This window comes from Asanoa ferruginea (genome assembly GCF_003387075.1).
GTDB lineage: Bacteria > Actinomycetota > Actinomycetes > Mycobacteriales > Micromonosporaceae > Asanoa > Asanoa ferruginea.
Genome location: NZ_QUMQ01000001.1, coordinates 1,461,213 through 1,687,240, shown reverse-complemented (window position 1 = coordinate 1,687,240; position 226,028 = coordinate 1,461,213). Strand labels below are relative to the sequence as shown.

208 protein-coding genes, 2 tRNA genes, 1 pseudogene and 2 riboswitches are annotated in these 226,028 nt (G+C 70.8%); of the genes and pseudogenes, 125 read left to right on the top strand and 86 right to left on the bottom strand.

Annotation, left to right across the window (positions count from 1 at the left end; all coding sequences use genetic code 11):
* Positions 1-788 precede the first annotated feature (788 nt).
* Positions 789-2,654 carry a metallophosphoesterase family protein gene (locus DFJ67_RS08240; protein ID WP_409362964.1) on the bottom strand — a complete coding sequence of 622 codons (1,866 nt, stop codon included), beginning with the start codon at positions 2,652-2,654 and terminating at the stop codon, positions 789-791.
* Positions 2,655-2,670: 16 nt separating this feature from the next.
* Here DFJ67_RS08240 and DFJ67_RS08235 point away from each other — a divergent pair.
* The 6 genes from DFJ67_RS08235 (at position 2,671) to DFJ67_RS08210 (ending at position 7,474) form a co-directional block, all read left to right on the top strand.
* Positions 2,671-2,747 (top strand) — tRNA-Thr (locus tag DFJ67_RS08235).
* A 42-nt stretch (positions 2,748-2,789) separates the two neighbouring features.
* The gene (locus tag DFJ67_RS08230) at positions 2,790-3,263 is read left to right on the top strand and encodes an Hsp20/alpha crystallin family protein (RefSeq protein ID WP_116067329.1); all 474 of its coding nucleotides are present in this window, start codon (positions 2,790-2,792) and stop codon (positions 3,261-3,263) included.
* A gap of 161 nt (positions 3,264-3,424) precedes the next feature.
* Positions 3,425-4,972, top strand: coding sequence for an MDR family MFS transporter (locus tag DFJ67_RS08225; protein ID WP_239097488.1), 1,548 nt, complete (start codon positions 3,425-3,427; stop codon positions 4,970-4,972).
* A gap of 32 nt (positions 4,973-5,004) precedes the next feature.
* Positions 5,005-6,624, top strand: a complete 1,620-nt coding sequence (locus tag DFJ67_RS08220; protein WP_116067327.1) for a fatty acid--CoA ligase — start codon at positions 5,005-5,007, stop codon at positions 6,622-6,624.
* Positions 6,625-6,665: 41 nt separating this feature from the next.
* On the top strand, positions 6,666-6,956 hold the full coding sequence (locus tag DFJ67_RS08215) for a type II toxin-antitoxin system TacA family antitoxin (protein WP_116067326.1): 291 nt from the start codon (positions 6,666-6,668) through the stop codon (positions 6,954-6,956).
* Positions 6,953-7,474 (top strand): GNAT family N-acetyltransferase, encoded by a 522-nt coding sequence (locus DFJ67_RS08210; protein WP_116067325.1) that lies wholly within the window; start codon positions 6,953-6,955, stop codon positions 7,472-7,474. The genes DFJ67_RS08215 and DFJ67_RS08210 overlap by 4 nt, the downstream gene beginning before the upstream one ends.
* On the opposite strand, the gene ku is transcribed toward DFJ67_RS08210, so the two are convergent.
* Positions 7,471-8,442, bottom strand: a complete 972-nt coding sequence (gene ku, locus DFJ67_RS08205) for a non-homologous end joining protein Ku (protein ID WP_116067324.1) — start codon at positions 8,440-8,442, stop codon at positions 7,471-7,473. The genes DFJ67_RS08210 and ku overlap by 4 nt on opposite strands.
* Positions 8,443-8,572: 130 nt before the next feature.
* Here ku and ligD (DFJ67_RS08200) point away from each other — a divergent pair, with 130 nt between their 5' ends.
* Together ligD (DFJ67_RS08200) and ligD (DFJ67_RS08195) are read left to right on the top strand one after the other, a co-directional pair.
* Complete coding sequence (ligD, locus tag DFJ67_RS08200; protein WP_116067323.1) at positions 8,573-9,493, top strand: non-homologous end-joining DNA ligase; 921 nt, start codon at positions 8,573-8,575, stop codon at positions 9,491-9,493.
* A complete protein-coding gene (gene ligD / locus DFJ67_RS08195) occupies positions 9,486-10,430 on the top strand; it encodes a non-homologous end-joining DNA ligase (protein WP_116067322.1) in 945 nt (314 codons plus the stop codon). The genes ligD (DFJ67_RS08200) and ligD (DFJ67_RS08195) overlap by 8 nt, the downstream gene beginning before the upstream one ends.
* A 21-nt stretch (positions 10,431-10,451) precedes the next feature.
* On the opposite strand, the gene DFJ67_RS08190 is transcribed toward ligD (DFJ67_RS08195), so the two are convergent.
* Positions 10,452-12,092 (bottom strand): DNA repair helicase XPB, encoded by a 1,641-nt coding sequence (locus DFJ67_RS08190; RefSeq protein WP_116067321.1) that lies wholly within the window; start codon positions 12,090-12,092, stop codon positions 10,452-10,454.
* Between the two features lie 411 nt (positions 12,093-12,503).
* On the opposite strand from DFJ67_RS08190, the gene DFJ67_RS08185 reads away from it, so the two are divergent.
* The 4 genes from DFJ67_RS08185 (at position 12,504) to DFJ67_RS08170 (ending at position 16,031) form a co-directional block, all read left to right on the top strand.
* Positions 12,504-13,067, top strand: coding sequence for a L,D-transpeptidase (locus tag DFJ67_RS08185; protein WP_308442575.1), 564 nt, complete (start codon positions 12,504-12,506; stop codon positions 13,065-13,067).
* A 21-nt stretch (positions 13,068-13,088) separates the two neighbouring features.
* Positions 13,089-13,295 carry a hypothetical protein gene (locus tag DFJ67_RS08180; RefSeq protein ID WP_116067319.1) on the top strand — a complete coding sequence of 69 codons (207 nt, stop codon included), beginning with the start codon at positions 13,089-13,091 and terminating at the stop codon, positions 13,293-13,295.
* 70 nt (positions 13,296-13,365) lie between these two features.
* Complete coding sequence (locus DFJ67_RS08175; protein WP_170215764.1) at positions 13,366-14,136, top strand: ABC transporter ATP-binding protein; 771 nt, start codon at positions 13,366-13,368, stop codon at positions 14,134-14,136.
* A 2-nt stretch (positions 14,137-14,138) separates the two neighbouring features.
* Complete coding sequence (locus tag DFJ67_RS08170; protein ID WP_116067318.1) at positions 14,139-16,031, top strand: FtsX-like permease family protein; 1,893 nt, start codon at positions 14,139-14,141, stop codon at positions 16,029-16,031.
* A gap of 5 nt (positions 16,032-16,036) precedes the next feature.
* Here the strand turns inward: DFJ67_RS08170 and DFJ67_RS08165 are convergent, their stop codons facing one another.
* Entirely contained in the window at positions 16,037-18,448 is a 2,412-nt protein-coding gene (locus DFJ67_RS08165; protein WP_116067317.1) for a helicase-associated domain-containing protein, read from the bottom strand.
* An 82-nt stretch (positions 18,449-18,530) separates the two neighbouring features.
* On the opposite strand from DFJ67_RS08165, the gene DFJ67_RS08160 reads away from it, so the two are divergent.
* Together DFJ67_RS08160 and DFJ67_RS08155 are read left to right on the top strand one after the other, a co-directional pair.
* Positions 18,531-19,148, top strand: a complete 618-nt coding sequence (locus tag DFJ67_RS08160; RefSeq protein WP_116075871.1) for an HAD family hydrolase — start codon at positions 18,531-18,533, stop codon at positions 19,146-19,148.
* Positions 19,149-19,190: 42 nt separating this feature from the next.
* Positions 19,191-19,577, top strand: coding sequence for a cold-shock protein (locus DFJ67_RS08155; protein ID WP_116067316.1), 387 nt, complete (start codon positions 19,191-19,193; stop codon positions 19,575-19,577).
* Here DFJ67_RS08155 and DFJ67_RS08150 read toward each other — a convergent pair.
* The 3 genes from DFJ67_RS08150 to DFJ67_RS08140 are packed head-to-tail and all read right to left on the bottom strand — an operon-like array spanning position 19,538 to position 22,996.
* Positions 19,538-20,371: a 1,4-dihydroxy-6-naphtoate synthase gene (locus tag DFJ67_RS08150; RefSeq protein WP_116067315.1), complete on the bottom strand. Its 834-nt coding sequence runs from the start codon at positions 20,369-20,371 to the stop codon at positions 19,538-19,540. The genes DFJ67_RS08155 and DFJ67_RS08150 overlap by 40 nt on opposite strands.
* Before the next feature lie 4 nt (positions 20,372-20,375).
* The gene (locus tag DFJ67_RS08145; protein WP_116075866.1) at positions 20,376-21,002 is read right to left on the bottom strand and encodes a futalosine hydrolase; all 627 of its coding nucleotides are present in this window, start codon (positions 21,000-21,002) and stop codon (positions 20,376-20,378) included.
* A complete protein-coding gene (locus DFJ67_RS08140; protein WP_116067314.1) occupies positions 20,999-22,996 on the bottom strand; it encodes an MFS transporter in 1,998 nt (665 codons plus the stop codon). Before DFJ67_RS08140 ends, DFJ67_RS08145 begins: the two co-directional genes overlap by 4 nt.
* A 44-nt stretch (positions 22,997-23,040) precedes the next feature.
* Between DFJ67_RS08140 and DFJ67_RS08135 the strand changes: the two genes are divergently transcribed.
* The gene (locus DFJ67_RS08135; RefSeq protein ID WP_409362982.1) at positions 23,041-23,814 is read left to right on the top strand and encodes a DUF3027 domain-containing protein; all 774 of its coding nucleotides are present in this window, start codon (positions 23,041-23,043) and stop codon (positions 23,812-23,814) included.
* On the opposite strand, the gene DFJ67_RS08130 is transcribed toward DFJ67_RS08135, so the two are convergent.
* Positions 23,778-24,002, bottom strand: a complete 225-nt coding sequence (locus DFJ67_RS08130; RefSeq protein ID WP_116075862.1) for a DUF2530 domain-containing protein — start codon at positions 24,000-24,002, stop codon at positions 23,778-23,780. The genes DFJ67_RS08135 and DFJ67_RS08130 overlap by 37 nt on opposite strands.
* Before the next feature lie 99 nt (positions 24,003-24,101).
* Here DFJ67_RS08130 and DFJ67_RS08125 point away from each other — a divergent pair, with 99 nt between their 5' ends.
* The 7 genes from DFJ67_RS08125 (at position 24,102) to DFJ67_RS08095 (ending at position 30,020) form a co-directional block, all read left to right on the top strand.
* Complete coding sequence (locus DFJ67_RS08125; RefSeq protein WP_409362983.1) at positions 24,102-25,616, top strand: NCS2 family permease; 1,515 nt, start codon at positions 24,102-24,104, stop codon at positions 25,614-25,616.
* A 67-nt stretch (positions 25,617-25,683) separates the two neighbouring features.
* Positions 25,684-26,133: a MarR family winged helix-turn-helix transcriptional regulator gene (locus DFJ67_RS08120; protein WP_203784347.1), complete on the top strand. Its 450-nt coding sequence runs from the start codon at positions 25,684-25,686 to the stop codon at positions 26,131-26,133.
* A 68-nt stretch (positions 26,134-26,201) separates the two neighbouring features.
* Positions 26,202-27,536, top strand: coding sequence for an MFS transporter (locus DFJ67_RS08115; RefSeq protein ID WP_116067312.1), 1,335 nt, complete (start codon positions 26,202-26,204; stop codon positions 27,534-27,536).
* A gap of 156 nt (positions 27,537-27,692) precedes the next feature.
* Positions 27,693-28,439: a maleylpyruvate isomerase family mycothiol-dependent enzyme gene (locus tag DFJ67_RS08110; RefSeq protein ID WP_116067311.1), complete on the top strand. Its 747-nt coding sequence runs from the start codon at positions 27,693-27,695 to the stop codon at positions 28,437-28,439.
* Positions 28,440-28,537: 98 nt separating this feature from the next.
* Positions 28,538-29,035, top strand: a complete 498-nt coding sequence (locus DFJ67_RS08105; protein WP_239097573.1) for a hypothetical protein — start codon at positions 28,538-28,540, stop codon at positions 29,033-29,035.
* Entirely contained in the window at positions 29,032-29,616 is a 585-nt protein-coding gene (gene thpR, locus DFJ67_RS08100; protein ID WP_116067310.1) for an RNA 2',3'-cyclic phosphodiesterase, read from the top strand. The genes DFJ67_RS08105 and thpR overlap by 4 nt, the downstream gene beginning before the upstream one ends.
* 11 nt (positions 29,617-29,627) lie before the next feature.
* Positions 29,628-30,020 (top strand): FxLYD domain-containing protein, encoded by a 393-nt coding sequence (locus DFJ67_RS08095; RefSeq protein WP_147315450.1) that lies wholly within the window; start codon positions 29,628-29,630, stop codon positions 30,018-30,020.
* A 446-nt stretch (positions 30,021-30,466) separates the two neighbouring features.
* On the opposite strand, the gene DFJ67_RS08090 is transcribed toward DFJ67_RS08095, so the two are convergent.
* From DFJ67_RS08090 to DFJ67_RS08075, 4 genes are all read right to left on the bottom strand, one after another.
* Positions 30,467-31,453 carry an aldo/keto reductase gene (locus tag DFJ67_RS08090; RefSeq protein ID WP_116067308.1) on the bottom strand — a complete coding sequence of 329 codons (987 nt, stop codon included), beginning with the start codon at positions 31,451-31,453 and terminating at the stop codon, positions 30,467-30,469.
* 36 nt (positions 31,454-31,489) lie between these two features.
* Positions 31,490-32,518, bottom strand: coding sequence for a septation protein SepH (sepH, locus tag DFJ67_RS08085; RefSeq protein ID WP_116067307.1), 1,029 nt, complete (start codon positions 32,516-32,518; stop codon positions 31,490-31,492).
* A gap of 119 nt (positions 32,519-32,637) precedes the next feature.
* Positions 32,638-33,765 (bottom strand): phosphoserine transaminase, encoded by a 1,128-nt coding sequence (gene serC / locus DFJ67_RS08080; protein WP_116067306.1) that lies wholly within the window; start codon positions 33,763-33,765, stop codon positions 32,638-32,640.
* 123 nt (positions 33,766-33,888) lie between these two features.
* Positions 33,889-34,995, bottom strand: a complete 1,107-nt coding sequence (locus DFJ67_RS08075; RefSeq protein WP_116067305.1) for a citrate synthase 2 — start codon at positions 34,993-34,995, stop codon at positions 33,889-33,891.
* 172 nt (positions 34,996-35,167) lie between these two features.
* Here DFJ67_RS08075 and pdxH point away from each other — a divergent pair, with 172 nt between their 5' ends.
* The 7 genes from pdxH to DFJ67_RS08040 all read left to right on the top strand — a co-directional run bounded on the left by pdxH (position 35,168) and on the right by DFJ67_RS08040 (position 41,064).
* Positions 35,168-35,827 carry a pyridoxamine 5'-phosphate oxidase gene (gene pdxH, locus DFJ67_RS08070; protein WP_116075854.1) on the top strand — a complete coding sequence of 220 codons (660 nt, stop codon included), beginning with the start codon at positions 35,168-35,170 and terminating at the stop codon, positions 35,825-35,827.
* On the top strand, positions 35,824-37,119 hold the full coding sequence (locus tag DFJ67_RS08065; protein WP_239097574.1) for an MFS transporter: 1,296 nt from the start codon (positions 35,824-35,826) through the stop codon (positions 37,117-37,119). Before pdxH ends, DFJ67_RS08065 begins: the two co-directional genes overlap by 4 nt.
* Complete coding sequence (locus tag DFJ67_RS08060; RefSeq protein WP_116067304.1) at positions 37,116-38,045, top strand: aldose 1-epimerase family protein; 930 nt, start codon at positions 37,116-37,118, stop codon at positions 38,043-38,045. The genes DFJ67_RS08065 and DFJ67_RS08060 overlap by 4 nt, the downstream gene beginning before the upstream one ends.
* Before the next feature lie 49 nt (positions 38,046-38,094).
* A complete protein-coding gene (locus tag DFJ67_RS08055) occupies positions 38,095-38,703 on the top strand; it encodes a nitroreductase family protein (RefSeq protein WP_116067303.1) in 609 nt (202 codons plus the stop codon).
* Positions 38,704-38,792: 89 nt separating this feature from the next.
* Entirely contained in the window at positions 38,793-39,092 is a 300-nt protein-coding gene (locus DFJ67_RS08050; RefSeq protein WP_116067302.1) for a type II toxin-antitoxin system VapB family antitoxin, read from the top strand.
* 10 nt (positions 39,093-39,102) lie between these two features.
* Positions 39,103-40,272: an acyl-CoA dehydrogenase family protein gene (locus DFJ67_RS08045; RefSeq protein ID WP_116067301.1), complete on the top strand. Its 1,170-nt coding sequence runs from the start codon at positions 39,103-39,105 to the stop codon at positions 40,270-40,272.
* 51 nt (positions 40,273-40,323) lie between these two features.
* Entirely contained in the window at positions 40,324-41,064 is a 741-nt protein-coding gene (locus DFJ67_RS08040) for a DUF4230 domain-containing protein (RefSeq protein WP_116067300.1), read from the top strand.
* 46 nt (positions 41,065-41,110) lie between these two features.
* Here the strand turns inward: DFJ67_RS08040 and DFJ67_RS08035 are convergent, their stop codons facing one another.
* Positions 41,111-41,314, bottom strand: coding sequence for a PspC domain-containing protein (locus DFJ67_RS08035; protein ID WP_116067299.1), 204 nt, complete (start codon positions 41,312-41,314; stop codon positions 41,111-41,113).
* 166 nt (positions 41,315-41,480) lie between these two features.
* On the opposite strand from DFJ67_RS08035, the gene DFJ67_RS08030 reads away from it, so the two are divergent.
* The 7 genes from DFJ67_RS08030 (at position 41,481) to DFJ67_RS08000 (ending at position 50,707) form a co-directional block, all read left to right on the top strand.
* Positions 41,481-42,848 carry an L-serine ammonia-lyase gene (locus DFJ67_RS08030; protein WP_116067298.1) on the top strand — a complete coding sequence of 456 codons (1,368 nt, stop codon included), beginning with the start codon at positions 41,481-41,483 and terminating at the stop codon, positions 42,846-42,848.
* 189 nt (positions 42,849-43,037) lie between these two features.
* Positions 43,038-43,856: an ABC transporter permease gene (locus DFJ67_RS08025; protein WP_116075852.1), complete on the top strand. Its 819-nt coding sequence runs from the start codon at positions 43,038-43,040 to the stop codon at positions 43,854-43,856.
* An 80-nt stretch (positions 43,857-43,936) separates the two neighbouring features.
* Complete coding sequence (locus DFJ67_RS08020) at positions 43,937-44,602, top strand: ABC transporter ATP-binding protein (RefSeq protein WP_409362984.1); 666 nt, start codon at positions 43,937-43,939, stop codon at positions 44,600-44,602.
* Positions 44,599-46,410, top strand: a complete 1,812-nt coding sequence (locus tag DFJ67_RS08015; RefSeq protein ID WP_116067296.1) for a DUF5941 domain-containing protein — start codon at positions 44,599-44,601, stop codon at positions 46,408-46,410. Before DFJ67_RS08020 ends, DFJ67_RS08015 begins: the two co-directional genes overlap by 4 nt.
* A complete protein-coding gene (locus tag DFJ67_RS08010; RefSeq protein WP_239097575.1) occupies positions 46,377-48,569 on the top strand; it encodes a bifunctional glycosyltransferase/CDP-glycerol:glycerophosphate glycerophosphotransferase in 2,193 nt (730 codons plus the stop codon). The genes DFJ67_RS08015 and DFJ67_RS08010 overlap by 34 nt, the downstream gene beginning before the upstream one ends.
* A 3-nt stretch (positions 48,570-48,572) precedes the next feature.
* Positions 48,573-50,255: a glycosyltransferase family 2 protein gene (locus DFJ67_RS08005; RefSeq protein WP_116067295.1), complete on the top strand. Its 1,683-nt coding sequence runs from the start codon at positions 48,573-48,575 to the stop codon at positions 50,253-50,255.
* Between the two features lie 68 nt (positions 50,256-50,323).
* The gene (locus DFJ67_RS08000; protein WP_116067294.1) at positions 50,324-50,707 is read left to right on the top strand and encodes a DUF2750 domain-containing protein; all 384 of its coding nucleotides are present in this window, start codon (positions 50,324-50,326) and stop codon (positions 50,705-50,707) included.
* A 169-nt stretch (positions 50,708-50,876) separates the two neighbouring features.
* Here the strand turns inward: DFJ67_RS08000 and DFJ67_RS07995 are convergent, their stop codons facing one another.
* Positions 50,877-52,505, bottom strand: a complete 1,629-nt coding sequence (locus DFJ67_RS07995; RefSeq protein ID WP_116067293.1) for a glycosyltransferase family 2 protein — start codon at positions 52,503-52,505, stop codon at positions 50,877-50,879.
* A gap of 94 nt (positions 52,506-52,599) precedes the next feature.
* Here DFJ67_RS07995 and DFJ67_RS07990 point away from each other — a divergent pair, with 94 nt between their 5' ends.
* On the top strand, positions 52,600-54,567 hold the full coding sequence (locus DFJ67_RS07990) for a glycosyltransferase family 2 protein (protein ID WP_116067292.1): 1,968 nt from the start codon (positions 52,600-52,602) through the stop codon (positions 54,565-54,567).
* Between the two features lie 10 nt (positions 54,568-54,577).
* Positions 54,578-55,471 carry a diacylglycerol/lipid kinase family protein gene (locus tag DFJ67_RS07985; RefSeq protein ID WP_116067291.1) on the top strand — a complete coding sequence of 298 codons (894 nt, stop codon included), beginning with the start codon at positions 54,578-54,580 and terminating at the stop codon, positions 55,469-55,471.
* Between the two features lie 581 nt (positions 55,472-56,052).
* On the opposite strand, the gene DFJ67_RS07970 is transcribed toward DFJ67_RS07985, so the two are convergent.
* Positions 56,053-57,297, bottom strand: a complete 1,245-nt coding sequence (locus DFJ67_RS07970) for a glutamate-cysteine ligase family protein (RefSeq protein WP_203784198.1) — start codon at positions 57,295-57,297, stop codon at positions 56,053-56,055.
* A 378-nt stretch (positions 57,298-57,675) separates the two neighbouring features.
* Positions 57,676-57,806, top strand: a riboswitch (cyclic di-AMP (ydaO/yuaA leader).
* A gap of 4 nt (positions 57,807-57,810) precedes the next feature.
* Between DFJ67_RS07970 and DFJ67_RS07965 the strand changes: the two genes are divergently transcribed.
* Complete coding sequence (locus DFJ67_RS07965) at positions 57,811-58,857, top strand: coiled-coil domain-containing protein (RefSeq protein WP_147315449.1); 1,047 nt, start codon at positions 57,811-57,813, stop codon at positions 58,855-58,857.
* A gap of 3 nt (positions 58,858-58,860) precedes the next feature.
* Here the strand turns inward: DFJ67_RS07965 and DFJ67_RS07960 are convergent, their stop codons facing one another.
* From DFJ67_RS07960 to DFJ67_RS07950, 3 genes are read right to left on the bottom strand one after another with little or no spacing between them, the layout of a single operon-like run.
* On the bottom strand, positions 58,861-61,239 hold the full coding sequence (locus DFJ67_RS07960) for a glycoside hydrolase family 65 protein (protein ID WP_116067289.1): 2,379 nt from the start codon (positions 61,237-61,239) through the stop codon (positions 58,861-58,863).
* Positions 61,236-61,988 carry an HAD family hydrolase gene (locus DFJ67_RS07955; protein WP_116067288.1) on the bottom strand — a complete coding sequence of 251 codons (753 nt, stop codon included), beginning with the start codon at positions 61,986-61,988 and terminating at the stop codon, positions 61,236-61,238. Before DFJ67_RS07955 ends, DFJ67_RS07960 begins: the two co-directional genes overlap by 4 nt.
* Before the next feature lie 23 nt (positions 61,989-62,011).
* Positions 62,012-63,460 (bottom strand): multicopper oxidase family protein, encoded by a 1,449-nt coding sequence (locus DFJ67_RS07950; protein WP_203784197.1) that lies wholly within the window; start codon positions 63,458-63,460, stop codon positions 62,012-62,014.
* Positions 63,461-63,616: 156 nt separating this feature from the next.
* Here DFJ67_RS07950 and DFJ67_RS07945 point away from each other — a divergent pair, with 156 nt between their 5' ends.
* Positions 63,617-64,021 carry a DUF3224 domain-containing protein gene (locus tag DFJ67_RS07945; protein WP_116067287.1) on the top strand — a complete coding sequence of 135 codons (405 nt, stop codon included), beginning with the start codon at positions 63,617-63,619 and terminating at the stop codon, positions 64,019-64,021.
* Positions 64,018-64,593, top strand: coding sequence for a MarR family winged helix-turn-helix transcriptional regulator (locus DFJ67_RS07940; RefSeq protein WP_116067286.1), 576 nt, complete (start codon positions 64,018-64,020; stop codon positions 64,591-64,593). Before DFJ67_RS07945 ends, DFJ67_RS07940 begins: the two co-directional genes overlap by 4 nt.
* On the opposite strand, the gene DFJ67_RS07935 is transcribed toward DFJ67_RS07940, so the two are convergent.
* Complete coding sequence (locus tag DFJ67_RS07935) at positions 64,590-65,501, bottom strand: hypothetical protein (protein WP_116067285.1); 912 nt, start codon at positions 65,499-65,501, stop codon at positions 64,590-64,592. The two genes, DFJ67_RS07940 and DFJ67_RS07935, sit on opposite strands and share 4 nt — an antisense overlap.
* A 53-nt stretch (positions 65,502-65,554) precedes the next feature.
* On the bottom strand, positions 65,555-66,862 hold the full coding sequence (locus DFJ67_RS07930; protein ID WP_116067284.1) for an ABC transporter ATP-binding protein: 1,308 nt from the start codon (positions 66,860-66,862) through the stop codon (positions 65,555-65,557).
* 291 nt (positions 66,863-67,153) lie between these two features.
* On the opposite strand from DFJ67_RS07930, the gene DFJ67_RS07925 reads away from it, so the two are divergent.
* The 6 genes from DFJ67_RS07925 to DFJ67_RS07900 are packed head-to-tail and all read left to right on the top strand — an operon-like array spanning position 67,154 to position 73,855.
* Positions 67,154-68,071, top strand: a complete 918-nt coding sequence (locus tag DFJ67_RS07925; protein ID WP_116067283.1) for a glycosyltransferase family 2 protein — start codon at positions 67,154-67,156, stop codon at positions 68,069-68,071.
* A 45-nt stretch (positions 68,072-68,116) separates the two neighbouring features.
* Positions 68,117-69,934, top strand: a complete 1,818-nt coding sequence (treS, locus tag DFJ67_RS07920; RefSeq protein WP_116067282.1) for a maltose alpha-D-glucosyltransferase — start codon at positions 68,117-68,119, stop codon at positions 69,932-69,934.
* Positions 69,931-71,244: a maltokinase N-terminal cap-like domain-containing protein gene (locus DFJ67_RS07915; RefSeq protein ID WP_116067281.1), complete on the top strand. Its 1,314-nt coding sequence runs from the start codon at positions 69,931-69,933 to the stop codon at positions 71,242-71,244. The genes treS and DFJ67_RS07915 overlap by 4 nt, the downstream gene beginning before the upstream one ends.
* Positions 71,245-71,254: 10 nt before the next feature.
* Positions 71,255-72,430 carry an AAA family ATPase gene (locus tag DFJ67_RS07910; protein WP_116075842.1) on the top strand — a complete coding sequence of 392 codons (1,176 nt, stop codon included), beginning with the start codon at positions 71,255-71,257 and terminating at the stop codon, positions 72,428-72,430.
* Between the two features lie 14 nt (positions 72,431-72,444).
* Entirely contained in the window at positions 72,445-72,969 is a 525-nt protein-coding gene (locus tag DFJ67_RS07905) for a YbhB/YbcL family Raf kinase inhibitor-like protein (protein WP_116067280.1), read from the top strand.
* 25 nt (positions 72,970-72,994) lie between these two features.
* Entirely contained in the window at positions 72,995-73,855 is an 861-nt protein-coding gene (locus DFJ67_RS07900; protein ID WP_116075840.1) for an LLM class flavin-dependent oxidoreductase, read from the top strand.
* Here the strand turns inward: DFJ67_RS07900 and DFJ67_RS07895 are convergent.
* Genes DFJ67_RS07895 through DFJ67_RS07875 form a run of 5 tightly spaced genes read right to left on the bottom strand, consistent with a single transcriptional unit; the run spans position 73,833 to position 78,884 of the window.
* Complete coding sequence (locus tag DFJ67_RS07895) at positions 73,833-74,864, bottom strand: DNA polymerase IV (protein WP_116067279.1); 1,032 nt, start codon at positions 74,862-74,864, stop codon at positions 73,833-73,835. The two genes, DFJ67_RS07900 and DFJ67_RS07895, sit on opposite strands and share 23 nt — an antisense overlap.
* Positions 74,861-76,105: an RNA polymerase sigma factor gene (locus tag DFJ67_RS07890; protein ID WP_116067278.1), complete on the bottom strand. Its 1,245-nt coding sequence runs from the start codon at positions 76,103-76,105 to the stop codon at positions 74,861-74,863. Before DFJ67_RS07890 ends, DFJ67_RS07895 begins: the two co-directional genes overlap by 4 nt.
* Positions 76,106-76,133: 28 nt before the next feature.
* Complete coding sequence (locus DFJ67_RS07885; protein WP_116067277.1) at positions 76,134-77,561, bottom strand: PrsW family intramembrane metalloprotease; 1,428 nt, start codon at positions 77,559-77,561, stop codon at positions 76,134-76,136.
* Positions 77,558-78,112, bottom strand: a complete 555-nt coding sequence (locus DFJ67_RS07880) for a hypothetical protein (protein WP_147315448.1) — start codon at positions 78,110-78,112, stop codon at positions 77,558-77,560. Before DFJ67_RS07880 ends, DFJ67_RS07885 begins: the two co-directional genes overlap by 4 nt.
* A gap of 49 nt (positions 78,113-78,161) precedes the next feature.
* Entirely contained in the window at positions 78,162-78,884 is a 723-nt protein-coding gene (locus tag DFJ67_RS07875) for a DUF2470 domain-containing protein (protein WP_116067275.1), read from the bottom strand.
* A gap of 145 nt (positions 78,885-79,029) precedes the next feature.
* Between DFJ67_RS07875 and DFJ67_RS07870 the strand changes: the two genes are divergently transcribed.
* The 3 genes from DFJ67_RS07870 (at position 79,030) to DFJ67_RS07860 (ending at position 82,027) form a co-directional block, all read left to right on the top strand.
* Positions 79,030-79,902, top strand: a complete 873-nt coding sequence (locus tag DFJ67_RS07870; protein WP_116067274.1) for a S1C family serine protease — start codon at positions 79,030-79,032, stop codon at positions 79,900-79,902.
* Positions 79,903-80,177: 275 nt separating this feature from the next.
* Positions 80,178-81,386, top strand: a complete 1,209-nt coding sequence (locus tag DFJ67_RS07865; RefSeq protein ID WP_239097509.1) for a sensor histidine kinase — start codon at positions 80,178-80,180, stop codon at positions 81,384-81,386.
* Entirely contained in the window at positions 81,383-82,027 is a 645-nt protein-coding gene (locus DFJ67_RS07860; RefSeq protein WP_116067272.1) for a response regulator, read from the top strand. Before DFJ67_RS07865 ends, DFJ67_RS07860 begins: the two co-directional genes overlap by 4 nt.
* 1,053 nt (positions 82,028-83,080) lie before the next feature.
* Here DFJ67_RS07860 and DFJ67_RS07855 read toward each other — a convergent pair.
* Positions 83,081-84,001, bottom strand: coding sequence for an NAD-dependent epimerase/dehydratase family protein (locus DFJ67_RS07855; protein WP_116067271.1), 921 nt, complete (start codon positions 83,999-84,001; stop codon positions 83,081-83,083).
* 113 nt (positions 84,002-84,114) lie between these two features.
* Here DFJ67_RS07855 and DFJ67_RS07850 point away from each other — a divergent pair, with 113 nt between their 5' ends.
* Entirely contained in the window at positions 84,115-84,804 is a 690-nt protein-coding gene (locus DFJ67_RS07850) for a TetR/AcrR family transcriptional regulator (protein ID WP_116067270.1), read from the top strand.
* Here DFJ67_RS07850 and DFJ67_RS07845 read toward each other — a convergent pair.
* Positions 84,794-85,276, bottom strand: coding sequence for a GbsR/MarR family transcriptional regulator (locus DFJ67_RS07845; RefSeq protein ID WP_116075837.1), 483 nt, complete (start codon positions 85,274-85,276; stop codon positions 84,794-84,796). The genes DFJ67_RS07850 and DFJ67_RS07845 overlap by 11 nt on opposite strands.
* A 107-nt stretch (positions 85,277-85,383) precedes the next feature.
* On the opposite strand from DFJ67_RS07845, the gene DFJ67_RS07840 reads away from it, so the two are divergent.
* Both DFJ67_RS07840 and DFJ67_RS07835 read left to right on the top strand, forming a co-directional pair.
* Positions 85,384-86,286: an ABC transporter ATP-binding protein gene (locus tag DFJ67_RS07840; protein ID WP_116067269.1), complete on the top strand. Its 903-nt coding sequence runs from the start codon at positions 85,384-85,386 to the stop codon at positions 86,284-86,286.
* The gene (locus DFJ67_RS07835) at positions 86,283-87,872 is read left to right on the top strand and encodes an ABC transporter permease (RefSeq protein WP_116067268.1); all 1,590 of its coding nucleotides are present in this window, start codon (positions 86,283-86,285) and stop codon (positions 87,870-87,872) included. The genes DFJ67_RS07840 and DFJ67_RS07835 overlap by 4 nt, the downstream gene beginning before the upstream one ends.
* 317 nt (positions 87,873-88,189) lie before the next feature.
* On the opposite strand, the gene DFJ67_RS07830 is transcribed toward DFJ67_RS07835, so the two are convergent.
* Positions 88,190-88,870, bottom strand: coding sequence for a TetR/AcrR family transcriptional regulator (locus DFJ67_RS07830; protein WP_116067267.1), 681 nt, complete (start codon positions 88,868-88,870; stop codon positions 88,190-88,192).
* Positions 88,871-88,935: 65 nt separating this feature from the next.
* On the opposite strand from DFJ67_RS07830, the gene DFJ67_RS07825 reads away from it, so the two are divergent.
* Positions 88,936-89,886 carry an SDR family oxidoreductase gene (locus DFJ67_RS07825; protein ID WP_116067266.1) on the top strand — a complete coding sequence of 317 codons (951 nt, stop codon included), beginning with the start codon at positions 88,936-88,938 and terminating at the stop codon, positions 89,884-89,886.
* Positions 89,887-90,136: 250 nt separating this feature from the next.
* Here DFJ67_RS07825 and DFJ67_RS07815 read toward each other — a convergent pair whose 3' ends face one another.
* The 3 genes from DFJ67_RS07815 to DFJ67_RS07805 are packed head-to-tail and all read right to left on the bottom strand — an operon-like array spanning position 90,137 to position 93,645.
* Positions 90,137-90,433, bottom strand: a complete 297-nt coding sequence (locus tag DFJ67_RS07815; protein ID WP_116067264.1) for an STAS domain-containing protein — start codon at positions 90,431-90,433, stop codon at positions 90,137-90,139.
* A gap of 57 nt (positions 90,434-90,490) precedes the next feature.
* The gene (locus tag DFJ67_RS07810) at positions 90,491-92,875 is read right to left on the bottom strand and encodes an ABC transporter permease (RefSeq protein WP_116067263.1); all 2,385 of its coding nucleotides are present in this window, start codon (positions 92,873-92,875) and stop codon (positions 90,491-90,493) included.
* Positions 92,875-93,645 carry an ABC transporter ATP-binding protein gene (locus tag DFJ67_RS07805; RefSeq protein WP_116067262.1) on the bottom strand — a complete coding sequence of 257 codons (771 nt, stop codon included), beginning with the start codon at positions 93,643-93,645 and terminating at the stop codon, positions 92,875-92,877. Before DFJ67_RS07805 ends, DFJ67_RS07810 begins: the two co-directional genes overlap by 1 nt.
* A 109-nt stretch (positions 93,646-93,754) precedes the next feature.
* Between DFJ67_RS07805 and DFJ67_RS07800 the strand changes: the two genes are divergently transcribed.
* Both DFJ67_RS07800 and DFJ67_RS07795 read left to right on the top strand, forming a co-directional pair.
* On the top strand, positions 93,755-95,002 hold the full coding sequence (locus DFJ67_RS07800; protein WP_116067261.1) for a sensor histidine kinase: 1,248 nt from the start codon (positions 93,755-93,757) through the stop codon (positions 95,000-95,002).
* On the top strand, positions 94,990-95,634 hold the full coding sequence (locus DFJ67_RS07795; RefSeq protein ID WP_116067260.1) for a response regulator transcription factor: 645 nt from the start codon (positions 94,990-94,992) through the stop codon (positions 95,632-95,634). The genes DFJ67_RS07800 and DFJ67_RS07795 overlap by 13 nt, the downstream gene beginning before the upstream one ends.
* Here DFJ67_RS07795 and DFJ67_RS07790 read toward each other — a convergent pair.
* On the bottom strand, positions 95,631-96,455 hold the full coding sequence (locus DFJ67_RS07790) for a LysR family transcriptional regulator (protein ID WP_116075835.1): 825 nt from the start codon (positions 96,453-96,455) through the stop codon (positions 95,631-95,633). The genes DFJ67_RS07795 and DFJ67_RS07790 overlap by 4 nt on opposite strands.
* 105 nt (positions 96,456-96,560) lie before the next feature.
* Here DFJ67_RS07790 and DFJ67_RS07785 point away from each other — a divergent pair, with 105 nt between their 5' ends.
* On the top strand, positions 96,561-97,286 hold the full coding sequence (locus tag DFJ67_RS07785) for an SDR family NAD(P)-dependent oxidoreductase (protein ID WP_116075832.1): 726 nt from the start codon (positions 96,561-96,563) through the stop codon (positions 97,284-97,286).
* 4 nt (positions 97,287-97,290) lie between these two features.
* Here DFJ67_RS07785 and DFJ67_RS07780 read toward each other — a convergent pair whose 3' ends face one another.
* Entirely contained in the window at positions 97,291-99,357 is a 2,067-nt protein-coding gene (locus DFJ67_RS07780) for an alpha-galactosidase (RefSeq protein ID WP_116075827.1), read from the bottom strand.
* 60 nt (positions 99,358-99,417) lie between these two features.
* Here DFJ67_RS07780 and DFJ67_RS07775 point away from each other — a divergent pair, with 60 nt between their 5' ends.
* Positions 99,418-99,957, top strand: a complete 540-nt coding sequence (locus tag DFJ67_RS07775; RefSeq protein ID WP_239097508.1) for a DUF4240 domain-containing protein — start codon at positions 99,418-99,420, stop codon at positions 99,955-99,957.
* Here the strand turns inward: DFJ67_RS07775 and DFJ67_RS07770 are convergent.
* Both DFJ67_RS07770 and DFJ67_RS07765 read right to left on the bottom strand, forming a co-directional pair.
* A complete protein-coding gene (locus tag DFJ67_RS07770; RefSeq protein ID WP_116067258.1) occupies positions 99,954-101,258 on the bottom strand; it encodes an MFS transporter in 1,305 nt (434 codons plus the stop codon). The two genes, DFJ67_RS07775 and DFJ67_RS07770, sit on opposite strands and share 4 nt — an antisense overlap.
* Positions 101,255-101,842: a class I SAM-dependent methyltransferase gene (locus DFJ67_RS07765; protein ID WP_116067257.1), complete on the bottom strand. Its 588-nt coding sequence runs from the start codon at positions 101,840-101,842 to the stop codon at positions 101,255-101,257. Before DFJ67_RS07765 ends, DFJ67_RS07770 begins: the two co-directional genes overlap by 4 nt.
* 38 nt (positions 101,843-101,880) lie before the next feature.
* On the opposite strand from DFJ67_RS07765, the gene DFJ67_RS07760 reads away from it, so the two are divergent.
* Positions 101,881-102,159 (top strand): acylphosphatase, encoded by a 279-nt coding sequence (locus DFJ67_RS07760; protein WP_116067256.1) that lies wholly within the window; start codon positions 101,881-101,883, stop codon positions 102,157-102,159.
* 13 nt (positions 102,160-102,172) lie between these two features.
* The gene (locus DFJ67_RS07755; RefSeq protein WP_116067255.1) at positions 102,173-102,934 is read left to right on the top strand and encodes an SDR family NAD(P)-dependent oxidoreductase; all 762 of its coding nucleotides are present in this window, start codon (positions 102,173-102,175) and stop codon (positions 102,932-102,934) included.
* Here the strand turns inward: DFJ67_RS07755 and cydB are convergent.
* Together cydB and DFJ67_RS07745 are read right to left on the bottom strand one after the other, a co-directional pair.
* Entirely contained in the window at positions 102,924-103,913 is a 990-nt protein-coding gene (gene cydB, locus DFJ67_RS07750) for a cytochrome d ubiquinol oxidase subunit II (RefSeq protein ID WP_116067254.1), read from the bottom strand. The two genes, DFJ67_RS07755 and cydB, sit on opposite strands and share 11 nt — an antisense overlap.
* 13 nt (positions 103,914-103,926) lie before the next feature.
* Positions 103,927-105,336 (bottom strand): cytochrome ubiquinol oxidase subunit I, encoded by a 1,410-nt coding sequence (locus tag DFJ67_RS07745; RefSeq protein ID WP_116067253.1) that lies wholly within the window; start codon positions 105,334-105,336, stop codon positions 103,927-103,929.
* A gap of 155 nt (positions 105,337-105,491) precedes the next feature.
* Between DFJ67_RS07745 and DFJ67_RS07740 the strand changes: the two genes are divergently transcribed.
* The 7 genes from DFJ67_RS07740 to erm all read left to right on the top strand — a co-directional run bounded on the left by DFJ67_RS07740 (position 105,492) and on the right by erm (position 111,983).
* Entirely contained in the window at positions 105,492-106,406 is a 915-nt protein-coding gene (locus tag DFJ67_RS07740; protein ID WP_116067252.1) for a hypothetical protein, read from the top strand.
* Between the two features lie 82 nt (positions 106,407-106,488).
* Complete coding sequence (locus DFJ67_RS07735) at positions 106,489-107,793, top strand: L-fuconate dehydratase (RefSeq protein ID WP_116067251.1); 1,305 nt, start codon at positions 106,489-106,491, stop codon at positions 107,791-107,793.
* A complete protein-coding gene (locus DFJ67_RS07730; protein ID WP_116067250.1) occupies positions 107,793-108,545 on the top strand; it encodes an SDR family NAD(P)-dependent oxidoreductase in 753 nt (250 codons plus the stop codon). Before DFJ67_RS07735 ends, DFJ67_RS07730 begins: the two co-directional genes overlap by 1 nt.
* On the top strand, positions 108,542-109,492 hold the full coding sequence (locus tag DFJ67_RS07725; RefSeq protein WP_116067249.1) for an aldo/keto reductase: 951 nt from the start codon (positions 108,542-108,544) through the stop codon (positions 109,490-109,492). Before DFJ67_RS07730 ends, DFJ67_RS07725 begins: the two co-directional genes overlap by 4 nt.
* Complete coding sequence (locus DFJ67_RS07720) at positions 109,489-110,331, top strand: amidohydrolase family protein (RefSeq protein ID WP_116067248.1); 843 nt, start codon at positions 109,489-109,491, stop codon at positions 110,329-110,331. Before DFJ67_RS07725 ends, DFJ67_RS07720 begins: the two co-directional genes overlap by 4 nt.
* Before the next feature lie 23 nt (positions 110,332-110,354).
* Positions 110,355-111,026, top strand: coding sequence for a FadR/GntR family transcriptional regulator (locus DFJ67_RS07715; RefSeq protein ID WP_116067247.1), 672 nt, complete (start codon positions 110,355-110,357; stop codon positions 111,024-111,026).
* 177 nt (positions 111,027-111,203) lie between these two features.
* Positions 111,204-111,983 carry a 23S ribosomal RNA methyltransferase Erm gene (erm, locus tag DFJ67_RS07710; protein ID WP_116067246.1) on the top strand — a complete coding sequence of 260 codons (780 nt, stop codon included), beginning with the start codon at positions 111,204-111,206 and terminating at the stop codon, positions 111,981-111,983.
* Here the strand turns inward: erm and DFJ67_RS07705 are convergent.
* Positions 111,916-112,410 carry a VOC family protein gene (locus DFJ67_RS07705; RefSeq protein ID WP_116067245.1) on the bottom strand — a complete coding sequence of 165 codons (495 nt, stop codon included), beginning with the start codon at positions 112,408-112,410 and terminating at the stop codon, positions 111,916-111,918. The two genes, erm and DFJ67_RS07705, sit on opposite strands and share 68 nt — an antisense overlap.
* A gap of 63 nt (positions 112,411-112,473) precedes the next feature.
* Between DFJ67_RS07705 and DFJ67_RS07700 the strand changes: the two genes are divergently transcribed.
* Genes DFJ67_RS07700 through DFJ67_RS07690 form a run of 3 tightly spaced genes read left to right on the top strand, consistent with a single transcriptional unit; the run spans position 112,474 to position 115,992 of the window.
* On the top strand, positions 112,474-113,424 hold the full coding sequence (locus tag DFJ67_RS07700; protein ID WP_116067244.1) for a helix-turn-helix transcriptional regulator: 951 nt from the start codon (positions 112,474-112,476) through the stop codon (positions 113,422-113,424).
* A gap of 11 nt (positions 113,425-113,435) precedes the next feature.
* Complete coding sequence (locus DFJ67_RS07695; RefSeq protein WP_116067243.1) at positions 113,436-114,551, top strand: geranylgeranyl reductase family protein; 1,116 nt, start codon at positions 113,436-113,438, stop codon at positions 114,549-114,551.
* Between the two features lie 19 nt (positions 114,552-114,570).
* Complete coding sequence (locus DFJ67_RS07690) at positions 114,571-115,992, top strand: FAD-binding oxidoreductase (RefSeq protein WP_203783275.1); 1,422 nt, start codon at positions 114,571-114,573, stop codon at positions 115,990-115,992.
* Here DFJ67_RS07690 and DFJ67_RS07685 read toward each other — a convergent pair.
* Complete coding sequence (locus DFJ67_RS07685) at positions 115,969-116,979, bottom strand: TAXI family TRAP transporter solute-binding subunit (protein ID WP_116067242.1); 1,011 nt, start codon at positions 116,977-116,979, stop codon at positions 115,969-115,971. The two genes, DFJ67_RS07690 and DFJ67_RS07685, sit on opposite strands and share 24 nt — an antisense overlap.
* Complete coding sequence (locus DFJ67_RS07680; protein WP_116067241.1) at positions 116,976-119,477, bottom strand: TRAP transporter permease; 2,502 nt, start codon at positions 119,475-119,477, stop codon at positions 116,976-116,978. Before DFJ67_RS07680 ends, DFJ67_RS07685 begins: the two co-directional genes overlap by 4 nt.
* An 83-nt stretch (positions 119,478-119,560) precedes the next feature.
* Here DFJ67_RS07680 and DFJ67_RS07675 point away from each other — a divergent pair, with 83 nt between their 5' ends.
* From DFJ67_RS07675 to DFJ67_RS07665, 3 genes are all read left to right on the top strand, one after another.
* Entirely contained in the window at positions 119,561-119,983 is a 423-nt protein-coding gene (locus tag DFJ67_RS07675) for a YccF domain-containing protein (RefSeq protein ID WP_116067240.1), read from the top strand.
* A gap of 91 nt (positions 119,984-120,074) precedes the next feature.
* A complete protein-coding gene (locus DFJ67_RS07670) occupies positions 120,075-121,619 on the top strand; it encodes an MFS transporter (protein WP_203783273.1) in 1,545 nt (514 codons plus the stop codon).
* The gene (locus tag DFJ67_RS07665) at positions 121,609-122,202 is read left to right on the top strand and encodes an acyl-CoA-like ligand-binding transcription factor (RefSeq protein ID WP_116067239.1); all 594 of its coding nucleotides are present in this window, start codon (positions 121,609-121,611) and stop codon (positions 122,200-122,202) included. The genes DFJ67_RS07670 and DFJ67_RS07665 overlap by 11 nt, the downstream gene beginning before the upstream one ends.
* Before the next feature lie 59 nt (positions 122,203-122,261).
* On the opposite strand, the gene DFJ67_RS07660 is transcribed toward DFJ67_RS07665, so the two are convergent.
* The 5 genes from DFJ67_RS07660 to DFJ67_RS07640 are packed head-to-tail and all read right to left on the bottom strand — an operon-like array spanning position 122,262 to position 126,377.
* On the bottom strand, positions 122,262-123,230 hold the full coding sequence (locus DFJ67_RS07660; RefSeq protein ID WP_239097035.1) for a quinone oxidoreductase family protein: 969 nt from the start codon (positions 123,228-123,230) through the stop codon (positions 122,262-122,264).
* Positions 123,227-123,589 carry a hypothetical protein gene (locus DFJ67_RS07655; RefSeq protein ID WP_116067238.1) on the bottom strand — a complete coding sequence of 121 codons (363 nt, stop codon included), beginning with the start codon at positions 123,587-123,589 and terminating at the stop codon, positions 123,227-123,229. The genes DFJ67_RS07660 and DFJ67_RS07655 overlap by 4 nt, the downstream gene beginning before the upstream one ends.
* Entirely contained in the window at positions 123,586-124,452 is an 867-nt protein-coding gene (locus DFJ67_RS07650; protein ID WP_116067237.1) for a DODA-type extradiol aromatic ring-opening family dioxygenase, read from the bottom strand. The genes DFJ67_RS07655 and DFJ67_RS07650 overlap by 4 nt, the downstream gene beginning before the upstream one ends.
* 12 nt (positions 124,453-124,464) lie before the next feature.
* Entirely contained in the window at positions 124,465-125,247 is a 783-nt protein-coding gene (locus tag DFJ67_RS07645; RefSeq protein ID WP_116075814.1) for a citryl-CoA lyase, read from the bottom strand.
* On the bottom strand, positions 125,232-126,377 hold the full coding sequence (locus tag DFJ67_RS07640) for a CaiB/BaiF CoA transferase family protein (RefSeq protein WP_239097034.1): 1,146 nt from the start codon (positions 126,375-126,377) through the stop codon (positions 125,232-125,234). The genes DFJ67_RS07645 and DFJ67_RS07640 overlap by 16 nt, the downstream gene beginning before the upstream one ends.
* Before the next feature lie 194 nt (positions 126,378-126,571).
* Here DFJ67_RS07640 and DFJ67_RS07635 point away from each other — a divergent pair, with 194 nt between their 5' ends.
* Both DFJ67_RS07635 and DFJ67_RS07630 read left to right on the top strand, forming a co-directional pair.
* Positions 126,572-127,996: an amidohydrolase family protein gene (locus DFJ67_RS07635; protein WP_116075812.1), complete on the top strand. Its 1,425-nt coding sequence runs from the start codon at positions 126,572-126,574 to the stop codon at positions 127,994-127,996.
* Between the two features lie 3 nt (positions 127,997-127,999).
* Complete coding sequence (locus tag DFJ67_RS07630; RefSeq protein WP_116067236.1) at positions 128,000-128,809, top strand: IclR family transcriptional regulator domain-containing protein; 810 nt, start codon at positions 128,000-128,002, stop codon at positions 128,807-128,809.
* Here the strand turns inward: DFJ67_RS07630 and DFJ67_RS07625 are convergent.
* From DFJ67_RS07625 to DFJ67_RS07595, 7 genes are all read right to left on the bottom strand, one after another.
* A complete protein-coding gene (locus DFJ67_RS07625; protein WP_116067235.1) occupies positions 128,806-129,915 on the bottom strand; it encodes a TolB-like translocation protein in 1,110 nt (369 codons plus the stop codon). The genes DFJ67_RS07630 and DFJ67_RS07625 overlap by 4 nt on opposite strands.
* Positions 129,908-130,438 carry an RNA polymerase sigma factor gene (locus DFJ67_RS07620; RefSeq protein WP_203783272.1) on the bottom strand — a complete coding sequence of 177 codons (531 nt, stop codon included), beginning with the start codon at positions 130,436-130,438 and terminating at the stop codon, positions 129,908-129,910. Before DFJ67_RS07620 ends, DFJ67_RS07625 begins: the two co-directional genes overlap by 8 nt.
* Positions 130,439-130,547: 109 nt before the next feature.
* Entirely contained in the window at positions 130,548-132,077 is a 1,530-nt protein-coding gene (locus tag DFJ67_RS07615; protein ID WP_239097033.1) for a dolichyl-phosphate-mannose--protein mannosyltransferase, read from the bottom strand.
* 109 nt (positions 132,078-132,186) lie between these two features.
* Complete coding sequence (locus DFJ67_RS07610; RefSeq protein ID WP_147315446.1) at positions 132,187-132,462, bottom strand: hypothetical protein; 276 nt, start codon at positions 132,460-132,462, stop codon at positions 132,187-132,189.
* A gap of 36 nt (positions 132,463-132,498) precedes the next feature.
* Positions 132,499-132,996 carry a MarR family transcriptional regulator gene (locus tag DFJ67_RS07605; protein ID WP_116067232.1) on the bottom strand — a complete coding sequence of 166 codons (498 nt, stop codon included), beginning with the start codon at positions 132,994-132,996 and terminating at the stop codon, positions 132,499-132,501.
* A 9-nt stretch (positions 132,997-133,005) separates the two neighbouring features.
* Positions 133,006-134,736 (bottom strand): NAD-binding protein, encoded by a 1,731-nt coding sequence (locus DFJ67_RS07600; protein WP_116067231.1) that lies wholly within the window; start codon positions 134,734-134,736, stop codon positions 133,006-133,008.
* Positions 134,737-134,773: 37 nt separating this feature from the next.
* Positions 134,774-135,334, bottom strand: coding sequence for an RNA 2'-phosphotransferase (locus DFJ67_RS07595; RefSeq protein WP_116067230.1), 561 nt, complete (start codon positions 135,332-135,334; stop codon positions 134,774-134,776).
* Positions 135,335-135,408: 74 nt separating this feature from the next.
* Between DFJ67_RS07595 and DFJ67_RS07590 the strand changes: the two genes are divergently transcribed.
* Together DFJ67_RS07590 and DFJ67_RS44330 are read left to right on the top strand one after the other, a co-directional pair.
* A complete protein-coding gene (locus DFJ67_RS07590; RefSeq protein WP_116067229.1) occupies positions 135,409-136,839 on the top strand; it encodes a hypothetical protein in 1,431 nt (476 codons plus the stop codon).
* A gap of 56 nt (positions 136,840-136,895) precedes the next feature.
* Positions 136,896-138,719, top strand: coding sequence for a hypothetical protein (locus tag DFJ67_RS44330; RefSeq protein WP_147315445.1), 1,824 nt, complete (start codon positions 136,896-136,898; stop codon positions 138,717-138,719).
* On the opposite strand, the gene DFJ67_RS07575 is transcribed toward DFJ67_RS44330, so the two are convergent.
* Positions 138,716-140,674 (bottom strand): APC family permease, encoded by a 1,959-nt coding sequence (locus DFJ67_RS07575; protein WP_239097032.1) that lies wholly within the window; start codon positions 140,672-140,674, stop codon positions 138,716-138,718. The two genes, DFJ67_RS44330 and DFJ67_RS07575, sit on opposite strands and share 4 nt — an antisense overlap.
* A 3-nt stretch (positions 140,675-140,677) precedes the next feature.
* Positions 140,678-142,138 carry an MFS transporter gene (locus DFJ67_RS07570; protein ID WP_170215762.1) on the bottom strand — a complete coding sequence of 487 codons (1,461 nt, stop codon included), beginning with the start codon at positions 142,136-142,138 and terminating at the stop codon, positions 140,678-140,680.
* Between the two features lie 82 nt (positions 142,139-142,220).
* Between DFJ67_RS07570 and DFJ67_RS07565 the strand changes: the two genes are divergently transcribed.
* Genes DFJ67_RS07565 through DFJ67_RS07555 form a run of 3 tightly spaced genes read left to right on the top strand, consistent with a single transcriptional unit; the run spans position 142,221 to position 144,615 of the window.
* Positions 142,221-143,204, top strand: coding sequence for an ArsR/SmtB family transcription factor (locus tag DFJ67_RS07565; RefSeq protein ID WP_116067225.1), 984 nt, complete (start codon positions 142,221-142,223; stop codon positions 143,202-143,204).
* A gap of 59 nt (positions 143,205-143,263) precedes the next feature.
* Positions 143,264-143,764 carry a maleylpyruvate isomerase N-terminal domain-containing protein gene (locus tag DFJ67_RS42565; RefSeq protein WP_170215761.1) on the top strand — a complete coding sequence of 167 codons (501 nt, stop codon included), beginning with the start codon at positions 143,264-143,266 and terminating at the stop codon, positions 143,762-143,764.
* Positions 143,761-144,615, top strand: coding sequence for an alpha/beta hydrolase (locus DFJ67_RS07555; RefSeq protein WP_116067224.1), 855 nt, complete (start codon positions 143,761-143,763; stop codon positions 144,613-144,615). Before DFJ67_RS42565 ends, DFJ67_RS07555 begins: the two co-directional genes overlap by 4 nt.
* Here the strand turns inward: DFJ67_RS07555 and DFJ67_RS07550 are convergent.
* Entirely contained in the window at positions 144,608-145,045 is a 438-nt protein-coding gene (locus DFJ67_RS07550; protein WP_211333953.1) for an RbsD/FucU family protein, read from the bottom strand. The genes DFJ67_RS07555 and DFJ67_RS07550 overlap by 8 nt on opposite strands.
* A 139-nt stretch (positions 145,046-145,184) precedes the next feature.
* On the opposite strand from DFJ67_RS07550, the gene DFJ67_RS07545 reads away from it, so the two are divergent.
* Positions 145,185-147,302 (top strand): PhoX family protein, encoded by a 2,118-nt coding sequence (locus tag DFJ67_RS07545; RefSeq protein ID WP_116067222.1) that lies wholly within the window; start codon positions 145,185-145,187, stop codon positions 147,300-147,302.
* A 60-nt stretch (positions 147,303-147,362) separates the two neighbouring features.
* Here DFJ67_RS07545 and DFJ67_RS07540 read toward each other — a convergent pair whose 3' ends face one another.
* Complete coding sequence (locus DFJ67_RS07540; RefSeq protein ID WP_147315444.1) at positions 147,363-150,080, bottom strand: AAA family ATPase; 2,718 nt, start codon at positions 150,078-150,080, stop codon at positions 147,363-147,365.
* Between the two features lie 74 nt (positions 150,081-150,154).
* On the opposite strand from DFJ67_RS07540, the gene DFJ67_RS07535 reads away from it, so the two are divergent.
* On the top strand, positions 150,155-150,967 hold the full coding sequence (locus DFJ67_RS07535) for an alpha/beta fold hydrolase (RefSeq protein ID WP_116067220.1): 813 nt from the start codon (positions 150,155-150,157) through the stop codon (positions 150,965-150,967).
* Positions 150,968-151,102: 135 nt separating this feature from the next.
* A complete protein-coding gene (locus DFJ67_RS44325) occupies positions 151,103-152,620 on the top strand; it encodes a PQQ-dependent sugar dehydrogenase (RefSeq protein ID WP_116067219.1) in 1,518 nt (505 codons plus the stop codon).
* Positions 152,621-152,674: 54 nt separating this feature from the next.
* Here the strand turns inward: DFJ67_RS44325 and DFJ67_RS07525 are convergent, their stop codons facing one another.
* Entirely contained in the window at positions 152,675-153,988 is a 1,314-nt protein-coding gene (locus tag DFJ67_RS07525; protein ID WP_116067218.1) for an aspartate aminotransferase family protein, read from the bottom strand.
* A gap of 129 nt (positions 153,989-154,117) precedes the next feature.
* On the opposite strand from DFJ67_RS07525, the gene DFJ67_RS07520 reads away from it, so the two are divergent.
* The 9 genes from DFJ67_RS07520 to DFJ67_RS07480 all read left to right on the top strand — a co-directional run bounded on the left by DFJ67_RS07520 (position 154,118) and on the right by DFJ67_RS07480 (position 163,364).
* A complete protein-coding gene (locus DFJ67_RS07520) occupies positions 154,118-155,146 on the top strand; it encodes a Gfo/Idh/MocA family protein (protein ID WP_116067217.1) in 1,029 nt (342 codons plus the stop codon).
* Positions 155,143-156,030, top strand: coding sequence for a Gfo/Idh/MocA family protein (locus tag DFJ67_RS07515; RefSeq protein WP_116067216.1), 888 nt, complete (start codon positions 155,143-155,145; stop codon positions 156,028-156,030). Before DFJ67_RS07520 ends, DFJ67_RS07515 begins: the two co-directional genes overlap by 4 nt.
* 4 nt (positions 156,031-156,034) lie before the next feature.
* The gene (locus DFJ67_RS07510) at positions 156,035-156,937 is read left to right on the top strand and encodes a fumarylacetoacetate hydrolase family protein (RefSeq protein WP_116067215.1); all 903 of its coding nucleotides are present in this window, start codon (positions 156,035-156,037) and stop codon (positions 156,935-156,937) included.
* Positions 156,938-156,968: 31 nt separating this feature from the next.
* Positions 156,969-158,582 carry an ABC transporter substrate-binding protein gene (locus DFJ67_RS07505; RefSeq protein ID WP_116067214.1) on the top strand — a complete coding sequence of 538 codons (1,614 nt, stop codon included), beginning with the start codon at positions 156,969-156,971 and terminating at the stop codon, positions 158,580-158,582.
* Positions 158,583-158,655: 73 nt separating this feature from the next.
* On the top strand, positions 158,656-159,615 hold the full coding sequence (locus DFJ67_RS07500) for an ABC transporter permease (protein WP_116067213.1): 960 nt from the start codon (positions 158,656-158,658) through the stop codon (positions 159,613-159,615).
* Positions 159,612-160,484: an ABC transporter permease gene (locus DFJ67_RS07495; RefSeq protein WP_116067212.1), complete on the top strand. Its 873-nt coding sequence runs from the start codon at positions 159,612-159,614 to the stop codon at positions 160,482-160,484. The genes DFJ67_RS07500 and DFJ67_RS07495 overlap by 4 nt, the downstream gene beginning before the upstream one ends.
* A complete protein-coding gene (locus DFJ67_RS07490; protein WP_239097031.1) occupies positions 160,481-161,509 on the top strand; it encodes an ABC transporter ATP-binding protein in 1,029 nt (342 codons plus the stop codon). The genes DFJ67_RS07495 and DFJ67_RS07490 overlap by 4 nt, the downstream gene beginning before the upstream one ends.
* Positions 161,506-162,501: an ABC transporter ATP-binding protein gene (locus DFJ67_RS07485; protein WP_116067211.1), complete on the top strand. Its 996-nt coding sequence runs from the start codon at positions 161,506-161,508 to the stop codon at positions 162,499-162,501. The genes DFJ67_RS07490 and DFJ67_RS07485 overlap by 4 nt, the downstream gene beginning before the upstream one ends.
* An 11-nt stretch (positions 162,502-162,512) precedes the next feature.
* Positions 162,513-163,364, top strand: a complete 852-nt coding sequence (locus DFJ67_RS07480) for an IclR family transcriptional regulator (protein WP_116067210.1) — start codon at positions 162,513-162,515, stop codon at positions 163,362-163,364.
* Between the two features lie 5 nt (positions 163,365-163,369).
* Here the strand turns inward: DFJ67_RS07480 and DFJ67_RS42560 are convergent, their stop codons facing one another.
* The gene (locus DFJ67_RS42560; RefSeq protein ID WP_170215760.1) at positions 163,370-163,747 is read right to left on the bottom strand and encodes a RidA family protein; all 378 of its coding nucleotides are present in this window, start codon (positions 163,745-163,747) and stop codon (positions 163,370-163,372) included.
* A 34-nt stretch (positions 163,748-163,781) separates the two neighbouring features.
* Between DFJ67_RS42560 and DFJ67_RS07470 the strand changes: the two genes are divergently transcribed.
* The 5 genes from DFJ67_RS07470 to hisD are packed head-to-tail and all read left to right on the top strand — an operon-like array spanning position 163,782 to position 169,738.
* Entirely contained in the window at positions 163,782-165,353 is a 1,572-nt protein-coding gene (locus DFJ67_RS07470; RefSeq protein WP_116067208.1) for an N-acyl-D-amino-acid deacylase family protein, read from the top strand.
* Positions 165,350-166,183 (top strand): amidohydrolase family protein, encoded by an 834-nt coding sequence (locus DFJ67_RS07465; protein ID WP_116067207.1) that lies wholly within the window; start codon positions 165,350-165,352, stop codon positions 166,181-166,183. The genes DFJ67_RS07470 and DFJ67_RS07465 overlap by 4 nt, the downstream gene beginning before the upstream one ends.
* A complete protein-coding gene (locus DFJ67_RS07460; protein WP_147315442.1) occupies positions 166,183-167,529 on the top strand; it encodes an alanine racemase in 1,347 nt (448 codons plus the stop codon). Before DFJ67_RS07465 ends, DFJ67_RS07460 begins: the two co-directional genes overlap by 1 nt.
* 40 nt (positions 167,530-167,569) lie before the next feature.
* The gene (locus DFJ67_RS07455; protein WP_170215759.1) at positions 167,570-168,412 is read left to right on the top strand and encodes a PIG-L deacetylase family protein; all 843 of its coding nucleotides are present in this window, start codon (positions 167,570-167,572) and stop codon (positions 168,410-168,412) included.
* Positions 168,413-168,427: 15 nt separating this feature from the next.
* Positions 168,428-169,738, top strand: a complete 1,311-nt coding sequence (gene hisD / locus DFJ67_RS07450; protein WP_116067204.1) for a histidinol dehydrogenase — start codon at positions 168,428-168,430, stop codon at positions 169,736-169,738.
* Positions 169,739-170,770: 1,032 nt separating this feature from the next.
* Here the strand turns inward: hisD and DFJ67_RS07445 are convergent.
* The 6 genes from DFJ67_RS07445 to DFJ67_RS07420 form a co-directional block, all read right to left on the bottom strand.
* Positions 170,771-171,205 carry a phosphatase domain-containing protein gene (locus DFJ67_RS07445; RefSeq protein ID WP_116067203.1) on the bottom strand — a complete coding sequence of 145 codons (435 nt, stop codon included), beginning with the start codon at positions 171,203-171,205 and terminating at the stop codon, positions 170,771-170,773.
* A gap of 275 nt (positions 171,206-171,480) precedes the next feature.
* A complete protein-coding gene (locus DFJ67_RS07440) occupies positions 171,481-172,206 on the bottom strand; it encodes an anti-sigma factor (protein ID WP_116075801.1) in 726 nt (241 codons plus the stop codon).
* Complete coding sequence (gene sigK, locus DFJ67_RS07435) at positions 172,203-172,820, bottom strand: ECF RNA polymerase sigma factor SigK (protein ID WP_116067202.1); 618 nt, start codon at positions 172,818-172,820, stop codon at positions 172,203-172,205. Before sigK ends, DFJ67_RS07440 begins: the two co-directional genes overlap by 4 nt.
* 77 nt (positions 172,821-172,897) lie before the next feature.
* Positions 172,898-174,403 carry a HoxN/HupN/NixA family nickel/cobalt transporter gene (locus DFJ67_RS07430; RefSeq protein WP_203783271.1) on the bottom strand — a complete coding sequence of 502 codons (1,506 nt, stop codon included), beginning with the start codon at positions 174,401-174,403 and terminating at the stop codon, positions 172,898-172,900.
* Positions 174,400-175,707: a tetratricopeptide repeat protein gene (locus tag DFJ67_RS07425; protein ID WP_116067201.1), complete on the bottom strand. Its 1,308-nt coding sequence runs from the start codon at positions 175,705-175,707 to the stop codon at positions 174,400-174,402. Before DFJ67_RS07425 ends, DFJ67_RS07430 begins: the two co-directional genes overlap by 4 nt.
* Before the next feature lie 64 nt (positions 175,708-175,771).
* Complete coding sequence (locus DFJ67_RS07420) at positions 175,772-177,403, bottom strand: DUF4331 domain-containing protein (protein ID WP_116067200.1); 1,632 nt, start codon at positions 177,401-177,403, stop codon at positions 175,772-175,774.
* 450 nt (positions 177,404-177,853) lie between these two features.
* On the opposite strand from DFJ67_RS07420, the gene DFJ67_RS07415 reads away from it, so the two are divergent.
* Positions 177,854-180,094 carry an EAL domain-containing protein gene (locus tag DFJ67_RS07415; RefSeq protein ID WP_170215758.1) on the top strand — a complete coding sequence of 747 codons (2,241 nt, stop codon included), beginning with the start codon at positions 177,854-177,856 and terminating at the stop codon, positions 180,092-180,094.
* A 44-nt stretch (positions 180,095-180,138) separates the two neighbouring features.
* On the opposite strand, the gene ahcY is transcribed toward DFJ67_RS07415, so the two are convergent.
* The 3 genes from ahcY to DFJ67_RS07400 all read right to left on the bottom strand — a co-directional run bounded on the left by ahcY (position 180,139) and on the right by DFJ67_RS07400 (position 183,503).
* The gene (gene ahcY / locus DFJ67_RS07410) at positions 180,139-181,587 is read right to left on the bottom strand and encodes an adenosylhomocysteinase (protein WP_116067198.1); all 1,449 of its coding nucleotides are present in this window, start codon (positions 181,585-181,587) and stop codon (positions 180,139-180,141) included.
* 13 nt (positions 181,588-181,600) lie between these two features.
* A riboswitch (S-adenosyl-L-homocysteine riboswitch) is annotated at positions 181,601-181,677 on the bottom strand.
* A gap of 21 nt (positions 181,678-181,698) precedes the next feature.
* Positions 181,699-182,361, bottom strand: a complete 663-nt coding sequence (locus DFJ67_RS07405; protein ID WP_116067197.1) for a response regulator — start codon at positions 182,359-182,361, stop codon at positions 181,699-181,701.
* On the bottom strand, positions 182,358-183,503 hold the full coding sequence (locus tag DFJ67_RS07400; protein ID WP_203783270.1) for a sensor histidine kinase: 1,146 nt from the start codon (positions 183,501-183,503) through the stop codon (positions 182,358-182,360). Before DFJ67_RS07400 ends, DFJ67_RS07405 begins: the two co-directional genes overlap by 4 nt.
* A gap of 202 nt (positions 183,504-183,705) precedes the next feature.
* On the opposite strand from DFJ67_RS07400, the gene DFJ67_RS07395 reads away from it, so the two are divergent.
* The 3 genes from DFJ67_RS07395 to DFJ67_RS07385 all read left to right on the top strand — a co-directional run bounded on the left by DFJ67_RS07395 (position 183,706) and on the right by DFJ67_RS07385 (position 186,682).
* A complete protein-coding gene (locus DFJ67_RS07395) occupies positions 183,706-185,715 on the top strand; it encodes a glycosyl hydrolase family 28-related protein (RefSeq protein ID WP_116067196.1) in 2,010 nt (669 codons plus the stop codon).
* A gap of 280 nt (positions 185,716-185,995) precedes the next feature.
* The gene (locus DFJ67_RS07390) at positions 185,996-186,202 is read left to right on the top strand and encodes a hypothetical protein (RefSeq protein WP_147315440.1); all 207 of its coding nucleotides are present in this window, start codon (positions 185,996-185,998) and stop codon (positions 186,200-186,202) included.
* 3 nt (positions 186,203-186,205) lie between these two features.
* Positions 186,206-186,682 (top strand): MarR family winged helix-turn-helix transcriptional regulator, encoded by a 477-nt coding sequence (locus tag DFJ67_RS07385; protein WP_239097030.1) that lies wholly within the window; start codon positions 186,206-186,208, stop codon positions 186,680-186,682.
* Here DFJ67_RS07385 and DFJ67_RS07380 read toward each other — a convergent pair.
* The gene (locus DFJ67_RS07380) at positions 186,675-187,016 is read right to left on the bottom strand and encodes a DUF488 domain-containing protein (RefSeq protein WP_116067194.1); all 342 of its coding nucleotides are present in this window, start codon (positions 187,014-187,016) and stop codon (positions 186,675-186,677) included. The two genes, DFJ67_RS07385 and DFJ67_RS07380, sit on opposite strands and share 8 nt — an antisense overlap.
* A gap of 422 nt (positions 187,017-187,438) precedes the next feature.
* Between DFJ67_RS07380 and DFJ67_RS07375 the strand changes: the two genes are divergently transcribed.
* Positions 187,439-188,776 carry a hypothetical protein gene (locus DFJ67_RS07375; protein ID WP_116067193.1) on the top strand — a complete coding sequence of 446 codons (1,338 nt, stop codon included), beginning with the start codon at positions 187,439-187,441 and terminating at the stop codon, positions 188,774-188,776.
* 61 nt (positions 188,777-188,837) lie between these two features.
* Here DFJ67_RS07375 and DFJ67_RS07370 read toward each other — a convergent pair whose 3' ends face one another.
* Together DFJ67_RS07370 and DFJ67_RS07365 are read right to left on the bottom strand one after the other, a co-directional pair.
* Positions 188,838-189,353: a hypothetical protein gene (locus DFJ67_RS07370; RefSeq protein WP_203783269.1), complete on the bottom strand. Its 516-nt coding sequence runs from the start codon at positions 189,351-189,353 to the stop codon at positions 188,838-188,840.
* Between the two features lie 36 nt (positions 189,354-189,389).
* Positions 189,390-189,797, bottom strand: coding sequence for a MerR family transcriptional regulator (locus DFJ67_RS07365; RefSeq protein WP_116067192.1), 408 nt, complete (start codon positions 189,795-189,797; stop codon positions 189,390-189,392).
* A 55-nt stretch (positions 189,798-189,852) separates the two neighbouring features.
* Here DFJ67_RS07365 and DFJ67_RS07360 point away from each other — a divergent pair, with 55 nt between their 5' ends.
* The 9 genes from DFJ67_RS07360 (at position 189,853) to DFJ67_RS07320 (ending at position 196,567) form a co-directional block, all read left to right on the top strand.
* Positions 189,853-190,545: an SDR family oxidoreductase gene (locus DFJ67_RS07360; RefSeq protein ID WP_116067191.1), complete on the top strand. Its 693-nt coding sequence runs from the start codon at positions 189,853-189,855 to the stop codon at positions 190,543-190,545.
* A gap of 119 nt (positions 190,546-190,664) precedes the next feature.
* Positions 190,665-192,695 (top strand): phosphocholine-specific phospholipase C, encoded by a 2,031-nt coding sequence (locus tag DFJ67_RS07355; protein ID WP_116067190.1) that lies wholly within the window; start codon positions 190,665-190,667, stop codon positions 192,693-192,695.
* A 103-nt stretch (positions 192,696-192,798) separates the two neighbouring features.
* Complete coding sequence (locus DFJ67_RS07350; RefSeq protein WP_116067189.1) at positions 192,799-193,194, top strand: YbaB/EbfC family DNA-binding protein; 396 nt, start codon at positions 192,799-192,801, stop codon at positions 193,192-193,194.
* 6 nt (positions 193,195-193,200) lie between these two features.
* Positions 193,201-193,530: a WXG100 family type VII secretion target gene (locus tag DFJ67_RS07345; protein WP_203783268.1), complete on the top strand. Its 330-nt coding sequence runs from the start codon at positions 193,201-193,203 to the stop codon at positions 193,528-193,530.
* A gap of 3 nt (positions 193,531-193,533) precedes the next feature.
* Positions 193,534-194,028: a WXG100-like domain-containing protein gene (locus tag DFJ67_RS07340; protein WP_116067188.1), complete on the top strand. Its 495-nt coding sequence runs from the start codon at positions 193,534-193,536 to the stop codon at positions 194,026-194,028.
* Positions 194,021-194,518 (top strand): hypothetical protein, encoded by a 498-nt coding sequence (locus DFJ67_RS07335; RefSeq protein ID WP_116067187.1) that lies wholly within the window; start codon positions 194,021-194,023, stop codon positions 194,516-194,518. Before DFJ67_RS07340 ends, DFJ67_RS07335 begins: the two co-directional genes overlap by 8 nt.
* Positions 194,519-194,528: 10 nt before the next feature.
* Entirely contained in the window at positions 194,529-195,008 is a 480-nt protein-coding gene (locus DFJ67_RS07330) for a hypothetical protein (protein ID WP_116067186.1), read from the top strand.
* A 45-nt stretch (positions 195,009-195,053) separates the two neighbouring features.
* Entirely contained in the window at positions 195,054-196,412 is a 1,359-nt protein-coding gene (locus tag DFJ67_RS07325) for a calcium:cation antiporter family protein (RefSeq protein WP_203783267.1), read from the top strand.
* A gap of 79 nt (positions 196,413-196,491) precedes the next feature.
* Positions 196,492-196,567 (top strand) — tRNA-Arg (locus DFJ67_RS07320).
* Position 196,568: 1 nt separating this feature from the next.
* Here the strand turns inward: DFJ67_RS07320 and DFJ67_RS07315 are convergent.
* Positions 196,569-197,207, bottom strand: a pseudogene (locus DFJ67_RS07315) (class I SAM-dependent methyltransferase); the annotation flags it as partial.
* A gap of 102 nt (positions 197,208-197,309) precedes the next feature.
* Between DFJ67_RS07315 and DFJ67_RS07310 the strand changes: the two are divergent.
* The 9 genes from DFJ67_RS07310 (at position 197,310) to DFJ67_RS07270 (ending at position 203,047) form a co-directional block, all read left to right on the top strand.
* Complete coding sequence (locus DFJ67_RS07310) at positions 197,310-197,966, top strand: hypothetical protein (RefSeq protein WP_116067185.1); 657 nt, start codon at positions 197,310-197,312, stop codon at positions 197,964-197,966.
* Complete coding sequence (locus DFJ67_RS07305; protein ID WP_203783265.1) at positions 197,963-198,499, top strand: RNA polymerase sigma factor; 537 nt, start codon at positions 197,963-197,965, stop codon at positions 198,497-198,499. The genes DFJ67_RS07310 and DFJ67_RS07305 overlap by 4 nt, the downstream gene beginning before the upstream one ends.
* 20 nt (positions 198,500-198,519) lie before the next feature.
* Positions 198,520-198,963, top strand: coding sequence for a hypothetical protein (locus tag DFJ67_RS07300; protein ID WP_116067184.1), 444 nt, complete (start codon positions 198,520-198,522; stop codon positions 198,961-198,963).
* A gap of 76 nt (positions 198,964-199,039) precedes the next feature.
* Positions 199,040-199,477 (top strand): SRPBCC domain-containing protein, encoded by a 438-nt coding sequence (locus DFJ67_RS07295; protein WP_116067183.1) that lies wholly within the window; start codon positions 199,040-199,042, stop codon positions 199,475-199,477.
* Positions 199,464-199,793: an ArsR/SmtB family transcription factor gene (locus DFJ67_RS07290; RefSeq protein ID WP_116067182.1), complete on the top strand. Its 330-nt coding sequence runs from the start codon at positions 199,464-199,466 to the stop codon at positions 199,791-199,793. Before DFJ67_RS07295 ends, DFJ67_RS07290 begins: the two co-directional genes overlap by 14 nt.
* Positions 199,794-199,816: 23 nt before the next feature.
* Positions 199,817-200,557, top strand: coding sequence for a DUF899 family protein (locus DFJ67_RS07285; protein ID WP_116067181.1), 741 nt, complete (start codon positions 199,817-199,819; stop codon positions 200,555-200,557).
* A gap of 49 nt (positions 200,558-200,606) precedes the next feature.
* Positions 200,607-201,134, top strand: coding sequence for a hypothetical protein (locus DFJ67_RS42555; protein ID WP_170215757.1), 528 nt, complete (start codon positions 200,607-200,609; stop codon positions 201,132-201,134).
* Positions 201,135-201,223: 89 nt separating this feature from the next.
* Positions 201,224-202,090: an aldo/keto reductase gene (locus DFJ67_RS07275; RefSeq protein ID WP_116067180.1), complete on the top strand. Its 867-nt coding sequence runs from the start codon at positions 201,224-201,226 to the stop codon at positions 202,088-202,090.
* A 108-nt stretch (positions 202,091-202,198) separates the two neighbouring features.
* Positions 202,199-203,047 (top strand): aldo/keto reductase, encoded by an 849-nt coding sequence (locus tag DFJ67_RS07270; RefSeq protein ID WP_116067179.1) that lies wholly within the window; start codon positions 202,199-202,201, stop codon positions 203,045-203,047.
* A gap of 76 nt (positions 203,048-203,123) precedes the next feature.
* On the opposite strand, the gene DFJ67_RS07265 is transcribed toward DFJ67_RS07270, so the two are convergent.
* Both DFJ67_RS07265 and DFJ67_RS07260 read right to left on the bottom strand, forming a co-directional pair.
* Entirely contained in the window at positions 203,124-204,716 is a 1,593-nt protein-coding gene (locus tag DFJ67_RS07265; protein WP_116067178.1) for an MDR family MFS transporter, read from the bottom strand.
* Positions 204,716-205,330 (bottom strand): TetR/AcrR family transcriptional regulator, encoded by a 615-nt coding sequence (locus tag DFJ67_RS07260; protein WP_116067177.1) that lies wholly within the window; start codon positions 205,328-205,330, stop codon positions 204,716-204,718. The genes DFJ67_RS07265 and DFJ67_RS07260 overlap by 1 nt, the downstream gene beginning before the upstream one ends.
* Positions 205,331-205,481: 151 nt before the next feature.
* On the opposite strand from DFJ67_RS07260, the gene DFJ67_RS07255 reads away from it, so the two are divergent.
* Both DFJ67_RS07255 and DFJ67_RS07250 read left to right on the top strand, forming a co-directional pair.
* Positions 205,482-205,835, top strand: coding sequence for a hypothetical protein (locus tag DFJ67_RS07255; RefSeq protein WP_147315439.1), 354 nt, complete (start codon positions 205,482-205,484; stop codon positions 205,833-205,835).
* 101 nt (positions 205,836-205,936) lie between these two features.
* Complete coding sequence (locus DFJ67_RS07250; RefSeq protein ID WP_116067175.1) at positions 205,937-206,896, top strand: DNA polymerase domain-containing protein; 960 nt, start codon at positions 205,937-205,939, stop codon at positions 206,894-206,896.
* A 3-nt stretch (positions 206,897-206,899) separates the two neighbouring features.
* Here the strand turns inward: DFJ67_RS07250 and DFJ67_RS07245 are convergent, their stop codons facing one another.
* Positions 206,900-207,874: an aldo/keto reductase gene (locus DFJ67_RS07245; protein WP_116067174.1), complete on the bottom strand. Its 975-nt coding sequence runs from the start codon at positions 207,872-207,874 to the stop codon at positions 206,900-206,902.
* Between the two features lie 55 nt (positions 207,875-207,929).
* On the opposite strand from DFJ67_RS07245, the gene DFJ67_RS07240 reads away from it, so the two are divergent.
* On the top strand, positions 207,930-208,226 hold the full coding sequence (locus tag DFJ67_RS07240; RefSeq protein WP_116067173.1) for a DUF1905 domain-containing protein: 297 nt from the start codon (positions 207,930-207,932) through the stop codon (positions 208,224-208,226).
* 397 nt (positions 208,227-208,623) lie between these two features.
* On the opposite strand, the gene DFJ67_RS07235 is transcribed toward DFJ67_RS07240, so the two are convergent.
* From DFJ67_RS07235 to DFJ67_RS07210, 7 genes are all read right to left on the bottom strand, one after another.
* Positions 208,624-209,226 carry a TetR/AcrR family transcriptional regulator gene (locus tag DFJ67_RS07235; protein ID WP_116067172.1) on the bottom strand — a complete coding sequence of 201 codons (603 nt, stop codon included), beginning with the start codon at positions 209,224-209,226 and terminating at the stop codon, positions 208,624-208,626.
* Positions 209,227-209,296: 70 nt separating this feature from the next.
* Entirely contained in the window at positions 209,297-211,312 is a 2,016-nt protein-coding gene (locus DFJ67_RS07230; RefSeq protein ID WP_203783263.1) for an FAD-dependent oxidoreductase, read from the bottom strand.
* A 10-nt stretch (positions 211,313-211,322) separates the two neighbouring features.
* Entirely contained in the window at positions 211,323-211,718 is a 396-nt protein-coding gene (locus DFJ67_RS07225; RefSeq protein WP_116067171.1) for a TOBE domain-containing protein, read from the bottom strand.
* Positions 211,719-211,796: 78 nt separating this feature from the next.
* On the bottom strand, positions 211,797-212,213 hold the full coding sequence (locus DFJ67_RS07220; RefSeq protein ID WP_116067170.1) for a hypothetical protein: 417 nt from the start codon (positions 212,211-212,213) through the stop codon (positions 211,797-211,799).
* Positions 212,210-212,854, bottom strand: a complete 645-nt coding sequence (locus DFJ67_RS42230; RefSeq protein ID WP_170215756.1) for a hypothetical protein — start codon at positions 212,852-212,854, stop codon at positions 212,210-212,212. The genes DFJ67_RS07220 and DFJ67_RS42230 overlap by 4 nt, the downstream gene beginning before the upstream one ends.
* 267 nt (positions 212,855-213,121) lie before the next feature.
* Positions 213,122-214,717, bottom strand: a complete 1,596-nt coding sequence (locus DFJ67_RS07215) for an ABC-F family ATP-binding cassette domain-containing protein (RefSeq protein WP_116067169.1) — start codon at positions 214,715-214,717, stop codon at positions 213,122-213,124.
* Between the two features lie 111 nt (positions 214,718-214,828).
* A complete protein-coding gene (locus DFJ67_RS07210) occupies positions 214,829-216,019 on the bottom strand; it encodes a citrate synthase (RefSeq protein ID WP_116067168.1) in 1,191 nt (396 codons plus the stop codon).
* A gap of 76 nt (positions 216,020-216,095) precedes the next feature.
* Between DFJ67_RS07210 and DFJ67_RS07205 the strand changes: the two genes are divergently transcribed.
* Positions 216,096-217,319, top strand: coding sequence for a LeuA family protein (locus tag DFJ67_RS07205; protein WP_116067167.1), 1,224 nt, complete (start codon positions 216,096-216,098; stop codon positions 217,317-217,319).
* Positions 217,320-217,357: 38 nt separating this feature from the next.
* The gene (locus DFJ67_RS07200; RefSeq protein ID WP_116067166.1) at positions 217,358-220,822 is read left to right on the top strand and encodes an ATP-binding protein; all 3,465 of its coding nucleotides are present in this window, start codon (positions 217,358-217,360) and stop codon (positions 220,820-220,822) included.
* A gap of 679 nt (positions 220,823-221,501) precedes the next feature.
* Here the strand turns inward: DFJ67_RS07200 and DFJ67_RS07195 are convergent.
* Genes DFJ67_RS07195 through DFJ67_RS07175 form a run of 5 tightly spaced genes read right to left on the bottom strand, consistent with a single transcriptional unit; the run spans position 221,502 to position 225,979 of the window.
* Positions 221,502-222,344: an ABC transporter permease gene (locus DFJ67_RS07195; RefSeq protein WP_116067165.1), complete on the bottom strand. Its 843-nt coding sequence runs from the start codon at positions 222,342-222,344 to the stop codon at positions 221,502-221,504.
* Positions 222,341-223,333 (bottom strand): ATP-binding cassette domain-containing protein, encoded by a 993-nt coding sequence (locus DFJ67_RS07190; protein ID WP_116067164.1) that lies wholly within the window; start codon positions 223,331-223,333, stop codon positions 222,341-222,343. Before DFJ67_RS07190 ends, DFJ67_RS07195 begins: the two co-directional genes overlap by 4 nt.
* 26 nt (positions 223,334-223,359) lie before the next feature.
* Complete coding sequence (locus DFJ67_RS07185) at positions 223,360-223,929, bottom strand: NADPH-dependent FMN reductase (protein WP_116067163.1); 570 nt, start codon at positions 223,927-223,929, stop codon at positions 223,360-223,362.
* A 54-nt stretch (positions 223,930-223,983) separates the two neighbouring features.
* Entirely contained in the window at positions 223,984-224,319 is a 336-nt protein-coding gene (locus DFJ67_RS07180) for an ArsR/SmtB family transcription factor (protein ID WP_116067162.1), read from the bottom strand.
* A gap of 37 nt (positions 224,320-224,356) precedes the next feature.
* Positions 224,357-225,979, bottom strand: a complete 1,623-nt coding sequence (locus DFJ67_RS07175; RefSeq protein WP_116067161.1) for an ABC-F family ATP-binding cassette domain-containing protein — start codon at positions 225,977-225,979, stop codon at positions 224,357-224,359.
* Positions 225,980-226,028: the final 49 nt, after the last annotated feature.

Below are 226,028 nucleotides of genomic sequence, written 5' to 3'. Positions count from 1 at the left end.
GCCGCAGCGGATGCGACGGAGGGACTGCTGGCACGCAGGCGCCTTTGCGGCTCGCGACCTGCGATTCGCGGCTCGCGCGCGGCGTGGCCGGCGAGCGCCAGCGGCCTTGGGACTGCCGCTTGGGCGAGGCCTTAGACCACCGCGCGGGTCCGCGACTGCGGCTCCCGCGGCTCCGCCTTGCGGCCGCCGGTTCGCGGCTTCCGTCTTGCGGCCGCCGGTTCGCGGTCTCTGGCTTGCGGCCGCCAGTTCGCGGTCTCTGTCCTGCGGCCGCTAGTGCGCGGCTTCCGCTTTGCGGCCGCCGGTTCGCGGTCTCTGGCCTGCGGCCGCCAGTTCGCGGTCTCTGGCCTGCGGCCGCCAGTTCGCGGCTTCCGTCTTGCGGCCGCCAGTTCGTGGTCTCTGGCCTGCGGCCGCCAGTTCGCGGCTTCCGTCTTGCCGCCGCCAGTTTGCGGCCTCTGGCCTGCGGTCTGGCCGCTAACGGTGTCCGCTCGGCACGCGCGGGGCTGACTGGTGTCGGGCACGGTCGACGGTGGCGGTCCGGCCTTACGCATCGTCGATGCGGGCATGCCTGCCGGCGCGGCGGGTGTCTGTTCGGGCGTACATGTTTTGGCATGTACGCACATGCCAAAACATGTACGCCGCGAAAGGCATACCCGACCCGTCGGCGGTAGGTCGGGCTTTGGGGTGAGGGCGACCGGCGGCGGACGCCGCAGCGGAGCGAAGCGGAGCGGGCTCTGGCGGGAGCGACGGTCGCGCCCACCGCGAACCCGAGCCATGAATGTGAATTTGGCCTAGCGGAGGACGAAGGGTTCGTCGGCGGGGCGGTAGACGAGGTTTTGCGCGGGCTCCAGCCAAGGCCGGTCGTCGGGAGCGGTTGGGTTGGTGCGCCACTCGCGGCAGATGCGGTCGACCGCGAACGGGTAGACCGTCAGCGCCCCGTCGGCCGCGATGTGCAGGCGCAGGAAGCTTTTGACGTCGTCGATGCCCTGGCCGGCGTAGAGCTCGTTGATGTTGACACCGAAGCGGCTGGCGATGAGCAGGTAGAGCGCTACCAACTGGGAGCCGATCAGGCCGGATACCGGCCAGTAGACGGCCAGCGCGCCGATCAGGGACAGCGGCCACGGCCAGTCCGGGATCGGGGTCATCAGCCAGACCCAGGTGCCTAGCGCGGCCAGGCCGATTTGTCCCAACCCATGACCGACGCCCAGGATTGCGTGGCGCCAGGAGCGTTTGCCGGTCGCCGTTGGTGGCTTGGCGAAGAAGACTGTCGCGAGCAGGGTGATCACCAGCATGCTGACCAGCGGGATGCTGAACAGGCGCAGGCCGGTCTCGTTGCGCTGCTGGGTCGCTATCCCCGCCATCGCCAGCATCAGCAGCGTTTGCACGCCGCCGAGCAGCGTCGTGAAGCCCGCGTTGCGGGTCGGGAGCCGGCCGAAGATGCCCCAACCCAGGCGGCGCGAGGTCGGCGCGTCGGGGTAGGTCGCCGTCAGCTGGAACGGGCGTGACTGGCTGGACCGCCTCGACAGGGTGTCCGTCGGCGGCACGGTGATCTCGGGCGGCAACTGATGGGTGGGATACATGTAGGCGCCGCCACCGCCGCAGGTGACCAGCTCGCGGTCGACGCCCGAATAGCGCGCGTAGTGGTGCAGGTCGCCGGAGAGCATGAGGCGGACCCGGGCTCCGGTCGGCGCGATGATCGTGCGGATGAAGTAGTCGACCGCACCGTAGGCGTCGGGGTGCTCGGTGGTCGCCTTGACCCACGACGGCTCCGGCACCGCCAGGATGACCTTGCTGTCGGGGCCGAACTGGCGGGCCGCCGCCTCGAAATAGTTGAGCTGCGGGTCGTCGACGTAGGCGCCGAACTGCTCGTCGAGCGCCAGCAGCCACCAGTCGGCCGGCAGTCGCACGGCAAAATAGGAACGAGCCTGTTTGGTACGCCAGCCGCCGAGCGACGCGTCCCGCTGCCGGGCGAACAGGCGCAGGAACGCGGTCAGGCCGTCATACCAGTCGTGGTTGCCGGGCACCGCGTAGAGCGTCGGCTGCGGCGTGGAATCCGGCGAGCACGGCAGCGCCGCGGTGTAGGGGCCCTTGCACCGGTCTTCGTAGGCCGGCGCGCTCGCCGTCGGATAGACCTGGTCGCCGCCCATCACCAGCATCTGGCCGCGCGGCAGTGTTTGGCCGTCGAGCTCGAGCTCGGGCTGGGCCAGCAGGTAGGCGATCGAGTAGGTGGAGTTGAAGCCGTCGCCCAGGTCGGCCACGTAGTCGAGCCACAGCTCGCCGTCGGTTCCGGGCTCCTCGATCACGTCGCCGGGCAGCGCGTTCTGGAGTTCGCGCTTGTCGAGATAAGCGCCGAAGAGAATGGCCAGGAGGGTACGCACGCCGGTGCTCAACAGCAGCAGCGGTCCGAGCCACGGCACCGGCGGGCGGGGGTTGAAGCCGAGCTCGATCGGGTTCATCGTGCGCGGGCGGGGTCGCCGGGTGGGCGTGGCCTCAGACTGCGGGAGGCGCTCGACGGGGGGCGACACGGTGGCATCATCCGTCACGTGCGGGAGCCTAGTCCCGGCCGCCGGGCGACGGACAGCCGTCGATCGGGAGTCTGACCGGTGGCGTGACACCCGACCCTGTGTCGTATGCTGGGCGGGCCGTACCACGGGCACGCCCGGCGGTGGGCACGCCGCCTTAGCTCAGTCGGTCAGAGCGACGCACTCGTAATGCGTAGGTCCCGAGTTCGATTCTCGGAGGCGGCTCCAAAACCAAGTTTTGCCAACCCCGCCGTGGGTAGCGATAACCCTATGAACGCACCCGAACGGCGCTGGGACCCCTTCGCAGAACTCCAGTCTCTCCGGGCCGAACTCGGCCGGCTCGTCGGGTCCGGCTTCGGTCGTGCCGCGTTGAACAACATCGACCTGGACCAGACCGACGAAGCCTTCACGATCACCGCGCGGCTGCCCGGCGTGGCGCCCGAGGAAGTGGCGCTCGACGTCGATGTGCGCGAGGTCGTCATCCGCGCCCGGACCGAGCCCGAGGCCGGTGCGGAGCGGGCGTTCGAATACCGGGTGGCGCTGCCGGCCGACGTCGACCCCGACCGGGTGGACGCCGTCATGGATCACGGGCTGCTGACCGCGACGCTGCCCCGGGTCGTGCGCGGCGGGCGGCGAACGATCGTCCTCGGGTCCGGTGGGCGCAACACGATCGAGGGCGGCCGGCCGACGCACTCCGATCCGGCCGCTGACCGGGAGATGCACAGCCCCGACGCGACGCCGTGATCAAAGTGGCACGTGTCTCCTGATCCCGGCTGACCAGGGGGTCCGGCAGTGGTGCGCTGCACATTCGCTGGCAGATGCAGGTAGTTCAGCAGAACACTTGCGCAATGAGCACCGACACCCCCGCCCGCCCCCAGTTAAGCCATCGCCAGATCCTGCTACTCATGTCGGGCCTCATGCTCGGCATGCTGCTCGCGGCCCTCGACCAGACGATCGTGGGAACCGCGCTGCCGACCATCGTCGGCGAGCTCGGCGGGATCAACCACTACTCGTGGGTGGTCACGGCCTACCTGCTGGCGTCGACGGCGTCGACCCCGCTCTACGGCAAGATCTCCGACCTGATCGGGCGCCGCCCGGTCTTCCTGTTCTCGATCGGCACGTTCCTGGTCGGCTCGCTGCTGGCCGGCCTGTCGCAGAACATGACCGAGCTGATCTTCACCCGCGGCATCCAGGGCATCGGCGCCGGCGGCCTGATGACGCTCGCGTTCACGATCATCTCGGACGTGGTCTCGCCCCGGGAGCGCGGTCGCTACCAGGGCCTCTTCGGTGCTGTCTTCGGTGTCGCGTCGGTCGCCGGCCCGCTGGTCGGTGGCTACTTCGCCGAGACCAACTGGCGCTGGATCTTCTACATCAACGTGCCGCTGGCGATCGTGGCCATCATCGTCGCGTACCGGGTGATGCGGTTGATCCCGTTCCACAAGCGCGAGCACAAGATCGACTGGCTGGGCGCCGGCCTGCTGGTGATCGGCGTCAGCGCGCTGCTGCTGGCCCTGAGCTGGGGCGGTTCCGAGTACGCGTGGACCTCCGGCACGATCCTCGGCCTGTTCGCGATCGGCGCCGTGTTCACCGTGTTGTTCCTCGTCCAGGAGAGCCGGGCGTCGGAGCCGATCCTGCCGCTGCGCCTGTTCCGCCGGCCGACGTTCGCCCTGGCCAACGGCGCGGGCTTCATCCTCGGCCTGGTGATGTTCGGGTCGATCATCTTCATCCCGCTCTACCTCCAGATCGTCAAGGGCGCGTCGCCGACCAAGAGCGGCCTGCTGATGCTGCCGATGATGGCCGGCGTGATCGTGACGTCGGTGCTCACCGGCCGGGCGATGAGCCGGATCGGCCGCTACAAGTGGTTCCCGGTCGCCGGCTCGGTGCTGCTCGGCCTCGGCATCCTGCTCTTCACCCAACTCCAGGTGGACAGCTCGCTCGGCGTCGCGTTCTGCTACATGGTGCTGATCGGCATCGGCCTCGGCCTGTCGATGCAGTCGCTGATCATGGCGGTGCAGAACGCGGTCGAGATGAAGGACCTGGGCGCGGGTACGAGCGCCGTCACGTTCTTCCGCTCGCTCGGCGGCTCGTTCGGCGTGGCGATCCTCGGCGCGGTGCTGAGCAGCCGGCTGGCCACCGAGACGGCCCTCCGGGTGCCGGACTCGCTCCGCGGGCTCACCCCGGAGCAGACCGCGTCGGTGCAGGGGACCCTCGGCACCGGCACCATCTCGATCAACGAACCGTCGAAGATCCTGGCGCTGCCGGACGCGGTCCGCAACGCGATCCAGGTGTCGTTCGTCGACTCGCTGCACACCGTGTTCCTGGTCGCCGGCCTGATCGCGATCGTCGCGGTGGTGGTCACGGTGCTGCTTCCCGACCGGGAGCTGCGCGGCGGCCCGGCCGGCCAGCCGCCGACCGCGGCCGAGATGGAAGCCAAGGCGGAGTCGCTCATCTAGTCGGATGTGAGCTGCGACACTAAGTTGTTGGTATGCGCAGCACGATGATGGACGCCCCGCTCCTTGTCTCCCGGATCCTCGATCACGGCGCGACCGTGCACGGCGCGTCGGAGGTGGTGACCTGGACCGGGGCCGAGCCACGGCGGATGACCTACGCCGAGGTCGGCGCGACGGCCGCACAACTGGCCCATGCGCTTCGCGACGACCTCGGCGTGACCGGCGACCAGCGGGTCGCGACGTTCATGTGGAACAACAACGAGCACCTGGTCGCCTACTTCGCGGTGCCGAGCATGGGTGCCGTGCTGCACACGCTCAACATCCGGCTGTTCCCCGACCAGGTGGCGTTCATCGCCAACCACGCGCAAGACCGCGTGGTCCTCGTCGACTCGACGTTGATCCCGTTGCTGGCCAAGGTGTTGCCGCAGATGAGCACCGTCGAGCACGTCGTGGTCGTCGGGGGCGGCGACCCGGCGCCGCTGCTCGGGCGGGTCACCGTGCACCACTGGGACGACCTGCTCGCCGGCAAGCCGACCACCTTCGACTGGCCCGAGGTCGACGAGCGCGACGCGGCCGCGCTCTGCTACACGTCGGGCACCACCGGCAACCCGAAGGGCGTCGCCTACTCGCACCGGTCGATCTGGCTGCATTCGATGGAGGTCTGCATGCCGGAGGCCTTCGGCCTCAGCTCGACCGACCGCGAGCTCGCGATCGTCCCGATGTTCCACGCCATGTCGTGGGGCATCCCGTTCGCCGCGTTCATGTCGGGCGCGTCGCTGGTCATGCCCGACCGCTTCCTGCAGGGGGCGCCGATCGCGCAGATGATCGCGGCGCTGCAACCGACCAAGGCCGGCGCCGTCCCGACCATCTGGAACGACGCGCTCGACCACATCCAGCCCGGCTCCGCGCTGCGCGAGGCGATCGTCGGGGGCTCGGCCTGCCCGCCGGCGCTGATGAACGCCTACAAGGAGCGGCACGACGTGCAGATCGTGCACGCCTGGGGGATGACCGAGATGTCCCCGCTGGGCTCGGTGTCCCGCCCGCCGGCCGGCGTGACCGGCGACGAGGAATGGGCCTACCGCTACACCCAGGGCCGCTTCCCGGCCGGCGTCCAGGCGCGGATCATCGGCCCGCTCGGCGAGCAGGTCCCCGCCGACGGCGAGTCGGTCGGCGAACTCGAGGTCCGCGGCCCCTGGGTGACCGCCCACTACCTGGGCGAGGAAGAGCCCGACCCGGAGAAGTTCCGCGACGGCTGGCTGCGCACCGGCGACGTCGGCACCCTCTCGGCCAACGGCTTCCTGACCCTGACCGACCGAGCCAAAGACGTGATCAAGTCGGGCGGCGAATGGATCTCGTCGGTCGAGCTGGAAAACGTGCTGATGGCCCACCCGGCGGTGCTCGAGGCCTGCGTGGTCGGCGTGCCCGACGAGCGCTGGGACGAACGCCCGCTGGCGACCGTGGTGCTCCGCGAGGGCACCACCGCGACCGCCGACGAACTGCGCGCGTTCCTGGGCGAGCGGCTGCCGAAGTGGCAGCTCCCGGAACGATGGAGCTTCATCCAGGAAGTCCCCAAGACCTCGGTCGGCAAGTTCGACAAGAAGCGAGTCCGCTCCGACTACGCCGGCGGCACCCTGGAGGTGCACACGCTCGCCTGAACGCGGTTGCCGGTGGCGTACGTTGTGCGTACGCTCGGACCATGAGTGCGAAGGCTGAGCGGCTGCACCTACGTCTCGACCCCGAGCAGAAGGCTCTGCTCGAGGCCGCGAGCGAGGCCACGGGTTCGACGGTTTCGACGTTCGTGCTGACGGCTGCCACCGACGCGGCGGCCAGCGTCCTCGCCGACCGGCGCGTCTTCGTGCTCGATGACGATGCCTGGCGCGCCTTCGACGAGGCCCTTGACCGGCCCGCTGCCGAGGTCTCCGGCCTGCGCGACCTGCTGACGGCGCCGACCGTGCTCGACCCGGACCGGTCCGGAGACGGCACGTGAGCTTCCGGTTCGCCGCGGTCGAGTCGCTGTCGCCGGCACACGCCCTTGACGGCTTCGACTGCGGCTCGGCCGCGCAGTCGGAGTGGCTGGTCGACCACGCCCTCCAGGCCCACCGGGCTGGCCTGTCCCGGGTCTACGTCGTGCGCGGCGTCGACGACGACGAAGATCGGGTTGTCGGCTTCTACGCGTTGGCGGCTGGCAGCGTCGCACCGGCGTCCGCCTCCCGGCGGATGATGCAGGGCGCGGGTCGCTACTACCAGCCCGTCGTGATCCTCACCCGGCTCGGCGTCGACAAGACGGTGCAGGGGGTTGGCCTCGGCCGAGCGCTGGTCGTCGACGCCCTCCGCCGGGTCGCGGGCGCCGCCGAAGTTATCGGCGTCCGCGCGCTGCTGATCCACTGCGAGTCTGAGTCGGCTCGCGACTTCTACCTGACCCTGGCCAAGTTCGAGCCCAGCCCCACCGACCCGATGCACCTGTTCCTACTGATCAAAGACCTCCGCCGCGCCGTCGCGCCCTAGGCCGACTTGCGGGTTGTCTTCTTGGCCGGGGCCTTCTTCGCGGCGGGCTCGGCCTTCTTCGCCGCCGCCGTCTTCTTCGCGGGTGCGGCCTTCTTCGCCGCCGGCTCGGCCTTCTTGGCCGCCTTCTTCGCCGACGTGATCGGCGTCGCCGGGCGGGCCTCGCCCTCGTCGGAGTCGGCCGGTGCCTCGCCGCGGGCGGCGCGGGCGCGTTCGACCGATGCCTTCAGCGCCGCCATCAGGTCGACCGCCGCGGACGGGGCCTCTTCCTGCTCCTCCGGCTGGACGATCTCGCGGCCCTCGACCTTGGCGTCGATGACCTCCTGGAGCGCGGCCCGGTAGTCGTCGGTGAACGCGTCGGGCACGAAGTCGCCGGCCATCGAGTCGATCAAGGAGCTGGCCATCGCGAGCTCGGGCGGCCGCACCGAGATGTCTTCGTCGAGGAAGCCGAAGTCGGCCTTGCGGATCTCGTCGGGCCACAACATCGTGTTGAGCAGCAGCACGCCGTCGCGGACGCGCAGCGTCGCCAACTGCTCCCGCTGGCGCAGGGCGACCTTGACGATCGCCACCCGGTCGGAGTCGCGCAGGGCGTCGCGGAGCAGCACGTAGGGCTTGGTGGCCGTGCCCTCGGGCTCCATGAAGTAGGCCTTGTTGTAGAGGATCGGGTCGACCTGCTCAGCGGGCACGAACTCCAGCACGTCGATCGCCCGAGAGGTGGAAAGCGGCAGCTCGGCGAAGTCCTCATCGCTCAGGATGACCATCTCGCCGCCGCCGATGTCGTAGCCCTTGGCGATGTCGTCGTAGGTGACCTCTTCGCCGCAGACCGAGCAGGTGCGCTTGTAACGGATGCGGCCGCCGTCTTCCCGGTGCACCTGGTGGAACCGGATGTCCTTTTCCTCGGTCGCCGAATAGAGCCGAACCGCGATCGACACCAAGCCGAACGAAACGGCGCCCTTCCAGATTGCGCGCATGACGCTCCCATCGTGCTGCCCGAAAACCCCCGCCGCCCGATAGCAGCCCGGACACCGACCATGCTCGCACCGTTACGGGCTACTTACCAGCGTGCGAGGCACCTACGCTGGGAGCGTGCCGATCAGACCGATGCTGGCCAGCACGGGTGAGCTGCCGTCCGGCGCCGGCTGGATTTACGAGTTCAAATGGGACGGCGTACGCGCGATTGCCGATATTTCCCGCGGCGAGCGGCGCTTATGGGCGCGTTCCGGTGCGGAGATCACCGCCGCTTATCCCGAGCTGACCGGGCTTCGCGACGTGACCGACGACGCACTCTTCGATGGCGAGGTCGTGGTTTTCGACGCCAAGGGCGTGCCGTCGTTCACCCAACTCGCCGAGCGGATGCATGTCCGCGACAAGGCCCGGGCGGCCCGGCTCGCGGCCACCCTCCCGGTCACCTACATGATCTTCGACCTGCTCCGGCTCGGTGGAGAAGACCTGACCGGCCGCCCGCTGGCCGAGCGGCGGGCCGCTCTCGACGGGCTCGGGCTCGGCGCGTCGCACTGGCAGGTGCCGCCGACCTTCACCGACGGCGAGGCGACCCTGGCGGCGGCGGAGGAATACCAGCTCGAAGGCGTGGTCGCCAAGCGCGCCGGCTCGCTCTACCGGGTCGGAGTCCGTACCCCCGACTGGGTCAAGGTCAAGTTGGAGAGCACCGCCGAGTTCGTGATCGGCGGCTGGCGCCCCGGCGTCCGCAAGATCGGTGGGCTGCTGGTCGGCGCGCCCACCGACGCGGGCCTGGCCTTCCGTGGCCGGGTCGGCGGCGGCATCAGCGCCGCGGCGGAGCGGGCGCTGCTCAAGGTGCTCGAGCCGCTGGTCGTGCCGGGCAGCCCGTTCGTCACCGGCGACCAGTCGGTGCCCCGGGAGGATGCCCGCGGCGCCATCTGGGTAAAGCCCGACATTGTGCTCGAAGTGAGATATGGCCAGCGAACGCCTGACGGACGCCTGCGGTTCCCGCGGTTCCTGCGGCTGCGGCCCGACATGACGCCGGAGGACGTGACCGATGGTTAAGCAGCCGACCCGCATCCGGGTGGAGGTCGAGGGCCAGGAGGTGGAGCTGTCCAACCTGGACAAGGTGCTCTACCCGGCCGCCGGGTTCACCAAGGGCGAGGTGATCCACTACTACACCCAGGTCGGCCCGATCCTGTTGCCGCACCTGCGCGACCGGCCGCTGACCCGGATCCGCTACCCCAACGGCGTCGACGGGCCGTCGTTCTTCGAGAAGAACGCGCCCGGTGGCACGCCGAAGTGGGTGCGGCTCAAGGAGTTGCCGACGCCCGGGTCCAGCCAGGGCCGGGAGACCATCGACTTCGTCGTCTGCGACGACCTGCCTACGCTGGTCTGGGTGGCCAACATGGCCGGCCTGGAACTGCACACTCCACAGTGGCGGATCGGCCGGAGCAAGGAGCCCAAGCCCGACCTGATGGTGGTCGACCTCGACCCGGGAGCGCCGGCCGGGCTGCCTGAGTGCGCCGCGGTCGCCGCGCTGTTGCGGGAGCGGCTGGCCGCCGACGGCATCGACAGCTACCCGAAGACCTCCGGCAAGAAGGGCATGCAGCTCTGCTGCCCGATCGCCGGAACCCAACCCGCCGAAATCGTCACCGGGTACGCGAAGGTGGTCGCCGAAGAACTGGAGAAGGCACACCCGCGCCTGATCACCTCGAAGATGGCCAAGAACCTGCGCCCCGGCAAGGTGTTCATCGACTGGAGCCAGAACGCGGCGGCCAAGACCACGGTCGCGGCCTATTCGCTGCGGGCCCAGCCGACGCCCACCGTCTCCACGCCGCTGACCTGGGACGAGGTCGAAGACGGCGCGGTGCGGCAGTTTACGGCCGGCGAGGTGCTCGACCGCGTGGCGGAGTTCGGCGACCTGATGGCCCCCCTGCTGGAGAAGGGCCCCAAGGTCCCGAACAGCCCACCCGCGGTCGGCCCTCGCGTCGGTCGTTAAGGCCCTGTTTCATAACTGGGCCTAGGCCAAGACGTCGTCGGCGTCGACGATGGTGTACGCGTACCCCTGCTCGGCCAGGAATCGCTGCCGGTGTGCGGCGTATTCGGTGTCGATCGTGTCCCGCGACACCACGGTGTAGAAGTGTGCCTGCCGCCCGTCGGCCTTCGGGCGCAGCACCCGGCCGAGCCGCTGCGCCTCCTCCTGGCGGGAGCCGAAGGTGCCGGACACCTGGATCGCCACCGCCGCCTCGGGCAGGTCGATCGAGAAGTTGCCGACCTTGGAGATGACCAGGGTGGGGATCTCGCCGGTGCGGAACGCCTCGAAGAGCCGCTCGCGCTCCTTGTTGGTGGTGGCGCCCTGCACGATCGGCGCGTCGAGATAGTCGCCGATCTGGTGTAGCTGGTCGATGTAGGCGCCGATCACCAGGATCTGGTCGCCCTTGTGCTTGTCGACCAGGGCCCGCACGACGGGCAGCTTGGTGCGTGCGGTCGCCGCCGCCCGGTAGCGCTCGTCGGTCTCGGCCGTCGCGTACGCCATCCGCTCTTCGTCGGTGAGGGTGACCCGCACCTCGATGCACTCGGCGGGCGCGATCCAGCCCTGCGCCTCGATGTCTTTCCACGGCGCGTCGTAGCGCTTCGGCCCGATCAGCGAGAACACGTCGCCCTCGCGGCCGTCTTCGCGGACCAGCGTCGCGGTCAGGCCGAGCCGGCGGCGGGCCTGGAGGTCGGCGGTGAACCGGAAGATCGGCGCCGGCAGCAGGTGCACCTCGTCGTAGATCACCAGGCCCCAGTCGCGCGCCCCGAACAGGTCGAGGTGGGCGAACGATCCGTTTCGCCGGGTGGTCAGCACCTGGTAGGTAGCGATGGTGACCGGCCGGATCTCCTTGCGCTCGCCGGAGTATTCGCCGATCTCCTCCTCGGTCAGCGAGGTGCGGGCGATCAACTCGCGCTTCCACTGCCGGCCGGCGACCGTGTTGGTCACCAGGATCAGCGTGGTCGCCTTGGCCTCGGCCATCGCCGCCGCGCCGACCAGCGTCTTGCCGGCGCCGCAGGGGAGCACCACCACGCCGGAGCCGCCGGCCCAGAACGACTGGACGGCCTCGGTCTGGTAGGAGCGCAGGTGCCAGCCGTCTTGCGCGAGGTCGATCTCGTGGGCCTCGCCGTCGACGTAACCGGCCAGGTCTTCGGCCGGCCAGCCGAGCTTGAGGAGGGCCTGCTTGAGCCGGCCGCGCTCGGAGGGGTGGACCACGATGGTGTCGTCGTCGATCTTGGCGCCGAGCATCCCGGCGAGCTTCTTGCTCTTGGCGACCTCGATCAGCACCATCCGGTCGGTGGCGCGCAGCGTCAGCCCGTGGGTGGGGTGGTTGACCAGTTGCAGCCGCCCGTAGCGGTCCATCGTGTCGGCGACGTCGACCAGCAGCGCGTGTGGCACCGGGTAACGGGAGAACTTGATCAACGCGTCGACCACGCTCTCGGCATCGTGGCCGGCGGCGCGCGCGTTCCACAGGCCGAGCGGGGTCAGCCGGTAGGTGTGCACGTGTTCGGGTGAGCGTTCGAGTTCGGCGAAGGGTGCGATGGCCATCCGGCAGGCGACCGCGTCTGGGTGATCCACCTCTAGCAGCAGGGTCTTGTCGGACTGGACGATCAGCGGGCCGTTGTTCACGCGGGCACTCCAGGGTCCGGAAGGCGACCCTCCAGTGTTGCACGGAAGAAAACGTGAGGCGATCCGCAACCGTCCGGGGCTCTCGAACGTCTATCAATCGACGACCGCTCTGGGGAGGGCCTCTCGATGCATGGTGTGCGCGGAACGACCGTGCGTCTCGTAGCCGTCGCGATCGTCACGGTGGTCGGTGCCGGCGCGTGTGCGTTCGCGCCGTCGCAGCCATCGGCGGCGGGTGCGAATCCGGTGCCGGTGAGCGCGACGGTCGGAACGGGGGCGAGCGGCCCGCCGGACCCGACTGCCACGAAACCACCGGCCCCAGCGACCCCGAAGCCGAGCAAAACTACCCAAAAACCCAAACCAAAGCCGCAGTCCAAGCAGCTTGGGTGCCCGACCGGCGACCACCAGCGCGAGGTGGAGGCGATCCTGGCCGACCTCGGCTCGTTCGGCCCGATCACGATCGACGGCAAGCAGTCGGAGCAGGACTGCAAGACCATCAAAAACTTCCAGCAGCGGTTCGGCGTCTCGCCGGCCGAGGGGCGCGCCGGGCCGACCACCGCCAATGTGGCGAAGCGCATAGCGGCCACCGACCCGCGCAAGTGCAAGGCCGGCAAGGGCTTGACGTTCTGCGTCGACCTGACCAACCAGACCGTGCTGGCCATCCGCGACGGCAAGGTGATCCTCGGCCCGACCGTGACCCGCACCGGCATGGCCGGCGGGTTCCAGACGCCGGCCGGCAACTACAAGATCAACTTCCGCAACATCAAAGAGTGGTCCAACCCCTACAAGGTGTGGCTGCCCTACTGGCAGCACTTCATCAACGGGATCGGCTTCCACGAGACGACCACCTACATCCACAACGGCGCGATCGGGTCGCACGGCTGCGTCAACCTGTTGCCCGCCGACGCGCGGAAGCTGTGGAGCCTTGGCAAGGTCGGCACCCCGGTCCACGTGTACGGGCGTCGCCCAGGAACGTGACGGTGTGCGACGCTGGATGGCATGGACGTCGATGAATCCGCACCGGTCTCGCGGCTGACCGTCGCCGCCTACGCGCTGCTGGGCGCGTTTCTGGTCGGCTGGTTCCTCTATGGCTGGCTGGTGCAGCGGCAGGGTTTCGTCGCCTCGGTCGGCGAGTCCGTCGGCACCGGTTTCGCCGCCCTGCTGTTCGTCTCGATCGTCGGCGGCATCCGCCGGGCCCGGGGCTGAGGCCAGCCCTACCCCCAAGAGGCCCGTTGGCGTTACTGATCTCGCGGGCCGCAACGGCTGCAATATACGAGTGGAGACGCAGGCGACGCACCGGCCGCTGAACGCGCCGGAAACGACCCCATCGGCGGTCGAGCTACACGGGGTGACCCGGGTGTACGGCACGCGTACCGCGGCCGTGCGCGCACTAGACAATGTGGACGTCGGGTTTCCGGCCGGCTCGTGGACGGCGGTGATGGGCCCGTCCGGCTCCGGTAAGTCGACGCTGCTGCACTGCGCCGCCGGGCTCGAACGGGTCAGCTCCGGCCGGGTGGTGGTCGCCGGGCAGGACATCACCGACGCTTCCGACGCCGAGTTGACCCGGCTGCGCCGTACCGTGCTGGGCTTCGTCTTCCAGAGCTTCAACCTGATCGGTTCGCTCACCGCCGAGCAGAACGTGGCGATGCCGCTGCGGCTCGCCGGGCAGCGGCCACCCCGCAAGGTGGTCCGCGAGGTGCTCGCCTCGGTGGGCCTGGCCGACCGGGTGCGGCACCGCCCCGGTGAGCTCTCCGGCGGCCAGCAGCAGCGGGTGGCGATCGCTCGCGCGATGGTCACCCGGCCCGCCGTGCTCTTCGCCGACGAGCCGACCGGCGCCCTCGACACCAAGTCGGCCCGCACGGTGCTGCGGATGCTGCGCGGGATGGTCGACACGAGCGGCCAGACGATCGTCATGGTCACCCACGACCCGGCCGCCGCCGCGGCCGCCGACCGGGTGGTCTTCCTCGGCGACGGGCGAGTGGTCGACCGGCTCGACCGGCCGACCGTCCGGCTCGTCGCCGACCGGCTCGCCCGCTGGGAGGAATAGCCATGCTGCGGATGTCGTGGAGCACGTTCCGGGACCGCTGGCCGGTATTCGTCGGCGCGATCCTCAGCGTCTGCCTCGGTGTGGCGCTGGTGCAGTCGTCGTTGCTCACCCTGGTGTCGGCGGCGACCGCCAAGGTGCCGCCGGGCCTACCGCCGGAGCAGGAAAGGGCGATCCGCGACGGGTACGTCGGCGCCATCTCCCTGCTCGGCATGACGCTCGGCCTGGCCGTCTTCGTCGCCGTGTTCGTGGTCAGCTCGACGTTCGCGTTCACCGTGGCGCAGCGCCGCCGCGACCTGGCGCTGCTCCGCATGACCGGCGCGGCCCGCGGCCAGATCCGGACGCTGCTGGTGGGTGAGGCGCTGTTGCTGGGCGTCCTCGGGTCCGCCTTCGGTGCGCTGCTCGGCGTGCCGGTGATGCGCCTGCAGGGCGCGATGCTCGACTCGTTCGGCTTCGTGCCGGCAGGCTTCACCGGCCAGTGGCGGCAGTGGATCCTCGGTGTCTCCTTCGGCGTCGGCATCGGTGTCGCCGTCGTGGGTGTGCTGGCGGCCTCCCGGCGGGCCAGCAAGGTGCGCCCGCTCGAGGCGCTCCGCGAGGTCGGCGCGGCGGCCCGGGTGATGACCGCCTCCCGCTGGGTGTTCGGCCTGCTCTTCCTCGCCGGCAGCATCGCGATGCTGATCCTGGTCGCTTCGGTCGGCGGTGAGGCTGCCCTCCCGCTGTCCATCTGCTCGTCGTTCACCCTGGTGACCGCGTTCGCGGCGTTCGCACCGCTGATCGTGCCGCTGGTGGCGGCGCCGTTCGGGCTGCTCTTCCGGGGCCGGCTGGGTGTGCTCGCGCACGCCAACCTGCGCACCGGCGTCCGACGCAGCGCGTCGACCGCGGCGCCGATCATGGTGCTGGTCGCCTTTGTCGTCGGAATGGCCGGCACCACCGGGACGATGACCGAGGCCGGGCGCCAGGAGATCAGCCGCGACCTGAACGCCGACCTGGTGCTCAGCACCGACCGGCCGGCCCGCGACCAGGTGGCCGCGGTGCCCGGCGTCGCAGCCGTCTCCGAGGAGTCGCAGGTCAGCTTCGACCTCGGCGCCGATGACGGCGACGGCGGCTTGGAATACGAAGGGACGACCGGCCTCGCCGTCGACCCCGTCGGTTACGCCGCGACCCACCGGATGGCGGTCACCGCCGGTAACCTCGCCGACCTGCGCGGAGCGTCGGTCGCGGTCAGCCCGAGCGAGAGTGGCGGCTGGCGGGTCGGCGACCTGATGCCGGTGCACCTGGACGGTGGCCCGGAGCAGTTGCGGGTGGTCGCGCTGCTGCCGGAGACGGTTTCCGGCCCCTACATCCTCTTGCCGTCCGACCTGCGGCGCGACGGCCCGCGGCAGTACGTCATCCGCGCCGCCGATCCGGCCGCGGCCGCCACCGCGCTCGCCGGGCTCGGGCAGGTGATGACCACCGCGCAGTGGGTCGACGCCTACACCGACGACCAGCAGCAGATGAGCACCAACATCATGATCGCGCTGATGGGCATGGCGATGGTCTACACGCTGATCGCGATGGTCAACGCCGTCGTGATCGCCGCGTCGGACCGCCGGGGCGAGTTCGCCGCTGCCCGGGTCACCGGCCTGACCCGAGGCCAGGTGGTCGGCGCTGCGCTCGCGGAGTCGCTGGGCGTGGTCGCGATCGGCGTGCTGCTCGGCATCCTGGCCGCGGCCGGCACGCTGGCCGGGATGGCCGCCGCCGTGCGCGACATGATCGGGATCAGCGTCGCCAGCGTGCCGTGGGCGCTGGGCGGCGCCGTGGTCGCGGTCGCGGTGATCGTGGTGGCGACGGCCAGCGTGCTGACCACGCTCTCCGCCACGCGTACCCCCGCGATCCGGTTGGTTGCCGCTCGTGAATAGGAATTTCAGTCGAGGACGGCGGCGCTGATCCGATGCAGGGCGAAGGTGTGCAGCATCTCGGTGCGTTCGTCTTCGGCGCGCAGATAGCCGGCGCCGATCGAGACCGGGCGAACCAGGCGCGACGTCGTCGAGCCGTGCGCGTCGACGTAGCCGACCCAGACCAGCGCCTTGTCGCGGATCGCCTGCTGGAGCACGGCCAGCGCCTGGGTGTGCGTCTGCACCGGGACCGGGCCGGTGCCGCTGCCGGGTCGCACCGCCGCCGGCGCCCGCCGCGACGCCCTTGCCGCCGCGTCACCCCGCCGGATCTGCTCGACGATGCCGAGCAGCCGCGGCTGGGTGAGCTGCACCGCGGCGATCGCGTCGACGGCGCCGGCCGCGCCGAGCCGGGCCAGCCCGTTGGTGCGGGCCGGGGCGCGGCGGACCCGGACGCGGCCGCGGACCGTCACACCGCTGGCGTCTTCGGGCACCGGCGCGTAACCGGCGTCGCGCAACTCCTGGAGCAGCCGGCCGCTGGCCAGCGGGGTGACCAGCACGGTCGGTGCCAGCTTGCGCAGCGTCAGGCCGGCCAGCCGGCGGTCGGCGAGCACCTCGGCGACCAGCGCCTCGTCTTCGCTGCGCAGGTAGGAGCCGGTGCTGCCGACCCGCAGGCCACCGTGCCGGCGGGCCACGTCGTCGATCAGGTAGGTGAGCGCCTGCGGCACCGGGGTGCGCGAGCGACGGCGGAACAGCGCGTGCAGGTCGTCGGCCGCGTAGCCGGTGTCGAGCGCGTGCCGGACCGCGTCGGGCGTCACCCGGTAGACGCTCGCGCCGCCGGCGGACTCGGGCTCGGCGACGACGTCGAGCTCGGCCGCTAGCTCGGGCTCGGGCGGCCCGGGGACGACCACGCTCAGGTCGGCCTGGAGCAGGAAGTGGTCGACCGGGGCCGGCAGCAGGGCGTCGAGCACCTTGATCGTGCTCGGCGGGTCGTCGGGTGCGCGTAGGCCCTCGGGGCGGGTGCCGAGCGGGTCGGCGGCGGCCCGCTGGTCGTGGCCGAGCTCAGCGGCGTCGTCGGCGAGCAGGGCCCGGCCCTGCACGGTCAGCGCACCGAGCCCGGTGACGCCGAGCAGCGCGGCCTCGGTGAGCACCTCGCGATAGATGTTCTCCCGGCCGCGGGTGCGCCGCGGCGCCTCCCAGTCGAGCAGCGCGAGCAGCTCGTCGGGGGTGGGCGCGGTGCCGGGCGGCTGGCCGCCGAGGATGGCCAGCACCGTGCGCCGGGTGGCCGGTGCGCCGGAACGCTCGACCTCGGGCGCGAGCACGGTGATCGGGCGGTCCCGCTCGTCGCGCTGACCGACCAGGCCCGGCTGGCGGGTCATGGTCAACCAGGCGGCCGCGAGGTCGGTCCAGCGGCGGGCGATCGACGAGGCCCGCCAGGCGTCGAAGCGGGCCGTGGGCAGCACCTGGGTCTCCGGTGCCGGGCGGCCGACCGGTGCGGCGTGTGCCTCGGCCTCGCCGGCCAGGCCCGCGGCGTAGGCGGCTTCCAGCAGGGTCGCCGCGGCGGTCTCCTCGAGCCCGGCCGCGCGGGCCAGCCGGCGCAGCTCGCGGACGCCGAGGCCGCCGGAGCGCAGCACGGTCGCGGGCTCGGCCTCCAGGGCGGTCAGCAGCGACTCGGTGTGCCGGACCGCGTCCATCGCCTGGCCGGCGCCGGCGGAGTCGACGGCCTTGGGCTCTCGGGCGGCCGCGTCGAGCCCGGGTGGCGCCGGGTGCACGGGCCCGAGCGGGCCGGTGTCGCGGCGCAGCAGCAGGCCGACCTCGCGGGGCAGCTCGAAACCGCCGCTGGGCACGGCCACCAGCAGGTCGTTGTCGACCAGCCAGCGGACGGGCGAACCGGCGTCGCCACCACCGGCCAGGGTGCCGACCGGCGGGCCGGCCGCGAGCCGGTCGAGCACCGCCCGCGCCGGCGGGGGTGCCGCGAGCACCGTGCGCCGCAGTCGGGCCGGGTCGGCGACCAGCTCGGCGGCGGCGGCGTCGAGCAGGGCGGCGGGCCGCCCGAGACCGGCCGGGTAGGGGCTGGAGACCTCGTCGACACCGGCCGCCACGGACAGGTCGTGCTCCGGGCCGTAGAGGACAAACCGGGCGCGAAGCCGGCCGATGGCCGCGCGGGTGGCCTCGTGGTCGGCGGCCGTGGTTAGCGCGAAGATCGACTCCAGGCTGGTGGTCGCGGACTGGCCACGGCTGAGCCGGGCCGCGTCGAGGATCTCCAGGGTGAACCGGTCGAAGCCGTCGAGGACCCGGGCGATCGACATCCGCGACTGGGCACGCAGTGCCAGGGCGGACAGGTCGGACGGCACGGGGACGACCAGATCCGGACGCATGCGCAGCAACGCCGCGAGCGCCTCGTCTGGGAGCGACCGGAGGTGGTCGACGAGCATGGTGGTCATCGTCTACCCACGCTATACGGCCGGCCACCCATCCCGAGTGCGAGCGACCATCCGCCCCGCGTGTGCGACCATCGGCCGCGTGATCACCTCGCTGGCCGTCGGCTTCGACTTCGACATGACCCTGGCCGACACCCGCCCCGGGATCGCCGCCGCCTTCCGGCAGCTGACCGCGGTCACCGGCACCTATGTAGACGAACAGGCCGCGATTTCCCGCCTCGGACCGCCGTTGCGGGCCGAGTTGGCCCACTGGTTCCCGCCCGAGGAGATCGAGGCCGCGGTGATCACCTACCGCGAGATCTACGTCGACTACGCGATCACGCCGACCGTGCTGCTGCCCGGTGCCCGCGAGGCGCTCGAGGCGGTCCGCGCGCTCGGCGGCCGTGTGGTGGTCGTCACGTCAAAATTGGGCCGCCTGGCCGAGTTGCACCTCAAGCACCTCGGCATCACCGCCGACGCGGTCGCCGGTGACCTGTTCGCCGAGGGCAAGGCGACCGCGCTGACCGAGCACGGCTGCGGTCTCTACGTCGGTGACCACGTCGCCGACATGGTCGCGGCGCGCACCGCCGGCGTGCCGGGCGTCGGCGTCACCACCGGCCCGTGCTCGGCCGACGAACTGCGGGACGCGGGCGCCCGGCTGGTTCTGCCCGATCTCCGGGAATTCTCGGCGGCGCTTCCTGGGTTGGTCCGGCTAGCCTTGTGAGGTCAACAAGTCCACAGCAGGACGAGATTCAGTGAGGTTGCAGTGCCGACCGGTCGAGTGAAGTGGTTCGACGCGACCAAGGGATACGGGTTCGTCACCAGTGACGAGGGTGGCGACGTCTTCCTGCCCAAGGGCGCGCTACCCGACGGCGTCACCGACCTCAAAGGTGGCCAGCGGATCGAGTTCGGCGTGGTCGACAGCCGCAAGGGCGCGCAGGCGCTCGGCGTCAAGCTGATCGAGGCGCCGCCGTCGATGTCAGAGCTGCGCCGCCGGCCCGCCGACGAGCTGCACGGCATGGTCGAAGACATGATCAAGGTGCTGGAGGCCCGGGTCCAGCCCGACCTCCAACGGGGCCGGTTCCCCGACAAGAAGACCGCGCAGCAGGTCGCTCAGCTCATCCACGCGGTGGCGCGCGAGTTCGAGATCTGAGGCACGAGCCCGGCTGCGGCGGCTCGGCCGAGGAGGGCGTCGATCGCCTTGCGGCCCTCCTCGCCCAGGTCTTCGGTGAACTCGTTGACGTAGAGGCCGATGTGCTGGTCGACGACTGACTGCTCCATCTCCTGCGCGTGCGCGAGCACGTAGTCGCGGCTGGCCGCCGGGTCGGCCCAGGCGCGGCGCACCGACTCGCGCACCCAGGCGGTCGCCTCCGCCGGGTCGACGGTGCCGCGCTTGGCCAGGATCGCGCCGAGCGGGATCGGCAGCCCGGTGTCGCCCTCCCACCATTCGCCGAGGTCGACCAGCGAGGTCAGGCCGTGCCGCTGGTAGGTGAACCGGGCCTCGTGGATCACCAGACCGGCGTCGTAGCGGCCCGCCGCGACCGCCGGCATGATCTCGTGGAACGGCACCACGTCGATGACCGCCGGCTGCTGCCCCTGCGCCCAGAGCCGGAACAGCAGGTAGGCGGTGGTGCGGTCGCCCGGCACCGCGACCCGGGCACCGTCGAGGTCGCGCGGGCCGTCCGGCCGGGTCAGCACCAGCGGGCCGCAGCCCCGGCCGAGCGCGCCGCCGCAGGGCAGCAACTCGTAGTCGTCGAGCAGCCAGGGCAGCGCCGCGTAACTCACCTTGACCAGGTCGAACGCGCCCTTCTCGGCGGCCGTGTTGGTCACGTCGACGTCGGCGAAGGTCACCTCGACCGGCGGCGCGCCGGGCACCAGCCCGTGTGCGAGGGCGTGGAACACGAACGTGTCGTTGGGGCACGGCGAGAAAGCCAGCGAGAGCGCCATGCCCTCACGCTAACCCCAGTGCCCCCGCGGCCTTGGTGAGGGCGGCCAGCGCCGCCGGGATCCGCCAGGCCGCCCGGTCGCGCGGACCGACCACGTTGGAAATCGTTCTGACCTCGGCGAACGGGAGGCCGGCGGCGGCGCAGCCCACGCCGTAGCCCTCCATCCCCTCGGCCACCGCGTCGGGGAACCGGGCGGTGAGCTTTGTCGTCGAGGCTGCCGTGCCCGTGACGGTGCTCACGGTCAGCACGGTGCCGAGGGCCGCGTCCGGCAGCGCCGCGCGCAGGGTCGCGACCAGGCCGGCGTCGGCGTCGACCCGGGCCGTGCCGAAGCCGAGTTCGTCGATCGGCAGGAAGCCGTCGGGGCTCTCCGCGCCCAGATCGGCGGCGATGCTGCGGGTCGCGATCGCGATGCCGCCGATCTCGACACGCCCGGCGAAACCGCCGCCAATACCCAGGAAGACCACGCCGGTGTACGGGCGACCGCCCGCCTCCGCCAGCGCCAGCAGCCGGGCGGTGCCGGCGGCGGCCGCGGCGGGACCGACGCCGACGGCGGTCACGGTGAGCCGGTCGTCGAGCCCGGCCCGGACCGCGTCGGCCTCGGGCTGGACGGCCGTCACCACGAGCAGCGTCATGCCGGTGGGCCGGCGGTGTCGCGCCACGGGTCTTCGCCGGGGCCATCGACCGGAACGCTGGGCCGGTAGACGTGGTAGCCGGGCGGCGCGACCGCGGTCTGCTGCGTGCCACCGTCGTCGGCGGGGTCCACCGCGGGCATGGGCAGCGTGCGCTTCGTTTCGTCGTCCTTCGACCGCCGCCACCACCGGCGTCCGGCCCGCGGAAGCTCGGCTGTGGCCGCCGGTTCGCCGGCCTGGCGTGGACGAGGCCCCGCGGATCGGTCGCCGGGCGCCCGGGACGCGTCGGCGGGTCGCCGGGCGGCGTCGCCGCCTGGCCGGACCGTGTCGTGGGTCCGCCCGGCGTCCGCGCGTAGCGAGGCCGTGTCGGGAGAGCGGCCGGCGTCGCCGCCTGGCCGGACCGTGTCATGGGTCCGCCCGGCGTCCGCGCGTGGCCAGGCCGCGTCGGGAGAGCGGCCGGCGTCGCCGCCTGGCCGGACCGTGTCGTGGGTCCGCCCGGCGTCCGCGCGTGGCCCGGTCGTGTCGGTTGAGCGGCCGGCGTCTGCCGCCGACCGGGAGGCGCCGGGTGACCGGCCCGCGTCGGCGCCCCGGCGCGACGCGGCGTCGATCGTCGTGGCGGGCTCGTCTGGCGTGTCGCCCACGTCGAACCGGCCGTGTAAGCGTTCCTTGCGGAGCTTGCCGGCGACCAGCACCGCCCGCAGCGCGGCCAGGGCGATGAGGCCCGAGAGCAGGCCGATGCCGAGCCGGCCGCTGACCGGGATCAGCCCGAGCCCACCGCCGGCCACGAACGCCAACATCAGCACCGTCTCGGAGTGTGCGAAGGCACTGGCCCGCATCCGTTCCGGGACGCGTTCCTGGATTGTCGCGTCGTTGGACAGCTTGGCGATGCCGCTCATGGTCGCGGTGACCAGGCAGAGCAGCGCGACCATCCCGAGTGAGAACTCGATCGTGGTCAGCACCGCCACGCCCGCGGTGATGATCAGACCGCTGGACTGGAGCGCCACCGGCCGGTGGATCTGCAACCGGGTGCCGACCGCCGTGGCCAGGAAGGTGCCGACGCCCAGCGCGCCACCCATGATGCTGAGCGCGATCGCGTCGCTGAAAGTGCGGCCGAAGAGCGTGGTGTCGAGATAGCCGCCCTTGACCGCGAACGCCAGGAAGAGCAGCAGGAAGCCGTAGAACGCGCGGAGCGAGGCGCTGCCGACCAGGGTCGCGATCACCAGGCGGCCGGACAGTGGCCGGTCGCCGTTGCGGCCGAACGCCCCGAAGATGGCCGCTATCGGCCGGGGCACGGTCTCCGGCGGGTCGGAGTCGGCCCGGGGTGGCAGCCGGAGCGAGATCACCATGCCGACGATGAAGATCACCGCGGCGATCCGCAGCGGCCAGGCCGGGCCGATCGCGAAGGCGCCGACGCCGATGGGGGCCGCGATCGCGCCCGCGACGGTGCCGTAGATGCTCGCTCGAGCGCCCGCCTGGGACAGCCCGAGGCCCTCGGGCAAGAGCCGGGGCACGGCCGCCGATCTGGCCACGCCGTAGGCCCGGGACAGGGCCAGCACCCCGAACGCCGCCGGGTAGAGCGCGAACGAGTGGAAGTTGTCGGCGATCGCCCAGACCAGGAACGCCCGGCCGAGGAACGTCGCCGCCAGCGCCCAGCGGCGGCCGTGCCGGAAATGGTCGAGCAGCGGGCCGACCACCGGGGCCAGCAGCGCGAACGGGACCATCGTGATGAACAGGTAGAGCGCGACCTTGGTGCGCGCCTCGCCGAGCGGCACGTCGAAGAAGATCGTGCCGGCGAGCCCGATGGTGATCAGGGTGTCGCCGGCACAGGAAGCGGCATGCAGGTCGAACAGGCGCATCATGCCGGTTTCGCCGCGGGCGCCCTTCGACCGGGCCGTGCCGACGCCGCGCCGCACACCCCGGCTGACCAGGCGGCCGCCCTTGAAGGTCGTGCCGATGAGGCGGCCGAGCGTCGACCCGGTGCGACGTATCAACGGCATGGAGCCATCCTCTCCCATCCCGCTGTCGAGGGCCCACACGCGTAGTGAAGAATGTCTGGGTGACCAGGAGTGCGGCAGTGCGATCCGCGAAGCTCGACCAGGTCTGTGCCGCGGCCGTCGACCTCGCGCGGTCGGCGGTCACCGAGGTCGACCCCTCTGAGGTCGGCCCTCATCTCGACGCGGTTGCCGAGGGCGAGCGACTAGTCACTCACTACTTTGCCTGCGAGACACCCGGTTACCGAGGGTGGCGGTGGGCGGTCACAGTGACCCGCGTCTCCCGCAGCAAGCACGTGACGATCTGCGAGACGGTGCTGCTGCCCGGCAGCGAAGCGCTGCTCGCCCAGAGCTGGGTGCCCTGGCAGGACCGCCTCCAGCCGGGCGACCTGGGCGTCGGCGACCTGCTGTTGACGCCGGCCGACGACGACCGGCTCGTGCCGGGCTACACGCTCTCCGATGACCCGGCGGTCGACGAGGTGACCTGGGAGCTGGGGCTCGGCCGCATCCGGGTGATGTCGAAAGAAGGTCGCGAGGAGACCGCCCAGCGGTGGTACGACGGCGACCACGGCCCCGACGCGGCGATCGCCACGGCCGCGCCGAAGGCCGCCCGCTGCGTCACCTGCGGCTTCTACCTGCCCCTGGCCGGCGCCATGCGGCAGGCCTTCGGGGTCTGCGGCAACATGTTCGCGCCCGACGACGGCCGCGCGGTCAGCAACGACCACGGCTGCGGCGCACACTCCGAGGCGCTCGCCGAAAACGCGACGCCCGAAGAGCTGCCCACCGTCTACGACGACGGCGAAGTCGAGTCCGTCGAAGACTGAGCCGGTGCCAGCCGCCGCCTCCGGCGGTTGGCGTCGTGCCTGATCATGACCGCCAGGCCCGGGAATCCGAGTAGGAATCCGGCCAGGCAGGTCCATAGCCAGTTTTCGCGTCCGTCGCGGAAAAAGGCGAGCACCACCAGCCCGACGACCGCCCAGATGACCATGCCGCCGACCGCGAATAGCGTCATGGGCGGGTCGAGCGGTGCCACCCGAGGTTGTTGCCGCTGCTCAGCCACTCGAAAAGGGTAACCAGGAAGATCTTTCGGTGTAACACCGGCTGTGGCACGATGCCCCCGTCAATCGATGATCTCCGTGGGGAGCCGGTCATGACCGAGGCACCGACCACACAGCGGGCCACCAGCCCAGACCGCCCGGAGAGCGGGTTCGACCGATACTTCTCGATCAGCGCCCGTGGCTCGACGGTCGGCCGGGAAGTGCGCGGTGGTTTCGCGACCTTCTTCACGATGGCCTACATCGTCGTGCTCAACCCGCTGATCCTGGGCAGCGCCAGCGACGCCACCGGCGCACACCTCGCGATCGCCGCGATCGCGGCCGCCACCGCCCTGGTCGCCGGGGTGATGACGATCCTGATGGGAGTCGTCGCCCGGTTCCCGCTGGCGCTGGCCGCCGGCCTCGGCGTCAACGCGATGGTCGCCTACGAGATCGCGCCCCAGATGACCTGGGCCGATGCGATGGGCTTGGTGGTCATCGAAGGCCTGCTGATCACTGTGCTGGTGCTGACGGGCCTGCGGGAGAGCATCTTCCGCGCCGTGCCGACCCAGCTCAAGGCTGCGATCGGGGTCGGCATCGGCCTGTTCCTGACGATCATCGGGCTGGTCGACTCGGGCTTCGTGCGCCGGATCCCGGACGCCGCCGGCACCACCGTGCCGGTCGGGCTCGGCATCAACGGCCGGTTGGTGAGCTGGCCCGCGCTGGTGTTCGTGTTCGCGCTGCTGCTGACGATCGTGCTGTTCGTGCGCAAGGTCCGCGGCGCGATCCTGATCGGCATCCTGTCGGCGACCGTGTTGGCCGTGATCGTCGAGGCGATCGGCAACATCGGCCCGTCGTTCGTCGATGGCAAGCCCGTGCCCACCGGGTGGTCGCTCAACGTACCCACACTGCCTGACAAGATCTTCGATCTGCCCGACCTGTCGCTGCTGGGCAAGTTCAACATCTTCGACTCCTGGTCGCGCGCCGGTTGGCTGGTCGTGCTGATGTTCGTCTTCACCCTGTTGATCACGGACTTCTTCGACACGATGGGCACGATGGTCGCGGTCGGCCAGGAGGGCGACCTGCTCGACTCGAGCGGCATGCCGCCGCGCACCCGGGAGATCCTGCTCGTCGACTCGGTCGCAGCAGCCGCCGGCGGCGCGGCCAGCGTCTCCAGCAACACCTCGTTCATCGAGAGCGCGTCGGGTGTCGCCGAGGGTGCCCGCACCGGCGTGGCCAACCTGGTCACCGGCGGCCTCTTCCTGCTCGCGATGTTCGTCGCACCGCTGGTCACGGTCGTGCCCTTCGAGGCGGCGTCCGGCGCGCTGGTGATCGTCGGCTTCCTGATGATGACGGCCGTCCGCAGCATCGACTGGACCGACTACGAGATCGCGGTGCCGGCGTTCCTGACCATCGTGCTGATGCCGTTCACCTACTCGATCTCCAACGGGATCGGGGCCGGGATCATCGCGTACGCCGTGGTCAAGCTCGCCCGGGGGAAGGGCCGGGAGGTTCACCCGTTGTTGTACGCCGTCGCGGCTTTGTTCGTGGTCTACTTCCTCCGTGGCCCGATCGAGAGCCTGATCGCGTAGGCGTGCTGGGGTGACCGGGGCCATAACCGCTGGTTGTTAGCTGGGCTCATTAGTTAAGCTAAGGATTGTGACGGAGCGGACGGTGACGGCTAAGCGTGTTTCGGTGGCGCAACTCGCGTCATCGCTGCGCGATGCGATCACCCGGTTCAACCGGCGGGTCAGGCAGACCCGCCCCGTCGGAGATCTCACGGTTACCCAGCTCTCCGCCCTGACCAGCCTTCAGCTGGCGGGCGCGCTGTCACCCCGGGAGCTCGCCGACGTCGAACGCGTCCAGCCTCCGACGATGACGAAGATCGTCGCGAAGCTGGAGGAGCGCGGGCTGGTGCAACGCACCCCGCACCCGACCGACGGGCGCCAGGTCATCCTGGCCGCCACGGAGGCGGGGCGGGCGATCCTTGCCCAGCACGAGCGGGCCCGCGATGAATGGCTGGGCCCTCGACTCGCCGCGCTGACCCCGGAGGAGCGAGACACGCTCCGCCGGGCGGCGGAGATCCTGCAGAAGGTCGCGCGCGCCTGACATCGCGCCGCTTCGTCCTCAGTGGATGACGCATACCTTCCGCGTATCTCCGAGGAGGCGCAAAACCCTTGCGGGCCAGGCTCAACACCACGTTCCAGTCCCTCCAGGTGAGGAACTACCGGCTCTTCGCGCTCGGTCAGCTCGTGAAGCTGATCGGCGTGTGGATGATGTTCACGACGCAGGACTGGCTCGTGTTCCAGTTGGGCGGCACCGCGGCCCAACTCGGCATCGTCACGGCACTCCAGTTCACGCCGGTGCTGGTGCTGACGTTGCTCTCCGGGCGGCTCGCCGATCGCTATGACAAGCGGAAGATCCTCTTTGTCGCCAACTTCGCGTGGACCACGCTGTGCATCCTCTTCAGCATCCTGGTGGTGAGCGGCGCCGCGCAGCTCTGGCACGTGTATGTGTTCGCCACCCTGCTCGGCGTGGCCAGCGCGGTCGAGACGCCGGTGCGCCAGTCGTTCGTCTCCGAGCTGGTGGAGACGCGGCTGCTGCCCAACGCGCTGGGCCTGTCCGCGGCCACCTTCAACAGCGCCCGGGTGGTCGGCCCCTCGCTGGCCGGCATCGCGATCGCGCTGTTCGACGTCGGCCCGGTGTTCGTGCTCAGCGCCGTCCTCGCGGTCGCTCCGCTGGTCTGCCTGTTCCGGATGCGCCCGGCCGAGCTCTACCGCTCCGAGCTGGCCACGGCCGCCACCCGCGAACCGGCCAAGGTGATCGACGGCCTGCGCTACGTGCGCCAGCGGCCCGACCTGATGCTGCCGATGGTGCTGATGAGCGTCCTGGCGTTCACCCTCTTCAACTTCCCGGTCACCCTCCAGGCGCTGGCCAAGACCGGCTTCCACACCGGCGCGGCCTCGTTCGGCCTGTTCACCACCGCAGTCGGCCTGGGCGCCCTGGTCGGCGCGCTGGTCGGCGGCACCCGCAGGGCCCGCCCCTCGGTCTACACGGTCCTCGCTTCGGCGATGGTCTTCAGCGCGTTCGGCATCCTGGTCGGCATCCTGCCGGTCTACTGGCTGGTGGTCGCGGCGCTCGTACCCACCGGATTCTTCATGGTCCTCTTCGCCCAGGCGGCCAACCAGCGGGTCCAGCTCGGCACCGACGCGGCCTTCCGCGGCCGGGTGATGGCCCTGTGGGTGCTGGTCTTCATGGGCGTCAACCCGGTCTCCGGCCCACTGGTCGGCTGGTTCGCCGACCGCTACGGCGCCGGCGCGGCGATCTGGCTCGGCGGCGCGGCCGCCCTCGTCGCGACGACGCTGGCCCTGGCCTACGAGCTGCGGCGCAGCGGAAACCGGCTGCGGATCCTCCTTCGCCCGGTGCCCAGCCTGCGGATCGTGCCGCTCGCGGCTGCGGCAGTGCCGATGGCGGCGGGCGTGCCAGCGGGGTCGGTCTCGGAACGGGTCTGATCAGTTGCGCCGCCGGCGGTGCCGACTGGGTCAGTCGTAGAGCGGCGACGCCTGGTTGCGGCCCGGCGGTGCCGGGCGGGTCGGTCGCCGAACGGGTCTGAGTTGGCGCGGCGCGCGGGCGCGTCGGTGTCACACCGATCTGGTTTGCTGTCCGACATGACGCGCGACGTATTCCTCCGATGTCTCGACGCTGACTTCAACAACCTGCGCGCGGCAGCCGTCGACTTATCGAAGCCGGTGCCGTCGTGTCCGGGTTGGACGGTCGACGACCTGGTCGGCCACGTCGCACACGTCTACCTGCACAAGGTCGAGACCATGCGGCGGGGCGCCCTGCCCAAGCCGTGGCCGCCGGAGCCGACCGGGGAGAAGACGCTGGCGCTGCTCGACCGGGCCTACACCGAGTTGGTGGCCGAGTTCGCCGAGCGACCCGACGACCAGCCCTGCCCGACCTGGTATGAGCCGGACCAGACGGTCGGCTTCTGGGTCCGCCGGATGGCGCAGGAGACAGTGATCCACCGGGTCGACGCCGAGTTGGCCGCCAACCTGCCCATCTCGCGCATCCCGGCCGAGCTGGCCGACGACGGCATCGCCGAGGTGCTCGAGGTCTTCCTGTCCTACGCCACCCGGCAATGGCCCGAAGATTTCGGCGACCTGTTGCGTGCCAACGGCAACCGGGCGGTCATGGTCAGCGCCGGCGGCGCCCGCTGGCTGGTCCGGCTCGACCACGGCAGTGTCGAGATCGCACCCGAGACGGCCGGGCAGGCGGTGGCGCAGGTGTCCGGCGGCCCCCACGACGTGCTGTTGTGGCTCTGGCGCCGGGTGGGTGACAGCGCGGTCCGTGTGGAGGGTGACGCGACCGCGATCGGCCGGCTGCGCGCGCTCCTGGAGGCGGCCACGCAATGATCAAGACGAATGCCGCAAGCGCGGAATTTGGCCGGTCGGTGCATCAAATGACACTCAAATCGGTGGCGGTCGCTCCCGGAGGCGCATAGCTTCAAAGAGTGGCGATCCCGCACACACTCGTGCTGGCGGTGGCGATTCTGACGCTGCTGTGTCTGCCTGCCATCGTCGCCGCGATCGTCTGTGCCGACGAGCTCATCGAGCGCGCGGCCCGGGCCATGCAGCAGGCGCGATTGACCCGACGCGAGCGCCGGGCGATCAGCCGGCTCGATCGCTCGATCGGCCCGACCGTCGAGGTCGCGCTGATCGCCCCCGACGATCAGGAACGCCCGACGATCGAGCAGATCGCCGCCGACCTGCACCGGCTTGGTCAGCAGCGGCTCGGCGTGGCACAACGGTCGCAGGTCTGGCAGACCGCGGTGCTGCGCGCTTATGACGAGCAACTCCGCCTGGCCAGCGCGTGCCTGGGCGTGACGCAACACCTGAGCGAGCTGGTCGGGGTCGACCTGGAGATCGAGCGGGTCCGGGTCGAGGGCGAGTTGCAGGCCCGCGGCATGATCCTGCCGACGGCCGGGGCCGAGCGCCGCGAGCAGCGGTGAGACTGTTCGTCGCCGCCTACCCGCCGGAAGGCGCGGTCGCCGATCTAGCTGCTTTCGTGTCCCGCCTGCGGGTGGGCCGCGCGGCGGCGGCGGGCGTCAACACCCGTCTCGCCAAACCCGAGACCTATCACCTGACGCTGGCCTTCCTGGGCGATGTCGCTGACGAGCGGCTCGCCGACGTCGAGGCGGCGATCGGCCGGGCCGTCGACCGGCTCCCGCCCGCGGTGCCGGAAGTGGCACTGGCCGGCGGCGGCCGCTTCGGCCGCGGCGCGTTCACGCTGATGTGGGTCGGCGTCACCGGCGACCTCGACCCGATGCGCGCGCTGCACAAGGGCCTGCGCCGGGAGCTGAAGCGGGCCAGGCTGCCCTATGACGACCGGCCGTGGAAACCACACCTGACCCTGGCGAGGCCGGGCGACCGCCTGCCGCGGGCCGAGGTCGACGCCGACCGCGATGAGCTCAACGCCTACGAAGGTCCACGATGGCCGGTGCGCGAGCTGCTGCTGATGCGCAGCCACCTAGGGCCGAACCCAACCTACGATCGCCTGACGAACTGGTCCCTGGCGGGTAGTTTGCGGTAGTGACATCCGTTATGCCCCCTTCCCCCCGTCCCGCAAAACAGAACTTCTGGACCACCTGGCCGGGCGCGGTGACCATCCTGGTCGTAGTCGGCCTGCTGGCGGTCAGCGTCTGGTCCGGCGCCCGCCAGAGCCGCGCCCGCACGGCGAAGATGTTGGTAGAGATCACCACCTGCGACTTCGCCGGCGCGACGGCCAAGGTCGGCCTGACCGTCCACAACAGCGGCACCACGATCCGCTCGGCGCAGGTCGCCATCGAATACCGCGACGCGGCCGGCACCCGGGTCGACACGGCCTCGGCAACCGCCCGCGAGGTCCCGCCGGGCGACACCGTGCACCTGGAAGAGAGCACGCTGCTCGACGTGCCCACCGACGAGGGAACCTGCCGGGTCGCCGCGGTCCGCTAACGGCCTGGCACGGCCGCAGGGGTTCGCTTGGGGTCTGGCGCGGTCGTGCGGTTCGCTCGGGTCTGGTGCGGTCGTGCGGGTTCGCTTGGGGTCTGGCGCGGTCGTGCGGTTCGCTCGGGTCTGGTGCGGTCGTGCGGGTTCGCTCGGGTCTGGCGCGGTCGTGCGGGTTCGCTCGGGTCTGGCGCGGCCGTGCGGGTTCGCTCGGGTCTGGCGCGGTGGCCGCGGGTTCGCTTAGTGGCCTGGTGTGGCCGCGCCGTCGACTACGCGGGCGTGGCATGGCCGGGCGTGTCGCGACCGCGGCGAGGTGTCTCGCGGCGCCTACATGTTTTGGCATGTGCCTACATAACAAAACATGTAGCGCGCGAAAAGCACCCGCCGCCGACAGCGCGACACGTCGACGCGACGACACGCCGCCGTGGAGGGATCAGCCGATCCGGTTGGGCGGGTTACCAGGCCCAGGCCTCCGGGCCCGGGCCGCCCTGGCCCACCGGCGGGAAGAGTTCGTCGAGGCGGCCGAGGGTGGACTTGTCGAACTCGACTTCCAGTGCGCCGAGGGCCGAGTCGAGTTGGTCCATCGTGCGGGGGCCGATGATCGGTGCGGTCACGCCCGGGCGGGAGAGTAGCCAAGCCAGCGCCACGTTGGTTGGTTCGTGGCCCAGGTCGGCGCTGAGCTTCTCGTAGGCCTCGATCGTCTCGCGGTGTGCGGCCAGGCCGTCGGCCGAGCGACCCTTCGTCCCACGAGAACCCTCGCCCGACGCCATCTTGCGCAGGATGCCGCTCAGCAGGCCGCCGTGCAGGGGCGACCAGGGGATGATGCCGATCCCGTATTCGAGCGCGGCCGGGACGACCTCCAGCTCGATGTGCCGGGTCAGCAGGTTGTAGATCGACTGCTCTGACACCAGGCCGAGGAAATGCCTGCGGGTCGCCGACTCCTGGGCCCGCGCGAGGTGCCAGCCGGCGAAGTTGGACGAACCGACGTAGACCACTTTGCCCTGGGCGACCAGCGTCTCCATCGCCTGCCAGATCTCCTCCCACGGGGTTTCCCGGGAGACGTGGTGCATCTGGTAGAGGTCGATGGTCTCGGTCTGCAACCGCCGCAGCGAGTCTTCGCAGGCGCGGATGATGTGCCGGGCCGACAGGCCGCGCTCGTTGGGCCAGTCGCCCATCCGGCCGAACACCTTGGTGGCCAGCACGACCTTCTCGCGGCGGCCGCCGCCCTGGGCCAGCCAGCGGCCGACGATCTGCTCGGTGACGCCTTCGCCCAGCTTCCAGCCGTACACGTTGGCGGTGTCGAAGAAGTTGATGCCGTGCTCGAGCGCGCGGTCCATGATGGCGAAGCTGTCGGCCTCGCTGGTCTCCGGACCGAAGTTCATCGTGCCGAGGCACAGTCGGCTCACCGACAGGCCGGTGCGGCCCAGGTTCGTGTATTCCATACCGACACCCTGCCACCGGCAGGGGCGAGGCGAAACTTAAGAGCTTTCGCGCTGCGGTGCGCTGCCGAAGAGCACGTCGTCCCAACTGGGCAGGCGCTTGCGCGGCTTGCCGCTCGGGTCGTTTTGCTCGTTGCCGCCGCCGTTGCCGGTGTTGCGGCGTGGGCGCAGGACGGCCAGCGACGGCACCGCCGGAACCTCTTTCGGGAGGTCGGCGTCGTCGTCGAAGGCCGAGCCGCCGGAGCCGAGCAGCGCTGCGGCGCCGCCCCGCCGGGGCTCGGACGGACCACTGTCGAGGCCGCGGCCGGGCGGGTTGAGTGGACGGTCGAGTGAGGCCAGTAGCGCGTCGCGGCCGGCCCGGATCGCGTCGCGCGGTGCGCGGGACTCGGTCGGCGCCGACGGCAGGCCGTGGCCGCCACGGGTGGGCTCGGACCGGGTCAGCGCGTGGCTGCCCCGCTCGGGGGTGACCGGCTCCTGGCCGAGCAGCGGCTGCGGGCGCTCGGTGCACAGGTATTGGGCCATGTCGTCGTGGGGTGCGACGACCTGGCGGGCCCGGTCTAGGTCCCACATCGCCTGCGCGGTGGCCTTGCCCGACGGCCAGGTGGCGACGATCCGCCAGGTGCCGTCGTCGCGCCGGTAGGCGTCCCAGGAGATCTTCTCGGAGTCGATGCCGTGCTGGGCCAGCCGGGCGTCGACGACCTCGGCGAGCGGGGCGCCCTTCTCCGAGGTCTTCAGGCGCGTGCGGCGGGCGTGCTGCGCGAGCATCGCCCGCTCCTGGAGCACCGGGCCGGCGTAGCGGAGCACGCGGTCGACCGGGACGCCGGCGATCCGCGCGACGTCGTCGGCGGACTCGCCGCTGCGGATGCGGGACTGGATGTCGCGGGGTGACAGGGACGGGGGCTGATCACCGAAATGGCCGGCGCCACTGACCGCACCTGCGGCCGCGTCACCGTGGAGGACGCCATTGAGCCGGTCGTCGAGGGGGAGCGCCAGGAGGCGGCCCACCTCGTCGGCGAGCACCATGGCCTGGCCGTCCTCGGAGAGGGCGACGAAGCGTACTGGCCGCATCGCGTTGCCTCCGTCTCGCTGTGCTGGCCAACGACCCCGACCAGAGTCGAGACCAACACGGTAGCCCACTAGCACCCCGGCGTAGCTATAGGCACGCCGGGGTGTCAGTGAGAAAAACGCTAGAGCCGCTCGAGAACGTAGTCGATCGAGGCGGTCAGCGCCTCGACGTCGGAGGGCTCGATCGCCGGGAACAGCGCCACCCGCAGCTGGTTGCGGCCCAGCTTGCGGTAGGGCTCGGTGTCGACGATGCCGTTGGCCCGCAGCGCCTTGGCCACGGCCGACGCGTCGACCTCGTCGACGAAGTCGATGGTGGCGACCACGTTGGAGCGCAGGCCCGGGTCGGACACGAACGGGGTGGCCACGGTGGAGCGCTCGGCCCAGCCGTAGATCACTCCGGCACTTTCTTCCGTGCGCTTGGCCGCCCAGGACAGGCCGCCCTGCGCGTTCATCCAGTCGGTCTGCTCGGCGGCCAGGAAGATGGTCGCCAGCGCCGGCGTGTTGTAGGTCTGTTCGAGCCGCGAGTTTTCCACGGCCGTCATCAGGTCGAGGAACGCCGGGATGTAGCGGCCGGACGCCTTGACCTCGGCCGCCCGGGCCAGCGCGGCCGGCGACATGAGCGCGATCCACAGGCCGCCGTCGGAGCCGAACGCCTTCTGCGGCGCGAAGTAGTAGACGTCGGTCTCGCGCGGGTCGACCTCGAGCCCACCGGCGCCGGAGGTCGCGTCGACCAGCAGCAGCGCGCCCGGGTCGGCGCCGGCCACCCGGCGGATCGGCACGGCCACGCCGGTCGAGGTCTCGTTGTGCGGAGTTCCGTATACGTCGACGCCGGCCTCGGCGACCAGGCCCGGTGCGCTGCCCGGCTCGGCCTTGCGCACGGTCGGGTCGGAGAGGAACGGGGCGGCCTTGGCCGACGACGCGAACTTGGCGCCGAACTCGCCGAAGCTGGCGAACTGGGCCTTGTCCTGGATCAGGCCGAAGGTGGCGACCTCCCAGAAGGCCGTGGTGCCCCCGTTGGAGAGGATCACCTCGTAGCCCTCGGGCAGCGCGAAGAACTGTGCGATCCCCTCGCGGAGGCGCTTGACCTGGTCGCGGACCGTCTTCTGCCGGTGTGACGTGCCCAGGTAGCTGGTGGCGACCTGCTGTAGTGCGGAAACCGCCTCCGGGCGGACCTTGGACGGCCCGCAGCCGAAGCGTCCGTCAGCGGGCTTGATCTCGTCGGGAATCCGGATGCCGGTCACGTCTGCCACGAATTGATCCTTAGGTCGCGCTCGGGATGGGAAGCCGGCGGCGCTGCCGAACTTTCATACTTCCACCCCAACGAGGGCGCGGGCCGGACGGTCTCACGCGAAAGAGCGTGAGCCCACCCACACCTACTCGGCGTGCGGGATCTGGTTCCAGCCCTCGACGTCGGCCGGCTTGCGCGGCGCCGGGCCGACGTAGTCGGCCGACGGGCGGACCAGCCGCTGTAGCGCCTTCTGCTCCATGATGTGCGCGCTCCAACCGGCGGTGCGGGCACAGGTGAACATCGACGTGAACATGTGCGGCGGCACCTCGGCGAAGTCGAGCACCACGGCCGACCAGAACTCGACGTTGGTGGCCAGCACCCGGTCGGGGCGGCGGGCCTGTAGCTCTTCGAGGGCGGCCTTCTCCAGCGCCTCGGCGACCTCGAAGCGCGGCGCGCCGAGTTCCTTGGCGGTGCGGCGGAGCACCCGGGCGCGCGGGTCTTCGGCCCGGTAGACCCGGTGGCCGAAGCCCATCAGCCGCTCGCCGCGGTCGAGTACGCCCTTGACGTAGCCCTCGGCGTCGCCGCTGCGCTCAACCGCCTCGATCATGCCGAGCACGCGGGACGGCGCGCCGCCGTGCAGCGGGCCGGAGAGCGCGCCGATGCCCGACGAGATGCAGGCCGCGGCGTCGGCGCCGGTGGAGGCGACCACCCGGCAGGTGAACGTGGAGGCGTTCATGCCGTGCTCGGCGGCCGAGATGAAGTAGGCGTCGACGGCCTTGACGTGGCGCGGGTCGGGGTCGCCCCGCCAGCGCTTCATGAACCGTTCGACGATCGTGGCGGCCTTGTCGATCTCTTTCTGCGGCACGGCCGGCAGGCCGAGGCCGCGGGCCGACTGCGCGACGAAGGAGAGCGCGGTCACCGACACCCGGGCGAGGTCTTCGCGGGCCTGCGGGTCGGAGATGTCGAGCAACTGGGACAGACCCCAGTAGGGCGCCAGCATCGCGACGGCCGACTGGACGTCGACCCGGATGTCGCCGGAGTGCACCGGCACCGGGAACGGCTCGGCGGGCGGCAGCCCGGGCCCGAAGCGGCCGTCGACCAGCAGCGCCCAGACGTTGCCGAAGCTGACCTGCCCGATGAGATCTTCGATGTCGACGCCGCGGTAGCGCAGTGCGCCACCCTCTTTGTCGGGCTCGGCGATCGTGGTCTCGAAGGCGACCACGCCTTCCAACCCCGGCTTGAAGTCGGACATTTCGCCCTCCCGCCTATGCGTCCCGCAACATTTCGACGCCTTAGCTACCACTCAGGTTTCGTATTCGTGTCATCTTGCCTGCTGGGTCTCCGGATGCGCGAGCAGTGGGCGCAACTCGGAGTGCCGGCAAACAAGGCATACCACCCGTTAACGCGTGCACGAGGATGAGGACGTGACCGGAGACACACCCGACCTGGCCGCCATGCGGCGGGACTACGCGTCCGACCGTGGGCTCGACGTCACCGACCTGGCCGCCACCTGGCCCGAGCAGTTCGGCCGCTGGTTCGCCGACGCCACCGACGCCGGGCTCCCGGAGCCCAACGCGATGGTGCTGTCGACCGCCGACGCGGCCGGCTGGCCCAGTTCGCGGACCGTGCTGCTCAAGGGGATCGACGAGCGCGGGTTCGTGTTCTACACCAACTACGAGTCCCGCAAGGGCGCCGAACTGCGCGCCAACCCGCACGCCGCGCTGCTCTTCCCGTGGTTTCCGCTGATGCGCCAGGTCGGCGTGCGGGGCACGGTCGAGGAGGTGGACCGGGTGGAGACCGAGACCTATTTCGCCAGCCGGCCGCGTCCGTCGCAGATCGCCGCGTGGGCCAGCCCACAGTCGCGGGTGCTGCCCGACCGGGCCGCGCTCGACGAGCGATTTACTGCCACCGAGCGGCGGTTCCCGGCCGAGTCGCCGGTGCCGGCCCCGCCCCACTGGGGTGGGCTGCGGGTCGTGCCGGAGACGGTCGAGTTCTGGCAGGGGCGCACCGGCCGGCTGCACGACCGGCTGCGTTACCGTCGGGCCGAACAAGGAGAGTGGATCATCGAACGCCTCGCACCGTGAGTAAGGCCCGCAGCCGCTGGGCGATCGATCTTCGACCCCTCTCCATCGCCAGCTACCGCCGGATGTGGATCGGCAGCGCCTTCCAGAACTACGGCTACCAGTTCACCGCCGTGGCCGTGCCGGTCGAGATGTTCTCGCTCACCCGGGACTCGTTCTGGGTCGGCCTGCTGGGCGTCGCGGCCCTCGTACCCCTGCTGGTGTTCGGTCTCTGGGGCGGTGCCCTGGCCGACGCGCTCGACCGGCGCAAGCTGCTGATCGTCGGCTCCTGGGTGCTCTGGCTGGGCACCCTCGGCTTCCTCGTGCAGTCGCTGGCCCAGTGGGACCAGCCGTGGCTGCTGCTGGTGTTCACGGCGGTGCAGTCGACCGCGTTCGCGCTCACCAACCCCACCCGCAGCGCGATCATCCCCAGGCTGGTGCCGCCCCACCTCGTGCCGTCGGCCAACACGCTGTCGTTCACCACCGGTGAGGCCGGTGTCGTGCTCGGCCCGCTCACCGCAGGTGTGATCTTCGCGACCTGGAACCTGTCAACCGCACTGCCCATCGCGTACGCCTGCGACGCCCTGCTGTTCACCGTCGGCATGTGGTCCACCTTGCGGTTGCCACCGATCCCGCCGGCCGAGAAGGCCGCCAAGGCCGGCCTCCGCAGCGTGGTCGAGGGGTTCCGCTACCTGGCCGGCGCGCCGGTGCTGCTGCTCTCCTTCGCGATCGACATCATCGCCATGACCATCGCGATGCCCCGGGCGCTGTTCCCGGAGATCGCCGACGAGCGGTTCGGCGGTGGCGCGGCGGTCGGCTGGCTGTTCAGCGCGATCGCCATCGGCTCGGTGCTCGGCGGGCTCACCTCGGGCTGGATCGGGCGGATCCGCCGGCAGGGCCTCGCGCTGGTCGGCGCCGTGGTCGCCTGGGGTGTGCTGGTCGGCCTGGCCGGCTTCGCGCACTCGCTGTGGCTGATGGTCGTGGTGCTCGCCCTGGCCGGCGCCGCCGACCTGGTCAGCGCCGTCTTCCGGCACTCGATCCTGCTGGTCTACGCGCCTGACCAGATGCGCGGTCGGCTCCAGGGCGCGATGACCGTGGTGGTCGCCGGCGGGCCCCGGCTGGGCGACCTGCGGGCCGGCGCGACCGCCGCGCTCTGGGGTGTCGGCCTGGCGTTCAGCGGCGGCGGGTTCGTCGCGGCCGGTCTCGCGATCGCCCTCGCGCTGGTCTTCCCGGCCCTGACCCGCTATCGCAGCCCCGACATCGAGCCGGACCCGCGGCCCGCCGTGGCGCCGGAACCGATATCGTCCGCCTCATGACCAACCGCACCGCCCCGCCTCTTTCCGGAACACAGTGGAAGATCGCCGCCGATGGCCAGGAGGCCGTCGTGGTGGAGGTCGGCGGCGGGCTGCGGGCCTACCGCGCCGGCGGGGTCGACTATCTCGACGGGTACGCCGAGGACGAGTTGCCGCCGGGCAGTTCCGGCCAGGTGCTGGCGCCGTGGCCGAGCCGGATCCGCGACGGTCGCTACTCGTTCGGCGGCGAGACCTACCAGTTGCCGCTCACCGAGCCGGCCAAGCACAACGCGATCCACGGGCTGGTCGCCTGGCAGCGCTGGCGGCTGGTGGAGCAGACCGAGAGCTCGGTCCTGATCGAGTGCGAGCTGCCGGCCCAGGTCGGCTACCCGTGGCAGCTCACCCTGCGCACCCGCTACTCGCTCGGCCCCGACGGGCTCCGGGTCGACCACGAGGTGACCAACATCGGGGTCGCCGCCGCACCGTTCGGGCTGGCCGCCCACCCCTACTTCCGGCTGCCCGGAACCCCCGTCGACGACCTGACGCTGACCGTGCCGGCGCGCAGCCGGGTGCTCTTCGACGCCCGCCTGCTGCCGATCGGCGCGGCCAAGGTGGCCGGCGGCGACCACGACTTCACCGCACCCCGACGGATCGGCGCGCAGGTGCTCGACAACGCGTTCGGCGACGTCGACCACGACGCCGACGGCACCTCGTCGGTTCGGATCGCCGGCGGCGGCCGCACGCTGCGGGTCTGGGCCGGCGAGCAGTTCAAGTGGTGGGTGGTGTTCACCTCCGACACGCTGCACGGCGACCGCAACCGGCGGGCCGTGGCGATCGAGCCGCAGACCTGCCCGCCCGACGCGTTCCGGTCCGGCCACGACGTGATCGTGATCGAGCCGGGCGACACCTGGTCGGCGTCGTGGGGTGTCCAGGTCGCGCTGGACGCGTAGGTCGGTGGGCGGCTACGGTCGCTCGGACCAGCCAGCGGGGAGGCTACGGATGGAGTTCGGCGAGGTCGTCCGCAAACGGCGGATGGTCCGCAACTACGACCCTGACCGCCCGGTGCCGGCGGAGGTGGTCGACCGGTTGCTCGGCCACGCGACCCACGCGCCGTCGGCGGGCTTCTCGCAGGGTTGGGGCTTCCTGGTCCTCGACGAGCTGGCCGACCGCGACGCGTTCTGGGCCGCGACGACGCCACCGGGCTGGGCGCCCAGCGGCTGGCTCGAGGGCATGCGCCGGGCGCCGCTGATCGTCGTGCCGCACTCCAACCGGTCCGCCTACCTCGACCGCTACGCCGAGGCCGACAAGGGCTGGACCGACCGCGACGAGGCCCGCTGGCCGGTGCCCTACTGGGACATCGACACCGGCATGGCCTCGCTGCTGATGCTGCTCACGGCCGTCGACGAGGGGCTCGGAGCGTGCTTCTTCGGCATCCCGCCGGAGCGGCTCGAAACCTTCCGGGAGGCGTTCGGCGTGCCGGCCGAGTTCACCCCGATCGGGGCGGTCACGGTGGGCTATCGGGCACCCGATCGGAGGTCGCCGTCACTGAAAAGGGGCCGGCGCCCGGTCGACCAGGTGGTGCACCGGGGCCGCTGGTCCCGAAACTGACAACAGGTCACAAACCTTATCGTTGCGGGGCTCGCTAGGCTGAGCCAGCTTGCAGTGCGCCACCTAGCCGAGAGAGGAGGAGCGGCGTCGTGATCTTCAAGTCGGTGCGTGACGGCCGCCCCTACCCGGAGCATGGCTTCACGCTCAAGCAGTGGTCCGAGATTCCGCCTCGGCCGCTGCGGCTCGACCAGCTCATCACCACCAAGCGCGAGCTGGCCCTCGACAAGCTGCTCGCCGAGGATTCGACCTTCTACGGCGACCTCTTCCCACACGTGGTGCAGTGGCACGGCGGGCTCTACCTCGAAGACGGCCTCCACCGGGCGCTGCGGGCCGCGCTGCAACAGCGCAACCAGATCCACGCCCGGGTGCTCGTGCTGCCCACCGAATAAGGTGAGCGGCATGGACCGCGTCGCCCCGCTGGAACTGCTCGATCTCGACGGCCCGCTCGCCGCGGAAGACCGCGACATGCGCGCCGTGGTGCGCAAGATGGTCGACGACCGGGTGCGCCCCCACATCGCGGGTTGGTATGAGGAGGGCCGGGTGCCGGTCCGCGAGCTCGCCGCTGAGTTCGGCAAGCTCGGCCTGCTCGGCATGCACCTACAGGGCTACGGCTGCGCCGGCGCCAGCGCGACCGCCTACGGCCTGGCCTGCCTGGAGCTGGAGGCCGGCGACTCGGGCGTCCGCTCGCTGGTCTCGGTGCAGGGCTCGCTGGCGATGTTCGCGATCCACCGCTTCGGCTCCGAGGAGCAGAAGCAGCGCTGGCTCCCGCCGATGGCCGCCGGCGAGGCGATCGGCTGCTTCGGGCTGACCGAGCCCGACCACGGCTCCGACCCGGCCGGCATGGCCACCCGGGCCCGCCGCGACGGCGGCGACTGGGTGCTCACCGGCGGCAAGATGTGGATCACCAACGCGCCGGTTGCCGACGTCGGGGTGATCTGGGCGCGCACCGACGAGGGCGTCCGCGGCTTCGCCGTGCCGATGGACACGCCGGGCGTCACCGCCCGCGAGATCCGGCACAAGATGTCGTTGCGCGCGTCGTCGACCGGCGAGATCGTGCTCGACGACGTGCGGCTGCCCGACGCGGCCCGGCTGCCCGGCGCCGAAGGGCTCAAGGCGCCGCTGTCGTGCCTGACCGAGGCGCGGTTCGGCATCGTCTGGGGTGCCCTCGGCGCGGCCCGCGAGTGCCTGGAGACCGCGATCGACTACGCGTGCAACCGCGAGCAGTTCGGCCGCCCGATCGCCGGCTTCCAGCTCACCCAGGCCAAGCTCGCCGACATGGCGCTCGAGCTGCAGAAGGGCTATCTGCTCGCGCTGCACCTGGGCGCGCTGGCCGACGCCGGCCGGCTGCGGCCCGAGCAGGTCAGCGTCGGCAAGCTCAACAACGTGCGCGAGGCGATCGCGATCGCCCGGCAGTGCCGCACCATCCTCGGCGCCAACGGGATCAGCGCGGAATACCCGGTCATGCGGCACGCCAACAACCTGGAGAGCGTGTTGACCTACGAGGGCACCAGCGAGGTCCATCAGCTGGTCGTGGGACAGAAGCTGACCGGGCTGTCGGCCTTCGTTTGAGGGTGGCGTCCATCGGGGAAACTGTTCCTAGAAGGACGGTGAGGTGGACACATGACGGAGATCGAGCCCACCAGTGAATACCCCGCGGTCGACACCAGGACCGACGACCGGCCCGCCGACGAGCCGGGTTGGACCGAGCCGCAGAACCGCCCGCCGCGTTGGCGCGGCCTGATCTGGCTCGCCGCGATCGTCGCCGTGCTCGTCGCCGGCGGCTTCGCGCTCAAGGCGGCCGACCTGCTGCCGCACTGGCGCAACCCGTTCGCGCAGGAGACCACCGACCGGAGCCAGCCGCCGCTGCTCAAGTCGATCCAGGATCTGAGCCGCTACGTCGCCGCCGAGGGCAACTTCCAAGTCATCGTCGACAAGCAGACCAGCCGCGACCACATCCCCGACTTCCTGCTCAACGAGCGCACCCTCTTCGTCGGGGTCGGCAGCGTCGAGGCCTACGTCGAGTTCGGCCAGCTCAGTGAGGGTGCCATCGTCGAGTCGGCCGACGGCAAGTCGGTTGAGGTCAAGCTGCCCGCGCCGCAACTCGGCGAGGTCAACCTCAACACCGACGACAGCTACGTCTTCGCCGAGGAGCGCGGGCTGGCCAACCGGCTGGGCGACCTGATCAAACGCGACCCCAACCAGCAGCAGGAGATCTACCAGCTCGCCGAAGACAAGATCAAGGCGGCTGCGGTCGACAGCGGGTTGCAGGAGCGGGCCCGCACCAACACCAAGACGATGCTCGAAGGCATGCTCAAGTCGCTCGGCTACGAGACGGTCACCGTCACTTACACGACCCCGTGACCGGCGCGCCAGGGCCCCTCAGCGTTGAGGGGCCCATTGGCGTGCGTCAGGCGTGCGCGGGGTAGCGGCCCTCGCTCGGCATGATGATCCAGAGCGCCAGGTAGATCAGCACCTGGGGACCGGGCAGCAGGCAGGACAGCAGGAACAGCAGCCGCACCGTGTTGCTGGACATGCCGAACCGGCGGCCGAGCCCGCTGCACACCCCGGCGATCCAGCGGTCGTCGCGGGGGCGGGTGAGTCTGGCGCTCATCTGGAGTTTCCCTTCACGTAGGTCCGTGGTCTGCCATCAACGGTAGAAACGGACACCTAGCCCGGCCTCGGTCCCGGGATGGATTCTGGGTACCCGCTTCCCGTAGGGACTACCCCGATTGCGCGCGTATGCTCGCGCCCGGCGGCCAGAAGCAGGGAGAACGCCGATGATCAGCGCATTCGACCTCTTCACGGTCGGTATCGGACCGTCGAGTTCGCACACGGTCGGCCCGATGCGGGCGGCGCGTACCTTCGCCGCCAGCCTCGCCGACGACGGCCTGCTGGCCAGCACGGCGCGGGTGCGGGCCGAGCTGTTCGGGTCGCTCGGCGCCACCGGCCACGGGCACGGCAGCGACCGGGCCGTGGTGCTCGGCCTGTCCGGTGAGACGCCGGAGGGTGTCGACACCGACGCGGTGCCCAAGCTGGTCACCCTCACGGCCGAGACCCGCCGGCTGGCGCTGCTCGGCCGGCACGAGATCGACTTCGACCCGGCCGACGACGTGGTCCTGCACCGCCGCCGGTCGCTGCCTTACCACCCCAACGGCATGACCTTCGCGGCGTACGACGACGCGGGCGGGACCCTGCGGGAGCGCACCTACTACTCGGTCGGCGGCGGATTCGTCGTCGACGAGGAAGCGGCCGGCGCCGACCGGATCAAACCGGACAGCACGCCCGTCCGTTACCCGTTCAGCACCGGCGCCGAATTGCTCGCCCGCGCCCAGGAAGCCAAGGGTTCGATCTCTGACGTGATGCTCGCCAACGAGCTGTCCTGGCGCTCCGAAGAAGAGATCCGGGCCGGCCTGCTGGACATCTGGCGGGTCATGCGCGAGTGCGTCGAGCGCGGCTGTGAACGCGACGGCACGCTGCCCGGCGGGCTCAAGGTCCGGCGGCGGGCGGCCGAGCTCAACCGCAAGCTGCGCACCGAACTGGCCGGCGACCCGCTGCGGGTGATGGACTGGGTGACCCTGTTCGCCCTGGCCGTCAACGAGGAGAACGCCGCCGGTGGCCGGGTGGTGACCGCGCCGACCAACGGCGCCGCCGGCATCATCCCGGCGGTGCTGCACTACTACACCCGGTTCGTCCCCGAGGCGTCGCCCGACGGCGTGGTCCGCTTCCTGCTGACCGCCGCGGCGGTCGGTGTGCTCTTCAAGGAGAACGCCTCGATCTCCGGCGCCGAGGTCGGCTGCCAGGGCGAGGTCGGCTCGGCCTGCTCGATGGCGGCCGCCGGGCTGGCCGAGGCGCTGGGCGGCACACCGGAGCAGGTGGAGAACGCCGCCGAGATCGGCATGGAACACAACCTGGGCCTGACCTGCGACCCAGTCGGCGGCCTGGTGCAGATCCCGTGCATCGAGCGCAACGCGGTCGCGAGCATCAAGGCGATCACTGCCGCCCGGCTGGCGATGCGCGGCGACGGAGTGCACCACGTCTCGCTCGACAAGGTCATCAAGACCATGCGGGAGACCGGCGCCGACATGAAGGTCAAATACAAGGAGACCGCTCGGGGCGGTCTCGCGGTCAATGTCATCGAATGTTGATCATGCGACCGGATGGGGCCGCTGCACTCATCGGCTAGGTTTACGCCCTGCTAACGTATGGCGCGTCAGCGGCCCGCGTCGGCGCTCTGCGCCGCCGTGCCGCGAAGGCCGCCAGGCAGCCTCGATGACCGGCCGGCGTGATCGTGGCAGGCCGCTGAAGATGAGCGAGATACGCAGGTGGAGGCGGCTGTGACATCGAGCGTGATGACGTTGTGGGACAACCGCAACGCGCTTCGGCTGCTGGTCCGCCGCGACCTCGCGGTCAAATACCAGCAGTCTTTCCTCGGTTACCTGTGGTCACTGATCGAGCCGCTCGGCGTTGCCGCGATCTACTGGTTTGTCTTCGGCGTCCTCTACGGCACCCAAAGCAACCGGCACCTGGGTTCGGCCGACAATTCCTACCCGCTTTATCTGATCACCGGCATCTTCGCCTGGTCGTGGGCCAACGCCGCGATGGGCGAAGCGACCAGCGCGCTCACCGGCCAGGCCCGGTTGATCACCACGATGAAGGTGGCCCGCGAGGTCTTCCCGATCGGCCGGGTGGTCGGCCGGTTCGCCGAGTTCGTGGCCGGCCTGCCGATCCTGATCATCCTGGCCGTCGTCTTCGGTGAGCTGCACTTCGACTGGCAACTGCTCGCGCTGCCGCTGGCGGTGGTGCTCCAGACGATCTTCCTGACCGGTCTCGCGCTGCTGCTCTCCTCGCTCAACGTGCTGCTCCGCGACGTCGAGAAGCTGATGCGGCTCGGCCTGCGGGTGCTGTTCTACGCGACGCCGATCATCTATCCGCTCTCGCTGGTGCAGTCCTCGGGCATGCCGGGCTGGATCAAGACGGCCTACGAGCTCAACCCGCTGGTCGGCATCCTCCAGCTCTACCACGCCGTCTGGTACCCGGACATGTTCCCCAGCGCGCAGTTGCTCGGCGTCACGGCGGGCGCCAGCGTCGTCCTGCTGATCGGTGGCTGGTGGGTGTTCCGCCGGCTCGAACCGGCCGTCCTCAAGGAGCTGTAGTGGCCACCCCGCTCATCACGGCCGAGGGGCTCGGCGTCAAGTTCGTCCGCAACCGCCGCCGGCAGCTCCGCATCCGGGAGATGTTCATCCACCGCGGCGGCCGGCAGCCCAACCCGGGCGAGTTCTGGCCGCTGCGCGACGTCAACTTCGCCATCAACCCGGGCGACGCGGTCGGCGTGATCGGCAAGAACGGCACGGGCAAGAGCACGCTGCTGCGGCTGATCGCGGGCGTGCTGATCCCCGACGAGGGCAAGATCCACGTCAGCGGCAAGGTCGCGCCGCTGCTCGAGCTCTCCGCAGGCTTCTCCAACGACCTCACCGGCCGGGAGAACGTGCACCTGGTCGGCTCGCTGCACGGGCTGTCCAACGCGTTCCTCAAGGCGCACTTCGACGAGATCGTCGACTTCGCCGGCGAGCAGGTCAGCAAGGCCATCGACACGCCGGTCCGGCACTACTCGTCGGGCATGAAGGTGCGCCTCGGCTTCTCGGTGATCGCCCGCCTGTCGCACCCGATCCTGCTGGTCGACGAGGTCATGGCGGTCGGCGACGCGGAGTTCCGCAAGAAGTGCTACGCCACCATCGAGAAGCTCCTCGCCGAGGGCCGCACGCTGGTGCTGGTCTCGCACAACGAAAGCGACCTCACCCGGTTCTGCAACCGCGGGCTCTACTTCGACGAGGGCAAGCTGATCACCGACGGCACGGTGCGTGAGGCCCTCGACGCCTACAACGCGGTCGTACCCACGTGACGGTAGCCGTCCTGCTGCCCGGTCCCGACCCGGCGCTCACGGACCGGCTCGCCGCCCAACTCCGCGCCGCCGGTGCCCGCGAGGTCCGCGACACCCTCCCGCCCGACCTTGCCGAGCCGGTGCTCATCTGCGCCGGCGACCTGGTCGCCCACGACGCGGTGATCCGACACGTGGCCACCGCACCGGGGCCCGGCACGGTCGCGCTGGTGCTCGCCGCCGGCCCGTGCGAGCCGGTCCGCGAGGAGCGCGGCCAACTCGTTCCCGGCGCGCCGACCGGGGTGTCCGGCGGGTTGATCCGGGTCGGCGTCGCCGACCTGCCGGCCCTGACCACCGTCGCCGGACCGGTGGTCGCCGACCTCCTGGCCGCGGGTGTGCAGATCACCGCCCATCGGGTACGCCTCCTCGTCGCACACCGGGTCGCCGGACCGGCCGAGCTCCCGGCCGCCCTGGCCGAGGTGGCCGCGGTCGACTCCGACCAGGCCGAGCTGCGGCTGGCGGTCAAGGAACAGGACGACTTCTTCACCACCTACTTCGTCAGCACGTGGTCGCCGGTCGTCACCCGGGCGTCGGCCCGGCTGCGGCTCACGCCGACCGGGGTCACCGCGATCTCGGTGGTCGTGGTCGCGGCCGCCGCGGCGCTGTTCGCCTTCGGTGGTGGCCGGCTCGCCTGGCTGCTCGGCGGCATCCTGCTCTACCTGGGCTTCGTGCTCGACTGCGTCGACGGTCAACTGGCCCGCTACACGCGCACCTTCAGCGTGTTCGGCGGCTGGCTCGACACGGTCGCCGACCGGGCCAAGGAATACCTGGTCTACGCCGGTCTCGCGGTTGGCGCGGAGCGGGCCGGTGTGCACGGCGCCTGGGCGCTGGCCGTCGCCGCGATCGCGCTGCAAACCGTGCGGCACATGACCGACACCTGGTACGGCACGCTGCACGACGTCGCCGCCCGGGCGCCGGTGCCCGCCGCGGCCGATGCCGGCGGTGCGGGCGGCGTGGCCGGCCGGCTCGGCGCGGTCTCCGCCCGGGTCCGGGCCGACACCGGCTCGGTCGCCTACTGGCTCAAGCGCACGGCCGCCTTCCCGATCGGCGAGCGGTGGGCGGCGATGGCGCTGCTGGCCGCGCTCTTCGGCCCGCGGGTCGCCCTGATCGGGGTGCTGGCCGGCATCGTCGTGGCGTTCGCCTACACGCTCGGGCTGCGTACCCTGCGCGCCCGTGGCCTGCGGGTTTCCGCCTTCGCCGGAGTGGTGGCCAACGAGCAGCGCGACGACGGCCCGATCGCCCGGCTGCTCGGCCGGTCCGGCGTGCGCGGGCCGCTCACCGCCGCGTTCGCCGCCGCGCTGGTCGGCGCGCTGTTCCTGGCCGGCGCCGCTGCCGGGCTGGGCGGCGGCGACCTGCGCGCGGTGACCCTGAGCGCCGCGGTCGCGCTGCTGGTCGCCGCATTGCCGGCCGGCGCGCCGCACGACCGCCCGCTCGACTTCCTGGTGCCCGCCGCGCTCCGGGCCGCCGAATATCTCTTCGTGATCGCCGTCGGGGTCGGCTTCGACGTCCCGCGGTGGGGCACCTACCTGCTGCTTTTCGCGCTCGCGCTGTGGCACTACGACCTGACCGCCCGGCTGGAGAAGCGCGAGGCCGGCGGCTGGCTGCACCGTTGGGGCCTCGGCTGGGACGGGCGGGTTCTGGTGCTCGCCCTCGGCTGCGCGTCCGGGCAGGCCGCCGCGACAACGGTTACGATCGCGTCTTATCTCTTACTGACATTCGTGCTGGGTAGTGTGATTTGGTGGCGGAATCGGGCCGCGGCGGCAGCCCTCTGATCAGCTTCATCGTTCCGGTCTACAACGTCCGGGCTTACCTGCGGCAGTGCCTCGACTCGGTGCTCGCCGACAGCTCGGTCCCGCTCGAGTTGATCGTGGTCGACGACCAGTCGACCGATGGCAGCGCCGATATTCTCGCCGAATACGCCGCTCGCGACCGGCGAGTGACCATGATCACAGTCGACCGCAACGGCGGTCAGGGCCCGGCCCGCAACCGCGGCCTGGAAGTCGCCACCGGCGACTACGTCTGGTTCGTCGACAGCGACGACTGGCTGGCCGACGGCATCGTCGCGGCGGTCGCCGCCCGGATCGCGCACACCGACCCTGACGTTGTGATCGTCGACCACGTCCGGGCCCACTGGGACGGCACGAACGAGCGCTCGCAGAACCGCTTCGGCACCGCTCCCGAGGTCTTCGCGCCGCACGAGTGGCCGGCCGTGATCGAGGTGCTGCACACCCCGTGGAACAAGGTCGTCCGGCGCTCGCTGCTGCTGGCCACCGGCTTCCAGTTCCGCACCGGCTGGTACGAGGACATCCCGTTCACCTACCGCGTGCTGCTGGCCGCCGACCGGATCACGCTGCTCGACCGGGTCGGCGTCCACTACCGGCAGCGCCGGGTCGGCGCGGCCACCCGCACGGTCGGTGACGGGCACTTCGCGATCTTCACGAACTGGGCCGAGGTCTTCGACAACCTCGACGACACCCGGCCGGGCGCGGAGCAACTGCGCGGGCTGCTGTTCCGCCGGATGCTCTGGCACTTCCTGATCGTCCGGGGCAACGACGACCGGCTGCCCAACGAGCTGCGGGCCCGCTTCTTCGCCGAGATGACCAGCCACTACCACCGCTACCTGCCGCCCGGCGGCTACCCGGCGCCGGGTGGGCTGGCCGGGGTGAAGAACCGGCTGGTCGCCGGCGGCCGGCACCGCACGTTCCAGGCGCTCCGGATGGGCTTCAAGCGGGCGCAGGACGCCAAGGCGACCGGCAACCTCGCGCTGCGCGCCGCCAAGCAGGGCAAGCGGGCCGCCCGGTTCAGCCGCTCGGCCGCGCTGCGCGCCTACTACCACTCCGAGCTGCGCCGGCCGCGCGATCCGCAGCTCGCCCTGTTCGCCGCCTACTGGTACCGCGGCTACGCCTGCAACCCGGCGGCGATCTACGAGAAGGCAAAAGAGCTGGCGCCGGGCGTACGCGGAGTCTGGGTGGTCCGCCGCGACAAGGTCGCGTCGCTGCCGGCCGGTGTGCCCTACGTGGTGGCCGGCACCCGGGCCTACTTCCAGGCCCTGGCCCGGGCGACCTACCTGGTCAACAACGTCAACTGGCCCAACTACGTGGTCAAGCGTCCGGGCAGCACCCACGTGATGACCCACCACGGTACGCCGCTCAAGGTGATGGGCCTCGACCAGCGCGAGTTCCCGGGCGGGGTGCAGGACCCCGACTTCGCCGGCCAGATGCGCCGCGCCGACCGGTGGGACTGGAGCATCACGTCCAACGCGTTCACGACGCAGATGTGGGAGCGGGCCTACCCGTGCCGCTACCGCACGCTGGAGGCCGGCTACCCGCGCAACGACCGGCTCGCGCTGGCCACGTCGGAGGAGGTCGCGTCGGTTCGGGCGAAGCTGGGCATCGAGCCCGGGCAGCGGGTGGTGCTCTACGCCTCGACGCACCGCGAGCACCTGCCGGGCTACCACCCGCCGTTCGACCCCGCCCGGCTGCGCGAGGCCGCCGGCCCCGACGCGGTGCTGCTGATGCGCAGCCACTACTTCCTCGACCGTGCCGGCGCCGCGAAGGACCCGGTCGACCTACCCGGGGTACGCGACGTCTCCGCCTACCCGTCCGTCGAAGATCTCTACCTGGCGGCCGACGTGCTGGTCACCGACTACTCGTCGGTGATGTTCGACTACGCGGTGCTGGACCGGCCGATCGTGATCTACGCGCCCGACTGGGACGCCTACCGGATGATCCGCGGCGTCTACTTCGACATCGTGGCCGAGCCGCCGGGCGCGGTCGCGCTGACGTTCGACGACCTGCTCGAAGCGTTCCGCACCGGCGCGGTCGACAACGACGCCGCGACCAAGGCCCGCGCCGACTTCCGCCGGCGGTTCGCCACCCTCGACGACGGCCACGCCGCCGAGCGAGTGGTCAAGACGATCTTCAACGGCTGACTCATGCTGACCGTCGTCGTTCCGGTGCACAATGTGGCACGCTATTTGGACATTTGCCTCGAATCGCTGGCCCGGCAGACCTACCGCGACCTCGACGTCGTGCTGGTCGACGACGGCTCGACCGACGGCAGTGGCGAGTTGGCGGCGGCGTGGCCGGCCCGGGACCCTCGGTTCCGGCTGGTCCGGCAGGCCAACGCCGGCCTGGGCGCGGCCCGCAACGCCGGGGCTTCCCTGGCCACCGGCGATTACCTCGCCTTCGTCGACGCCGATGACGTGCTTCCGGCGTACGCCTTCGAAATCCTGGTCAACGCCCTCGAACAGACCGGTTCGGACTTCGCGACCGGCGACGTAAGGCTGCTCACCGACGGTTCGCTGACCCCGTCGCCGCTGCACGCGGGCACCCACCGGGAGACCCGGCTCGCGGTCGACCCGCGCGAGCACCGCTACCTGGTCTACGACCGGCTCGCCTGCAACAAGGTCTGGCGCCGGTCGTTCTGGGGCGACACCCGGTTCCCGGAGGGCGTGCACTACGAGGACATCCCGGTGACGGTGCCGCTCTACGGCCGGGCGCGCGCGGTCGACGTGCTGGGGCTGCCGGTCTACTACTGGCGGCAACGCCCGCCCGGCGACCCGTCGATCAGCCAGCGGCTGGCCGAGCAGCGCAACCTCGACGACCGTTTCGCGGCGGTGACGACCGCTCGCCGCGAACTCGAGCCGGGGTTCGCCACCTGGTATGCCGAGACCGCCCTCCAGAGCGACCTGCGCCTGGTGCTGGAGGTGCTACCGGACGTCGACGACGCCTACCGGTCCCGCTTCCGCAAACTGACCGCCGCCTTCCTTGCCGACGTCGACCCGGCCGTGCTCGACCGCCTGCCGGCCCGGCTGGCCACCGCCTGGCGGCTGGCTCAGGGCGACGACCTGGACCCGCTGGTCGACCTGGTCCGCGAGGTCCAGGCCAGCGGCTTGGCCGGCATGGCGGCGTGGCGCGACCCGGCCGCGCCGGCCGCCCGGTTGGCCGCGGCCCGCTGGTCCGGCGACCGGCTGCGCCTGGAAATCGCCGGTGCCCGAAGCCCGGTATCGCTGTTGTGGCTCCGCGAGTCCGCCGCGCCGCACCGGGTGGTCGCTCTACCGGCGGCCGGCAAGGGCGGCACGGTCAGCGGCACCCTCCGCCCGTCACGCCTGCAACCGGGGGAGTGGACCGTGAACATCGGCCCGCCGCGCACTCTGCTCCGGGTCACCGACCCGATCCCGCCGCTGCCATCGAGCTGGATCGACCCGCACACCCGGGTGACCCCGTTGGCCCGCGCTGGTGCGCTCCGGGTCCTGGTCGACCGCCCGACGATCTACGCCACCGCGGCCCGCGTGGACGGCCCGGACCTGTGCATCGAGGGCTCCGGCCCCCCGGCGGCGGACCTCCTGCTCCACATCGAGCGAGCCCCCGGCGTGCCGTCGCGCTCCTACCCGGTGACGGCGGCGGGCGACGGCTGGTCGGCCCGGCTTCCCCTCACGGACCTTGCCCACCCCACTCCGGCCGTGCCAGCCGAGCCGGTCGCAACCTGGCTCGTGGCCCTCGGCGCCCCCGGCGCGGCGACGACCCCACTGCTCACCGGCCCACAGTTCGCGCGCACCGCAACGGCCGACTTCGTGGCCGACACCAACCCCCGCGGCGGCCTGACAATCACCTAGCCACCCGCCACCGGGCGGAGATCAAGAGGCGCCGCCTGGGTGATCTCGCGCTACTAGCCTCGCAGCCTGTGAGCCAGAGCGGGAGTCAAGCAGCAGCGTTCTTCAGAGAGCTCGTCCGCCATCGGATCGTCTGGTATGTGCGCGACGACCTGGGCAGCCCTGCCCCGAAGACCTCCAGTGGAGAGCGCGCGTTGCCGTATTGGTCGTCCAAGACCCGCGCGCGACGGGCAGCCGACATCTGGGGCAACGGCCTACGCGTTGTTTCCACACCACTGGAAGCCTGGAGAACCGAAGACCTCCCGGAGCTCAGAGAAGAGGGATATCGGGTCGGGATCAGCTGGACCGGGCCTCGCCTCGTCGGCTGGGACTTCACCGTGGCCGAGGTGCTCAACAGACTGGCACACGCGCTACACGAAGGCCCCTACGCCGACGACAACGAAGCCCCGAGCTAAGGGCCAAAGCCTGCCAGCATGAGGTGGGCTCGGAACTTGCGAACACACCAACTCGCGATCAACGGGTGAATTCGGGGCGACGGCGACGAAGGCGGCAGCGGAGCGAAGCGCAGCGGTCTCTGGCGGGAGCATCGGTCGTGCCCACTGCGGACCCGAGCCAGAATCCTGGCTATTCGCTCTTTGCCTTGCGGGCGCGGAGCTTCCGGGTGGCGGCGTCGGCGTAGCGGCGGGCGACGAACTTGGTGGCCATCGCCAGCGATCGTGCGCCACCCACCGGGATCGTTTCGACGCCGCTGTAGCTGGCCTTCTTGGCCTTGGCCGGGCGGGACACCAGGCGGGGGCGAGGTGAGACCAGGTCGCTCTCGGGGAGGTCGGCCAGGTCGGTCACGGCGAAGTCGGTGCCGCTGACCCAGCGTTCGCCCGCCACGGCCAGGACGGCCTTCTCCCAGGTCTCGTCGGCGCGGCGGATGCGGGCGGCGCGGCTGAGTGCTGATGTGCGCCACAGTTCGACCGCGGCGTCCGGGCCGGTGACGCCCGGCGGCAGCACCCGGACCAGGCCGACCTGCCATTCGTCGGCCACGCCGACCAGGCGGCGCACGGTGTTGGCGTCGACGCCGCAGGTGACCGGGACCCGCAGCAGGTAGGGCGACGGGTAGACCGTTTCGGGGACCGCGGAGACCAGGGCGACGCGCGGCTCGGAGCGGTAGGTCGCCTCGATCAGGCGGCGGTCGAGCAGCGGGTCGTTGAGCACCGACATCCGCTCCTGGGTGATGGCCGACCAGTCGGCGACCAGCAGGATCCGCAGGTCGTTCACGTCGCTGGCCAGCAGGCGGTCGACGCAGGTGCGGACCAGTTCGAAGCTGCCCTCGGCCGGGACGACCGCGGTGACCAGGGGGACCTTCCAGGCGCGGTTGCCGGCCGGGCGGAGCCAGCGCGGGTGGGGCATCAGGTCGGCCAGGAACGGGTGGTTGTAGCGGCGCAGCTGCTCGCCGCGCTGCATCATGTTGGTCGGGCCCATGTGCCAGCTGCCGGCCTTCGGCTCGGGCACGTAAGCCGCGCCGGCCTGGGTCAGGCGGAAGCCGAACTCGGTGTCTTCGCCCAGCCGCAGGCTGGTGTCGAGGCCGCCGGTCTCCTCGTAGAGGCGCCGGGTCAGGGCCGCGGTCGCGCCGACGTGGGCGCGGAAGTTGAGGTGGTCGCCGGCCCGGAGCTGGTCGGTGTCGTCGATGATCTTTTCGACGTAGTCGTGCGGGTCGGTCTCGTCCCAGGCGAAGAGGGTGTTGATGGTGCCGGCCGCGCAGCGCTCGGCGACCTCTTCGGGGGTCGACCAGCCGGTGCCGACGAAGCGCTTGTGGCCGAGGGTGACCACCTCGTCGCTCACGTGGTGCCAGCGGGCCTGTGCCTCGACGTGTTCGGGGTAGACGACCATGTCGGCGTCGAGCCAGTGGATGATCTCACCGGTGCTGTTGGTCGCACCGACGTGCAGCGCGTTGGACCGGCCCCAGCCGGACGAGTGGTCGGCGACCCGGACGATCCGGCAGTTGCTGGGACGGATCTTCGGCAGCTCGATCGGCGGGTCGCTGGTGTCGTCGGCGATGACGACCTCCAGCAGCTCAGCCGGGTAGGTCTGGTGCGCCAGCGACGCCAGCGTCAGGTTGAGCGACTCCTGGCAGTTGTAGGCCGGGATGACGACGGACACCGTGCGGGTGGGCGTCCAGCGGCCGATCTCGGGCGGCTGCAGGACGCTCCAGTCGTTGCGGAAGATCCGCACCGGCTCTGCTGCGTCGTTCTGGATCGGCACGGTCGAGAGTGTATCCAGCGAAATTCACCCTTGCGCGGGCGCTACGTTTATAGCGCCGGCCGGCGGGTGCCGGCCCGGAGGACGGGAGCGTGGCGTGTCGGTGGAGCAGGATCCCGTACGCATCCACCGATGGCGGATCTACTCGGGCCCACGCGCCGAGCGCCGGCGGCTCTGGCCCGTCCGCATGTTCCGGGCGCCGCTGAGCGTGATCGAGTCGCCGCAGAGCCCGGCCGGGCCGCTCGGTGCCAACACCTGGGTCACCTCCATGTGTGTCAGCGTCGCCTCGCTGGCCGACCTGCGTGCCCTGCTCGACCACCCGGCCGCGATCACCATGGTCCGCAAGCTGACCGTGTACGTGGAGAACTGGCACATCCCGCAGAGCAGTTGGTCGGGCCGGCTGGGTCCGATCCCGCACCTGCTCCGGCACCGGGCCGTGATGCCTTCGAGCAACCACGGCCGGGCCGAGGTCTCGCTCGAGGTGCGCTGGTCGGTCCCGCTGCGCAAGCTGATCATGGCGGTGCTGCCGATCCTCACCTCGGTCCGGCCGCTGCCCCGGCCGGTCAGCGCCGACATCACCGTGCAAGACGTCGCCCCGCCGTGGGTGGGCTCGGCGGTCAACGTGGCCGTCGTCGCCGGTGGGCTGCCGACCAACGCCGACATCCGCCCGCACGACCTGGTGCTCAGCGCCGACGGTGAGCCGCTGCCGCCGGTCCTCGACGACGGCGAAGAGGTGCCCTCGGCGGCGCAGATCTACGGCACGGTGATCCAGGCCGGCGCGGCCGGTGCGGCCGGCAGCGTCATGGTCGATGTCGAAGACTCGGCCTGCATCCGCCGCTACGGCCCGTTCGGGCCGAGCGCCCAGCGTGCCGAACTCGTCTTCGACGAGACCACCTGGCGGATCAAGGGCACCGACGGCAACCTGGTCACCGGCCGCCTCGACGCCAGCCGGATGCCCGAAGAGGCGATCGACGCGCTGTCCGACGTGGGCCTGGTGCACTGCGCCAAGGCGCCCTGCGTGCACCCGACACAGGAGGCGGCGGTGCTGGTGCGGCTGGCCGCGGCCGGCGTGCTGCTGCACGCGCCCGACCTGATGCCGCCGGTCGCCGCCCACCTCGCCGACGAGTTGCGCCCGCTGATCGTCGGCGACCTGCCGCACCTGGCCGACGGTGACTTCGAGTGGGAGGTCCGGGCGGTCCGGCAGCGCCGGGCGGCCCTGCGCCAGCACGCCACCGCGTTCGCGCTGCCCCGGCTGGCCGGCAAGACGTTCCCCGCGCTGGTCGCGCCGCCGCCGGTCAGCGTCCTGTTGGTGACCCGCCGGCTGGAGCACGTCGCCGAGGCGATGACCGCGATCGAGCGGCAGACCTACCCCGACCTGGAGATCGTGCTCTGCCTGCACGGCGTGCTGCCGTCGCCCGAGGTGCTCGACCGGGTGGCCCACTCGCCGCGGCCGGTCGAACTGGTCACCATCTCGCCCGAGGAGCGGTTCGGCTTCGGCGAGGCGATCGGCCGGGCCACCGCCCGGGCCCGCGGGAGCTTGATCACCAAGTTCGACGACGACGACACCTACGGCCCGGAGCACGTCTGGGACCTGGTGCTGGCCCGCCTGGTCTCCGGGGCCACGCTGGTCGGCAAGTCGGCCGAGTTCGTGCACCTGCACGCCCTCGACACCACGGTGCGCCGCGACGCCGGCCGCAGCGAGATCTACGCCCGGGTGGTGGCCGGCGGCACGATGCTGATCAGCCGGGGCGACCTGGAGGAGATCGGCGGCTGGCGGCCGGTGCCCCGGTCGATCGACCGTGGCCTGATCGAGCGGGTGGCCCGGGGCGGCGGCTTGATTTACCGAACCCATCCGCTGGGGTACGTCTACCACCGCCGCGCCGGCGGCCACACCTGGGATCCGGGCCTCGAATACTTCCTGCGGGAAAGCGGCGCGCAGTGGCCGGGCGTGCCCCGGCACAGCGAGTTCGGCACGCTGCCGGCGAACGCGCACCCGCTGCCGGCCGACCCGGCGCCCGCGGGGCCGATGCCCGACGCCCGCTTGGTGGGGCGCTCGGCGGGGTAAGAACCCCGGCATGGCAGCCAAGGTCGCGGTGGTCGCGCATCAACGCAAGAGCCTGGGTGGCGGGTTACCGGAGCTACGGCGCCGGCTCGCCGACGCGGGGATCATCGATCCACTGTGGTACGAGGTGCCGAAGAGCCGCAAGGCGCCCAAGAAGGTACGCAAGGCCCTCGACGCGGGCGCCGAGCTGATCCTGGTGTGGGGCGGCGACGGGATGGTGCAGCGCACCGTCGACGCGCTGGCCCACGCCGAGGCCGGCAAGGTCCCGCTGGCCATCCTGCCGGCCGGCACGGCCAACCTGTTGGCGGCCAACCTGGGCATCCCCGAAGACCTGGCCGAAGCGGTGGAGATCGCGCTGCACGGCCGGCGCCGGGCGATCGACCTCGGGCGGATCAACGGCGAGCATTTCGCGGTGATGGCCGGCGCCGGATTCGACGGCGAAATGATCCGCGAGGCCGACGGCGGGCTGAAGGACCGGTTGGGGCGGCTGGCGTACGCGTGGACCGGCGCCCGCCACGTCCGCGACGGCGCCGTGCCGATGAGGGTGACGGTCGACGGCGCGGAGTGGTACGCCGGGGCGGCTTCCTGCGTGCTGTTCGGCAACGTCGGCACGATCACCGGCGGCATCCGGGCGTTCGACGACGCCGACCCGCACGACGGCAGGCTGGAGGTCGGCGTGGCCACCGCCGAGGGCGCGCTGGAATGGGCCCGCACCCTCGGCCGGATGGCCACCGGCCGCTCCGACGGCTCACCGTTCATCAAGATCACGGCGGGTCGGGACATCAAGGTCAAGTTGGCGGAGCCGTTGACCTACGAGATCGACGGCGGTGCCCGGAGCGCCGCGAAGAAGCTCAAGGCCCGCGCGGTGCCCAGCGCCGTGACGGTCTGCCTCCCGGACCAGGCCTGACCGCGGGCCAGCTCTGACCGCGGGCCAGCTCTGACCGCGGGCCAGCTCTGACCGCGGGCCAGCCCTGACCGCGGGCCAGCCCTGACCGCGGGCCAGCCCTGACCGCGGGCCAGCCCTGACCGCGGGCCAGCCCTGACCGCGGGCCAGCCCTGACTGCGGGCTGGCTTGCTCGTTTGGCGCCCGGCGCCCGGCGCCCGGCGCCTAGGCCGGCGTGCTGGTTTCGGGCCTGTCCGGACCGCGGACCGGCCGCTCTGCTGACTCAGGGCCGGCCCTGGAGGCGGCCCGAATGGTGGGCCGGCTTTGTGGTTTCGGGCCGGCCTAGCCGCAGGCGGCCCTAGTGCTTTGGACCGGCCCTGCGGGCCGGCAGGGGTGCTGGCTTTGGACCGGCCCTGCGGGCCGGCAGGGGTGCTGGCTTTGGACCGGCCCTGCGGGCCGGCAGGGGTGCTGGCTTTGGACCGGCCCTGCGGGCCGGCAGGGGTGCTGGCTTTGGACCGGCCCTGCGGGCCGGCCGGGGTGCTGGCTTCGTCCGAACCTGCCGGCCGGCCGCTCTGCTGGCTTCGGGTCGGCCCTGGGGGCCGGCCCTAACCTAGGGCCGGCTCCGTGAATGCCGCCGGTGGCACCGGGTCGTCGGCGGGGCAGGCGCCCCGGGCGACGTAGCGCTCGATGAACGTCTCCACCGCCCGCCGCACCCGCCGGCCGGCGCCGCGCCGGTCGAGGGCCGACGCCGCAGCCGTGAAGCAGGTCAGGGCGGCCGCGGCCAGTTGCGGGTCGGCCAGCCCGTCGCGGGCCGCGGCGAGCCAGTCGCGGTGCCGGCGCAGCGGTGAGCGCAGGTGCTCGGTCGCCGCCGCGGCGGCGTCGGCCGCGATCGGGTCGTCGAGCAGCGCGGTCACCACCGCCAGCGGCACCACCCAGCCGTCGCCGGGCTGCTGGTCGATCATCCGGAACTCCAGGTAGCCGCGCGGCCGGACCGGCGGCACCAGGGTGCCCAGGTGGCGTTCCAGGTCTTCCAGGGTGGCCTCGCGCGGGCCGTGGCCGCGCAGCCAGGAGCGCATGGTCAAGCCGGTCGCCACCTGCCAGGGCGCCGGCTCGGGTTCGGCGATCATCGTGACGTTGGCCCGCAGCGCGTAGCGGGCCCAGTCGGCCCGCGGGTCGCCGGTGCGCCGGGGCGCCCGGGTGCGGGTCGCGTCGGTGCCGAACCGCAGTGCCTGCCGGTAGGAGACCCAGCGGGTGCCGCGGACCCGCCGCGGCGAGTTGGCGAACGCGGCCAGCAGCACCGGGCCGATCGCGTCGGCCAACCACCAGCGCATCTGGTAGCCGCTCCAGCCGTCGGAGTCGTCGCCGGAGTCGAGGCAGACCTGGACCGACGCGGAGTTGCACATCACCGCGAGCCCTTTGCCGCCGGACCGCGAGTGATAGTCGGCCAGCGCGACGTAGCGCGGGTGCGTGGTGATCAGTTCGGGCCGCCGGTGCGCGTCGAAGCCGGTGCCGTCGAGCAGCAGCCCGTCGGCGGCCAGCGCGGAGCGGGCCAGGGCCAGGTCGGCCCGGGTCGCCTCGACGCAGTCCAACAGCGACGCGCCGACGGCCGACGAGATCTCCAGTTGCCCGCCCGGCTCGATGGTGATCCGGCCGCCACCGGGCAGCGGATCGGAAAGTCCACTGGTCGCCTCGACCAGCCGGGCGATCGACGGGCGCGCCAACGGCGCGCGCGGATCGCGCACGGGGTATTCGAGCTCGACACCGACCCGGCCAACCGGGCCGACACGGAATCCCGCGGCCGCGACGTAGGTCTCCGCCGCGCGCTCCGTGAGGACGGCGATCTCGTCCACGGCGCCTCCGATGAGTGCGGTTATCTGCCGCCGTCGGCGGGAGTGCCGGCGGCGCCGATGGGGTGGGGTGTGTGCCGGCCGGCGTAACGCCCGGTCGGAGTGACTCCATTAGCGGTCCCGCGAGCCTCCTTGTCCAGCGGAACCGGCCAACTCGAAATGAACCTTCGATTGACCACACGTTCGGCTGACGGCGTCGGTTGCCGGCACTACTTTCACGTTTTCCCGTACGCTTTCTTAAGCACTCCTTACGTCACTGAAAGTCGTTGGTACGTAACGCATTCCGGGCCTAAGTGAGGGTCATCCGATCCTTGCGAAGAATAGGTCCGGATCGGTTAAGCTGACTGCGGCTTCCGCCGGATCATCCCCCCGGTGACACCGGCGCCGCTGCCGCCTAATCGCCGAGAGGCGAGCCGGGGACCCGAGTTCCTGGGGTGAGTCCGCGAATGCGGTAGGGGTAGTTCCGCCCCGAACCCGACAGCTAACCCGGTAGGCGGCCCTACCGAAGGAACGTGAATGACGCGCAAAGGACGTCCGCGCGCTGTTGTTCGGCGCGCCGGCATGGTCGGGATCGTCACGCTGTTGGTGGGTCTTGCCCTCACTCCAGCGGCGGTCGCCGCACCCAAACCCACGCCCGCTCCGCCTGTCGAGGGCGGGAAGAACGAACTGCTCGACGACGTGATCGAAAGGACCAGCCGGGCCTTCGTCGATGCCAAGAACGCGGTGGCCGACTCGCGCAAGAAGCAGGACGCGCTGAACAAGGACCTGGCCCGGCTCGCGGTGCGCACGGCGGCGCTGTCCCCGCAGGCCGCGGAGATCGCCCGGCACAGCTACATCAACGGCCGGATCGGTCCCGCGCTGATGCTGCTCAACAGCAGGTCTCCGAGCCTTTTCCTGGACCGTGCCGAGACGCTCGACATGCTGTCGGCCTACGACAACGGGCGGCTGGCCGAGTTGGCCGATGCCACTCGACAGACCCAGACGGCCAAGAGCCAACTCGATCTCGAGGTCAAGCGCGAGGCCGCCCAGGCGGCCGTGATGGCCAAGCAGAAGTCCGAAGTGGAGAAGGCGTTCACGCTGGCCGGCGGCGAGACCGTCAACGGCAACGTGTATGTGAACCAGCCGGTGGCCCGGCAGTCACCGCGGGCGAGCGACGGGTCGTTCCCGCCACAGTCGTGCAGCGTCAAGGACCCGACGACCAACGGCTGCATCACGCCGCGGATGTATTTCGCGCTCAAGGAGACCCAGCGGGTCGGCTACAAGCGGTTCGTCTCGTGCCACCGAGACGGCGGCCCCTTCGAGCATCCGAAGGGGCGCGCCTGTGACTTCTCGGTCTTCAAGACCCAAGACTTCGGGAGCGGCGACGCACAGGGCGACGCCCGCTTCTACGGCAACAACCTGGCGTCCTTCCTCGTCAAGAATGCCGACAAACTCGGCATCCTCTACGTGATCTGGTATCGCCAGGTGTGGCTACCGTCGACGGGGACGTGGAAGTCCTACAGCGGTCAACACGGCGATCCGTCGAGTGACCACACCAACCACGTCCACCTCTCGATCCTCTAGAAACTAGCGCCGCCGGGTTTCGGGCGCGGGCCTGCGGGCCGGCGCCCGACCCGCTGGCTGGCGGGGCTGCCGGCGGTGCGGCTCGAGGTGCGGGATCGGCATCCGCACCTCTTTCTCGGTGGTCACGGTGACCGGCTCGCCGTGGTGGGTGAGGTCGAGGCTCGAGTCGGCCGCACCGTTGCGCAGCGAATAGATCGCCTCGTGCTGGCGCACGTCGACCCGCAGCCGCATGCCCCGCCACATCAGCGCGAACTCGAGCCGGCTGATCCGGGCCGGCAGCCGCGGCACGAACGTGAGCTGCTCCTCGTGGTCGCGCATGCCGCCGAAACCGGCCACCAGACCGAGCCACGCGCCGGCCAGGGCCGCGATGTGCAGCCCTTCCCGGGTGTTGTTGTGGATGTCGTGCAGGTCCATCAGCGCGGCTTCGCCGAGATAGTCGTGTGCCAACTCGAGGTAGCCCACTTCGGCCGCGACCACCGACTGGGTGCACGACGACAACGACGAGTCGCGCACGGTACGCCGCTCGTAGTAGTCGAAGTTGCGCAGCTTCTGCTCGGGCGTGAACGCGTGACCGCACCAGTGCATGGCGAGCACCAGGTCGGCCTGCTTCACCACCTGGCGGCGGTAGAGATCGAAATAGGGGAAGTTGAGCAGCAGCGGGTAGCTCTCCGGCGGCGTGTTGTCGAAGTCCCACTCCTGGTAGCGGGTGAAGCCCTCGACCTGCGGATGCACGCCCAACTCGTCGTCGTAGGGAATGTGCATGTTGGCGGCCGCTTCGCGCCAGGCGGCGGTCTCTTCGTCGTCGACACCGAGCCGCCAGGCCCGCTCGCTGTGCCGGTTGACGCAGTCGGCGGCGGTGAGCATGTTTCGCTGCGCCATCAGGTTGGTGTAGATGTTGTCGTTCTTCACGGCGGTGTATTCGTCGGGCCCGGTCACCCCGTCGATGTGGAACTTGCCGTGCCGGTCGTGGTGGCCGAGCGAATGCCAGAGCCGGGCGGTCTCGACCAGGAGCTCCAGCCCTATCTCGCGCTCGAAGTCGGTGTCGCCGGTGGCCTGCACGTAGCGGCGGACCGCGTCGGCGATGCCGGCGTTGACGTGGAAGCCGGCGGTGCCGGCCGGCCAGTAGCCGGAGCACTCCTGGCCGCGGATGGTGCGCCAGGGGAACGCGGCGCCCCGCAGCCCGAGCTGTTTGGCCCGGTCGCGGGCCATTTCCAGGGTGGCGTGCCGCCAGCGCAGCGCGTGTGCGACCGCGACCGGCTGGGTGTAGGTGAGCACTGGCAGCGCGAACATCTCGGTGTCCCAGAAGACGTGGCCGTCGTAGCCGGGACCGGTCAGGCCCTTGGCCGCGATCGGCCGCAGCTCGGCCCGGGCGCCCGCCTGTAGCACGTGGAACAGGCCGAACCGGACCGCCTGCTGCACCTCCTGGTCGCCCTCGACGGTGACGTCGGCGGCGTCCCAGAACGTGTCGAGGTATTCCTTCTGCTCCTGGACCAGACCGTCCCAGCCGGAGAACTCGGCGGCGGCCAGCGCGGCGCTGACCTGGTCGCGGATCGCCGGCAGCGAACGCCGGCTCGACCAGCCGTAGGCCAGCAGCTTGACCACGACCAGCTTCTCGCCGGGCTTGAGCACGCAGGCGATCGTGGTGCGGGCCCAGTCGTCGTGCGCCTCGGTGCTGATGTTGGTCTTGGCCGGCCCGTCGATCTCGTGTTGCATCGCCGCGCCGACCCGCAGCCCGCTGCGCTTGGTCTTGTGGATCAGCAGGCCACGGGTCTTGTCGGTGATCCGCTCCTCGATCTGCAGCGGCTTCTCCAGCACGGCGGCGACGCGGGGGTCGCGGCTCTGCCCGGGCAGCTCCTCGTTGGCGACCAGTTCCGACTGCACGATCAGCCGCAGCGGCTCGTCGACCGCCTCGACCTCGTAGCGGATCGCGGCGATCGAGCGCTGGGTGAACGAGACGAGCCGGGTGCTGCGCACCTTGACCGCGCGGCCCGCCGGCGAACGCCAGTGGACCGACCGGTCGAGCGTGCCGGCACGCAGGTCGAGCACCCGGGTGTGCGCCTCGAGCGCGCCGTAACGCACGTCGAAGGGCTCGTCGTCGACGAGCAGGCGGATCGGCTTGCCGTTGGTCACGTTGACGACCGTCTGCCCCGACTCGGGGAAGCCGTAGCCGGCCTCGGCGTAGGGCAGCGGGCGCAGCTCGTAGAACGAGTTGAGGTAGGTGCCCGGCAGCCCGTGCGGCTCGCCCTCGTCGAGGTTGCCGCGCATCCCGATGTGCCCGTTGCCCAGGGCGAACACCGACTCGGCCTGCGCCAGCACGTCGAGGTCGAGCCGGGTCTCCCGGACGTGCCAGGCCTCGACGGGGTAGGCCCGTTCGCGGATCATGCCGTGCCCTCCAGCAGCTCGGAAAGGTCGCGCACGACGATGTCGGCGCCGTGTGTCATCAGGTCGGCGCCATGGCTGCCACCCACCCGGTCAACGCCGATCACGATGCCGAAGTTGCCGGCCCGGCCGGCCGCCACTCCGGCGAGTGCGTCTTCGAAGACGGCCGCGTCAGCGGGTGCGACACCGAGCAACTCGGCACCGCGCAGGAAGGTGTCGGGCGCGGGTTTGCCGGGCAGCTTCTCGGCCCGCGCCACGTTGCCGTCGACCCGGGCGTCGAGCCACTCGCCGAGCCCGGTGATCTTCAGGATGTCGGGGGTGTTGGCGCTCGCCGAGACGACCGCGGTCTTCAGGCCCGCTTTGCGGGCTGCCCGCAGGTAGTCGACCGAGCCGTCGTAGACCGCGACGCCGTCTTCCTTGATCCGGCGGAGCAGGATGACGTTCTTGCGGTTGCCGACGCCGTTGACCGTGTCGGCCTCCGGTGGGTCGTCGGGCTGCCCTTCTGGAAGCGTGATGTTGCGGGACCCGAGAAAGGTGCGCACTCCGTCGGCCCGGGTCCGGCCGTCGACATATTTGGGATAGTCGGAATGCGGGTCGAAAGCCGTGAACGGCTCGCCGGTGCGATCACTGCGCCGACGAAGGAATTCGTTGAAAGTCTCGGTCCACGCCGCGTTGTGAACGGTCGCAGTCTGCGTGAGCACGCCGTCCATATCGAACAGGCAGGCGGTCACATGATCGGGTAGCCCCAGCACGGGTCAAATCTAGTCGAACCGGCTTAGTGGTGCTCGTGCGCGCCCACCCCGGAAATGCGGCCCGCCGACTGTCCCGGCTCGACCACGACGAACTGCCCCATCATGCCGTCGTCCTCGTGCATCAGAAGGTGACAGTGATACATGTAGGGCAATTCCGGGTCGGCATAGTCGGCGAACTTCATGATCAATCGCGCCGCGCTCTTCGGCGGCAGGAACACCGTGTCCTTCCAGCCGGAAAGCTCGGCCGGCGGCGCCGCCCCGTCGATCGACAACACCCGAAACTGCACATCGTGTACGTGGAAGTTGTGCCGCTGGCCGTCGGTGTTGCGCACCGTCCAGATCTCGGTGGTGCCCAGCGTTGTGACCGCGTCGATCCGGTCCATGTCCATCTCGTCGCCGTTGATGTTGGTGCCGGTGAGCCGGAAGTCGCGGGTGGTCACCGCAGTGGCCGGGTCGAGCCGCGGCAGCTCGCCGAAGTCGGCCGGCAGATTCGCGCTCCGCCGCAGGGTCGCCGCCGCCCGCAGGTCGAGCACGTCGAACTGGTCGCGCCCGGTCTCGAACGACTTCCCGCCGAGCTCCGGCGGGAAGCTGCGCAGCGCGACCCGCTCGCCGGCGTGCACCGGCACGACAATCTCGGCGCGCTCACCGGGTGAGAGCCGGATCCGGCTCAGCGGGACCGGTGCCGCGAGCCGGCCGCCGTCGGTCGCCACGAGGTGGACGGGCCGCTGGTCGGCGAGGCCGAACGCGTACACCCGGGAGACCGAGGCGTTGAGCAGCCGCAACCGGACCCGGTCGGTCACCACTGTGAGGTAGGGCGCGTAAGTGCCGTTGACCAGCAGGAGGTTTCCGGTCTTCTGGTTGCGGATCCGTCCACCGTGGATGTCTTTGTCCTGCACGATGACCGGGATGTCGTCGACGCCGTAGTCGTGTGGCAGGGCGCGCTGGGTCGGGTCGTCGTCGTCGAGGATGAACATGCCGGCCAGCCCCTGGTTGACCTGCTCGCGGGTGCGGCCGTGCGGATGCGGGTGATACCAGAGCGTGGCCGCCGGCTGGTTCACCGTCCAGGTGGGTGACCACGTGGCGCCCGGGCGCACCGGCTGGTGTGGGCCGCCGTCCATCCGCGCCGGCAGGTGCATGCCGTGCCAGTGCACGCTGGTGTCCTCGTCGAGGTTGTTGACGACGTCGACCCGCACCCGCTCGCCGCGCCGGGCGCGCAGGGTGGGCCCCAGATAGTCGCCGTTGAACCCGAAGGTGCGGGTGGTGCCGTCGATCCCGAAGTCACGTTGGCCAGGCTGGGCGTGCAGCGTGAAGACGCGCTGCCCGTCGCCGTCGACCGTCGACCTGGCCAGCGGCGGGATCAGCAGCGGGCGGGAGAAGTCGACCTGCCCGACCGTGTCGACCGGGTTGCCGCAGCCGGCGGCGAGCAGGAAGGTTCCGCCGAGAGCGCCGGTGAGCAGGCTTCTGCGCCGCATGAGGTCGCACCTCCATAGTGAAGTCGTCTACATGTAGCGTGCCTTCCTATTCGGGACTTCGTCCATGGCGCCGACCGCCTTTGGGGGCTCGTTCCGGGCCACCCCTAAGGAGCCGTTCCGGTTGACATGTGATTGAGTCACACATACGTTGAAGGCATGACCGAGATCATGGAAACCAAGCTCGAGATCACCTCGTGGGACGAGAAGCCCTACCGCGAGTTCGACGACGGCCGCAAGTTCTCCAGGGCCGAGGTCGCGCTCGCCGGCACCGGCGACGGCCTGACCAGCGGCTCCTTCGAGTCGCTGCTCTACTACCGCGCCGACGGCACCAGCGAATACGTGTCCACCATGGAGCTCACCGGCACCCTGGGCGGCCGCTCCGGCAGCTTCGTGCTGCACGGCTCCGGCAGCTACGACGGCAAGACCGCGCGGGTCACGACGACGGTCGTGCCGGGCTCGGGCACCGGCGAACTCGCCGGCATCACCGGCACGGCGGAGAGCGTCTCGACCCACGCCGACTACCCGCACATGCCGCTGACCATCCGCTACGAGTTGGCGTGACCGGCGACGCCCTCGACCACCAGGCCAACCTGCTCGGCGCGGTCTCCCTCGCGGTCGCCGACCGGGCCGCCGCCGCGGTCGCGGCCGCGAGCGACGGCACCGCGGCGGTCGCCGGCAACCCGACGGCCGCCGCGGCCCTGTCGGCGCTGCTGCACTTCCTCGACCGGCCGTCGATCGACCAGCTCCGGCGGGTGCTCGGCCTGACCCCGTCCGGGGCGGTCCGGCTGGTCGACCGGCTGGCCGAAGCGGGCCTGGTGACCCGTGGCCCCGGTGGCGACGGCCGGTCCCGCTCGGTGGCGCTCACCCCGGCGGGCCTGGCCGCCGCGACCCGGCTGTCGACGGCGCGGGCCGCCGCGTTGGGCTCCGCGCTGGCCGGCCTTTCGTCGGCCGAACGCTCCACACTGGATGATCTGCTCGGCAAGGTGATGGCCGGCATCGTCGCCGAGAAAGAGGGCGGCGCCTGGCTGTGCCGGCTCTGCGACCTGACCGCCTGCGGCCGCGACGAGGGCACCTGCCCGACGGCCAACGCGGCGGCGGCGAAGTATGGCGCCGCCGCCGTGGCCCGGAGCTAAAGGCCCGCGATGGTGCGGAAGATCTCCGCGTAGAAGTTGCCCTCGATCTCGCGGAACAGGGCAAACGGCGAGTCGGGGTTGCCGAAGAACGGGCGCAGGGTCCACGCCAACTGGGTGCCGACGAAGCCGAACAGCAGGATCCATACGTGCAGCAGCGTCATGCTCGCCGGCCGCTCGGTGGCCACGCCGGGCGTCTTGACGTAGCGGCCCTGCATCGGATCCCAGACGCGCTGGCCCGGGGCCGGTGCGTGCGCGACCAGGACCGGAGGCGCCGGGGCCGCTGCCGGCGCCGCGGCTCCGTCGCCGTTGGCCGCCGGCGCGCCGACCGTGACCGGCACCTTCTCTTCCGTCACCTGGGCCGGCGCGATCGCGGGCTGGCTGACGGCCGGCTCGGGACGGGCCGGGCTCAGCAGGCCGTGCTCCGCGAGCACCCGCATGCCGCCGGTCAGGAAGCGCAGCCCGACCAGCGCCGAGAGCGCCAGGATCGAGACGTTGAGCAGCTTGAAGAAGCCGTAGTCGGGCGCGGTGATCAGGAAGAACAGGCTGATCGGGGCGAACGCCACCGCGAGCATCGAGATCACCGTGATGGCGACCATCACCAGCGACACCGACTGCTTCATCGAGAGCCGGGCGCCGAAGACCAGGTTGAAGAGGTAGAGCGTGGGCAGGCAGATGGCCAGGGTGACCAGGAACAGCAGCGGCAGCTTGACCGCCGAGGTGAGCGCCATCAGCGCGCCGTTGAAGAAGCCGAGCACCGCGCCGTAGAGCGCGAGCGCGACCGCCGAACTGGCGAGCATCTGCCCGGTGAGCCGGTTGAGGTCACGCTCTTCGACGATCTGCTGCCAGATGCTGCCTCGGTCGCGCAGGATCCGTTCAATGATCAGCAGGCCGGGGCTGTTAGCCGACACGGTGCCATCCTCTCTGGACTCAGGTGGCGACAGACGCTAAAGCACGGCCCCGCTCAGCGCCACCCCACGTCGATGCGGTCACCGCGATCGTCGAAAAAGTGCAGCGCGTCCATCCGCACCGAGACCGACAGCGACGTGCCCGACTGCACGTTGGGGTAGGGCGCCAGCCGCACCGCCAACTCGGCCGGCCGTCGGTGGTGCCGGCCCGGGTCGCTCAGCACGCTGGTGCGGCTGCGCGACGGGCCGAGTTCCTGCACCGCGGCCGCGCTGGCGCCCCGGTTGGTGAGGCGCTGCACCGCGTGCCCGAACCGGCGCAGTGGGCCGCCCTCGCTGGCCTGCTCGGCCGGTGCCTGGCCCATCTCGTCGACCACGACGGCCGTCGCGCCGATGTCGAGGAACGCCAGCGACTCGTGCCCGTGGTGCTCCAGGTAGCGGATGCGGCCCTGCAACACGTCGCCCGGGCTGTTGGGCGCGACCGGCGTCAACGCCTCGGCCCGCATGCCGACCACGATCCGCTCGCCGTGGTAGTGCGCGACGGCCCGCGCCCGGATGTCGTCCCACGGCAGATAAAGGTTCTGGTCGCCGAGGTTGAGCGTCACATAGCGGTCGAGATGGACGTAGACCGACGCCTCGAGCAGGTTCATCCGCGGGCTGCCCAGGAAGGCCGCGACGTAGAGCGTCGCCGGCCGCCCGTAGACCTGGGTCGGTGTGCCCACGTCCTGGAGCACGCCGCGGCGCATGATCGCGACCCGGTCGGCCATGGTGAGCGCCTCGGCCTGGTCGTGGGTCACGTAGATCGTGCTGACACCGAGCTCGCGGACCAGGCCCGAGATCTCCGCGCGTAGCTCGGCGCGCAGGCCGCTGTCGAGATTGGACAGCGGCTCGTCCATCAGGAACAGACCCGGCCGGCGCACGATCGCCCGGCCCATGGCGACCCGCTGCCGCTGGCCGCCGGAGAGTTGGTTGGGCTTGCGGGCGAGCACGTCGCCGATGCCGAGCGCGCTGGCGACGTCGGCCACGCGTTCGCCGCGCGCCATCGGCTCGACCCGCGACAGGCGCAGCGGGAAACCGATGTTGTCGCCGACCGACATGTGCGGGTAGAGCGCGAAATCCTGGAACACCATCGCGATCCGGCGCTCGCGCGGTGGGAGGTCGTTGGCGAGGTCGCCGTCGAGCAGGATCGCCCCGGTGGTCGGATCTTCGAGGCCGGCGACCATGCGGAGCACGGTGGACTTGCCGCACCCGGATGGACCGAGCAACACCATGAACTCGCCGTCATTGACGTCGATGCTGACGTTGTCGACCGCGACCGTTCCGTCTTGGAAGATCTTGGTGACATCTTTGAGCGCGACGGTTGTCACCGTCTCCTCCCCAGTGTCAGTTCCCCGAACTGTGCCGACCCAGGTCCTCGGACGGTCTGCCGCCGCCGCGGCATTCCGTCTTCCGGTCATGACTGTGACGAGAGTTACTCAATAAACCCATCGGGTAAACGTGCCATGTTCAGCGCGTGACAATCCGACTACCTGCATCGACCGTGATTGTTTTCCGGTCGACCGGGCGTAGCTGGGCGGTGTGCGCACCGTGGATACGCAATCTGGCGCGGCTCCGCTAGCCTCAGCCAGGCTGTGTTATTTCGAGGCAGGGAGCCGGCGATGCGATTGACGGTGGGGGTGCTCACCTACCGCAGCGCGGCCAACTTGCCGCCGCTGCTCGCCGCGCTACCCGCGGGCCTGGCCGGCGTCGACGACTGGCGCCTGGTGGTGGTCGACAGCGGTTCGTTCGACGACACCCTGATCGTCGCCAAGGATCTGGCCCCCGACGCGACACTGGTGCAACTCGACAGCAACCGTGGTTTCGCGGCCGCGGCCAACGCGGTCGCCGCCGTCCATCCCGACGCCGACGCCGTGTTGCTGCTGAGCCCGACCACCCGGCTGCGGCCGGGCTGCGCCGCCGAGTTGCTGGCCGCGCTCGCCGAGCCGGGTGTGGGCATCGCCGTGCCGCGGCTGATCGGCCGCGACGGCGCCTACAAGACCTCGCTGCGCCGGCGCCCGACGCTCGGGCGGGCGGTCGCCGAGGCGGTCCTGGGCGGCAACCGGGCCAGCCGGCTCGGCCGCGGCGAGCTGATCGCCGACCCGGCCGGCTACGACGCCCGCACCCCGGCCGACTGGGCCACCGGCGCGGTGACCATGTTCAGCCGGGCCTGCCTGACCGCGACCGGGCCGTGGGACGAGACCTTCTTCCTCTACAGCGAAGAGACCGAATACGCCCTGCGCGCCGCCGACCACGGCTTCCGGCTGGCCTTCGTGCCCACCGCCGAAGCGGTGCACAACGGCGGCGACGCCCGCAACGTGCCGGCTCTCTGGGGGATCATGGTGGCCAACCGGGTCCGGCTGCACGGCATGCGGCACGGCCGCGCCGCCGCCACCGCGTTCTGGGCGGCGATCACCCTGGGCGAGGCGATCCGCGCGCCCGGTGACGTCAACCACCGTTACGCCACCCGCAAGCTGTTGCGGGAGCGCCAGGGATTGATCATGGGGCGGCCCGCAGAGGTGCCAGAGCAGCTCCGCTGACCCCGTCACCCTGTGGCGAAGCCGATTCGGCATTAGCGTGGAAGCATGACTGACGTGACGGCTGGAACTGTTTCGGTGCAGCCACCGGACCCGGCCGAGGGCAGTCACGTCGAGCGCGGCATTGTCGAGCACCCCACCTCCGACGACTTCCTCCACGCCAGAAACGTTCCGGTCGACTCGACCTGGTTCCAGCGGGCGGTCTTCTACGAAGTGCTGGTGCGGGCGTTCGCCGACTCCGACGGTGACGGCTCCGGCGACCTGCGAGGTTTGATCGACCGCCTCGACTACCTGGCCTGGCTGGGTGTCGACTGTCTGTGGCTCCCGCCGTTCTACGACTCGCCCCTGCGCGACGGCGGCTACGACATCCGTGACTTCTACAAGGTGCTGCCCGAGTTCGGCACCGTCGACGACTTCGTCGCCCTGCTCGACGCCGCGCACAAGCGGGGCATCCGGGTGATCACCGACCTGGTCATGAACCACACCTCCGACCAGCACCCCTGGTTCCAGGAGTCGCGCCGTGACCCCGAGGGCCCATACGGCGACTTCTACGTGTGGAGCGACACCGACAGCAGATACCAGGACGCCCGGATCATCTTCGTCGATACCGAGGAGTCCAACTGGACGTTCGACCCGGTCCGCCGGCAGTTCTACTGGCACCGGTTCTTCTCGCACCAGCCCGACCTCAACTACGCCAACCCGGCCGTGCAGAACGCCATGCTCGACGTCCTGCGGTTCTGGCTCGACCTGGGCATCGACGGCTTCCGCCTCGACGCGGTGCCCTACCTCTTCGAGGCCGACGGCACCAACTGCGAGAACCTGCCCGAGACCCACGCGTTCCTGCGGCACTGCCGCAAGGTGATCGACGACGAGTTCCCCGGCCGGGTGCTGCTCGCCGAGGCCAACCAGTGGCCGGCCGACGTGGTCGCCTACTTCGGCGACCCGGAGTCCGACGGCGACGAATGCCACATGGCGTTCCATTTCCCGCTGATGCCGCGCATCTTCATGGCGGTCCGGCGCGAGTCGCGCTTCCCGATCTCCGAGATCCTGGCCAACACGCCGGCCATCCCGGCCAACTGCCAGTGGGGCATCTTCCTGCGTAACCACGACGAGCTCACGCTCGAGATGGTCACCGACGAAGAGCGCGACTACATGTATATGGAGTACGCCAAAGACCCGCGGATGAAGGCCAACATCGGCATCCGCCGCCGGCTGGCGCCGCTCCTCGACAACGACCGCAACCAGCAGGAACTGTTCACCGCCTTACTGTTGTCGTTGCCCGGTTCGCCGGTCCTCTACTATGGCGACGAGATCGGCATGGGCGACAACATCTGGCTGGGCGATCGCGACGGGGTGCGCACCCCGATGCAGTGGACGCCCGATCGAAACGCCGGTTTCTCCACCTCGACCCCGGGCCGCATCTACTTGCCGGTCAACCAGGATCCGATCTACGGTTTTCAATCGGTGAACGTCGAGGCGCAACGCGACAGTTCGACGTCGTTGCTCAACTGGACGCGGTTGATGCTGTCGGTGCGCCGCCGGCACGACTCGTTCGCCGTCGGCACGTTCCAGGAGCTCGGCGGCTCCAACCCGGCGGTGCTCGCGTTCCTGCGTCACCATGAAGACGACGTGGTGCTCTGCGTCAACAACCTGTCCCGTTTCCCGCAGCCCATCGAGCTCAACTTGCAGGCCTGGTCGGGCTATTCGCCGATCGAGCTGACCGGACGCGTTCTGTTTCCCCGGATCGGCCAGCTACCCTACCTGCTGACCCTGCCCGGCTACGGGTTCTACTGGTTCCAGCTCACCCCACCGTCCGAAGAGGATGATCCGGCCCGTGCGGCCGAACAGCACATGGAGGAGTCATGACTTTGCCGTATGCCGACTGGCTACCGCATCAGCGGTGGTACGCCGGACGCGGCCGCACCCTCCACAGTGTCACGCCCGTCGCGGTCACCACCCTGCGCGATTCCCTCGACCACGTGCTGCTCGACGTCGAATACGACGACGGCGGCACCGAGCGCTACCAGCTCTACGTGGCCTGGGACGGCGAACCGCGACCGGAATACGCCGGCACCGCGACCATCGGCATCGAGGGCGACCGCGCCGGCTATGACGCGCTCTACGACGAGCCGGCGGCCCGCGCCCTGCTGGAGCTGATCGACCAGGACGCCGTGATCGGCCGGCTGCTCTTCCGCCGCGAGCCGGAGGCAAAGCTGCCGTTGGACGCGCCGGCCCGGGTGGCCGAGGCCGAGCAGAGCAACACCAGCGTCGTCTACGACCGGGCGGCGATCCTCAAGGTCTTCCGCCGGGTGGTCACCGGCATCAACCCCGACGTCGAGCTCAACCGGGTGCTGGCGAGGGCCGGCTGCGCACACGTGGCCCAGTTGCTCGGCGCGGTGGAAAGCTCCGACGAGCGCGGCGAGCCGGTCTCGCTGGCCATGCTGACCGCCTACGCGGAAAACTCCGCCGAGGGCTGGGCGATGGCCACCACCAGCGTGCGCGACCTGTTCGGCGAGGCCGACCTGGCCGCCGACGAGGTGGGCGGCGACTTCTCCGGCGAGTCCTACCGGCTCGGCGAGGCGGTCGCGGTGGTGCACCGGATGCTGGCCCAGGAGCTGGGCAGCGAGACGGTGCTGTTCCCGGTCGACCGGATGCTGGCCCGCCTCGACCGCGCGGCGGCGTTCGTCCCCGCGCTGGCGCCACACGTCGACGCGGCCGCGGCCCGGTTCCGCGCGGTCGGCGGCACGGAGATGACCGTCCACCGGGTGCACGGCGACCTGCACCTGGGCCAGGTGCTGCGCACGCCGAAGACCTGGCTGCTGATCGACTTCGAGGGCGAGCCCGGCCAGCCGGTCGAGGAACGCCGCCGCCCCGACTCGCCGCTGCGCGACGTCGCCGGCATGCTGCGCTCCTTCGAATACGCGCCGCACCACCTGATCGTCGACCAGCCCGACGACGCCCAGGTGGTCTACCGGGCCCGCGAGTGGGCCGAGCTCAACCGGGGCAAGTTCTGCGACGGCTACGCGAGCGTCGCGGGCGACGACCCCCGGTCGCGGCCCGAGCTGCTCGGTGCGTTCGAGCTCGACAAGGCCATCTACGAAGCCGCCTACGAGGCCCGGTTCCGGCCGAGCTGGCTGCCCATCTCGCTGCGCTCGGTGGCCCGCCTCCTGGGCTAGCGTGGGTCCGGTGCTGGTCACGCTCGCCGTCGAGAACTACCGGTCACTGCGCCGGTTGGTGCTGCCACTGCGCCGGCTCAACGTGGTGACCGGCGCCAACGGCGTGGGCAAGTCGAGCCTCTACCGCTCGTTGCGGCTGCTGTCCGCGTCGGCCCGCGGTGGCGTGGTGGCCGCGTTGGCCCGCGAGGGCGGCCTGCCGTCGACGCTGTGGGCCGGGCCCGAGACGATCGGGCGGGCGGTCCGCGACGGCGAGCACCCCGTCCAGGGCACGGTGCGCACGAAGCGGGTGGCGCTGCGGTTGGGTTTCGCCAGCGACTCGTTCGGCTATGCCATCGACCTCGGGCTGCCGCAGGTGGCCGGCCCGACGATGTTCGACCTCGACCCGGAGATCAAGAGCGAGTGCAGCTGGTCGGGCCCGATCCTGCGGCCGGCGACCAAGCTCACCGAGCGAACCAACACCGCCGTCGGCGTACGCGGACCGGATGGTTCCTGGCACGCCACCAGGCTGAAGCTGCGCCCCTACGACAGCATGCTCGCCGAGTTCGTCGATCCGGAACTGGCGCCCGACCTGATGCTGCTGCGCGAACGGATCCGCTCCTGGCGCTTCTACGACCACGTGCGCACCGATGCCGACGCGCCGATGCGGGCCGCGCAGGTCGGCACCCGCACGCCCGTGCTCGGCCCCGACGGCGCCGACCTGGCGCCGGCGTTGGCGACGATCCGGGAGGTCGGCGACGCGGCCGCCCTCGACGTCGCGGTCGACCTCGCCTTCCCGGGCAGCCGGCTGGGCATCGCGGCCGCCGCCGGCCGGTTCGAGCTGAGCCTGACCCAGCCCGGAATGCTCCGCCCGCTCGGCGCCGCTGAACTTTCCGACGGAACGCTGCGTTACCTGAGCTGGGTGGCCGCGCTGCTCACACCGCGGCCCCCGGAACTGCTGGTGCTCAACGAACCGGAGAACAGCCTGCACCCCGACCTGATCCGACCGCTGGCCGCACTGATCGCCGGCGCGTCGGAGCAGATGCAGATCGTCGTCGTCACCCACTCACGGGCGCTGGCCGCCGCGCTGGACGCCCACGCCGACGAGGCCGACCTGCAACTCGTGGAACTCGCCAAGGAGCACGGCGAGACCTACGTCGTCGGACAGGGCAGGCTCGACGAGCCCGCGTGGCACTGGCCGAAACGCTGAGGAAGGATCAACACATGAGTCTCGAACGACCTGTTCCACCAGATCCCTACGACCTGCTGCCGACCGTCCCGGCGTTCACGCTGACCAGCGACGACGTGCGCGACGGCGAGCAGATGGCCGACACCTTCGCCGACCCGAGCGTCGGCGGCGCCGGCAAGTCGCCGCAGCTGTCCTGGTCGGGCTTCCCGGATTCGACCAAGAGCTTCGTGATCACCTGCTACGACCCGGACGCGCCGACGCACAGCGGCTTCTGGCACTGGGTGCTGGTCAACGTCCCGGTCACGGTCACCTCGCTGGAGCAGGGCGCGCTGCCGCCGGCCGGCTCGTTCGCGGTGCGCAACGACTACGGCACCAAGGAATACGGCGGGGCGGCGCCGCCGCAGGGCGACTTCCCGCACCGCTACCTGTTCACTGTGCACGCGGTCGACGTCGAGCAACTCGACGTGACGCCCGACGTGTCGCCCGCGGTGGTCAGCTTCAACCTGACCTTCCACGACCTGGCCCGCGCCGTCATCCGGCCGACATATCAGGTGAAGTAACCACGACCTCGATAGGGTGGGCCGGGTGAAGATCGGCATCGGACTTCCCAACACCATGCCGGGCATTCCCGGCACCACCCTCGTCGAGTGGGCGCGCCGCTCCGAAGAGCGCGGCTTCGCCGGGCTGGCGACCATCGACCGGATCGCCTATCCCAACCACGACTCGCTGACCGCGCTGGCTGCCGCCGCGGCGGTGACCAGCCGCATCGGGCTCTACACCAACATCCTGCTCGGCCCGGTCTACCCGGCGGCGCTGCTGGCCAAGTCGGCCGCGACGGTCGATCAGATCTCCGGCGGCCGGCTGACGTTGGGTCTGGCCGCGGGCGGCCGGCCCGACGACTTCGAGGTGATGGGCGTCGACTTCACCCGGCGAGGCCGCGAGTTCGACCGCACGCTCGACCGGATCCACCGCATCTGGTCGGGCGACCCCGAGCACTCGCCGGCTCCCGTCAACGCCCGCGCGGTTCCCGTCATCATCGGTGGCACCGGCGACGCGGCGTTCCGCCGGCTGGTGTCGTGGGGTGCCGGTGGCGCCATCGGTGGCGGCGGCCCGGAGCAGGTCGGTGAATATGCCGCCCGGGTCCGCACCGCCTGGCGGGAAGCCGGCCGCGAGGGCGAGCCGCGGATCACCGCGCTGGCCTACTTCTCGCTCGGCGACGACGCCGAGGAGCGGTCGCTGGCCTACCTGCGCCACTACTACGCCTTCCTCGGCGCCTACGCCGACGGGATCGCGACCAACGCGTTGCGTACCCCCGAAGCGATCCGGGCCCGGGTCGAGGCGTTCGAAGCGGTCGGCGTCACCGAGCTTTACCTGAATCCGACCGTGCCGTCGCTCGACCAGGTCGAGCGGCTGGCCGACGTGGTCAGTCCGGCATCGCCAGGTTGACCCGCACACCGAGCAGCCGCACCGGCCGCTTCCACTCGAACTTCTCCAGCAGCCCGACGGCGGCCCGCTCGACGACGTCGGGATCGGTGGTCGGCCCGGCGCGCAGCTTCGTCTCCCGGGTCGGCGTGAAGAAGCTGACGTAGCGCACCTTGACCGCGACGTGGGTGATCTCGCGCCCGTCGGCGACCACGTCGGCGGTCAGCGCGCGGGCCATCCCGGCCACTTCGCGGGCGATCTCCGCCGGGTCGGACAGGTCTTCGGCGTAAGTGTTCTCGCGGCTCTTCGACCGGGCCACCCACGGTTCGGTGCTGATGTGCGTGTCGCCACCACCGGCCGCGGCCACCGGCAGCCACGCCGCCATCCGCGGCCCGAACCGTTCGATCAGCGCCTCCGCCGGCGTGCCGGCGAGCTCGGCGACCGTGTGCAGGCCCAACTCGTCGAGCTTGCGGGTGGTCTTCGGGCCGACTCCCCAGAGCTCCGCCGCCGGACGCGGACCCATCACGTCGAGCCAGGTCGCGGTCGTCAACGTGTGCACGCCACCCGGCTTGCCGAACCGGGCCGCCGTCTTGGCCTGGAGCTTGTTCTCGCCGATGCCGATCGCGCAGGACAGCCCGGTCGCCGCGAACACCGCCGCCTTGAGCTTGACGGCCAAGGCGACCGGGTCGGCGATGTCGCCGCCGATGAACGCCTCGTCCCAACCCCAGACCTCGACGTCGACCGGGAAGCGGCGCAGCACCGCCATCACCTCATCGGACGCCGCGCTGTAGGCGGCCGGGTCGGTCGCCAGGAACACCGCCTCCGGGCAGAGCTGCGCGGCTCGGCGCAACGGCATTCCGGAGTGGACACCGTGCGCTCGGGCCTCGTAGGAAGCCGTCGAGACCACCTGCCGACGCGCCGTCGGGTCGCCCGCGCCGCCGACCACGACCGGCCGGCCGCGCAACTCCGGGTGGCGCAGGATCTCCACCGCGGCCACGAACTGGTCCATGTCGACGTGCAGCAGCCAGGTCATGGCGCCGCGGCCACCAGCCGCCGGGCCCGGTCGCGCAGGTAGCGCTGTTCCGGCTCGCTGAGCGTGCGGCCGGCGGCGTCCACATAGGCCGCCGCGGCACCGTCGGCGTCGCCGGCCAGTTCGAGCAGGTGTGCGCGTACGGCAGCCAGCCGGTGGTGTCTGGTCATCCGCTCGTCGCCGTCGAGCGTGGCCAGCAGGTCGAGCCCGGCCTGCGGACCGGCCACCATCGCGACCGCGACGGCCTTGTTGAGCCGGACCATCGGGCTGTCGGTCACCCGCTCCAGCAGCTCGTAGAGCGCCAGCACCTGCCGCCAGTCGGTGTCGGCCGCGCTGGCCGCCTCGTCGTGCACCGCGGCGATCGCCGCCTGGAGCTGGTAGGCGCCGGGTCGGGTGCGGGCCAGCGCGCCGGTGACGAGCCCGACCCCCTCGGCGATCGCCGCCCGGTCCCACCGCGACCGGTCCTGCTCGTCGAGCGGCACCAACTCCCCGGCGGGACCTATGCGGGCCGGGCGCCGGGCGTCGGTCAACAGCATCAGCGCGAGCAGGCCGGCCGCCTCGCCGTCGTCGGGCAGCAGCCGGTGCAGCATGCGGGCGAGCCGGATCGCTTCCGCGGACAGCTCGACCCGGGCGAGATGCGGCCCGGAACTGCTCGTGTAGCCCTCGTTGAAGATCAGATAAAGCACCTGGAGTACGGCGTCCAGCCGCGCGTCCCGCGACTCCGGCGGCGGCAGCTCGAACCCGAGCCCGGACGACTTGATCTTCTGCTTGGCGCGGCTGATCCGCTGTCCCATGGTCGGCTCGGGCACCAGGAAGGCGCTCGCGATCTCGGCCGTGGTGAGGCCGCCGACGGCCCGAAGGGTGAGCGCCACCTGCGCCGGCACCGCGATCGCCGGGTGGCAGCAGAGGAACAGCAGCACCAGCGAGTCGTCGCTGTCGGTCGGCTCGGCGTCAGCCGGCGGCGCGACCCGGGTGGCGGAAGGGTCGCGCTGGAAGTCGTTCTCCTCGCGTTGCCGCCGGGATTCGTCGCTGCGTAGCTGGTCGATCAGGCGCCGCGACGCGACCCGGATCAGCCAGGCGCGCGGATCGTCGGGCTGACCGTCGGCCGGCCACTGGGTCGCCGCCGCGAGCAGCGCCTCCTGCACGGCGTCTTCCGCCGCGTCGAAGTGGCCGTAGCGGCGCACCAGCGCACCCAGCACCTGCGGCGCCAGCTCCCTGAGCAGCTCTTCCGTGCCCACGACCAGAAGCCTACGACCCCGCCCGCTGCTGCGATCAGTAGAGCGTCGCCGCCCGGGCGATCAGGCTGACCACGTAGGCCAGGGTGAAGACCAGGGCGAGAATGGCGGCGGTGCGCAGCCGGGGGTCGGCCCGTTGCCGCCGCGACCGGGCCCGGGTGACCCCGAAGATCAGGAAGCCGAGCGGCAGGATCAGGAAGATCGGGTTGATCAGCACCGCGAAGGCCAGCACGAACGAGATCCAGCCGGCGGTGGTGGTCGGGTGCAGCGCGTCGGCGTCGGAGATGCCCAGGTTGTAGACGCCGTAGCGGGCGCGCTGCAACTCGGGCAGGCGGGCGGTGTATCCGGCCTCGCCGTTGTCGCGCATGTCGACGGCGATGTCGGCCTGCGCGCGCTGGAGTTGGCGGACCCGGCGATAGCCGCGCGCACCCGCGTAGACGTAGGCGTTCCAGCGCGCCCGGCCCCGGCTGCGCCAGCCGCGCAACGCGATGATCTCGTTGTGCGTGGCGATCCACGGGTTGCGCAGGCTCTCCAGCGGGCCGGCCACGCCCTCGTATTCGTCCTTGCGGAAGAAGTGCAACAGGATCAGGAACGTGCCGAGGATCAGCAGCCCCTTGACCAGCAGCACGAGCAGGGTGCCGTAGAGGCCGGCGTTGTTGGTCAGCGAGGCCGCCGCCGGTGAGTTCCAGAGGAAGTGCATCAACCACGCCAGGGCCAGGGCGCCGAGCGCGACGCCGATCCGGTTGACCCAGGAGCGTTCCCGATGCAACACGGCGTACGCCACGCCGGCTCCGGCGATCGCGCTGTAGACCGTGTGGCTCCACAGCCCGGCGAGCAGCCCGCGGACGATGAACGTCTGGAGCACTGGGCCGAGGCTGTCGGTGCCGGCGGCCGCCACGGCGTTGAGGCTGTAGGTGATGTTCTCGATCTCCTGGAACCCGAGACCGACGAATGCTCCGTACACCACGCCGTCTAGAACGCTGTTGATCTGCCGGCGGGCCAGCAGCACGATCATCACGATGCCGAGCGTCTTGAGGATCTCCTCGTCGGTCGGCCCCTCGATCGCCGCGGCCCAGTCGCGCACGAACCCGAGCGAGGTCATCTTGACCAGGATCGACTCGAGCGCGGTGTTGGCCCGCAGCGCGTTGGCGCTGGCGACGAAGCCGCCCCAGACCAGCGCGGCGGCGAACAGCCAGCGCGGCTCGGGCTCGAGCCAGTCGACCGCCCGGATGATCGTCACGAACACGGCGCCGTGAATCCCGAACAGGATGACCGCGAGCACGAACGCGGCCGGCGCGTCGGCGATGGCGGGGCCGAACGACAAGCACAGGATCACGATGCCGGCGATGGCCAGCGCGATGAACACCCAGACCGCCGGCCACCGCGCGGCAGCGCCCCACGACGCGAACACCCGCCGCGTGCCCGGCGCCGGTGGCTGCGGGGTGGCGCTCTGTTCGACACTCATGCCGTCGCCTGGATGTCGACGGTCTTGACGCTGGTCTCCAGCGCGTCGCGGTGTGCGGTGACGCCCGCGTCGTTGCCGTCGACGACCGCGGTCACGCCGGTGCCGTCGAGGAGGTAGACCGTGTACCAGCCGGTGCGGTTCTCCGCCACGAAGGTGGCCCGCAGCCCGGGCAGGCCGCTATTGGAGGTGATCTGCTGGTCGTCGGAGATGGCCTGCACGCCGCTGATGTTCTGCACCTCGGCCCGGATCCGGTCGGCGAGTTGCTGGAGGGTGCCGGGGAAGCTCTCGGCGGTCAGCCGGTAGCGCACACCGTCGACGTCGAGCGTGACCACGCCCTGCTCGGGCGAGGTCTGCCCGGCGACGACGGAGGCGTCGGGTGGGGGCACGACGCTCGCGTTGTCGGCGAACTCCAGCGGGGTCGTGCTCGACACGGTGTTGTTGGGCAGCGCGTCGTCGATCGCCGGCACGCCGAACGACAGCACGAGAACCCCCGCGACCACCGCGAGGCAGCCGGCGAGATTACGCCGCCACGCGGAGGACGCCCCTGCCATCAGCACATTGTCGGGGATCTCCGCTGCCGGTGCACCATTCGGGTTCGACTCAGCGCGCCGGGACCCCGCTCGCCGCCAGAAGCGCGTGCATGAGGTGACTCAACTCGCAGACCGAGCCGACCGGCCGCTCGAAGCCCAGCCGCAGTCGCGGGCCGGGCGTCCCGCGGTGCGCCGAGCCGACGGTCAGCCCGTAGCGGTCGAGCCGCATCGCCCGGCACTCCGGCGGCGCCGGCCGGTGGCAGACCCGCTCGACCAGGGCGGCGAGTTGGTCGAGGTGATGGTCGTTGAGGTCGGTGAGGAGCCGGCCCTCGTCCGCGGCCAGCGGGTCGGGTGTGGCGGCGGTGAACTCGGCCGGGTCGATCTCGACCAGCCGCCGGCCGTTGGCCAGCCGCACCTCGGTCGGGGTGATCCGGAACAGCTCGTGCCCGCGCCCGACGTCGAGCAGGTCACCGAGCGGCTGCACCTGCGCGTAGGCGTCGGCGGCGGCGCGGGCGCTCTTATCGGTCAGCCGCTGGGCAGTGCCGGTCAGCCAGAGCCGGCCGCGGCTGGGCGCGCACGGCACCGGCGGCACGTCGTCGACGCTGAGCACCATCGGCCCCGGCGCCAACGCGGCCACCAGGTCGGCGCCGAGGCCGGTGAGCAGCAGGGGAAAGCCATCGGCGGGCGTGGCGTGGCGGACCTTGGCCCGGCCGGGGTAGCCGCGCACATGCGCCACACCCTCCAGCCGTCCGCTCGCGAGCGTGCGCGCCACCTCTGCCGCAGTCGGCCGCATGGTGTCCTCCTCCGGAACGTCTGTCCGGATCAACTTAAGTTAGGCTCACCTAATTAACAAGCTCATCCGAACGGACGAGGTGGCATTCAGGAAAGTCCCAGTCCACCCCCAGGCACGGGGAAGATATGCGAGTCAGGGTGGATACATGACCGATTTGCTGAGCCGCACCGATCCGTACGCGTCCACCTGGCCGCACCAGCCGACCGCGGCCGGTCCGACCGGTCCCGGCGGGCCGACCCCGCCCTGGGGCCACGGCAGTTACCCCGGCGGCGCACCCAACGGCCCGCGCCGCGGCCACCGCGTCGCGATCGCAGCGGGCGCCCTCGCGCTGGTCCTCGGCGGCGGCGTCGCCGGCGGCGTGATCGGCGCGCAGACCAACCAGCCGGCCGCCAGCTCCACTGCGTCGGCGACCGCGGCTTCCAACGTCTCGACCGAGTCGGCGACCCTGTCCGCGGTGGCCGCCAAGACCTCGCCCAGCGTCGTCACCATCATGGTCCCGATCGCCGGCGGCACCGCCGAGGGCTCCGGCGTGATCGTCGACGGTTCGGGCCGCATCATCACCAACAACCACGTGGTCGACGAGGCCACCGGCGGCGCGACCGTGCAACTCTCCGACGGCCGGTCGGTGCCCGCGCAGATCCTGCGTACCGACCCGACCCACGACCTGGCACTGCTCCAGGTCAACGCGTCCGGCCTGACCCCGGCGACGCTGGGCGACAGCAACAGCGTCCAGGTCGGCGACACGGTGCTCGCCTTCGGCAGCCCGCTGGGCCTGAGCGGCACCGTCACCTCGGGCATCGTCTCCGCGCTCAACCGCGACGCCCAGGACCTCAACCTCTCCAACCTGATCCAGACCGACGCGCCGATCAACTCCGGCAACTCGGGCGGCCCGCTGGTCGACGCGGCCGGGCAGGTCATCGCCATCAACGTCGCCAACGCCTCGACCAGCCAGGGCGGCGGCAGCATCGGCATCGGCTTCGCGATCCCGATCGACACGGCACAGTCGATCCTGAGCTGACGCGGTTCCCTTGCTCTGCTGCCATATACGCAGCACCCCCGATGCCGGGTGAGGCGTATATGGCGGCAGAGCAAACGCGCTCCGCGCCTTTGCTCTGCACCCCTGTGGACACCACCCGGCAGTACGGCCGGTGCCTACAGGGGTGCAGAGCAAGCGCGTGTAGCGCGTTTGCTCTGCACCCCTGTAGGAAGCACCTGGCAGTCCGGCCGCTTCCCACAGGGGTGCAGAGCAAGCGCGCGTGGCGCGTTTGCTCGCCGGCCGGGACAATCGGCCGGGTGACCCGCGTCCTGGCACCGCTGGTTCGGGGATCGACCTACCGGCGCGGTGTGTATCTGCTGCTCGGCGCCGTGATCGTGCTGCCCTACGCGCTGCTCACCATCGTCTTCGTCAGCATGCTGACCAGCGACGACGTGCCGAAGCTGGCCACCTGGCCGCTCCTGCTCATCGGTCTGGTGATCGCGGTGACTCCGGCGTTCCTCGGCGGCACCCGAGCAGTCGAGATCGTCGCCGCCCGCGGCCTGCTCGGCGTGGACCTGCCCGACCCCACCGGGCGCGCTGATCGCGAGACGACCCTGCGCGGGGCGCTCTGGTTCGGCCTCCACCTGGCCTTCGGCGGCCTGGTCGGCGTCGCCCTGGTCACCGCCGTGCCGATGGCGCTCGTCTTCGTACTCCAATGGTTCGCTGGCAGTGGCCTCAGTCGCGACGACCTTCCGCTCGGCGACTGGAACCCCGCCGCGCTCATGGCAACCGGCATCGTTCTACTGGTCCTGCTCGCCTACGCCGTCGCCGGCCTCGGCGCGCTCGCCGCGCAACTCGCCCCGACCCTGCTCGGCCCGTCGCAGGCGCAGCGGATCGCCGCGCTCGAAGCGCACGCCGGCCACCTTGTCGAGCGCAACCGCCTCGCCCGTGAACTGCATGACTCGGTTGGCCACGCGTTGACCGTCACCACGCTCCAGGCGGCCGCCGCACAGCGGGCGCTGCACGACCCCGAGTTGGTCAAGCGGGCGCTGGTCGCGATCGAGGAGACCGGCCGATCGGCGATGGAAGACCTCGATCACGTGCTTGGCCTGCTCCGCGCCGCTGAGCGGATCGACCGGCCCGGGCCGCAGCGAACCCTGGCCGACGTCGACCGGGTGGTCGCCGACGTCACCGGCGCCGGGCTCACCGTGACGCTGACCCGCGAGGGTCCGATCGCGACGGTGCCGGCGGCCGTCTCCCGGGAGGGCTACCGGATCGTGCAGGAGGCGCTGACCAACGCGGTCCGGCACGCCGGCCCGGTGCCGGTTACCGTGCACATCGCGGTGGTCGACCGGTCGCTGCGGATCGACGTCGCCAACCCGGTGACCCGGGAAGGCCATGACCCGAGCGGGCGTGGGCTCGCCGGCATGCGGGAGCGGGTCGACGTTCTCGGCGGGCGGATGACCGCCGGACCCGCTGACGGGCGGTTCACGGTCGCGGTGCGGCTGCCGACAGGAGGCTCATGACAACGAGGGTGCTGATCGTCGACGACGACGCGCTGGTACGCGTCGGCCTGCGCACGATCGTCGACGCCGAGCCCGACCTCGAGGTGGTGGCCGAAGCCGGCGACGGTGCCGAGGTGCCGCCGCTGGTCGCAAGGCACCGGCCCGATGTCGTGCTGATGGACGTGCGGATGCCCGACGTCGACGGCATCCAGGCGACCCGGCACCTGCTGACCACCGCGGCCGTGCCACCGCGGGTGATCGTGGTGACCACCTTCGAGAACGATGACTACGTCTACGACGCGCTGCGCGCCGGTGCCAGCGGGTTCCTGCTCAAGCGGGCCCGGCCGGCCGAGGTCGTCGACGCCATCCGGGTGGTCGCGCGCGGCGACTCGCTGCTGTTTCCCGCCGCCATCCGCCGGCTGGTCGCGGCCCGCGGTGGCAGCGGCGGCCAGGCCACCGCCCGGCTCACCGCGCGCGAGGCCGAGGTGCTCAAGCTGATGGCCGCCGGACTGTCCAATGCGGAGATCGCCGAGCAGCTGGTGGTCGGCGGGGAGACGGTCAAGACCCACGTGGGCAATGTGCTCGCGAAGCTCGGCGCCCGCGATCGCGTGCAAGCGGTCATCACGGCGTACGAGTCGGGCTTCGTCACCCCGGCCGGCTGAGCACAAGGCTCCCCCGCGCGAGGGAGGCGGTCCACCCCGCACGGGGAGGTTTGCCGGCCAGCGCCACGCGAGCGTGAGAGGCATGACGAACTCACGATCCTGGGCCGGTTACCTGGCCGCCGCATGGGCGCTGAGCTATGGAGTCGTCGCCGCGGTCTGGGCGGTGACCGGCGACGGCTTCCCCTACGGCGCCAACAACGACGACCTTATGCACCCACTGCGCGCGGTGCCCGTCGACACCGGCGCGGCCGTCTTCGCGGTCGTGCTGCTGGGCGCCGGCGTGCTGGCGCTGGCCACCGCGAGCCGGCAGCCGGCCCGTCCACCGAGACCGGTGCGCCAAGCAATGCTTGCCCTCGGCTGGGCGGTGGTGGCCGCGCTGGTCATCCTGATACCCGGCGCGCACATCCTGGCCGTCGCCGGCTACACCCCGATGCTGCTCATCGGCGCGCCGTTCGGCTGGCCGAGCGAGATCGACTACGGCGTGATCTTCAACTGGACGACCGCCAACGAGGTGTGGGCGATCCTCGGCGGCCTGCTTCTTGCCCGCGCCCTGCTGACCTGGCAGCGCCGCACGGCTGAGACGGGGCCCGGAAAGATCCCAGGAAACTGGGTGACCTACGTCGCGGCGGCCATCCCGGCCGTCTACGCGGTGACCCGGCTGGCCTGGGCGGCCGGCATCTCGCTCGGCACGGATATCCGGATGTTCGAGGACTCCGACGCGGCCCTGGCGGCCACCGGTCTCGGCAGCTTCGCGCTGGTCGGCACCTGGCTGACCATCGGGCTGGTGCGGCCGTGGGGCGAACGGTTCCCGCGCTGGATGATCGGCCTGGCCGGCCGGCGGGTGCCGGTGTGGCTGGCCACGGTGCCCGCCGCGGCGGTCGCGGTCGCGGTGGGTGGGGCGAGCGCCAGCTTCCTCTCCGACGGACCGATGCTGGAGCGCATCGCCGACCTGGACGTGGCCGTGCTGCCGATGGTGCTCTGGCCACTGTGGAGTGTCACGCTGTTGCTCGCCGCCTACGCCTACCATCGCCGCCGCACCGCGCCGGGCGCGGATCAGGCCGCGACCGGCTCGGCGGCCGGGATCGACGCCCGGATCGCCTCGTCGACGTCGGTCGCCGACAGCCCGAAGGTCGCCTCGGTCAAGCTGGCGTCGAGCACGAAGGGGCGCTCCCACTGATAGCTCATCTCGACGAACTCCCGGGTGCGGCGATCGAAGAGCCCAGCGGCTCGGACCGCCGCCTTCGGATAGCTGCGCAGCCGGGGCAGCTCGAACCCGCCGACCGTGGCCAGCCGCTCGACAGCCTGGCGCATGGTCATCGGCGCCGGTGAGGGCACGTGCCAGGCGCGGCCGAAGGCCCGCGGGTCGCGGCCGAGGGCGATGAGTGCCGCGGCCATGTCGCCGGTGTAGGTGAACGTGTGCGGGTTGTCGAGCGGGCCGGGCAGCCAGATCGTCTTGTTGGCGCGCAGGCCGGGCATGGCCATCTCGATGACCGAGTAGCGCGGGCTCAGGTAGTCGGAACCGCGCACCTCGGTGACCCCGCTGATCCGGCCGGTGCGGTGGGCCTCGACCGCGTCCTGCCACATCTTGACCCGGACCTGGCCCTTGACGGTCGGCGCGGCGAGCGGCATGTCTTCGGTCATCGGGCGGTCGACCGGGCCGTAGACGTAGAGGTTGCCGGTGATCACCAGGGGAGCGCCGCTGCTCTCAGCCGCGGCCAGCATCGCCTCGTGCATGGGTGGCCAGTCGGTCGGCCAGGTGTGGTACGGCGGGTTGGCGCAGTTGTAGATCGCGACCGCGCCCTGGCTCAGCCGGCTCAGCGTCGTGCTGTCGCTGGCGTCGGCGGCGACCCGCTCGATGTTGGGGTGGACCGGGCCACTGCCGCTGCGGGTGATCAATCGGACCTGTTCACCGGCCTCGGCGAGCTGGCGCGCGGTGCTGCTGCCGACGGCTCCGGCTCCGACGATGACGTGCATGGGGTGCCTCCAGCGAATTCGATTGGGAGAGCAGTGCTCTCTGTTGAGAGCAATGTTCCACGGATCAGCGCGCACTGTCAAGAGCAGTGCTCTCGGTGTGAGACACTGTTCTCGTGAAAGCGACTTCGATGCGGGCCCGGCTGCGGGCGGAGATGACCGACGAGATCAAGGCGATCGCCCGGCGGCACCTGGCGACCGACGGCGCCAACCTCTCGCTCCGCGCGGTCGCGCGTGACCTGGGCGTGGTGTCGTCAGCGATCTACCGCTATTTCCCGAGCCGCGACGACCTGCTCACCGCGCTGATCCTCGACGCTTACAACGCGCTCGGCGGGTCGGTCGAGGCGGCCGAGGGTGCGGTCGACCGGGCCGACCTGGGTGGGCGTTTTCTCGCCATCTGCCACGCGGTCCGCGACTGGGCATTGACCAACCCGCACGAGTACGCGTTGATCTACGGCAGCCCGGTCCCCGGGTATGCGGCCCCGACCGACACGGTGTCGGCGGCCACCCGCGCGGTGAGGGTGCTGGGCGGGGTGATCGAAGACGCCGCTCGTGCCGGGTTGCTGCGCGACGACGACGACCTTCCGCCCGAGGCGGTCGACGACATCACCCGGATCCGCGCCACGATCGCGCCGAGCGCTCCACTCGGGGTGCTGGATCGGGCGTTCGGCACCTGGCTCCAGCTCTTCGGTTTTGTCGGCTTCGAGCTGTTCGGCCAGCTCGACAACGTCGTCACCGCACGGGCTCCGCTCTTCGACCACCAGATGCGCGCCCAGGCGGTCTACATCGGACTGCCTACTCCTTGAGCGTCTCGCGATATTTCACGTAGCGCTCCAGCAGGGCGCCGAGTTCGCTCTGGATGAAGCCGTAGAAGTCGCCCATCCCCGCGATCCGGTCGCCGGCCGGGGTGTCCCGGCCGCCCGCCGCGGCGACGCCGCCCTCGGCGAGCTTGGCGATCTGCGTGAACAGGGTGCCCTTGATGATCGAGCCCATATACCAGGCGTCATCCGGCAGCGCGTAGCGGTCGCGCCGTGAACCGGGCACCGCCGATCGCTCGACCAGACCGAGGTGTTGGAGGTAGCGCACCGACTGCGAGACGGCGGCGGGGCTGATCTCCAGCCCGTCGCTGAGTTCCTTGGCGGTCAGCGCACCGCTGTCGGACGCCATCAGTTGCATCAGCACGCGAGCCGCCATCCGGGGAAATCCCCAGTCGGCGTAGAGCCGGGCCATGTCCTCGACGTACTGCCGCAGAGCGGTCTCGTCGCGGTCTCCAGTCATGTCGCGCACCTCCCTCACTACATCTTGCCCGTACGTGATCTATCTTGACGCGCTCTTGACGCGAATGAAACTTCACAACTTTGTGAAGCAAGTGTAGCTTCAAAATTATGGAGAACGTCATTTCGGTCAATGGGCTCGTCAAGAGCTTCGGCCGGACCCGCGCCCTCGACGGACTCGATCTCGAGGTGCGCCGGGGAGAGGTGCACGGCTTTCTCGGCCCCAACGGGGCGGGCAAGTCGACCGCCATCCGGGTGCTGCTCGGCCTGCTCAGGGCCGATTCTGGCACCACAACACTCTTCGGGGGAGACCCCTGGCGCGACGCGGTGACGCTGCACCGCCGCCTCGCCTACGTGCCCGGCGACGTGACGCTGTGGCCCAACCTCACCGGCGGCGAGGTCATCGACCTGCTCGGCCGGCTCCGCGGCGGCCTCGACACCAAGCGGCGCGACGAGCTGATCGAGCGCTTCGAGCTCGACCCGCGCAAGAAGGGCCGCACCTACTCGAAGGGCAACCGGCAGAAGGTCGCGCTGGTCGCCGCGCTGGCCTCCGACGCAGAGCTGCTCGTGCTCGACGAGCCCACCTCGGGCCTCGACCCGCTGATGGAGTCGGTCTTCCAGGCCTGCGTCAACGACGAGCGCGGCGCCGGCCGCACGGTGCTGCTGTCGAGCCACATCCTGGCCGAGGCCGAGGCGCTCTGCGACCGGGTGAGCATCATCCGGGCCGGCCGCACCGTCGAGACCGGCACGCTCACCGAGCTGCGGCACCTGACCCGGACCGCGATCCACGCCGAGCTGGCCGGCTCGCCCAACGGCCTCGGTTCGCTGCCCGGCGTGCACGATCTGGTCGTCGAGGGCGAGCGGGTGCGGTTCCAGGTCGACAACGCCGAGCTCGACACCGTGCTGCGCGCGCTGACCACGGTCGGGGTGCGCGGCCTGACCAGCCAGCCGCCGACGCTGGAGGAGCTGTTCCTCCGCCACTACCAAAAAGAAGCAGAAGAGGTTGTACGGTGACCGGCACCTGGCACCTCTTCCGCTTCGCCCTGCGCCGTGACCGCGTCGTCCTCCCACTGTGGACGATCCTGCTCGGGCTGTTCCCCGGCCTGGTCGCGAGCAGCTTCGCCAGCCTCTACCCCGACCCGGCCGAGCTGGCGAAGTTCGCCGCGTCGATGTCGAACCCGTCGCTGACCGCGGTCTACGGCCCGATCTGGGCGCCCAACCTGGGCGGCCTGACCGCGTGGCGGTCCAGCATCGTGCTGCTGATCGTCGCGCTGGCCACCGCGTTCACCGTCATCCGGCACACCCGCGCCGAAGAGGAGCAGGGCCGCCGCGAGCTGCTCGGCGCGACCGTGATCGGCCGCGAGGCCGGACTGGCCGCCGCTATGCTGGTCGCACTGCTGGCCTCGGTCGTGGTCGGCGGGCTGACCGCCCTCGGCACGGCCGCCGCGGGCGCCGGCGGCCCCGGCGCCGTCGCGCTGGGCCTGCAATATTTCCTGGCCTGCCTGCTCTTCGGCGCGATCGCCGCGGTCGTCGCCCAGATCACCCAGGGCGCCCGCACGGCACGCTGGATCGCCGGCGCGGTGCTGATCGGCTCCCTGCTACTCCGGATGCTCGGCGACGCAGGCGGCGACCTCAACTCGCCCCTGTCCTGGATCTCGCCGATCGGCTTCCTGCAACGGCTGCGCCCGTTCGCCGACGAGCGCTGGTGGGTGGCCGGCGTCGTGTTGCTGGTCGTGCTGGTGCTGTCCGCGCTGGCGTACCGGCTGAATGCGGTGCGCGACCTCGACGCGGGTCTGATCGCGTCGCGGCCCGGACCGGCGCGGGCGCCGCGGACCCTGCTCTCCCCGCTCGGCCTGGCCTGGCGGTTGCAGCGGTCGACGCTGTTCGGCTGGCTGATCGGGTACGCCGTCCTCGGCCTCTTCCTGGGTTCGGCGACCAACGCTGCGGCTGATGCGGTCAAGGACAGCCCGGAACTGGCCGATGCGATCGCAAGGATCGGCAGCGGCACCTCGATCGGCGACATGGTCATCGCCACCGGCATGGCGATCATCGGCATCGGCGCGGCCGCCCAGGGCGTCCAGGCAGCGCTGCGGGCCCGCAGCGAGGAGAGCGCGCTGCGGGTCGAGCCGCTGCTGGCCGCGTCGGTCGGCCGCTTGCGCTGGGCCGGCGGGCACCTGCTGTTCGCGTTCTTCGGGCCGGCGCTCGGCCTGCTCGTGGCCGGCCTGTTCCTGGGCATCGGCTACGGCGCGGGTTCGGGGGAGGGCGCCGGCGCGATCGGCCGCGTGGTCGCCGCGGGCGCCGCACAGCTCCCGGCGGTCTGGTTCACCGTGGCGATCGTGGTGCTGCTGTTCGGCCTGCTGCCGCGAATGACCAGCCTCGGCTGGGCAGTCCTCGCGTTCTTCCTACTGCTCGGCCAGTTGGGCGCGATCCTGCAACTCAGCCAGTGGGCACTGGACCTGTCGCCGTTTACCCACCTGCCGGCTTTGCCCGGCGGCGAGGTGACCGCGACACCGTTGGTCTGGCTCGTCGCCCTCGCCGCGCTGCTGACGGCGGCCGGCCTTGCCGGCTTCCGCCGCCGCGACATCGCCAGCGGCGGCTAGAGAAGGGTCGGGCCGATCAAAGGCTCGGCGCCACGATCGGCAGGGCGAGGCCTCAGCCAGTCGTGCGGGGTGCCCCGTCAGGGCGCCCCGCACGACCTGGTTGGCCAGCCTTCGGCCGCGGCCGGCCTGGCGGCCTTTGCAGCGAACGGCGGTCGCCGGCGGTTGCCTACACGCGCGCGGTGTCCCCGGCGGTGGGCTCGGCTTGTGCGGGGTGGCCGGCGGTGGGCTCGGCTTGTGCGGGGTGGCCGGCGGTGGGCTCGGCTTGTGCGGGGTGGCCGGCGGTGGGCTCGGCTTATGGGGGGTGGCCGGCGGTGGCGTCAGCTCGCGCGGGGTGGCCGGGGCGGGTTGCTTCGGGTGACCTGGCCGACCAACTGGTTGGCCAAGCCCTCGGCGAGATGGGCGCGGAAGTCGGCCCAGTCGGGTGGCGCGCCCAGTTCGGCGGCGACCGTCGTGACGACCTCGGTTGGCCGCGAGTAGGGCCACAACCCCGCGATGATCACGAAGACCGCGCCGCCGAAGAAGGCCGCGCTCGCCGGGTCGAGGGCCGGCATCCGGTCGAGGACCAGCGCGGCGAGGCGGTCGTGGTTGGCCGAGGCCCGCCGCTTGAAGACGCGGGCGAAATCGATCGTGATGTTGCGCTCCAGGACGCCGGACATGGCCGCGATCAGCTCGCACAACAGGTCGCGGCCGTCGAGGGTGTCAGCGAGTTGCCTCGCGACCGCCTCCGCGTCGTCGGGCGGCACCTCCGCGAAAGCCACCTCGACCGCGTCCAGCCAGGCGATCCATTCCTGGTCGAGGACCTCCAGGAAGATCGCCTCGCGGGAGTCGAAATAGCGCAGCACGTTGGATTTGGCCAGGCCGACGCGGTCGGCCAGCTCGCGCAGGCTGATCTCCGCCACGCCGCGCTCGGCGAGCATCTCGCGCGCGGTGGCCAGGATCGCCGCCCGGCGGGCCTCGACCTGCTCGGGGCGGCGGGCGCGCTGGAAGGACGCGGTCACGGAGCGAACGATAGCAGACCGCTGGGCTCTTGTTAAAAGACCAGTGGGCTATTACCGTGGATCGCATGATTGATATCGCTGTTCCTGACCTGACCGGCAAGCTCGCCGTGGTGACCGGCGCCAACAGCGGCATCGGCTTCGGCCTGACCGCGCGGCTGGCGGCCGCCGGCGCCGAGGTCGTCCTCGCCGTTCGCAACGTCACCAAGGGCACCGACGCCATCGCCCGCATCCGCCGCCAGACTCCGGCCGCCCGGCTGAGCCTGGCCAGCCTCGACCTGGCCGACCTGGGCACGGTGGCGGCGCTCGGCGAGCGGCTGCGGGCCGCCGGCCGGCCGATCGACATCCTGATCAACAACGCCGGCATCATGACCCCGCCGCGGCGTGACGTGACCCGTGACGGGTTCGAGCTTCAGTTCGGCAGCAACTATCTGGGCCATTTCGCGCTGACCGGGCACCTGCTGCCGTTGCTGCGGCCCGGCGCCCGGGTGACCACGCTGAGCAGCCTGACCGCCCGTGGCGGCCGGATCGACTTCGCCGACCTACAGAGCGCGCGGTCCTATGGCCCGTCCCGCTCCTACGCGCAGTCCAAGCTGGCCACCCTGCTCTTCGCGCAGGAACTCGACCGCCGCTCCCGCCGGTTCGGCTGGGGCATCCTCAGCGACGCCGCCCACCCCGGCGCGACCGTCACCAACCTCCAGGTCACCGGCCCGACCCACGGCGGCCGCCGGCAACGGCTGACCTCGCTGGTCAACTCGCTCTCCTACCGGATCCCGGGGATGTGGCAGCAGGTCGACACCGGGATCTTGCCGGCGCTCTACGCGGCCACAAGCCCGGCCGCCGAGGGTGGCGGCTACTACGGACCGGCCGGCTTCGCCGAGTTGACCGGCGGCCCGGCGCCGGCCCGCCTGCCCCGCGCCGCAGCGGGCGAGGCGGGCCGGGAGACGGCCGCGCGGCTCTGGGTGGAGTCCGAGAAACTGACCGGCGTCAGCTACGCCGCCGCGCCGGCCCGGCGCTGAGGGCCGGCCCTGCGGGCGAGCGCAGCTACCGCTGCGCCGGCACGGTGCTGTGCGCCGGCCCTGCGGGCGAGCGCAGCTACCGCTGCGCCGGCACGGTGCTGTGCGCCGGCCCTGCGGGCGAGCGCAGCTACGGCTGCGCCGGCTCGGCGCTGTGCGCCGGCCCTGCGGGCGAGCGCAGCTACGGCTGCGCCGGCTCGGCGCTGTGCGCCGGCCCTGCGGGCGAGCGCACCTAACGCCGCCGCGCCGAGGCTCAGCGCCGCGGGTTGTCGAGGGGCACGACGGCGGCCAGCCCGGTCACGGTGAGGAGGGCGACCAGGCGTTCGTCGGCGCCTTCGACGCTGACCTCGCAGTCGTGCCGGCGGGCCGTCAGACAGAGTCGGGCCAGGGCCTCGACGGTCGACATGTCGGGGCAGGTGACCGCGCGCACGCAGACCACCACCCGCACCGGGCGGGGCAGGGCGGCGAGTCGCTCGCAGAGCGCCAGGACATCGCCGCGCCGGATGGTTGGGCCGAGCGTCAGCACGATTCGAGCGCTCGACGGCTGCATGCGCACCTCCGGCGGGGACGACGCCCTGCCCCACGAGGTCGTCGTCACCTCCAGACATCATCGCGGTTGCGCTCGGTGAAGCGCGCGGCGGGTGGCCAGCAGCGCCGCACCGAGCGCCAGGACCGCGCAGACCGCGACCACCACGCCGACCTCGAGCCAGGGCACCACCAGACGCACGTCGACGCCGGTCTGGCCGGCCAGCGCGGCGCGGATGCCGAGCAGGGCGGGCAGCGCGACCAGCCCGCCGATCACCGTGCCGAACAGCACCACGATCCCGGTCTCCGCGCCGACCATGCGCAGGATCTGCCGGTTGGTCGCCCCGGTCAGCCGGAGCACCCGGAAGTCGCGGCGCCGGTCACCGGTCGCCATCACCAGCGTGTTGGCCACCGCGATGCTCGTGTATCCGACCGACATCCCGACCATCACCAGCACGAAGAGCCACACCAGTTGGTCCTCGTCGTCGTCCGACGAGTAGGTCAACGGGTCCTGGACCAGCGCGCCGAACCGGGCGACGGCGTCGCGCACGGCGGCCGGCGGTGCGCCGCGCACGTACGCCGTCAGTGTCAGCGCCGATGGGTCGTGTGCCCGGACCAGGTCGCGCGGCAGCAGCAGCGGAGTGGTGAGCGTGCCCGGCTCGACCGACGCCGCCACCCGCAGCGGCACCACCGCGCCGTCGGCGAAGGTGAGCCGCAGCGTGTCGCCCGCCTTCCAGCGGGGGTCGGCGACGACCGCCGTGTCGCCGGTCAGCGCCGAGGCGTCGCCGCGCACCGGGACCGCGCCCGGAACGACACCGAGAGCGTCGTACGGCAGATCGCCGACAAAGACCGATGTGGACAGTCCGGCGAACACGGTGCCGGGGATCGCCGCCACCGCGGCGTCGGAAAGGCCGGGCGTGCCCTCGGCGGTGACCACCGTGTCGACGCCGAGCGCCCGGGCGTCTTCGCCACCGAACGCCGGCGACATCGTCTTGACCATGCCGAGGATCAGCATCGCGAAGCCGACGGTCAGCAGCACCGGCCCGGCGGTCGCCGCAGTGCGCCGGACCGCCGCCCCGGCGCTCTCCCGCACCACCTCGCCGGTCGCCGAGCGGCGCAACGGCAGCGTCAACGCCCGCAGGGCCGGCGGGATCAGCACCGGTGCCAGCAGCGTGATGCCCACGATCAGGGTCAGCGCGGAGAAGATCGCGGTGGTCAGGGCCGAGCCGTCGTCGACCGCCGGAGTGAGCACCGCGAGCGCGAGCCCCGCCACCCCGAACAGGCCGCCGAACAGCCACCTCGACAGCGTCATCGCGCGCCGGTCGACGGCGGCCTCGCGCAGCGCCTCCATCGGCCGCACCTTTGCCGCCCGGCGGGCCGTGGCCCAGGCGCCCGCGACGGCGACCACGATCCCGGTCAGCACCGCCGGGCCGACGGCGAGCAGCGACGGGCTGGGCGCGAAACCGGCCGGCTCCAAGTCGGCCCGCACCAGCAGGTCGCCGAACCAGGGCGCCGCGAGCACCCCGAGCACCGCACCCACCGCCGCGGAGACCACCCCGATGACCAGGGCCTCGCCGAGCAGCAGGCGCCGGGTCTGCCGCGGCGTCGCGCCGATCGCGCGCAGCAGGGCCAGCTCGCGGCGGCGCTGGTAGGCGTTGAGCGCCGCGGTCGACGCCATCACGAACACGGTGGCGAACGCCGCCAGCAACACCATCACGGTGATGAGTTGGGTGCCCAGCCAGCGGGTGCGGCCGACCGCCTCGGGCTCCAGGGCGGTGCGCGCGTCGCCGGACAGCACGGTGCCGGCGGCGCCGACCCGAACGCGAGCCGCGGCCGCCACGGCACCGGGGTCGGCACCGGGCGACAACACCAGACCGATCGCGGGTACGCCGGGTGCGAGCGCCGCAGCGGCCGAATCGGCGACGTAGATCCCGGGGCCGTCGACCGTGCCGGTCACCCGCCACTGCTGTGGTCCGGTCGCGGTCAGCACCGTCGCGGTCGCGCCGGGCGGGATGCCGTAGCCCGCGTCCAGGACCACCTCGCCGGCGGCGGTCGGTGCCGCGCCGGCCACGAGCCGGTAGGGCGCCAACGCCGCCGTCGACCAGGCGTGCCCGATCGGGTCGCCGGCCGGCGGGTCACCGACGGGGTGGCCGCCGTGCACCAGTTGGGCGTAGAACGAGCGGTCCGGCACCGCCGCCGCGACGCCCGGCACGCCGCGCAGCGCTCCGGCCAACTCCTCGGCGCGCGCGGACGCCCAGGGAACGTATTCGACGAAGGAGTCAGCGTCGGAAGCGCCGGCCGGTGCCTGCACGACCACCGCCGCGCCGGCCAACCGCTCCGGCACCGCCGGCTGGGCGGAGACGAACACGACCAGCGCCGCGGTGAGCACCCCGACGCCCAACGTCAGCGCCACGAACGAACCGACGAATCCCGTCCACCGGTCGCGGACCGTCGACCACGCGAGCATCACGCCTCCAGCCGGGCCATGCGGGCCGCCACGTCGGCGGCGAAACCGGTGTCGCCGGCCCGGCCGGGACCGGTCAGCTCGTCGACCAGGTGGCCGTCGGCGAGGAACAGGACGCGGTCGGCGTACGCCGCGGCAAGTGGATCGTGGGTGACCATCACGACCGTCTGGCCGTGCTCGTGCACGGCGCCCCGGAGCAACCCGAGCACCTGGTGCGAGGAGCGCAGGTCGAGCGCACCGGTCGGTTCGTCGGCGAACACCACCGCCGGCCGGGTGACCAGCGCGCGGGCGATCGCGACGCGCTGCTGCTGCCCGCCGGAGAGCTCGCTCGGCCGGTGCCCGCCACGATCGGCCAGCCCCACCGATGCGAGCGCCACGGCGACCGCCGAGGGGGAGGGCCGACGGCCGGCGAGCCGCAGCGGCAATGCCACGTTCTGCGCCGCGGTGAGCGCGGAGACCAGGTTGAACTCCTGGAAGACGAAGCCGATCAGCTCCCGCCGCAAGGTCGTCAGCCGGTGCTCGGAGAGGCCGGCCAGGTCGGTGCCGCCGACCGAGACCGTGCCGTGCGTGGGCCGGTCGAGCCCGGCGGCGCAATGCAGGAGCGTCGACTTGCCCGAGCCGGACGGTCCCATCACCGCCGTGAAGCTGCCGCTGCGGAAGCTGACGGAAACCCCGTCGAGGGCGGTCACCTCAGCGTCGCCGGTGCCGTACGTGCGCCGGACGGACCGGAGCGTGACCGCCTCGGCCTGCTGCACACCTGTCGTGATCGTCATGCGTTCCAGCCAACCGGCGGCGGCCCGCCGGCACAGGGGTGCGGAGGCGAGAACCGGGGGTATACCTGGGACTACCGTCGCCCGCGAAACCGCCGGGTACGGTCGGCGGGTGACCCCTCGGACCGCCTTCCAGGCCGTGAGTGAGAGCCCGCTGGGCTTCCTCGCGTCGTCCTGGCCGTGGCGGTCGGTCGCCTACCTGATCTCCGGCGTGCTGCTCGGCGCGCTGACCGCCGGGGTGCTGATCGGCCTGCTGCTGGCCGGCGCGTTGTTGGCCGTCGCGCTGGTCGGCCTCGTCGCGTTCCTGGCCGTCGCGCTCTCGGGCGTCGCGGTGGGCCGGTTCGAGCGGTGGCGGCTGAGGCTGATCGACCCGGACCCGCTGCCCGACCCGCACCGCCGGCCCGAGCGCGCCGGCCGGGTGGCCTGGGTGCGCACCCGGCTGCGCGAGCCGGCCACCTGGCGCGAGCTGGGCTACACAGTGGTCTCGCTGGGCGCCCTGTGGTGGATCGACGCGCTGATGCTCGGCCTGGTGCTCGGGATTCCCATCTCGCTGATGGTCACCCCGCTCTTCGAACTGCAGGACCAGTCCAACGCGTTCTTCCCGAAGATCCTCTACACCGTGGCCGGGCTCGCGCTGCTACCGTTCGCCGCCTACCCGGTGACGGTCTGGGCGGCCGCCCGCGGTGCGCTGGCCCGGGCCATCCTCGCGCCGCGCGACGCCGAACTCGGCGCCCAACTCGTCGAGGTGAGCCGGTCGCGGGCCCGGCTGGTCGACGCGTTCGACGTCGAGCGCCGGCGGATCGAGCGCGACCTGCACGACGGCGCACAGCAGCGGCTGGTCGCCCTGAGCATGGCGATCGGGCTGGCCCGGCTCGAGGTGGCCGACGGCTCCACGGCCGCCAAGCACCTGACGGCGGCGCAGGACGAGGCCGAGCGGGCGCACGCCGAATTGCGCGAGCTGATCCGCGGCGTACACCCTCAGGTGTTGACCGATCGTGGCCTGCCGGCGTCGGTCACCGATCTGGCCGACCGCTCCCCGGTGCCGGTGCGGGTCGATGTCGAGCTGCCCCGGCGGCTCCCGGCACCGGTCGAGGTGACCGCGCACTTCGTGGTCAGCGAGGCGCTGACCAACGTGGCCCGGCACAGTGGCGCGAGCGGCGCGACCGTGCACGCCCGGTTGCACGTCGACACCCTGGTGCTGGAGGTACGCGACGACGGCGCCGGCGGTGCCGACCTGGCCGGCGGGACGGGCCTGGCCGGGCTTGCCGACCGGGTCGCGGCGGCCGGCGGGAGGCTGTTGCTGTCCAGCCCGCCCGGCGGTCCGACGCTGGTCCGGGCGGAGCTGCCGTGCTCCGGATAGTCGTCGCCGAAGACGCCGTGCTGCTGCGCGAGGGTCTGGTCGGGATCGTCGAGCGGTTCGGCCACCAGGTGGTCGCCGCGGTCGGCGATGCCGCGGCGTTGACCACGGCCGTCGCGCACGAGCGGCCCGACGTGGTGCTGACCGACGTGCGGATGCCGCCCGCTTTCACCGACGAGGGGTTGCGGGCGGCGGTCGCGCTGCGGGCGGCGTACCCCGGAATGCCGGTGTTGGTGCTCAGCCAATACGTGCAGCCGACGTACGCCGCGGAACTGCTCGACAGCGGCGGTGGCCGCGGCGTCGGTTATCTGCTCAAGCACCGGGTGGGCCGGGTCGAGGAGTTCATGGACGCGCTCGTGCGGGTCGCGAACGGCGGTGCGGCGGTCGACCCGGAGGTGGTGGCCCAGCTCCTCGGCCGGCGCCGGGACCCGCTGACCCGGCTGACGCCGCGCGAGCGGGAGGTGCTCGGCCTGATCGCCGAGGGCCGCTCCAACGCGGCGATCGCCCGGGCGCTGGTCGTCTCCGAAGCGGCGGTGGCCAAGCACATCGCGAGCATCCTGCTCAAGCTCGACCTGCCGCCGGCCGCCGACGACCACCGCCGCGTCCTGGCCGTGCTGGCCTACCTCAGGGGCTAGAGGCTTTGTGCGGTGCGAACGAGGTCGGCGACGGCCTTGGATCGGCTGTGTGGTGGCCAGGCGATGACGGTCGTGACCGCCGGTGCGTCCGGCACCGGCACGATGGCGTGATCGTCGCCTAGCTGGGCTCGGAGCGACTCGGGCATGACCGCGCAGGCCCGGCCGAGCGTGATGAGCTGGGTGAGCTGGGTATGGTCGCGCACCTGTGGGCCGGGGCCGTCCGGATAACTTCCATCCCGTCGAGGCCAGCGCGGCAGGGGCAGGCCGGTCAGGGTGTTGACCTCGGCCATCGACAGGTGGGGTCGGTCGGCGAGCGGGTGCCCCGCGGGCAGGACCACGACCTGCCGCTCGGTGTGCAGGTCTTCGGTGTCGAATCCGGCCGTCGTGTCGTAGGGCCGGTGGAGCAGAGCGACGTCGGCACGCCCGTTGCGGAGCAATCTTTCCGGTTCGCCAGGCCCGCACAGGACCACGTCGACTGCGTCAACGTAGGCGTCCAGCAGCTTCGACAACAGTTCGCGGGATGCCCCTGCCTTGGTGGCCAGCACCACACCGGGCCGGTCGGCAGCGGCGCGGCGGGTGCGGTGCTCGGCGGCTTCGACCGCTTCGAGGGCGAGCCGGGCCTCGCGCAGGAGCACCGACCCGGCCTCGGTCAACGTGACCCCCCGAGCAGTGCGGTGCAGCAGAACGACTCCGAGACGCCGTTCGAGCTGCTGGATCGCCCGGGACAGCGGTGGCTGCGCCATCGCGAGCCGTTGTGCCGCCCGCCCGAAGTGCGACTCTTCTGCGACGGCGACGAAGTATCGCAACTCCCGGGTCTCCACGGCGCCATCGTAGGCACCGCCGACCAGGGGCAATACCGGTGCGGTATCGCCGTCCACCCGATCGGTCTTGGACGCCCCACTTGAGTCCGCAACATGATCAACGGCATGAGTGATCGGACGATCGCGCTGGTGACCGGCGCGAACAAGGGAATCGGGTACGAGATCGCGGCGGGCCTGGGGGCACTCGGCTGGCGCGTCTGCGTGGGCGCGCGGGATCGACAACGCCGCGAGACCGCGGTGGAGAAGCTGCGCGCGGCCGGGACCGACGCCTTCGGCGTGCCCCTCGACGTCGACGACGACGCGAGTGTCGCCGCCGCGGCCGAGCTGATCGCCGACCATGCCGGCGGGCTCGACGTTTTGGTCAACAACGCCGCGACCACCGGCGGTATGCCGCAGACGCCCACCACGGTCGATCCCGCGACCGTGCGCGCTGTCGTGGAAACCAACGTGATCGGCGTCATCCGGGTCACCAACGCGATGCTGCCCATGTTGCGCGGCTCGGCAGCACCGCGAATCGTCAACATGTCGAGCAGCGTGGGCTCGTTCGCCCTGCAAACCACGCCCGGCATCGACATGGGCCCGGTTCCGGCCGCGTATCTGGCGTCGAAGACCTTCCTCAACGCCCTCACCGTCCAATACGGCAAGGGACTGAGCGACACCAACATCCTGATCAACTGCGGCTGCCCCGGTTTCACGGCTACCGACCTCAATGGCTTCCGGGGCGCCCGGACACCACAACAGGGTGCGGCGATCGCGATTCACCTCGCGACCCTGCCCGACGACGGACCGACCGGCGGATTCTTCGACGACGCCGGAACAGTGCCCTGGTGACGGGCTAGTGGCTCGGCCTTACCTCGAAGACGATGGCCTGCTCAGGACGCAGTGGTGGCACCTGGATGCCGACCGTCGCCAGTGCCCGGCCGGTCAGGGTCGCGCCGGCGGCCTCCTCGCCCCAGCAGCGGGTCACCTCGTAGCGGCGGTCGGCGGCGAGGCCGGGCAGCCTGACCCGGCGCGGGCGCAGCTCGGCCGGGTTGTCGAGTTGCGCGTAGACGAAGACCGCGGCGTCGTCGGTGACCACACCGTCGACGTCACCGTGCACCGGACGACCATTGTGGAGGACAGGACGGAGTCGCTTGTAGAGCGTCGCCCACTCGGTGAGCGACTCGAGTTCGGCCTCGGTGCAGGTGCTGACGTCCCACTCGATGCCGGCGTGGCCGAACAGTGCTGTCGCGCAGCGGAACGCCAGGCCGGCGCTGCGCCCGGTGGTGTGCGCGGGGCTCGGGCCGACGTGGCTGCCCATCAGCTCGGGCGGCAGCAACAGGCCGGTCCAGCGCTGGATCTGCTGCCGGTCGAGGGCGTCGTTGGAGTCGGAGGTCCAGACCCGGTCGGTGCGGGCCAGGATGCCGAGGTCGATCCGGCCGCCGCCGGACGCGCACGACTCGATCTCCAGGCCCGGGTGGGCCTCGCGGAGCCGGTCGAGCAGCCGGTAGACGGCCGCGGTCTGCCGGTGCACGCCGGCCACGCCGTCGCGGGCCGCCTCCAGCAGGTCGCGATTGTGGTCCCACTTGAGATAGTCGAGGCGGTATTCGGTGACCAGCGCGTCGATCCGGGTGAAGAGGTAGTCGGCGACCTCCGGCCGGGCCACGTCTAGGACCTGCTGATGCCGCCACGGCCGGGGCAACCGGTGCTCTGTGGCCAAGATCCATTCCGGGTGGGCGCGGGCCAGGTCGGAGTCGGGGTTGACCATCTCCGGCTCGAACCAGAGGCCGAACCGCATGCCGCGGGCCCGGACGTGGTCGACCAGTGGGTGCAGTCCCTCGGGCCAGACAGCGGGGTCGACGATCCAGTCACCGAGGCCAGCCGTGTCGTCGCGGCGCCCCGGGAACCAGCCGTCGTCGAGCACGAACCGCTCCACACCCACCCGGGCGGCGAGGTCGGCGAGTGCGGTGAGGCGGTCGAGGTCGTGGTCGAAGTAGACGGCTTCCCAGACGTTGAGGGTCAGCGGCCGCGGGCTCCGCGGGTGGCTCGGCCGGTCGCGGACCATCCGGTGCAGGCGGCCGCTCAGCCCGTCGAGCCCCTGGTCTGACCAGGCGAAGTAGGCGGTGGGCGTGGCATAGGTCTCGCCCGGACCGAGGCGGACCTCGCCGGGCTCCAGCAACTCGCCGCCGCCCAGCACAGCGGTGGCGCCGGAGATACGCTCGGCGTATTCCTCGTGCCCGCCGCTCCATCCGATGTGGACGGCCCAGGCTTCGCCGGCGGCGAAACCGAACCCGTCGGTCCCGGCGATGAGCAGCGGTGTCGCGTCGTGGCCGGTGCGACCGCGGCGGCTTTCCCGGGCGTGGGTGCCGTTGCCGAGCGGGCGCCGCTGCGGTTGCCGCTCCAACCCCCAGCGCCCGGTGAAGTCGAGCACCTCGGTGGCCCGGTCCGGCAGCGGCAGCAGGGCGCGCAGCGCGGCGACGCTGAACTCGTCGGCGCCGGTGTTGGTGAGCGTGTGCCGCACCTGGAGCACGCCGTGCGGGTCTAGCCGGATCTCGGCGCGCACCCGCACGCCGGCCGTCTCGTCGACGCCCTCGGCGACCACCTCGTCGGCGCTCACCCGCACCGCGCCGTCGCGGGCGAGCCGCAGGTAGGGCCAGCGTCCGGCGCGGTCGCCGGTGACGCCCGGGCGGCCGGCCCAGCCGTCCCACTGGGTCGGCAGCAACGGCATGCCGCCAACCGGCTGGAGCGGCCCGTCTGCGGCGGAGGCGACGTCGCCGCCCGCGGCCGCGACCAGCGCGCGCAGGTCGGCTTCGTCGAGCGGCCCGGGGTCGGCGCCCCAGTGCAGCACGCGGGGCAGGCCGGGGCCGGAGACATCGAGGATCACGGCCGCGCCCGCGGCGGCCAGCACGACGGGCTCGGTCATCGGCATAGCGTACGGTGCTCGTCGGCCGCGGGGCACGGCCCGGTTATGGAGGGTCGCGCTGTGAACGAAGAGGGCTTCTGGCAGATCGTCGACGAGTGCCGCCTGGCAGCCGGACCCGACACCGAACGCGTAGCCCAGTTGATCCTGCGGCGCCTGCGTGCTCTGAGCGAGCAGGAGATCCTGGACTACGAGGAGCTGTGGTTCCGCGCGCAGGACGAGGCCTTCACCTGGCCGATCAGGAACGCGGCGAGCCTGCTCTTCGGTGGCGTCGACGACGAAGACTTCATGCTGGTGCAGGACTGGATCGTCTCCCACGGGCGAGCCGTGCTGGAGCGGGTCAAGACGGATCCGGATCGGCTGGTCGAGCTGATGGCCGACCGGCACAACGCCCGGATCGACTGGTTCTGCGGGCTGCCCGTCGAAGCCCACATCGCCCGGTTGGGCTGCCCGCCAGCGATGGATGACCGGCCCGGCCCGGCGGAACTCGCCGGCGCGGCGATCGACCTCACCGACGAGCGCGAAGTGCGGCGTTGTTTCCCGCGGATCGCCGGGTATCTCGACGCCAACAGGTGGATCACCCGGCCCTGGAGTGATGACTAGCGAGGGGCGGCGGCCTCAGCGGTGGGCTGATCCGCCTCCGGCGTCGGGAGCGGAGCGCCGGTGGTGGTCACCGCGGTGTCGGTCGGGGTGTGTTGGGCGCGGGCCAGGGCCAGGAACGGCAGGGCGAAAGCGGAGATGACGCCGCTGACCACATAGGACGCGGGGTAGCTCCAGACGTCGGCGACGCGGCCCAGGACGGGTTGGGCGACCACGCCGCCGGTCGAGCTCATCAGCGAGTCGAAGGACAGGATCGTGGCCCGCTGGCGCGACGGGATCAGGCCGTTGAGGAAGGCCTGGCGGATCGGCATCGTCGCCGAGTTGAGCAGCCCCCAGACCACGATCAGGGCCAGCACCACCCAGAAGCTGGCGACCAGGCCCATCAGCAGGACCACGGCGACGCTGACCACCTGAGCCACGATCAGAGCCGAGGTGCGGCGGCGGAACAGCGACCGGACCCAGGTGGCCAGGAAGCCGCCGGCGATCTGCGAGCCGGCCAGGATCGCCGCGACCAGGCCGGCCACGCCGTAGGCGTGTGGGTCGCCGTAGAGCTTGAGCAGGTAGGGCTGGAGCGCGTAGAAGACGTAGACGCCGACGCCGCCGAAGAACGGGGCCGCCAGCATCAGGTAGCGCACGGTCGGGACGCGCAGGCCGTAGTCGACCGAGTCGCGGACGATGCGGCGGATCTCGGCGAGCGGGCGGCCGCCGCGGTCGGGGGTGAAGCCGATGTCGCGCATCACGACGGCGGCCACCACGAACATCACCACCAGCACGCCGGCCCGGACCACGAACGGGACGCCGAGGTTGGTGAGCTGGGCCAGGTAGCCGCCGGCGACCGAGCCGGTCAGCATCGCCACGCCGGAGAACACCTGGGCCCGGCCGAAGACCGCGTCGAGTTGGCCGTCGAAGCCGGTCGCCGTCAGCGCGTCGACCAGCCAGGCCTCGGTGGCGCCGGAGAAGAACGTGAAGCCCAGGCCGAGCAGCGCGGAGACCACCGCCCACTGCCAGAACGGCGCTTCGAGGTGCCAGAGCAGCACGTAGAGCGCGGTGGTGACGGCCAGCGTGAGCGTGCCGAGCAGGAACGAGGCGCGCCGGCCGCGCAGGTCGGCGACGATGCCGGTGGGCACCTCGAAGAGCACCATGCCGGCGGTGAAGAACGCGTTGGCGGCGAACGCCTCGAGGTTGTTGAGCCCGGCGTCGAGCAGGAAGATCGTGTTGATGCCCCAGATCAGCGACGCGGCGAGCGTGTTGCCGACGGTGAGGACGTAGTAGATCCGCTTGATCGAGGCCGGGGTCGCGGTCATGCCGGCGGCCGCTCCGCGCGGACCAGCGTGTCGATCGCGTCGGGCTTGCCGGCCACCGGGCGGCGCACCCGCTCGGCGCGGCGCACCCGCAGGTCACCGAGCGTGGCGACGATGCCGTCGACCGACCAGAGCCGCTCGAGGTCTTGCGGCCCGCCGGTGCCCTCGGTGAGGTTGGTCGCGTCGTGCCCGACCAGCAGCAGGGTGCCGCCCGGCGCGACCGCCGCGACGGCCCGGGCCAGCACCGGCTCCCACAGCGCCGGCGGCACCTGGAGGTAGGCGATCAGCACCAGGTCGGCCGCCGCCGGGGTGTAGTCGGTGAGGTCGGCGTGCACCCACTCGACGTCGAGCGCGCGCGCCTCGGCGATCTGCCGGCCCTTGTCGAGCGCCACCGCGGAGAAGTCGACCGCGGTCACCCGCCAGCCCAGGCTGGCCAGCCAGAGCGCGTTGCGGCCCTCACCCGCGGCCAGGTCGATCGCGCTGCCCGGCGGCAGGTCGGCCAACTCGGCGGCGACGAACTGGTTGGGGTCGGCGCTCCAGACCAGGTCGGCCTCGGCGTATCTGCGGTCCCACGAATCGGCGTCCATCGCCGCTAAAGCTATCCCGCTGGTCCGACAATAAATAAATGATCAGACGTCGGGTGGTCGTGTCCGGTCGGGTGCAGGGCGTCTTCTTCCGCGACACCTGCCGGCGCGAGGCGCACGCGGCCGGCGTCACCGGCTGGGTCCGCAACCTCGCCGACGGCACCGTCGAGGCGGCCTTCGAGGGGTCGCCGGACGCCGTCGACCGCATGGTGAAATGGACTCGCAAAGGGCCGCCCGACGCGGTGGTCTACGACACCACGGTGACCGACGAACCGCCGGAAGGCGCCGACACCTTCACCGTGCTGCCGACGCCTCGCTGACGGAGGGAACGACATGGGTGTGCTCGACCAGTTCCGGCTCGACCGGAAGGTCGCGATCGTCACGGGCGCCTCGAGTGGCCTGGGCCTGGCCACCGCGGTCGGGCTCGCCGAGGCGGGCGCCGAGGTGGTCGTCGCCGGCCGCCGCGCCGACCGGCTCACCCAGACGGTCGCCCTGGTGGAGCAGGCCGGCGGCAAGGCACACGCGGTGCCAACCGACGTCTCCGACCCCGACGCCTGCAAGGCCCTGGCCGCCGCGGCGGTCGAGCACTTCGGCCGGCTCGACATCCTGGTCAACAACGCCGGCATCGGCACCGCCGTGCCGGCATCCCGGGAAACGCCCGACGAATACCGCCAGGTCCTCGACATCAACCTGATGGGCTCCTACTGGATGGCGCAGGCCGCCGCGAAGCACATGACCGACGGCGGCTCGATCATCAACATCTCCAGCGTGCTCGGGCTGGTCTCGGCCGGCATGCCGCAGGCCGCCTACTCCAGCGCCAAGGCCGGCCTGCTGGGCCTGACCCGCGACCTGGCCGCGCAGTGGACCGGCCGCAAGGGGATCCGGGTCAACGCGATCGCCCCGGGCTTCTTCCCGTCGGAGATGACCGACCAATACCCCGACGGCTACTACGAGCAGCGGATCGCCCAGGTGCCCGCCGGCCGCGCCGGCGACCCGATGGAGTTCGCCGCCACGGTCGTCTTCCTGGCCTCGCCGGGCGCCGGCTACATCACCGGCGCCACGATCGTCGTCGATGGCGGCGGCACTATCGTGTGACCGCCAACCGCTTGCGGAACACCCAGTAGGTCCAGCCCTGGTAGAGCAGCACCAGCGGCAGGAACACCCCGGCCACCACGGTCATGACCTTCAGGGGGTACGCGCTGGCAGCCGCGTTGGCGACCGTCAGCGTCCCGGCCGGGTCGGTGGTCGACGGCAGCACCGCGGGGTAGAGCGCGGTGAACAGCGCGACCACGGTGAGCCCGATCGCGGCCGCGGTGCCGGCGAACGCCCAGCCCTCCCGCCGCCGCCGGTTGGCGCCCAGCGCGGCCACGGCGGCGACGGCCGCGGCGATGCCGAGCCCGGCCGCGACCGGGTCGCGCCGCACGCCGATCAGCATCCAGGCCAGGAACCCCAGCAGCAGCGCGACGGCGACCGGGCCGAACCGGGACGCCAGCGTGTTGGCCCGGTCGCGCACCTCGCCGGTCGTCTTGAGCGCCACGAACACCGCCCCGTGCAACACGAACACCGCGCCGAAGGTGGCCGCGCCGAGCAGCGCGAACGGGTTGAGCAGGTCGGTCAGGCCGCCGGCGTAGTCGTGGTCGGCGGCCAGCGGCACACCGCGCACGATGTTGGCGAAGACCAGGCCCCAGAGCAGCGCCGGCAGCAATGAGCCGACCAGGATGGCCAGGTCCCAGCGGGCCCGCCAGGCGTGGTCCGGGCGCTTGCCGCGGAATTCGATGGCCACCCCGCGCACGATCAGCGCGAGCAGGATCAGCAGCATCGGCAGGTAGAAACCGGAGAACACGCTGGCGTACCAGTGCGGGAAGGCCGCGAACATGGCACCGGTCCCGGTGATCAGCCAGACCTCGTTGCCGTCCCAGACCGGGCCGATGGTGCCCAGCAGCAGGCGCCGCTCGGCGTCGTCGCGGCCCATCGTGCGCATCAGCACACCGACGCCGAAGTCGAAGCCCTCCAGCACGAAGTAGCCGACGAACAGGAAGGCGATCGCGCCGAACCAGAAGGTGGTCAGGTCCACTGTGGTCTCCCGTCTAGTAGGCGCCGGCGAGGGCGGGCACGTCTTCGTCGCCGCCGGACTCGTCGGGTTCGGGCCCGTCCGGCGGCAGGCCGGCCTTGGCATAGCGGAACAGCAGCCGGCCCTCGACCACGGCGAGCACCGCGTAGATCAGCGTGAAGGCGAGGAACGACGTGAGCACCTCGGTCAGCGACACGCTTCTGGAGACCCCGTTGCGGGTGAGCAACTCGCCGAAGACGATCCAGGGCTGCCGGCCCATCTCGGTGAAGAGCCAGCCCGCGGTGCTCGCGCCGAGCGGCAGCAGCGGCAGCACCAGGCTCGCGCGCACCAGCCAGCGGTTGTTGGGCGTACGCCCGCGTCGTTGTGACCAGAGCACCAGCAGCGCGATGGCGCCGGCCGCGATGCCCAGGCCGACCATGACCCGGAAGCTCCAGTAGGTGACCGGCACGATCGGCGCGTAGTTACCCGGGCCGTACTGGGCGGTGTATTGCGCCTGTAGGTCGTCGATGCCCTGCACCGAGGCGGTCGGGTTGCCGGTGGCCAGGAAGGAGAGCAGGTAGGGCAGCTTGATGGCGAAGACCTCGCGGCTGCCGTCGAGCGTGCCGATGGTGAAGGCGGAGAACGACGCCGGCGCCTCGGTGCGGTAGAGCGCCTCGGCCGCCGCCATCTTCATCGGCTGCACCTCGGTCATGATCTTGCCCTGGATGTCGCCGGTGAAGACGATGGCCGCGGTCGCGACCAGCGTGACCCAGGCCCCGAAGCGCAGCGCGAACCGGTGCTCGGCGGTGTCCGTCCCGGGCCGGCAGGTGACATGCCAGATCGAGACCGCGACCAGCAGCGCGCCGGCCACCATGAAGGCGGCGGCGAGCGTGTGCGGGAAGGTGATCAGCGCGACCTTGTTGGTCAGCACCGCCCAGATGTCGGTGAGCTCGGGCCGCCCGGTGTCGGGGTTCATCCGGTAGCCGACCGGGTGCTGCATCCACGAGTTGGCGGCCAGGATGAAGAACATCGACAGGACGCTGCCGAGCGCGGCGGTCCAGATCGTGGCCAGGTGGATCCGCTTCGGCAGCTTCTTCCAACCGAAGATCCAGAGGCCGAGGAACGTCGACTCGAGGAAGAACGCGAGCAGCGCCTCCATCGCCAGCGGCGCACCGAAGACGTCGCCGACGTAGCGCGAGTAGTCGCTCCAGTTCATCCCGAACTGGAACTCCTGCACGATGCCGGTGACCACGCCCATCGCGAAGTTGATCAGGAACAGCTTGCCGTAGAAGTGGGTCAACCGCAGGTAGCGCGGGTTGCCGGTGCGGTGCCACAGCGTCTGGAACGTCGCCACCAGCGGGCCGAGCCCGATGGTCAGCGGCACGAAGAGGAAGTGGTAGATGGTGGTGACACCGAACTGCCACCGGGCGACGTCGAGCGCGTCCATGCGAACCCCCCTGTTACTACGACCAGTAGTAATACTACGGGGCGTCGTAGATGGCGCAGTAGTCGGATGTATCACTCCGCGTCGGCGGATAAACCCCGCGGCCCACCCGTCGGGCGGCCGTTGACATCGGATGTATCGATAACTATGGTCGCCTCGTGCCGGATGGCGTTCCGTCGATCGATCTCGTCGCCGGCCAGTGGGACGGTCCGCGCGACCGTTGGCTGGCCGCCTTCACGCCGGGCAACACCACGTTCTCCGGGCACCTGCCGGCGCTCGTCGACGCGCCGGACGGGCTCGCCCGCAGCTACTACCTCGCGGCCTGGCAGGCGGTCCGCGGCGATGCCGGCCCGCGCGCGGCGGCCCTGCTCGACCCGACGCGCACCCGGGCCCGGCTGCTCGCCGACCTGGCCCGCGCCGCCGGATCGTTCCGTGCGATCGAGTCCTACCTGGTGGTGACCGGCGACCTCGACCTGCTGGCCGAGAAGGCCGGCGGGGCCACCGTGCTCGACCACCTCCGCGCGCTCGCCGTCATCCCGGCCGCCATCGGCCCCGTCGCGGTCGACGCCGCGCGGGTCGGCCGGGCCCGGGCCCTCGCGGCCCTGCTGCGGCGGATCGGCGAGCGCGACGGCGCGGCGGCGATCGAGTTGGCGGCGGCCGACCGGGCCAGGGAGGTGCTCGGCCGCTATGCCGGCGGTGGTCGCTGGCACGCGGTGGCCCGCCAGCCGGGCGAGACACCCGATGACTGGGCCGGCGCGTTCCTCGCGGTCGCCGGCGAGATGCCGGAGTTTCTCGACCTGCGCCAGCGCACCGAACTCGTCGCGTTCTTCGGCCGGGAGTTGGGCGATGAGTCGCCCGGCGCGGTCGCCTACCCCCTCTGTCGGTTGGGGCGCACCGATCTGGCGGCGGCTCTGCTCGCCGGCGCGGAGCGGCCCGGCGCCGCCGATCTGGAGGCGATCCTGGCCGGGTTGTTCGGGATCCGCGCCGACTTCGCCGGTTGGGAGGCCGGCACCCGCCGGGTCAACCCACGCGGGCTCGGCCGGCTGGAGAACCTTCCCGCGGCCTTGACATAGGATGAATCACAGCTCAGGACCCTCCCGCCAGCACGACATCGGTGGTTATCCTCCTCACACCTCCGATGTATGGGATGGCTCGATGCCCCACTTTGTCTCGCTGGACACCTACGACGTGCGCTTCCCGACCTCGCTCGAGCTCGACGGGTCGGACGCGATGAACCCCGACCCGGACTACTCGGCGGCCTACGTGGTGCTGCGCACCGACCAGGCGGGCGCCCCCGAAGGACACGGGTTCGCGTTCACCATCGGGCGCGGCAACGAGGTGCAGGCCGCCGGCATCGCCGCGCTGCGCCCCTACCTGGTCGGGCGCGACGTTGACGAGGTGCTGGGCGACCTCGGCGGGTTCTGGCGCGAGCTGGTGCACGACTCGCAACTGCGCTGGCTGGGCCCGGAGAAGGGCGTCATGCACATGGCCATCTCGGCCGTGGTCAACGCGCTCTGGGACCTCAAGGCCAAGCGGGCCGGGCTGCCGCTCTGGCGGTTGCTGGCCGGGCTGACCCCGGAGCAGCTCGTCGACCTGGTCGACTTCCGCTACCTGACCGACGCGCTGACCCCCGACGAGGCGCTGGAGATCCTGCGGTCGGCCGAGAAGGGTCGCGCGGAGCGGATCGACACGCTCCTCGCCGGCGGCTACCCGGCCTACACCACGACGCCGGGCTGGCTCGGCTACGACGACGCCAAGCTGCGCCGGCTCTGCCAGGAGGCGATCGACGCCGGCTTCACCCAGATCAAGCTGAAGGTCGGCGCCGACCTGGCCGACGACCAACGCCGGCTGCGGATCGCCCGCGAGGTGTGCGGTCCGGACTTCCGGATCGCGGTCGACGCCAACCAGCGCTGGGACGTCAGCGAGGCGATCGAGTGGGTGTCGGCGCTGGCGGAGTTCGACCCGTGGTGGGTCGAGGAGCCGACCAGCCCGGACGACCTCGTCGGGCACGCCGCCATCGCCAAGGGCATCGCGCCGGTGCCGGTGGCCACCGGTGAGCACGTGCAGAACCGGGTGATGTTCAAGCAGTTGCTCCAGTTGGACGCGGTGTCCTATGTGCAGCTCGACGCCACCCGGGTGGCCGGCGTCAACGAGAACATCGCGATCCTGTTGCTGGCGGCCAAGTTCGGCAAGCCGGTCTGCCCGCACGCGGGCGGGGTGGGCCTGTGCGAGCTGGTGCGGCACCTGTCGATGTTCGACTTCGTTGCCGTCTCCGGGACGATGGACAACCGGGTCATCGAGTTCGCCGACCACCTGCACGAGCACTTCGTCGACCCGGCGGTGGTCCGCGACGGGCGCTACGTGGCGCCGCTCGCACCCGGCTTCAGCGCCACCATGCGGCCGGAGACGCTCTCCGACTACGCGTACCCTGATGGCCCGATCTGGACCGGGAGGCAGTGATGGGTGAGTTCGACGGTTTGGCGGCCGTGGTCACCGGCGGCGGGTCGGGCATCGGCCTGGCGACCGCGCGGTTCCTGGCCGCCCGGGGCGCCAAGGTGGCGTGCTTCGACCTCAAGGTCGACGGCCTCGACCCCGGCCTGGTCGGCGTCGTCGGTGACGTGACCGACGACGCCGCGGTGCGCGCCGGCATCGACAGCGCGGCCGAGCAACTCGGCGGCATCGACATCGTCGTCAACAACGCGGGCATCGGCGCGGCCGGCACGGTGGCCGACAACCCCGACGCTGACTGGCACCGGGTGCTCGACGTCAACGTGGTCGGCATGGTCCGGGTCAGCCGGGCGGCGCTGCCCTACCTGCGCGCCTCGGGGCACGCCGCGATCGTCAACACCTGCTCGATCGCCGCGACCGCCGGCCTGCCCAACCGCGCGCTCTACAGCGCGAGCAAGGGGGCGGTGCTGTCGCTGACCCTGGCGATGGCCGCCGACCACCTGCACGAGGGGATCCGGGTCAACTGCGTCACGCCGGGCACGGCCGACACCCCGTGGGTGCGCCGGCTGCTCTCGGCGGCCGACGACCCCGACGCCGAACTCGCCGCGCTCAAGTCCCGACAGCCCAGCGGCCGGCTGGTCTCCGCCGACGAGGTGGCCGCCGCGATCGGCTTCCTGGCCAGCCCGCTGGCCAGCGCCACCACCGGCACGGCGCTCGACGTCGACGGTGGCATGCACGGCCTGCGGCTCCGGCCCCGCTCGTGAGCGCCACGCTCGCGCTCGGGTGTGCCTCGATCGGCAACCTCTACCACCCGATCGACGACGATCGGGCGGCGGCGACCGTCGACGCCGCCTGGGATGCCGGGATCCGCTACTTCGACACCGCGCCGCACTACGGTCTCGGGCTCTCCGAGCGCCGGCTGGGTGCCGCGCTGGCCCGGCGGCCACGGGCCGAGTTCACCGTCAGCACCAAGGTCGGTCGCCAGCTCGAGCCGGTGCCGGGCGGCGGTGACCGGCTCGACGACGGTGGCTTCGCGGTGCCCGCCACCCACAAGCGGGTCTGGGACTTCAGCCGCGACGGGGTGCGCCGCTGCCTCGACGAGAGCCTCGACCGGCTGGGCCTCGACCGGGTCGACCTGGTGCTGCTGCACGACCCCGAAGACCATGCCGACCAGGCGATCGCCGAGGCCTACCCGGCGCTGGTGCGACTCCGCGACGAGGGCGTCGTCGGCGAGATCGGCACCGGCTCCAAGGACGCCGCGTTCCTGGCCCGGCTGGTCGCCGAGTGCGGGCCGGACGCGATCATCATCGCCGGCCGCTACACGCTGCTGGAACAGCCGGCGCTCGACGCGATCCTGCCGGCCTGCGCGGCGGCGGGCACGGCCGTGCTCAACGCCGGGATCTTCAACAGCGGGCTGCTCGCCACCGAGCGACCGCACGCCGGCCTGCCCTACGAATACGGCCGGGCGCCGGCGGAGGTGCTCGCCCGGGCCGCCGCCATCGCGGACTTGTGCGAGGCCCACGGCACCACGCTGCCGGCCGCGGCCCTCGCGTTCGCGGGCGGCCACCCGCTGGTCCGCTCCGTGATCGTCGGCGCCGACTCGCCCGAGCAGATCCGGCAGAACGCCGCGCTGTTCGGCACGCCGCCGCCGGCCGGGCTGTGGCCCGCGCTGGTCGACGCCGGCCTGCTCGACCCGCGGGCCGTCGCGTGATCGTCGACGCGCACCAGCACCTGTGGGACATCGACGCCGGCTACACCTGGCTGGACGAGCCTTCGCTGGCCCCCATCCGGCGCACCTTCACGCCCGAGATGCTCACCGCCGAGTTGGCCTCCGCCGGGGTCGAGCGCTCGGTGCTGGTCGAGGGCGGCCGCTGCGACATCGCCGAGGCGGCGGTGCTGCTCGGGCATGCCGCCGCCACGCCCGCGATCGCCGGCGTGGTGGCCTGGGCCGACCCGGCCGCACCGGACCTCGCCGCGACCCTCGCCGGGTTCCGCGCACTGCCCGGCGGCGAGCGGCTGGTCGGGATCCGCGCCCAGGTCCAGGGCGAAGAGCAGAACTACCTGGACCGCGCCGACGTACGCGCCGGGCTGGCCACGATCGGCGCCGCGGGCCTGGCGTTCGACCTCGTGGGGCGGGTCGACCAGCTTCCCTCGGCCGCCCGGGCCGCCGCCGCGCTGCCCGACGTGCGGTTCGTCCTCGACCACCTGGGCAAGCCGCGGATCCGCGCTGGCGCCTTCGCGGAGTGGCGTGCGGCGATCGCCCCGCTGGCCGCCTGCGCCAACGCGACGGCAAAGGTATCCGGCCTGGTCACCGAGGCCGATTGGGCGGCGTGGACGGTCGACGACCTGCGGCCCTATGTGACCGAGGCGATCGCCCTGTTCGGCCCGCAACGGCTGATGCTCGGCTCCGACTGGCCGGTCTGCCTGCTCGCCGGCGGCTACGGCGCGGTGCGCGCGGCACTGCTCGACGCCCTCGGCGAGCTGCCCGCGACCGAACGGGCAGCCATCCTGGGCGACACGGCGACCCGCGTCTACCGCCTTTCCGCGTAGATTTCAGCGCGGAGGGTGAGCGGATGGCACTGACCGACGAGGCGATCGACAAGATCAAGGGCATGATCATGTCCGGCGAGCTGGGCCCGGGTGACCGGTTGCCCAAGGAGGCCGATCTCGCCGACCGGCTGGGCCTGTCGCGCAACTCGCTGCGCGAGGCGGTGCGGGCGCTGTCGATGATCCGGGTGCTCGACGTGCGGCAGGGCGACGGCACCTACGTGACCAGCCTCGAGCCCAACCTGTTGCTCGACGCGCTCAGCTTCGTCGTCGACTTCCACCGCGACGACACCGTGCTCCAGTTCTTCGAGGTGCGCCGCATCCTGGAGCCGGCCGCCGCCGCGCTGGCCGCCGACCGGATGCTCGACGACGACATCGACAAGCTCCAACTCGTGCTCGACGACCTGGGTGACGAGCCGACGATCGAGGCGCTGGTCGCCAACGACATCGAGTTCCACCGGCAGATCGCGATCGGCGCCGACAACGCGGTGCTCGCCTCGCTGGTCGAGGGGCTCTCCGGGCCGACCATGCGGGCCCGCATCTGGCGCGGCCTCACCCAGGAGGGTGCCGCCGCGCGCACCCGCGAGCAGCACCAGGCGATCGTCGACGCGATCTCCACCCGCCAGCCCGACCTGGCCCGCTCCTGGGCCACCGTGCACATCGCCGGCGTCGAGGAGTGGCTGCGGCGCGTGCTCTGAAATCCGGTTGCCCGCGCTGTTATGTTTTGGCGTATGGGAGCACTGAACATCCGGATCCGCATCGCCTAGCGGCGAGCTGATCCGAAACTCTCTTTCTCAGCTCCGCCGCGTCCGGTCTCCTGCCGGTGCGGCCCTTCGTGCTGCCCGGCTCCGAATCCGATCCCGCGGAGCACGCGCATGTCTCGCCAATTCGGGCGCCACGAGCTGGGCCAGAACTTTCTTGTCGACCGGTCGGTCATCGCCGACATCGAGCGGATCGTCGCCGCCACCGAGGGCCCGATCCTGGAGATCGGCCCCGGCGACGGCGCGCTGACCCGGCCGCTGAGCCGGCTCGGCCGGCCGATCACCGCCGTCGAGCTCGACCCGCGCCGGGCCAAACGCCTCGCCGAACAGACCCCGAGGCACGTCATGGTGCTCAACGAGGACGTTCTGTTCCATCGGATCAGCGGCACGCCGCGGGTGGTGGTCGGCAACGTGCCGTTCCACATCACCACCTCGACGCTGCGCTGGCTGCTCGCCGCACCCCACTGGCAGACCGCCGTGCTGCTGGTGCAGTGGGAGGTGGCCCGCCGCCGGGCCGGGATCGGTGGTGCCAGCCTGCTCACCGCGCGGGTCTGGCCGTGGTTCGCGTTCGAGGTTCACTCCCGAGTCGACAAGCGCGCCTTCCGACCCGTGCCGACCGTCGACGGCGGGCTGCTCGTCGTGCACCGCCGGCCCACGCCGCTGGTCGCCGAACGAGACCCCTACCAGCGGTTCGTGCAGACCGTGTTCACCGGTCGCGGCTATGGCCTGCGAGAGATCCTGACCCGCTCGGCCGGCGTGCCGGCCCCGGTCGCGCGCGACTGGCTGCGCACCCACCGGGTGCCGGCGAACGCCCTGCCGCGCGACCTCACCGCGGAGCAGTGGGCGGCCCTGTGGCGATCAGTTCGGCGCCCGCGACGTACGCCATCGCCTTGATGAATGTCGGGTCCTGCAAGCGTTCCGCGGCCTGTTCCGGAGTCACGTCGACGAGGCGCTGGTGGATCCACCACAGGTTGCCGAACGGGTCGCGGAAGCGGCTGACCCGGTCGCCGAAGAACAGTTCGGTCGGCTCCGTGACCACGGTGGACCCCTGCCCGACCGCGCGGCGCAGCACCTCGGCGTCGTCAGCGACGTAGAGCCGCAGGAACCCCGGCGTGGCCGGCCAGTGCGGGCGGCTGTCGAAGAGCATCACCACCGAGTCGCCGATCCGCACCTCGGCGTGGCCGATGACGCCGTCGACCTCCATCCGGCCGAGTTCGACGCCGTCGAAGACCGTCACGAGGAAATCGATGAGTTTTCCGGCCTCGCGGTTGATGAGCCATGGGGTGATTGTGTGATAACCCTCTGGTGCGACGTTGGTCATGCTTCCACGCTACGGTCAAAGTAGGTCAGCATCAGTCCTACTTGATAGGGCATGATATGTGCCGTGACCGACACGCCAGGTCGACTTTTGCGGCTGTTATCCCTGCTCCAGACCCCACGCGAGTGGCCGGGCAGCGAGCTCGCCGAGCGTCTCGGGGTCAGCCAGCGCACCGTGCGGCGCGACATCGAGCGGCTGCGCGAGTTGGGCTACCCCGTCGAGGCGACGATGGGCGCGGGCGGCGGCTACCGGCTCTCCGCCGGTGCGGCGATGCCGCCACTGCTGCTCGACGACGACGAGGCGGTGGCGATCGCGGTCGGGCTGCGCACCACCGCCCGCCAGCCGGTCGCCGGCATCGCCGACGCCTCGGTGCGCGCGCTCGCCAAGCTCCAGCAGGTGTTGCCGACCCGGTTGCGGCAACGGGTCGGCGTGCTGACCACCGCCACCGCGCCGACCGAGGCCGCGCTGGTCGACCCCGAGCAGCTCACCGCGCTGGCCGCCGCGGCCGCGAGCAACGAGCGGGTCAACTTCGACTACCGCGACCAGGACGGCATCGCCACCCAGCGGCTGGTCGAGCCGCATCGCCTGGTGGTCACCAACCGCCGGTGGTATCTGGTCGCCTACGACAACGAGCGGCACGACTGGCGCACGTTCCGCGCGGACCGGATCGACAACACCAAATCAACAGGGGTACGCGTGCCCGCGCGCGACCTGCCCAGCGCCGACGCCGCCGCGTTCGTCACCAGCCAGTTGCACGACCTGGCGCCGGTGTATGCCGCGATCGCGACGTTGCAGCTCCCGGCCGCCGCGGCGGCCACCCGGCTCGGCGACCACGCCGGCCTCCTGGAGCCGCTCGCCGACGGCGCCTGCCGCTGGACCAGCCCGGCCGACACCGTCGACTGGCTGGCGTTCCGGCTGACCGGGCTGGGCTGCGACTTCACCGTGCACGAGCCGGCCGAACTGGTCGACCACCTGCGCCGGGTCGGTGCCCGGATCGCCCGCGCGACGGCCGGCTAGAATTTTCGATCATGACGGCGTGGGACGTGGCGATCGTGGGCGGGGGCCCGGCCGGGCTGTCCGCCGCCTATGAGGCGGCCCGGGCGGGCGCGCGCACGCTGGTCGTGGAGAAGGCGGTGCATCCGCGCTACAAGACCTGCGGCGGCGGCCTGATCGGCACCAGCATCGGCCAGGTCGACAGCCGCATCGACATCCCCGCCGCCGACCACACCGCCACGATGGTGGTCACCCTCGACGGGCGGCGCGAGTTCGTCCGCACCACGCACGACGGGCCGGTGCTCGCGATGGTGCGGCGCAGCGAGTTCGACGACCGGCTGCGAGCCGCGGCGGCCGACGCCGGCGCCGAGGTGCGCCAAGGCGTCGGGGTGCGGGGCATCGACCAGGATTCCGACGGCGTACGCCTGCGCCTCGCCGACGGCTCCGAGGTGCGCGCGGCGACCGTGGTCGGCGCCGACGGCTCGTCTGGCGTCACCGCGCGGCACGTCGGCGTCGAATACAGCCAGGTCGACCTCGGCCTCGAAGTCGAGCTGCCGGCCTCCGCCGCGCTCCGTCCACAGTGGCGGGGCAAGGTGCTGCTCGACTGGGGCCCGATCCCCGGCTCCTACGGCTGGGTCTTCCCGAAAGGCGACACGCTGACCGTCGGCGTCATCGCGGCCCGCGGCAGCGGCGACCAGACCCGCGGCTATCTGCGCTCGTTCGTCAGCCGGCTCGGGCTCGACGGCATCGAACCGGTTGAGGACTCCGGCCACCTGACCCGGGTGCGGGCGCCGGAATCGCCGCTGCGCCGCGGCCGGGTGATCGTCGCCGGCGACGCTGCCGGACTGCTCGAACCGTGGACCCGCGAGGGGATCAGCTACGCCACCCGGTCCGGCGCGATCGCCGGGCGGCACGCCGGCACCGGCGATCTCGACGGCTATCCGGCCGCGATCGAGGCGGCGCTTGGTGCCGAAATGCGGGCCGGGCGGCGGTTGATGGCGACTTTTACCAAGCGCCCCTGGGCGTTCCATGCGGTCTTGGCGAGCCCGCCCGGTTGGCGTATGTTCCGGCGGTGGTGCCGTGGCGAGACCACCTTCGATGCTCTCATCGAGAAGCTACCGGTGAAGGTCGCGCTGGCCCTGCTCAGTTGATGTGCCGCCGCATCCGGAGGTGACCGTGGAGCCCGACTGGTCGGCGTTGCGCAACCACATCAGGGGTGAGGTGGTGCTGCCCGCTGATGCCGGATATGAGACAGCCCGCCGGCCCGCCATCGCCCGCTTCCACCACGTGCGCCCGCAGGCGGTCGTGCAGTGCGCGGCCGACGCCGACGTGGTGGTCGCGCTCGCCTTCGCCCGGTCGGCCGGCGTGCCGATCGCGATCCGCGGCGGTGGCCACTCCTTCGAGGGCACCTCGTCGACCGAGGGCATGGTGCTCGACCTGAGCCGGATCAACGGAGTGTCCTTGTTGGACGTCAATGCCAACGGCTCCGGTGGCCCGCTGGTGCGGGTCGGCGCCGGCGCGCGGCTGGGCGAGATCTACGACGCGCTCGCCCCGGCCGGCGTGACGATCCCGGCCGGTTGCGGCCCGGCGGTCGGCGTCGCCGGGCTCACCCTCGGCGGCGGCCTCGGTGTGCTGGGCCGGGCGCACGGCCTGACCAGCGACGCGCTGCGGGCGGCCAGGGTGGTGCTCGCCGACGGCCGGATCGTCGACTGCGACGACGAGCTCGAGCCGGAGCTCTTCTGGGCGCTGCGCGGCGGCGGCAACGGCACGATCGGCGTGGTCACCTCGCTGCTCTTCGCGTCGGTGCCGGCGCCGGCGATGACCTCGTTCCACTTCACCTGGGAGCCCGAGCACCTCCCGGCCGTGCTCGCGGCCTGGCAGACCTGGGCGCCCGCGGCACCCGAGACGATGGCCGCCAGCCTGGTCGTGTCGACCGCCGCCGACCCGGCGCTGATGCCGGTGACCAGCTTCTTCGGCGCGGCCCACGGCACCGAGGCGGCCGACGTCGCGCTGCTCGAAGAGTTCGTCGACCGGGTCGGCGAGCCGGCGGCGACGCAGACCCACCAGCGGGCACCACACCGCGACACCAAGCGCCTGCTGGCCGAACTCGACGTGCACGGCGTGCCGCCCCGGCCCGACGCGCACGCGCACAGCCGGTCGGAGTTCTTCGCCCAGCCGCTCGACGGCGACACCCAGGCGGCGCTGATCGCGTTGCTGACCACCGACCGGCGGGCGGGCGAAGAGCGCGAGCTCGACTTCACCCCGTGGGCCGGTGCCTACGACCGGGTCGCGCCGGGCGCGACCGCGTTCCCACATCGCCACGAACGCTTCCTGCTCAAGCAGGCGGTGGCCGTCGACGCCGACGCGGGTGCCGACGAGCGGATCGCGGCGCGCGACTGGCTCGACCGCTCGTGGCAGCTGACCCACCCGTTCGGCACCGGCGGCGTCTACCCCAACTTCCCGGACCCGTCGCTCGACAACCCGACCCGGGCCTACTACGGCACCAACGCCGACCGGCTGCGCGCGGCCGTCCGGGCCTACGACCCGGACGGCGTCTTCGCGTCTGGGCTATTTGGCGCCGAGGTCGGTTAACGCCTTGTCGGCGCCCCGGTGCAACTCGACCGGGTCGGTCTGGCGGGCCTTGTCGAGGCTGATCTCCTTGGCGGCCGCGTTGGCCTGCTCCAGTTGCGGCTTGCGGTCGAAGAGCGCCTTGATCAGCGCGCACGCCACGTTGGCATCCAGGTCTTCCTTCACCAGCAGCAGGTTCGGCACCACGATGGTCTTGGCGTCGGCCGGCAGGGCGTAGGTGGCGGCCGGGATCGCGCCTTCTTCGTACGCCGGACTGATCTTGTTCATCTCCGGCAGCAGCGGGCTGATGTCGACGAAGGCCACCTGGTCCTTGGCGGTGGTGAACAGGTCGGTGATGCCGGGCGTGGGCAGGCCGCCCGACCAGAAGAGCGCGTCGATCGAGCCGTCCTTCATGCCGTCGACGGTCTTCTGGAGGTCGAGCCGCTGCGCCTTGACGTCTTTGGCGGGGTCGAGGCCGGCCGACTGGAGCAGCCGGTTGGCGATCACCTCGGTGCCGGACCGCGGCGACCCGGTCGAGACGGCCTTGCCGCGCATGTCGGCGACGGACGTGATGCCGGCGTCCTTGCGGGCGATCACCTGGGTGTAGTTGGTGTAGATCCGCGCCAGCGCCCGCACCGGCTGCGGCCCGGTGAAGCTCCCCTTGCCCTGCACCGCATCGGCAGCGGTGTCGGCCAGCGAGAAGGCGAGCTGGTAGGTGCCGCCCACCAGTTGCTGGATGTTCTGCACGGACGCGCCGGTCTCCGCCGCGGTCCCCTTGATCTTCCCGTTGGTGGCATCGGAGAGCTGCGCGGCGTAGGCGTTGCCGAGCGCGAAGTAGACCCCGGTGGAGTTACCGGTCGCGATGCCGATCCGGGTCTCGTTGGCGACCTCGCAACTCACATCGCCGCCGGTGTCAGTGCCGGCGACATCCTGCCGCCCGCCGCAGCCGGCAAGCGCGACACCAAGGCCGACGACAAGGGCGGCGGCGCAGATCCTGGCCGATCGTCTCATGTGGACTCCTCTTCCGTGGCTGGCGGTACGGACGTCTCGGTCTCCGATGCCTTGCTCTGCTGCCGTCCACGCCCCACCCGGGGCCGGGCGGCTGCGGTGCCGGCCGGCGCGGCGTCGGTGGGCGCGGACGTCTCGGCCGGCGCCGCCTTGCTCTGCTGCCATTGGCGCCCCACGGGTCGCGGACCAGCCGCTGCCGCGTCGGCAGCAGCGTGGTCGGCGGCCGACGCGTCGGCTGCCATTGGGTCGGCGGCTGCCGGGTCGGTCGCTGGCGTGTCGTCTCGTGTGGGGTCGGCCGCTGCCGGGTCGGCGGGTGCCGGGTTGGTCGGTGGCGTGTCGTCTCGTGCGGGGTTGGTCGCTGGCGGGTGGCGCCGTGCGGGGTCGGCTGCTGCCGGGTCGGCGGGTGCCGGGTTGGTCGGTGGCGTGTCGTCTGGTGCGGGGTTGGTCGCTGGCGGGTGGCGCCGTGCGGGGTCGGCTGCTGCCGGGTCGGCGGTTGCCGCCCCGGCTGACGCGCGGCGGTGCGACCAGACCAGGGCTGCGGTGATCAGCAGCAGGACCGCCGCGATTGAGATGGTCGCTGGGTGCAGGTAGAGCAGGAGTAGGCCGGCCAGCGCGGCCAGGACCCGTGGGACCGCGGTGGCCCGGCCCACGCCGAGCAGCCAGCCGCCCGTCGCCACCGCCAGCGCGGCGACCGCGGCGCAGGCGGCGATGGTGGTCCAGACGATGCCTAGCCACGGGCCGCGGGCCAGCAGGTATTCGCCCGGGTCGGTGAGTACGAAGGCGACCGGCACCAGGAACGCCGGTAGGGCGTATTTCAGTGCCTGCCACATCGTGGCCACCGTGCGCCCGCCGGTGATCGCGGCCGCGCCCACGGCGGCCAGTGCGGTGGGTGGGGTGACCTCGGAGAGCACCGAGTAGTAGAAGACGAACATGGCCGCCGCCGGCGCCGAGACGTCGAGGGCCAGCAGGGCCGGCCCGATGATCACCCAGCCGATGATGAACGAGGCGGTGACCGGCACCGCCAGGCCGAGCAACGAGAGCGCCAGCGCGGCGAAGACCACGGTCAGAGCCAGCACCGCCGTGCGGTTGTCGGCCAGTGCGTCGGCCGTGCGGACCAGCAGCGACGCGAGTTGGGCGCCCAGACCGGTCTTCGTGGTGGTCGCCGTGATGATGCCGGCGGCCGCGCAGACCGCCGCCACCGGCAGCACGCCGCGTACGCCGGCCGCGAGTGCCTCGAACAGCCGGCGCGGTGTCAGCCACGCCTGGCGGTCCAGGAAAGACAGCAGGAAGGCGAGGCCGGTCGCGTAGACCACCGCTCTGGTCGCGGTGACCCCGACCGCGAGCAGGACGACGATCGCGACCAGCGAGGAGAAGTGGTAGCCGAACCGGGCCAGCAGCCGCCACACCGAGGGGACGTCGAGGTCGACCGCGCGGACCCGGAACCGGCGGGCGTCGATCTCGACCGCGAGCAGGATGCCCAGGTAGTAGAGGACGGTGGGGATCATCGCCCAGCCGAGGACCACCAGGTAGGAGACGTCGAGGTATTCGGCGACGATGAACGCGGCGGCGCCCAGGGTGGGCGGTGACAGGATCGCGCCGACGCCGGCCGCCGCCAGCATCCCGCCGGCCTGTTCCGGTGGGTAGCCGGCCCGCCGCAGGATCGGCCAGGTCACCGCGCCGACGCTGACGGCCGTCGCCGTGCCCGAGCCGGAGACTGTGCCGAGCAGGAAGCCGGAGGCCACCGCCGTGCGGCCGGCGGCGCTGCGGGAGCGGCGGAACGCGGCGACCGACAGGTCGACGAAGAACCGCCCGGCGCCGGAGAGGTCGAGCACGGCGCCGTAGATGGTGAACAGCACGACGTAGGACGCGGCGACGTCTAGTGGGGTGCCGTAGAAGCCGCTGCCGGAGTTGTATAGCGCGTCGACGATCTGGTCGAAGTCGAGCCCCGCGTGGGCGATCGACCAGGTCTGTGGCAGCAGGCCACCGTAGTAGCCGTAGGCCAGGAACAGCAGGCAGACAACGGGGAGGACCCAGCCGGTGGTACGCCGGCAGGCCTCGACCACCAGCACCAGCAACACGGCGCCCATCGCGATGTCGGTGGGCTCGAGCAGGCCCTGCCGGTCGAGGAAGGCGTTGTAGCCGAAGAGCACGGGGTAGAGGCAGACCCCGACGGTGACCACCGCGAGCACCCAGTCGACGACCGTCGGCCGGTCGGTCGCGGGCCGCCAGCGGGCCGGCATCGGGATGCCGCTGCGGTAGGCCAGGAATATCAGCGGCAGCGTGCCGGCCAGGAAAATGATCAGGTAGTACTGGCTGCCCTGCGGCAACGGCCGGAAGACCTGCACCAGCACGAACACGGCGACCGCGCACGCGACGACCGCAACGCCCCAGCCGACGCGCCCGGTGAGCACCCGCGCGGGCCGCTCCTCGTCATCGAAGGCCGGCAGGGCAGCATCATCCACAGTGGACGTGCGCTTGATCGGCGGCGGTGCATCCGACATGTCCGGACCTTACTACCGCATCGAGCAATGCGCAGGTATCTATGCCCGTCCGGAGGGTGGCGTACAGGGTTCATGATGAGAGGATGATCCGCTTTATTCTGAACGTCCTCTGGCTGATCTTCGGTAGCGGAATCGTGCTGGCCCTGGTCTACGGGCTGGCGGCGTTGATCTGTTTCGCCCTCATCATCACGATTCCGTTCGGCGTCGCCGCGCTGCGGCTGGCCAACTATTCACTCTGGCCCTTCGGCCGCACTCTGGTCACGAAGCCGACATCGGGCGTCGCGTCCGACGTTGGCAACGTGATCTGGGCCGTCGTCGCCGGCTGGTGGCTCGCGCTGACGCACATCGTCCAGGGCATCGCGCAGTGTCTGACGATCATCGGCATCCCCTTCGGGATCGCCAACTTCAAGCTGGTTCCGGCCGCGTTCTGGCCGCTCGGCCGCGAGATCGTCGAGATCGACGACCCCGCTGCCGCGTGGCGGACCCCGCGGGTGTCGGCAGCCTGAGAGGAAACTGAGAGACACCACAACTTGACAGTCTCTGGAAAGTAGGAGCTACTCTCACTTGAGATTAGCTTCTACATTCCGGGGGTTGATAGTGCCGACGTCTCGTTCCAGCCGATGGCTAGCGCTTGGTGCGCTGGCCATCGCGATGCTCACCATCGGGCTCGACACAACGGTTCTGACCGTTGCCCTGCCGACCCTTTCCGTCGACCTGGGTGCCTCGAACGCCCAGCTCCAGTGGTTCGCGTCCGCCTACACGCTGGTTCTCGCGGCCGTGCTGCTGCCGGCCGGCTCGCTCGGTGACCGGTTCGGCCGCAAGCGCTTCCTGCTCGCCGCGCTGGTGCTCTTCGGCGCCGCCTCGGCCCTCTGCGCCTACGCCGGCAGCGCCGAACTGCTGATCGGCGCTCGGGCCGCCCTCGGCCTCGGTGCGGCGATCATGATGCCGCTGTCGATGGCGGTCCTGCCGGTGCTGTTCCCGGACAGTCGCGAGCGGGGCCGGGCGCTCACCATCTGGGTCACCTCGACCGCGATCGGCCTGCCGCTCGGCCCGATCGTGGGCGGCTGGATGCTCGAGCACTTCTGGTGGGGCTCGATCTTCCTGATCAACGTGCCGCTGGTGATCATCGGCATCCTGGCGGTCGCGCTGTTCGTGCCCGAGTCGCGCAGCAACCACTCGCGGCCGGCCGACGTGCCGGGCATCCTGCTCTCCTCCGCGGGGCTGCTCGGGCTGACCTACGGCTTCATCCGGATCGGCGACGACGGCTGGTCCGACCTCGCCGACTGGGGGCTGATCGCGGCCGGGCTCGCCCTGCTGGCGCTGTTCGTCGCGTGGCAACGCCGGGTGGCGTACCCGTTGATCGATCTGAAGCTGTTCCGCAGTCGGGGCTTCACCCTCGGCTCCACGCTCGCCACGGTCGTCAACTTCGCGATGTTCGGCCTGCTGTTCCTGGTGCCGCAGTTCCTCCAGGCGGTCAACGGCGAGAGTTCGCTCGGCACCGGCCTGCGGCTGTTGCCGATGATCGGCGGGCTGCTGGTCGGCACCCGGGTCGCCGGTCGCGCCGTGCGGAGCGTGGGCTCTGGTCCGCTGGTCGGTGCCGGCTTCGTGCTGCTCGCTATCGCGCTCGGGCTCGGTGCGATGACCACGGTCGAGACGGGGTACGGGTGGACCGCCACCTGGATCACCGTGCTCGGCGCCGGGATGGGCATGGTCATGCCGGTCACGATGGCCGCGGCGATGGACGCGCTGTCGGTCGAGCGGGCCGGCTCCGGCTCCGCGGTCGTGCAGGCGCTGCGCCAGGCCGGCGGCACCATCGGCGTCGCCGTGCTCGGCACCGTGCTCAACGCCGGCTACCAGGCGGGCCTGGGCGACGCCGCGGTGCGCCCCGTCTCCGACAGCGTCTCGGCCGGCGTCGCGGTCGCCGGGCAACGCGGCGATCTGGGCTTGCTGGACACCGTACGCACGGCCTTCGTCAGCGGGATGAACCAGACACTCTGGGTCTGCGTGGCGATCTGCGCGCTGGCCGCGGCGGTCGCGTTCTGGCTGCTGCCGCGCCGGCCCGCCGCGCCGTCGACGCTGGAGGCGGCGCCGGAACCGGTGGTCGGTCCGGCGCCGGTGACAGAATCGCTACATGTCGGCTGAACCAGAGTTGGGGCTCGGGCTCCGCGAGCGCAAGAAGCTGCGGACCCGGGCCACCATCCGCGACCAGGCCATGCGTCTGTTCGCCGAGAAGGGCTATGGCGAGACCACGGTCGAGCAGATCGCGGAAGCCGCCGACATCTCGCCCAGCACGTTCTTCCGCTATTTCCCGTCGAAGGAACAACTCGTCCTGGTCGACGACTACGACCCGATCATGATCCGTGAGTTCCTCAACCAGCCGGCCGAGGTGCCCGTGCTCACCGCGTTGCGGCGCTCGATGGAGCACGTGTTCAACAACATGGCGCCGGAGCAGTTCGAGCGGGAGATGGCCCGGCAGCACCTGATCCGCACGGTCCCGGAGTTGCGCGCCGCCCAACTCGACGAGTTGCAGCGAACGATCGCCCTGCTCGCCGAGGGCGTCGCCGCCCGGGCCAACCGGCCGCCAGACGACCTGGAGAGCCGCGCGTTCGCCGGTGCGGTCGTGGGCACCGTAATGGGCGCGATGCACGACGACTTCAAGTTTTCCCTGGAGCGGATGTTGGCGGCCCTCGACTTCTTCGAAGGCGGCTTTCCGTTCGCTCGCTGAGATCTCGGGTGGGATGCGGCCGGGCCGAACGGGGGAGACGGCCCGGCCGCATCCCTGGGCTAGACCGTCAAGACGATCCGGCCCTGGATGGTGCCCGTGGCCTGGCGTTGCCAGGCTTCGGCGGCCGCTTCCAGCGGAACCGCCTCGTAGGCGGTGCGTAACCGCCCGGCGGCGACGTGGTCGGCGATCTCGCTGACCGTCACCGCCTTCTGCGCCGCCGTGAGCTCGTTGTTGGTGTAGCCGAGCACCCGCAGCGACCGGCTGCGCAGGGTCGCCGAGTCGAACGGCGCCGTCTCCGCCGCCGCGCTGCCCAGGTTGACCAGCCGGCCGCCGATCCGCAGGGTGCGCAGCGCGGCCGCGGCCGCGACGCCGAAGAGCGGGTCGAGCACCAGGTCGACCGGGCCGTCGGCGGCGTCGCCGAGCCGCCGGGCGAGCGACATGACGTCGTCTTGCTCGTAGACCGCGACCACCGAGTCGGCACCGGCCTGGTGCGCGCGTTCCTGCGCGGCGGACGAACGGGCCGCCGCGATCACCCGGCGGGCGCCGTGCAGCTTCGCGATCTGGATCGCCGCCTGGCCGACCACGCCGCCCGCGCCGAGCACCAGCACCTGCTCGCCGGCGGCCAACTCACCGCGCTCGAGCAGGGCGTTCCAGGCCGCGACGGCCGACAGGCCCAGGGCCGCGACCAGCCGGTGGTCGACGTTTTCCGGCAGCCGGGCCAGGTCGGCGGCGGGCACCACCGCGTGCTCGGCCATGCTGCCGTCGCCCGGCTTCATGCCGGCGTCGGTGGGGAACCAGACCGGGGTGCCGTCGTCGAGCCGGCCGACACCCTGCACGCCCGGCACGTAGGGGCAGGCCGGCACGCCGAAGTAGGAGGTGCCCGACGCGCAGAGCAGGTCGAGCGGGGTGATCGGAGCCGCGGTGACGGTGACCCGGACCTCACCTTCGCCGGCCGGCGGAAGGGCACGGTCGATCACCCGCGGCGGCTGGCCCGCGGGGTCGACGACGGCGGCGCGCATCGTGCTCATGTCGCGATGTCGGGGTAGGGCAGGTCAAAGTGGGCGAGCCGGGCCGCGTATTGCTTCTGGAAGGCCAGCGGCTCCGCGTGGTCCCGCTCGAACATCGCGATGAACAGCGTCAGCGTGAGGAACGGGTGGGCACCCAGCTCGAAGAGCTTCACATAGTCGTGTGTGGACAGTGCGGTGCGCTCCGTGTCGTCGAAGCGCAGCCAGGTGCTGGCCTCGCCGGTGTGGCAGTTGAGCACCGAGTTGGCCCGCTCGGCCTCCCACCAGGTGACCGTGCCGACCGGGTCGTCGCGGTAGCGCTCCACCAGGTCGGGGTCGCGGTCGACGGTGTAGAGGAACTTGTCGATCAAGTAACGACTCATGCCGCCGGCGCTCCGTTCGGATACCAGGTGAAGTAGGCCTCCATGGTGTGGAACAGGTCGAGGGAGTCGACGTAGTCGGCCTTGGCGCCGGCGCCCGCCACGCCCATCATCAGCATGAAGTCCATGAAGCCGTGTGTCGCGTTTCCGGGTGCGTGCAGGCTGTCCAGCGTGACTTCGGACAGGCAGCCGTCGAGGTCGCCGCTTGCGATCCACTCGACCGCGCGCCGGTCGAACTCCGGATCGGGGCCGTGCGGGCCGAACTGCCGCGGGCCGCCCAGCTCCAGCGAGAGGTGGCCGGTGCCGATCACGGCGACCCGCAGGTCGCTCGGCCACGACTCGACCAGCTCGCGGATCGTCTGTCCGAGTTGGACGAAGCGCTTCGGCTGGGGCAGCGGCGGCGCGAAGATGTTGGTGTAGATCGGCACGATCGGCAGGTCGGCCTCGGGCCGCAGCGTGATGATCGGGCAGGTGATGCTGTGGTCGATCCGCAGCTCGTTGCTGAACGCCAGGTCGAAGCCGGCGTCGAGGCCCTCGCGCAGGATGTAGGACGACAGGTCTTCCTGGCCGCGGAGCAGCATCTTCGGCAGGCCGAACTCGCGTTCCTCGTTATACCAGTTGGCGTCGTAGAACGGCGCCTTGCCGACCAGGAACTGCGGCATGTTGTCGAGCCAGAGCTGGTGGAAGTGGTCGGAGCCGACCATCACCAGCACGTCGGGGTTGGCCCGGGTCAGCGTCTCCCGGAAGGCCAGGATCTTGCTCGTCCACTCGTCGGCGAACGGCGGCCGGTCGGCACCGGTCGCGGTGCTCGCGCGGTAGTAGAACGGGTGATGTGTGGAGGCGATGACCGCGACGACTTTGGCCATGTTCGCTCCTCTTCAGTCTTGGCCCGGCGGGACATACCGGGCGTGGCGGTCAACCGTGGTGTAGATGTCCATGCCGAGCGGTGCGCTCTTTTCCTCGGCCAGGTGGCCGAGCAGGCCGGCGGCGCGGGCCAGCAGCGCGAAGCCGCGCAGCAGGTCGACCGGCAGCCCGAGGTCGGCCAGCGCGGCACCGGCGACGCCGGCGCCGTTGAGCGGCAGCGTACGACCCAGGATCTCCGGGTGCACGCGGCCGATCGCCTGGAACAGCTTCAGGTGCGGGCCTTCCAGGCCCTCTTCCCGGGCGATGCCGATCAACACGGGGGTACGCGGATCCTGCACCTTGTGCACGGGGTGGCCGAGACCGGGGACGAATCGCTTGGCCGCGCGCGCCTCGGTGATCGCGGTGCGGGCCAACTCGTCGAAGTCGACATCCGCTGGGGCGTCGCGCAACGTCTCCGCCAGGAACCGGCCGCAGTCTTCGGTCACGCCGAGGAAGCGGGAGCCGCCGCCGAGCAAGCCGGCCGCCAGCGCGCCCTGGATCGACTCGGGCGCGCTCAGGTAGGTCAGCCGGGCAGCGATGGCGGTCGGGGTGAACCCGTGGTCGGCCAGCGAGACCAGGACCGTCTCGAACACGCGCGTCTCGCTCGGCGTCGGGCGGCGCTTGGTTACCAGCCAGAAGGCCAGCTCGCCGAAGCCGACCTTGCCCATCAGGTCGGCGGCGAGATCCTGACCCAGCAGGGAGATGGTGTCGGCGTCGGACGTGCCGAGACCAGTCGGAAACCTCAGCTCTTCAGCCATGCGCGGATCTCCTCCCCGTGTTGGTCGAGCCCCGGCGGCGGCAGCTCGTAGCGCGTGGGTGTCGCCGAGAAGGTGATCGGGTTGCGCACGCTCGGCACCGCTTCGTCGCCCGCGCCAACCTCGACCACCGGATCAAGACCGAGCTCATTGGCGTACGCGACGCCGCCGTCAAGGGTGTTGATCGGCGCGCACGGGATGCCGGCGGCCAGCAGGTCGCGGAACCACTCGTCCTTTGTGCGGGTGCGCAGCACCTCGACCAGCAGCGGGCGCAGCGCCTCGCGGTTGGCGGTGCGGTCCTGGTTGCGCCCGAACCGCGGGTCGTCGACCAACTCCGGGAGGCCGAGCACCTGGCAGAGCTTGCGGAACTGCCCGTCGTTGCCGGCGATCACGATCAGCTCGCCGTCGGCGGTCGGCAGCGGCTCGTAGGGGAACAGGCTGGGGTGGGCGTTGCCCATCCGGAACGGCACGGTGTCACCGGCGACCACCGCACTGCTGTGGTTGACCAGGCCCGACAAGGCCGACGAGAGCAGGTTGACCTCGACGTGTTGGCCGCGCCCGGAAGCCGCGCGGTGGTGCAGGGCGGCCAGGATGCCGATGTTGGCGTGCAGGCCGGCCATCACGTCGAAGACCGAGATGCCGGCCCGGTAGGGCGGCCCGTCGGGATCGCCGGTGAGGCTCATCAGCCCGGAGATCGCCTGCACCATCAGGTCGTAGCCCGGGATCGACGCGCCCGCGCCCGAGCCGAAGCCGCTGATCGAGGCGTAGACGATGCCCTCGTTGCCGGCGGCGACCGTGTCGTAGTCGAGCCCGAACCGGGCGAGGCCGCCGGGCTTGAAGTTTTCGATCATCACGTCGGCCCGCCGCGCGAGCTCCTGGGCGGCGGCCAGGTCGTCGGGTGAGCGCAGGTCGAGTGCGATCGACCGCTTGTTGCGGTTGATGCCCAGGTAGTAGGTCGCGACCCCGTCGCGCACCGGTGGCATCCAGGTGCGGGTGTCGTCGCCGCCCGGGCCTTCGACCTTGATCACGTCGGCGCCCAGGTCGGCGAGCAACATGGTCGCGTAGGGACCGGCGAGGATCCGGGAGAAGTCGGCAACCAGGATGCCCTTCAGGGGCCCGGTATTCTCCGCCACTCGCTAGCTCCCTTGCTGAATGTCCGCTGAGCGGACGGGCGTCCGTACACCTTTATCTTGGTCATTAAATGGCTCAGTTCGCAACCACCGAGCAATGCTAACGTCTTGACGGCGGCCGGTGAGCGGGCTCACAATCGCGACGTTCGAGACTGGCTGGCCGCTAGGCGGACTAGTGTCCGATAGGAGTGACGGCGATGAGCGTGCTGTTTCGCAACGGCCTTGTGCTGACGATGGATAACCACCACACCGTGCTGCGGGATGCGGACGTGCTCGTGGTGGACGACAAGATTGCCGAGATCGGCGCCGGCCTGACCGCGCCCGAGGGCACTGTCGAGATCGACGCCACCGGCGGCATCATCATGCCCGGCATGATCGACACCCACCGGCACCTGTGGCAGACCGCGATGCGGGGCTACGGCGCCGACTGGACCCTGACCCAATACTTCGTCTGGTACTACCTAGAGTCCGGCAAGCGCTTCCGGCCGGAAGACATCTACGCGGGCAACCTGCTCGGCGCGATCGAGGCGCTCGACGCCGGCGTCACCACCACGGTCGACTGGTCACACGGCCTCCAGACGATCGACCACGCCGACGCCGCGGTCGACGCGCTCGAGGCGGTGCCCGGCCGGTTCGTGCTCGCCTACGGCAACATCCAGCAGGGCCCGTGGGAGTGGTCGGCGGCGCCGGAGTTCCGCGACTTCGTCAACCGCCGGCTGCACGGCAAGGGCGACATGCTGGGCTTCCAGATGGCGTTCGACGTGACCGGCGATCCGGCCTTCCCGGAGAAGGCGGCCTTCGAGGTGGCCCGCGAGCTGGGCGCGCCGGTGACCACCCACGCCGGTGTCTGGGGCGCGACCAACGACGACGGCATCCGGCTCATGCACGAGAACGGCTTCATGACGCCGCAGTCGATCTACGTGCACGCCGCGACGCTGACCCGCGACTCCTACAACCGGATCGCGGCGACCGGCGGCTCGGTCTCGGTCTCGACGGAGAGCGAGCAGAGCGCCGGCCAGGGCTACCCGCCCACCTGGCAGCTCCGGCACCACGACATCCCGGTCTCGCTGTCGATGGACACGAGCGTCTGGTGGAGCGGCGACCTGTTCTCGGCGATGCGCTCGACGCTCGGCGCCGACCGGTCCCGGGAGCACATGGAGGCGCACAAGGACGCCGAAACGGTCACCCACTGCCACCTCCGTGCGGAGCAGGTCGTCGACTGGGCGACCATCGGCGGCGCTCGCGCGCTGGGTCTCGACTCGGCCGTCGGCAGCCTCGAGCCGGGCAAGAAGGCCGACGTGGTGCTGATCAAAAACGACCACTCGCCGGTGATGTTCCCGGTGCTGCACCCCTACGGCCACGTCGCGTTCCAGGCGCAGCGCGGCGACGTCGACACGGTCGTGGTCAACGGTCGCATCGTCAAGCGTGACGGCCGGCTGGTCGACGTCGACCTGGCCGCCGCCCGCGCCGCGATCGGCCGCACCGTCGACTATCTCGTCGGCGACATGGGCGAGGAGGCCTGGGCCAAGGGGATGAACCCCGACGTGCCGGAGACCAAGGTGACCGACAACCCCTACACCTACACCGACTACGACGCCGGCTCGGCGCAATGGAAGCATTGAGAAATGCCACGCGAGTCCGGACCTGACTTCATCGAAGCGCTGGCCCGCGGGCTCGACGTCCTCCGTTCGTTCCCGGCCGGGCAGCCCGTGCGCACGCTGAGCGATCTCGCCGGCGCGACCGGGCTGGCCCGGCCCACGGTGCGGCGGATCCTGCTGACCCTCGAAGAACTCGGCTACGTGCGGGCCGCCGACCGGGGCTACGCCCTGACGCCGCGGGTGCTCGAGCTGGGCATGGCCTACGTCAACTCGCTGAGCATGTGGGACGTCGCCCGACCGCACATGGAACGGCTGGTCGCGCAGACCAACGAGTCGACCTCGATGGCCCAGCTCGACGGCAGCGACATCGTCTACGTGGCCCGGGTGGCGGTGCCGAAGATCGTGACCCTGGCGGTCACCATCGGCACCCGCTTCCCGGCGCCACCCACGTCGATGGGCAAGGTGCTGCTCGCCGCCCTGCCGCCCGAATCGCTGGCCGCGGTGTTGGCCGAGCCGACCCGGTCCGGCATCACGGCGCGCTGGCGGCCGGCCCGTGACGAGCTCGACCGCCAGCTTCGCGAGGTGCGGGCCAAGGGCTGGGCGCTGGCCGACCAGGACCTGGCACCCGGCATCCGTTCGGTGGCGACCAGCGTCCGCGACGGCGACGGAGCGGTGGTCGCGGCGATCAACGTGACCGTGCACGCGGCCGAGACCTCGGTGGAGCGGCTGACCGAGGAATACCTGCCGTTGCTGCTGCGCTGCGCGGCCGACATCGGCCACGACTGGTCCCTGATGGGCGCGATCCCGTTGGCCGTGACCGCGCCCGGCAGGGGCTAGTTGGGCGTGTAGGCGAGCAGTATCCGGTTGGCGTTGGCGGCCGATTCGACGCTCCGGGCGATCACCCGGTCGTGCTTGTCCAGCCGCACCAACTCCGAACCTCGGTTGGTCCGGATGCGGGCCAGCATGCCGCCGTCGGCGAGGAACACCGCGCTGCGCAACTCGCCCTTGACCGGCAGGTGGACGCTCTTCTTCGAGCGGACGTCGATGACGGTGTCGCAGCCAATGCTCCGCGCGGCGTCGCCGCCGTTGCCGTTCGGGGGTGCGGTGCCGACGCACACCCGGCCGCCGTCGGCCGAGATTCCCATCAGGCTGACGTAGAGCCCTCCGCCGATATCGGCGGACCTCAACGTCACCTTGTCGCCTCCATCGAGATCCTGGACCGTGACCCCGTGGACGTCGCCGTGCAGGTAGCCGAGCCGACTGCCGTCGGCCGACCAGCGGTAGTGGCAGCCTTTGGGAGCGCCGAGGTCGTCGCCCGCGCCACCGGCCAGGTAGAGCACGCCGAGGAAGTTGCCGCCGGGTAGGACCTGGGTGATCAGCAGGCGGGTCGAGTCGCCGGACCAGACCGGCTCGTTGCACATGTTGTCGACATCGAGATGCACGGTGCGGCGGTTGCGGCCGTTCACGTCCGACATCATCAGGTTGCCGTCTTCGACCCAGGTCACCTTCTTGCCGTTGGGTGACACGTTGAGGCTGAGAAAGTCGCCCGGGTAGCCGCGGCCGTCGAGATAGAGCTTGCCGTCCAGGGTCAGGTAGAACACCTTGCCCGTCACCCGGGGCACGCTCGGCGCCTTGGTCGCGGTGGGCTTCGTCGGAGTCGGCGTGGGTGTGGCCGGCGCCGGGTGGGCCGGCGTCGGGGTCTGCGTCACCACGACCGGTGGCGGAGTCGGGACGGCGTCGTTGTTCGCCGCCGCGAAGCCGACCGCGGGGCCGCCGACCAGCAGCACCGCGGCGGTGGTGATGGCCGCCGCACCGACCCGGCGCCGGTGCCGGACCGAGACGTAGGCCGCAGCGCTGCCGGGCGCGGTGACGTAGGGCGCCACCTCGCGGCGCAACGCGGCGAACGCCTGGGCCAGACGCGGGTCGTCGTCGAAGTCAGGCACGGTCCGCCTCCTCTTCGCTGAGCTGGGTGGCGAGTGCGGTCCGGGCGCGATGCAGCCACGACTTCACGGTGTTCTCCGAAACGCCCTCTTGCCGAGCGATCTCAGCGATCGGCAGGTCGGCGAGGTAGTGCAGGATCACCGCGCGACGGTGGTCCGGCTTCAGGGTGGCCAGCGCGTGGGCCAGCGCCACCCGGTCCGGGCTCGGCTCGGCGACGTGGGCCAGGCGCTGCTGGCGCAGGAACAGCGCGGCCGTGCGGGTCTTGCGCCACCGGCTGGTGACCAGGTTCCAGGCGACCCGGCGCACCCAGGCAGACGGGTCGTCGTAGTCGGCCAACCGCTTCCACCGGGCCAGCGCCCGACAGAACGCTTCCTGCGCGATGTCCTGCGCACCGGCCAGATCACGCGTGTACGCGTACAGCTGGATGGTCAGCGCCTGGAAGTGCGCCGAATAGAACTCTTCGAAGCTGGTCTGGCCTGGCGGCCCGAAGCCGGGCACCAGTTCGAGATCGCCCCCGTCTCGCAAGGAAACCACCGTCCCCGCATCCTCCCCGATGGCGGCCGTCCCTTGTGGTTGGCCGATCGGGATCAACACGCATCGTCGCGCAGGGAAGTTGCGGACGGGGATCGGACAGTTACGGGTTCCAGCGGTTGCCGAGCCACATCCGCTTCGCCCAGTCGGCGTAGGGCAGGAACTCGCCGACGAAGAGCTGGTAGAAGTAGGCGAAGCAGAGGATCACCAGCACGACGTACGCGGCCGCGGCCACCGAACCGATCAGGCGACGGTCGCCGTGTTCCTCGCCGGGTGGGCCGATCATCGCGCCGAGCACGTAGACCACCGCGAGCACGAAGAACGGCAGGGCCGGGGCGGTGTAGAACGAGAACATCACCCGGTGCGCGTCGACGGCGTAGTAGAACCAGGGCAGCAGGCCGGCCGCGGAGATCAGCAGGATCGCGCCGGCCCGCCAGTCGCGTCGGGCGATGCCCAGCCAGGTGGTCGCCACCAGTGCGGGCAGGAACGACCACCAGAGCAGCGGGGTGCCGAGCAGGATGATCTCGGAGACCGGTGCCTGACCCCAGGGCGCACCGGGGTAGGCCAGGTGGATCGTCACCGGCTTGCCGAGCAGCAACCACTGCCACGGCCACGACTGGCTCGGGTGCTTGGTCTGGAGCGTGGAATGGAAGTTGAACGCCTCGTGGTGGTAGTGCCAGAGGTTCTGGAGCGCGCCGATGATCGGCAGTTCCGACTGGCCGTTGGCGGCCCGGTAGTGCCGGAAGTAGCCGTCGTCGGTGAGCAGCCAGCCCGACCACGACGCCAGGTAGACCGCGACGATCACGACGCCGCAGATGACCAGCCAGCCGCTTTCCTGGCGGAGCGTGGCCCGCCAGGGGCGGTCGACCCCGACCGAGCGCCGGGCGCCGGCGTCCCACCAGAGCACCAGCAGCAGGAAGACCGGCAGGAAGAACAGCGCGCTCCACTTGGTGGCGACGGCGCAGCCGAACAGCACCGCTGCGAACAGGCGCCACCAGGGTACGCCGGCCGGTGCCGCGGTGCCGGCCGTGATCGTCTCCAGCCAGGCGCGTCGCCTGGCGTCGCGGTCGACGAGCAGGGCGCCGAACGTGGCGAGCACGAACAGCAGCAGGAACATGTCGAGCAGCGCGATCCGCGACAGCACCAGGTGGAAGCCGTCGAGGGCGAGCAGCAGGCCGGCCGCGCAGCCCAGCACGGTCGAGCCGAACAGCCGTCGGGCGATCCGCACCATCAGCAGCACCGACACCGTGCCGGCCACGGCGACCGGGAACCGCCAGCCGAACTCGGGGGCGGCGTTGACCAGGTGGCCGACGGCCCGTTGGTTGCCGCCGTCGTCGTAGTAGCCGAACGCCCACTCGCCCAGCGCGATCAGCCACTTACCGAGCGGCGGGTGCACCACGTAGGCGGGCACGTTGTCGGTGTAGTTCCACTCGACGCCCTTGGTGAGCAGCCCCCACCCGTCTTTGGCGTAGTAGGTCTCGTCGAACAGCTTGCCCTCGGGCCGCGACAGCCCGGTGAACCGGACCACGGCGGCGACCAGCACGACGAAGCCGGTCGCATACCAGGAGGCCAGGTTGCCGCGGGGGTCGAACGGCGCCAAGCGGCGCAGGGTGACTTCCGGGGCCGCTAGCACCGCGCGATCATAAGGGCAATCGCAAGGGTCTGTCTCGCGGTGATGACCGGCGTGGTTCCAGGCGGCGGCTGGGCCCGCCGCAGCCCGGTCAGCACCGCGAGACAGACCCTTAAACCCGCGCTGACCATCCGCCTGCTGGGGGCTTGCGGACGACCTTGGTCAGGTCTTTCCAGATCGAGCGGCCGCCGGTCGACGAGGCCATCAACCGGTCGACCCAGGCCCGGGCCGCCCACTCCTCGTCGAACGCCGGCCAGGTCACGTCGCGCTCCTTGTCGCCGGCGCGGGCCCGCACCAGCCAGCCCGTCTCGGGGTCGCGATGCAGCCAGATGTCGCGCCGCGTCGCACTGTTGCGATCACCGTTCCACCATCGTCCGACCAGCTCCACGATCGACAGGCTATCGAACACCTGTTCGAGTCGCAATCACCCGCCGGCCCGGTCGGCGGCCAGGGTGTCGGTGGCGAGCCGGCCGGCCCGGGTCGCGTGCCGCAGGAAGTCGGCGACCAGTGCCAGCTCTCCCTCGTCGCGGCCGGCGCAGAGCTCCTCGATCGCCCTGCCGAGGCCGCCGTAGAGCCGCATCAACTCGGTGCTGCGGCCGCGAACCGCGTGCACGGCGACCGCCCGCCGGTCGGTGGCGTCGCGTTCCCGGGTCACCCAGCCGCCGCGTTCGAGCCGGTCGAGGACCCCGGTCATGGTCGCCGGGTGCAGGCCGGCGCGGCGCGCCAGCGCGGTCGGGCTGACCGGGCCCTCGCGGCTGATCAGCTCGAAGCAGTCGAGGTCGATGTCCTTGAGCTCGACGTGCCCGCCGACCTGATGGTTGAGCAACGAGAGTTGCACCCGCAACTCGCGCAGGGCGGTCATGATCGCGTGGGCGTGCTGCCGCCGGGCGGTGCGCGCGACGAGGTCGTCGGCGGTGCTCATCGGCACAGCCTACGGAGCGTCACCGTCTGGTGCGGGGCGCGGCCGGGTGAGCAGGCGCAGCGGCTGCGGCTCGGGCAGCGGCGGGGCGTTGGGGTTGGGCCGGGTCTTGGCCAGCAGCCCGGCCAGCCCGGCCCGGGTCGCGACGACGATCAGCCGGTCGGTGCGCACCAGCTTGCGCCGCTCCGGGACGGTCCACAGCGTCTGCCCGATCCGGCCGGTGCGCACGGCGATCAGGCGTACCTCGTTGGGCCGGTTGACCTCGGGGCACAGCCGTCCTTCCAGGTCGGAGCCGGCACCCACCGGCAACTCGGCGACCAGCAGCACCCGCCGCCCGACCGGGATCGCGTCGATCACCTCCCGGCCGAACAGCGCCGCGGCGAACGCCGGCGCGGCGAGGTAGGAGACGCTGCGGGACAGGTCGATGTCGAAGCTGCGCTTGACCCGGCGCGCGAACCCCTCGTCGTAGAGCCGCAGCACCACCCGCAGCCGGCCGCCGTGCAGCGCCCGGCCGAGCAGCGCGGTCTCCAGGTTGGAGACGTCGTCGGTGGACAACACCAGCAGGGCCCGGGCGGTGCCGACCGACGCGGCCCGCAGCGTCTCCTCGCTGTTGCCGCTCGCGATGATGACCGGCACGCCGAGTTCGCGGGCGACGGCGACACCACGGGCGTCGGCCGAGCGGTCGACGCACACCACGTCGACGCCGAACCGGTGCAACTCGCGGAGCACCCGGGTGCCGACGTTGCCGAGGCCGACGATGACCACATGCCCGGCGACCGGCCGGGTCAGCGCGCCGGAGTTGACCGCGAGCCGGGCGGTGACCACGGCCTCGACGATCAACACGGTGACGAACGGGACCAGCACGACACCGGCCAGCGCGAGCGTCGCGAGCACCACCTGCTCGACGGCGCCGCCGGAGACGTCGCCCTCGATGCCGCCGAGCGCGGTGACCGAGGCCAGGTAGGCGGCCTCCCACGGGTTGAGCCCGCGCAGGTAGGCCAGCAGCATCGTGCTGAGCCCGAGCAGCGCGCCGACACCGAGCAGGGCGTAGCGCAGCCGGCGCCGGCCGAGCACCAGAGCGGTCACCCGCAACGGTTGCCGGCTGCGCCGCGGTGCCGGCCGGGGCGGCTCGCCGTAGCGGCGGACCAGCAGCAGGTCGGCGGTCGCGTCGTCGGGCGGCAGTGTCTCCGGCTCGGCGCGGCCGTCGACCACGGCCAGGCCGCAGACCACCTCGTCGGGATCGGGGTGCTCGTCGCGATGGGCGGTGACCAGGAACTCGTCGGTCAAGCGTACGTAGGTCGGCGTGTCGTCACCGAGGGCGGCCGCGACGAACGCCGGTGCGGCGATCTCCGAGCCGGACAGCACGTCGCAGTCGCCGAGCATGGCGGTCACGCCCTTGGCCAGGATCGGGTTGAACACGCGTACCACGATCCGGGCGGTCGGGTTGAGCTCGCGGACCATCATCGCGGCGTCCACATTGGCCACGTCGTCGCGCTCGACCAGCGCGACCGCGGTGGCATCGGCGACACCGGCGCGGACCAGCACATCCGGCGTGAGCCGGGCGGCGGCCACCAGCACGGGCCGCAGGTCGGGGTCGCCGGTGTCGGGCTCGAGGTCGGCGATCTCCGGCGCCTGGTCGGCGTCGGCCGACCGGACGATCACGGTGACCGGGACGCCGTAGGTGTTGACCAGTTCGTTGGCGAGCCGGCGCGCCAGGGTGTTGTCGCCCCACACCAGGAACACGCCCGGATGGTAGCCACCGGGCGCACCCGCGTCGTCGCTATGCGGTCAGCCGGCTGATGAACGTCGGTGGAACGTGTTCGGTCAGCCACACGCCGTTGGCGCTGCACTGGAAGCTGTGGCCGGCGGCGGCCATCGCCGCCGCGTCGACCGCGAGCACCGCGGTCGGCCCGCTCCGCCGGGCGCCGACCCGCCGCGCGGTGTGCACGTCAAGCGACAGGTGTACGGCATGCCGGCGGCGCTTGACCAGCCCCTCCCGCAGGATCGCCGGCACCGCGGTAGCCGACGTGCCGTGGAAGAGCCGCGGCGGTGGCGGCCGGTCGTCGAGCCCGAGATCGACCGCGACCGAGTGGCCCTGGCTGGCGCGGATCTGGTCGCGCCCATCGGGGCCGGTGCGGATCGCGAACCGTTGCTTGTCGTTGCCCGAGACGACCGAGTCGAGGGTGGACCGGTCGAGCGCGACCCCGTGCGCGGCGAACGCGGCCAGCAGCACGTCGATGTCGATCCAGCCGTGCGGGTCGAGCGTCACCCCGATGTTGGCCGGGCGGTGTCGCAGCACCAGGGAGAGGCGCTTGCTGACCCGCACCAGATCGTCGTCCACGCGGCCATTGTCGCTCCGGTCGATCCGAACGGGCCATCACTTTTACGAGCGCGCGGGAAGTAGCGTGTCGGGACGTGGCATACGGGGATGTCGATCCGACCAAAACCAACGACGTGGCCGCGGTTCCGCCCGCTGAGCCGATGTCACCGGCGGTCGAGCCCGCGCCGGTTGGGCTCGCATCGATCGAGCCCCCGCCACGCCGCAAGCGTGGGCTGCTCGTCGGCTCGCTGGTCGCGCTGGTCGTGTTGCTGCTCGCGGTGCCCGCGGTCATCGTGCTCACTTCGGGATCACCGACGCCGACCGCGACCGCGGCCACCCCGGCGGCGAGCGCGGGCGCCTCGCCCACCGGCCCGCCGCCGTCGCCCAAGGCCGGCGACCCCGACGGCGTCCGCTATGCCTGGGCCGCCGCGCAGATCAAGGCCACCCTCGCCGGCATGACCAAGGCGATGAAGACCGGCGACCAGGCGGCGTTCGTGGCGGCCGGTGCCGACAAGAACGTACGCGCGGAGCTTGATCGTCGGTTTCGTTCGCTGCGGGCGATGCGGATCGCCGAGTTCGAGATGACCATCGACAGTGGCCCGTTCAACGAGAAGAAAGTCGGCGGGTTCAGCGAGTGGGGGGTCAGCCTGCAGATCCGGCACTGTTTCGTCGTCACCGGCTGCGAACCCGACTCCGTCGTGGTCGATTCGACCTGGCGTGACTCGCCCGCCGGCTATCGCATGGTGAAGCTGGCGACCATCAAGGCCGACGACAACGGCCCACACCCGTGGGAGGTCAGCCTGCTGACCGCGGCGGTCGGCTCGCGCGCGGTGGTCGCCGCGCCCAAGCAGTATGCCGCCCAGGCGCGGGCGTTCCTGCCGGCCGCCGAGCGGGCGGCGAAGATCGCCGACAAATACGTGCTCGGCGAGAAGCCCAATCGCTATCTGATCTACCTGGCCGGGCCGTCGGAGTGGAAGAAATGGTTCGGCGGCTCGCAGGACTGGGCGGTCGGCTTCGCCACGCCGGCGACCGAGCACCGCTCCGACATCGTGCTGCGGATGGAGGAGATCGACGGCGGCTACGCCGAAGAGGTGATGAAGCACGAGATGGGCCACGTGGCCACGCTGGCCGGCCGGGAATACCGCGACTACTACGGCGAGAACTGGTGGCTGACCGAGGGCATCGCCGAATACATCGAGTGGGACGGGCGCGGCATCGCCGGCTACGACCGGCAGCAGTCGGCGCGGCGGTTGCTGCGGGAGAAGAGGTTCACCGGCAACCTGGAGAAGTTGGTGCCGGCCGACAACGCCGCCGACTGGCAGATCGACGGCGCCTACGGCCTGGGCTTCTACGCCACGAGTTGCATCTCCGACCAGTTCGGCCACGCCAAGCTGATGGACTTCGCCAATGAGGTGTTGCGCGCCGGCCGCCCGTCGGAGGTGGCGGCTCCGCAGATCCTGAAGGCGGAGTGGTCGACGGTCACCAAGCGTTGCCTCGCCTACACCAAGCAGAAAGTCGGCAGCTAGCGTCCCACCCGAAAGGATGATCATTTACGGGCGCGCGAACCGTAGCGTGTCCGATCGTGCCATACGGGGATGTCGATCCAAGCAAGACCGAAGAGCAGCCACCCGCAGCCGATCCGGCGAAAGCCACCGAGCAGCCACCCGCAGCCGACCCCGCGCCAGCCGACGAGCCGCTCGCGGTCGACCCGGCGCCCGCGGTCGATCCGGCGCCTGCGGTCGAGCCGCCGCCTGCGGCCGATCCGGTGCTCGCGGTCGATCCGGCGCTCGCGGTCGATCCGGCGCCAGCCGCCGGGCAGCCTGCAGCCGATCCGGCGCCAGCCGCCGGGCAGCCTGCAGCCGATCCGGCGCTGGCCGACCAGCAGGGGCCCACGGTCGATCCGGCGCCGGCCGCCGAGCAGCCGCTCGCGGTCGATCCGGCGCCGGCTGCCGAGCAACCGTCCACGGCCCATCCGGCGCCGCCAGCCGCTGAGCAGCCGCCCGCGACCGATCCGGCGCCGCCGAACGCCGAGCAGCCCGGCTCGCTGGAGCCGATGCCGGCGCTGACCCCGGCCGAGTTGGCCGCGCCGCCGCGGCGGCGCGGGCTCATCGTCAGCCTGGTGGTCGCGTTCGTCGCGCTGCTGTGCGGTGTGCCGGCGGTCGTCGTGCTCACGTCGGACGAGCCCGCTCCCTCGGCGACCGCGGCCGCACCCGCGACCAGCGCGACCCCAGCGAGCGCCGCACCGACCGGCCCGCCGCCGTCGCCGAAGCCGGGCGACCCGGAAAGCGTCCGGTTCTCCTGGGCCCTCGACCAGATCCGGACGAGCCTGGCCACCATGACCAAGGGCATGCGCGACGGCAACCTGGGCGCGTTCGTCAAGCCCGCCGCAGACAAGAAGGTCCGCGCCGAACTCGACCGCCGCTTCCGTTCGCTGCGCGCGATGAAGGTCTCCGGCTTCGACCTGTCGGTCAACAGCGGTCCCTTCAACGAGAAGAAGGTCCGCGGGTTCAGCGAGTGGAGCGTGCGGATCGGCATGGCGCACTGCTTCGCCGTTGCCACCTGTGCGCCGTCGACCGTCGTCTTCGACACGGTGTGGCGCGACTCGGCCGCCGGCTACCGGATGACCAAAATCTCCGCGATGACGGCCGACGACAACGGCCCGCAGCCGTGGGAAGTGAGCACGCTGACCGCCGTCGTCGGCTCGCGAGCCGTCGTGGCGGCGCCGAAGTCCTACGCGGCCAAGGCCCGGGCCTATCTGCCGATCGCCGAGCGGGCCGCGCGGACCGCCGACAAATACGTGCTCGGCGCGAAGCCGGACCGCTACATCGTCTACCTGGCCGGCCCGGCCGAGTGGAAGAAGTGGTTCGGCGGCTCGGAGGAGTGGGCGGTCGGCTTCACCACGGCGGCCACCCGCACGCGTTCCGACATCGTGCTGCGGCTGGAGGACCTGACCAACTCCTACGCCGAGTCGGTGCTGAAGCACGAGATGGGTCACGTGGCGACCCTGGCCGGCCGCGAGTATCACGCGGACACCGATGCCGACTGGTGGCTGACCGAGGGCATCGCGGAATATATCGAGTGGGACAAGCGCGGAATGGCCAACTACGACCGCAAGCAGTCGTCGCGGCGGTTGATCCGGGAGCGCAAGTTCAAGGGCAACCTGGAGAAACTGGTCCCCGACGACGACGCACCCGACTGGCAGATCGACGCCGCTTATGGCCTGGGCTACTACGCCACGAGTTGCATCGCGGCGCAATTTGGCCAGAAGAAGCTGATGAATCTCGTCGACCAACTGCTGCGCGAGGGCCGTGCGGTCTCGGTGGTCTCCGATCAGTATCTCGGCGTGCCCTGGCCAACGGTCAGCAAGCGCTGCTTCACGTACACGAAGCAAAAGCTCGGGGTTTAACCCACGTGCACGTGCGGCCGCTTCATCCGGTCGGGTTCCTGCTCGCGGAGGATCTCGCGGGTCACCGGCGCGACCTCGCCCTGGCCGAAGGCGAGATAGCGCAGGAAGTTCGAGGCCGGGTTGCCCTCCGTCCACTCGAAATAGATGTGCGGCCGCTGGCCGGTCGTCGCCTGGATCTCCAGGAGCAGGGCGGCCAGCGCCGTCGCCACGTTGGGGCTGGCCATCGTGAACACCCGGTAGCGGCCGTGCCGGATCTCGCCGCGCACCTGTAGGTCCGACTCGAAGTCGGACGGGTCGGTGATGGTCACCTCGGCGAACATCACGTCGTGCACGTCGGGCAGCACGTCTTCGTCGACGATCCGTTTCAGCTTTTCCCGGTATTCCTTGGCGTCGAGCGCGTCGGGATGGTTGGCGATGATCCGGACCACCGTGCCCTTGCAGTCTTCGAGGAGCTGTTGGCCTATCTCGTCGAACTGGACGCTGGTGAACCGCAACTCGAACGCCCGGCGGAGCCGGGACAGGATGGAAACGATGATCATGGCGCCGATGAAGCTCCCTGCGATCTTGACGCCGTCCGGGCGTTCGATGACGTTGTCGACGGTGGTGTAGATGAAGACCAGCGCGATCACACCGAACGCGATCGTCTGTTTTTGCTGGCGGTGCCGCCGGCTCGAGAGTGTCACGGCGATGGCCGCCGAGGTGATCAAAACCAGAACACCGGTGGCGTACGCGCCGCCCTGCGCGGTCACGTCGGCGTTGAACAGCCAGGTGATGAAGAAGGCGATCGCGGTGAAGACGACGACCAGCGGGCGGACCGCGCTGGCCCAGTAGGGCGCCATTCCGAACCGGGGCAGGTAGCGGGGCACCAGGTTGAGCAGGCCGGCCATCGCGGAGGCGCCGGCGAACCAGAGGATGGTGATGGTCGAGACGTCGTACACGGTGCCGAACATCGCGCCGAGGTTCTCGTGCGCGAGGAAGGCCAGCGCCCGCCCGTTGGCCGCGCCGCCGGGATCGAACTCGGGTGCCGGGATCAACACGGTGGTCACGATGCTGCTGGAGATCAGGAAGCAGCTCATGGTGATCGCGGCGGTGGTGAGCAACTTGTGCGCGCCGCGGATCCGCCCCTCGGGGCGCTCCTCGGTGTCGCCCGGCGCGCCCTTGATGTGTGGCATCACCGCGACGCCGGTCTCGAAGCCGGACAGGCCCAGGGCGAGCTTCGGGAAGATGATCACCGACATCCCGATCAGCGCGATCGGGCTGCCGTGCATCGTGGTCAGCGCCGTCCACCAGTCGCTGGTCAGCGTCGGGTGGGTGATCACCCGGATCAGGCCGTCGACCATCACCACCGCGTTGAGCGCCAGGTAGACGGCGACCAGCACGACCGCGATGTTGATCGCCTCGGCGAAGCCTTTCAGGAACACCGCGCAGAGCAGCGCCAGCAGCACCAGGGTGATCAGCACCTGGTGGTTGCCCAGGGAGTCCGGCCAGAACGGGTTCTCCTGGATGTGCGCGGTCGCGTCGGCCGCCGAGAGGGTCATCGTGATGATGAAGTCGGTGGCCGCGAAGCCGAGCAGCACCAGCACGACCAGCTTGCCCTCCCAGAAGGACAGCAGCTTGCTCAGCATCGCGATGGAGCCGGAGCCGTGCGGGCTCTCCCGGGCCACCCGCCGGTAGACCGGCAGCGCGCCGAGCAGCGTGACCAGCACGAGCACGATGGTCGCCAGCGGTGCCAGCACGCCCGCGGCCAGCGCGGCGATGCCCGGCTGATAGCCCAGCGTGGAGAAGTAGTCGAGACCGGTCAGGCACATCACCCGCCACCAACTGTGCCGGCGCTCGGTGGTGGCCGCGGGGCGGGTGAACGGACCCTGCGGCCGCAGTGTCGGGTGCGAGGCTCCGCGCAGGAACCACTCGGTGAAGCGGTTCTGCGGTGCCGGGGCCTCGGGCGAAATGGTCACGGCTCAGGGGCGCTTCTTGGCCGTGTCGGAGAGCGGCCGGCGCCGGACACCGCGCACGATGTCGCGCCACACGGGCACGCCGGGGCGGTCGTCGATCTGCCGGAACGAGAGGATGCCGACCCCGATGCCGGCGACGCCGACAACGAACAGCAGCAGCCGGGTGGTGGACAGGTGCACCTCGAGCCCGCCGATGTGCAGTTCCCGGGACGCGCCCAGGCCGACGATCACGCTGGACAGGGCGATCGCGAGCAGCAGGGTGATCCGCACGGCCGACTGGATGAAGGCGACCACCCGGCCGCGTACGTCGTCGGAGATGTCGCCGCCGACCAGGGTGAGGCCGGAGAGGAAGGCCATGCCGGACGCGGCGCCGGTGATCGCCGCGCCGAGGATCGCCAGCGACAGCCGGGGCGCGGCGGACAGCCCGATCACCGCGACGCCGGCGAGCATGATCGACAGCGCGAACCAGCGGCGCCGGGAGAGCGTGCCGACCAGCGCCGGGCCGCCCGCGATGCCGACGCCGAACCCGGCGAAGATCGCGGCGAACAGGATGCCGAACGTGGCCTCGCCGCCGCCCAGCGCGCCGGCGTAGAAGTTGGCGGTGCCGATCACCACCCCGGCGCCGGCGAACGCGCCCAGCACGCCGACCACGATGCCCCGGACCAGCCGGGTCTTGGCGATGAACTTCCCGCCGTCGACCAGGTCGCGCATCACCCCCCGGCCCGGGACGTGGTGGTGGCCCTCCTCGTCGACCGGTTGCTTGGGTGGCCGGGCCGTGCGGCCCGACATCTCCTTCGCGAAGAACTGCACCACGATCGCCGAGGCGAGGAACGTCAGCGCGTCGAACAGCAGTGCGTAGTCGGCCGGCCCGACGTTGCCGGGGCGGGGCAGCCGGGCCATCCCACTGAAGATCAGCGCGGCGAAGATCGGCGTGATGCCATAGGTGGTCGCCAGCGTGAGCTGGTTGGCCGCTTCCAACCGGGAACGGGGCAGCAGGTTGGGCACCGCCGCTTCCTTCGCCGGTGTCCAGATCTGGGCCGCGCACTGTGCCAGGAACAGCGCGATGGCCGCCCAGGTGACGACCTTGACCGAGCTGTCGACGATGAAACCGACGATCGGGATCGACGCGAACAACACGAACCGGATGATGTCGGAGACGACCATCGTGTAGCGGCGGTCGAAGCGGTCGGCGATCACGCCGGAGAGCGGGCCGAGGATGAACGCCGGCAGCAGTTGCACGGCGATCACGGAGCCGAACGCGGCGCCCTTGGCCGTGGCACCCGAGACCTGCGACGACGCGAACGCCGCGCCGGCCAGCAGGCCGAGCCAGTCGCCCAGGGCCGAGAGCCCGAGCACGAGGAAGAGACGCCGGAAGGGCCCGACCTTCAGGGCATCGACAATCTCCGCCAGGCCCGAGCCCTGGACCGTGCCCGATTTCTTGTTCTCACCGACGCTGCTCGTGCTCATCCGATCAGTGCCGTCCCCCCGGTAACGGACCCGCAACCCAACGTACCCGTCTCGGCACCGCAGACTACGATCTTTCCTCGCCATGCCCGTCGCGATCGTGGGTCCGACCAGCGTCTCGGCCGCGGTGTCCCCGCTGGCCGAGCTGGGCTCCGCGCTGCACGCCGCCGGCGCGCCCGAGCACCACGCCGATGCCGACCTGCCGCCGATGGCTGCCCGGCTGCGGCGAAGGGCGCGCGACTGGGCGTTCACGACGCAGGCGATCCGGGCCACGCCGTTCGTCACGGTCTGGGGCCCGCACGAGGAATTCGCGACGCAGCTCGACCACCTCCGGGCGCTGCCGGCGCGCCGGCTGGCGGCACAACTGCTCCGGCCCCTCGGCGCCGACGCGCTGCGCCACGGCCAGGCCCGGGGCCTCGGCGCCCGGGTCGAGGCGCTGGTGGAGAGTCCGGGGCCGGCGGTGGCGGAGTTCCTGGAGTTCCTCGCCGAGAGCTGGGAAGGCTGGTTCGCCGCTCGGTGGCCCGCGGTGCGCCCGGTGCTGGCCGCCCGGACCCGGCGGTTCGCGCTCGACGCCGCTGCTGCCGGGCCGGTCGCCGCCCTGACCACGCTCGACCCGTCGATCACCGCCGCCGGTGCCGGTGTGTCGATCGCGAAAGTCCGCAACCACCGCCACGACGTGTCCCGCCGCGGCCTCGTGGTGCTGCCGAGCACGTTGATCCACCCACACGTGTACGTCGCCGACGTGCCCGGCCGCCCGCTGGTGCTGATCCACCCGGTCGCGCCGGGGCCGCCGGTGCTGTCCACCCGCGACCTGTCCCGCCGGCTCCGGGCGCTGGCCAACCCGGGCCGGCTGGAGGTGGCCCGCGCGATCGCCACCGAGCCGCGCACAGCGGGCGAGATCGCCAGCCTCTGGCAGGTCGACCCGACCCTGGTCAACCGGCACCTGCGGGCGCTGGCGGCGGCCGGGGTCGCCCGGGCCACCAGGCGCGGCCGGTTCGTGCAATACGAACTCGACGCGGGCGCGGTCAGCGCGCTCGGCGGCGACCTGCTCGGGCTCCTGCTGCGCTGAGCTGACCAAACCTGTCAGTCCACTCGGCACCGCCCGGCGCCGCTGGTTGGGTCGGCACCATGACGCTCACCCCCGGCCAGGCGACCGACCGCCTGCGCACCGACCACGACCTGCTGCTCGCCGCGATCGACGGGCTCGACGCCGAGGCGCTCGCCCGCGACTTCGCCACCTCGGCCGGGCCGCTCGGCGACTTCTGCGCGTCGTTGCACGACCTGGTCGCGCACGTGCTGATGTGGAGCGAGATCAACCTGGCCGTGCTGACCGAGGCCGGCCGCGGCCGCGACCACTGGAGCCTGTCGGCGCGCTTCGAGACGCCGGAGGTCGGCCGGGCGCTCAACCGGGCCGGCGTGGCGGCCGGCCGGCTGCTCGCCGCCGACCTGCTGGTCGAGCGCCTGACCAGCACCCACGCCGCGCTGCTGGACCAGTTCGCCGGCTATGACGAGCGGACCTGGACCGAGGTGACCGGTCCGCTCGCGACACACGTGTTCACCGTGCCGGGCCGGCCGCCGTTCTGGCACGCCGCCCTGCACCTCGACGCGGTCCCGGCCGGTGCCCGATGAACCGCCGGATCGTGGCCGAGCCGCGGTTCACCGCCGAGGCCGACGCGTTCACGGTGGTCGGCGCCGCCGACGACCTCGACGACCTGGCGACCCTGCTGGCCGACCGGGCCGAGCCGGTCGACCCGGCGCTGGCAGGCCGGCTGGACCCGAAGGTGCACGCGGCCGACCTGCACCTGCCGCTCGGCGGCGGGCCGACCCTGGTGCGGGTCTACCAGGCCGCCGTCGGGCCCCGGCCGTTGCTGCTCTGGCTGCACGGGGGCGGGTTCGTCGGCGGCTCGGTGGCGGACCTCGACCACGTCTGCTCCGGCCTGGCGCTGCGCTCCGGTCGCACGGTGGTGTCGCTGGAATACCGGCTGGCACCGGAGCATCCGTTTCCGGCCGCGCTCGACGACACGTACGACGCGCTGGGTTGGCTCGTCGCCCATGGCCAGGTGTTCGGCGGCGACGGCCGGGTCGCGGCGGGCGGGCAGAGTGCCGGCGGCGCCCTGGTCGCCGGTGCCACGCTGCGCGCCCGGGACGCCGGCTCGCCCCTGCCCGACCGGCAGGTGCTCTGCTACCCGGTGCTCGACGTGCCGGCCGAGCCGTCCTGGGCGGACCGGCAGTATCTGACCGGCCCGGCACCCGACTATGCCGCGCCGGTGCGCGCCGCCTCGCTGGCCGGCCTGCCGCCGACCCTGCTCGTCGCGGCAGGCCGGGACCCGCTGCGCGAGCAGGCGGCCGCCTACGCGGCACGGCTCGACGACGCGACCTACGTCGAATACGCCGACACCCCGCACGCGTTCCTCAACTTCTGCGGAGCCCTGTCGGCCGGCGACCATGCCATCGACCTGATCGCGGCCTATCTCAGCTGACCACGCCGATGGTGAGCAGGATGTTGGCGTAGAGGCGGGTGTCCCCGCTGGCGATCGCGAGGGCCAGATCGGGTTCCCGGGCCTTGTCGTAGAACGCGAACCGGTCGAGCGGGGTCAGTGCGACGGGCGCGAGGTGCTGCCGGAAAATAGGGAAGATATCCGGTTCTGGCCCCTCGCCCGGACTCATCACAAAGGCCGATTCCACCGGCACGGCGGTGAGCACGGCCCCGAGGATGTCGTCGACCGCCACCAGGCCCGGCCGCAGGTTGAGGAATACCAGATCCGCGCCCGGCTTCGTACCCGTGGAATGGGGGTAGTTGCCGTCGGAAATCAACACCGTCGATCCGTGCCCCGCGCGACCGAGTGCGGAGACGATGCCGGGATGGAGGAGCGTTGTTTTGAGCATGGCGGGATCATGATCGGCGGCCACCGGTCCGTCTAGTAAGGACACCCTAAGCAGGGGTTCTATGTCCGGGGTTCAGCTGCCGGACGTGCGATGTTCATCGACTTCAATTAGCGTGCCGCAGATCCAGACGGAGAGATTCGCCAACGGTTCTAGGAGAGCCCGAATGACGGACCAGATCCGCCGCCAGTTGCCGATCGTCGGCGTGGCAAAGGTCGCGCATGGCCGCAACGCCATGACGTGCCTATACCGCTGCGGAAACGCGTGTGACCACCCTGTTCCGAACGCTTCCGGAAACGAGTATTTCGGCGACCTCGTCGCCGGTGAAGTTTCCCGCCGCGGCGTGATGAAGGCCGGTGCCGCCGGTGCCGTGGTGATCGGCATGGGTGCCGCCGGCGCGCTGAGCGCCAGCCCGGCGTTCGCCGCCACCGAGCCGCCGCCGGCGCTGCCCACGGTCGACGAGTTCACCACCGCTGCCGCCACCACCGCGCTCACCTTCAAGGCGGTCGCACCCAACCGGGTCGACGCCATCGTGGTGCCCAACGGCTACGACCACTCGGTGGTCATCCGCTGGGGCGACCCGGTGGTGCCCGGCGCGCCGAAGTTCAACGTGCACGGCCAGACCCTCGAGGCCCAGCTCAAGCAGTTCGGCTACAACAACGACTTCGTCGCCGTGCTGCCGCTCGACAAGAAGGCCACCCGGGCCCTGCTCATCTGCAACCACGAATACACCAACGAAGACCTGATGTTCCCGGGCTTCGTCAGCCAGGACGCGCTGACCGTCGAGCAGGTCAAGATCGCCATGGCCGCGCACGGCATGTCGGTGGTCGAGCTCGAGCGGGTCGGCAAGACCGGCCAATACGAGCTGGTCACCAGCGGCCCGCGCCCCTACAACCGACGGCTCACGACGCTGACGACACACTTCCGGCTGACCGGTGCGGCGGCCGGGAGCGAGCTGCTCAAGACGGCGGCCGACCCGACCGGCACCGACGTGATCGGCACCATGAACAACTGCGCCGGCGGCGTCACGCCGTGGGGCACGATCCTGTCCGGCGAGGAAAACTTCAACCAGTACTTCGTCGGCGCCGAGACCTCGACCGGCGACGCGAAGGCGCGGTTCAACCGCTACGGCATCGACACGGTCAACCGTTACCCGTCGGGCAGCCGCAAGTGGGAGCGGGCCGACGAGCGCTTCGACCTGACGAAGAACCCCAACGAGGCCAACCGCTTCGGTTGGGTCGTCGAGTTCGACCCGTTCACCCCGGGCTCGACCCCGCGCAAGCACACCGCGATGGGCCGGCTCAAGCACGAGGGCGCCAACATCATCAAGTCGCGCGACGCCAAGGCCGTGGCCTACATGGGCGACGACGAGCGCTTCGACTACCTCTACAAGTTCGTGTCCGACAAGAAGGTCGACGGCCGCAACACGCCCGAGGCCCGCAAGCACAACCTGACCGTGCTCGAGTCCGGCACGCTCTACGTCGCCAAGCTCGGCTTCACCTCGGCGACCGAGATCGACGGCACCGGCAAGCTGCCCACCGACGGCGCGTTCAACGGCACCGGCACGTGGATCCCGCTGGTCAAGGGCGGAGCGTCGATGGTCGAGGGGATGACCGTCGACGAGGTGCTCGTGTTCACCCGGCTCGCCGGCGACAAGGTGGGCGCGACCAAGATGGACCGCCCCGAAGACGTCGAGCCCAACCCGGTCAACCGGAAGATCTACGCCGCGCTGACCAACAACACCAACCGCGGCGTGGGCAGCAACGCGGTGGCCGACGAGGCCAACCCGCGCACCAACAACAAGCACGGGCACATCCTCGAGATCACCGAAGACAACGACGATCACACGGGTACGACCTTCACCTGGCGCATCCCGATCGTCTGCGGCGACCCGACCGACCCGGCGACCTACTTCATGGGGTACGACAAGACCAAGGTCTCGCCGATCTCCTGCCCCGACAACGTCGCGTTCGACGGTGCCGGCAACCTCTGGATCTCCACCGACGGCAACGCGCTGGGCAGCAACGACGGCCTGTTCGCGGTGCCGCTCGACGGTGCCGAGGCGGGCCACCTCAAGCAGTTCCTCAGCGTCCCCTACGGCGCCGAGACCTGCGGCCCGTGGATCTCCGACGACAACAAGAGCGTGTTCGTCGCCGTGCAGCACCCCGGTGAGATCGCCGGCGCATCGGTGGCCAACCCCGCGTCCAATTGGCCGGACGGCGACTTCGCCAAGCCGGGCATCGCGGTGACCTGGAGCGTCTGGAACAAGAACATCGGCGCTTGATTGGTCAGGAAGGGGCCCTTCCAATCGGAATCCGGTTGGAAGGGCCCCTTCCCAACACCTTCACGCCACCGGCTTCATCGCGTGCACCGCGTTGGTGAGCTGCACCCGCGACTGCACGTCGAGCTTCGCGAAGATCGACCGCAGGTGCGTGCTGACCGTGTTGGGCGAGAGGTTGAGCAGCCGGGCGGCCTCCTTGTTGGTGTGCCCGGCGCTGATCAGCTCGGCCACCTTGACCTCCGCGTCGGTCAGCGCCGCCCAGCCTTGCCGCGGCCGGGCCCCGTCGGTGTCCCACTTGGCCCGGCGGGCACCGGCCCGGCGCATCAGCCGCTGCACCTCGACCACCGCGGCCCGCGCGCCCAGTCCGTGATAGATCGTCCAGGCCCGGTCGAGCTCGGCGATGCCCTGGTCGCGTGCGCCGAAGGTGAGCAGCAGCCGCCCGTGGTCCTCGGCCGCGTTGGCCCGCAGCATCGGCCGCGGGCTGCGGTCGAGCACGACGGTCGCCTCGGCCAGCTTGTCGAGGTCCTTGTCGACCAGGCCGCGTAGCTCCAGCGCCGCGCCTTTGAAGCTGGCCACCCCGGGGTTGCGGGCGGCGCCCTCCGCGGCGATCGCCACCGCCTCGTGGGTGAACCGCTGGTCGCCGGTGGCCCGCCCGACCCGCGCGAAGATCCGCATCCAGCCCGGCCGCCAGGGCCAGTCGGCACGCGACTCGCGCGCGGTGAACAGCATCGGCCGGAGGATCTTCCGGGCGTCGTCGGGCCGGCCGTCGCTGGCCGCCAGCCAGCCCTCCATCAACCGCACGCCGGGCAGCCGCACCGACTCTTCGGCCAGCCCGCCGCTGCGCGCCGGAGCCAGGTGGGCGTTGGCCTCCGCCACCTCGCCGCGCAGCAGCGCGAGCCCGGCGAGGACCATCTCGGCGTCCAACTCGTGCATGTGGTCGCCGAGTTCCCGGCCGATGGTCAGCAGCGTGCGGGCGCCGGACTCGGCGTCGTCGAGGCGGCCCAGGGTGTAGTCCTGCCACATCTGCGCGGCGATCACCGGCGGCAGCGTCGCCTCCACCCCGCCCCGGTCGTCGCGGTGCGCCGCCTCCAGCAGCGCACCCGCGTCCGTATACCGGTCGAGCAGTTGCAGTTCGATGATCTCCTCGCCCTGGTAGGACGCGTCGCCGACGGACCGCAGCTCCCGGAAGTAGGCCAGCGACTCGGCGTGGTGCCCGGTGTTCCGGCCCAGCTCGCCCATCGCCTGCAACGCCAGCATGATCGCGTCCTGGTCGCCGACCTGGCGGGCGTCGCGCAGCGCGTCCTCGGCGCTCTGGCGGGCCTGCCAGGCGGGCAGCATCCGGGTCAGCGCCAACGCCCGCGCGGCGGCCAGTCGGGTGCGCAGCGGCACCGACAGCCCGGGCGCGGCCAGCGCGTCGTCGATCCGGGCCACCGACTCCGCCGGGCGGCCGATCTGCCAGAGCGCCTGGGTCGCGAGCACCTGGACGCGGGCGAACGTCTCGCCGTCGCCGGCCCGGGCGAGCACGGCGTCGGCGACCCGCACGGCGTCGGAACAGCGCCGCACCCGGGCCAGAATCTCGACGCACCGTTCGCCGGTCGACTCCCAGGACTCCTGGGCGGGCCGGACCAGGTCGAATGCCTCGGTCACCAGCTCGCCCGCGGTCGCCGGCAGCGCCGCCACGGCCTGGTGCGCGGCCTCGCACAGGATGGCCGCGCTCTCCTCGTCGCCGGGCGTCGCCGCGGCGCGGGCGTGCGGTGCGGCCGCCAGCGCGTCGTGCCCCGACGCCAGCAGGTGGCGGGCGCAGCGCCGATGTAGGTCCCGGCGGACCGATGTGGACAGACCGGCGTACACGGTCTCGCGGACCAGGTCGTGCCGGAACCGGACCAGGTGGCCGTCGCGGGTGAGCAGCCCGGCGACCACGGCCCGATGGACGTCGCCGCTGCTGACCGACGGGACGACCCGCTGCGCCTCGTCGATCGCGAACGGCCGGCCGAGCACCGCGGCCAGCAGCACGACCGTCTTGTCGGGCAGCGAGTCGAGTGCCGCGTCGACGGCCCGGACGAACGCGGGCGGCGGCACGTCGTCGCGGTCGCCATGGGCCAGCCCGTCGAGGATCTGGGTGACCAGGAAGGGGTTGCCGCCGACGCCGTCGAGCATCCGTTGGGTGGCCGGGCCCGGCGGCTGGCCCAGCCGGTCGCGCGCGATCGCGGCGACGTCGGCCGGCGCCAGCGGGCCGAGGTGGATGGTCTCGACCCTGGCCGCGGTGGGCGCGGCGGCGGTCAGCTCGTCGGCCGCGTCGCGGGTGGCGAACAACCACACCACCGGGTCGGCGGCCAGCCGTTCCGGCAACACCCGCAGGGCGAGCCGGCTGAGTTGGTCGGCCCACTGCACGTCGTCGATCACGATCAGCACCGGCGCCGTGGCGGCCACCTGCTCCAGCCGCGCGCCCACCCGGTCGATCAGCGGCAACGGGTGGTCGGTGAGCTCGTCGAGTTCGGCCAGCGCGGGCGCGTCCAGCAACGGTCGCGCGCCGCTGCGCAGGGCCAGCAGAACCGGGGCGCCGGGCGAGATCCGGCCGATCTCGTCGGCCTTCGCCGTGCCGGTGCGGAAGCCCATGCCGACCGCTTGCGCGCCGATCGCGTCGACTACCGCGGTCTTTCCGATTCCGGCGTCGCCGGTGACCACCACGACGCCGCTCTGCCCGTGTCGGGCCGCCCGGCGCAGCGCCGGCATCGCCGCCGACATCGCCGCCGAGCGCCCACGAAGAACAACCCGTGCCACCTACCCCAAGCTAGCGAGCGCGGGTAACCCATTCACGTGATTCGCGGGATGCGCGTACGCGTTCTGCTGGCTCCATGGACGAGGAGCGGTTCGACGTGATCGACGACCTGGGCATCCGGTTCGTCTCCAGCCCGGTCAGCCGGGGCGACCGGGACGCGGAGACACTGCTGTTGTTGAGCCCGTGGCCCGAGAGCCTCTACGCCTACACGCCGACCTGGCCCGCGCTGGTCGCCGACCACCCGGTGATCGCTGTCGACCTGCCCGGCTTCGGCCGCTCCGAGGCGCGCGCGGAACTGATGTCGCCGCGGGTGATGGGCGAGTTCATCACCCATCTCGTCGACCACTTCGGCCTCGAACAGCCGCACGCGGTCGGTCCCGATGTCGGCACAGCGGCGCTGCTGTTCGCGGCCGCCGCCCAGCCGGACCTGTTCCGCAGCGTTGTCGTCGGCGCCGGTGCCGCGACCCACCCGATGGCCGTCGAGGGAGAGCTGAAGACTCTGGTCGAAGACGAGGTCGGGCAGCCCGACGGGCAGCGGGTGGTGGCCAGCTTCGTCAGCGACGACCTGCCCCGCACGATCCGCGACGACTATGCCGCGTCCTACTCCGGCGACCGGTTCGCCGGCTCGTTGCGCTATCTGCGCGCGTACCCGGCGGATCTGGCGGCTCTTGACCCGCTGTTGGCCTCGATCCGGACGCCGGTGCAGATCATCGCCGGCCGCGACGACCCCTATGGCCTGGCCCGCGATGCCGAGGTGCTCAACGAGAAGCTGCCGGCGAGCCGACTCGACGTGCTCGACTGCGGGCACGCGCCGTGGGAGGAGCAGCCGGCCAGCTATGCCGGCATCGTCTCGGACTGGGTCGACGGCTCCTACCTGGGCGTTCGCTAGCAGCTCCGGGCCGCTCGGGTGGGCCGTTCAGACTAATTCACCAATTTACGTTAAATGTTCCATCTGCCCGTAACCTGCGGATGGCGACTGGCACCGTGGCGATCACCAGAACCCCCTTCGCTTCGGGAGCCGTCCATGCACAAACCCGCCATCGTCGCGGCCGCCGCGGTCGCCGGTGTCGCGCTGAGTGTCGCTGGAATCGCGATCGCGGTGGACTCGCCGTTGAACCGGACCGCTGTTGCCGCCGCCGCGCCGATCGTCGACTTCATCAACCCGACCACGGTCGCGAGCAACCTGCGGGTGCCCTGGGGACTGACCTATCTGCCCGACGGGACGGCCCTGGTCGCCGAGCGGGAACGGGCGCAGATCCTGCGGGTCCGCCCCGGGCTGCCGACCCAGATCGTCGGCTCGGTGCCGGGCGTGGTCCCCTCCGGTGAGGGCGGCCTGCTCGGCCTCGCGGTGTCGCCGAACTACGCCACCGACAACCAGGTGTTCGCCTACTACACCTCCAATGTGGACAACCGGATCGTGCGCTTCACGCTGAGCAACATGTCGGCGCAGACCGTCATCGTCTCCGGAATCGCCAAGGCCGACGTGCACGACGGTGGCCGGATCGCGTTCGGCCCCGACGGCATGCTCTACGCCGGGGTCGGCGACGCCAACGTGACCAGCCGGGCGCAGAACCCGGCGAGCCTCAACGGCAAGATTCTGCGGGTACGCCCCGACGGTGGCGTGCCGGCCGACAACCCGACCGCCGGCTCGCTGGTCTACAGCCTCGGCCACCGCAACGTGCAGGGGCTGGCCTGGGACTCCGCCGGGCGGCTCTACGCGACCGAGTTCGGGCAGAACACGACCGACGAGGTCAACCGGATCGTGCCGGGCGGCAACTACGGCTGGCCGGTGGTCGAGGGCAACTCCACCAACCCGTTGTATCGCAACCCCATCGTCACCTGGACCACCGCCGAGGCCTCACCGAGCGGTGCCGCCATCATCGACAACACCCTGTTCGTGGGTGCGCTGCGCGGCGCCCGGCTGTGGGTGGTCCCGCTGGACGGCAACGGCGGCGCGGGCACGCCGACGGCGGCGCTCAACCCTCGCTTCGGCCGGCTGCGCACGGTGGAGAAGGCGCCGGACGGGTCGCTCTGGGTGGCGACCAGCAACCGGGACGGGCGCGGCACGCCGGCGGCGAGTGACGACCGCATCTTCCGCTTCACGGTGACCTCGCCGAGCCCATCGGCGACGCCTTCGGTGACGCCTACCGCCACGCCCACGGCCAGCCCGACCCCGACCCCGACCCCGACGGTCACGCCGACGGTGACGCCCACTGTCACGCCGCCCGCCGCGGCCTGTTCCGTCAGCTACAGCGCCAACGGGCTGCCCGGCGTCTTGCTCGGCAACGTGCGGGTGACCAACCGCGGTCCCGCGGTCAGCTCGTGGACGTTGACCTGGACGTTCAGCGGCAACCAGCGGGTCACCAGCGCCTGGGGTGCCCGGGTCGACCAGTCCGGCCGGGCCGTGACGGCCCGCAACGAGAGTTGGAACGGCAGCCTGTCGACCGGCGGTAGCGCCAACTTCGGGTTCGTCGCCAGCGGCAGCGGCACCGCCCGCCCGACCGACTTCGCCCTGAATGGCACCGCCTGCACGGCAAGCTGACGGTCGCTGTCACCGCCGCCCGGGTCCCCGTTGGGGGCCCGGGCGGTCGGTCGTTCAGCGGGCCAGCGTGGCCAGGACGTCGCGGGCCGCTTCCAGGGTGCGGTCGACCTCTTCCTCGGTGTGCGAGCCCGAGATGTGGTTGCGCTTGAGCGACATCGGCAGCATCAGGAAGCCGCGGTCGGTCATGCCGCGGTGGAAGGCCACGTACGCCGCGTCGTCGTTGCGCATCAGGTCGCGGTAGCCCAGAGCCGGGCCGGCCAGGAAGTAGACGGCGAACACCCCACCGAAGCCGACCACCGTCGCCTCGATGTCGAGGTAGGCGAGGATGCCCCGCAGGCCGGTGCGCATCCGCTCGCCGAGCGCGTGCGTCCGGGTGTAGAACTCCGGGTGCCCGGCCAGGTAGTCGATCGTCGCCAGCGCCGCGGCGCAGCCGAGCGGGTTGCCGTTGAACGTGCCGGCCATCAGCACGTCGCCGGTGCGGCCGTTGAAGTGCTCCATCAGCTCGCGGCGGCCGGCGACCCCACCGGCCGGGAAGCCGTTGGCCATGCCCTTGCCGAACGTGGTCAGGTCGGGGGTCACCCCGATCACCTGCTGATAGCCGCCGAGCGCGTGCCGGAAACCGGTGATCACCTCGTCGAAGATGAGCAGCGAGCCCTGTTGCTCGGTGAGCTTGCGCAGGCCCTCGACGAACTCGGTGGTCGGCACCAGCGCGCCCACGTTGTGCGGGATCGGCTCGAGGATGACGGCCGCGATCCGGTCGCGATGTGCGTCGAACAGCGCCTCGACCGACTCCAGGTCGTTGAACTCCGCGATCAGGGTCGCGTCGACGGCCTGGTCCAGGATGCCCTTCGAGAGCGGGTCCCGCCCGTACGCGCGGTCCGGCGCCGAGATCACGTTGCGGGCGACGGCGTCGTGCCAGCCGTGGAAACCGCCCTGGAACTTGATGATCAGGTCCCGGTCGGTGACCGCGCGGGCCAGCCGGATCGCCTGCGCGGTGGCTTCCGAGCCGCTCATCGTGGCGATCATCGACTCGGCCGACGGGATCACCTCGACGATCCGCTGTGCGAGCCGGACCTCGGCCTCGGTGACGCCGATGCCGGTCAGGTCGACGCCGTCGAGCGCGGCGCGGATCGCGTCGTTGACGACCGGCGCGTTGTGCCCGAGCAGGATCGCGCCGAACGCGGCGTGGTAGTCGAGATAGCGGCGGCCGTCGGCGTCGGTCAGGTAGGCGCCATCGGCGGCGACGAACGAGTAGGGCGCGCCGATAAAGCGGGTCGAGGAGTTGACGCCGCCGGGGATCACGGCCGCGGCCGCTTCCGCGATCGCTAAACCGCGTGGTGAGTCGGTGGACGACGGTGGGGTTGGCATGAGCGACCTCGTATCCAGTTGGGCTGGCGGAGCCGACGCTAGAACAGTCCTCATCAACATGGCAAGGCGTTCCATGTTTTACGCCAGCGACCTTGACACGGCTCCGTACCGAACCCAGGATGACCGGACATGAAACATCGTTCCGTGCCTGGGGAGGTCACGCCGGTGGATCGGATCGGCATCGTGCTGGTGGGCGCCGGGTTCATCGCCGACGCACACAGCGCGGCGATCGACGCGGACCCGCGAGCCACCCTGATCGGCGTCGTCGACGCCGACCCGGGCCGCGCCGCGGCGTTCGCCCGCAAGCAGGGCGGCATCCGGCACGCGCCCGACCTGGACAGCGCGCTGCACTGGCCCGGCGTCGACGCGGTCATCCTCTGCACGCCCAACGACACGCACGCACCGCTCGGCCTCGCGGTCGCCGCCGCCGGCAAGCACCTGCTGGTGGAAAAGCCACTGGCCACCACGGTCGCCGACGCGCAGCAACTGGCCGACGCGTTCGACCGGGCGGGCCGGGTGCTGGTCGCGGCGCACACGCACCGCTTCTACGACTACGGCCGCGCGGTCAAGCAGACCATCGACTCCGGCACGATCGGCCGGCCCGTCCTGGTCCGGCTGGCCATCCTCGGCGGCTGGATCTGGCCCGACTGGAGCGCCTGGGTGGGCGACCCGGTCCGCTCCGGCGGGCATGCGCTGCACAACGGCGTACACCTGCTGGATCTGGCGACCTGGTGGTTGGGTGGCGAACCGGCCAGCGTGTTCGCCCGCGGCCGCAAGCAGACCGCCGCGGAGCTGAGGATCTACGACTACCTGGAGATGGTGGTGACCTACGCCGACGGTGCGACCGCGGTCTGCGAGATGAGCCGGGCGCATCGCCCCGGCTCGCTGGCGCAGCGCGAACTGCTGGTCGCGGGCACGGAGGGGATCGTCGAGCAGGGCTGGGACGGCGAGTCGTCGCTGGTGTTCGGCGAGGCCGGCACCACGACGCTGCCGGCCGCCGGCGGCAACGGTTTCGCCGCGCAGCTCGGTGCCTGGCTCGACGCGATCGGCGGTGCCCCACCGGCGATGCCGGCCGCCGACGCCGTGCGGGCGGTGGCGCTGGGCGTCGCGGTCGAAGAGTCGATCGCGACCGGTCAGCCCGTGGCGGTGGCCGCATGATGTTTGGACGACCCAGCACCGTCGCGCTGGTCGGCAACGGCGGCATCGGCAGCCAGGACCACCAGAACACGATGTATCGCCCGGCGTTCGAGCGGCACCCGAGCTTCGAACTGGTCGACGACCAGGACAAGGCCGAGGTGGTCAGCATCGCGCTGCCGCTGGCCGAGCGCGGCGCGGCCATCGCGGCGGCGATCCGCGCGGGCAAGCACGTGCTGGCCGACAAGCCGATGGCGGCGACGCTGGCCGAGGCCGAGGAGATCGAGCGGCTCGCCGCGACACACAGTGTGATCGTGGTGCCGGCACACCACCAGCGGTTCGGCGCCGCGCTGCGGTCGGCGACCGCCGCCGTCCGCGCCGGCCGGGTCGGCCTGCCGTGGAACGTGCAGTGCGACTTCATCGTCGCGGGTGGCGACCCGGCGCCGACCGGTGAGCTGGTCAACTTCGGCCTTTACCCGGTCGACGTGGTCAGCGCGCTGCTCGGCCTTCCGGTCCGCCGGGTGCAGGCGACCGGTTCGCCGGCGCTGGTCACCCTGCTGCTCGACCACGAGCACGGCGTCACCAGCACCATCGTCTGCGGCCGGGTCCCGGCCCTGCGCGACCTGCCGCCCGGCGGGCTCGCGGTGCACCGCTACCGGATCAGCGGCTCACACGGGGTGCTCGCGGTCGACGCCACGAAGCCCGCGTTGCGGGTCCGCGGCGGCGACTTCAACGGTCCTGTGTGGACCGGTCCGGGCACCGTCGACGCGCTGCTCGACGTGTTGGCCGCCGGCATCCGCACCGGCCGCGCCGCGCTCGGCCCGAGCGACGCGGTCCGCACGCAACGCGTGATCGAGGCCGCGCAGCGGTCGATGTCAACCGGTGCGCCGGTAGAGCTGGGGGAGTAGAGAGATGCGACTCATCACCTATCGCCGCGACGGAGCGGTGCGGCACGGCCGGTTGGCCAGCTCTGCCGATCCAGGTCCTCAGGCGCCTCGACGCGACGGCGTCGACACGCCTTCCGGTCACGACGTGGTGGTCGAGCTGGGCGACGGTGACCTCGAGGGTTACCTGACCGGCCGGACCGGGCAGACCGACGGGGCAGAGTTCGCCCTCGGCGACGTCGAACTGCTCGCACCGCTGCTGCGGCCGGGCAAGCTGCTCGCCGCGGCCGCCAACTATCAGGACCACGTGACCGAGACCGGCGCACCGCCGCTGGACAAGTCGACGCTGAGCCCGCGGTTGTTCCTCAAGCCGCCGACCTCGATCGTCGGCCCCGGCGCGAACGTGCCGCTGCCCGCGGTCAGCAGCGAGGTCGACTGGGAGGCCGAGCTCGCGGTGGTGATCGGCCGCCGGGTGCGCGACGTGGCCGAGGCCGACGCTCTCGATGTCGTCGCCGGCTACATGACCTCCAACGACATCTCCGCCCGCTCGGTCGACTACGGCTTCCTGCGGGACACCGACGACAAAGCGGTCTGGTTCTTCGACTGGCTGGCCGGCAAGTGGCTCGACGGCTTCGCGCCGCTCGGACCGTGGCTGGTCACCGCCGACGAGGTGCCCGACCCGCAGGCACTGTCGATCCACCTCGACGTCAACGGCGTGACCAAGCAGTCCGGGTCTACAAAGGACATGATCTTCAGTGTGGCCGAACTGATCGCGCACGCGTCACGACTGATGACCCTCGAGCCCGGTGACGTGATCCTCACCGGTACCCCGTCCGGCGTAGGCGCCGTGACGGGTGAATTCCTGACGGCCGGCGACGTGATGACTGTCGTCGTTGGCCCGCTCGGTCAACTCCGCAACACGGTGGGCTAGCAGAACCGCCTCCAGATCAGAGAGGTCCATCATGTTCAGAAATCGGGTACGGGTCGCGCTCCTCGGCCTGGCCGTCACCACTCTTGCGGTCGCCGGATGCACCGGGCCGGCGGCCAACTCCAACGACGGTGCTGGATCGGCCGCCAACAAGTCCCTGAATGTCTACCTCTACCAGGAACCGGCCGGCGTCTTCAGCCCGCTGGCCCCGGTCAGCGGGCCCGACGGACAGGTGATGTCGCTCATCGACGAGGGCCTGCTCGGCGTCGACCCCAGCTACAAGCTCCAGCCCCGGCTGGCGGAGAGCTACACGGTCTCGCCGGACGCGACCACGTTCACCTTCAAGCTCCGCTCCGGTCTCAAGTGGAGTGATGGCACGCCTTTCACGTCGAAGGACGTGCTGTTCACCTACACCCTGATGGCCAACCCGAAGACGACCAGCTCGACGGCCGGCAACTACACCGGTGTCGAGGGTGTGGCCGACTTCGCTTCCGGCAAGGCCACCACCATCTCGGGCTTCTCGGCCCCTGACGACAACACCTTCGTCATCAAGGCCACGAAGCCGAACTTCGGTCTGCTCGCGCTGATCGGCAGCGTGTGGATCATGCCCGAGCACATCCTCGGCAAGGACGCGCCGGACGCGGTCGCCAAGAACGCGTTCTTCCGCAACCCGACGGTCGGCATGGGTCCCTACACGTTCGTCGAATACAAGACCAACCAGTACGTGCACGTCACGGCGAACCCGAACTACCGTAGCCCGGCGAAGATCAAGGACGTCTACCTCAAACCGATGACGTCGGACAACGCCACCGCGCAACTCGGCAACGGCGGCATCGACATCGCGTCCTACTCGCCGACCGACGCCGAGACGGTGTCCGGCTTCAACACGGTCACCACGCAGGAGAAGCCCGGCGCCGGCTTCGTCCGGATCGCGCTCAACCAGTCGAAGCCCTACTTCAAGGACGCCAAGGTCCGACAGGCGTTCCTGTACGCCCTGGACCGCAAGCAGATCGTGCAGACCGTACTCGGTGGCAAGGCCGAAGTTCGGCTCTCTGATTTCGCCAAGGCCAACGAGCCGGCCGGGCTCAACGACTACGCGCAGGATGTCGCCAAGGCCAAGCAGTTGCTGGCCGAGGCCGGCTGGGACAGCAACCGCGAGGTGCAGCTCCAGTGGGTGCACGGCCAGCGCGACCGCGACGCCACGTCGACGATCGTGCAAAGCCAACTCGCCGCCGTCGGCGTCAAGGTGAAGCTGGTCAACATCCAGGCGGCGGAGATTCCCAAGACCTACGCCGAGAAGACCTACGACATGGTGCTCTACGGCGGCGGCAACTACGCTGTCGACTCCTCGACGATCAACGGGATCACCGCCTGCGCCAACGCCTACCCGGCCGGCGGCAACATCAACTACTTCTGCAACCCGCAGCTCGACCAGTTGATGGCGCAGGCGAACTCGACGGCCGACGAGGCGCAGCGCAAGTCGCTCTACGACCAGGCGGCCAAGCTGGAGAACGACCAGGCCGACCTGATGTGGCTCTACTCGCCCTACGGGCTCTGGGCCGTCAACAAGAAGGTGCAGGGCTTCCAGGCACCGGGCTCGCAGGACGCGTTGTTCTGGGACCCGGCGAGCTGGACCATCACGGGCTGATCCACAGCACCGCGGTCGGGCTGGTCAACGGCGACCGGCCCTGACCGCGGCCTAGTTTTCCGAGGGGAGTGCGATGGCGGCTTTTCTGGTCCGGCGGCTGGCGATCAACGTCCTGGTCTTCTGGCTGATCACCATCGCGATCTTCGCGTTGGTGCACAAGACACCCGGCGACCCGATCGCGATGCAGATTCCGGCCGACCAGCTCAACTCCGGCAGCGCCGAGTTCATCGCGCAGAAGCGGCACGAGCTCGGCCTCGACCAGTCGTTGCTGGTGCAATATTGGCACTGGCTGACCAACGCCCTGCACGGCGACCTCGGCTATTCGCTGCTCAACGGGCGACCGGTGACCGAGGTGCTGGGCGAGCGGATCGGCCCGACCGTCGAGCTGATGGGCGTCGGCCTGCTGATCTCGCTGCTGGTCGCGTTCCCGCTGGGCATCCTCGCGGCCCGCCGCCGCAACTCGCTCCTCGACTACGGCGCCACCGTGGTCAGCCTCGGCTCGGTCTCGATCCCGGTGTTCTTCGTCGCGCTGATCGCGATCTACGTGTTCACCCTCAAGTTCCAGTGGTTCCCGTCGTCGGGCATCTCCGACCCGACCAACCCGAGCCTGCTCGACACCCTGCACCATCTGGTGCTGCCGGCGGTGATCCTCGGCTTCGGCAACTCCGGCCCGTTCATGCGCTACGTGCGCAGCAGCATGATCACCGAGTTGGGCGCCGACTACGTGCGTACCGCCAATGCCAAAGGCGCCTCACCCCGTCGCGTGGTGTTGCGGCACGCGTTCCGCAACTCGCTGATCCCGGTGTTGACCGTGATCGCCACCAACGTCCCGCAACTCCTCGCCGGCGCGGTGGTCATCGAGCAGGTCTTCGCCTGGCCCGGGATGGGTCAGCTCGCGGTGAGCTCGGTCAACCAGCACGACTATTCGGTCATCGTCGGCTTCGCCCTGCTGATCGCGATCCTGGTGCTGTTGTCGAACCTGCTCGCCGACGTGCTCTATACCGTCGTCGACCCGAGAGTGAGGCTGCGATGACGTCCGTAACGGTGGCGGCCGGCCGCTCGCCGGCCTCGGCCGCGCTGCGCCGGTTCCGCTCACACCCGGCGGCCGTGGTCAGCGTCGTGTTCATCGCGCTGGTGGTGCTCGCCGCCATCTTCGCGCGGCCGCTGTCCGGCCACGACCCGAACGCGATCGACCTGCTCCAGGCCCGCACCGGCCCGTCAGGCGACCATTTGCTGGGCACCGACTCGACCGGCCGCGACGTGTTGTCCCGGCTGCTTTTCGCCGGCCGCATCTCGCTGGGCGTCGGCTTGGCCTCCGCCGCCATCGCGGTGGTGCTCGGCACGCTGCTCGGCAGCATCGCGGGCCTACTCGGCGGTTGGGTCGACGGCCTGGTCATGCGGTTGGCCGACGTCTTCATGTCGTTCCCGTCGCTGGTCGTGATCGTGGTGGTCAGCGGCATCCTCGGCCCCAGCGTGCTGACCATGGTGATCGCCATCGGGCTCTTCCAGTGGCCGGTCTGCGGCCGGATCGTCCGGGGCGTCACGCTCTCGCTGCGGGAGCAGGAGTTCGTGCTGGCCTCCCGGGCGACCGGCGCCGGTCCACTGTGGCTGATGCGCAAACACATCATCCCGGCCGCGCTGCCCCCGGTCAGCGTCGTGGCGACGCTGGCGGTCGCCCAGGCGATCGCACTGGAGGCCACACTGTCGTTCCTGGGCCTTGGGGTGCAGCCACCGGCGGCCAGCTGGGGCAACATGCTCACGGATGCGCAGAGTTTGACGGTCATCCGCACCGAGCCGTGGTTGTGGCTCTCGCCTGGGATCGCGGTCGCCTTGACCGTGCTGGCCGTCAACTTCATCGGCGACGGCCTCCGCGACGCCGTCGACCCGAGGTCGGCGTCATGACCGCCGACCGGATGTTAATAGGGGACCCCGCCTCTGCGGAAAGCGTTAACAAGGGGCCCTTGCTTCGCATCGACGGCTTGAGCGTCGAGTTCCGCACCGGTGATGGCGTCGTGCGGGCGGTGACCGACGTCAGCCTGTCGGTCAACGCCGGTGAGATTGTCGCCGTGGTCGGTGAGTCCGGCTCCGGCAAGACCGTGACCGCCATGTCGGTGCTGCGGCTCTTGCCGGACACCGCAACGGTCGATGCTGACGCGATCTCCTTCCGCGGCGCCGACCTGCGCTCCCTCTCCGCCCGCGAGCTGCGGAAGATCCGTGGCGGGCCGGTTGGGATGATCTTCCAGGATCCGATGACCGCCCTGAACCCCGTGATGACCGTTGGCGCTCAGGTGGCCGAGGCGGTGCTGCTGCACCAGAGCAAGCCCGACAAGCGGGCCGCCTGGGATCGGGCCGTCGAGTTGCTGCGGCTGGTCGGCGTGCCCGATCCGGCGCAGCGGGTCCGGCAATACCCGCACGAGTTTTCCGGCGGCATGCGGCAGCGGGCGATGATCGCGATGGCGATCGCCAACAACCCCGACCTGATCATCGCGGACGAGCCGACCACCGCGCTCGACGTGACCATCCAGGCGCAGGTGTTGGCGCTGCTCAAGAAGGCGCAGGCGGAGACCGGTGCGGCGACCATCCTGATCACGCATGACCTGGGCGTGGTCGCCGAACTCGCCGACCGGGTCGTGGTCATGTATGCCGGCCGGGTGGTCGAGACCGCCGGGGTTGGCGAGATCTTCGCGGCGCCGCGGCATCCCTACACCAAAGGCTTGTTGGCCAGCCTGCCCCGGATGGACGTTGACGTCGACCAGCTCGACCCGATCCCGGGCAACCCGCCCAACATGGCCGATCCGCCGGCCGGGTGCGCGTTTCATCCCCGTTGCCCGCTGGCCCGGGAGCGGTGCGTCACCGAGCGACCGCTGCTGGTCGAGATCGGTGCCGGCCGGACCACCGCGTGCCACTTCCACGAGGAGCTGGCATGACGAGTTTGTTGAAGGTCGAGGGGCTGCACAAGCACTTCCCGATCCGCAAGGGCGTGCTGCGCCGGCAGGTGGGTGAGATCCGCGCCGTCGACGGTGTCGACCTCGAGCTCGAGACCGGCGAGACGCTGAGCCTGGTCGGCGAGTCGGGTTGCGGCAAGTCGACGACCGGGCGGCTGCTGGTGCGGCTGTTGGAGCCGACCGCCGGGAAGATCCTCTTCGAGGGTGCCGACCTGGCTTCGCTGTCGCAGCGCGAGCTGCGGGCCCGGCGGCAGGCGATCCAGATCATGTTCCAGGATCCCTACGCGTCGCTCTCGCCGCGGATGACCGTGCACGACATCGTCGCCGAGCCGCTGCGGGTGCAGGGGCGCTACAACCAGGAGGGCACTGATCGGGTACGCGAGCTGCTCGAACTGGTCGGCCTGCGGCCCGAGCACTCCCGGCGCTATGCACACGAGTTCTCCGGTGGGCAGCGCCAGCGGATCGGGTTGGCCCGCGCACTGGCGCTGAACCCGCGGCTGCTCGTGCTCGACGAGCCGGTCAGCGCCCTCGACGTGTCCGTGCAGGCGCAGGTGATCAACCAGCTCCGCGGCCTTCAGGACCGGCTGGGTCTGGCCTACGTGTTCATCTCGCACAACCTGTCGGTGGTCCGGCACATCTCGCACCGGGTCGCGGTGATGTATCTGGGTTCCATCGTGGAGACCGGCAGCCGCGCCGACATCTTCACCGCGCCCACGCATCCCTACACCCAGGCGTTGCTGTCGGCGATCCCGGTGCCCGACCCGGCCGGCCGCGAGGAGCGGGAGCGGATCACGCTGGCCGGAGACGTACCCAGTCCGAGTAACCCACCGACCGGTTGTCGGTTCCGCACGCGGTGCTGGAAGGCTCAGGATGTGTGCGCGACGGAAGCGCCCGCGCTGATCGACAGGATCGGCGTCGGGCATCCGAGTGCGTGTCATTTCCCCGAGGTCCCAGCCACCGTCGGCGGCGCGTAGGAGAGTCCACAATGCCGAGAGCACCCCGCACCTCCGTCGACGACAGCAAGCCCGCGTCGGCCAACTACCACGCCAACGCGCTCGCGCGCGGGCTGGCCCTGCTGGAAATGCTGGCCGCCGCGCCCGCGCCGTTGACGCTCACCGAGTTCAGCGACGCCACCGCGCTGCCGAAGAGCACCCTGGTGCGGCTGCTGGCCGTGCTTTCCGAGATGGAGTATCTGGTGCGGGTGGACGACCGCCCGTCCTACCGCCTCGGCCACAAGGTGCAACGGCTGGCCGCCGCCTATGTGTCCACGCTGGACCTCACCGTGGTCGCCGAGCGCTATCTCCAGCCGGTCGCCGTGAGCACCGGGCAGACCGCCAACCTCGGCGTGCTCGACGGCGACCAGGTGTTGCACATCTGCGTGGCCGAGCCCGACCGGCCGCTGCGGTTCACCACCGCGCTCGGCGCCCGCGACCACACCTATGCGACCGGGCTGGGCAAGGTGCTGCTCTCCGAGCTGCCCGACGACCAGCTTCCCGCGGCGGTGCCGGCCGAGCCGTTCCCCTCGTTCACCGAGAACACCGCGACCACGCTGGCCGACCTGCGCAAGGATCTCCGCAAGGTGGTCCGCCGCGGTTTCGCCCTCGACGACAACGAGCGCAGTGTCGGGCTGCGCTGCGTCGCGGTGCCGGTGCGGGTCGACGGCAACTGCCTGGCCGCCGTCAGTGTTTCGGGGCCGGCGGGCGAGTTCACCACGGCGAAGCAGCACGCCTTCGTCGCGGAACTCGACGAGGTCGCCAAGAAGGTGACCGACGACCCGGACTTTGTCACGGCGCTGCGGATCGTGCACCGTTCACTGCGGGTCGCCGGTCGCTCATGATCCGCTCAGCCGACGTACGCGATCGCCTCGATCTCGACCCGCACATCGGGGTGGCCGAAGTTGACCACCACGGTCGTGCGGGCGGGCGGAGCCTCCGGGAAACGGCGCCGGTAGACCTCGTTGAACGGCGCGAACAGGATGGCGTTGGACAGGAACGCACCGATCTTGACGATCTGGTCGGGCCGGGCACCGGCCGCGGCCAGCACCGCCTCGACATTGTCCAATGTGCTCTCCACCTCGCGGGTGAAGTCACCGATGAAGATCTTGTTGTCCTCGTCGGTGGCGACCTGGCCGGAGACGAAGACGAAGCCGCCCGCCTTGGTGGCGTGGGAGAGCGGCACGGCGGGCGCGGGGAACCCCTCGGGGTGGAACCTCTCGATCATTGGCACATGGAACCACATTCCACGCGAGTAGCCCATGCCTGATGAGCTGCTGCTGACCGGCGGTCTGGTGGTCGACGGCTCGGGCGGGCCGGCGGTCACGGCCGATGTGCTGGTGCGGGCCGGCCGGATCGCCGCCATCGGCCCAGGCCTGTCCGCGCCGGTCGCGCGCGACGTCACCGGCCGGGTGGTCTGCCCCGGTTTCGTCGACATCCACACCCACTCCGACCTGACCCTGCTCTCCGACCCGCGGGCGCTGAGCAAGGTGCACCAGGGCGTCACCACCGAGGTCGTCGGCAACTGCGGCCTCGGCGTCGCGCCGCTCGCCCCGGGCGTGCCGGTCGCGCCGATCCGCGCGGCCGTCGGCTATCTCGACCTCGACGCCGCCGTCGACTGGTCCTGGCCCGACCTGGCCGGCTACTTCTCGGTGCTGGCCGCGGCCGGTCCGGGCATCAACGTGGCATCGCTGGTCGGGCACCTCGCCCTGCACGGATCGGTCGTCGGCTTCACCGACCGCCCGGCCGGCGCCGCCGAGGTCGACCGGATGTGCGGGCTACTCGGCGAGGCGTTCGACGCGGGCGCGGTCGGCCTGTCCACCGGGCTGGTCTACGCGCCGCTGCCCTACGTGCGCGACGACGAACTGCTGGCCCTGGCGCGGGTGGTCGCGGGCCGGGACCGGATCTTCACCTGGCACGTACGCAACTACGACGACGCGCTCGTCGACTCGGTGACCCAGGCGGTGCGGGTGGCCCGCGCGACCGGTGCCCGCACCCAGATCTCGCACCTCGCCGCCGTCGGCCGGCGCAACTGGGGCGCCGTGCGGAAGGCCCTCGACCTGGTCGACGCGGCCAACGCCGACGGTTTCGACATCGGCGTCGACATCTACCCCTACCTGCACGGCAACGCGCCACTCTCGCAACTGCTGCCGGCACACACCCAGGAGGGCGGCCCGGAAGCCTGGATGCCCCGGCTGGCCGACCCGGCCGTGCGTGCCTTCGTGCGGGCCGCCTGGGTAGACCGGCCGACCGGCTGGGACGAGATCACCCTGAGTTGGACCAGCCGCCCCGCGCCGGACCCGGTCGTCGGGTCGTCGGTGGCCGAACTCGCGGCGGCCGCCGGCGTCGACGGTGCGGAGATCGTGCTCGACCTGCTCGCCGCGCTCGGCAACGGCGTGCTGATGACGGCCGGTGGGCGCAGCGAAGACGACCTGCGCGCGGTGCTGGGTCACCCGGCCACGGTGGTCGCGTCCGACGGGCTCGCGCTCGACCCGGGTGGCGTGACCGGCGCGGGCGTCCCGCATCCGCGCAGCTACGGCACGTTCCCACGGTTTTTGCAGCGCTATGCCGCCGACCTGCCCGACGGCATCCGCCGCTGCACGTCTGCGCCGGCCGCGCGGGTGGGCCTCAGCGACCGCGGGCTGCTGCGGCCCGGTGCGCCGGCCGACGTGGTGGTCTTCGATCCGGCGCGGCTGGCCGACCGCGCCACCTTCACCGCGCCGCACCAGTTCGCCGCCGGCATCGACCTGGTGCTGGTCAACGGCGCGGTCACCGTCGACGGGGGAGAGCACACCGGCGCCCGGGCCGGTTCCGTTTTGAGAGGCAACACATGATCGACGTACACACCCATTGCCACCTGGCCGAACACTGGGGCTGCGAGTGGCACCGCAACTGGCAGCCGGTCTACGGCCACGAATACGCCGACCGCACGCCCGAGCAATACGACGAGGCGATGGCCGCGGCCGGCGTCGACCTGGCGTTCGTGTTCGGCATGCGGGCCACCCGGGCGGGCGTGATCACCCCCAACGAATACGTCGAGCAGTTCTGCGCCGCGACGTCGACCAACACGATCGGTTTCATGGCGCTCGACCTGTCGGACGCCGACGTCATGGACCAACTCGCCGACGGGATCGCGCGCGGCCTGCGTGGCATCAAGCTCTACCCGGTGCTCGCCCACTTCGACCCGCGCGACCCGGCGCACGACCCGTTCTTCCGGGCCGCGACCGAGGCCGGCCTGATCGTGCTCTGGCACATGGGCACCACGCCCAGCCCCGAGGGCCGGCTCGAGCTGACCAACCCGCTGCTGGTCGACGACGTAGCCCGCCGGCACCCCGACCTGGTGCAGATCATCGCCCACCTCGGCCACCCCTGGCAGCGCGAAACCATCGTGGTCCTCCGCAAGAGCCGCAACGTCTTCGGCGACGTATCGGCCTCGTGGGCCCGGCCGCTGGATGGCTTCATGGCGCTGGTGCGGGCCCAGGAATGGGGCGTCACGCAGAAGCTGCTGTTCGGCTCCGATTATCCGATGTGGACTCCGGCCGAGGCGGTGGCTGGGTTGCGGTCACTCGCGGCGATGCGCACGGAAGGCCTGCCGTCGATCAAGCCGGAGACGATCGAGTGGCTGCTCGACGGCGACCCGCGCGCGGCGTTGGGGCTGGCGTGATGCTGCCTATCCCGCTCGACGCGCTGCCGACTCCCGCGCTGCTGGTCGACGTCGAGCGGCTCGAACGCAACATCGCCGCGATGGCCGGCGCTTTCACGGCCGCGGGGGTCGCGTTGCGGCCGCATGTGAAGACCTCCAAATGTTGGGAGGTCGCCCGCCGCCAACTCGAGGCCGGGGCGATCGGTTTCACCTGCTCGACGGCGGCCGAGGTGGCTTGGCTCAGCGGGCACGGCGTGGCCGACTTGCTGTGGGCGCACATCCCGATCGGCCCGCGCAAGGTCGCGTTCGTCGTGGACATCATCGCCGGGCACGGCGGCGGTCGCAGCGACTCGGCCGTGACGGCTCCTCGGGATTCGTTCGCGGTCGCCCCGCGCGATTCGGTCACCGCCACGTCGCGCGACTCGGTGGCGGTCGCGGCTCGCGATCCGGGCCCGGCGGCGCGGTCGTTGACGGTCTCGCGCGACTCGGTCGCGGTCGCGGCTCGCGATTCGGGCCCGGCGGCGCGGTCGTCGACGGTCTCGCGCGACTCGGTGGCGGTCGCCGCTCGCGATCCGGGCCCGGCGGCGCGGTCGTTGACGGTCTCGCTCGACTCTGTGGAGGCGGCGCGGCCCTTGTCGGAGGCCGCGTCCGCGGCAGGCGTCACTGTGCCGTTCGTGCTTGAGGTCAACACAGGCCACGCCCGGCTCGGGGTCGACCCGGCTGACGCCGTCGCGACGGCGGACGGCATCGCCGCGCTGCCCGGGCTGCGGCTGCGCGGGGTGCTGACCCACGAGGGGCACATCGCCGCGCTGCCCGATCGACCGGCGCTCGAACAGGCCGGCAAGGCGGCCGGTGGGCTCCTCGTCGAGGTCGCGGGCGCGCTGCGGGCCGCCGGCCACGACGTTTCAATCGTTTCGGTCGGGTCAACGCCTGGCGCGACGTCCACGCCGTTCGTCCCCGGTGTTACCGAGGGCCGGCCGGGCACCTACGTCTACTACGACGCCAACCAGATCCGGATGGGCAGTTGCAGGCCCGACCAGTGCGCGCAGACCGTGCTGGCCCGGGTCGCGTCGGTCCGTCGGGCCGGCCGGCCGATCATCGACGCGGGGGTCAAGGCGATGAGCTCCGACGCGATCGCCGTCGCGGGTGGGGTCGGCCTGGTCGTCGACCGGCCCGGCGTCACCTTCGTCGAAGCCAACGAGGAGCACGGTTTCCTGCACGATGACGGGGCCGTGCCGCTGTCGGTCGGCGACCTGGTGCGGCTGGTGCCCAACCACGCGTGCGGCACGACCAACATGTGGTCCCACGTGTACGCCGTCCGCGGCGACCAGGCCGTCGAGCGCTGGGAGATCTCCGCACGCTACTGATCTGTTGACATGGAACGGTATTTCACGTTCGCTGGCAGCCATGAAGGTCATGACCATCTACGCCCACCCGGCGGACACCATCACGAACTGCGGCGGCACGCTCGCCCGGCACGCGGCCGCCGGTGACGAAGTGGTCGCGCTGATCCTCACCCACGGCGGGCGGATGCACGCCAACCGCTACGCCGAGGAATGGCGCAAGGACAACCCCGACAAGACGATCACCGGAGCGAGCCTCGACGACATCGCCGCGTACAAGAAAGATGAATTGTCGCGGGCCGCTGAGATTGTCGGCATCTCGAAGGTGATCACCTTGGGCCTCGACGACCGCTACGCGGCCCTGCGCGAAGACGTCGTCGACCAGATCGCCGAACAGCTCGCGATCGAACGCCCCGACGTGCTGATCTGTGACTACCCGGTCAACCCGGTCGCCGCGACCAACGTGCACACGGTGGCGACGGTCAGCGTGCTGGCCGCCCTCGGCCGCGCCGGCATGTTCGTGCGCAACCTCGACGACCGCGCCGAGTTCCACGTCAAGCAGGTCTTCTTCACGTCGCTGCCGGTGATGGCCGGCGATGGGCTGAGCCTCTACGGGATGCGCAACGACGTCTACGTCGACATCACCGACGTGGTCGGCCAGAAGGTCGCGGCGATGGACTGCTTCGACAGCCAGGGCTATTCGGGGCTGTTCGCGCGGAAGCTGATCGAGGCGAGCAACGGCGAGAACGGCCGGGTGGCCGGGGTCAACTTCGCCGAAGCGTTCTACCGGCTCAACAACGAGACGCATACGCTGCTGCCGGTCACCGAGGCCGCCCGGCGCGACGATCCGCTCACCCGACACATCAGCTACAGCCGGGTCGACCTGCGGGCCACGTACCCCATCTGATTCTGGAGGCTTGTCATGGCGGTGCGATACCTGAAGTCGGCTCCGGCGGTGACCCACGACGACGCCGGTTCGCGTGGCGTGCGCGAGACGGTGGCCGGGGTGATCGCCGACGTTCGTTCACGCGGCGACGAGGCGGTCCGCGAATATTCGGAGAAGTTCGACAACTGGTCGCCCGAGTCGTTCCGGCTCAGCGCCGAGGAGGTCGAGCGGATCGTCGGCGGCGTGCCGGCCCAGGTGCTCGACGACATCCGAACGGTGCAGGCTCGGGTACGCAACTTCGCGCAACTCCAGAAGGACTCGCTGCACGACTTCGAGACCGAGGTCGAGCCGGGCGTGTTCCTCGGACAGAAGAACATCCCGGTGGCGGCGGCCGGCGCCTACGTGCCCGGCGGCCGCTATCCGCTGGTGGCGTCGGCGCACATGACTGTGGTGACGGCCAAGGTCGCCGGCGTGGCCCGGGTGGCCGCGTGCACGCCGCCGATCCGAGGCGAGATCCCGGCGGCGACGATCGCCGCGCTGCACCTGGCCGGCGCCGATGAGATCTACCTGCTGGGCGGCACCCAGGCGGTCGCCGCGATGGCGCTCGGCACCGACACGATCGGGAAGGTCGACCTGCTGGCCGGCCCCGGCAACGCGTATGTCGCGGAGGCCAAGCGGCAACTCTTCGGCGAGGTCGGCATCGACCTGTTCGCCGGCCCGACCGAGATCCTGGTGATCGCCGACGGCGACGCCGATCCCTTCTTCGTCGCCGTCGACCTGCTCAGCCAGGCCGAGCACGGGCCCGACTCGCCGGCCATCCTGATCACCGACTCGGAGCCGCTGGCCCGCCGGGCGATGGAGTTCATCGACGAGCTGCTGGTCGACATGCCGACCCGCGACTACGCCGCGCCGGCGTGGCGCGACCACGGCGTGGTGGCGCTGGTGGGTGACCTGGCCGAGGCGTTCGCGCTGGCCGATTCCTACGCGGCGGAGCACGTCCAGGTGCTCACCTCCAGTCCGCGTGATGCACTGGCCGCGATGCGTAACTATGGTGCGCTCTTCCTGGGCGAAGGCACCTGTGTGTCCTATGGGGACAAGGTGATCGGCACCAACCACACGCTGCCGACCCGGGGTGCGGCCCGCTACACCGGGGGTCTGTGGGTGGGCAAATACCTCAAGACGGTCACCTATCAGGAGGTCACCAGCGAGGCGGCGAGCGTCGAGCTGGGCCGGCTGTGTGGCCGCGCCGCGCGGGTGGAACTCTTCGAGGGCCACGCCCGCTCGGGCGACGTGCGGGCACACAAATACGCCGGCGACCCGATTCCCTGGGCGCCCAAAGATCTGTGACCTGATCGCTTGTTCGGCCTTGTTGGGGCCTCAGGCGGAGATTAAGGATGCGACGAGGACGGATTGAAGAACCGTCAGTAGTCGGCCTCAAAGATGCGCGCTCGTCGGGTTCCTGGCGATTCTTTCATCCGATTCGCGGCACGCGAATTCAGTTTTGTCGGTCCTGCCACTTTTCGGGGTGTATTGACGAATTGGGCCGATGTCCATCTGATGGAGGTTTGACGGTCAATACCGATACTTATAATTGGCGTGTTCTTGCACTGATGGAGGCTCGGAACAAAAGCCGCCCAGGACCGGAGAATCTTGCGTTTCCGCAGCTCAACGCCGTATCAATAATTCAAAAGCTTCGATCCCTTGCGTGGCTGACAGTGGCCACGTTGGGGAGATCACATCGAACTCTATGGATTAATCTCCTATAATCGGCGTCGCGTGGGCGTGCGCGTCTAAGCGCCGTCCGTGCAATTACCGAATTCCTTAATGCGCGCAGGCGTAATACGCGAGCGCACGCGCATGGTTTGCAAAAGGCGAAGTCGAAAAGGCGCCTTCTTGCGATTCTGGCTTCGCTAAGGCGACGGCACCGATCAGATTTGACGCGCCCTCTCTGATGGCTACTGTTGGTGGCACCGCGGTTGTCCTTATCTCTGAATTTCGGTCAAGAGGAGTAGGTCGGGGTGGCCAGCAAGAGACTGAGAAACTCGGCGTCGAAGGGCGAACAAATGAACTGCATCGACTTGAAGATCAACTTGAACCGAACAGTAATAGTTCAGATCGTGATCCTGATCTTGGTTCTCAAGGGCGTAATCGTCCTTTGAGCACTGGGACCGTTGCATACCGGTGGATTTGGTCATCCACCTGGGCAACCTTCTTTGCACGGCAGCTGCTGGGGGTAGACGCGTCCGGTTGGCTTGAACGCCTGACCAGCGGCAAGCTCTAACGGCGGCTGGTCAGCCTGCAACCTTTGAAGCGATGGTGTGGGCCGGCGGGGTGTGACCCCGCCGGCCTTCGTTCGGATTAGCGCCGCTGCCGGAGAACCTAGAAGTCGCCGTCTGCCACTTGGCAGACGGTGAGCTTGAAGGTGGTGCGCCACATCCGAACAACGCTGTTGCGGTCATCGATGACGAACGCGACGTCGTAGCGCGGTGCGACGAACCGCCGGTAGAGGTCGGCCTTGGTCTTGTGGTCGGGGCGGTCGTCGTGTTCGGCGCGCAGGATGAGCTCGGCGAAGTCGATCTCCTGCGCGTCGAGCCACATCTCGGTCTGCCGGCGGCACTGCTCCTTGCGCCCCGACATCACGACGATCCGGTGCCGGCCGGCGGCCGCGATGGTCTGAACCAGCTCGACCACGGCCGGGTTGGGCTGGTCTTCGCCCACCCGGTGCCAGTCGTAGGGCGAGCGCTTGCCCCTGATGGCCAACGTGCCGTCGACGTCGACCAGCACGGCACGCTGTCGCCCGGCGCTATCGGTCATGCCCGCATGATCGCGCGCCGCAGACCGCTCCGTCGAACCGTTATGACTCGGCCACCGCCAGCTGCGCCGTCGATGGGCCCGCCCGCGGCGGCGGTCGGTAGCGCGGTTGGCGCCGGCCAGGGCCGGCCACTTGGCCGAGCCGTTGTGCGCTGGCCGCGGATGGCCGCTCGGCCGGTTTGCCCCGGCCAGGGCCGGCTGCGCCGTCGAGCAGTTATGGGCCCTACCGGCTAGGCGGTCGATCGCGTGCTTTGACGCCCGGCCGCTTCGTTGAGTCGTCAGGCCACGGTCACCGTCGCAAGGGGCTTGGTGGTTGGGGCGGTCGAACCGCCCGCCGGCTCGATCGTCACCGCGAACGCCGCGGCCGCTGCCGCGCCGGTGACCAGGCGGGTCGCCGACGTGGTGCCGGGTGGCAGGGCCCCGGCCGAGACGGCGCCGCCGGCGTCGTCGACCAGCCAGAGTTGGTAGGTGCGGTCGATGCCGGCCGGGCGGTCGGCGGTCATCGTCAGCACGGCCTGGTCGCGGGACGGCGACACGACCGCGGTGAGCCGGCCGCCGGTGGCCAGGTTTTCCGAGCGGAGCGTGGCGTCGGGCGCGGACAGCACCTCGGTGACCCGGCCCGCCTCGGCCTGGGCCGCGGTGCGCTGGTCGTCGAGCCGGTTTTCCTGGACGGCGAACGTGCCCGTCGCCGCCACTGCGGCCAGCACCACGGCCGCGGCCACGGTGAACAGGCGGCGGTTGCGCTGCGGCCGGACCGGCTTCACCGGGGTCGGCGCGTCTTGCCGGGTGCGGGACACCTCGGCGAAGACCTTGTCGCGCAGCGACGGGGGTGGGATCGACCAGGCGCCGTCGGCCAGCCGGGCGGCGGTTTCCTGCAACTCGGCGACCTCGATCGCGCAGGTCGCGCAGCTGGCCAGGTGGCGGCGGAACGCGGCGCGCTCGATGTCGGTGAGCGCGTCGAGCACGTAGGCACCGGACAGTGCGTGCACGTCTCCGTTGGTCATGACGGCACCTCCACGCCCAGGCAGTCGCGCAGGCGGATCAGGCCGTCGCGCATGCGGGTCTTGATGGTCGGCAGGCTCACATCGAGCAGTTGGGCCACCTCGCGGTAGCTGCGCCCGCCGTAGTAGGCGAGCGTGATGGACTCGCGCTGCAACGAGGTCAGGTCGTCGAGGCAGCGCCGCACCTGCTGGCGCTCGAGCCGCTCCTCGACCTCGCCGGACACCTCGTCGTAGGGCGTCTGCGCCGACCACGACCCGACCTTTTGCACCCGGTCGGTGGCGGCCTGCTCGGAGCGCACCCGGTCGACCGCCCGCCGGTGGGCGATGGTGAACACCCAGGCGGTGGCCGAGCCCCGGGCCGGGTCGAAGCGGGCCGCCGTGCGCCAGACTTCGACCAGCACCTCCTGCGCCACCTCTTCGGCCTGGGCCGGGTCGCGCAGCACCTGCCGGGCCAGCCCGAAGACCCGGGCGGCGACCAGGTCGTAGAGCTGCCGGAAGGCGGTCTCGTCGCCCCGCCCGACCGCGACCAGCAGCCGGTCGGCCGCCGGCGGCTCGGCGACGGCCGGCACCGCCGACAGGTGGTCGCGCGGCGGGTCGCCGTGACTCTGCTCGCGCATGAAGACTCCTCGCCGATGCCGGTGTGGCGTTCTGAGGGGGAATGATTCCGCGCCCGCGGCCATGGTCACCACCCCCGTCAGACGATTGTGGAAAACGCGCGGCCGGCCAGGCCGACCCCGACCACGACAATGAGCGCGGCGGTCGCCGACGGCGCCGCGACCCGCCACCGCTCGACGATCCGGAACCGCCCGGCGAACCGGTCGCGCACCCGGATCAACACCAGGCCCGCGGCGGTCAGGGTAGCGGCCATGCCCAACCCATAAGCGAAGACCAGGAGAATCCCGAACGCGGTACGCCCCAGCGCGATCGCACCCAGCAACACCACCAGCGCCGACGGGCTAGGGACCAACCCGCCGGCGATCCCGATACCGGCGATACCCCACCGCCCAGGCCCATGCGAATGCCCGTGTTCAGGCCCGTGTGAATGCCGATGTCCCGGTTCGTGGGAGTGCTCCGGCCCGTGCGCATGCACGTGACCCCCCACGTGCGGCCGCGCTTGTCCGTGCCCGTGGGGCTGCTCGTGCTCGTGGAGGTGGCTCTGCTCGTGGGAGTGCGGGTGGCCATGCGACTTGGCCGCGCGAGCCCGGCGGCGGACTGCCGACACCAACGCCCCCGTGCCGATCGCCGCGACCAGCACCCCACTGGCAAACCCCAACCACCCCAAAACGGCTTCACCAGCGATCCCGGCGAAGGTGGTCAGCAGCAACCCCAGCGCGAGCACCCCACCCGTATGCGTCAGCGTCACGGTCGCGCCCACGGCTACCGCGTCCCGTGGCCGGCCGGCGCGCCCAGCCAGATAGGCCGCCATCACCGTCTTGCCGTGCCCGGGCAACGCCGCGTGCGCGGCGCCCAGCAACAGCGCCAACAGCACCGCCAACAGTCCGACCAAGGGCGTCAGCCGGGTCCCGCCGACCACGCTGTCCAACCACCGCTCCGCGCCGGCCAACGGCCCGGACAACCCCAACGGGGTGCCCCCAGAGGACGACCGGGCCGCGTCGGCGCCGGCAACCGCGCCGACCGAGCCATCAGGCACCGCGGTAAACGACGCGGTGCGCACATCCAGCGGAGACGACAACAGGTCATCCGGATACCGGCGCAACTCATCGCTGACCGAAGCAGCCGGCAGCGCCGACCCCGACAACCGCACCCCGACCCCGGCAGCCGTCAGCTCGCGCCAGCCGATCCGGTCATCCCGGAAACCGTTGGAGACCGTGACCGAAGCGCCGCCACCGGACATGGAAACCGGGGCCGACAACGAACAGTCCAGCCGGCTCGTCTTCAACCCACCGGCCCCGTCGACCAGCACCAGCGACGACGAGGAGACCTTCCAGTCAACGCGTCGACCCGCCACGACCACAGCAAGCGCCGAAGCCGCCTCAAGGCACGACGGCGCCGGGTCCTGCAGCGTCGGCAGCTCCGCCACGTCGGCCACCACGACCGCCGCGACCCGGTCCGGATAGACCGTCAGCCCGGCATACCGGTTGACCGAGAAGTTGCCCAGCGGATGCGCCGCGGCCGGTGCCGACGGCAGGGCGAGAAACCCGACCAACGCCAGACCCAGAAAGACCAACACCCGTCTCACGGCCGTGCCTCCAATGCGGACAGTGCCCGAGCGGCCGTCGGCCCGTCGGCGGGCGAGAAATAGGGGTTCAGCGCACGCACCTGGCGCAACGAAGCGAGCGCGCCGTCGTGGTCGCCCAAAGACAAGAGAGTCATAGCCAGGTGGTACGCATAGGAAGCGTTCCGGGGCGACGCCGAAACGGCCCGCCGCAGGTGCGGCAGCGCCTGCGCGTCGTGGCCCAAGGCATGCAGCGACCAGCCCAGCACGTCGGCCACCTCGGCGAACGGCCGCCGCTTCCACTCGGCCGCAGCCAGCGGCACGGCCGCGGCCGCATCGCCCCGGGCCAGCGCGAGCAGCGCCCCGGTCAGGTCGTCCTGCCCGCCGTTGGCCACGAAGAGCCGGTGCGCGGCGTCCGCCAGGGTCAGCTGCCGGGTGGCCTCGTCGGTCCGGCCGGCCAGGCGGAGCAGCGCGGCGTACTCCATCAGGGTGTCGGGTGTCGGTGTCCGCGAAGCGACCGTGCCGGCGTCGGTGACCGCCGCGGCCAGATCGCCCCACGCCGCCGCCACCCGGGCCCGCCCGCGCAGCAGAGCCAGGTAGGAAGGGCTCGCGGCCACGCCAGCGGCATACTCCGAAGAAGCCGCCGCGAGGTCCCCGGTCGACCAGGCGAGGTCGCCGAGTTGGTTGCGGCAGAAAGCGATGTCGGCCGGATCGGCGGCGGCGTCAAGCGCCCGCCGCATCAACTCCATCGCCGAGGCCACCTCGCCGCGCTGTTCGAGGTCGTAGGAAGCCCGGGCGTAACCGGCCAGCCCGGGCCGCAGGTCGAGCATCCGCTGGATCGCCGTGGTCGCCGCCGCCGCGTCGCCGAGTTGGGTCTGCGCGTCGGCCAGCACGCCGTAGGCGTCAGCGTCGTAGGGGTTGGCCCGCAGCGCGTCGGTCGCGAACCCGCGTGCGGCCGCGAACTCGTGCCGGGCGTTGGCGAGCGCGCCGAGCCCGACCAGCGCGGTGGCGTTCTCGTCGGGCCGCACCGACAGCGACCGCTTGAGTGCCCCTTCGGCCTTCGGGTAGAGGCTGGGGTCCGCCGTGACCCGGGCCTGCTCGATGTAGGCCAGCCCGAGCGCGGCCCACGTCTCGTGGTCGCGGGGCAGCTCACGGAGCCGGTTCTGGGCCCTGGCTATGGTCGCGGCGAGCCGGTCCGGCGCCGTGGCCGGCGCGGCGGACGGCTGCGACGCGGGTGCCGGCGAGCGGAGGCCGAACACCGCACCGGCACCGAGCAGGGCGACGGTGGCGACAGCGACGACCGCGACCGTCCGAAGGGGAGTGCGCATGAGCGGAGGTCCTTTCCGGAGAGGCGGGGCGCGCCCCGGTAACGGGACGCGCCCCTCGCACCTGTCAGATTCGGACGGTGTCGTCCGGGGAAGGAGTGGTCCGACGCCGGCGGAACCACCAGGTCGCCAGGATCAGTGCCAGCGCGAGGCCACCGATCGCGGCGACGGCGATGACCGAGCCGATGCCCATGTCGTCGGAGGACGCCGCCGCGGAAGCCGGCGACAACGAAGGCGCGGGAGAGTCGGTCTCAGCGCCACGCGGCACGAGAGCCTGGCCGCCGCCGGCGCCGCCGTTGACCGCGGCGGTGTTCGGCAGGGCGACATAGGGGAACGTGTCGCCGAACTGGTTGTCGTTGGCGTCGACCTTGTCGCCGGCGGCGAGCGCGTCGACGATCTGGCCGGTCTGCGCCGCACCCTCGACGGCCTGGACGGCGATGTCGACGGCGTCGTCGGTCAGCCGGCGTCCGTTGGGGAAGCCCTGTAGGTCGCCGCCGAGCACGCCGAGCCGGTTGGGTTGGTCGGCCACCGGCACGCCCAGGTTGAGCCGGAGCATCTCGGAGGGGCGGAACCGCTTGGCGTTGACGTCCTTGTTGTTGAGCTGCGAGTTGAGGTCGGCCTTGATCGGGCCGTTGGCCTTGGTGGTAATGCCGGTCAGGAAGATCTCGACCAGGTCGTTGCGGGGCGTCGCGGGTGCGGGCACCCCGTAGATGCCCTCGATCAACTTGGGCAGCTCGGGATCGGTCACCCGCTTGACGACGGCCGGGATGCCGGCGTCCTTGTCTGGCGAGATCGAGTTGAACGCGTCTTTCAGGTTGGCCGGCACGACGACTTCGTTGACCAGCGGGTTGCCGAGGCGGGAGACCTGCACCCGCTCACCGCGGATGCCGTTGGTGCTCTGGCCGGTGACCCGGACCTTGGCGCGGTCGGTGGTGGTCCAGACGCCGATGACCGGGTTGCGCTTGGCGTCGCCGCGCAGGGCCACGTCCTTGAACGGCACCTGGAGCGCGATCGTGTTGACGTTGTAGCCGGCGAGCGTGTCCTGGCCGGTCTCGCTGAGGTCGCCGCCGTAGAGCAGGTCGAAGACCCGCAGGTCGAGGAAGAACGGGTCGTCGGCCTGGCCGGCGAACAGCTTCCAACCGCCCTGCAACTGGACCGTCGCCTGGTCACGCAGCTTCTCGTAGTTGGGCATCGAGGCGTTGCCGATCCGCGACGGCGCCACCGGCGCGTTGCTGATCCGGGTCTTGAACGGCCCGCCGTTGAACGACGACTCGAGCGTGTAGGTCTGCTTGAACAGCAGGTTCGGGTCGTCCAACGAGTCGACCGGCCCGTTGTTGTACAGGAACGTCGAGCCGCCGCGCTTGTCGATGTTCTTGAAGGTCCAGCGGAACACCGCGTCGGCCTTCGCGTCGCCGTCGCTGTCGACGTTGATGTTGTAAGCCGCGTCGGTGGCGAACGGGTAGAAATTCGGCCCACCGTTGGGCTCTTCGAACGGGATCCAGTTGGCGATCAGCGTGACGTAGTCGGGCCGGTCGGGGCTCACGAAGGCGTAGAGGTCGGTGTTGTCGGCGGCCGGGTCGCTGGCGATCAGCGGCGCCTCGCGGTGGCTCGACGCGACCGACGACTGCGGCCCGAGCGTGGCCAGCGCGATACCGGTTACAGCGAGTGCTGCCAGTATCGCGCGGGGTTTTCTGGTCATCTCTGTCCTCCCGTCAGGGGTGCCTGCGCGAGGACTTCGCGGCTGCCCATGCCGGTGGATGGGTAGGAGTCGGGTTCCGGTCACTGACCCATCCGGTACGACGGCGGCTCCGAATAGCCGCGGTTGCAGAGGGTTACGCCTGCCCAGAGGTGTTGGCAGCATCTGCGAATGCCAAGATCTCGGGCGATGCCGGCGAAGTCGATTATCCGCACAGTTAGGACACTCAGAAATCGGCAAAGTACGCGTATGGTGCGCTCGCCTGGATATCCGCCACCTGGCCGTTGGCCAGCAATGCCCGCGAGCCGTCCGGCGCCGAGTTGTTTTCGTATCACGACCCCTGCACCATGACCTCTGGCCACCGGGAATCTTGGTCGGCACGGAGAGTAACCGGGTGGCGGCAGCGTGGAGGCGGTGCCCATGGATGGTCGGCGCACAGCGGTAGTCATCGGCGTGAACAGGTCTGACGCGGACGTCGCGTTGCCGAGCCTGCGTTACGCCGAGAGTGACGCGCGCGCCGTGCACGAAGTGCTGACCGACCCCGACACGGGTACGTTCGACCCCGCGACCGCGTTTCTCCGCATCGGCGACAAGGCCGACGCCTGGAGCCTGCGGAGCCTGTTGCGCACGATCGCGATCGAGTCCACCCGCTCCGACACGCTGCTGATCTACTTCGCCGGCCACGCGCTGACCGCCGACTGGAACGGCGTCGTCGACGACTACCTGGTGACGCCGGACCTGCGGCGGGCGACGCTGCGCGAGCACCCCGACGAGGGCCTGCGGATGGCGTTCCTGCGCGGTGACGTCCTCGACAAGTTCAAGGGCACCGCGTTCCTCATCCTCGACTGCTGCCGGGCCGGGTCCGATCTCGACGGTCATCCGCAGCAGATCGAGATGATGCCGATCAGCGGTAGGCATTCCAAGCAGCACAGCCTGCTGATGTCGGCACCGACCGAGGGCAGCGCCCGCGAGCACGAGTCGGTCGGCCACGGCCTGGTCACCAGGCACATCCTCGACGCACTCAACGGCAAGGCCGCCGACGACGAGGGTCGGGTGACGTTCGGCCGGATGGCCGACTACGTGGTCGGTCAGGACATCGACCCCAAGCCGGGCCAGTTCGTGCAGTCGTGGGGCGCGACGAAGGTGCTGACCCGACCGGGACGCGCCGCCACCGGCGCCGGTGTGTCCATGTCGGACCCGCTGCCCGCCGATGTGCGGATCGTGCCGCTGGAGAACCCGCTCGAAAGGTCGGCGCCGGCGATCATCGACCTGCTGAGTCAGATCTTCCCGCCCCACCCCTCGACGGCCCGGCCCGGCACCTCGTCGACGACCGGCGCTTTCGGTGCGACGAGCGAAGGCCAGCGGGCCGTGCCCAACAACGACAAGGCCGAGTTGCTGTGTGCCGCGATGCGCGCCGACGCCGCGGCGCTGCTCGAATACGCCGGCTCGACGTTCCGCACGATCTCGGCGACCAAGCATTTCCACGAAGACGACCTGCACCATCTCCTGCGGCGCACCGAGCACGCCGGGACCGCCCGCGTCCTCGACGGCGGGGCTGCCGGCCGGGTGTTGTGCGTCCCGCTGCGCCAGGGCATGGCCAGCACGCTGGTGCTGGTCGTGGTCAACCCGGCGCAGAACCTGCTCGACATGGGTGAGCCGCTGGCCCGGATCCTGGAGACGGTCTGGCGCATCGATCTCAGTGGGCCGGTCGAGAAGGGCGAGATCGAGGTGCTCACCGGGCTGCGCCAGAGCTTCGGCCGACTACCGGCGCGCCTCTACGACCGCTGCTTCGAGCTCTACCGCAAGATCCTCGGTTCGTTCTCGATGGTGTTCCAGCCCATCGTCACCATCGACCGGCTGCCCCGCCAGGTCGAGATCCACAGCTACGAGGCGCTGGCCCGGCTGAACGCCGCGGATCCGCGGGCGCCGGTCGACCTGATCCGGCTCGCACACGTCTGGGGCGACACGTTCGTCGTCGAGCGCGACAAGGCCATCCTGCGAAAGGCCATCGAGTCCTACGACGAAGCGCACCTGAGCTGTTTCGGCGACAACGAGGGAGCACCGCGGCCGGTCTCGATCAACGTGGCCGTGCGATCGCTGTTGAACGAATCCTATGTAGACGAGGTGCAGCGGACGATCGCCGGCGCGGGACTGCGACCGAGCGCGGTCACGCTGGAGATCTCGGAGCAGGACCCGATCGCACCGCGCATCTACGAGGCCTGGGGCGACGACTCGCTGGCCTACTTCCATCAGCGGCTGGTGGCGATCGCCGACCGCCTCGACATCCGCTTCGCGGTCGACGACTTCGGCGTGGGCCACTCGTCGGTGTCGCGGATGGCGGAGTTGCCGCTCACCCAGATCAAGGTCGACCGGGCGCTGCTGCGTCACCCCTCGGCCTATCAGGAGTTGGCGCTGGTGGCGAGCGTCGCCCGGCAGCCGGTCACGCTCGGCCACGCGGCGGTCGGCCGCAGCGTCGTCGTGGAGGGCGTCGAAGACGACTCGCCGATCACGCTGAAAGAGATCTACGGGATCGGGATCCGGCACGTCCAGGGCTACATCACCGGCGAACGGCCGTCTCCGGTCATCAAACGGGAGATGGGTCGCGAGATGCGCGAGCGGATCGCCGCCCTGGTGCGCGGCGACCTCGAGCGCGGCTATGCGGCCGACCGTCGAGACGAACGCAGAACAGCCTGACACCCACCCGGGTCCGATGTGGACCCGGGCGGGCGCGGCGTCGATCAGTAGCGGTAGTGCTCGGGCTTGTAGGGACCCTCGACGTGCAGGCCGAGGTATTCCGCCTGCTTCTTGCTGAGGGTGCTGAGCCGCACGCCGAGCGCGTCGAGGTGCAGCCGGGCCACCTTCTCGTCGAGGTGCTTCGGCAGCGTGAAGACCTCGTTGGCGTATTCGCCCTGCCACAGCTCGAGCTGGGCCAGCACCTGGTTGGCGAACGAGCTCGACATCACGAAGCTCGGGTGCCCGGTCGCGTTGCCGAGGTTCATCAGGCGGCCCTCGGAGAGCACCAGGATCGAGTGCCCGTCGGGGAACTGCCACTCGTGCACCTGCGGCTTGACCTCGGTCTTGACGATGCCCGGCACCCGTGCGAGGCCGGCCATGTCGATCTCGTTGTCGAAGTGGCCGACGTTGCCGACGATCGCGTTGTGCTTCATCCGCGCCATCTGCTCGGCGAGGATGATGTCGACGCCACCGGTCGTGGTGATGAAGATGTCGCCCTGATCGATCACGTCGTCGAGCTCGACGACCTGGAGGCCGTCCATCGCCGCCTGCAACGCGCAGATCGGGTCGATCTCGGTGACCACGACGCGGGCGCCCTGGCCGCGCAGCGACTCGGCCGCACCCTTGCCCACGTCACCGTAGCCGCAGACGACGGCCAGCTTGCCGCCGAGCATCACGTCGGTGGCCCGGTTGAGGCCGTCGATCAGCGAGTGCCGGATGCCGTATTTGTTGTCGAACTTCGACTTCGTGACCGAGTCGTTGACGTTGATCGCCGGGAACAGCAGCCGGCCGCCGCGGGCCAGCTCGTAGAGGCGAGTCACGCCGGTGGTGGTCTCCTCTGAGACACCACGCATCCCGGCCGCGATCCGGGTGAACCGCTGCGGGTCGGCGGTCAGGCTGCCGCGCAGGGTCTCGAGGATCAGCCGGTATTCCTCGTGGTCGTCTTCGGTGGCCGCGGGAACGGTGCCGGCCGCCTCGAAGTCGACGCCCTTGTGCACCAGCAGCGTGGCGTCGCCGCCGTCGTCGACGATCAGGTTGGGGCCCTGGCCGTCAGCGAACTCGAACAGCCGCATCGTGCACCACCAGTATTCCTCCAGCGTCTCGCCCTTCCAGGCGAACACCGGGGTGCCGGCGGGCGCGTCGACCGTGCCCTCCGGACCGACGACGACCGCGGCCGCCGCCTCGTCCTGTGTGGAGAAGATGTTGCAGGACACCCACCGCACGTCGGCGCCGAGCGCGACGAGCGTCTCGATCAGCACCGCGGTCTGGACGGTCATGTGCAGCGAGCCGGCGATGCGGGCGCCGCGCAGCGGCTGCTTGGCGGCGAACTCGCGGCGCAGCGCCATCAGGCCCGGCATCTCGTGCTCGGCGAGCCGGATCTGGTGACGGCCGGCCGCGGCCAGGTCGAGGTCGCGCACGGCGAACTCGACACCATTGCGATTCTGGACGTGCAAAAGGCACCTCCTGGGTCAGGAGGCGCCCTTGAGAATCAAGAGTCCAGTCGAGCGTGGCGGATCTGGTCCGTCGCAGCGCCTCTCGACCGGCGGTATCCACCATAAACCGCGTCAGCGCGATGGCGCCACCAGACCCATTTCATAAGCCATGATCACCAGGTGTACGCGGTCCCGCGCGTCGAGCTTTGTGAACAGCCGGGCGACATGGGTCTTCGCCGTGGCCACGCTGATGGTCAGCCGCTGGGCGATCTCGGTGTTGGACAGCCCCTGGCCGACCAGCGTCAGCACCTCCCGCTCCCGCTCGGTGATGCCGGTCACGGCGAGCGGCCGGGCCGGGCTCGCCGCCACCGGACGGCCGGCGAACTCGGCGATCAGCCGCCGGGTGACGCTCGGCGCGATCAGCGCGTCGCCGGCGGCGACCACCCGCACCGCGTCCAGGATGTCGTCCAGCGCCATGTCCTTGACCAGGAAGCCGCTGGCGCCGGCCCGCAACGCGCCGTAGACGTTGTCGTCGTCGTCGAACGTGGTCAACATGATCACCCGAGCCGCCGCGCCGCCCTCGACGATCATGCGGGTGGCCGCGATGCCGTCCATCGCCGGCATCCGGATGTCCATCACCACCACGTCCGGGTCGAGCTCTCGGGTCAGGGCGACGGCCTGGATGCCGGTGCCGGCCTCGCCGACCACCTGGAGGTCGGGTGTGTCGGCGATCAGCACCCGCAGGCCGGCGCGGACCAGCGGCTGGTCGTCGGCGAGCAGCACGCGGACGCTCACGCGGGCTCGACCGGCAGCGTGGCGTGGACCCGGAAACCGCCCTCGGGCGCCGGTCCGGCGGTCAGCTCGCCGCCGAGCAGGGTGGCCCGTTCCTTCATCCCTGGTATGCCATAGCCGGTGCCGCTGTCGACGCCGCCCCGGCCGGCATCGATTACTTCGATGGTGAGTGCGGGTAGCCCGTATTCGATGATGATTGTGCAGTTTTCGGTGTTTGCGTGTCGCACGACGTTCGTGAGCGCTTCCTGGATGATCCGGTAGGCGGCCAGGTCGATGTCGGGCGGCAGCACCCGTGGCTCGCCCTCGATCCGCACCTGTGCTCGGACGCCGGCGGCTTCGGTCGTCGCGACGAGCTGGTCGAGCTCGGCGAGGCCGGTGGTCGCGGTCGTGGCCGGCTCGGAGTCGCTGCGGCGCAGGGCGACCAGCGTGCGGCGCAGCCCGGCGAGCGTCTCCCGGCTCGCGGTCTCGATCCGGTCCAGGGCTCGGCGCGCCTCCTCCGGCTGGGTGTCGATCACGCGCCGGCCGACGCCCGCCTGGATCGCGATGACGCCCATGCTGTGCGCGACCTGGTCGTGCAGGTCGCGGGCGATGCGCAGCCGCTCGTGGGTGACCGCTTCGGCGGCGGCCTGGGTGAGCAGCGCGGTGCGGTAGTCGCGGCGCTGCCGCACGGCGGTGCCGGCCAGCCAGGCGACCACGACGCCGAGCAGCAAGGCGATCAGCACGTTGACGTAGGAGCTGCTCTGGTCCGCGTTGAGGTAGAGCGTGGCGGCCGCGGCCTCGGCCACCAGGGTGGAAACCACGGCGCCGGCGGTGGCCAGCCGCGACCGGGTCGCCGCGATGTAAGCGACCGCGACGTCGAGGACCACCGCCTGCGCGAAGCCGACCACCCCGGTGATGTTGAGCGGGGCCAGCCCGACGACGCCGAGCAGCAGGCCGGCGAAACCGACCAGCGGCCAGCGAGGTAGCAGGAGCGCGGGGAGGGCGAGGACCAGGACCGGCAGCACCGTCGCGGGGCCCGTGATGTTAGGGCCGGTGCCGAACGCGACCGCGAGGGATATCGCGAGCGGGTAGGCGGCGAGCACGACCCAGGACATGACGGCCGAAGGGAACCGGTGGTCGGCTGGGCGGGTCAGCGTGGCTTCCATGCCGCCGATGCTAGGTATCCGCAGCTCGGAGCGCGTCGGCCCGCGGACGTAAGCCCGCGGGTGCATTCGCAAGAAGCTGATCGGACGATGGAAGCGTCGTGCAAGAGGCCGAAATTAATCGACAGGCTCTTGTGTGGCAGATATCGATGACCCTAAGGTCAGGGTCCCCATCTCCTTATCTCGCTACAGAAACGAGTCCTTGATGTCACGGACACCACCTCGTTTGCTGGCCGTCGCGACCGTCGCCGCTGTTGGCCTCGGCGTCGCCGGCATCGCGGGCCCCGCCAGCGCCAGCGCGGCGCCGGTCGTCACCCGGGCCGCGCTCGACCCGGCGCTGGTCGCCGGGCGGGGCGCCAACGTCAACTTCCTCGAGCAGGAAGCCGAGAACGCCGTCACCAATGGCACGAAGATCGGCCCCGACCGGACCGCCTACACGCTGCCCGCGGAGGCTTCGGGCCGCTCAGCCGTGCGACTCCAGCCAGGGCAGTATGTCGAGTTCACGCTGCCGGCCGCCGCGAACGCGATCACCGTGCGCTACAGCATCCCGGACGCGCCCGGCGGTGGCGGCATCCGCGCACCCTTGAACGTCAAGGTCAACGGCGGCGGGTCGAAGACCATGACCCTCACGTCCGAGTACGCGTACCTCTACAACCAGTACCCGTTCACCAACGACCCGCAGGCCGACCTACTGCACCCGGACTGGTGGATCACCGAGTGCGCCTGCGTGCCGGCGGCCACCACGCCGACCCCGGTGATCACCAAGCCGTTCCGGCCGATGAAGTTCTACGACGAGGAGCGGCTGGCGCTCGGCCGCACCTACCCGGCCGGTGCCAAGGTCCGGCTGACCGCGCCGAAGGGCACGGCCGCCGCGTGGACCGTCATCGACCTGCTCGACTCGGAGTTGGTCGGCGCGCCGCACGTCAACCTGCTCGCGTCCAACGTGCTGCTGTTCGGCGCCGACCCGACGGGTCGCCGGGACTCCGCTCCGGCGTTCGAGAAGGCGATCGCGCTGGCCAAGCTGGCCCGGCTCAAGGTGTATGTGCCGCCGGGCACCTACCAGGTCAACCGACACATCATCGTCGACAACGTGACGATCGAGGGTGCCGGCAACTGGTATACGACGATCAAGGGCAAGGAGGTCGCCCTCGACCCGCCCGCGCCGGACGGCTCTGTCCACACCGGAGTCGGTTTCTACGGCAAGGACGCGGCCGACGGCGGCAGCCGCAACGTACACCTGTCGGGTTTCTCGATCGAAGGCGATGTGCGTGAGCGCATCGACACCGACCAGGTCAACGGCATCGGCGGCGCGATGAGCGACTCGACCATCGACGGGTTGCACATCCAGCACACCAAGGTCGGGCTCTGGTTCGACGGCCCGATGAACAACCTGAAGGTGACCGACACCATCGTCGTCGACCAGATCGCCGACGCGCTCAACTTCCACATCGGAGTCACCAACTCGGTCGTCCGCAACAACTTCATCCGCAACACCGGCGACGACGGCCTGGCGATGTGGTCGGAGAAGACGGCCGACGCGCGCAACACGTTCGACCACAACACGGTGCAGACGCCGACGCTGGCCAACGGCATCGCCATCTACGGCGGTGAGGACAACACGGTGTCGGCCAACCTGATCGCGGACCCGATCCGCGAGGGCAGCGGCATCCAGGTCGGCTCACGGTTCGGCGCGGTGGCGTTCACCGGCAAGCTGTCGATCACCGACAACACCGTGGTGCGGGCCGGCACCTACGAGCTCAACTGGAACATCGGGCTCGGCGCCATCTGGATCTACGCGTTGGAGAAGAACATCGACGCGGACATCCGGGTGACCGGCGACCACTACCTCGACAGCACCTACAACGCGATCATGCTGGTGAGTGACTGGCCCGTGAAGGACCTCTACTCGATCACCAACCTGCACTTCAAGGACATCCGCGTCGACGGCACCGGCACCTCGGTGCTCAGCGCCCGGGCCAAGGGCGGCGCGACGTTCGAAAACGTCGACGCCCGCAACGTGGGCGCGGTCGGCATCAACAACTGCGGTTCGTTCAACTTCCCGCCGACCGGTTCCGAGTTCGCGGTCACCGACCTCGGTGGCAACGACGGCGGCGGCACCACCGGGCCATGGCTGGCCGCGTGGGAACTGCCCAACACCATCACCTGCGACGACCGCCCACCGGTCGTGGTGCCACCAGCGCCGACGCAGTGGTGAGCTAGCTCATCGGCGGGCGGGCGCTCCGGCGCCCGCCCGCTATGCGTTAGAGGTAGCTTTCGGCTCGGCCTTGTTTCGGTCGACCTGGCGACGGATGCGCCGGCCCCGAACATCGAAGAACCGCATTACCCTAGTCTGCCGGGTCGCCGGCGGGTTTCACCAGACGCGATCCTCCCGAGTGGAGCTTGGCCTGGCCAGGTGCGTGGCCGCCCGCATCGATTGCATACTGCTATCGTTGCCGCGACGAATCCTTTTCGTGTCCGGTGGTGGAGGTGACCCGGTGTTGCGCGTCGTGAGCCCGAGCGACGGCACGGCGGTCCTGTCCTGCGACACGTGCGGTGCCGAGTTCGCCGCACCCGGTCCCGCCGACCAGCGGATGACCTGGCTGGCGGCCCGCCGGATCGGTTGGGTCGAGTTGCGCGTCGGCGGCATCGTCTGGCAACGCTGCCCGCGGTGTGCCAGACGCGGCGAAACCGCCGCGGTTTAGCTCGTGCTGACGCCGGCCCGCGAGCAGGCCGCCGTGGAAGCGTTGATGGTCGCCAGCCGTGCGTTCGTCGGCTTGGCCGCCCGCTCGCTGGCCGACCTCGACGCCGACGTCACGCTGCCGCAGTTTCGCACGCTGGTCGTGTTGGCCAGTCGCGGCCCGCAACGCTCGGTCGACATCTCCAACGAACTCGGCGTCGCGCCATCGACCGGCCAACGGATGTGCGACCGCTTGGTCCGCAAAGGACTCGTCGACCGGTCCCGGTCGGCCAGCGACCGCCGGGTGGTCAAGGTGCGGTTGAGCGCCGCCGGTCGCGACCTGGTGGAGAAGGTCCTCAACCGCCGGCGGGTCGAACTGTCGCGGATCGTGGCCGCCACGCCCGATCTGTGGCAACCGCTGGTCACCGAGGCCCTGGCCGCGTTCGCCGCCGCGACCGGCGAGGTGCCGGAGCAGGAGTGGTGGCTCGGCTATTCGGCTAGTTGAGCAGTTTCGCGAGCACGGCAGCGTGGCTGTGGTCGACGTCGCGGGTCGCGGTGAGCACCGTCAACTCACCGTCGCGGCGGATCGCCTTGAGCCGGTCGAGCGAATCGTTGTGTTTGAGTTCGGCGAGATAACGCCGGCGGAACTCGTCGAATTTGTCGGGCTCGTGGCCATACCAGGTGCGTAGCTCGGTGGACGGCGCGACGTCTTTGAGCCATTCGTCGAAGTGCGCGGCGTCTTTGCGTAGGCCGCGCGGCCAGATCCGGTCGACCAGCACGCGGGTGCCGTCGGCTGGGGACGGGTCTTCATACACGCGACGTAGTCGTACACCTGCCATGCGAAACAATTGTACGAGCGTCCTGCGGTACGTTCGGCGACTTCCGCACACACGCAGTAAGCGCAAGACTGCACGGAATGACCTATCCGCCTCCCCAGCCCGACCCGTTCCCGGCAGCCCCACGTTCGACCAGCGTGGCGGCCGCCCTTTAGACCAGCGTGGGCGCCCTGGCCAGACGCCCACCCGGACTTCTTCTCTCCGAATAGGACACTGACCGGCGAGCGGTATGCGTTCTGTCGTCGACGGTCTATCCCCGGGTCGCGATTTGGGCCATGCCAGCCTGGCGCGATTGAGCCGTTCGGCTGATGATCAACACGGTTCGGCCAATAGGTCACCCTCGGGCCTTGCACTAAAGGTCGAGAGGTGCTGTTGTATCGATGTCCCTCCCCAACTCCCACGTCCCAAATCACACGGGGTGATTTATGCGCGCTTTGCGCACAGTTCTCGCCGGCACGGCAGCCGCCGCGCTCGCTGTCGCCGGTTCCGTCTACGTCTTGGCGTCGCCCGCTTCCGCGGCAGCGGCACCGGTCGGCGCCGTCGGCACCTACTCGCCGGTCGCGCCGAAGCGGATCCTCGACACCCGCAGCGGCCTGGGCGCACCCAAGAAGATCGTCGGCCCGGGCGGCATCGTCCACCTTCAGGTTGCCGGCCGCGGCGGTGTGCCCGCGACGGGCGTCTCGGCCGTCGTCCTCAACCTGACGGTCACCGGCACCCTGGGCAACGGTTACCTGACCGCCTACCCCGATGGCGTCACGCGGCCGACCGCGTCGTCCATCAACTTCGCCAAGGGTGCGACGCGGGCCAACTCGGTCACCGTCGCGGTCGGCGCCAACGGTTTCGTCAACATCTACCAGAACAGCGTTGGCTCGCACATCATCGCTGACGTGGCCGGCTACTACAGCGGCGACGAAGCGGCACCGGTCGGCAGCACCTACTCGCCGGAGTCGCCGTTCCGAGTCGACGACACGCGCTGGGACGGGTTGCCCCCGGTCGCCGGTGGCGACTGGATCCGCTACGCGATCACCTACGGCGTGCCGGAGCTTGACTCGGCCGTCACCGCGATCGCGATGAACATCACCGCGGTCAACCCGGCCAACGGTGGCTACATCACCACCTGGAACGGCGTCGGCAGCCCGCCGGCGGGCGTCTCCGCCGTCAACTTCGGCAAGGGTGGCATCACGCCCAACAGCGCGACCGTGCCGACCTCCATCTGCGACTTCTGCAGCGGCGGCACCGGCGTCGAGCCGATGTTCGGCGTCTACACCAACACCACCACCCACTGGCTCGTCGACGTGTTCGGCGTCTACTTCAACGACTCGGTCGAGGGTCTGAAGTTCCGCCCGATCACGCCGCAGCGGATCCTCGACACCCGTCCGGGTTCGCCGATGACCTCAGGTGTGCGCGCTGTCGACGTGTCGTCGGCGGTCACGCCCGAGACCTACGCGCTGTCGCTCAACGTCACGGCCGTCGCGCCGTCGACCAACACCTACCTCACGGTCTACCCCGACGACGGCGACCCTCGCCCGACGGTCAGCACGCTCAACCCCAGCAAGGGGCAGACTGTTGCCAACGGCACCATCGCCGGCGTGGGTGACACCAACCAGTTCCTGATCTACAACAACGCCGGGACCCTCGACGTCGTCGCCGACATGGGCGGCCTCTTCGAATACTTCCCGAGCGCCGAGCCGACCGCCCGCGCAGTCGTGGGCAAGTCGGCCATCAACCTGCAGGGCCGGGTCGCAGCTAAGACCCGCAACTGACGGTCTGATCCACGAGAGCTCCGCCCGGGTTCGCCCGGGCGGAGCTTTTCGTTTGTCCGCGTCAGCGGCGGCGGGTGAGGCCGCGGTCGCGGGCCAGGCGGCTCAGGATCGGGCGGATGCTCAGCCCCGTGCCGCCCAGGGCGACCACCCCGATCCCGAGATCGACCGAGACCCGGCCTTCGCTGGCCCAGTAGACGTCCTTGAGGTCGAGCAGCAGCGCGAACTCGTCGACGATCAGCGCCAGCCCGGATCCATAGGTCCACCCCGTCAGTGGCTTGCCCCGGGACCGCTCGGTGCCGGCGACCGCGGTCGCGCCGACGGCGCTGACCAGGCCGATGCCCCACATGTAGTGGTGGAGGTGGACGCCGCCGACGGTGATGTTGTGGAAGCGGGTGCCGCCGCGGCGGATGCCGTAGGTGATCGCGCGGACCGCGGCGAACGTCACCGTGAAGCCGAGCCAGGACCAGAGCACCGAGCGCTCGCGGAGCCCGAGTTCCTCCAGGTAGGCCCGGCGCAGCTCGGCGGGCGTGGGCACGGCGGCCTTCGACGTGGGTGCGTCGGGGGAGCCGTCGGTCATGCGCCCAACGTACCCTTAAATGGGATTTTTTCGGGTTTAATCGCTAGAAGCTGAGCCCGCCCACAACCCCGCGGCCGTCCCCTCGGCCAGGCGCTTCTCGTAGACCCGCACCTTGTAGCTGATCAGGCTCAACGCCGCCGAGAGCGAGGCGATCTGGTCGGCGATCCGCTCCTCGTGCTCGCGCAACAGCGCCAGGCGGGTGGTCTCGTTGCCGGGGCCCTCGCGGATCAGCTCGGCATAGCGGCGGATCGCCTCGAGCGGCATGTCGGACTCGCGCAGCCGGGCGCAGAGCGCGACCCATTCGACATCGTCGTCGGAGTAGACCCGCCGGCCGCTCGCGTTGCGGTTGATCGGCTCGGCGAACAGGCCCTCCCGCTCGTAGAACCGCAACGCGTGCACGCTGAGCCCCGTGCGGGCCGCGACCTCGCTGATCGTGTACGCCATGCCCAGCACCCTATCGACTTGAGCTAGAGGACGCTCTAGCTCATAGCCTCCCGCCATGACCGTCACCTTGATCACCGGAGGGTCGAGCGGCATCGGCGCCGCCACCGCCCGGCAGTTGCTCGCCCTCGGCCACCAGGTCGCCGTCACCGGCCGGCGGGCCGAGCGGCTCGACCGGTTCAGCGCTGACCACCCCGAGGCGCTCGCCCTGGTCTCCGACAGCGGCGTGCCCGCCGACGTGCAGGCCGCCGTCGACGCCACCGTCGCCAAGTTCGGCCGGCTCGACAACATCGTGGCCAACGCCGGCTACGCCACCCACGACGGGCTCGACGACGGCGACCCCGAGGGTTGGCGCGACATGGTGCTGACCAACGTGCTCGGCCCGGCGCTGCTGATCCGGGCCGCGTTGCCACACCTCGCGGCGGCCAAGGGCCGGATCGTGCTGGTCGGCAGCGTGGCCGGGCTGGTGAACACGCCCGGCAACTTCTACGGCGCGACGAAGTGGGCGGTGACCGGGCTGGCCGGGAACACCCGGCAGCTGGTCGGCGAGTTGGGCATCGGGGTCACGCTCGTCTCGCCCGGCGGCACATTGACCGACTTCTTCGACCCCGCCGGCGGTCCGCCCGCGGACCGGCCCGGCGGCTATCTGACCGCCGACCAGCTCGGCGCCACCATCGTCTGGGCGCTGTCGCAGCCCGAGGGCGTCGACATCAGCACGCTGACCGTGCGCCGGATCGGCTCGATCTATTAGGGAAGCGCCGGCTCAACCGAATTGTCACCGCCGCCGCCCGACGGTCACCTGGCGTCCACTTTGCGCGGATAACTTCCCCACGCCAACATCCAGCCAGCACCCTCGGGGAGGGCGGAGCTATGGGCGCACTCGATCGCCGCACATTCCTCAAAATGGTGGGCGCGCCAGCGGTGGGCGCGGCCCTCCCGGCGGGCCTCGACAAGGCTCTCGCGATTCCGGCCAACAACCGGCACGGCTCGATCGCCGACGTCGAGCACGTCATTTTCCTGATGCAGGAAAACCGATCCTTCGACCATTACTTCGGTACGTTGCGCGGCGTGCGCGGTTTCGCCGACCCGCATCCGGTCACCCTGCCGAGCGGAAAGAGCGTATTCCACCAGCCCAATGGCAACGGTGAACTGTTGCCGTTCCGGCCGCAGGTGCCTGACCTCGGCCAGACGTTCCTGCCCGATCCGCCGCACGGTTGGAACGACGGGCACGCGGCCTGGAACGAGGGTCGCCACGACCAGTGGGTGCCCAACAAGGGCGTCACCGCGATGACCTATCACACCCGCGCGGACCTGCCCTATCAGTTCGCACTCGCCGACGCGTTCACCGTTTGCGACAACTACCACTGCTCGCTGCTCGGCCCGACCGATCCCAACCGCTATCACATGTGGTCGGGCTGGGTCGGCAACGACGGCAAGGCCGGCGGGCCGGTCATCACCAACGCGGAGGCCGGCTATGACTGGTCGACCTACCCGGAACGGTTGGAGCGCAACGGAATCTCCTGGAAGATCTACCAGGACGTCGGCCTCGGGCTGACCGCGGAAGGCTTCTGGGGCTGGACCAGCGACCCCTACATCGGCAACTACGGCGACAACTCGCTGCTCTATTTCCACCAGTACCAGAACGCCAAGCCGGGCACCCCGCTCGCCGAGAGGGCCAAGCGCGGCACCGAGGTCAACAAGGTCGGCCGCGACCCGTTGAAGCTGCTGGCCGACCTGCGCTCCGATGTGGAGCACAACCGGCTGCCCAAGGTGTCGTGGATCGTCGCGCCGGAGGCCTTCACCGAACACCCGAACTGGGAGCCCGGCTTCGGCGCCTGGTATGTCTCCCAGGTGATCGACATCCTCGCCTCCAACCCCGAGGTGTGGAGCAAGATGGCCCTCTTCATCACCTACGACGAGGAGGGTGGCTTCTTCGACCACATGCCGCCGCCCACGCCGGGGTTGTCGACCGTGTCGACGGTCAACGAGATCTTCGCCGGCGACGCACACAACCGGCCCGGCCCCTACGGCCTCGGCATGCGCGTCCCGATGATCATCGTGTCGCCGTGGACCCGCGGCGGCTGGGTCAACTCGGAGCTCTTCGACCACACCTCGCTGATCCGGTTCATGGAGGCCCGCTTCGCCGGCCACAACCGCGACCTGGTCGAATCCAACATCACCCCGTGGCGCCGGGCCGTGGCGGGCGACCTGACCTCGGCGTTCGACTTCAAGACGCCCAACCGGTCGACCTCGGTCAAGCTGCCCGACACCGACGACTTCAAGCCCGACAACCTGGTGCGTTTCCCCGACCAGGTGCCGGTGCCGCCGGCCGACCAGGCCGTGCCGCGCCAGGAGAAGGGCGTCAAGCCGGCCCGCGCGTTGCCGTACACCCTGGAAGTTTCCGCTCTGCCCAACGGTCTTGAATTTCGCAACCACGGCAAGGCAACCGCGGTTTTCCAGGTACGCGAGGCGGGGAGCACGACCGCGCCGCGGTCCTACACCGTGGAGCCCGGCAAGCGCCTCGCCGACACCTGGGCGACGGGCGCGGACCTCACCGTGTACGGGCCGAACGGCTTCTTCCGCCGCTTCACCGGCAATGCCGGGCTGTCGGTCTCGACGTCTTATGACGAGCGGGATCTCGCGCTCGAGCTGACGTTCGTCAACACGGGCCGCAACCGACTGTCGATCACGGTCCGCGACGGTTACCGGGGCCGCCCGGTGACGCTCTCACTGCGGCCCGGCGAGAAGGAGCGTCGTGAGTGGTCGCTCAAGCACAACCACGGCTGGTATGACCTGTCCGTGTCGGTCGCCGGCAACGCGCTGTTCGAGCAGCGCCTCGCGGGTCACCTGGAGAACGGCGAGGACAGCTTCACCGATCCGGCCATGGGTGGCCTGGTCTGATCTTTTGTTGACTGGGCGGGGACGCACGTCGGTCCCTGCCCAATGTCTTGTTTGGGCAGTTCTCCGTCGCTAGCATCGGACATCGATGTCGGTGGGGGTGGCAATGACCTCGGGGGATTTCGACCAGGCGCTGAGTGCCGCGCGCCAGGCCTTGCAAGACGCGATAGCGGGTGCGGCGCCGGCCGCCGGTCCGTCGTCGGGCGTCGGGGCTGACGGCCTGATCCAGGTGACCGCGGAGGGCCAGCGGCTCACCTCGGTGACGGTCGACCCGCGCGCCATGCGGTTGCCGGCGGAAGAGTTCGGCGCCGAGTTGCTGTCGGCCGTCAACGCGGCGCTGGCTTCGGGAGATCCGGCTCCGGTGCCCGAGGCCGCCGCCCTGCCCGACCCGGCCGCACTGTCGCGGCAGCTCGAGGAGCTGCAAAACCAGAGCCTGCGCCAGATGGCGCGTTACACCCAGTCGATCAGTGAGGTCATGGCAGCGCTCAAACAACGGGGGTAGGCGCGGATGGAGGGTTTCCAGGTCAACACCGACTCGCTGCGCACCGGCGCGACGGGTCTCGACGACGTGGTCGACCGCTTCGCGGACACGCTGGAGCAGTTCGAGGCGACCATCAACGCGTTCGGCCAGCCCTGGGGCGCCGACGACGTCGGCTCGATCATCGGCGAGCTCTACCTGGGCATCCACGACCTGGCGATGACCTGCTTCGAAAGCAACGGCGAGCTGCTCGGCGAGTTCGCACACGGCCTGCACACGATGGCCGACAACTTCGAGGCGGCGGAAAACGAGGTCACCGACAGCCTGCTGCGGTTGCAGAACCTGCTCGGCGGTGGCTGAGCCGTGGGCCTCCAACTTCCCGGCGAGCTGGTCTCGCTGCTCGGCATGCTCGGCTACAGCTGGCCGGAGGCCGACGAAGAGAAGCTGTTCGAGATGGCCCAGCACTGGCTCGACCTGAGCGGCACGGTCAGCGCGATCAGCGCCGAGGCCCAGGGTCACGGTTCGTCGGTGGTGGCGGCCAACGCCGGCGAGGCGATCGCCGCTTTCCAGGCCCGCTGGTCGGGCCAGGACGCCCCGATCACCAACCTGACCGACGGCGCGACGGCAGCACAGGGCGTCGGCCTGGGCCTGATGGTCGCGGCGGGGGTGGTGCTCGCCCTGAAGATCAATGTGATCATCCAGCTCGTCACGCTGGCGATCCAGATCGCCCAGGCGATCGCCACGGCGGTGGTCACCTTCGGCGCGTCGCTCCTCGAGATACCGATCTTCAAGATGATCACTTCGCTGATCCTGGATCAGCTTCTCGGTTTCGCGATGCAGGCGCTGCTCAATGGTTAAAGGCCGGCTCCGACGACTCAAGCGCCAGGGGCGGGGCGGTTTCGCGCGAGGCGTCTTCGGCCCGATCGGCGACCTGCTGCGGCCGGGGCAGAGCCTGCACAACCTCGGGTTGCCCGGCAACCGGCTGCGCCATCCGGGCGCGACCCCCTTCCCGGCACGGTCTTTGCGCGGCCGATCGATCCGATCCTTGCGCCGCGACCGCCCGGCCAACTGGCGCGAGGTGCCGACACGAGACAACGAAGGGTTCATCTGGCTCGACGAAAACGGCGTCGAGCGGTTGCGGTTCATGCGCCCGACGGGCGAGAACCCGGCCAACAGCCAGTGGTCCCGCCAGGCCAACGGCTACCTGCGCTGGCAGTCATCGCAGTCGACGCCCGGGATGGCCGACGAAGGTAAGCTCTTCCTCGATGTTGACGGCAACGTCGTCGGTCGCAACGACCCGGGTTTCGCGGAGTCGACGCACATCATCTACGAGGGCCCGTGGCCATAGGGAGGACCCGGTGGAGCTGATGCGCGACCCTCGGGAGGCGCTCAACAACATCATGGAGGCGATCCTTTTCACCTACCGCTACGACGCCGCGCGGCGGGCCTTCCTGCTGATCACCGATTACCCGTTCAAGTCACCTGGCAGCGTTCGCGAGTTCGCCGCGTTCACGTTCGAAGACGCTGATTTTCAGCGCGTCTCCGGCGACTACGAGGCCTACCAGGGGCATCAGGACAGCTTCCAGGCGAAGGGTCCGGGAGCTTTCGTCATCCAGAGCGTCCGGCAGAAGACCGACGCGGGCCGTGACCAACTCGACCTGTGGTTCGGCCCCAACTTCGGCGGGATCCTGGTCACCTACGGCGCACTGCGCGGCTACACGCGGGGCTCGACGGCAGAGAAGGTCGGCCCAGCAGACTGGGTCTACCGCGACTCGAAGACCAACCAGCCGTTCGACTTCGACTACCCGTTCCCGTCGCTGGCATCCCCACCGGCATAACCGAGAAGTTCGAGTTCGCGTACCCGGTCAACTAGGGTCCTGATCGTGTCTATCGGTTCCGGGCGGAGGCCGCCTGCGCTCGGCCTGGTGGCCCTGCTCGCGACCGTGCCCGGCGTGGCGGTCTCCCTCGGCGGCCTGCACCTCATGCCGCCGGTCGCGGCGCTCCTGTTCGGCATCTCGATCGTCGGCGCCGCGTTTCTGCTCGCCTGGGCGGCCGAGGCAGCGCAGCTAGACGTCTCCGCCGGCCTGGCGGTCGCGGTGCTCGCCCTGATCGCGGTGCTGCCGGAGTATGCGGTCGACTTCGTCTTCACCGCCCGCGGCGGCGAGGCGGTGGCGGCGCACGGACCATCGTGTCGCGCGCCGGGCGAGGAGACCTCGGCCTGCTCGCTGGCGCTGGCCAACATGACCGGCGCCAACCGGATCCTGGTCGGCGTCGGCTGGGCATTGGTCGTGCTGATCGCGTGGCGCCGCATGCGCCGCCGCGGCGTGTCACAGGCCCGGGCGAACAGCGTCGCACTGAACCGGGCCGACGCGGTGCCGATCGTGTTCCTGGCCCTGGCCTCGGTCTACTGCCTGGTGCTGCCGTTCAAGCGGACCCTGTCCCTGGCCGACACGGTGGTGCTGCTGGCCATCTTCGTCGCCTACAGCTGGCGGATCTCCCGTGCGCCGGCCGGCGAGCCGGACCTGATCGGCCCGTCGGCGTGGATCGGCAGCCTCGACAAGCGCGTGCGCCGCACGGTCGTGATCGGCCTGTTCGTGGCCGCGGCCGCGGTCATCCTGTTAACGGCGGAACATTTCGCGCAGTCGCTCGTGGACACCGGGGCGGATCTCGGCATCAACGAGTTCCTCCTGGTGCAGTGGCTGGCGCCGCTCGCGTCGGAGGCGCCGGAGTTGCTGGTGGCCGGCCTCTACGCGTGGCGGCTACACACGAGCGAGGCGCTGGGCGCGCTGGTCTCGTCGAAGGTCAACCAGTGGACGCTGCTGGTCGGCACCCTGCCGATCGTCTTCGCCGCGTCGAGCGGTGGGTGGTCGGGCCTGCCGATCGAGTCGGCGCAGCGGGACGAGTTGCTGCTGACGGCGTCGCAGTCGCTGCTCGCGGTCTCGTTGTTGGTGGGGTTGTCCCTCTCGGTGCGGGCGGCGCTCCTGCTGACCGGGTTGTTCTTCCTTCAGTTCGCCCTGTCGGCGGCGGTCCCGTCATCGTGGCGGGGACGCGAGCTGATCGCGCTTTCGGTGGTCTACCTGGTGCTCGCCGCGGTCGTCCTGTTCCGGCGCCGGCGGTTGATCCTGCCGATTGTGCGGGACGGGCTGTTCACGCCCTACCGCTCACTGGGCGACGACATGTGCTGCACAACGGCGGCGGGCAAGCTCCGTCTGCGGGAGCGGGTGCTGATCCGCTCCGAGTAGGCCCTGGTAACCAGGGTGAATTCCGTGCGCCCGCCTGCCAACCTGGAGCAACGCCCAAGTCGGTACACTCTTCACTCGCGCCCTCGTAGCTCAGGGGATAGAGCATCGGTTTCCTAAACCGTGTGTCGCAGGTTCGAATCCTGCCGGGGGCACCACCTTGCGGAGCAGCAGGTAACCCTGAGGACAGGACTCCCCCTTCGCGGGCGGGCGACCGCCCTGGAACACCACGCCGAAGCCGGCGCCGGTAGCCAGGTCTGCCATTTCCCGGGTGGACAGCCAGTAGGAGTCGAACTCCACCCCGAGGCCGGTGGACCAGCCGCTGCGTCGGTGCTGGCCGTCGCCGTCCTTGAACGCTGTCACCAGGTAGCCGCCCGGGTGGACGACTCGCGCCAGTTCTGCGAACGCCTTCGATCGGTCAGCCGGTGCCAGGAAGATCAGCGAGTACCAGCACACGAGGCCAGCCAGCGACGCATCCGGGAACGGAAGGTCGCGCAGGTCGGCCACCTCGAACGGGAACGCCGGATGGTCGCGGCGGGCAACCTCGATCATGCCAGGAGACAGGTCGACGCCACGCGGGGAAAGGCCGCGCGAGGCCAGGTACGGTTCCAGGTGTCCGGTCCCGCACCCGACGTCGGCCACCTCGGTGCCCAGGCCCGCGGCCAGCGTCAGTTCGCTGAAGAGGTCGAGCACCGCCCGCTCGACCGGCATCGATTCCATGGCGCCGACCAGGCGCTGCGCATACCAACCGGCGAGCACGTCGTGCGCGTCGCGAAGCTCTTCGGTTTGGGCATCCACGGCCGGAGACTCTAGCGGGCCGAATCGGGGCTGCGGCAGCCTGTCACGGGCGGGGTCATGGCGGACATCTCTTGTCTGACGACGACGTGAGAGGGAGCCACGATGGCAATCCTGGACAGTGACCCGTTGGACGATCTGGTGCGGCACGCGGCGCCGCCGGTGCGGTTGGGTGCGGACGGTGAACTCGGCGACGTGCTGGGCACTTTGGCTACCGAGGTGATCCAGGCGCGGCCGGCCAGGGCACCGCTGGGCGCGGTGTCCCGGGGTTGGCGTCGGGTGTGGGCCATACCGGTGGCCGCGGGTCTGGTGCTGGCGACTGCGGCCGCCGGCTTCGCGGTCTGGCACAACTCCGCTTCACCCGAAGCCGCCCGGGCGCTCGACGACTACACCGCTCAGCTTCGGCTGCCTCCCGGCACGGACCGCGCCGCCTATCTGGCCCAGGTGCGCGCGCAGGGCGTGGCGCGGCCCGTTGAGATCTCCGACCTCAGCGTGCAGAGCATGGTCAGCCACTACGGGGTGTGCACCTGGCTGGTGGCCTGGGAGGCCCGGCACGCTGCCGGCGACGCCGCCGCCGAGGCCGAGGCGGTCACCGCACTGCGGCTGGCGATCGCCGCGCCGGCGATCCGGGCCACCGACGGCGGCGGGGTGGTGGCCAATCTCGAACAGGTCGCCGCGGCCGCGGCCGCCGGTGACCAGGCGCGCGTCGCCGTCGAGCTCGACAACAACTGTGCCGGCCTGCCCCTGGACGGCATCCGGTGACCGCATGGGTGCCTCCGGCGGAAGCCCGCTTCACCGAGTTGATGAACGAGCACGGGCGGGCCGTGCTGGGCTATCTCGCCCGGCGCACCGAGCCCCAGCACGCCAGTGCCGACCTGATGGCCGACGTCTTCGTCGTGGTCTGGCGGCGCCTCGACGACGTGCCCACCGATCCTGCCCAGGCCCGGGCGTGGCTGATCGGGATCGCGCGCGGTGTCCTGACCAACCACCGCCGCGGCAACTCGCGGCGCGATCAGCTCGCCAACCGGCTGCGCCAGCACCTGCGGACTCAGCCGGTCGCGGTTCCTGACGACACGACCTCGGCGGTGCGCGCGGCCCTCGATCGGCTCAGTGCTGACGATCGGGAACTGCTCACCCTCATCGCCTGGGAGGATCTGACTCCGGCCCAGGCCGCCGCCGCCCTCGGGCTTTCCGCCGCCGCGACGCGCAAACGTCTTGAGCGCGCTCGCGCCCGGTTGAGGGCCGTTCTCGATTCGGCGGCACCGGTCCGAGCAGGCACGACGTCAACCGGATAGGCACGCCGAGGAGGAAGCCGATGCGTAACGCGGCTATGGAGCAGTTGGACGTTCTGGTCGGGTCGTGGCGCACGACGCTGCGGAACGCGTGGTTCCTGGAGCCGGCCGACCGGGAGGTGGGGGGCTCCGCGACCGTGGAGTGGCTCGGCGACGCGTTCGTGGTCTTCCGCTGGACGATGACGGGCGATGTCGGCAAGGCCACGAGCGAGATGGTCCTGGTGCTCGGGCGCAGCGACGCTCAAGACGCCTACACCGCGCTCTACCACGATGAACGCGGGGTTTGCCGGGTATTCGCCATGGCGTTCGACGGCTCGCACTGGAGCCTGAGTCGCGAAGATCCCGACATGTTCCAGCGGTTCATCGCCGACATAGGCCCCGACCGCATCGCGGGTCGCTGGGAGGCGTCCGACGATCAAGGGTTGACCTGGCGCAAGGACTTCGACCTCATCTTCGACCGGTCGTAGGCGACGCCGGGGTTGACGCAACCGTCCGGTTGCCATAGGTTTATGGCAACCGGTTGGTTGCGATGAGGAGGTGGGCATGACATTCCCGGATCGGATCGAGCGCACGCTTCAATTGGCCCATCCACCCGAGCGTGTGTGGGCGGCCCTCACCACCGCGGAGGGGCTGGGCACCTGGTTCGGGCACCGCGCCGAGGTCGATCTGCGCGTCGGCGGCCAGGCCAGGCTCGAGTGGGACAGCGGTGACGTCAAGGTGCTCACCATCGAGCGTCTCGAACCTCCGCGCGTCTTCGCCTACACGTGGTCGATCTACGGTCTTCCCGACGACGACCCGCGACGCACCTATGTGGAATTCACGCTCGACGCCACCGACGGCGGCACCACGCTGACCGTGGTCGAGACCGGGTTCGGGCAACTGCCAGACGAACAACAGCACGATGTGGCCTACACCGGCAACACCCGCGGCTGGGCCAACGAACTGGGCGAGCTGGTCGAATACCTCGATGGACAAGCCTGACCCGGAAGCGGTGGCCGAGGAAGTGTTCGCCGCCCTGGCCGATCCGACGCGGCGGAGCATCCTCGCCACCCTGGCCAGGAACGGGCCCGCCACCGCGACCGATCTGGCCGCCTGGTTGCCGATCACCCGGCAGGCCATCGCGAAACATCTCAACCTGCTGGCCGAGGCCCGGCTGGTCGTGGCCGAGCCAGGGGAGCGGCGCCGGGTGCGCTACCGGCTGGACTCCGCATCCATGAAGGTCGCCCAGCAATACCTGGCCGCGCTGGCCCGCGACTGGGACGGTCCGCTGGCCGCCCTGCGCGACCACCTCGGCTGAACCCGAGCAATTGGAGGCGAATCATGAACGACCACACACCCAGCCCCGCCCTTCCTCCGGTGGTCGACCGGAAGAGCTGGCAGGAGGCACGGGAAGCACTGTTCGCCCGGGAGAAGGCGCACACCCGCGAGGGAGACGCGATCGCGGCGGCGCGGCGGCGGCTGCCGATGGTGGAGGTCGACGCCAGCATCGAGGTCATCGGTCCCGACGGGCCGGTCACGATCCTCGACGTCTTCGAAGGCCGCAAGCAGCTCATCGCCTACTTCCACGCGTGGTGGCCCGGTCGGACCGCCGCGGAGCAATGCGAGGGCTGCACGTTCTTCAACAGCCAGGTTCGCGAGTTGGCCTACATCCATTCCCGCGACGCCACCTACGCCGTGCTGTGTAAGGGTCCTTATCAGGAAAGCATCCGCTATCGGGACTTCCTGGGCCTGGAAATGCCGTGGTATTCGGCCGAGCTGACCGCGCCGCAACTCCTGGAAGGTCGCGACTGGCAGCGGCACCACCTGGTCTGCTACGTCCGTGACGGCGATCGGGTCTTCGAGACCTACTACACCGGCGGTCGCGGCGTCGAGATCATGTCGCCCACACACGGGCTGCTGGACATGACCGTCTACGGGCGCCAAGAGGGGTGGGAGGACTCTCCGGACGGTTGGCCACAGCCGTGGGGAGACGCGACGAACCCACAGGTCTGGCGTACGAATGGTCGTCCGATCGCCCAGTGGTCGCGCATCGAGGCCGGCCGCTCCGACCAGCTGAGCTGAGGAGCGATATCCGGTTGAGCGCGACGATCGGCGGGATCACTCTGTAGGCATGCGGGTGACCTTCGAGCGACCACCCGACCACGTGTGGGCTTCGATCCTGATCGAGCGTGACGACAAAGTGGTCTACCGGATGAGCGCCGGTCCCATTACCGGCGAGCTACCGCACGACCTCGTGCACTTCACGGTCGAAGACGCGATGCGCCTGCCGGATGGCATCTGGGGCGCGATAGCGGGCGGCGTGGTCTTCAAGAGCATGGCCCATCAGTCCGGCCGCCGCCCGCCGCATGCGGCCGACAAGTCAGCGGCATTGATCCGGGCCTATCGCGACCGGATCCAGCGCGCCGAGTTGTTGGGTGGGTTCGTCGAGGCGGCGGCCGCCAAACCGCGCGCCGACCTGGCCAAGCTGACCGCGCAATGGTTCGCGACCCGGCCAGCCGACGCACCGCCGGCCGACCTCGTGCGGGCCGCGATCGCCGCACTCCACGCCGCCGAAGACCGGTGGCGCACGGTTCCGGTCGGCGGCACCGTGGCGCTGGAATGGCCGGCGCACCGCAGCCTCCGCCTCGCGCGGCGCTGAGCAACGGACAAATCGCCCATATGTCCCTTGCGGGGAGGCGGGGCTAGGCTCCGAAGGGAGGTCGCTCACGAGGGATTGGGGTGCGTGACATGGCCAACGCCAGCGCTGCGGGGACGATTGACGTCGGCGGAGACCTTACGGTCAACCGGTTCGGGTTCGGAGCCATGCGGATCACCGGGCCGGGCATCTGGGGGCCGCCGACCAACCGAGAAGACGCCATCGCGGTCCTGCGTCGGGCCGTCGAGAACGAGATCAACTTTATCGACACGGCCGACTCCTACGGGCCCAACGTGAGTGAAGAGCTGATCGCGGAGGCGCTCTATCCCTACCCGGACGATCTGGTCATCACCACCAAAGCCGGTCTGGTCCGCACTGGTCCCGACGACGGCGAGCCCGACGGGTTCTGGCCCAAAGACGGGCGGCCGGAGCACATCATCGAGGCGTGCGAGGGGTCGCTTCGGCGGCTGAGGCTCGACCAGATCCCGCTCTTCCAGTTTCACAAGCCCGACCCGAAGGTGCCGTTCGAAGACTCGATGGGCGCCGTCGTGCAGCTCAAGGAGCAGGGCAAGATCGTGCATGTCGGTGTGTCCAATGTGACCGAAGAGGAAATCCGGGTCGCGCAGCGGATGGTGCCGATTGTCTCGGTCCAGAACCGTTACAACCTCAACGATCGCCGGCCGGAGTCGATTGTGGACCTGTGCGAGCAGGAGCAGATGGTGTTCCTGCCCTGGGAGCCGATGACCGGAGCCGCCGAGAACCCGACCGTACGCGAGATCGCCGAGCGGCACGACGCCGAACCGCGCCAGGTGATGCTGGCCTGGATGCTCGGGCGGTCGCCGTCGATTCTGCCCATCGCGGGTACGAGTGACCCAGCACACCTTGACGACAACCTCGGCGCGCTCGATCTGGAACTTACGCACGCCGAGATCGCGGCCATCCAGAAGACGGGTGGCTGATCAGAAAAGCGGGACTGGGAGCCACGCCCGGAGCGGAGCTAGGCTCCAGTTCGGTAGGGGGTAGGCGTGTCGCGCCTGCCTCCGACATCGGATTGGAGTGTCTGCACCATGCCCAACGCCAGCTCCGCGGGGACGATCGACGTCGGCGGGGATCTCACCGTCAACCGGTTCGGTTACGGCGCCATGCGCATCACCGGGCCGGGCATCTGGGGTCCGCCGGCCGACAAGGGCGAAGCCATCGCCGTGCTGCGCCGGGTCGTCGACGCCGGCATCAACTTCATCGACACCGCGGACTCCTACGGCCCCGACGTGAGCGAGGAGCTGATCGCCGAGGCGCTCTACCCGTACCCGGAAGATCTGGTCATCGCCACCAAAGGTGGCCTGCTCCGGCCCGGGCCCAACATGGCCTGGCCGGCCGACGGGCGCCCCGAGCACCTGGTCGAGGTCGCCGAGGGCTCGCTTCGCCGGCTGAAGCTCGACGAGATTCCCCTCTACCAGTTTCACCGGCCCGACCCGAAGGTGCCGTTCGAAGACTCGCTCGGCGCGATCGTCGAGCTGAAGAACCAGGGCAAGATCCGGCATATCGGTCTGTCCAACGTAGACGAAGAGCAGATCCGGATCGCGCAGCGGATGACGCCGATCGTGTCGATCCAGAACCGCTACAACGTCGACGACCGGGCCTCCGAGACCATCGTCGACCTGTGCGAGCAGGAGTCGATGGTGTTCCTGCCGTGGGCGCCGATCCAGGACCTCGACAAGAACCCGACCATCCACGAGATCGCCGAGCGGCACTCCGCCTCGGCCCGCCAGGTGGTGCTCGCCTGGCTGCTCGGGCGGTCGCCGGCGATGCTGCCCATTCCGGGTACGGGTGACCTCGCCCACCTGGAAGACAACCTGGCCGCACTCGACCTGAAGCTCTCCCAGGCCGAGATCGCGAGCCTGACCCGCACGTCCTGATCCTGGTCGAGCGCATGCGAGGGTAGACCGCGAGAGACCCCCCGCCACGAAGGCAGGGGGTCTCTCGACGTATCGGTCAGTGGATGGCCGGCGCCTCCTGGGCCCGGCGCTCGTCACCGCTCAGCGTCGACAGCGGCTTCTCCTTGATGAAGACGACCGCCAGCACCGCGAGGAACGCGATCGGGGCACCGATCAGGAACAGGTCCGCGGTGGCGTTGCCGTAGACGTCTTCGACGATCCGGCGCACCGGCTCGGGCAGGTCGGCCAGGTTGGGGACAGCCGCACTGCCGGAGCCGCCGCCCGCCGGTGCGCCGAGGCGCTCGGTCAGGCCGCTGGTCACCTTGCTGGCCAGCACGGCGCCCAGAGCGCTGACGCCGATCGCGCCGCCCATGCTCCGGAAGAACGTCAGCACCGACGTGGCGGCGCCGAGTTCCGCGGCCGGCACGTCGTTTTGCGCGGCCAGCACCAGGTTCTGCATCAGCATGCCGACGCCGATGCCGAGCACCGCCATGTAGACCGAGATCAGCACGACGCTGGTGGTGGCGCCGATCGTGCCGAGCAGCAGCATGCCGACCGTCATGATCAGCGCGCCGGCCACCAGGTAGGCCTTCCACCGGCCGTGCTTGGTGATCAGCTGGCCGGCCACCGTCGACGAGACCAGCAGGCCGAAGATCAGCGGCAGGCTCATCAGGCCGGCGACGGTTGGCGACTTGCCGAGCGAGACCTGGAAGTATTGGGCCAGGAAGACCGTGCCGCCGAACATCGCGACGCCGACCAGGATCGACGCGACGGTGGTCAGGGAGACGGTGCGGTTGCGGAAGATGCCGAGCGGGATGATCGGCTCCGCGGCGCGCGACTCGACCAGCACGGCCAGCGCCAGGATCACGATGCCGCCCGCGACCAGCGCCGCCGTCTGCCACGACGCCCAGGCAAACTTGCTGCCAGCCAGGGTCGACCAGATCAGCAGGGTGGAGATGCCCGCGATGATCAGGAAAGCGCCGAGCCAGTCGATCGTGACCTTCCGGCGGGCGACCGGGAGGTGCAGGGTGCGCTGGAGCAGGTAGATCGACAGCAGGGTGAACGGCACGCCGAACAGGAAGCACCAGCGCCAGCCGAGCCAGCTCGTGTCGACCAGCACGCCGCCGATCAGTGGGCCGGCGATCGTGCCGACGCCGAACACGGCGCCGAAGATTCCGGAGTAGCGGCCCAGCTCGCGCGGCGGGATCATCGCCGCCATCACGATCATCGCGAGGGCGGTCATGCCGCCGGCGCCCACGCCCTGCACGACCCGGCTGACGATCAGGATCTCGACGTTGGGCGTGAAGCCGGCGATCAGCGAGCCGGCGACGAACAGGCACAGGGAGAGCTGGATCAGCAGCTTGCGGCTGTAGAGGTCGGCCATCTTGCCCCACAGCGGCACGGTGGCGGTCATCGCGAGCAGCTCGGTGGTGACGATCCAGGTGTAGACGGACTGGCTGCCATGCAGGTCGGCGATGATCCGCGGCAGCGCGTTGCCGACGATCGTCGAGGCGAGAATCGACACGAACAGGCCGACCATCAGGCCGGACAGCGCGGACAGCACCTCACGGCGCGACATCCGGGCGGGTGCGGCGTCAGGATCCAGCGGCTCGGCCGCGGTCGGGTCGGGCGAGGTGGTGACGTCGGTCATCAACTGTCCTTTGTGGTGGGGGGTGTGAGGCCGCTGGCCACGACGTCGAACGCCTCGTCGGCCAGCGTGGCGAGGGTGGCGGGGTGGTCTTCGGTGGCCCAGCGCATCAGCGCGACCCGGAACGCGGCGCCCACGACGGCGGCGGCCACGGCGGGGAAGGGGTGGTCAGCGGGCAGGTCGAGCCGGTCGGCGATCGCGGCGGCGACCGCCATCTCGGACTCGACACCGGTGGCCAGCAGCCGGGGGAGCAACTGCGGGTTGTCGTGGATCACCCGTAGACGCAGGCTGATCGTCTCGCGGTGGTCTTCCATCTGGAGGATGACCGGCACGAACGCCAGCCGCAGCGCCTCGACCAGGCTGGTGCCGGCAGGCAGCGCGCGAAACATCTCGAGCGTCTGGGCGATGTCGGAGTCGCCGCCGATCAGTGCCTCGTCCTTGCTGGCGAAGTAGTTGAAGAACGTGCGCGACGAGACGTCGCACGCCTCGCTGATCTGCTCCACCGTGACGTGCTCGAGCCCGTTGGCGGCCACGAGCCGCAGCGCCGCGGCGGAAAGCGCGGCGCGGGTCTCCAGCTTCTTGCGGTCGCGGCGGCCGAGCGCGGGGGAAGTGGTCACGCGCAGACCGTACCCGATGATCTTGCAGAACGCGAAACTTTTTAGAATGTGAAGCAAGGCACAATCAGGGGTACGTCAAGAGGCGGTCACCCCGCATAGCGAAGCCGTCAAGATCGTGGCAAACCGCTTGCGCCCGCGCTGAGCTGGGCTCATGGCAACAACCCGTCACCCGACGGCCCCCAGGGTGACTCCCGGTATCGAGCTCGGAATCGGCTCGGTCGCGGTCGTCGTACTCACTGTCATGCTCGCCTCGGTCCCACTGCCCCTGGGGCTGGCCGGCATGACGATCGCGGTCATCGTGGGCGCGGTCCTGATTCCCGACTGGCGTTACAGCCTCGCCCTCGCCGTGATCACCTACTTCCTCTTCGTCGGCTTCGTCGCAGGCGACATGGGCGTGCTGTCCTGGCGGGGCCACGACGCCCTGTGGCAGTTCGTCGCCTTCGGCCTGGCCTACATCGCCGGACTCGTCATGCGTTGGTTGATGCACGCCCCCCCACCCGACTGACAGTGGCGAGTTCGGCACCACCGGCGGCGCGGATGCTCAGGTCATGCGCTTGATGACGTGGTTCATCCGCGCCGCCGGGTGGGCGTGGAAACATAGGGCTTATGCCCGCCAAAGGCGAAGAACGCGACGGGGTGCCGCTGACCAATCTCGACCAGGAGCTGTTCGACGGCGCCGGCGCGACCAAGCGCGACCTGGTCGACTATCTCGACGCGGTGCACGGCCGGATGATTCCGGCCCTGCGCGACCGGCCGCTGTCGGTGATCCGGGTGCGTCCCGGTCAGCCGCCGTTCATGCAGAAGAACCTGCCCAAATACACGCCCGAGTGGGTCGCGCGGGCCGATGTGTGGGCCGACCGCTCGCGCCGGATGGTCAGCTACGGGCTGTGCAACGACCGCCGCACGCTGATCTGGTTCGCCAACCAGCGCGCGGTCGAATATCACCCGGCGCTGTCGACCAGTGCGGATCCCGCGCACCCCAGCCACCTGATTCTCGACCTCGACCCGCCCGAGGGCGGCCCGTTCCGGCTGGCGGCCCAGGCGGCGCTGCTGGTGCGCGAGGTGCTCACGGCTTGCGGCATGGCGGGTGCGGCCAAGACCAGTGGGGCCAAGGGCGCGCACGTGTTCGTACCCCTGGCTGATGGTCCGGCTCATGACGACGTCGCGGCGGCCACCCGGGCGATCACGGCGCGCGCCGAGCGGCTCGACCCGGCGCTGGCGACCACCGCGTTCATCGTCGAGCAGCGCGAGGGCAAGGTCTTCCTGGACTCGACCCGAGCGGGCGGCGCGACCGTGGTGGCCGCCTTCAGCCCGCGGCTACGGCCTGGTGTGCCGGTGTCGTTCCCGCTCGGGTGGGACGTGTTGGAGGCGGCGGTGCCCACGGATTACACCGTGCACACGGCCGCTTCCCTGCTCGGGTCCGATGATCCGTGGGCGTCGCTGATGCCGCCGCCGCAGCGGCTCGACCCCGGCCTGGTCGAGGAGGGGCACACGATTCCGATCGCCCGGGTGGTCGCCATGCACGAAGGCAAGCGGCGGGCCCGGGAGCGTCGGTCTCAGGAGTGACTGTCAGCGGTCGATCGAGCTCATGTCGGCGTAGCGGTCGCCGACCGGCGGCTGGATCGCGTCGAGGCGCCTGACCTGCTCGTCGGTCAGCGTGATGCCCTCGGCGACGGTGTTCTCCTCCAGGCGGGACACCTTGGTCGTGCCCGGGATCGGCACGATGTCGTCGCCCTGCGCGTAGAGCCAGGCGATCGCCACCTGCGCCGGGGTGGCGGCCGCGTCCTGGGCGACCGCTCGTACCTCGTCGACGATCCGCAGGTTGTGTGCGAAGTTGCCTTCGGTGAAGCGTGGGCTCGAGCTGCGGAAATCGTCGCTGCTCAGGTCGCTCGGCGCGGTGAACTGGCCGGTGAGGAAGCCGCGGCCAAGGGGCGAATAGGCGACCAGGCCGATGCCGAGCTCGCGGAGCAGCGGCAGCACCTCGGCTTCCGGGTCGCGGGTCCACAGTGAATACTCCGACTGGAGCGCCGTGATCGGGGCGGTGGCGTGCGCGCGCCGGATGGTCTCGGGGCTGGCCTCGGAAAGTCCGATGTGGAGGATCTTGCCCTCCTGCTTGAGCGTGGCCAGCTCGCCGACGGTCTCCTCGATCGGCACGGTCGGGTCGACCCGGTGCTGGTAGTAGAGGTCGATCCGGTCGGTGCCGAGCCGGCGCAGCGAGCCCTCCACGGCGATCCGGATGTTCGCCGGCGAGCTGTTGAGCTTGCGGGTGACCTCACCGTCGCTGTGGGTGAGCTGACCGAACTTGGTCGCGATCACGTAGTCGTCGCGGCGCCCGGCGACCGCGCGGGCGACCAGTTCCTCGTTGCGGAAGGGCCCGTAGACCTCGGCCGTGTCGAGCAGCGTGATGCCCAACTCTCGTGCGCGGTGGATGGTGCGGATCGACTCGGTGTCGTCGCCGTGGCCCTCGTAGTAGGCGGACATGCCCATGCAGCCGAGGCCGAGGCGGGAGACGTCGAGGCCGCTGCCGAGCGCAAGGTTCTTCATTTTTGGAGCCTAGCTCCGGATCGGGACTGTCAGACCCGGGTGTGATGCTGACCGCGTGCGTTACGTTTTCGAGGCTGCGCTGTGGGTGTGGGACGCCCGGCGGGAAGACACCTGGGTGTTCGTCACGGTGCCGGCCGACGCGTCCGAGGAGATCCGCGAGCTGACCGGGGGCGCGCGGCGGGGATTCGGCTCGCTGCGCGTGAAGGTCACCGTGGGCGGCAGCGCCTGGCGCACATCGATCTTCCCGGGCAGCGACGGCTACGTGCTGCCGATGAAACGCGCCATCCGCCGGGCCGAGTCCCTCGACGTCGGCGACACCGCGACGGTGGCGATCGAGCTTGCCGACTTCTGATCGCCGCATGGTTTGGCGGACCGCACCCGACCCAGCCGCCGGAGCAGGTCGTCGGTGCCGGTTGGGGCGGATCACGGACCCGACCTCTGGCAACGGATGGGTGGCCGGCTGCGGACTGGGCCGTGCTGTGCTGCGTGAGCACGCGTCGCGGGCGGCGGATCGGCTGCCGCCGCATCGCATCGCATCGCATCGCGTCCGTGGTCCGTGCCGCCGTTCAGCGCCAGCGACGCGCTCACTCGGCAGCGTGTCCCCGATGCCGCGTGCTCGGGCGTGTCGCGTCGCCCGGTGGGTGATGCCGTCGCGCCGTACATGTTTTGTTATGTGCGCACATAACAAAACATGTACGCGCTAGCGGGACCCCCGGACCGGGTGGCTGGCGGCACCCGATCGGCGCGGGTCAGTGGGGGCCGGCGAGGCCCGAAAGGAGGAGGTTGGTCAGGGTGTCGACCACCGTGTCGGGGTCGGCGTCTGGCAACGCGTAGTTGAGGGTGCCCAGCAGCGCGGCCATGGCGGCCGCGACCAGCTCTGGGTCGCCGGGGAGGGGATGGCCGCGGTCGCGCAGGTGTTCGAGGTGCTCGCGTAGCGTCCCGGACCGCGAGGTCAGGTCGCGCCAGGCCCGCCCGGACGCCGGGTCGTCGGCGATCATCGACTGGAAGAGGGCGACGGTCACCGGGCGGTGGTCGTTCATCACCGACCAGGCGATGGCCAGGTGCTCGCGGAGCTGTGCGCGGTCGGTTAGGTCGTGATCCGCAGGGTGCGACAGGTCGGCCTTCTCGTCGGCGGCGCTGTCGAGTTCGGCCAGCAGCGCTTGGAGCAACTCGTCCTTGCTAGCGAAATGCTCGTAGAACGACCCGGTCGCCCGCCCCGCCGCCGCGGTGATGTCTGTGATCTTGGTGTTGAGATAGCCGCGCTCGCTGAACAGGGTGCGGGCCGCGGCCAGCAGCGCCGCGCGGGTCTGCGCGGCCTTGACCTTGCGCGTCACCGACTCGGCTGGGGGCATTGGTGCGGTCCTTCGGGTGCGGGGTTCGACGATGGCCATCTTACCGAACCCGCCTTCACCGAACGGACATTCAGGGTGTCAGCACCCAGCGGGCGGCGTCGGCGATCACGTAGCCGTTGGTGTTCTCGGTGCGGATCAGCAGGCTGCCGTCGGCTCCCGCGGCGAACGAGTAGGAACCGAGCGCTACCCACTGGCCGCCGGTGACGCGCTGGTCGACCGTGCGGGTCGTCAGGCCGCCGCCGTGGACGATGTCGATCGGCACGTTGCTCGCCCGGTTGGGGTCGGCGGTCCAGCGCAGGTAGACGGTGTAGGTGCCGGACGACGGCAGGGTCGGCCGGAAGCGCAGCCGGTTGACGCCCTTGGCGGTGTTGCCGTCGTGCTCGTAGTCGGCACCCCAATAGCCGGGCGTCGCCGTGCTGGTCACCCAGGTGCCGGCGCGGGTCACGCCGGCGCCCTTGCTGTCGACGATCACCTCGCCGGGGCCGGCCGGTGGGGGCCACTCCACGAGTTGCCCGTCGGCGACCAGCCGGGACCGCAGCGTCGCATAGGGCACCCGCTGGACCGGTGACGCCGCAGAGATCGCCAGCACCGCGGCGGTCGCGGCGGACTGGCCCAGGATCATGAAGACCGGTTCCATCCGGATCGAGCCGTAGGCGATGTGGCTGGCCGCCAGGCACACGGGCACCAGCAGGTTGGCGCACTGCGCCTCGGTGGGCACGATCGAGCGGAAGCTGACGCCGTAGGGGCCGGGCACGCCGATCTGCACGTCGCCCTCGTTTTTGACCACGCCGCCGACCACGACCCGCTGACAGTTGTGTGAGTCCATTGTGTAGCTGGCCAGCCCGACGGGGTCCGGCACCGGCTCCTGGCCGCGGCAGTTGCGCTCGGTCATCACGTGCGCGGAGACCATCCGGCGGGCCTCGCGGACGTAGAGCTGCGGCGGCCACCCGCCGGTCGCGGTGAACTCGTCGGCCGCCAGGCCCCAGGACGCGGTGGCACTGCGGATCGCGGCCGGCACCCGCGGATCGTTGGCCAGGAACCACATGAAGCCCTGCTGATAGGTGCGGTGGTCGGCCGCGATGCTCTCCCGGGCCGCGTAGGACGCGGTCGGATAGGCGTAGTTGGCGCCGATGAAGTCGGTCGAGAACGCGCCGTTGTTGTTGGAGTCGGTCTTGCCGTTGCCGACGCCGTGCGTGGTGAAGAACGGCCCGGTCCAGCCGGCCTGGATGTAGCGCGCCGCGAGTTCGTAGTGCACCGGGTCGAAGCCCGCCGGCTTGGGGAACGGCAGACGGGACGCCGCCTGGGTCAGGCACATTCGGTAGTTGTAGGCCTGGATCAGGTCGTCGGCCGACCCGGCCGGTGCGAGCGCCGCCGCCGAGATGCCGGGCAGCAGGCCGGATCCAGGGCTCCCGGCGACCACGTAGGGCGAGACCGGGAAGTTGAACTGGTGCCCGCTGCGCAGCTGCACGCCGTTGATGGTCTCGCCGTAGGTCGCGTTGGCCTCGCGCCCCACCGTGAACGACACCCCGGCCCGGGCCATCAGGTCGCCCTCGTAGGACGCGTCGATGAACATCGCGCCGCGGTAGGTCTGGCCGTTGTCGCCGACCACCTCCAGCAACCGGTTGCCGGACCGGGTGACCGAAGCCAACCGCACACCGAGATAGACCGGCACACCGGCCGAGGCCAGCATCTCGTCGAACACCGCGCGGGCCACGTGCGGCTCGAAGGTGAACCGGGCCGGCGAGGTCGGTGTCACCGGCGTACCCGCGTATTTGGCGTGGATCCGCCGGTAGAACTCGCCCGCGATGCCCTTGATGGCCGCGCCGTTGCCGGTGTCGGTCTGCCCGAGCCCGCCGGTGGTCAGGCCGCCTAGGTGGGTCGAGGGCTCCAGCACGATCGCGGTGCGGCCCATCCGGCGGGCCTGGATCGCGGCCACCAGGCCGCCCGCGGTGGCGCCGTAGACGACGAGGTCGGCGGAGACGAGCGCGGCGGCCAGCGACCGGTCGGCGAAGCCGGTGACCCCGGCGGCGACAGCGACAGCGGCGCCGCCGACCCGCAACACCGTGCGGCGATCGACAGGCTTCACATCGATGAGCTTAACGCCGCGTCGGTGCCTTCTCCACCACGACGGTCGTCGATTTGATCACGGCGGTGGCGACCGAGCCGACCCGCAGGTCGAGTTCGTCGACGGCCTCGCGGCTCATCAACGACACGATCCGGAACGGGCCGGCCTGGATGTCGACCTGGGCCATCACGGCATCTTTGACGACCGCCGTGACGATGCCGCGCAGCCGGTTGCGGGCCGAGGTCTCGCCGGTCTCGGCCTGCTCGTGTTGTGCCCGCGCGAACGCGGCGAGCTCGGTGCCCTCGATCAGGCGGTGCCCGTGCTCGTCGCGCTCGGCGGGGAGGCGGCCGGCGTCGATCCACCGGCGCACCGTGTCGGGACTGACGCTGAGCAGCTCAGCCGCCTCGCTGATTCGAAACCGCAGCACCTCACCACCCTATGGCGCCGCGTCCTCGGGAGGGTGAGCCGCGCGCTGATCGTGCTCTCACTCACGCGTCGAACCAGCTCAAGACAATTCGTGGCTTTCGATTAGCCGCAGGTGGGCCTTGTCGCGGGGGCGGCCGAGGAGTCTTTTCGTGGTTAGCACAACCGAAAGCTGGACAAAGCGCAAACCTTGAAAGACGTCGGCGTTGTCAATTAAGTCGTCAACGGCCCAGATCTCGGGGAACCACCCATCGAGCACCTCTACCTTGCCGTCGGCTATGGTAACTCTATTGACAGGGAAGAAGGGCGCTCTGGCAATCTTGCCCAACGCCGCCGCCTGCCGCCAAGCCGCACCCCTGGCAACAACATCGACATCACTTATTTCTTCGATCCAGCCGCGTGCAAAGAGTGGTCCGCTGCCGGCGATCGCGAAGTCCTCGGTCGGCAAGCCCAGCTTGAGGAGCGCGACAAAACACGGATTATGCAGGAAGTTGATCATAGTGCGGGTAGGCCAATCGCCAGTCGCACTGCTACGGCGGCGATAACTGATATAAGAGTGCTGCTCAGTGTGCCCATGATGATGTATTGTCCCAGTATCGAGCCTTTTTGTTCGTCTTGGACCTGCGGCAATCTAACCAGAGCCTTGGCGGCGATGGCGAGAGCGGCGGCGTCCGATTGCCCGCCAGCCACGAAAGCGAACACGACCGCACGTTCGACCCAGCCGACATAGATTCCGAGCGGAACGATTCGGTTAACTCCACCTTGAGCTTGGCCAAGTAGGGGTAGGTAGCGGCGTACGAAGAGCGCCACCACCTCGTTTCCCACGAACACGGCCAACAGAAGGCCCGATATCACGATTCCAATTTCGTCGCTCTGGATGAGGCGAGTGACCGCTTTTCCCGAACTGGCGCCGTAAAATGCCAGCCACGCAACAACTATTGGAACCACTACCAGGGCTGTTGATGGGGCCGATGCTGCGGCTATGCCGAATCTTCGTAATATGCCGGTCGAGGTGGTCCGATCCGCGGCCGTTTCGACGGCGATAATGGGTCGTGTCGTCGATTTTCTTATGAGTACGTCGGCTTGTCCGGCGACAATGGTTACGAACCACACGCTGAATGCGGCCCAGCCGTCAATCACCGGGAAAACCGTATACGCACCATAAATGCCCGTGAAAAGCAGCACGCGCCAGTGCCCTAGTAGGAGTCTTGGCACGCTTGCCGGGAGGGCGACCGCGACGACCAGACCCAGCAGAAGCCTTGCTAGTCCCATCTGCTCGCCCTCTCGCTAGTCATTGCGCCGGGCAGGTGCACATTAGTCGCCCGTGGATGGGTTAAGACAGTCGGCATCTTGACAAACCGGGACGCCCGCAACCAGGGGGGATCCCATGTGGACGGGATGCCCGCCCTACGGCCGCACGCCGCGGAACACGCCGTCGAGCGTTATCCAGCGCGTGATGCCGAGGGTGTGCAGGAACGGCAGGTCGTGGCTGGCCACCACCAGCGAGCCCCGGTATGCCGCCAGCGCCTCGCCCAGTTGCCGCACGCTGGCCAGGTCGAGGTTGTTGGTCGGCTCGTCGAGCAGCAGGAGTTGCGGTGCCGGCTCGGCCAATAACAACGCGGCCAGCGTCGCCCGGAAGCGTTCGCCGCCCGAGAGGCTGCCGACCGGCTGCTCGGCTCGCGCGCCGCGGAACAGGAACCGGGCCAGCCGCGCCCGGATCGTGTTCTCGTCGGCCGCGGGCGCGAGCCGGCGCACGTTTTCCACGATCGACAGACCGTCATCGAGTACGTCGAGTCGTTGCGGCAACAACCGCAACGGCACGTCGACCTCGATCGTGCCGCTCGCCGCCGGGAGCCGGCCGGCGAGGGTCGCGAGCAGCGTGGTCTTCCCCGTGCCGTTGGCGCCGAGCAGCGCGACCCGCTCGCGGCCGTAGACGTCGAGGTCGAACCGGGCACCGTTGCGCAGCACCGCGGCGCGGACGCTGAGCACCCGGCGGGCGGCGGGCACCGCGGTCGCCGGCAGGTCGACCCGGATGGTCGCGTCGTCGCGGATCGCCTCCTCGGCCGTCGCCAGCCGCTCCCGGGCGCCCGCGAGCCGGTCTTCGTGCAGGCCGCGGTGCTTGCCGGCAGAAACCTGGGCCTGCCGTTTGCGCTCGGCCATCACGGCCTTCGGCTCGCGCTTGGTGTCCCACATCTTCTGCCCGTAGCGGACCCGCCGCGCGAGCTTGACGTGTGCGTCGGCCAGCTCGCGCTTCTGTCGCCGCACATCGCCCTCGGCGGCCCGCAGCGCCCGTTGCGCGGCCTCCTGCTCGGCGGCCAGCGCCGCCTCGTATTCGCTGAACGTGCCGCCGAACAGCCGCGCCGCGCCGTCGCGCAGCTCGGCCACCTGGTCGACCAGTTCGAGCAGCTCGCGGTCGTGACTGATCACCAGCAGGACGCCGGACCACGCGGTCACCGTCTCGTAGAGGCGTTGCCGCGACGCCCGGTCGAGGTTGTTGGTCGGTTCGTCGAGCAGGAGTACGCGCGGCCGCCGCAGCAACTGCCCGGCCAGGCCGAGCAGCACCGCCTCGCCGCCGGAGAGCGCCCCGACCGGCCGGTCGAGGTCGACGTGGTGCAGGCCCAGCGGGTCGAGCGTCTCGCGGGCCCGGTCGTCGACGCCCCAGTCGTCGCCGATCGCGGCGAACAGGGCCTCGTCGGTGGCGCCGCGTTCGACGGCGGCCAGCGCCCGCCGGGTCGCGGCGATGCCCAGCACGTCGTCGACCCGGCGGCCGGCGTCGAGGGTCAGGTCCTGTGGCAGATAGCCCAGCGTGCCGTCGACCCGGACGGTGCCCCGGGTCGGCGTGAGCGCGCCGGTGACCAGGCGCAACAGCGTCGACTTGCCGGCGCCGTTGGCACCGACGAGCGCGGTGCGGCCGGGGCCGATGACGAAATCGAGGCCCTCGAAGACGGGCTCGCCGTCGGGCCAGGTGAAGGTGAGGTCGGAGATATGGATGGCAGGAGACATGGCGGTCCTCCGGGTTGTCGGAAAGCGTCGACAACCTCAGATCCGCATCGGCCTGCCCCTCTCAATTCGCTCCGACGAACGTAACCCGGCTGTGCGGTCCGGCGGAAGTGATTATCCGCCTGCTCCGATGTAGACGGCGCGGAGCCGTAGTGGTGTGCGGCGCTCGTATTCCTCCATGGCGTGGGCCAGCCAGCCGGCGATCCGGGCGACCGCGAAGATCGCCTCGCCGGCACCGGTCGGCAGGCCGGCGGTCTTGGTGAGGGTGGCGAGGGCGAAGTCGATGTTGGGTTCGGGCAGCTTGCGGCGGCGGGCCGCGTCGAGCAGGGCCTGGGCGGTCAGCAGCACCGGATGGTCAGGAGCGGCCGCGCGGACCCGGTCGAGCAGCACGCCGGCGCGTCCGTCGCCGGACTTGTAGACCGTGTGGCCGAAACCCGGGATCCGCTCACCCCGGCGCAGTCGCAGGCCGATCACGTCGCCGGCCTCCGCCGGGTCGGCCACCGCGTCGAGCAGCGCCTCGGCACCCAGCGAGGCGCCGCCGTGCAGGGCGCCGCTGACCGTGGCCAGGCCCGCCGTCACGACCGCGTAGGGGTCGGCCCGCACCGACGCGGCCACCCGGGCGGCCAGCGTGGAGGCGGCGAGTTCGTGGTCGGCGAGCAGCACCAGCGCAGCGCGTACGCCATCGATGAAGGGCATTTCCGCACCCAACCGGGCGGCGAGCCGGGCCGCGATGCCGGTGCCGGTCGCCGCGCCCCGCTCGGGCAGGCAGTCGACGATGCCGGCGATCAGCGCCCGGCCGACATCGACCACCGCCGCCGGGTCGAGGTTGCCGCGCAGCGGGTCGGTCACGGCCAGGGCCGGCACGATCGCCTGGATCCGGTCGAGCAGCAACACGTTGCCCGGCAACGCCGCACCGGCCGCGCGCCCGACGGCCAGCCCGGTCTCGCCGGCCCGCCAGTCGCGCTCGCCGGGGGTGAACTCGCCGGTCCACAGCCCCTCGGCGACCTCCTCGAAGGATGCCCCGGCGGCCAGGTCGAGGGCGTCATGACCCCGGTAGAACGGGCGGTCCGCGCCGAGCGAGGTGATCCGGGACTCGATCACCACCTCGGACGAGCCGGTCGCGCGCCGGGGCCGGCCGCGCCGCGCGAGGCGCTCGACCTCGGCGGGGTCGAAGAGGCTCTGCCCCTCCGGCGCGCGGCGGCGGGCCAGCACGCCCCGGCTGACGTAGGCATAGAGGGTGGCTGGCTTCACACCGAGCCGCTCGGCCGCCTCGGCCGCCGTCAACCAGCCCGTGAGCTGCTGCATCGTTCCTCCGTACCCTCGACTGGGTTGACTTTAGTCAACATTGACTGCGCGCAACACCTGGTGTCAACCTGAGGTTATGCCACGCATCCATTTCCTCGACGTCACCAACCGCGACGGCGTGCAGACCGCCCGGACCGGGCTGTCGAAGTTCGGCAAGACGATGGTCAACTTCTACCTGGGCCGGCTGGGCGTCGCGCAGTCCGAGATCGGCTTTCCGTTCCTCTTCCACGAGGTGCCCTATGTGCGGGCGCAGGTCGCGCTCGCCGAGGCCGGCGCGTTCGGCGACCTGCGGCTGTCCGGCTGGTGTCGCGCGGTCGCCGGTGACGTGGTCGCGTCGGCGCCGCTGGGGCTCAAGCACTACAACCTCTCGATCTCGACCAGTGACCAGATGTTGCGCAACAAATTCCGCGGCAAGTTCGACCGCGCGGCCGTGATCGCCGAGATGGTGGGCGCGGTGCGGGCGGCCAAGGAGGCCGGCGTCGCGACCGTGGGCGTCAACGCGGAAGACGGTTCGCGCACCGACTTCACGTTCCTGACCGAGTTCGCGCTGGCGGCCAAGGAGGCCGGTGCCGACCGGGTGCGCTACTGCGACACGATCGGCGGCGAGACGCCCGGGCACATCGGCGAGCGCTTCGCCAAGCTGGCCAGCGCGGTCGGCATGCCGATCGAGACGCACTGCCACAACGACCTGGGCATGGCGGTGGCCAACTCGGTGGCCGGCGCGCTCGGTGACCTCGAAGCCGGCCAGGACGCCTGGATCAACACGTGTGTCAACGGGATCGGCGAGCGCTCCGGCAACGCCGATCTGGTGTCGACGATCCTGGCGCTGCGCAACGGGTTCGGCATCTCTGATGAGGTGTCGATCGGTGACCCGCTGGACCTGACGTGGGCGCGGCGGTTCGCGGCGTGGGCTTCCTACGCATTCGGGCAGCCGTTGCCGATCAACCAGCCCGGGGTGGGGCGCAACGCGTTCGCGCACGAGTCCGGCATTCACGCCGACGGGGCGCTCAAAGACCATCGAAACTATGAGTTGTACGACGAGGAGCTGCTCGGTCCCGACCCGGCCGACTGGCACGCGCGCGCCGGCCGGGTGGTGTTGACCGGTGAATACGGCGGGATGGCCGGCTTCCGGCACGTCATGGAGGGGCTTGGGATCCCGGTGGTGGAGCCGGAGCTGACCTTCAAGCTGGTGCAGCTCTGCAACGCGGCGACCGGACGGCCGCTCACCGATGACGAGTTGCGGCTGATCGCGACCTATCCGCGGGAGCTGGCGCTGCTCTACCCGGGTCAGCTCGGGTAGCGGATTGTGTCGGGGGGTTCCGATACCGTCTATGGGTCATGGGCACCCGGGTGGGGGAGACGGTCATCGGGCGGGAGCACCCCGCCGCGGTGCTGCGCGCCGAGATCGACCGGCTGACCGGCAGCCACGGCGGGTTCGTGCTGGTCACCGGCGAGGCCGGGATCGGCAAGACCACGCTGGTGACCGGTGCCGTCGAGGAGGCGCGCGGTCGCGGGGTGACCGTGATCGGTGGGCGCTGCTGGGATTCGGAGAGCGCACCCGGTTACTGGCCGTGGGTGCAGGCGCTGCGCGGGCTGCGCCGGCAGTCCGGCCATGACGAGTGGTCGGCGATCGAAGAGGCCGGCGGCAACGGGCTCGCGGTGCTGCTCGGCCAGGCGACCGAGGGCGACGAGTTCACCCTCTACGACGGGGTGACCGCCGCCCTGGTCGCCGCCGCGCAACACGCGCCCGTCATGGTCGTGTTCGACGACCTGCACTGGGCCGACCCGGCCTCGCTGCGCCTGCTCGAGTTCGCCACGCAACACACCTGGTTCGAGCGGCTGCTGCTGATCGGCACCTACCGCGACGTCGAGGTCGAGGCGGCCGGGCACCCGCTGCGGCCGGTGCTGCTGCCGTTGCAGGCCAAGGCGACCACCGTGACACTGACCGGCCTCGAGCCGGCCGAGGTGGGCGCCCTGATCGAGCGCGCGGCGGGCCGGGCGGCCGGCGCCGACCTGGTGGCCGAGGTGCACCGGCGCACTGGCGGAAACCCGTTCTTCGTCGAGCAGACCGCCCGGCTGTGGCGGGCCGACGGCTCGCTGACGACGATCGCGCCGGGTGTCCGCGACGCGGTGCGCCGCCGGGTCGACCTGCTGCCGGCCGAGTTGGTCGCCCTGCTGACCGCGGCGTCGGTGCTCGGCCACGAGTTCCACCGCCAACTGCTGGCCGCCGTCGTCGCGGCACCGGTGCCACAGGTCGACCGCCTGCTCGACGAGGCGATCGCGGCCCGGCTGGTGGTCGGGCGCGGGGGCGGCCAGTTCGCGTTCGGCCACGACCTGGTCCGCGAGACGCTCTATGCCGAGCTGTCCGACGACGGCCGGCGCCGGTTGCACACGGCGGTGGTGACCGCGGTCGGCGACACCCCCGCGCTACGCGGCCGGTTGTTCCCGGCCGACCTGGCCCGACACGCCTACGCGGCCGGCGACTGCGTCGAGTGGACGGTGGCGGTCGAGCACCTGGTCGCCGCGGCCCGCGACGCGTCCGACCGGCTCGCGCCGGAAGAGGCGACCAACCACTTCCGCCGCGCGGCCGAGCGGGCCGAAGACCCGGCCCGCCGTGCGATCATCCACCTCGACCTGGCGACGACGCTGTCCCACGGCAGCTCCCGCGACAACGCGTGGGCCGAGGTCCAGGCCGCGGCCGCGCTGGCCCGCCCGCTCGACGAGCCCGCGGTGCTGGCCCGGGTCGCGCTGGTGGCCGAGCGGCATCGTGGTCCCAATAGCAGCAAGGCCCCGGCGATCGAGGCGCTGCTCCGTGAGGCACACGCACGCTTCGTCGGCGGCCCGGCCGAGGGACTGTCCCGCCAACGGCTCGTCGGTGACCTGATCGCCCGCACCGAGCTGCTGGCCCGCGCCGACGGTGACGACGAGGCGCTGGCTTTCAGCCTGTGGAGCCGCCACGACGCCATCTGGGGCCTGGGCTCGGCCCGCGAACGCGCGGCGCTGATGGTCGAGATGGAGACGGTGGCCCGCCGCGCCGGCGACTGGCAGTCGGCGACGTTCGCCGTGTCGTTGCGCTGGGTGGCGCTGCTCGAGCTGGGCGACCCGGCCTACTACGAGCAGCTCCAGGCGCTGCACGCGATGACAGAGCAGACCGATGTCGCGATGGCCCGAATGATGTCGTCGGTCGACCGCAGCATCATCGCGACCCTGCGCGGCGAATTCACCGAGGCCGCGGCGCTGCAACGCGAAACGGCCGGTTTCATCGACGGCGACCACGACGAAAACGCCTACATGGGCCAACACGTCCAGTGGGCGCTGCTGATGCTGCGCGGCCGGTTCGCCGAGGCCGCGCGGGTGATCGAACGCCGGGCCAAGGCGCACGCGCCTTACTACCCGCTGGTGACCGCCCTCACCGCCGTCGCGCAGGGCGACCCGGGCCCCGGGCTGACGCACCTGGCCGAAGTCGACGCGTCCGACCGCACCTACCCGCAGTGGATGGAGCCGCTGCTGTTGCGCCTGACAGCAGAGCTCGCCGTGCTCACCCGCGACCCAGACCTGTGCGCCCGGGCCCGCGCCGCGTTCGAGCCGCACGCGACCGACTGGCTGGTCTCCCTCTACGGCTGCGACATCAGCGGCCCGGTCGAGCTCTGGCTGGCCCGCCTGGCCGCGGCCGAAGGTCACTGGGCGGAGGCGGCGGCAGCCTTCAGCCGTGCCCACGTGGCGGCTGACCGCCTGGGCGCGCGGCCGTGGTCGGTCCTGGCCCGAGTCGGGCTGGCGTCCGCGCTGCTCGCCCAGGGTGAGTCGCCGACCGGGTTGCTGTCCGAAGTGGAACGTGACGCTGACGCCCTCGACATGCCACATGTGGCGGAAGAAGCGCGCGCCCTGGCCAGCCGGTTGGCAGCCCGGCGGGGCCTCTCCGCGCCGGAGGGTTCCTTCACTACGTCGACGGCGGATGCCGACCTGCGTTCTGCTGTGCGCCGCGCACCCCACCAGTCGGGGTCCGCCAACGAGCGCACCTCGCCGGGCGGTGTCGGTCGCCGCGGCAGCGAGGGTCTGGGCGAATGGTCAGCGGGTGCGGCCGGCGGTGTTGGCCATGGCGGCGACGGTCTGGGCGATCGGTCGGTGGGTCCGCCAGGCGGTCGTGGCCACGGCGGCGACGGTCTGGCCGATCGATCGGCGCCTGCGGCCCGCGACAGAAGGGGAAGCGAGAGCGATCGAGGCGGCCGCGACGCCGCTCGGGAGGTCGACGTAGCGGTGCCGGCGGAGTTTCGCCGCGACGGCGATGTGTGGCGGCTCGGCTTCGCTGGTCTGGTCGTGCATCTCCCCGATGCCAAGGGGTTGCGCGACCTGCACGAGTTGCTCAGCCATCCCGGCGACGACATCGCGGCGGTCGTGCTGCTCGATCCGGCCGCCGGGCCGGAGCTGCTGGCCGCCCGCCGGATGGGCGGCGACCCGATCCTCGACGACGAGGCGAAAGACCGCTACAAGCGCCGCTTGAGCCAACTCGACGAGGCGATCGACAGAGCCGCCAACCGCGGCGACCACGGCAAGGTCGAGGTGCTCGACTCCGAACGGCGGGCCCTGATCGACGAACTCCGCACCGCGGCCGGCCTGGGCGGTCGCACCCGCCTGCTGGGCGACGAGGCGGAGCGGGCCCGCAAAACGGTGACGGCCCGCATCCGCGACACCCTCCGCAAACTCGACGACCGCCACCCACACCTCGCGACGCACCTCCGTGACGCCGTCTCGACGGGAGCCACCTGCCGCTACGCCCCGACCGACCCGATCACCTGGCGCTTGTAGCGCAAGCCGGGGCCCGGCCCGTTCACCGGCGGGAGTGCCCTGTGTGGGGGCCCGGCCCGTTCACCGGCGGGAGTGCCCTGTGTGTCAAAGGGTTGCGGTCCCGCCCGCTCGAGCGACGCCGTGCGGCCGGCGTGTCGATGTCGCCACGCCGGTCACGGCCAACCCGCGCGAGATCTAGGAAAAGAAATGTAGCTATAGCTACATCGCTTTTCCTAGATCTGCGTGCTGCCAGTCATTCCGCTATTGGTGCGTGCGGACTAACTTCCTCGATAGGGACCGAACCCGATTGGAGGACGAATGCGCAAGCTCGCGGGAATGTTGCTGGCGCTTGTTGTGGCTTCCGTTTTCTAACCCCTTATGTGAATTTGGCCCCGCTCTACAAATACTACGGACACTCGGAGGTATGGGGACCGGGCTTCCACTTCGATTCACCGGATCGATGGTTCCAAAACGCCAGTGCGACTCTACCGTCGTCCCAGGCGTCGTGGCTGAAGATTTCCCTGAACAGGAGCTTCCCGGATCAGTCAAAGATCTGCACGAGGTTCTGGCGCAAAATCGACGGCACCTACAGTGGTTTCGGCACGATATGTGCCACCATTCATAATTGAAATCCAGCAAGGCAGCAGGCACGGCCCCCGCGCTGAATGCGCGGGGGCCGCGTCGTTGGACCTACCTAAGGTCATCTGCGGTTGTAGCGGTACATGGTGAGGAAGCCGAAGACCACGACGAAGCCGGCGCTCCAGAGCAGGGTCCACATGATGCTCATGCCGTCGGGGGTGCCGGCCATCACTGAGCGGATGGCGTCGACCAGGTGGGTGATCGGGTTGACCTTGACGAAGGCCTGTAGCCAGCCGGGCATCGTGATGGGTTCGACGAAGACGTTGCTCAGGAAGGTCAGCGGGAACAGGACCAGCATGCTCACGCCCATCACCGATTTCTCGCTGCGGAGCACCAGGCCGAACATGGTCCAGACCCAGGAGAACGCGAACGAGAAGACGACCAGTAGGCCGATTCCGGCCAGGACGCCCATCGGGCCGCCGTCGGGGCGGAAGCCCAGGATCAGGCCGACGCTGAGGATGACCAGGGCGGCCAGGATGTAGCGGAGCACGTCGCCGAAGATCATGCCGACCAGAGCGGAAGGGCGCCAGACCGGGAGGGTACGGAAGCGGTCGAAGACGCCTTTCTCGATGTCGGTGTTGAGGCCGACGCCGGTGTACATGGTGATCATTACGACGCTGGTGACCATGATGCCGGGTAGGAAGAACTGTAGGTAGGCGCCGGTGCTGCCCTTGATCGCACCACCGAAGAGGTAGGTGAACATCAGGGTCATGATGATCGGGAAGGCCGTCACGTCGAAGAGTTGTTCCGGGACGTGCTTGATTTTCAGCATCGCGCGCCAGCCGAAGGTGACCGAGGCCGACCAGGCGCTCGGCCTTGGCGGTCGGGCACCGGGCGCGAGGACGGCGCTCAGCGTCTCGGGAGAGGGCACGAAGACGGTCGGGACATCGGTGGCGGTGCTCATTGGACGGTCTCCATCTCGGTGTCGGTAGCGGCGTGGTCGGTCAGGGCCAGGAACACCTCGTCGAGGCTCGGCTGGCCGAGCGAGAAGTCGTCGACGACGATGCCGGCGGCGGCCAACTCGGAGAGTGCCCGCGCCGCCTGCGTGCTCGCCTCGAAGTCGGAACCGTCGACCCGGGCGCTGAGCGAGACCGGGTCGGCCTCGGGCTCGACCGCGGCCCCGAGCGCGCGGGCCAGCACCTCCTGCGCCTTGGCGCGGGCGGCGGCGTCGCGGAGTCGCACGTGGATGGTGCCCGAGCCGATCGACGACTTGAGCTCGCCGGGCGTGCCCTCGGCGATCACCTTGCCGCGGTCGACCACCGCGATCCGGGAGGCCAGGCGGTCGGCCTCGTCGAGATATTGGGTGGTCAGCAGGACCGTCGTGCCGTGCGCGACGACCGAGCGGATGATCTCCCAGACCTGGCTGCGGCTGCGCGGGTCGAGGCCCGTCGTCGGCTCGTCCAGGAAGAGCAACTCCGGTGTGTTGAGGATGCTCGCCGCGATGTCGATCCGGCGGCGCATGCCTCCGGAGTATTTCTTCACCTGCCGGTCGCTGGCGTCGGTCAGGCCGAACGCCGCGAGCAACTCCTCCGCCCGCGCTCGCGCCGCCGGCTTGCGGTGCCCGAGCAGGCGGGCGAGCAGCATCAGGTTCTCGACGCCGGTGAGGTCTTCGTCGACCGACGCGTACTGGCCGGTCATGCTCACCTTGCCGCGCACGGCGTTGGCGTCGCGCACCACGTCGTGCCCGAAGACCCGCGCCGTGCCGCCGTCGGGGCGTGACAGCGTGGCCAGCACCCGCACCGCGGTGGTCTTGCCGGCGCCGTTGGGGCCGAGCAGGCCGTAGACGCTGCCGGCCGGGACCTCCAGGTCGATGCCGTCGAGTGCGCGGGTGTCGCCGAACGTTTTGACCAGGCCCGTCGCCTCGATCGCGGGGCCGGTTGGGCGGTCACTCATGATCGTTCCCTCCGTTGACAAAAGACTCACGAGACATAGGGGTGTGCGGCGCGGCCGGCCCGCAGCGTGCGGCCCCACCAGCAGAGCTGGTCGAGCAGCACCTGGGCGGCCTGCACCGGGAGATAGTCGGCCAGCCGGGAGTCGAGGTCGGCGCAGCCGTCGAGCAGGTCGACGCCGACCCCGTCGCGGACGGTGACCGCGTGCAGGGCGGTGAAGACCGTGCGGAGCTGATCGACCGCGTGTTGCCCGGCCGACCGGCAGCCGTAGGAGACGAAGCCGACCGGCTTGGCGTGCCACTCGTCGTAGGCGAAGTCGATCGCCTGCTTGAGCGAGGCCGGGAAGCTGTGGTTGTACTCGGGGGTGACCAGGACGAACGCGTCCGCGCGGCCGATCTCGGCGGCGAACGCCGACATCTGCGGTGTCGGCCGGGCCGGGTAGCCGGCCGGGAACGCGAACTCGGCGAGGTCGACGATCGCGACCGTGAGGTCGGGACGCCCGCCGGCCTGTGCGACGAACCAGTGTGCGATCCGGTCGCCGACCCGGCCCTCGCGGGTGCTTCCGATGATCACCGCCAACCGCAACGGCGTCTCGGTCATGGTGACCACCTCCCCTCTCACTGGGAAGGCGCGAGACGCCTCGCTAGATCCGATCTAGCGGGGGTCGCGGCGGGCGCGCCGGCCGCGGGCCAGCTCGGTCTCCAGCGCGTCGAGCGACTGGCTCCAGAACCGGCGGTAGCGGTCCAACCAGGCGTCGACCGCTTGCAACGGGGTGGCGTCGACCGCGTAGAGCCGCCGGGTGCCGGCCGCGCGGACGGTGGTGAAGCCGTTGTCGCGGAGCACCCGCAGGTGTTGCGACACGGCCGGTTGCGAGATGCCGAACTCGGCCTGGATCACGGCGCCGATCTCGCCGGCCGCGAGCTCGCCGTCGGCCAGCAACTCGAGGATCCGGCGCCGGACCGGGTCGCCGAGGACGTCGAACGCGTGCACGTCTCGACTGTCTAGCAGCCTTTTATATAAGTCAAGCCTAAAGCTCGGACACGCGCCCGCCCGAGACGGCCAGCCGGCGGTTGACGCTGACCGCGTCGAGCATCCGGCGGTCGTGGGTGACCAGCAGCAACGTGCCCGGGTAGCCGGCCAGCGCCGACTCGAGTTGCTCGATCGCGGGCAGGTCGAGGTGGTTGGTCGGCTCGTCGAGGACGAGCAGGTTGACGCCGCGGGCCTGGAGCAGGGCGAGCCCGGCCCGGGTGCGTTCGCCCGGCGACAGGGTCGTGGCGGGGCGCACGACGTGATCACTGCGCAGCCCGAACTTGGCCAGCAGCGTGCGCGACTCCTCCGGCGGCATCCCGGGCACGGCGGCCCGGAACGCGTCGACGATCGGCTCGTCGCCGTCGAACGCGCGGCGCGCTTGGTCGACCTCGCCGACCACCACGCCCGGGCCCAGATGCGCTGAACCACTGTCTACTGGCAGCCGGCCGAGCAGCGCGGCCAGCAAGGTCGACTTGCCTGAGCCGTTGGGACCGGTGATCGCCACCCGGTCGGCCCAGTCGATCTGGAGGTCGACCGGCCCGAGCGTGAAGCCGCCCCGCTGCACGGTGGCCGCGCGCAGGGTGGCCACGATCGCGCCGGCGCGCGGTGCCGCGGCGATGGTCATCCGCAGCTCCCACTCCTTGCGCGGCTCGTCGACCACCTCCAGGCGCTCGATCAGCCGCTCGGTCTGGCGGGCCTTGGCGGCCTGCTTCTCCGTCGCCTCGGCGCGGAACTTGCGGCCGATCTTGTCGTTGTCCTTCGCCTTGCGGCGGGCGTTGCGGACGCCGGTCTCCATCCAGTTGCGCTGAGTGCGCGCCCGCGCCTCCAGGTTGGACCGCGTCTGCGCGTATTCCTCGTAGTCGTCGCGGGCGTGCTGGCGGGCCACCTCGCGCTCGTCGAGATAGGACTGGTAGCCGCCGCCGAAGTGGTTGATCTGCTGCTGGTGCAGGTCGAGTTCGAGGACCCGGGTCACCGTGCGGGCCAGGAACTCGCGGTCGTGACTGACCAGCACCGTGCCGGCGCGCAGGCCGGTGACGAACTCCTCGAGCCGGGCCAGGCCGTCGAGGTCGAGGTCGTTGGTCGGCTCGTCGAGCAGGAAGATGTCGTAGCGGCTGAGCAGCAGCGACGCCAGCCCGGCCCGAGCCGCCTGACCGCCGGAGAGTGCCGTCATCGCCAGGTCGGGCGAGAAGCCGAGCTTGACGTCGTCGAGCCGCTCGTCAAGATCCGCCCCGCCGAGCGCGAGCCAACGATCCAGACCGATGGCGTACGCCTCGTCGGCGCCCACCCGGCCCTCGGTGAGCGCCTCGGTCGCCGCGTCGAGATCAGCTTGGGCGGCCGTGACACCGGTGCGCCGGCCGAGGAACGCCCGCACCGTCTCGCCCGGGCGCCGGTCGGGCTCCTGCGGGAGGTAGCCGACGGTCGCGGTGGGCGGATTGAGCGCGATGCTGCCCTGTTCGGCCGGGATGACCCCGGCGAGCGTCCGGAGCAAGGTCGACTTGCCGGCACCGTTGGGGCCGACCAGGCCGATCACGTCGCCGGGGGCGACGACCAGCTCCAGGTCGGCGAAAAGGATCTTGTCGCCGTGTCCGGCGGCGAGGTCCTTGGCGATCAGCGTCGTCATAGCGTCGCCGATGGTATCTGGAGAACCAGGCGATCTTCCGCTCCGTTTC

Bases quoted from the DNA above. Each gene is read 5' to 3' on its own strand.
- DFJ67_RS07985 (WP_116067291.1), top strand. From the start codon at position 54,578: ATGGCAGCCAAGGTCGCGGTGGTCGCGCATCAACGCAAGAGCCTGGGT.
- DFJ67_RS07220 (WP_116067170.1), bottom strand. From the start codon at position 212,213: ATGATCAACTTCCTGCATAATCCGTGTTTTGTCGCGCTCCTCAAGCTG.
- DFJ67_RS07605 (WP_116067232.1), bottom strand. From the start codon at position 132,996: ATGAGCACCGCCGACGACCTCGTCGCGCGCACCGCCCGGCGGCAGCAC.
- DFJ67_RS08150 (WP_116067315.1), bottom strand. From the start codon at position 20,371: ATGGCGCTCTCGCTGGCTTTCTCGCCGTGCCCCAACGACACGTTCGTG.
- DFJ67_RS07855 (WP_116067271.1), bottom strand. From the start codon at position 84,001: ATGCACGTCATCGTCGGAGCCGGAGCCGTCGGCAGCAGCACCGCGCGC.
- DFJ67_RS07815 (WP_116067264.1), bottom strand. From the start codon at position 90,433: ATGCAGCCGTCGAGCGCTCGAATCGTGCTGACGCTCGGCCCAACCATC.
- DFJ67_RS07350 (WP_116067189.1), top strand. From the start codon at position 192,799: ATGACCTCGGGGGATTTCGACCAGGCGCTGAGTGCCGCGCGCCAGGCC.
- DFJ67_RS07480 (WP_116067210.1), top strand. From the start codon at position 162,513: ATGCCGAGAGCACCCCGCACCTCCGTCGACGACAGCAAGCCCGCGTCG.
- DFJ67_RS07250 (WP_116067175.1), top strand. From the start codon at position 205,937: ATGCCCGCCAAAGGCGAAGAACGCGACGGGGTGCCGCTGACCAATCTC.
- DFJ67_RS44325 (WP_116067219.1), top strand. From the start codon at position 151,103: ATGCACAAACCCGCCATCGTCGCGGCCGCCGCGGTCGCCGGTGTCGCG.
- ku (WP_116067324.1), bottom strand. From the start codon at position 8,442: ATGCGCGCAATCTGGAAGGGCGCCGTTTCGTTCGGCTTGGTGTCGATC.
- DFJ67_RS42560 (WP_170215760.1), bottom strand. From the start codon at position 163,747: ATGATCGAGAGGTTCCACCCCGAGGGGTTCCCCGCGCCCGCCGTGCCG.
- DFJ67_RS07370 (WP_203783269.1), bottom strand. From the start codon at position 189,353: ATGACCGACGGCTCCCCCGACGCACCCACGTCGAAGGCCGCCGTGCCC.
- DFJ67_RS08170 (WP_116067318.1), top strand. From the start codon at position 14,139: ATGCTGCGGATGTCGTGGAGCACGTTCCGGGACCGCTGGCCGGTATTC.
- DFJ67_RS07665 (WP_116067239.1), top strand. From the start codon at position 121,609: ATGTCGGCTGAACCAGAGTTGGGGCTCGGGCTCCGCGAGCGCAAGAAG.
- DFJ67_RS07785 (WP_116075832.1), top strand. From the start codon at position 96,561: ATGAGTGATCGGACGATCGCGCTGGTGACCGGCGCGAACAAGGGAATC.
- DFJ67_RS07470 (WP_116067208.1), top strand. From the start codon at position 163,782: ATGCCTGATGAGCTGCTGCTGACCGGCGGTCTGGTGGTCGACGGCTCG.
- DFJ67_RS08035 (WP_116067299.1), bottom strand. From the start codon at position 41,314: ATGAGCGCCAGACTCACCCGCCCCCGCGACGACCGCTGGATCGCCGGG.
- DFJ67_RS07345 (WP_203783268.1), top strand. From the start codon at position 193,201: ATGGAGGGTTTCCAGGTCAACACCGACTCGCTGCGCACCGGCGCGACG.
- DFJ67_RS07210 (WP_116067168.1), bottom strand. From the start codon at position 216,019: ATGCAGCAGCTCACGGGCTGGTTGACGGCGGCCGAGGCGGCCGAGCGG.
- DFJ67_RS07545 (WP_116067222.1), top strand. From the start codon at position 145,185: ATGACGGACCAGATCCGCCGCCAGTTGCCGATCGTCGGCGTGGCAAAG.
- DFJ67_RS07445 (WP_116067203.1), bottom strand. From the start codon at position 171,205: ATGACCGATAGCGCCGGGCGACAGCGTGCCGTGCTGGTCGACGTCGAC.
- treS (WP_116067282.1), top strand. From the start codon at position 68,117: ATGACTGACGTGACGGCTGGAACTGTTTCGGTGCAGCCACCGGACCCG.
- DFJ67_RS07780 (WP_116075827.1), bottom strand. From the start codon at position 99,357: ATGACCGAGCCCGTCGTGCTGGCCGCCGCGGGCGCGGCCGTGATCCTC.
- DFJ67_RS08220 (WP_116067327.1), top strand. From the start codon at position 5,005: ATGCGCAGCACGATGATGGACGCCCCGCTCCTTGTCTCCCGGATCCTC.
- DFJ67_RS08215 (WP_116067326.1), top strand. From the start codon at position 6,666: ATGAGTGCGAAGGCTGAGCGGCTGCACCTACGTCTCGACCCCGAGCAG.
- DFJ67_RS07295 (WP_116067183.1), top strand. From the start codon at position 199,040: ATGACATTCCCGGATCGGATCGAGCGCACGCTTCAATTGGCCCATCCA.
- DFJ67_RS08165 (WP_116067317.1), bottom strand. From the start codon at position 18,448: ATGACCACCATGCTCGTCGACCACCTCCGGTCGCTCCCAGACGAGGCG.
- DFJ67_RS07875 (WP_116067275.1), bottom strand. From the start codon at position 78,884: ATGCGGCCGACTGCGGCAGAGGTGGCGCGCACGCTCGCGAGCGGACGG.
- DFJ67_RS07310 (WP_116067185.1), top strand. From the start codon at position 197,310: ATGGCAATCCTGGACAGTGACCCGTTGGACGATCTGGTGCGGCACGCG.
- DFJ67_RS07825 (WP_116067266.1), top strand. From the start codon at position 88,936: ATGATTGATATCGCTGTTCCTGACCTGACCGGCAAGCTCGCCGTGGTG.
- DFJ67_RS07275 (WP_116067180.1), top strand. From the start codon at position 201,224: ATGGCCAACGCCAGCGCTGCGGGGACGATTGACGTCGGCGGAGACCTT.
- DFJ67_RS07365 (WP_116067192.1), bottom strand. From the start codon at position 189,797: ATGGCGTACACGATCAGCGAGGTCGCGGCCCGCACGGGGCTCAGCGTG.
- DFJ67_RS07660 (WP_239097035.1), bottom strand. From the start codon at position 123,230: ATGAGCACGATGCGCGCCGCCGTCGTCGACCCCGCGGGCCAGCCGCCG.
- DFJ67_RS07840 (WP_116067269.1), top strand. From the start codon at position 85,384: ATGGAGAACGTCATTTCGGTCAATGGGCTCGTCAAGAGCTTCGGCCGG.
- DFJ67_RS07485 (WP_116067211.1), top strand. From the start codon at position 161,506: ATGACGAGTTTGTTGAAGGTCGAGGGGCTGCACAAGCACTTCCCGATC.
- DFJ67_RS07300 (WP_116067184.1), top strand. From the start codon at position 198,520: ATGCGTAACGCGGCTATGGAGCAGTTGGACGTTCTGGTCGGGTCGTGG.
- DFJ67_RS07925 (WP_116067283.1), top strand. From the start codon at position 67,154: ATGCGATTGACGGTGGGGGTGCTCACCTACCGCAGCGCGGCCAACTTG.
- DFJ67_RS07380 (WP_116067194.1), bottom strand. From the start codon at position 187,016: ATGGCAGGTGTACGACTACGTCGCGTGTATGAAGACCCGTCCCCAGCC.
- DFJ67_RS07355 (WP_116067190.1), top strand. From the start codon at position 190,665: ATGGGCGCACTCGATCGCCGCACATTCCTCAAAATGGTGGGCGCGCCA.
- DFJ67_RS07515 (WP_116067216.1), top strand. From the start codon at position 155,143: ATGATGTTTGGACGACCCAGCACCGTCGCGCTGGTCGGCAACGGCGGC.
- DFJ67_RS08090 (WP_116067308.1), bottom strand. From the start codon at position 31,453: ATGGAATACACGAACCTGGGCCGCACCGGCCTGTCGGTGAGCCGACTG.
- DFJ67_RS07810 (WP_116067263.1), bottom strand. From the start codon at position 92,875: ATGCTCGCGTGGTCGACGGTCCGCGACCGGTGGACGGGATTCGTCGGT.
- DFJ67_RS42565 (WP_170215761.1), top strand. From the start codon at position 143,264: ATGACGCTCACCCCCGGCCAGGCGACCGACCGCCTGCGCACCGACCAC.
- DFJ67_RS07190 (WP_116067164.1), bottom strand. From the start codon at position 223,333: ATGAGTGACCGCCCAACCGGCCCCGCGATCGAGGCGACGGGCCTGGTC.
- DFJ67_RS07215 (WP_116067169.1), bottom strand. From the start codon at position 214,717: ATGTCTCCTGCCATCCATATCTCCGACCTCACCTTCACCTGGCCCGAC.
- DFJ67_RS07520 (WP_116067217.1), top strand. From the start codon at position 154,118: ATGAAACATCGTTCCGTGCCTGGGGAGGTCACGCCGGTGGATCGGATC.
- DFJ67_RS07505 (WP_116067214.1), top strand. From the start codon at position 156,969: ATGTTCAGAAATCGGGTACGGGTCGCGCTCCTCGGCCTGGCCGTCACC.
- sepH (WP_116067307.1), bottom strand. From the start codon at position 32,518: ATGCGGCCAGTACGCTTCGTCGCCCTCTCCGAGGACGGCCAGGCCATG.
- DFJ67_RS07440 (WP_116075801.1), bottom strand. From the start codon at position 172,206: ATGACCAACGGAGACGTGCACGCACTGTCCGGTGCCTACGTGCTCGAC.
- DFJ67_RS07680 (WP_116067241.1), bottom strand. From the start codon at position 119,477: ATGTCGGATGCACCGCCGCCGATCAAGCGCACGTCCACTGTGGATGAT.
- DFJ67_RS08140 (WP_116067314.1), bottom strand. From the start codon at position 22,996: ATGCCGTTGATACGTCGCACCGGGTCGACGCTCGGCCGCCTCATCGGC.
- DFJ67_RS08225 (WP_239097488.1), top strand. From the start codon at position 3,425: ATGTCGGGCCTCATGCTCGGCATGCTGCTCGCGGCCCTCGACCAGACG.
- DFJ67_RS07490 (WP_239097031.1), top strand. From the start codon at position 160,481: ATGACCGCCGACCGGATGTTAATAGGGGACCCCGCCTCTGCGGAAAGC.
- DFJ67_RS07425 (WP_116067201.1), bottom strand. From the start codon at position 175,707: ATGCGCACTCCCCTTCGGACGGTCGCGGTCGTCGCTGTCGCCACCGTC.
- DFJ67_RS08125 (WP_409362983.1), top strand. From the start codon at position 24,102: ATGCCCCCGTCAATCGATGATCTCCGTGGGGAGCCGGTCATGACCGAG.
- DFJ67_RS07205 (WP_116067167.1), top strand. From the start codon at position 216,096: ATGCCACGCATCCATTTCCTCGACGTCACCAACCGCGACGGCGTGCAG.
- DFJ67_RS07535 (WP_116067220.1), top strand. From the start codon at position 150,155: ATGGACGAGGAGCGGTTCGACGTGATCGACGACCTGGGCATCCGGTTC.
- DFJ67_RS07805 (WP_116067262.1), bottom strand. From the start codon at position 93,645: ATGACGATCACGACAGGTGTGCAGCAGGCCGAGGCGGTCACGCTCCGG.
- DFJ67_RS07360 (WP_116067191.1), top strand. From the start codon at position 189,853: ATGACCGTCACCTTGATCACCGGAGGGTCGAGCGGCATCGGCGCCGCC.
- DFJ67_RS07950 (WP_203784197.1), bottom strand. From the start codon at position 63,460: ATGCGGCGCAGAAGCCTGCTCACCGGCGCTCTCGGCGGAACCTTCCTG.
- DFJ67_RS07465 (WP_116067207.1), top strand. From the start codon at position 165,350: ATGATCGACGTACACACCCATTGCCACCTGGCCGAACACTGGGGCTGC.
- DFJ67_RS08145 (WP_116075866.1), bottom strand. From the start codon at position 21,002: ATGACGCTGCTCGTGGTGACGGCCGTCCAGCCCGAGGCCGACGCGGTC.
- DFJ67_RS07460 (WP_147315442.1), top strand. From the start codon at position 166,183: ATGCTGCCTATCCCGCTCGACGCGCTGCCGACTCCCGCGCTGCTGGTC.
- DFJ67_RS07195 (WP_116067165.1), bottom strand. From the start codon at position 222,344: ATGAGCACCGCCACCGATGTCCCGACCGTCTTCGTGCCCTCTCCCGAG.
- DFJ67_RS07245 (WP_116067174.1), bottom strand. From the start codon at position 207,874: ATGAAGAACCTTGCGCTCGGCAGCGGCCTCGACGTCTCCCGCCTCGGC.
- DFJ67_RS07760 (WP_116067256.1), top strand. From the start codon at position 101,881: ATGATCAGACGTCGGGTGGTCGTGTCCGGTCGGGTGCAGGGCGTCTTC.
- DFJ67_RS07285 (WP_116067181.1), top strand. From the start codon at position 199,817: ATGAACGACCACACACCCAGCCCCGCCCTTCCTCCGGTGGTCGACCGG.
- DFJ67_RS07945 (WP_116067287.1), top strand. From the start codon at position 63,617: ATGACCGAGATCATGGAAACCAAGCTCGAGATCACCTCGTGGGACGAG.
- DFJ67_RS08005 (WP_116067295.1), top strand. From the start codon at position 48,573: ATGCTGACCGTCGTCGTTCCGGTGCACAATGTGGCACGCTATTTGGAC.
- DFJ67_RS07770 (WP_116067258.1), bottom strand. From the start codon at position 101,258: ATGACCGCGACCCCGGCCTCGATCAAGCGGATCTACTACGTCCTCACC.
- DFJ67_RS07420 (WP_116067200.1), bottom strand. From the start codon at position 177,403: ATGACCAGAAAACCCCGCGCGATACTGGCAGCACTCGCTGTAACCGGT.
- DFJ67_RS08095 (WP_147315450.1), top strand. From the start codon at position 29,628: ATGCCCCCTTCCCCCCGTCCCGCAAAACAGAACTTCTGGACCACCTGG.
- DFJ67_RS07630 (WP_116067236.1), top strand. From the start codon at position 128,000: ATGCCACGCGAGTCCGGACCTGACTTCATCGAAGCGCTGGCCCGCGGG.
- DFJ67_RS08075 (WP_116067305.1), bottom strand. From the start codon at position 34,995: ATGTCCGACTTCAAGCCGGGGTTGGAAGGCGTGGTCGCCTTCGAGACC.
- DFJ67_RS07455 (WP_170215759.1), top strand. From the start codon at position 167,570: ATGAAGGTCATGACCATCTACGCCCACCCGGCGGACACCATCACGAAC.
- DFJ67_RS07510 (WP_116067215.1), top strand. From the start codon at position 156,035: ATGCGACTCATCACCTATCGCCGCGACGGAGCGGTGCGGCACGGCCGG.
- DFJ67_RS07965 (WP_147315449.1), top strand. From the start codon at position 57,811: ATGACGCGCAAAGGACGTCCGCGCGCTGTTGTTCGGCGCGCCGGCATG.
- DFJ67_RS07845 (WP_116075837.1), bottom strand. From the start codon at position 85,276: ATGACTGGAGACCGCGACGAGACCGCTCTGCGGCAGTACGTCGAGGAC.
- DFJ67_RS08020 (WP_409362984.1), top strand. From the start codon at position 43,937: ATGTTCATCCACCGCGGCGGCCGGCAGCCCAACCCGGGCGAGTTCTGG.
- DFJ67_RS07495 (WP_116067212.1), top strand. From the start codon at position 159,612: ATGACGTCCGTAACGGTGGCGGCCGGCCGCTCGCCGGCCTCGGCCGCG.
- DFJ67_RS08060 (WP_116067304.1), top strand. From the start codon at position 37,116: ATGACCAACCGCACCGCCCCGCCTCTTTCCGGAACACAGTGGAAGATC.
- DFJ67_RS07270 (WP_116067179.1), top strand. From the start codon at position 202,199: ATGCCCAACGCCAGCTCCGCGGGGACGATCGACGTCGGCGGGGATCTC.
- DFJ67_RS07895 (WP_116067279.1), bottom strand. From the start codon at position 74,864: ATGACCTGGCTGCTGCACGTCGACATGGACCAGTTCGTGGCCGCGGTG.
- DFJ67_RS07885 (WP_116067277.1), bottom strand. From the start codon at position 77,561: ATGAGTGTCGAACAGAGCGCCACCCCGCAGCCACCGGCGCCGGGCACG.
- DFJ67_RS07185 (WP_116067163.1), bottom strand. From the start codon at position 223,929: ATGACCGAGACGCCGTTGCGGTTGGCGGTGATCATCGGAAGCACCCGC.
- DFJ67_RS08055 (WP_116067303.1), top strand. From the start codon at position 38,095: ATGGAGTTCGGCGAGGTCGTCCGCAAACGGCGGATGGTCCGCAACTAC.
- DFJ67_RS07860 (WP_116067272.1), top strand. From the start codon at position 81,383: ATGACAACGAGGGTGCTGATCGTCGACGACGACGCGCTGGTACGCGTC.
- DFJ67_RS07375 (WP_116067193.1), top strand. From the start codon at position 187,439: ATGCGCGCTTTGCGCACAGTTCTCGCCGGCACGGCAGCCGCCGCGCTC.
- DFJ67_RS07235 (WP_116067172.1), bottom strand. From the start codon at position 209,226: ATGCCCCCAGCCGAGTCGGTGACGCGCAAGGTCAAGGCCGCGCAGACC.
- DFJ67_RS07200 (WP_116067166.1), top strand. From the start codon at position 217,358: ATGGGCACCCGGGTGGGGGAGACGGTCATCGGGCGGGAGCACCCCGCC.
- DFJ67_RS08030 (WP_116067298.1), top strand. From the start codon at position 41,481: ATGATCAGCGCATTCGACCTCTTCACGGTCGGTATCGGACCGTCGAGT.
- DFJ67_RS07695 (WP_116067243.1), top strand. From the start codon at position 113,436: ATGACGGCGTGGGACGTGGCGATCGTGGGCGGGGGCCCGGCCGGGCTG.
- DFJ67_RS08045 (WP_116067301.1), top strand. From the start codon at position 39,103: ATGGACCGCGTCGCCCCGCTGGAACTGCTCGATCTCGACGGCCCGCTC.
- erm (WP_116067246.1), top strand. From the start codon at position 111,204: ATGTCTCGCCAATTCGGGCGCCACGAGCTGGGCCAGAACTTTCTTGTC.
- DFJ67_RS07395 (WP_116067196.1), top strand. From the start codon at position 183,706: ATGTCACGGACACCACCTCGTTTGCTGGCCGTCGCGACCGTCGCCGCT.
- DFJ67_RS07905 (WP_116067280.1), top strand. From the start codon at position 72,445: ATGAGTCTCGAACGACCTGTTCCACCAGATCCCTACGACCTGCTGCCG.
- DFJ67_RS07565 (WP_116067225.1), top strand. From the start codon at position 142,221: ATGCCCGTCGCGATCGTGGGTCCGACCAGCGTCTCGGCCGCGGTGTCC.
- hisD (WP_116067204.1), top strand. From the start codon at position 168,428: ATGGCGGTGCGATACCTGAAGTCGGCTCCGGCGGTGACCCACGACGAC.
- DFJ67_RS07635 (WP_116075812.1), top strand. From the start codon at position 126,572: ATGAGCGTGCTGTTTCGCAACGGCCTTGTGCTGACGATGGATAACCAC.
- DFJ67_RS08040 (WP_116067300.1), top strand. From the start codon at position 40,324: ATGACGGAGATCGAGCCCACCAGTGAATACCCCGCGGTCGACACCAGG.
- DFJ67_RS07525 (WP_116067218.1), bottom strand. From the start codon at position 153,988: ATGCCAACCCCACCGTCGTCCACCGACTCACCACGCGGTTTAGCGATC.
- DFJ67_RS08180 (WP_116067319.1), top strand. From the start codon at position 13,089: ATGGACGTCGATGAATCCGCACCGGTCTCGCGGCTGACCGTCGCCGCC.
- DFJ67_RS07915 (WP_116067281.1), top strand. From the start codon at position 69,931: ATGACTTTGCCGTATGCCGACTGGCTACCGCATCAGCGGTGGTACGCC.
- DFJ67_RS07335 (WP_116067187.1), top strand. From the start codon at position 194,021: ATGGTTAAAGGCCGGCTCCGACGACTCAAGCGCCAGGGGCGGGGCGGT.
- DFJ67_RS07715 (WP_116067247.1), top strand. From the start codon at position 110,355: ATGGCACTGACCGACGAGGCGATCGACAAGATCAAGGGCATGATCATG.
- DFJ67_RS07730 (WP_116067250.1), top strand. From the start codon at position 107,793: ATGGGTGAGTTCGACGGTTTGGCGGCCGTGGTCACCGGCGGCGGGTCG.
- DFJ67_RS07755 (WP_116067255.1), top strand. From the start codon at position 102,173: ATGGGTGTGCTCGACCAGTTCCGGCTCGACCGGAAGGTCGCGATCGTC.
- DFJ67_RS07735 (WP_116067251.1), top strand. From the start codon at position 106,489: ATGCCCCACTTTGTCTCGCTGGACACCTACGACGTGCGCTTCCCGACC.
- DFJ67_RS07870 (WP_116067274.1), top strand. From the start codon at position 79,030: ATGACCGATTTGCTGAGCCGCACCGATCCGTACGCGTCCACCTGGCCG.
- DFJ67_RS07655 (WP_116067238.1), bottom strand. From the start codon at position 123,589: ATGAGTCGTTACTTGATCGACAAGTTCCTCTACACCGTCGACCGCGAC.
- DFJ67_RS08130 (WP_116075862.1), bottom strand. From the start codon at position 24,002: ATGACGCTATTCGCGGTCGGCGGCATGGTCATCTGGGCGGTCGTCGGG.
- DFJ67_RS08230 (WP_116067329.1), top strand. From the start codon at position 2,790: ATGAACGCACCCGAACGGCGCTGGGACCCCTTCGCAGAACTCCAGTCT.
- DFJ67_RS07570 (WP_170215762.1), bottom strand. From the start codon at position 142,138: ATGAGCACGAGCAGCGTCGGTGAGAACAAGAAATCGGGCACGGTCCAG.
- DFJ67_RS07555 (WP_116067224.1), top strand. From the start codon at position 143,761: ATGAACCGCCGGATCGTGGCCGAGCCGCGGTTCACCGCCGAGGCCGAC.
- DFJ67_RS07290 (WP_116067182.1), top strand. From the start codon at position 199,464: ATGGACAAGCCTGACCCGGAAGCGGTGGCCGAGGAAGTGTTCGCCGCC.
- DFJ67_RS07880 (WP_147315448.1), bottom strand. From the start codon at position 78,112: ATGGCAGGGGCGTCCTCCGCGTGGCGGCGTAATCTCGCCGGCTGCCTC.
- DFJ67_RS08110 (WP_116067311.1), top strand. From the start codon at position 27,693: ATGACGCGCGACGTATTCCTCCGATGTCTCGACGCTGACTTCAACAAC.
- DFJ67_RS07650 (WP_116067237.1), bottom strand. From the start codon at position 124,452: ATGGCCAAAGTCGTCGCGGTCATCGCCTCCACACATCACCCGTTCTAC.
- DFJ67_RS07175 (WP_116067161.1), bottom strand. From the start codon at position 225,979: ATGACGACGCTGATCGCCAAGGACCTCGCCGCCGGACACGGCGACAAG.
- DFJ67_RS07675 (WP_116067240.1), top strand. From the start codon at position 119,561: ATGATCCGCTTTATTCTGAACGTCCTCTGGCTGATCTTCGGTAGCGGA.
- sigK (WP_116067202.1), bottom strand. From the start codon at position 172,820: ATGCGCGAGCAGAGTCACGGCGACCCGCCGCGCGACCACCTGTCGGCG.
- DFJ67_RS07685 (WP_116067242.1), bottom strand. From the start codon at position 116,979: ATGAGACGATCGGCCAGGATCTGCGCCGCCGCCCTTGTCGTCGGCCTT.
- DFJ67_RS07265 (WP_116067178.1), bottom strand. From the start codon at position 204,716: ATGACCGACGTCACCACCTCGCCCGACCCGACCGCGGCCGAGCCGCTG.
- DFJ67_RS07645 (WP_116075814.1), bottom strand. From the start codon at position 125,247: ATGGCTGAAGAGCTGAGGTTTCCGACTGGTCTCGGCACGTCCGACGCC.
- DFJ67_RS07705 (WP_116067245.1), bottom strand. From the start codon at position 112,410: ATGACCAACGTCGCACCAGAGGGTTATCACACAATCACCCCATGGCTC.
- DFJ67_RS07255 (WP_147315439.1), top strand. From the start codon at position 205,482: ATGGCAACAACCCGTCACCCGACGGCCCCCAGGGTGACTCCCGGTATC.
- DFJ67_RS42555 (WP_170215757.1), top strand. From the start codon at position 200,607: ATGCGGGTGACCTTCGAGCGACCACCCGACCACGTGTGGGCTTCGATC.
- DFJ67_RS07500 (WP_116067213.1), top strand. From the start codon at position 158,656: ATGGCGGCTTTTCTGGTCCGGCGGCTGGCGATCAACGTCCTGGTCTTC.
- ligD (WP_116067322.1), top strand. From the start codon at position 9,486: ATGGTTAAGCAGCCGACCCGCATCCGGGTGGAGGTCGAGGGCCAGGAG.
- DFJ67_RS07765 (WP_116067257.1), bottom strand. From the start codon at position 101,842: ATGGACGCCGATTCGTGGGACCGCAGATACGCCGAGGCCGACCTGGTC.
- DFJ67_RS07745 (WP_116067253.1), bottom strand. From the start codon at position 105,336: ATGGACGCGCTCGACGTCGCCCGGTGGCAGTTCGGTGTCACCACCATC.
- DFJ67_RS07400 (WP_203783270.1), bottom strand. From the start codon at position 183,503: ATGGAAGCCACGCTGACCCGCCCAGCCGACCACCGGTTCCCTTCGGCC.
- ligD (WP_116067323.1), top strand. From the start codon at position 8,573: ATGCTGGCCAGCACGGGTGAGCTGCCGTCCGGCGCCGGCTGGATTTAC.
- DFJ67_RS07960 (WP_116067289.1), bottom strand. From the start codon at position 61,239: ATGATCCGCGAACGGGCCTACCCCGTCGAGGCCTGGCACGTCCGGGAG.